The 230686-nt window shown below is 70.3% G+C and carries 186 protein-coding genes, 4 tRNA genes and 2 pseudogenes (1 of these 192 only partly in view); 70 read left to right on the forward strand and 122 right to left on the reverse strand.

What is annotated here, in order from left to right; translation table 11 throughout:
• Window positions 1-60: 60 nt before the first annotated feature.
• The 3 genes from ABZS61_RS01900 to ABZS61_RS01910 all read right to left on the reverse strand — a co-directional run bounded on the left by ABZS61_RS01900 (window position 61) and on the right by ABZS61_RS01910 (window position 3720).
• Window positions 61-1320, reverse strand: a complete 1260-nt coding sequence (locus ABZS61_RS01900) for an FAD-dependent oxidoreductase (RefSeq protein ID WP_356414607.1) — start codon at window positions 1318-1320, stop codon at window positions 61-63.
• Window positions 1321-1425: 105 nt separating this feature from the next.
• A complete protein-coding gene (locus ABZS61_RS01905; protein WP_356414610.1) occupies window positions 1426-2766 on the reverse strand; it encodes a deoxyguanosinetriphosphate triphosphohydrolase in 1341 nt (446 codons plus the stop codon).
• Between the two features lie 36 nt (window positions 2767-2802).
• On the reverse strand, window positions 2803-3720 hold the full coding sequence (locus ABZS61_RS01910; RefSeq protein ID WP_356414613.1) for a sirohydrochlorin chelatase: 918 nt from the start codon (window positions 3718-3720) through the stop codon (window positions 2803-2805).
• 188 nt (window positions 3721-3908) lie between these two features.
• Between ABZS61_RS01910 and ABZS61_RS01915 the strand changes: the two genes are divergently transcribed.
• Both ABZS61_RS01915 and ABZS61_RS01920 read left to right on the forward strand, forming a co-directional pair.
• On the forward strand, window positions 3909-4649 hold the full coding sequence (locus tag ABZS61_RS01915) for an ElyC/SanA/YdcF family protein (protein WP_356414616.1): 741 nt from the start codon (window positions 3909-3911) through the stop codon (window positions 4647-4649).
• Window positions 4650-4716: 67 nt separating this feature from the next.
• Window positions 4717-6795 carry a molybdopterin oxidoreductase family protein gene (locus tag ABZS61_RS01920; RefSeq protein ID WP_356414619.1) on the forward strand — a complete coding sequence of 693 codons (2079 nt, stop codon included), beginning with the start codon at window positions 4717-4719 and terminating at the stop codon, window positions 6793-6795.
• On the opposite strand, the gene ABZS61_RS01925 is transcribed toward ABZS61_RS01920, so the two are convergent.
• From ABZS61_RS01925 to ABZS61_RS01935, 3 genes are read right to left on the reverse strand one after another with little or no spacing between them, the layout of a single operon-like run.
• On the reverse strand, window positions 6758-7207 hold the full coding sequence (locus tag ABZS61_RS01925; protein ID WP_356414622.1) for a gamma-glutamylcyclotransferase family protein: 450 nt from the start codon (window positions 7205-7207) through the stop codon (window positions 6758-6760). The two genes, ABZS61_RS01920 and ABZS61_RS01925, sit on opposite strands and share 38 nt — an antisense overlap.
• Window positions 7204-7542 carry a divalent-cation tolerance protein CutA gene (gene cutA, locus ABZS61_RS01930; protein ID WP_356414625.1) on the reverse strand — a complete coding sequence of 113 codons (339 nt, stop codon included), beginning with the start codon at window positions 7540-7542 and terminating at the stop codon, window positions 7204-7206. Before cutA ends, ABZS61_RS01925 begins: the two co-directional genes overlap by 4 nt.
• A gap of 59 nt (window positions 7543-7601) precedes the next feature.
• Window positions 7602-8192, reverse strand: a complete 591-nt coding sequence (locus ABZS61_RS01935; protein ID WP_356414628.1) for an NAD(P)H-dependent oxidoreductase — start codon at window positions 8190-8192, stop codon at window positions 7602-7604.
• A gap of 68 nt (window positions 8193-8260) precedes the next feature.
• On the opposite strand from ABZS61_RS01935, the gene ABZS61_RS01940 reads away from it, so the two are divergent.
• The 4 genes from ABZS61_RS01940 to ABZS61_RS01955 all read left to right on the forward strand — a co-directional run bounded on the left by ABZS61_RS01940 (window position 8261) and on the right by ABZS61_RS01955 (window position 11182).
• Entirely contained in the window at window positions 8261-9055 is a 795-nt protein-coding gene (locus tag ABZS61_RS01940) for an aminotransferase class IV family protein (protein WP_356414631.1), read from the forward strand.
• 54 nt (window positions 9056-9109) lie between these two features.
• A complete protein-coding gene (locus tag ABZS61_RS01945; RefSeq protein ID WP_356414634.1) occupies window positions 9110-9571 on the forward strand; it encodes a DUF5990 family protein in 462 nt (153 codons plus the stop codon).
• Window positions 9572-9907: 336 nt separating this feature from the next.
• Window positions 9908-10525, forward strand: coding sequence for a hypothetical protein (locus tag ABZS61_RS01950; protein WP_356414637.1), 618 nt, complete (start codon window positions 9908-9910; stop codon window positions 10523-10525).
• A gap of 24 nt (window positions 10526-10549) precedes the next feature.
• Window positions 10550-11182 (forward strand): class F sortase, encoded by a 633-nt coding sequence (locus tag ABZS61_RS01955; protein WP_356414640.1) that lies wholly within the window; start codon window positions 10550-10552, stop codon window positions 11180-11182.
• Window positions 11183-11249: 67 nt separating this feature from the next.
• On the opposite strand, the gene ABZS61_RS01960 is transcribed toward ABZS61_RS01955, so the two are convergent.
• Window positions 11250-12041: a TSUP family transporter gene (locus tag ABZS61_RS01960; RefSeq protein WP_356414642.1), complete on the reverse strand. Its 792-nt coding sequence runs from the start codon at window positions 12039-12041 to the stop codon at window positions 11250-11252.
• A gap of 147 nt (window positions 12042-12188) precedes the next feature.
• On the opposite strand from ABZS61_RS01960, the gene ABZS61_RS01965 reads away from it, so the two are divergent.
• From ABZS61_RS01965 to ABZS61_RS01980, 4 genes are all read left to right on the forward strand, one after another.
• Window positions 12189-13436, forward strand: coding sequence for an FAD-dependent oxidoreductase (locus tag ABZS61_RS01965; protein WP_356414645.1), 1248 nt, complete (start codon window positions 12189-12191; stop codon window positions 13434-13436).
• The gene (gene nirB, locus ABZS61_RS01970; protein ID WP_356414648.1) at window positions 13436-16021 is read left to right on the forward strand and encodes a nitrite reductase large subunit NirB; all 2586 of its coding nucleotides are present in this window, start codon (window positions 13436-13438) and stop codon (window positions 16019-16021) included. The genes ABZS61_RS01965 and nirB overlap by 1 nt, the downstream gene beginning before the upstream one ends.
• Window positions 16021-16380 (forward strand): nitrite reductase small subunit NirD, encoded by a 360-nt coding sequence (nirD, locus tag ABZS61_RS01975; protein ID WP_356414651.1) that lies wholly within the window; start codon window positions 16021-16023, stop codon window positions 16378-16380. The genes nirB and nirD overlap by 1 nt, the downstream gene beginning before the upstream one ends.
• A 116-nt stretch (window positions 16381-16496) precedes the next feature.
• Entirely contained in the window at window positions 16497-17663 is a 1167-nt protein-coding gene (locus ABZS61_RS01980) for an alkaline phosphatase PhoX (RefSeq protein ID WP_356414654.1), read from the forward strand.
• A gap of 57 nt (window positions 17664-17720) precedes the next feature.
• Here the strand turns inward: ABZS61_RS01980 and ABZS61_RS01985 are convergent, their stop codons facing one another.
• The 5 genes from ABZS61_RS01985 to ABZS61_RS02005 all read right to left on the reverse strand — a co-directional run bounded on the left by ABZS61_RS01985 (window position 17721) and on the right by ABZS61_RS02005 (window position 25134).
• Window positions 17721-18143 (reverse strand): VOC family protein, encoded by a 423-nt coding sequence (locus ABZS61_RS01985; RefSeq protein WP_356414657.1) that lies wholly within the window; start codon window positions 18141-18143, stop codon window positions 17721-17723.
• Window positions 18144-18310: 167 nt separating this feature from the next.
• On the reverse strand, window positions 18311-19327 hold the full coding sequence (locus ABZS61_RS01990) for a helix-turn-helix domain-containing protein (protein WP_356414660.1): 1017 nt from the start codon (window positions 19325-19327) through the stop codon (window positions 18311-18313).
• A 488-nt stretch (window positions 19328-19815) separates the two neighbouring features.
• Entirely contained in the window at window positions 19816-22527 is a 2712-nt protein-coding gene (gene ppdK, locus ABZS61_RS01995) for a pyruvate, phosphate dikinase (RefSeq protein WP_356414663.1), read from the reverse strand.
• 548 nt (window positions 22528-23075) lie between these two features.
• Window positions 23076-24224, reverse strand: coding sequence for a tRNA dihydrouridine synthase DusB (gene dusB, locus ABZS61_RS02000; protein WP_356414666.1), 1149 nt, complete (start codon window positions 24222-24224; stop codon window positions 23076-23078).
• Between the two features lie 46 nt (window positions 24225-24270).
• The gene (locus ABZS61_RS02005) at window positions 24271-25134 is read right to left on the reverse strand and encodes a helix-turn-helix transcriptional regulator (RefSeq protein WP_356414669.1); all 864 of its coding nucleotides are present in this window, start codon (window positions 25132-25134) and stop codon (window positions 24271-24273) included.
• Between the two features lie 152 nt (window positions 25135-25286).
• Here ABZS61_RS02005 and ABZS61_RS02010 point away from each other — a divergent pair, with 152 nt between their 5' ends.
• Window positions 25287-26708: an MFS transporter gene (locus ABZS61_RS02010; RefSeq protein ID WP_356415140.1), complete on the forward strand. Its 1422-nt coding sequence runs from the start codon at window positions 25287-25289 to the stop codon at window positions 26706-26708.
• 57 nt (window positions 26709-26765) lie between these two features.
• Here the strand turns inward: ABZS61_RS02010 and ABZS61_RS02015 are convergent, their stop codons facing one another.
• The 3 genes from ABZS61_RS02015 to ABZS61_RS02025 all read right to left on the reverse strand — a co-directional run bounded on the left by ABZS61_RS02015 (window position 26766) and on the right by ABZS61_RS02025 (window position 28868).
• Window positions 26766-26987, reverse strand: a complete 222-nt coding sequence (locus ABZS61_RS02015; protein ID WP_356414672.1) for a DUF6243 family protein — start codon at window positions 26985-26987, stop codon at window positions 26766-26768.
• Between the two features lie 202 nt (window positions 26988-27189).
• Window positions 27190-27393 (reverse strand): hypothetical protein, encoded by a 204-nt coding sequence (locus ABZS61_RS02020; RefSeq protein WP_329211258.1) that lies wholly within the window; start codon window positions 27391-27393, stop codon window positions 27190-27192.
• 92 nt (window positions 27394-27485) lie between these two features.
• A complete protein-coding gene (locus ABZS61_RS02025; protein WP_356414676.1) occupies window positions 27486-28868 on the reverse strand; it encodes a glycine--tRNA ligase in 1383 nt (460 codons plus the stop codon).
• Between the two features lie 218 nt (window positions 28869-29086).
• On the opposite strand from ABZS61_RS02025, the gene ABZS61_RS02030 reads away from it, so the two are divergent.
• From ABZS61_RS02030 to ABZS61_RS02045, 4 genes are all read left to right on the forward strand, one after another.
• Window positions 29087-30058, forward strand: a complete 972-nt coding sequence (locus ABZS61_RS02030) for a metal ABC transporter substrate-binding protein (protein WP_356414679.1) — start codon at window positions 29087-29089, stop codon at window positions 30056-30058.
• 38 nt (window positions 30059-30096) lie between these two features.
• On the forward strand, window positions 30097-30873 hold the full coding sequence (locus tag ABZS61_RS02035) for a metal ABC transporter ATP-binding protein (protein WP_356414682.1): 777 nt from the start codon (window positions 30097-30099) through the stop codon (window positions 30871-30873).
• A gap of 2 nt (window positions 30874-30875) precedes the next feature.
• Window positions 30876-31769, forward strand: a complete 894-nt coding sequence (locus ABZS61_RS02040; RefSeq protein WP_356414685.1) for a metal ABC transporter permease — start codon at window positions 30876-30878, stop codon at window positions 31767-31769.
• Between the two features lie 73 nt (window positions 31770-31842).
• Entirely contained in the window at window positions 31843-32277 is a 435-nt protein-coding gene (locus ABZS61_RS02045; protein WP_356414688.1) for a transcriptional repressor, read from the forward strand.
• Between the two features lie 38 nt (window positions 32278-32315).
• Here the strand turns inward: ABZS61_RS02045 and ABZS61_RS02050 are convergent, their stop codons facing one another.
• From ABZS61_RS02050 to leuA, 8 genes are all read right to left on the reverse strand, one after another.
• Entirely contained in the window at window positions 32316-32849 is a 534-nt protein-coding gene (locus tag ABZS61_RS02050) for a hypothetical protein (protein ID WP_356414691.1), read from the reverse strand.
• A 41-nt stretch (window positions 32850-32890) separates the two neighbouring features.
• On the reverse strand, window positions 32891-33721 hold the full coding sequence (locus ABZS61_RS02055; protein ID WP_329211247.1) for an isoprenyl transferase: 831 nt from the start codon (window positions 33719-33721) through the stop codon (window positions 32891-32893).
• A 21-nt stretch (window positions 33722-33742) separates the two neighbouring features.
• Complete coding sequence (gene recO, locus ABZS61_RS02060) at window positions 33743-34489, reverse strand: DNA repair protein RecO (protein WP_356414695.1); 747 nt, start codon at window positions 34487-34489, stop codon at window positions 33743-33745.
• A gap of 43 nt (window positions 34490-34532) precedes the next feature.
• Window positions 34533-35207 (reverse strand): response regulator transcription factor, encoded by a 675-nt coding sequence (locus ABZS61_RS02065; protein WP_356414699.1) that lies wholly within the window; start codon window positions 35205-35207, stop codon window positions 34533-34535.
• Window positions 35204-36562, reverse strand: a complete 1359-nt coding sequence (locus tag ABZS61_RS02070; protein WP_356414702.1) for a histidine kinase — start codon at window positions 36560-36562, stop codon at window positions 35204-35206. The genes ABZS61_RS02065 and ABZS61_RS02070 overlap by 4 nt, the downstream gene beginning before the upstream one ends.
• A 32-nt stretch (window positions 36563-36594) precedes the next feature.
• Window positions 36595-38703 (reverse strand): MMPL family transporter, encoded by a 2109-nt coding sequence (locus tag ABZS61_RS02075; protein ID WP_356414706.1) that lies wholly within the window; start codon window positions 38701-38703, stop codon window positions 36595-36597.
• A gap of 174 nt (window positions 38704-38877) precedes the next feature.
• Complete coding sequence (locus tag ABZS61_RS02080; RefSeq protein WP_356414709.1) at window positions 38878-39582, reverse strand: TerB family tellurite resistance protein; 705 nt, start codon at window positions 39580-39582, stop codon at window positions 38878-38880.
• A 201-nt stretch (window positions 39583-39783) separates the two neighbouring features.
• Window positions 39784-41601: a 2-isopropylmalate synthase gene (gene leuA, locus ABZS61_RS02085; RefSeq protein WP_356414711.1), complete on the reverse strand. Its 1818-nt coding sequence runs from the start codon at window positions 41599-41601 to the stop codon at window positions 39784-39786.
• Between the two features lie 292 nt (window positions 41602-41893).
• On the opposite strand from leuA, the gene ABZS61_RS02090 reads away from it, so the two are divergent.
• The gene (locus tag ABZS61_RS02090; RefSeq protein ID WP_356414714.1) at window positions 41894-42970 is read left to right on the forward strand and encodes a M4 family metallopeptidase; all 1077 of its coding nucleotides are present in this window, start codon (window positions 41894-41896) and stop codon (window positions 42968-42970) included.
• 64 nt (window positions 42971-43034) lie between these two features.
• The gene (locus tag ABZS61_RS02095; RefSeq protein WP_356414717.1) at window positions 43035-43301 is read left to right on the forward strand and encodes a protealysin inhibitor emfourin; all 267 of its coding nucleotides are present in this window, start codon (window positions 43035-43037) and stop codon (window positions 43299-43301) included.
• Window positions 43302-43383: 82 nt separating this feature from the next.
• Here ABZS61_RS02095 and era read toward each other — a convergent pair whose 3' ends face one another.
• From era to ABZS61_RS02110, 3 genes are read right to left on the reverse strand one after another with little or no spacing between them, the layout of a single operon-like run.
• The gene (gene era, locus ABZS61_RS02100; RefSeq protein ID WP_356414719.1) at window positions 43384-44358 is read right to left on the reverse strand and encodes a GTPase Era; all 975 of its coding nucleotides are present in this window, start codon (window positions 44356-44358) and stop codon (window positions 43384-43386) included.
• 51 nt (window positions 44359-44409) lie between these two features.
• On the reverse strand, window positions 44410-44763 hold the full coding sequence (locus ABZS61_RS02105; RefSeq protein ID WP_329211230.1) for a cytidine deaminase: 354 nt from the start codon (window positions 44761-44763) through the stop codon (window positions 44410-44412).
• A 49-nt stretch (window positions 44764-44812) separates the two neighbouring features.
• Window positions 44813-45721 carry a helix-turn-helix transcriptional regulator gene (locus tag ABZS61_RS02110; protein WP_356414722.1) on the reverse strand — a complete coding sequence of 303 codons (909 nt, stop codon included), beginning with the start codon at window positions 45719-45721 and terminating at the stop codon, window positions 44813-44815.
• 107 nt (window positions 45722-45828) lie between these two features.
• On the opposite strand from ABZS61_RS02110, the gene ABZS61_RS02115 reads away from it, so the two are divergent.
• Window positions 45829-47244, forward strand: a complete 1416-nt coding sequence (locus tag ABZS61_RS02115) for an MFS transporter (RefSeq protein ID WP_356414725.1) — start codon at window positions 45829-45831, stop codon at window positions 47242-47244.
• 8 nt (window positions 47245-47252) lie between these two features.
• Here the strand turns inward: ABZS61_RS02115 and ABZS61_RS02120 are convergent, their stop codons facing one another.
• From ABZS61_RS02120 to ABZS61_RS02140, 5 genes are all read right to left on the reverse strand, one after another.
• Window positions 47253-47606: an MmcQ/YjbR family DNA-binding protein gene (locus ABZS61_RS02120; RefSeq protein WP_356414728.1), complete on the reverse strand. Its 354-nt coding sequence runs from the start codon at window positions 47604-47606 to the stop codon at window positions 47253-47255.
• Window positions 47603-48886: a hemolysin family protein gene (locus tag ABZS61_RS02125; RefSeq protein WP_356414731.1), complete on the reverse strand. Its 1284-nt coding sequence runs from the start codon at window positions 48884-48886 to the stop codon at window positions 47603-47605. The genes ABZS61_RS02120 and ABZS61_RS02125 overlap by 4 nt, the downstream gene beginning before the upstream one ends.
• Window positions 48883-49380, reverse strand: a complete 498-nt coding sequence (gene ybeY, locus ABZS61_RS02130) for an rRNA maturation RNase YbeY (protein ID WP_329211222.1) — start codon at window positions 49378-49380, stop codon at window positions 48883-48885. Before ybeY ends, ABZS61_RS02125 begins: the two co-directional genes overlap by 4 nt.
• Before the next feature lie 12 nt (window positions 49381-49392).
• Window positions 49393-50415: a PhoH family protein gene (locus ABZS61_RS02135; protein WP_356414735.1), complete on the reverse strand. Its 1023-nt coding sequence runs from the start codon at window positions 50413-50415 to the stop codon at window positions 49393-49395.
• 127 nt (window positions 50416-50542) lie between these two features.
• On the reverse strand, window positions 50543-51643 hold the full coding sequence (locus ABZS61_RS02140) for a PfkB family carbohydrate kinase (RefSeq protein ID WP_356414738.1): 1101 nt from the start codon (window positions 51641-51643) through the stop codon (window positions 50543-50545).
• Window positions 51644-51999: 356 nt separating this feature from the next.
• On the opposite strand from ABZS61_RS02140, the gene ABZS61_RS02145 reads away from it, so the two are divergent.
• A complete protein-coding gene (locus ABZS61_RS02145) occupies window positions 52000-53358 on the forward strand; it encodes an MFS transporter (protein WP_356414741.1) in 1359 nt (452 codons plus the stop codon).
• On the opposite strand, the gene ABZS61_RS02150 is transcribed toward ABZS61_RS02145, so the two are convergent.
• From ABZS61_RS02150 to hrcA, 7 genes are all read right to left on the reverse strand, one after another.
• Window positions 53322-54314: an adenosine deaminase gene (locus tag ABZS61_RS02150; RefSeq protein WP_356414744.1), complete on the reverse strand. Its 993-nt coding sequence runs from the start codon at window positions 54312-54314 to the stop codon at window positions 53322-53324. The two genes, ABZS61_RS02145 and ABZS61_RS02150, sit on opposite strands and share 37 nt — an antisense overlap.
• A 10-nt stretch (window positions 54315-54324) precedes the next feature.
• Complete coding sequence (locus ABZS61_RS02155) at window positions 54325-55233, reverse strand: ribonuclease Z (RefSeq protein ID WP_356414747.1); 909 nt, start codon at window positions 55231-55233, stop codon at window positions 54325-54327.
• A 48-nt stretch (window positions 55234-55281) separates the two neighbouring features.
• Window positions 55282-55641, reverse strand: coding sequence for a histidine triad nucleotide-binding protein (locus ABZS61_RS02160; RefSeq protein WP_356414750.1), 360 nt, complete (start codon window positions 55639-55641; stop codon window positions 55282-55284).
• Window positions 55642-55722: 81 nt separating this feature from the next.
• Window positions 55723-56469 carry a 16S rRNA (uracil(1498)-N(3))-methyltransferase gene (locus ABZS61_RS02165; protein WP_356414752.1) on the reverse strand — a complete coding sequence of 249 codons (747 nt, stop codon included), beginning with the start codon at window positions 56467-56469 and terminating at the stop codon, window positions 55723-55725.
• Window positions 56466-57539: a nitronate monooxygenase gene (locus tag ABZS61_RS02170; protein ID WP_356414755.1), complete on the reverse strand. Its 1074-nt coding sequence runs from the start codon at window positions 57537-57539 to the stop codon at window positions 56466-56468. The genes ABZS61_RS02165 and ABZS61_RS02170 overlap by 4 nt, the downstream gene beginning before the upstream one ends.
• Before the next feature lie 133 nt (window positions 57540-57672).
• Window positions 57673-58809: a molecular chaperone DnaJ gene (gene dnaJ / locus ABZS61_RS02175; protein ID WP_329211207.1), complete on the reverse strand. Its 1137-nt coding sequence runs from the start codon at window positions 58807-58809 to the stop codon at window positions 57673-57675.
• Window positions 58810-59826 carry a heat-inducible transcriptional repressor HrcA gene (gene hrcA, locus ABZS61_RS02180; protein WP_351173319.1) on the reverse strand — a complete coding sequence of 339 codons (1017 nt, stop codon included), beginning with the start codon at window positions 59824-59826 and terminating at the stop codon, window positions 58810-58812.
• A 165-nt stretch (window positions 59827-59991) separates the two neighbouring features.
• Here hrcA and ABZS61_RS02185 point away from each other — a divergent pair, with 165 nt between their 5' ends.
• From ABZS61_RS02185 to ABZS61_RS02195, 3 genes are all read left to right on the forward strand, one after another.
• A complete protein-coding gene (locus ABZS61_RS02185; RefSeq protein WP_356414760.1) occupies window positions 59992-60714 on the forward strand; it encodes an MBL fold metallo-hydrolase in 723 nt (240 codons plus the stop codon).
• Window positions 60715-60739: 25 nt separating this feature from the next.
• Complete coding sequence (locus ABZS61_RS02190; protein ID WP_356414762.1) at window positions 60740-61558, forward strand: DUF3097 domain-containing protein; 819 nt, start codon at window positions 60740-60742, stop codon at window positions 61556-61558.
• Between the two features lie 147 nt (window positions 61559-61705).
• The gene (locus ABZS61_RS02195) at window positions 61706-64618 is read left to right on the forward strand and encodes a hypothetical protein (protein WP_356414765.1); all 2913 of its coding nucleotides are present in this window, start codon (window positions 61706-61708) and stop codon (window positions 64616-64618) included.
• A 15-nt stretch (window positions 64619-64633) separates the two neighbouring features.
• On the opposite strand, the gene hemW is transcribed toward ABZS61_RS02195, so the two are convergent.
• The 4 genes from hemW to lepA all read right to left on the reverse strand — a co-directional run bounded on the left by hemW (window position 64634) and on the right by lepA (window position 72129).
• The gene (gene hemW / locus ABZS61_RS02200) at window positions 64634-65875 is read right to left on the reverse strand and encodes a radical SAM family heme chaperone HemW (protein WP_356414768.1); all 1242 of its coding nucleotides are present in this window, start codon (window positions 65873-65875) and stop codon (window positions 64634-64636) included.
• A 33-nt stretch (window positions 65876-65908) separates the two neighbouring features.
• Complete coding sequence (locus ABZS61_RS02205; protein ID WP_356414771.1) at window positions 65909-67882, reverse strand: ATP-binding SpoIIE family protein phosphatase; 1974 nt, start codon at window positions 67880-67882, stop codon at window positions 65909-65911.
• A gap of 203 nt (window positions 67883-68085) precedes the next feature.
• Complete coding sequence (locus tag ABZS61_RS02210) at window positions 68086-69975, reverse strand: AMP-binding protein (RefSeq protein ID WP_356414774.1); 1890 nt, start codon at window positions 69973-69975, stop codon at window positions 68086-68088.
• Between the two features lie 279 nt (window positions 69976-70254).
• Window positions 70255-72129 (reverse strand): translation elongation factor 4, encoded by a 1875-nt coding sequence (gene lepA, locus ABZS61_RS02215; protein WP_356414777.1) that lies wholly within the window; start codon window positions 72127-72129, stop codon window positions 70255-70257.
• A 215-nt stretch (window positions 72130-72344) separates the two neighbouring features.
• Between lepA and rpsT the strand changes: the two genes are divergently transcribed.
• Complete coding sequence (rpsT, locus tag ABZS61_RS02220) at window positions 72345-72611, forward strand: 30S ribosomal protein S20 (RefSeq protein ID WP_014156344.1); 267 nt, start codon at window positions 72345-72347, stop codon at window positions 72609-72611.
• A 280-nt stretch (window positions 72612-72891) separates the two neighbouring features.
• On the opposite strand, the gene holA is transcribed toward rpsT, so the two are convergent.
• Entirely contained in the window at window positions 72892-73878 is a 987-nt protein-coding gene (gene holA / locus ABZS61_RS02225) for a DNA polymerase III subunit delta (RefSeq protein ID WP_356414780.1), read from the reverse strand.
• A 73-nt stretch (window positions 73879-73951) separates the two neighbouring features.
• On the opposite strand from holA, the gene ABZS61_RS02230 reads away from it, so the two are divergent.
• Window positions 73952-74197, forward strand: a complete 246-nt coding sequence (locus tag ABZS61_RS02230) for a hypothetical protein (RefSeq protein WP_356414783.1) — start codon at window positions 73952-73954, stop codon at window positions 74195-74197.
• 82 nt (window positions 74198-74279) lie between these two features.
• Here the strand turns inward: ABZS61_RS02230 and ABZS61_RS02235 are convergent, their stop codons facing one another.
• Window positions 74280-75170: a YceI family protein gene (locus ABZS61_RS02235; RefSeq protein ID WP_356414786.1), complete on the reverse strand. Its 891-nt coding sequence runs from the start codon at window positions 75168-75170 to the stop codon at window positions 74280-74282.
• 197 nt (window positions 75171-75367) lie between these two features.
• Entirely contained in the window at window positions 75368-76201 is an 834-nt protein-coding gene (locus ABZS61_RS02240; RefSeq protein ID WP_356414789.1) for an arylamine N-acetyltransferase, read from the reverse strand.
• Window positions 76202-76301: 100 nt separating this feature from the next.
• Between ABZS61_RS02240 and ABZS61_RS02245 the strand changes: the two genes are divergently transcribed.
• The gene (locus tag ABZS61_RS02245; protein ID WP_356414792.1) at window positions 76302-76757 is read left to right on the forward strand and encodes a pyridoxamine 5'-phosphate oxidase family protein; all 456 of its coding nucleotides are present in this window, start codon (window positions 76302-76304) and stop codon (window positions 76755-76757) included.
• A 32-nt stretch (window positions 76758-76789) separates the two neighbouring features.
• Here the strand turns inward: ABZS61_RS02245 and ABZS61_RS02250 are convergent, their stop codons facing one another.
• The 5 genes from ABZS61_RS02250 to leuS form a co-directional block, all read right to left on the reverse strand.
• On the reverse strand, window positions 76790-79339 hold the full coding sequence (locus ABZS61_RS02250) for a ComEC/Rec2 family competence protein (RefSeq protein ID WP_356414795.1): 2550 nt from the start codon (window positions 79337-79339) through the stop codon (window positions 76790-76792).
• Window positions 79336-80223 (reverse strand): ComEA family DNA-binding protein, encoded by an 888-nt coding sequence (locus ABZS61_RS02255; RefSeq protein WP_356414798.1) that lies wholly within the window; start codon window positions 80221-80223, stop codon window positions 79336-79338. Before ABZS61_RS02255 ends, ABZS61_RS02250 begins: the two co-directional genes overlap by 4 nt.
• 902 nt (window positions 80224-81125) lie before the next feature.
• Entirely contained in the window at window positions 81126-81971 is an 846-nt protein-coding gene (locus tag ABZS61_RS02260; RefSeq protein ID WP_356414800.1) for a DegV family protein, read from the reverse strand.
• A 112-nt stretch (window positions 81972-82083) separates the two neighbouring features.
• Complete coding sequence (locus ABZS61_RS02265) at window positions 82084-82776, reverse strand: hypothetical protein (protein ID WP_356414803.1); 693 nt, start codon at window positions 82774-82776, stop codon at window positions 82084-82086.
• 196 nt (window positions 82777-82972) lie between these two features.
• The gene (gene leuS, locus ABZS61_RS02270; protein WP_356414806.1) at window positions 82973-85840 is read right to left on the reverse strand and encodes a leucine--tRNA ligase; all 2868 of its coding nucleotides are present in this window, start codon (window positions 85838-85840) and stop codon (window positions 82973-82975) included.
• A gap of 466 nt (window positions 85841-86306) precedes the next feature.
• Between leuS and ABZS61_RS02275 the strand changes: the two genes are divergently transcribed.
• Together ABZS61_RS02275 and ABZS61_RS02280 are read left to right on the forward strand one after the other, a co-directional pair.
• The gene (locus ABZS61_RS02275) at window positions 86307-87779 is read left to right on the forward strand and encodes a hypothetical protein (RefSeq protein ID WP_356414809.1); all 1473 of its coding nucleotides are present in this window, start codon (window positions 86307-86309) and stop codon (window positions 87777-87779) included.
• Complete coding sequence (locus ABZS61_RS02280) at window positions 87776-89350, forward strand: NADH-ubiquinone oxidoreductase-F iron-sulfur binding region domain-containing protein (RefSeq protein ID WP_356414812.1); 1575 nt, start codon at window positions 87776-87778, stop codon at window positions 89348-89350. The genes ABZS61_RS02275 and ABZS61_RS02280 overlap by 4 nt, the downstream gene beginning before the upstream one ends.
• A gap of 76 nt (window positions 89351-89426) precedes the next feature.
• Here the strand turns inward: ABZS61_RS02280 and ABZS61_RS02285 are convergent.
• The 9 genes from ABZS61_RS02285 to ABZS61_RS02325 all read right to left on the reverse strand — a co-directional run bounded on the left by ABZS61_RS02285 (window position 89427) and on the right by ABZS61_RS02325 (window position 94550).
• Window positions 89427-89499 (reverse strand) — tRNA-Ala (locus tag ABZS61_RS02285).
• Between the two features lie 141 nt (window positions 89500-89640).
• Entirely contained in the window at window positions 89641-89874 is a 234-nt protein-coding gene (locus tag ABZS61_RS02290) for a hypothetical protein (protein ID WP_329211167.1), read from the reverse strand.
• Window positions 89875-90364: 490 nt separating this feature from the next.
• Window positions 90365-90437: transfer RNA gene (locus tag ABZS61_RS02295), tRNA-Ala, on the reverse strand.
• Between the two features lie 139 nt (window positions 90438-90576).
• A complete protein-coding gene (locus ABZS61_RS02300; RefSeq protein ID WP_356415143.1) occupies window positions 90577-91230 on the reverse strand; it encodes a histidine phosphatase family protein in 654 nt (217 codons plus the stop codon).
• Window positions 91227-91658 carry a ribosome silencing factor gene (gene rsfS, locus ABZS61_RS02305; RefSeq protein ID WP_056785448.1) on the reverse strand — a complete coding sequence of 144 codons (432 nt, stop codon included), beginning with the start codon at window positions 91656-91658 and terminating at the stop codon, window positions 91227-91229. The genes ABZS61_RS02300 and rsfS overlap by 4 nt, the downstream gene beginning before the upstream one ends.
• Window positions 91659-91739: 81 nt before the next feature.
• The gene (locus tag ABZS61_RS02310) at window positions 91740-93473 is read right to left on the reverse strand and encodes an LCP family protein (protein WP_356414817.1); all 1734 of its coding nucleotides are present in this window, start codon (window positions 93471-93473) and stop codon (window positions 91740-91742) included.
• A 19-nt stretch (window positions 93474-93492) separates the two neighbouring features.
• Window positions 93493-94110, reverse strand: coding sequence for a nicotinate-nucleotide adenylyltransferase (gene nadD, locus ABZS61_RS02315; protein ID WP_329211163.1), 618 nt, complete (start codon window positions 94108-94110; stop codon window positions 93493-93495).
• A gap of 38 nt (window positions 94111-94148) precedes the next feature.
• A complete protein-coding gene (locus ABZS61_RS02320; protein ID WP_189541543.1) occupies window positions 94149-94313 on the reverse strand; it encodes a hypothetical protein in 165 nt (54 codons plus the stop codon).
• A gap of 84 nt (window positions 94314-94397) precedes the next feature.
• Window positions 94398-94550, reverse strand: coding sequence for a hypothetical protein (locus tag ABZS61_RS02325; protein ID WP_356414822.1), 153 nt, complete (start codon window positions 94548-94550; stop codon window positions 94398-94400).
• 110 nt (window positions 94551-94660) lie between these two features.
• Here ABZS61_RS02325 and ABZS61_RS02330 point away from each other — a divergent pair, with 110 nt between their 5' ends.
• A complete protein-coding gene (locus ABZS61_RS02330; RefSeq protein ID WP_356414825.1) occupies window positions 94661-95809 on the forward strand; it encodes a M48 family metallopeptidase in 1149 nt (382 codons plus the stop codon).
• On the opposite strand, the gene ABZS61_RS02335 is transcribed toward ABZS61_RS02330, so the two are convergent.
• From ABZS61_RS02335 to proB, 5 genes are all read right to left on the reverse strand, one after another.
• Window positions 95739-96860 (reverse strand): hypothetical protein, encoded by a 1122-nt coding sequence (locus ABZS61_RS02335; protein WP_356414828.1) that lies wholly within the window; start codon window positions 96858-96860, stop codon window positions 95739-95741. The genes ABZS61_RS02330 and ABZS61_RS02335 overlap by 71 nt on opposite strands.
• A 577-nt stretch (window positions 96861-97437) precedes the next feature.
• Window positions 97438-98037: a hypothetical protein gene (locus ABZS61_RS02340; RefSeq protein WP_356414831.1), complete on the reverse strand. Its 600-nt coding sequence runs from the start codon at window positions 98035-98037 to the stop codon at window positions 97438-97440.
• Between the two features lie 77 nt (window positions 98038-98114).
• Window positions 98115-99398, reverse strand: coding sequence for a glutamate-5-semialdehyde dehydrogenase (locus ABZS61_RS02345; RefSeq protein WP_356414834.1), 1284 nt, complete (start codon window positions 99396-99398; stop codon window positions 98115-98117).
• 97 nt (window positions 99399-99495) lie between these two features.
• Complete coding sequence (locus tag ABZS61_RS02350; protein ID WP_356414837.1) at window positions 99496-99981, reverse strand: hypothetical protein; 486 nt, start codon at window positions 99979-99981, stop codon at window positions 99496-99498.
• A 129-nt stretch (window positions 99982-100110) separates the two neighbouring features.
• Entirely contained in the window at window positions 100111-101229 is a 1119-nt protein-coding gene (gene proB, locus ABZS61_RS02355; RefSeq protein ID WP_356414840.1) for a glutamate 5-kinase, read from the reverse strand.
• 249 nt (window positions 101230-101478) lie between these two features.
• On the opposite strand from proB, the gene ABZS61_RS02360 reads away from it, so the two are divergent.
• Window positions 101479-102906, forward strand: a complete 1428-nt coding sequence (locus ABZS61_RS02360) for a polysaccharide pyruvyl transferase family protein (protein ID WP_356414843.1) — start codon at window positions 101479-101481, stop codon at window positions 102904-102906.
• 56 nt (window positions 102907-102962) lie between these two features.
• Here the strand turns inward: ABZS61_RS02360 and ABZS61_RS02365 are convergent, their stop codons facing one another.
• From ABZS61_RS02365 to rplU, 6 genes are all read right to left on the reverse strand, one after another.
• Window positions 102963-104192 (reverse strand): glycosyltransferase family 2 protein, encoded by a 1230-nt coding sequence (locus tag ABZS61_RS02365; protein ID WP_356414846.1) that lies wholly within the window; start codon window positions 104190-104192, stop codon window positions 102963-102965.
• Window positions 104193-104409: 217 nt separating this feature from the next.
• Window positions 104410-106599 (reverse strand): hypothetical protein, encoded by a 2190-nt coding sequence (locus tag ABZS61_RS02370; protein ID WP_356414849.1) that lies wholly within the window; start codon window positions 106597-106599, stop codon window positions 104410-104412.
• A gap of 136 nt (window positions 106600-106735) precedes the next feature.
• Window positions 106736-108235, reverse strand: coding sequence for a bifunctional cytidylyltransferase/SDR family oxidoreductase (locus tag ABZS61_RS02375; RefSeq protein ID WP_356414852.1), 1500 nt, complete (start codon window positions 108233-108235; stop codon window positions 106736-106738).
• Window positions 108236-108512: 277 nt separating this feature from the next.
• Window positions 108513-109949 (reverse strand): GTPase ObgE, encoded by a 1437-nt coding sequence (gene obgE / locus ABZS61_RS02380; protein WP_356414855.1) that lies wholly within the window; start codon window positions 109947-109949, stop codon window positions 108513-108515.
• Window positions 109950-110091: 142 nt separating this feature from the next.
• Window positions 110092-110349 carry a 50S ribosomal protein L27 gene (rpmA, locus tag ABZS61_RS02385; RefSeq protein ID WP_056785490.1) on the reverse strand — a complete coding sequence of 86 codons (258 nt, stop codon included), beginning with the start codon at window positions 110347-110349 and terminating at the stop codon, window positions 110092-110094.
• Between the two features lie 14 nt (window positions 110350-110363).
• Window positions 110364-110684: a 50S ribosomal protein L21 gene (rplU, locus tag ABZS61_RS02390; protein WP_018551604.1), complete on the reverse strand. Its 321-nt coding sequence runs from the start codon at window positions 110682-110684 to the stop codon at window positions 110364-110366.
• Between the two features lie 274 nt (window positions 110685-110958).
• Between rplU and ABZS61_RS02395 the strand changes: the two are divergent.
• The 4 genes and pseudogenes from ABZS61_RS02395 to ABZS61_RS02410 all read left to right on the forward strand — a co-directional run.
• Window positions 110959-111578, forward strand: a pseudogene (locus ABZS61_RS02395) (transposase); the annotation flags it as partial.
• Between the two features lie 280 nt (window positions 111579-111858).
• Window positions 111859-112245 (forward strand): peptidase inhibitor family I36 protein, encoded by a 387-nt coding sequence (locus tag ABZS61_RS02400; protein ID WP_356414859.1) that lies wholly within the window; start codon window positions 111859-111861, stop codon window positions 112243-112245.
• 132 nt (window positions 112246-112377) lie between these two features.
• Window positions 112378-113424 (forward strand): hypothetical protein, encoded by a 1047-nt coding sequence (locus ABZS61_RS02405; RefSeq protein WP_356414862.1) that lies wholly within the window; start codon window positions 112378-112380, stop codon window positions 113422-113424.
• Between the two features lie 192 nt (window positions 113425-113616).
• Window positions 113617-114219 carry an acyltransferase gene (locus ABZS61_RS02410; RefSeq protein ID WP_356414864.1) on the forward strand — a complete coding sequence of 201 codons (603 nt, stop codon included), beginning with the start codon at window positions 113617-113619 and terminating at the stop codon, window positions 114217-114219.
• A gap of 201 nt (window positions 114220-114420) precedes the next feature.
• On the opposite strand, the gene ABZS61_RS02415 is transcribed toward ABZS61_RS02410, so the two are convergent.
• Window positions 114421-115989 carry a glycosyltransferase family 4 protein gene (locus ABZS61_RS02415; RefSeq protein ID WP_356414867.1) on the reverse strand — a complete coding sequence of 523 codons (1569 nt, stop codon included), beginning with the start codon at window positions 115987-115989 and terminating at the stop codon, window positions 114421-114423.
• 306 nt (window positions 115990-116295) lie between these two features.
• On the opposite strand from ABZS61_RS02415, the gene wecB reads away from it, so the two are divergent.
• From wecB to ABZS61_RS02435, 4 genes are all read left to right on the forward strand, one after another.
• Window positions 116296-117378, forward strand: a complete 1083-nt coding sequence (wecB, locus tag ABZS61_RS02420; RefSeq protein WP_356414869.1) for a UDP-N-acetylglucosamine 2-epimerase (non-hydrolyzing) — start codon at window positions 116296-116298, stop codon at window positions 117376-117378.
• A gap of 202 nt (window positions 117379-117580) precedes the next feature.
• Window positions 117581-118855, forward strand: a complete 1275-nt coding sequence (locus ABZS61_RS02425) for a glycosyltransferase (RefSeq protein WP_356415146.1) — start codon at window positions 117581-117583, stop codon at window positions 118853-118855.
• On the forward strand, window positions 118852-121038 hold the full coding sequence (locus ABZS61_RS02430; RefSeq protein ID WP_356414872.1) for a hypothetical protein: 2187 nt from the start codon (window positions 118852-118854) through the stop codon (window positions 121036-121038). Before ABZS61_RS02425 ends, ABZS61_RS02430 begins: the two co-directional genes overlap by 4 nt.
• A 4-nt stretch (window positions 121039-121042) precedes the next feature.
• Entirely contained in the window at window positions 121043-122173 is a 1131-nt protein-coding gene (locus ABZS61_RS02435) for an acyltransferase (RefSeq protein WP_356414875.1), read from the forward strand.
• 98 nt (window positions 122174-122271) lie between these two features.
• Here ABZS61_RS02435 and ABZS61_RS02440 read toward each other — a convergent pair whose 3' ends face one another.
• The 18 genes and pseudogenes from ABZS61_RS02440 to ABZS61_RS02525 all read right to left on the reverse strand — a co-directional run bounded on the left by ABZS61_RS02440 (window position 122272) and on the right by ABZS61_RS02525 (window position 149405).
• Complete coding sequence (locus ABZS61_RS02440; RefSeq protein WP_356414878.1) at window positions 122272-123555, reverse strand: nucleotide sugar dehydrogenase; 1284 nt, start codon at window positions 123553-123555, stop codon at window positions 122272-122274.
• Entirely contained in the window at window positions 123552-125180 is a 1629-nt protein-coding gene (locus ABZS61_RS02445; protein WP_356414881.1) for a glycosyltransferase, read from the reverse strand. Before ABZS61_RS02445 ends, ABZS61_RS02440 begins: the two co-directional genes overlap by 4 nt.
• A complete protein-coding gene (locus ABZS61_RS02450; RefSeq protein ID WP_356414884.1) occupies window positions 125177-126205 on the reverse strand; it encodes a Gfo/Idh/MocA family oxidoreductase in 1029 nt (342 codons plus the stop codon). The genes ABZS61_RS02445 and ABZS61_RS02450 overlap by 4 nt, the downstream gene beginning before the upstream one ends.
• On the reverse strand, window positions 126202-127320 hold the full coding sequence (locus ABZS61_RS02455; protein WP_356414887.1) for a DegT/DnrJ/EryC1/StrS family aminotransferase: 1119 nt from the start codon (window positions 127318-127320) through the stop codon (window positions 126202-126204). Before ABZS61_RS02455 ends, ABZS61_RS02450 begins: the two co-directional genes overlap by 4 nt.
• A gap of 349 nt (window positions 127321-127669) precedes the next feature.
• Complete coding sequence (locus ABZS61_RS02460) at window positions 127670-131839, reverse strand: Rne/Rng family ribonuclease (protein ID WP_356414890.1); 4170 nt, start codon at window positions 131837-131839, stop codon at window positions 127670-127672.
• A gap of 230 nt (window positions 131840-132069) precedes the next feature.
• A complete protein-coding gene (locus ABZS61_RS02465; RefSeq protein ID WP_356414893.1) occupies window positions 132070-132846 on the reverse strand; it encodes a TIGR03936 family radical SAM-associated protein in 777 nt (258 codons plus the stop codon).
• Window positions 132847-132969: 123 nt separating this feature from the next.
• Window positions 132970-134122 (reverse strand): annotated as a pseudogene (locus ABZS61_RS02470) (hypothetical protein).
• An 85-nt stretch (window positions 134123-134207) separates the two neighbouring features.
• The gene (locus ABZS61_RS02475) at window positions 134208-136133 is read right to left on the reverse strand and encodes a TIGR03960 family B12-binding radical SAM protein (protein ID WP_356414896.1); all 1926 of its coding nucleotides are present in this window, start codon (window positions 136131-136133) and stop codon (window positions 134208-134210) included.
• Window positions 136134-136184: 51 nt separating this feature from the next.
• The gene (locus ABZS61_RS02480; protein WP_356414899.1) at window positions 136185-137714 is read right to left on the reverse strand and encodes a CYTH and CHAD domain-containing protein; all 1530 of its coding nucleotides are present in this window, start codon (window positions 137712-137714) and stop codon (window positions 136185-136187) included.
• Between the two features lie 50 nt (window positions 137715-137764).
• Window positions 137765-138955: a rod shape-determining protein RodA gene (rodA, locus tag ABZS61_RS02485; RefSeq protein ID WP_356414902.1), complete on the reverse strand. Its 1191-nt coding sequence runs from the start codon at window positions 138953-138955 to the stop codon at window positions 137765-137767.
• Window positions 138955-141126: a penicillin-binding protein 2 gene (gene mrdA / locus ABZS61_RS02490; protein ID WP_356414904.1), complete on the reverse strand. Its 2172-nt coding sequence runs from the start codon at window positions 141124-141126 to the stop codon at window positions 138955-138957. The genes rodA and mrdA overlap by 1 nt, the downstream gene beginning before the upstream one ends.
• On the reverse strand, window positions 141123-141785 hold the full coding sequence (gene mreD / locus ABZS61_RS02495) for a rod shape-determining protein MreD (protein WP_329211107.1): 663 nt from the start codon (window positions 141783-141785) through the stop codon (window positions 141123-141125). Before mreD ends, mrdA begins: the two co-directional genes overlap by 4 nt.
• An 11-nt stretch (window positions 141786-141796) precedes the next feature.
• The gene (mreC, locus tag ABZS61_RS02500; protein WP_356414907.1) at window positions 141797-142855 is read right to left on the reverse strand and encodes a rod shape-determining protein MreC; all 1059 of its coding nucleotides are present in this window, start codon (window positions 142853-142855) and stop codon (window positions 141797-141799) included.
• Window positions 142856-142953: 98 nt separating this feature from the next.
• On the reverse strand, window positions 142954-143973 hold the full coding sequence (locus tag ABZS61_RS02505) for a rod shape-determining protein (RefSeq protein WP_356414910.1): 1020 nt from the start codon (window positions 143971-143973) through the stop codon (window positions 142954-142956).
• A gap of 293 nt (window positions 143974-144266) precedes the next feature.
• The gene (gene ndk / locus ABZS61_RS02510) at window positions 144267-144680 is read right to left on the reverse strand and encodes a nucleoside-diphosphate kinase (protein ID WP_329211101.1); all 414 of its coding nucleotides are present in this window, start codon (window positions 144678-144680) and stop codon (window positions 144267-144269) included.
• 89 nt (window positions 144681-144769) lie between these two features.
• Window positions 144770-145132 (reverse strand): DUF4233 domain-containing protein, encoded by a 363-nt coding sequence (locus ABZS61_RS02515; protein ID WP_356414914.1) that lies wholly within the window; start codon window positions 145130-145132, stop codon window positions 144770-144772.
• 3 nt (window positions 145133-145135) lie between these two features.
• Complete coding sequence (locus ABZS61_RS02520) at window positions 145136-146659, reverse strand: folylpolyglutamate synthase/dihydrofolate synthase family protein (protein ID WP_356414916.1); 1524 nt, start codon at window positions 146657-146659, stop codon at window positions 145136-145138.
• Window positions 146660-146783: 124 nt separating this feature from the next.
• Window positions 146784-149405, reverse strand: coding sequence for a valine--tRNA ligase (locus ABZS61_RS02525; RefSeq protein ID WP_356414919.1), 2622 nt, complete (start codon window positions 149403-149405; stop codon window positions 146784-146786).
• A 137-nt stretch (window positions 149406-149542) separates the two neighbouring features.
• Between ABZS61_RS02525 and ABZS61_RS02530 the strand changes: the two genes are divergently transcribed.
• Window positions 149543-150532: a hypothetical protein gene (locus ABZS61_RS02530; protein ID WP_356414922.1), complete on the forward strand. Its 990-nt coding sequence runs from the start codon at window positions 149543-149545 to the stop codon at window positions 150530-150532.
• Window positions 150533-151508: 976 nt separating this feature from the next.
• Here the strand turns inward: ABZS61_RS02530 and ABZS61_RS02535 are convergent.
• From ABZS61_RS02535 to ABZS61_RS02565, 7 genes are all read right to left on the reverse strand, one after another.
• Complete coding sequence (locus tag ABZS61_RS02535; RefSeq protein WP_356414925.1) at window positions 151509-151814, reverse strand: helix-turn-helix transcriptional regulator; 306 nt, start codon at window positions 151812-151814, stop codon at window positions 151509-151511.
• 15 nt (window positions 151815-151829) lie between these two features.
• Window positions 151830-152135 carry a type II toxin-antitoxin system RelE/ParE family toxin gene (locus tag ABZS61_RS02540; RefSeq protein ID WP_356414928.1) on the reverse strand — a complete coding sequence of 102 codons (306 nt, stop codon included), beginning with the start codon at window positions 152133-152135 and terminating at the stop codon, window positions 151830-151832.
• 81 nt (window positions 152136-152216) lie between these two features.
• Window positions 152217-153518, reverse strand: coding sequence for an ATP-dependent Clp protease ATP-binding subunit ClpX (gene clpX, locus ABZS61_RS02545; RefSeq protein WP_056785577.1), 1302 nt, complete (start codon window positions 153516-153518; stop codon window positions 152217-152219).
• Window positions 153519-153674: 156 nt separating this feature from the next.
• On the reverse strand, window positions 153675-154358 hold the full coding sequence (locus ABZS61_RS02550) for an ATP-dependent Clp protease proteolytic subunit (protein ID WP_356415149.1): 684 nt from the start codon (window positions 154356-154358) through the stop codon (window positions 153675-153677).
• Between the two features lie 74 nt (window positions 154359-154432).
• Window positions 154433-155038 carry an ATP-dependent Clp protease proteolytic subunit gene (locus tag ABZS61_RS02555; RefSeq protein ID WP_164494208.1) on the reverse strand — a complete coding sequence of 202 codons (606 nt, stop codon included), beginning with the start codon at window positions 155036-155038 and terminating at the stop codon, window positions 154433-154435.
• Between the two features lie 279 nt (window positions 155039-155317).
• Window positions 155318-156709: a trigger factor gene (gene tig, locus ABZS61_RS02560; RefSeq protein ID WP_356414932.1), complete on the reverse strand. Its 1392-nt coding sequence runs from the start codon at window positions 156707-156709 to the stop codon at window positions 155318-155320.
• Between the two features lie 163 nt (window positions 156710-156872).
• Window positions 156873-156949: transfer RNA gene (locus ABZS61_RS02565), tRNA-Pro, on the reverse strand.
• A gap of 158 nt (window positions 156950-157107) precedes the next feature.
• Here ABZS61_RS02565 and ABZS61_RS02570 point away from each other — a divergent pair.
• Window positions 157108-157181 (forward strand) — tRNA-Gly (locus tag ABZS61_RS02570).
• 55 nt (window positions 157182-157236) lie between these two features.
• Here ABZS61_RS02570 and ABZS61_RS02575 read toward each other — a convergent pair.
• A complete protein-coding gene (locus tag ABZS61_RS02575) occupies window positions 157237-157431 on the reverse strand; it encodes a hypothetical protein (protein WP_356414935.1) in 195 nt (64 codons plus the stop codon).
• A 480-nt stretch (window positions 157432-157911) separates the two neighbouring features.
• Between ABZS61_RS02575 and ABZS61_RS02580 the strand changes: the two genes are divergently transcribed.
• A complete protein-coding gene (locus ABZS61_RS02580) occupies window positions 157912-159090 on the forward strand; it encodes an acyltransferase family protein (RefSeq protein WP_356414938.1) in 1179 nt (392 codons plus the stop codon).
• An 81-nt stretch (window positions 159091-159171) separates the two neighbouring features.
• Here ABZS61_RS02580 and ABZS61_RS02585 read toward each other — a convergent pair whose 3' ends face one another.
• The gene (locus ABZS61_RS02585) at window positions 159172-159672 is read right to left on the reverse strand and encodes an HD domain-containing protein (protein ID WP_356414941.1); all 501 of its coding nucleotides are present in this window, start codon (window positions 159670-159672) and stop codon (window positions 159172-159174) included.
• 149 nt (window positions 159673-159821) lie between these two features.
• On the opposite strand from ABZS61_RS02585, the gene ABZS61_RS02590 reads away from it, so the two are divergent.
• Entirely contained in the window at window positions 159822-161000 is a 1179-nt protein-coding gene (locus ABZS61_RS02590) for a cation:proton antiporter (protein ID WP_356414944.1), read from the forward strand.
• A gap of 127 nt (window positions 161001-161127) precedes the next feature.
• Here the strand turns inward: ABZS61_RS02590 and ABZS61_RS02595 are convergent, their stop codons facing one another.
• From ABZS61_RS02595 to ABZS61_RS02605, 3 genes are all read right to left on the reverse strand, one after another.
• On the reverse strand, window positions 161128-162273 hold the full coding sequence (locus tag ABZS61_RS02595; protein ID WP_356414946.1) for a PP2C family protein-serine/threonine phosphatase: 1146 nt from the start codon (window positions 162271-162273) through the stop codon (window positions 161128-161130).
• A gap of 122 nt (window positions 162274-162395) precedes the next feature.
• The gene (locus ABZS61_RS02600) at window positions 162396-163292 is read right to left on the reverse strand and encodes a DNA-formamidopyrimidine glycosylase family protein (protein WP_356414948.1); all 897 of its coding nucleotides are present in this window, start codon (window positions 163290-163292) and stop codon (window positions 162396-162398) included.
• 75 nt (window positions 163293-163367) lie between these two features.
• The gene (locus tag ABZS61_RS02605; RefSeq protein WP_356414951.1) at window positions 163368-163856 is read right to left on the reverse strand and encodes a ribose-5-phosphate isomerase; all 489 of its coding nucleotides are present in this window, start codon (window positions 163854-163856) and stop codon (window positions 163368-163370) included.
• Between the two features lie 250 nt (window positions 163857-164106).
• Here ABZS61_RS02605 and ABZS61_RS02610 point away from each other — a divergent pair, with 250 nt between their 5' ends.
• A complete protein-coding gene (locus tag ABZS61_RS02610) occupies window positions 164107-165546 on the forward strand; it encodes an amino acid permease (protein ID WP_356414954.1) in 1440 nt (479 codons plus the stop codon).
• 394 nt (window positions 165547-165940) lie between these two features.
• Here the strand turns inward: ABZS61_RS02610 and ABZS61_RS02615 are convergent, their stop codons facing one another.
• Window positions 165941-166534, reverse strand: a complete 594-nt coding sequence (locus ABZS61_RS02615) for a biotin transporter BioY (RefSeq protein ID WP_356414957.1) — start codon at window positions 166532-166534, stop codon at window positions 165941-165943.
• A 269-nt stretch (window positions 166535-166803) separates the two neighbouring features.
• On the opposite strand from ABZS61_RS02615, the gene ABZS61_RS02620 reads away from it, so the two are divergent.
• From ABZS61_RS02620 to ABZS61_RS02630, 3 genes are all read left to right on the forward strand, one after another.
• A complete protein-coding gene (locus ABZS61_RS02620) occupies window positions 166804-168201 on the forward strand; it encodes an amino acid permease (protein WP_356414959.1) in 1398 nt (465 codons plus the stop codon).
• A 136-nt stretch (window positions 168202-168337) separates the two neighbouring features.
• Window positions 168338-169744, forward strand: coding sequence for an amino acid permease (locus ABZS61_RS02625; RefSeq protein WP_356414962.1), 1407 nt, complete (start codon window positions 168338-168340; stop codon window positions 169742-169744).
• 43 nt (window positions 169745-169787) lie between these two features.
• Window positions 169788-170450 (forward strand): CatB-related O-acetyltransferase, encoded by a 663-nt coding sequence (locus ABZS61_RS02630; protein ID WP_356414965.1) that lies wholly within the window; start codon window positions 169788-169790, stop codon window positions 170448-170450.
• Between the two features lie 79 nt (window positions 170451-170529).
• Here the strand turns inward: ABZS61_RS02630 and ABZS61_RS02635 are convergent, their stop codons facing one another.
• Window positions 170530-170970, reverse strand: coding sequence for a GNAT family N-acetyltransferase (locus tag ABZS61_RS02635; RefSeq protein ID WP_356414967.1), 441 nt, complete (start codon window positions 170968-170970; stop codon window positions 170530-170532).
• A gap of 224 nt (window positions 170971-171194) precedes the next feature.
• Between ABZS61_RS02635 and ABZS61_RS02640 the strand changes: the two genes are divergently transcribed.
• A complete protein-coding gene (locus ABZS61_RS02640) occupies window positions 171195-171836 on the forward strand; it encodes a superoxide dismutase (RefSeq protein ID WP_124282381.1) in 642 nt (213 codons plus the stop codon).
• A gap of 131 nt (window positions 171837-171967) precedes the next feature.
• On the opposite strand, the gene ABZS61_RS02645 is transcribed toward ABZS61_RS02640, so the two are convergent.
• Window positions 171968-172618 (reverse strand): DsbA family protein, encoded by a 651-nt coding sequence (locus ABZS61_RS02645; protein WP_356414970.1) that lies wholly within the window; start codon window positions 172616-172618, stop codon window positions 171968-171970.
• Between the two features lie 133 nt (window positions 172619-172751).
• On the opposite strand from ABZS61_RS02645, the gene pepN (ABZS61_RS02650) reads away from it, so the two are divergent.
• The 3 genes from pepN (ABZS61_RS02650) (at window position 172752) to ABZS61_RS02660 (ending at window position 179995) form a co-directional block, all read left to right on the forward strand.
• Complete coding sequence (gene pepN, locus ABZS61_RS02650) at window positions 172752-175334, forward strand: aminopeptidase N (RefSeq protein WP_356414973.1); 2583 nt, start codon at window positions 172752-172754, stop codon at window positions 175332-175334.
• 173 nt (window positions 175335-175507) lie between these two features.
• On the forward strand, window positions 175508-176515 hold the full coding sequence (locus ABZS61_RS02655; protein WP_356414976.1) for a hypothetical protein: 1008 nt from the start codon (window positions 175508-175510) through the stop codon (window positions 176513-176515).
• A gap of 171 nt (window positions 176516-176686) precedes the next feature.
• Window positions 176687-179995, forward strand: coding sequence for a S8 family serine peptidase (locus ABZS61_RS02660; RefSeq protein WP_356414978.1), 3309 nt, complete (start codon window positions 176687-176689; stop codon window positions 179993-179995).
• Window positions 179996-180057: 62 nt separating this feature from the next.
• On the opposite strand, the gene ABZS61_RS02665 is transcribed toward ABZS61_RS02660, so the two are convergent.
• Window positions 180058-180702: a hypothetical protein gene (locus ABZS61_RS02665; protein ID WP_356414981.1), complete on the reverse strand. Its 645-nt coding sequence runs from the start codon at window positions 180700-180702 to the stop codon at window positions 180058-180060.
• Between the two features lie 2 nt (window positions 180703-180704).
• Window positions 180705-181235, reverse strand: a complete 531-nt coding sequence (locus ABZS61_RS02670) for a sigma-70 family RNA polymerase sigma factor (protein ID WP_356414984.1) — start codon at window positions 181233-181235, stop codon at window positions 180705-180707.
• A 171-nt stretch (window positions 181236-181406) separates the two neighbouring features.
• Between ABZS61_RS02670 and ABZS61_RS02675 the strand changes: the two genes are divergently transcribed.
• Window positions 181407-182435: an aspartate-semialdehyde dehydrogenase gene (locus ABZS61_RS02675; RefSeq protein WP_356414987.1), complete on the forward strand. Its 1029-nt coding sequence runs from the start codon at window positions 181407-181409 to the stop codon at window positions 182433-182435.
• Window positions 182436-182493: 58 nt separating this feature from the next.
• Here ABZS61_RS02675 and ABZS61_RS02680 read toward each other — a convergent pair whose 3' ends face one another.
• The 3 genes from ABZS61_RS02680 to ABZS61_RS02690 are packed head-to-tail and all read right to left on the reverse strand — an operon-like array spanning window position 182494 to window position 183616.
• Window positions 182494-182841, reverse strand: a complete 348-nt coding sequence (locus tag ABZS61_RS02680; RefSeq protein WP_356414991.1) for a type II toxin-antitoxin system PemK/MazF family toxin — start codon at window positions 182839-182841, stop codon at window positions 182494-182496.
• Window positions 182828-183058 (reverse strand): ribbon-helix-helix protein, CopG family, encoded by a 231-nt coding sequence (locus tag ABZS61_RS02685; protein WP_356414994.1) that lies wholly within the window; start codon window positions 183056-183058, stop codon window positions 182828-182830. Before ABZS61_RS02685 ends, ABZS61_RS02680 begins: the two co-directional genes overlap by 14 nt.
• Window positions 183059-183115: 57 nt before the next feature.
• A complete protein-coding gene (locus tag ABZS61_RS02690; protein ID WP_356414997.1) occupies window positions 183116-183616 on the reverse strand; it encodes a DUF1203 domain-containing protein in 501 nt (166 codons plus the stop codon).
• Window positions 183617-183729: 113 nt separating this feature from the next.
• On the opposite strand from ABZS61_RS02690, the gene pepN (ABZS61_RS02695) reads away from it, so the two are divergent.
• Window positions 183730-186306: an aminopeptidase N gene (pepN, locus tag ABZS61_RS02695; RefSeq protein ID WP_356415000.1), complete on the forward strand. Its 2577-nt coding sequence runs from the start codon at window positions 183730-183732 to the stop codon at window positions 186304-186306.
• Between the two features lie 85 nt (window positions 186307-186391).
• On the opposite strand, the gene alc is transcribed toward pepN (ABZS61_RS02695), so the two are convergent.
• The 5 genes from alc to ABZS61_RS02720 all read right to left on the reverse strand — a co-directional run bounded on the left by alc (window position 186392) and on the right by ABZS61_RS02720 (window position 191473).
• Window positions 186392-187540: an allantoicase gene (gene alc, locus ABZS61_RS02700; protein WP_356415002.1), complete on the reverse strand. Its 1149-nt coding sequence runs from the start codon at window positions 187538-187540 to the stop codon at window positions 186392-186394.
• 174 nt (window positions 187541-187714) lie between these two features.
• Window positions 187715-188632 carry a LysR family transcriptional regulator gene (locus tag ABZS61_RS02705; protein ID WP_356415005.1) on the reverse strand — a complete coding sequence of 306 codons (918 nt, stop codon included), beginning with the start codon at window positions 188630-188632 and terminating at the stop codon, window positions 187715-187717.
• Between the two features lie 93 nt (window positions 188633-188725).
• Window positions 188726-188938 carry a hypothetical protein gene (locus tag ABZS61_RS02710; protein WP_356415153.1) on the reverse strand — a complete coding sequence of 71 codons (213 nt, stop codon included), beginning with the start codon at window positions 188936-188938 and terminating at the stop codon, window positions 188726-188728.
• A 75-nt stretch (window positions 188939-189013) separates the two neighbouring features.
• Window positions 189014-191143, reverse strand: coding sequence for a 4-alpha-glucanotransferase (malQ, locus tag ABZS61_RS02715; protein WP_356415008.1), 2130 nt, complete (start codon window positions 191141-191143; stop codon window positions 189014-189016).
• Entirely contained in the window at window positions 191144-191473 is a 330-nt protein-coding gene (locus ABZS61_RS02720; RefSeq protein WP_356415011.1) for a hypothetical protein, read from the reverse strand.
• Window positions 191474-191766: 293 nt separating this feature from the next.
• On the opposite strand from ABZS61_RS02720, the gene ABZS61_RS02725 reads away from it, so the two are divergent.
• Window positions 191767-194763: a beta-N-acetylglucosaminidase domain-containing protein gene (locus tag ABZS61_RS02725; protein WP_356415013.1), complete on the forward strand. Its 2997-nt coding sequence runs from the start codon at window positions 191767-191769 to the stop codon at window positions 194761-194763.
• A 69-nt stretch (window positions 194764-194832) separates the two neighbouring features.
• On the opposite strand, the gene ABZS61_RS02730 is transcribed toward ABZS61_RS02725, so the two are convergent.
• Window positions 194833-195369, reverse strand: coding sequence for an HNH endonuclease (locus ABZS61_RS02730; RefSeq protein WP_329211031.1), 537 nt, complete (start codon window positions 195367-195369; stop codon window positions 194833-194835).
• Window positions 195370-195686: 317 nt separating this feature from the next.
• Between ABZS61_RS02730 and ABZS61_RS02735 the strand changes: the two genes are divergently transcribed.
• The 18 genes from ABZS61_RS02735 (at window position 195687) to ABZS61_RS02820 (ending at window position 222834) form a co-directional block, all read left to right on the forward strand.
• Window positions 195687-196751 (forward strand): mechanosensitive ion channel domain-containing protein, encoded by a 1065-nt coding sequence (locus tag ABZS61_RS02735; protein ID WP_356415018.1) that lies wholly within the window; start codon window positions 195687-195689, stop codon window positions 196749-196751.
• A 185-nt stretch (window positions 196752-196936) separates the two neighbouring features.
• Window positions 196937-198151: an ROK family transcriptional regulator gene (locus ABZS61_RS02740; protein WP_356415020.1), complete on the forward strand. Its 1215-nt coding sequence runs from the start codon at window positions 196937-196939 to the stop codon at window positions 198149-198151.
• An 86-nt stretch (window positions 198152-198237) separates the two neighbouring features.
• The gene (locus ABZS61_RS02745; RefSeq protein WP_356415022.1) at window positions 198238-199572 is read left to right on the forward strand and encodes an ABC transporter substrate-binding protein; all 1335 of its coding nucleotides are present in this window, start codon (window positions 198238-198240) and stop codon (window positions 199570-199572) included.
• A 6-nt stretch (window positions 199573-199578) separates the two neighbouring features.
• On the forward strand, window positions 199579-200520 hold the full coding sequence (locus tag ABZS61_RS02750) for a sugar ABC transporter permease (protein WP_356415024.1): 942 nt from the start codon (window positions 199579-199581) through the stop codon (window positions 200518-200520).
• 3 nt (window positions 200521-200523) lie between these two features.
• On the forward strand, window positions 200524-201423 hold the full coding sequence (locus ABZS61_RS02755; RefSeq protein WP_356415025.1) for a carbohydrate ABC transporter permease: 900 nt from the start codon (window positions 200524-200526) through the stop codon (window positions 201421-201423).
• A gap of 1 nt (window position 201424) precedes the next feature.
• On the forward strand, window positions 201425-202690 hold the full coding sequence (locus ABZS61_RS02760) for a 6-phospho-beta-glucosidase (protein WP_356415027.1): 1266 nt from the start codon (window positions 201425-201427) through the stop codon (window positions 202688-202690).
• The gene (locus ABZS61_RS02765; protein WP_356415030.1) at window positions 202681-203655 is read left to right on the forward strand and encodes a BadF/BadG/BcrA/BcrD ATPase family protein; all 975 of its coding nucleotides are present in this window, start codon (window positions 202681-202683) and stop codon (window positions 203653-203655) included. The genes ABZS61_RS02760 and ABZS61_RS02765 overlap by 10 nt, the downstream gene beginning before the upstream one ends.
• Window positions 203656-203978: 323 nt before the next feature.
• Window positions 203979-205367 carry a hypothetical protein gene (locus tag ABZS61_RS02770; protein ID WP_356415033.1) on the forward strand — a complete coding sequence of 463 codons (1389 nt, stop codon included), beginning with the start codon at window positions 203979-203981 and terminating at the stop codon, window positions 205365-205367.
• A gap of 11 nt (window positions 205368-205378) precedes the next feature.
• On the forward strand, window positions 205379-206419 hold the full coding sequence (locus ABZS61_RS02775) for a glutamate ABC transporter substrate-binding protein (protein WP_356415036.1): 1041 nt from the start codon (window positions 205379-205381) through the stop codon (window positions 206417-206419).
• 42 nt (window positions 206420-206461) lie between these two features.
• Window positions 206462-207805 carry a hypothetical protein gene (locus ABZS61_RS02780; protein WP_356415039.1) on the forward strand — a complete coding sequence of 448 codons (1344 nt, stop codon included), beginning with the start codon at window positions 206462-206464 and terminating at the stop codon, window positions 207803-207805.
• A 164-nt stretch (window positions 207806-207969) separates the two neighbouring features.
• Window positions 207970-210699, forward strand: coding sequence for a tetratricopeptide repeat protein (locus ABZS61_RS02785; protein WP_356415156.1), 2730 nt, complete (start codon window positions 207970-207972; stop codon window positions 210697-210699).
• A gap of 2 nt (window positions 210700-210701) precedes the next feature.
• Complete coding sequence (locus tag ABZS61_RS02790) at window positions 210702-212165, forward strand: protein phosphatase 2C domain-containing protein (protein ID WP_356415042.1); 1464 nt, start codon at window positions 210702-210704, stop codon at window positions 212163-212165.
• A gap of 163 nt (window positions 212166-212328) precedes the next feature.
• Window positions 212329-213690, forward strand: coding sequence for a VWA domain-containing protein (locus ABZS61_RS02795; RefSeq protein ID WP_356415045.1), 1362 nt, complete (start codon window positions 212329-212331; stop codon window positions 213688-213690).
• Between the two features lie 111 nt (window positions 213691-213801).
• Window positions 213802-215142 carry an FHA domain-containing protein gene (locus ABZS61_RS02800; RefSeq protein WP_356415048.1) on the forward strand — a complete coding sequence of 447 codons (1341 nt, stop codon included), beginning with the start codon at window positions 213802-213804 and terminating at the stop codon, window positions 215140-215142.
• Between the two features lie 74 nt (window positions 215143-215216).
• Window positions 215217-215621 carry a globin gene (locus ABZS61_RS02805; protein WP_356415050.1) on the forward strand — a complete coding sequence of 135 codons (405 nt, stop codon included), beginning with the start codon at window positions 215217-215219 and terminating at the stop codon, window positions 215619-215621.
• 160 nt (window positions 215622-215781) lie between these two features.
• Window positions 215782-219096, forward strand: coding sequence for an ABC transporter permease (locus tag ABZS61_RS02810; protein ID WP_356415053.1), 3315 nt, complete (start codon window positions 215782-215784; stop codon window positions 219094-219096).
• 1 nt (window position 219097) lies between these two features.
• On the forward strand, window positions 219098-221869 hold the full coding sequence (locus ABZS61_RS02815) for an FtsX-like permease family protein (RefSeq protein WP_356415056.1): 2772 nt from the start codon (window positions 219098-219100) through the stop codon (window positions 221867-221869).
• A complete protein-coding gene (locus ABZS61_RS02820; protein WP_356415059.1) occupies window positions 221866-222834 on the forward strand; it encodes an ABC transporter ATP-binding protein in 969 nt (322 codons plus the stop codon). The genes ABZS61_RS02815 and ABZS61_RS02820 overlap by 4 nt, the downstream gene beginning before the upstream one ends.
• 84 nt (window positions 222835-222918) lie before the next feature.
• On the opposite strand, the gene ABZS61_RS02825 is transcribed toward ABZS61_RS02820, so the two are convergent.
• The 7 genes from ABZS61_RS02825 to ABZS61_RS02855 form a co-directional block, all read right to left on the reverse strand.
• Window positions 222919-223617 carry a hypothetical protein gene (locus ABZS61_RS02825; protein WP_356415062.1) on the reverse strand — a complete coding sequence of 233 codons (699 nt, stop codon included), beginning with the start codon at window positions 223615-223617 and terminating at the stop codon, window positions 222919-222921.
• Window positions 223614-224036, reverse strand: coding sequence for a thioesterase family protein (locus ABZS61_RS02830; RefSeq protein ID WP_329210993.1), 423 nt, complete (start codon window positions 224034-224036; stop codon window positions 223614-223616). The genes ABZS61_RS02825 and ABZS61_RS02830 overlap by 4 nt, the downstream gene beginning before the upstream one ends.
• Before the next feature lie 2 nt (window positions 224037-224038).
• Window positions 224039-225703, reverse strand: a complete 1665-nt coding sequence (ettA, locus tag ABZS61_RS02835) for an energy-dependent translational throttle protein EttA (RefSeq protein ID WP_329210991.1) — start codon at window positions 225701-225703, stop codon at window positions 224039-224041.
• Between the two features lie 186 nt (window positions 225704-225889).
• Window positions 225890-227359 carry a Cys-Gln thioester bond-forming surface protein gene (locus ABZS61_RS02840; protein WP_356415066.1) on the reverse strand — a complete coding sequence of 490 codons (1470 nt, stop codon included), beginning with the start codon at window positions 227357-227359 and terminating at the stop codon, window positions 225890-225892.
• Window positions 227360-227637: 278 nt separating this feature from the next.
• Window positions 227638-228270 carry a single-stranded DNA-binding protein gene (locus ABZS61_RS02845; RefSeq protein WP_356415069.1) on the reverse strand — a complete coding sequence of 211 codons (633 nt, stop codon included), beginning with the start codon at window positions 228268-228270 and terminating at the stop codon, window positions 227638-227640.
• 92 nt (window positions 228271-228362) lie between these two features.
• Window positions 228363-230432: a GTP-binding protein gene (locus ABZS61_RS02850; RefSeq protein ID WP_356415072.1), complete on the reverse strand. Its 2070-nt coding sequence runs from the start codon at window positions 230430-230432 to the stop codon at window positions 228363-228365.
• Window positions 230429-230686: the final stretch of a dynamin family protein gene (locus ABZS61_RS02855; RefSeq protein WP_356415075.1), read on the reverse strand. It continues 1383 nt past the right edge of the window; only the last 258 of its 1641 coding nucleotides appear in the window; the start codon falls outside the window, past its right edge; the stop codon is at window positions 230429-230431. The genes ABZS61_RS02850 and ABZS61_RS02855 overlap by 4 nt, the downstream gene beginning before the upstream one ends.

A 230686-nucleotide genomic window follows, 5' to 3' on the forward strand; every position in this document is an offset into this window, starting at 1 on the left:
GGGACCGGCCGGCGGCGGGGCCGGGGCGCGCGCCGCCGGCCGTCCGGGGTGTCCGCCGGGTCAGAGCAGGGACGCCAGCGGCACCGACGGGTCGCCCAGGGCGTCCGGGTCGGTCTGCTGCCCGGCCCGGATCAGCTCCTGGATGCTTTCGGTGACATCCCACACATTGACGTTCATCCCGGCGAGGACCCTGCGGTCCTTGAGCCAGAAGGCGATGAACTCCCGCTTGCCCGCGTCCCCGCGGATGACGACCTGGTCGTACGAGCCCGGCGGCGCCCAGCCCGAGTACTCCAGACCGAGGTCGTACTGGTCGGAGAAGAAGTACGGGACCCGGTCGTAGGACACCTCCTGGCCGAGCATGGCGCGGGCGGCGGCCGGGCCGCTGTTCAGCGCGTTCGCCCAGTGCTCCACCCGCAGCCGGGTGCCCAGCAGCGGGTGGTCCACCGCGGCGATGTCCCCGGCGGCGAAGATGTGCGGGTCCGAGGTGCGCAGGGAGGCGTCCACGGCGACACCGCCGCCGTGGGCCCGGTCGGCCATGTCCAGCCCGGCCGCCTCGGCGAGCGCGGTGCGCGGTGCCGCGCCGATCGCGGCGAGCACGTCGTGGGCGGGGTGCTCCTCACCGTCGTCGGTGCGGGCTGCGAGGACCAGTCCGTCCTGCCCGGTGATCTCGGTGAGGTGGGCGCCGAAGTGGAAGCGGACACCGTGCTCGGTGTGCAGATCGGTGAAGATCTGGCCCAGCTCCGGGCCGATGACGTGGTGGAGAGGGGTCGCGGAGGGTTCGACGACGGTGACCTCCGCGCCGTAGCCCCGGGCGGCCGCGGCGACCTCCAGACCGATCCAGCCTCCCCCGGCGATGACCAGGTGGCCGTTGTCCCTGCCGAGGGCGGCGAGCACGTTGCGCAGCCGGTCGGCGTGGGCGAGGCGGCGCAGGTGGTGGACGCCGACGAGGTCGGTGCCCGGGATGTCGAGGCGGCGGGGTTCGGCGCCGGTGGCGAGCAGCAGCTTGTCGTAGTGGACGACGGTGTTGTCACCGAGCTGTACGGATCGGCCGTCCCGGTCGATCGACGTGACCACCTGGCCCAGGTGGAGTTCGATGTCCGCCCGGGCGTACCAGGCCGTCTCGTGGACGAAGGCGCTGTCCCTGTCCTCCTTCCCGGCCAGGTACCCCTTGGACAGGGGAGGCCGTTCGTACGGATGGTCGCGCTCATCGCCGATCAGGATCACCCGGCCGGTGAAGCCCTCCGACCGGAGTGTCTCGGCCGCCTTGGCTCCTGCCAGTCCTCCGCCGACGATGACGAACGTCCGGTTTGCGTCGACCACTTGATGCCTCCTCGGTGCTGTGCTGCGCGGCGCCGCCACCTGCGAGCGTCCCGCACGCAGCGTGATGGCGAAAGAGGGTGTGCCCCGATCGGTCACATCCAGGTGTCATGTGCCCAGTCGTGGACCAGTCTGCCGAACGCCGGTGAGAGTCCCGTGCAAGGAGCGGGCCGAGGCGTCCGTGAGGGCGGCGATCTGGTCGACGAGGACGCGCTTGCGGGCACGGTCGTCGGGCGCCGCCCCGTACAGGGCACGGAACTGCGGTTCGAGGCCTTCCGGGGCACGGGCGGTGAGCGCGGCGGCGAGCTCCGCGATGACGATCCGCTGGTCGGCGCGGATGGCCTCCTGCTCGGCGCGCTGCATGACGTAGCGGTCGGCGACGGCCTTGAGCACCGCGCACTCGTTGCGGACCTCGGGCGGGACGACGAGTTCGGCGCCGTACCTGCCGAGCCGTCCCGGGCCGTACGCCCCGTGGGTGGCGGACTCGGCGGCGAGGCAGAACCGCCCGATGAGCTGGCTCGTCGCGTCCTTCAGCCGGGCCTGGGCGACGGCGGAGCCGTCGTAGCCGTGCGGCCACCATTCCTGGGCGACGAGCCGGTCGAGGGCGTCGGCGAGCTCCTGCGGGTCGGTGTCCGCCGGGACGTAGCGGCCGATGGCGACCTCCCAGATGTCGCGGCGCTCCGGTTCGGCGAAGAGACAGCTGGGGTCGATGTGCCCGGCGTGCAGTCCGTCCTCGAAGTCGTGCACGGAGTACGCGACGTCGTCGGACCAGTCCATGACCTGGGCCTCGAAGCACTTGCGGTCCTGCGGTGCGCCCTTGCGGACCCACTCGAAGACCGGCAGGTCGTCCTCGTACACCCCGAATTTCGGTGAGCCGGGGTCGGTCGGGTGGCCGCCGCGTGGCCAGGGGTACTTGGTGGCGGCGTCCAGGGCGGCGCGGCTCAGGTTGAGTCCGACGCTGACGAGCTCGCCGCTGCGGGGGTCGCGGACGAACCGTTTGGGCTCCAGCCGGGTCAGCAGGCGCAGCGACTGGGCGTTGCCCTCGAAGCCGCCGCAGTCCGACGCGAAGTCGTTGAGTGCCTGTTCGCCGTTGTGGCCGAAGGGCGGGTGGCCCATGTCGTGCGCGAGGCAGGCCGTCTCGACGAGATCGGGGTCGCAGCCGAGCGCGGCGCCGAGCTCGCGGCCGACCTGGGCGCATTCGAGGGAGTGCGTGAGCCGGGTCCGGGGGCTGGCGTCCCAGGCGTGGCCCCGGGTGCCGGGGGTGACCACCTGGGTCTTCCCGGCGAGCCGGCGCAGGGCGGCGGAGTGCAGTACCCGGGCGCGGTCGCGCTGGAAGGCGGTGCGGCCGGGCCGTTTGTCGGGCTCGGTGTCCCAGCGCTCGGTGTCGGCCGTGCCGTAGGGCGTGCCGGCGTACTCCTGTGTGTCCCGGATGTCGTGCGTACCGTCCATGACCTCGACAGTAAACGGCCGGGCCGACAGGACGGCTCAGGCCGAGGCCAGCAGTCGCTCGCCCGCGAGGGATCCTTCGGCCATCACCTGGTCGTACCGGTGCAGCAGCAGCCGTGCCATGGACGGGTGCGCGCCGAGCGGTGCGGAGGCGATCCAGGGTGCCGCGGCGGCTGCCGCCGTGGCGAAGCGGCCGGGTGCGGTGAAGTACGAGGCCACGGCGACCCGGTGCCGGCCGCGGGCGGCGAGGGCGCGCAGGGCGACCGGAACGGTGGGCGTGGCAGCCGACGCGTACGCGGGTACGACGGGCACTCCGCCGAGACGGTCGCTGAGCATGCGTGCGGTGCGGCGGGTGTCGACGGCGGAGTCCGGGTCGCGCGATCCGGCGGCGGCGAGCACGACGGCGGCGCTGCGGCTCGTGCCGTCCTCGTCCTGCCAGCCGGCCTCGACGAGCCGCTCGTGGAGCGTCTCGACCAGCATCGGGTGCGGCCCGAGGGGTGCGGCGATCCGGGTGCGCAGGTGGCCTGCCGCCGATGCGGCCAGCGGCAGGTCGTGCCTGACGTGGTGACCGCGGCCGAGCAGCAGTGGCACGAGTACGGCGTCGCCCGCCGGGATGCCGTCCAGCGTCGCCGGGAGCAGCGGTTCGTTCAGCTCGATGTGCCCCAGGCGTACGTCGAGGCCGGGGCGCAGGTCCCGTACCCGTTGCAGGAGTTCCTGGACGGTGTGCAGGGCCCGTGGGTCCCGGCTGCCGTGCGCGACGGCGACCAGGGTGGGGGCCGATGGCCCGGCGTTGCCGCGGTGGGCGTCGTTCCGGATGCGGTGCATAGGCCTGCGGGTTCCGTTCAGGGAGACGAGGCTGAGCTGGGTTCCGAGCTGTGAGGTGATGCGGGTCAGGAGTTGCGCCGTGCTGTCGAGGGGCAGGGGCTCACGCGGGTGTTCCGGTGCCGTCTCCGTCATGGACCGATGGTGCCGGGCGGACGTTGCCGGGCCGTTTCGCACCGGTGACGGGTGTTTGCCGCTGCCTCACGGGTCGGGCGCGGACGGTGTCAGGACCGGCGTTTCGCAACGGCCGGCCCGTCCGGCGAACCCTTTGCCGCTTCTGTTCGTCCCGTTACATGAGAGACCGGTACCGGACAGGGGGATTCATGCGGCTGAGGGCACCGAGACGGCCGACGGCTCCGGCGTGGCTCGCGGCGGCGCGGCCGCGGCTGCCGCGCTCACGGCGCGGGCAGCGGCGTCTGGTGCAGGGGCTGATGGCCTTCTGCGTGCTTGCCCTGGCGCCCGCGACCTGGCTGTACGCCACGGCGGACCCCCGGGTGCGGACCACGGCCGACGCTCCTTCGCAGCAGGTCGCCGTGGTGTTCGGGGCCGGACTGTGGGAGGGCAGGCCGACGCCGTATCTCGCGCACAGGCTGGACGCCGCGGCCGAGCTGTACCGGAGCGGCAAGGTGAAGGTCGTGCTGGTCACCGGGGACAACAGCCGGGTGGAGTACGACGAGCCGGATGCCATGCGCACGTACCTCGCCGCGCGCGGGGTGCCGGACGGGCAGATCGTCAGCGACTACGCGGGGTTCGACACCTGGGACTCGTGCGTCCGGGCCAAGAAGATTTTCGGGGTCGACCGGGCGGTCCTGGTGAGCCAGGGCTTCCACATCCGCCGGGCGATCGCCCTGTGCCGGACCGCCGGAATCGACGCGTACGGGGTGGGGGTCGACGCCGTACACGATGCGACCTGGTACTACGGCGGGACACGGGAGGTGTTCGCGGCCGGCAAGGCGGCCCTGGACGCCGTGTTCGAACCGGATCCGCACTTCCTGGGGCCGCGCGAGCCCGGAGTGACGGAGGCGCTCGCCGCCGACCTCACGGCCGGGGACGGCCGGGGCTGAGGTACGCGTACCGGTGGCGTAACCGGACGCACCGGTGTCCGTAATACCCGGCTCGCACGCTGGGCGTATGGCCCGCACCGAGACGTCCACCCATTGCCCGTACTGCGCGCTGCAGTGCGGGATGAAACTGCGACCGGGTACCGATGGCGCGGTGCCCGAGGTCGTGGAGCACACCGCTTTCCCCGTCAACCGGGGTGCCCTGTGCGGGAAGGGGCGCACCGCCCCCGCCGTGCTCGCCGCCGGTGTGCGGCTGACCGAGCCCCTCGTGCGCGACGAGGTCAGCGGTGAGCTGGTGCCGGCCGGCTGGGACGAGGCCCTGGACCGGATCGCCGGCGCGCTGCGCGGTACGCGGGCCGGGTACGGGGCGGACGCGGTGGGCGTCTTCGGCGGCGGCGGGCTCACCAACGAGAAGGCGTACGCGCTGGGGAAGTTCGCCCGGGTCGTCCTCGGCACGTCCCAGATCGACTACAACGGGCGCTTCTGCATGTCGTCGGCCGCCGCGGCGCACCAGCGGGCGTTCGGGCTCGACCGCGGGCTGCCGTTCCCCCTGGAGGACATTCCGCGGACCGGGTGCGTGATCCTGGTCGGCTCGAACCTCGCGGAGACGATGCCGCCCGCGCTGCGCTATCTGACGGAGCTGCGGGAGAACGGCGGCCGGCTGATCGTCATCGATCCGCGCCGCACGAGGACCGCCGAGCAGGCCGATCTGCATCTGACGCCCCGGCCGGGCACGGATCTGGCGCTCGCCCTCGGGATGCTGCATCTGGTCGTGGCGGAGGGGCGGGTGGACGAGGAGTTCGTCCGCACCCGTACGAGCGGCTGGGACGATGCCAGGGCGGGTGCGATGGCGCACTGGCCGGAGCTGGTGGAGCGCATCACCGGGGTGCCCGTGCCGCAGCTGCGCGAGGCCGTGGAGATGTTCTGCGGCGCGGAGACCGGGATGGTCCTCACCGCGCGGGGCCCCGAGCAGCAGTCGAAGGGGACGGACACGGTCGGTGCGTGGATCAACTTCTGCCTGGCCACCGGCAGGGCGGGGCGTCCACTGTCCGGGTACGGCTGCCTGACCGGCCAGGGCAACGGCCAGGGCGGCCGGGAACACGGCCAGAAGGCCGATCAGCTGCCGGGCTACCGCAAGCTCACCGATCCGGCCGCGCGCCGCCATGTGGCCGGGGTCTGGGGCGTCGACCCCGACTCGCTGCCGGGGCCGGGACGCAGCGCGTACGAGCTGCTGGACGCGCTGGGGCAGGACGTGAGGTCGTTGCTGGTGATGGCTTCCAATCCGGTCGTCTCGGCCCCGCGCGCCGGGCACATCGAGGAGCGGCTGCGGTCGCTGGACTTCCTCGCGGTCGCGGATGTGGTGCTGTCGGAGACGGCGGCGCTGGCCGATGTGGTGCTGCCGGTGACGCAGTGGGCGGAGGAGAGCGGCACCACGACCAATCTGGAGGGCCGGGTGCTGCTGCGGCAGCGGGCGGTCACGGCGCCGCCGGGGGTGCGCAGCGATCTGGAGGTGCTGAACGCCCTGGCCGGGCTCCTGGGGCACGGGAAGGGCTTCCCGGTCGATCCGGAGGAGGTCTTCGACGAGCTGCGGCGGGCTTCGGCGGGCGGGCCCGCCGACTACGCGGGCATCACCTACGCGAGGATCGCGGCGGAGGACGGGGTGTTCTGGCCCTGCCCGGACGAGGAGCACGCCGGGACGCCGCGGCTGTTCCTCGACCGGTTCGCGACGGACGACGGGCGGGCCCTGTTCGTGCCGGTCACCCACCGGCCGGCCGCGGAGGAGACGGATGCCGAGTACCCGGTCGTGCTGACCACGGGGCGGGTCGTGTCCCAGTACCAGTCGGGGGCGCAGACCCGCCGGGTGGCCGAGCTGAACGCGGCCGCGCCGGGCCCCTTCGTGGAGCTGCATCCGCGGCTCGCCGAGCGGATCGGGGTGGCCGAGGGCGAATCGGTCGCGGTCACCTCACGGCGCGGGCGGGCGGTCGCGCCGGCCCGGATCACGGTGGGTATCCGGCAGGACACCGTGTTCATGCCGTTCCACTGGCCGGGCGAGGGCCGGGCCAACACCCTGACGAACCCGGCCCTGGACCCGGTGTCGCGCATGCCGGAGTTCAAGGTGTGCGCGGTGCGGGTGGAGGCCGCCGGGTGAGCCAGGCCCCCGAGGGGATGGGTGTCCCGCCCGTGCGCAGGGTGCGGGTGACGGCGGTGGCGGCGAAGTAGACCCAGGCACGGACCGGCTCGGCCGGTTCCGGCCCGGGGAGCACCTGCCGGACCACCCGTTCGTACAGGTTGCGCGGGTGGTCCGGGCCCAGGTACTCCTCAAGGTGGTCCAGGAGCCCGAGCAGTTCCCCGTACGCCCCGGGCGCGGCGGTCACGAGTGCGCCGTGGACCGTGCCGTGGCCCTCGATGGCGTACGGATATCCGGGCCCTTCGTAGAGAAGGGCTCCCGGCAGTACCGCCGGCTGTTCCGCGCCGGTACGGCCCCGCAGGATCAGGTCGTGGTTGCGCTCGCCGGGGAGCAGCGTGCCGTACACGAAGAACGGCAGTCCCGCGTCGGTCACAGGGCCGCCGCGGACGCCGTCTCCGCCGTCACCCACGCGAGGTAGCGGGCGCTGCCGCGCACCACGGGCGTCGCGATGATCTCCGGGGTGTCGTAGTCGTGCGCCGCGACGAGGTGCGCCTCCAGTTCGTCGTACCGCTCGGCCTTCGTCTTGAGGAGCACCTGCCACTCCTCGGTGGTCTCGATGGCGTTCTGCCAGCGGTAGACGGAGGTGACGGGGGCGGAGATCTGGGCGCAGGCGGCGAGGCGTGCCTCCACGGCACCCCGGGCCAGGAGGTGGGCCTTCTCCTCGCTGTCCGTCGTGGTCAGTACGGTCAGCCATGCCGGCTCGGTCATCCCCGGGGCTCCTCGGTCTCGACGGCGTACGGGCCCCTCGATTGTCGTCCCCGGACGGGTCAGGCGCCGTACGGATGCCGTTCCCTGGCCTCGCGCAGGGCGCGGCCCCACCAGAACAGCTGGTCGAGCATCGTCTTGGCCGCGGCGTCGGAGGGGGCCGGGTCCTTGGGCCTGCCCCGGTCGTCGAAGAGCGCACCCGCGTTGTGGAAGGAGACGGTGTCGCGTACGGAGACGGCATGCAGTTCGGCGAAGACCTGGCGGAGGTGTTCAACGGCCCTCAGGCCGCCGGAGATTCCGCCGTAGCTGACGAAGGCGACGGGTTTGGCCTGCCATTCGGCGTAGTGCCGGTCGATGAGGTTCTTCAAGGGGGCCGGGTAGGAGTGGTTGTACTCGGGGGTGAGGACGACGAAGGCGTCGGCCCGCGCCAACCGGGGCGCTACGTCCGCGGGTCGGGCACCGGGGCGGTGGGAGGGGGCCTCGGATTCGGCGACGTCGATGAAGTCGGTCTCGATGTCCGGGTGGTCTGCCGCCCGGTCGAGGAACCACTCGGCGACGACGGGTCCGAAGCGGCCCTCGCGGTTGCTGCCGAGGATGACGGCCACCTTCAGCGGGGCGGCGGATGCGGTGGGATGGGGCGTGTCGATGTCCATGCACCGCAGACTCACACCTCAACCATGATTGAGGTCAAGTCCGGCACGCCACGGCTACGGTGGAGCGCATGACAACTCCCGCAGCCGTGCCGTACGTCGAGATCAACGGCCACCGGGCCACCGGGGAAGACCTTCGGATCCCCGCGTTCGCCGGCTACGGCCACTTCACGGCGATGCAGGTCAGGGACGGGAAGGTGCGGGGGCTCGCCCTGCACCTGGACCGGCTGGACTCGGCGAGCCGGGAGCTGTTCGACCAGCCCCTGGCCGGGGAACACGTGCGCGGGCTGATCCGGCACGCGCTCGAAGGCGCCGGGGTACGGGACGCGTCGGTGCGGGTGCACGGCTTCCTCCCGCCGGGCGATACGGCGACGACCCCAATGGTGACGGTGCGGCCGCCCGCACGGATGTCCACCGCGCCGAAGAGCCTGATGTCTGTGCCGTACGCGCGCACCGTGCCCCACATCAAGCGCCCGGGCGAGTTCGGCCAGACCTATTACGGGCTGCAGGCCGGGCGGGCGGGCTTCGACGAGGCGCTGCTGACCGCGCCGGGCGGCGTGGTGACCGAGGGGTCGATGACCAACATCGGTTTCTGGGACGGTGCTTCGGTGGTCTGGCCGGATGCTCCCGTACTGACCGGCATCACCATGGCCCTCCTGGAGAGCGGCCTCGCGCAGGCCGGCCGGCCGCCGGAGCGCCGCCCGGTGACACTGGGGGACCTGGGCGACTACCGGGCGGCCTTCGTCACCAACTCGCAGGGCATCGCGCCGGTCCACCGGATCGACGACACGTCCTTCGCGGTCGACGAGGAACTGATGAAGCAGCTCGCGCAGGTCTACGAGGACACCCCCTGGGACACCGTCTGAACCGTGAGGCGCGATCCGTGCACCGCCGGGGGGCAGGTGCAGGAGCATGGGGACATGCAGATCCACATCGAAGCCTCAGAACTCCCCGGCCGCACCTGCCGCCCGGGCACCGACTTCGCCGGTTTCGACAACATCCACGTAGGCGTGCAGCGCAAGGACAGGCCCGACGAGCTGCTGGGACTGCATCCCGGCGATGCCCCCTCCGCCGCCTGGACACTGGACTGCACCGCCACCCCGACCGCCGACGGCGTCGAGATCACGGGGCCGTACATCCAGAACCGGCTCGGCGGGCGCTTCGTCTACCTGTCCTGGGGAACGGTGGACGAGTCCGGCGTCTTCACCATGTTCCGGCGCGCCAAACTGATGATCGCCGATGTCGACGGGAGCGTCCTGGACGCCGCCGCCCGGACCGGGCACCTCACCGCGCGGCTGCGCCTGACCGACGGCAAGGGGCAGCCGCGGTGCGCCCGCGTACGCCCTCCGGACATCACGTGGTCCGCCACGGACGGCGCATGACACCGCCCCCACCGGTCCCAGGGGGGGTTGGGCCGGTGAGGGCGGTTGCCGTGGGGGCGGCGGGGGGCGCCGTCCCGTGGGGGGTGTGAACCTTGTGCCCGGGTCTCCCAGGACCATACATGTGATGTGCGTCACATGTCATGGTTCACGGCGTCACTCGATCGGCACCCGGCGGGCCCAGCGGCCCCCACCACCGCCACGACCTGCACCGGGCCGGGCGGGCGGGTGCGCCCGACAGGTCCGTACGGGTGAGAACTGACCATGCGTCAACTGGCGGCAGGCGGGCGCCGCCCGTTGTCTCGGAGGAAGACACACCCGCCTTCCCGGAGGATTCCCATGCGCAGCCCTGCCCGCCTCGTGACCGGTACCGCCGCCGCGGCCCTCACCGCCGTCGCGCTCGGCCTCGCCACCGCCCCGTCCGCTTGCGCCGAGAGCGCGGTGGCGAGGCCGGAGTCGCCCGCCTGGCAGGCACCCCGGACGAATCCGGGGACGGATTCCGGGGCCGGAACCGAAGCGGAGACCGATCCGAAGGCGCAGACGGAACCCGGGGCGGACACGGACCCCGGTACGGAGACGGAGCTGACCGAGACCGAGCTCGCGGAGACCGGTCTCACCGAGACCGAGCTGACCGAGGCGGAGCTGACCGAGACCGAGCTGACCGAGACCGAGCTCACGGAGACGGAACTGGGGACGGTGGTACGGCCCGGAACGAGCCCGCGGCCCGAGCCCGTCAAACCGCCGCCAGGGACGAAGCCCGCGCCCGCCAAGCCGCCCGTGTCCCCGCCCGGGACCTGGCCCGAGCGTCCCTCCGGGCACGTCGGGACCGGTGTCGGCGGCAGCGCCGGACCCGACACCGTCCAGCTCGTGGCGGGCGCCGGAGTCCTCGGCGCGGCAGCCGTCGGCGGCGTCTGGCTCCTGCGCCGGCGTCGCACGGACGGCGCGCAGGACGGCTGACGGCGACACCGCGAGGACGACGACGTGGACAGGACGACCTTGAGGTCCAGGGCATGGCTGGTGGGTGTCACCGCGCTGTGCGGCGTCTGGCTCGTCCAGAACGGTGCGGCCACCCGGACCGCCGCACCCCAGCCGTCCACGGCCGAGGCCTTCGCCGCGGGTCCCGAACTCCGGCCGGGATCGGCGGTCGCCGAACCGCTGCGCCCCTCCGAACCGGTCCGGATCCGCATCCCCGGCATCGGCGTGGACGCACCCATGATGCGCCTGGGCCTCGGCCGGGACGGCGGCCTCGACGTACCGCCGGCCGGGAACCGCAACATCGCGGGCTGGTTCAAGGGCGGTGCCCCGCCCGGCGCGAAGGGCACCGCGGTCGTCGCCGGTCATGTCGACAACGCCCAGGGGCCGTCGGTCTTCTACGGGCTCGGGTCGCTGAAGAAGGGGACCGGGGTCGAGATCGACCGCAAGGACGGCCGCACCGCCGTCTTCTCGGTCGACGCGATCGAGGTGTACGACAACGAGGACTTCCCCGACCAGCGGGTCTACGGCGCATCGCCGCACGCGTCCCTGAGGCTGATCACCTGCGGCGGCGGCTTCTCGCCGCAGACCGGCTACCTGGGGAACGTGGTGGTGTACGCCCATCTCACCGAAGTGCGGTGATCAGCCGACCGGATGGTCAGGCCGCACGAGATGAACAGGGCGGCCGGACGAGGAGCCGTCCAGGCGGTCAGGCCGACCACTGGTCGAAGCCGAGCTTGGCGACCAGCGAGAACACCACGACCAGCAGGACCCCGCGGACGAAGTCGCTGCCCTTCCTGAGTGCCATGCGCGCTCCGAACATGCCGCCCGCCAGATTGAATACGGCCATCAGCGCGGCCAGCTGCCACAGCACGGTGCCCTGGTAGGCGAACATCGCCAGCGCGCCGGCGTTGGTGCAGACGTTCACGATCTTGGCGGTGGCGGACGCCGTCACCAGGTCGAGGTGGAGTACGGCGGTAAGGGCCAGCACGAGGAAGGTTCCCGTGCCCGGCCCGAACAGCCCGTCGTAGAAGCCGATACCGCCGCCGACCAGCACGATCGCGGTGACGGTGCGGGCCCGGGTGACTTTGTTGCCCGTGCCGTCGCCGGCCGCGGCCGTACCGAAGGAGGGCCGCAGCATGACGAAGGCCGCCACACCGAGCAGCACCACCATGATCACCGGGCGCAGCACGTCGCTGCTGATCCCCGCGGCGAAGAAGGCGCCGGTCATCGACCCGGCGAGGGCCATGAGCCCGATCCTTACGGCGGTCCCCACCCGCACCGGCGCCTTGCGCACGTAGGTCACCGCGGCCCCCGAGGTGCCGACGATGGCGACCGCCTTGTTGGTGCCGAGGATGTGCGCGGCGGGAACGTTCGGCAGGCCCAGCAACAGAGCGGGCAGGAGGAGGAGCCCTCCGCCGCCGACCACCGCATCGATCCAGCCCGCCGCGGCGGCGGCCAGGCAGAGCAGGACGAGGGTGGTCAGCGTTATCTCGGGCATGTCCGTGACCTTAGGCAAGCGATAGGTGCCCAGTCCAACCAGTTGCCCGGCCCTCACAGAGGGCCTCCCCGCGCGCTGAGCGCAAGGTTCCTCCCGGGAAACAGGAGGGATGCGGTCGGGTAACACCGGCCCCGCAGTCTCTTCGTCATGAGGACACAGAGCGGGAACACGGCGCGTGTGGTGGTGATCGGCGCCGGGATGGCGGGCGCACGGCTCGCCGCCCGGGTCCCCGGTGTCACCGTCATCGGCGAGGAGGAGCACGCACCGTACAACAGGGTGCTGCTCGCCGAGGTGCTTGCCGGACGGTACGAGCCCGACGTCATCGCGCTGCCGCCCGCCGGGGTGCGGCGCGGGGTGCGGGTCGTACGGATCGACCGGTCGGACCGGCTGGTGCACTGCGACGACGGCAGCGTCATCGGGTACGAGCGCCTGGTGCTGGCCACCGGCTCCAACCCGGTGCTGCCGCCGCTGCGGGGCCTCGGCCACACGCTGCCTGACGGGGTGCATCCCTTCCGCACCCTCGACGACTGCCTGGCCCTGCGCGCCGCCGTACGTCCCGGGGTACGCGCCGTCGTCATCGGCGGCGGGCTCCTCGGAGTCTCCGCGGCCCGTGCGCTGGCCGAGTGCGGCGCCCAGGTGGTGCTGGCCCAGCAGGGCGAGCACCTCATGGAGCGGCAGCTGGACGCCGAGTCGGCCGCACTGCTGCGGCGTCACCTGGAGGCCCTCGGCGTCGAGGTGCACACCGAGTGCCGGGTGCGCGGTCTGCGCTGCACCGACGGTGCCACCCCCGCGGTACGCGCCGTGGAGCTCGCCGACGGCTACGAGCTGGAGGCCGAGATCACGGTGCTGGCCTGCGGGGTCCGCCCCAGGACGGGTCTGGCACAGGCTGCCGGGCTCGACGTCCGCAAGGGCGTCGTCGTCGACGACGAACTGCGCACCTCGGACCCATACATCCACGCGGTCGGCGACTGTGCCGAGCACCGCGGCACCGTGTACGGGCTGGCGGGTGCCGCGCTGGAACAGGCGGACGTGTTGGCCGAGGTGCTGGCCGGCGGCTCGGCCCGCTACGAGGGCACCCGGGCCCTGACCCGGCTCACCCTGCGCTCCCCCGCCGCCGTCCCGGTCGCCGCCGGTGTCGCCGGTGCTCCGGGCGGTCTCGACCTGGCGGCCTTCGGTGACTCCCGACCGATGCCCGGCGACGACGTGATCCGGCTGGCCGACGCCACCCGGGGCGCGTACCGCACGGTCGTCGTCCGGGGCGACCGGCTGGCCGGCGGGGTGCTGCTCGGCGATCTCGCCGCGGTCGGCACCCTCGCCCGGACCTGGCAGGACGACGAGCCCCTCCCCGCCGACATGTCCCTGCTCCACCTGCTCACCAACGACGGAGGCTTCTGATGCCGGTGTCCACTCCCCCGAACGCCCCCACCGCAGGCGTGCCGACGATCGTGGTCGTCGGACACGGCATGGTCGGGCAGCGGTTCCTGGAAGCGCTCGCCGACCGCGGCCTGACCGCCACCGCCGGGACCGCCAGGGTCGTCGTGCTCTGCGAGGAGCCCCGCCCCGCCTACGACCGGGTGCAGCTGACCTCCTACTTCTCCGGGAAGACGCCGGAGGACCTCTCGCTCGTCGAGCCGGACTTCATGGCGCGGCACGGCATAGAACTGCACGTCGGCGACCCGGCGGAGAGCGTCGACCGCGAGGCACGCACGGTCACCGCGCGCTCCGGGCAGACCTTCTCGTACGACACACTGGTGCTGGCCACCGGCTCGTACCCCTTCGTGCCGCCGGTTCCCGGCAAGGACACCGAGGGCTGTTTCGTCTACCGCACCATCGAGGACCTCCTCGCGATCGAGGAGTACGCGAAGACCGCGACGACCGGCGCGGTGGTCGGCGGCGGGCTGCTCGGCCTGGAGGCCGCGGGCGCCCTGAAGGGCCTCGGACTCAGCACGCACGTCGTGGAGTTCGCGCCCCGGCTGATGCCGGTCCAGGTCGACGACGGCGGCGGCGCGGCACTGCTGCGCACGATCGAGGACATGGGCCTCTCCGTCCACACGGGCGTCGGCACCCAGGAGGTCACCGCGGGCGAGGACGGCCGGGTCAACGGCATGTCCCTCTCCGACGGCTCCTCGCTCGCCACCGACCTCGTCGTCTTCTCCGCCGGTGTACGCCCCCGGGACCAGCTGGCCCGCGACTGCGGCCTGGCGGTCGGCCCGCGCGGCGGCATCATCGTCGACGAGGAGTGCCGCACCTCGGACAGCTCCGTGTTCGCGATCGGTGAGTGCGCGCTGGCCTCGGACGGCCGGGTGTACGGGCTGGTGGCGCCGGGCTACGAGATGGCCGTGGCGGTCGCCGAGGTGGTCGCGGGCAACGCGGCCTCGTTCACCGGCGCCGACCTGTCGACGAAGCTGAAGCTGCTCGGCGTGGACGTCGCCTCGTTCGGTGACGCGCACGGGGCGGCCGAGGGCTGCCTCGACGTGGTCTATTCGGATTCCCGCTCGGGCGTCTACAAGAAGCTGGTGATCGGCCGGGACGGGACGCTGCTCGGCGGGGTCCTGGTCGGGGACGCCGACCAGTACGGCACGCTGCGGCCGATGACCGGCACGGTCCTGCCGGTCGCGCCGGAGCAACTGGTGCTGCCGGCCGGTGCGGGCGGCCCGGTCACGCTCGGCCCGTCCTCGCTGCCCGACGAGGCCGTGATCTGCTCCTGCCACAACGTGACCAAGGGCGCGATCTGCGAGCACACCACGCTGCCCGAGGTGAAGAAGTGCACCAAGGCGGGAACGGGCTGCGGAAGCTGCGTCAAGGTCATCGGACAGCTGCTGCCGCAGCCCGAGGACCAGGGCCTGTGCGGCTGCTTCGCGTACACCCGCAGCGAGTTGTACGAGATCGTCCGCACCCTGGGTGTCACGTCGTACGCCGGGCTGCTGGACTCGCACGGCCGCGACGAGGCCAAGGGCGGTGACGGCTGCGAGGTCTGCAAGCCGACGGTAGGTTCGATCATCGCCTCGCTGGCGCCGACGGTCGGTGCGAGCGGCTACGTCCTGGACGGCGAGCAGGCGGCCCTCCAGGACACCAACGACCACTTCCTGGCCAACCTCCAGCGCAACGGCTCCTACTCGATCGTGCCGCGCATCCCGGGCGGTGAGATCACCCCGGAGAAGCTGATCGTGATCGGCGAGGTGGCCCGGGACTTCGGCCTCTACACGAAGATCACCGGCGGCCAGCGGATCGACCTGTTCGGCGCCCGCGTCGACCAGCTCCCGCTGATCTGGACCCGCCTCGTGGACGCCGGATTCGAGTCGGGGCACGCGTACGGGAAGTCGCTGCGCACGGTGAAGTCCTGTGTGGGGCAGACCTGGTGCCGCTACGGCGTGCAGGACTCGGTGAAGATGGCGATCGACCTGGAGCTGCGCTACCGGGGGCTGCGTTCGCCGCACAAGCTGAAGTCGGCGGTCTCCGGCTGCGCCCGCGAGTGCGCGGAGGCCCGCGGCAAGGACTTCGGGATCATCGCGACCGCCCAGGGCTGGAACCTGTACGTCGGCGGCAACGGCGGCGCCACACCGCGCCACGCGGACCTGCTGGCCCAGGACCTGTCCGACGCCGAACTGGTCCGTCTCATCGACCGGTTCCTCATGTTCTACATCCGCACGGCGGACCGGCTGGAGCGCACCTCGACCTGGCTGGACCGGATCGAGGGCGGCCTGGACCACGTACGGGACGTCGTCGTCCACGACTCGCTGGGCCTCTGCGACGAGCTGGAGCGGCTGATGGCCGACCACGTCCGCGGCTACCGCGACGAGTGGGCCGAGACCATCAACGACCCGGAGCGGCTGCGCCGCTTCGTGACCTTCGTCAACGCCCCCGACGCACCCGACCCCTCGGTGAAGTTCGTCCCCGAGCGCGACCAGGTCAAGCCCGACCTGGACATCCTCGCGGGCCCCGTGCTCGCCATCCGCACCCTCGAAGGGACTCCCTCCTGATGACGACCCAGACTCTGGAAACGGCGCAGGACACCCGGACGATCCAGCTCGCGGACGGGGACGGCTGGCTCACGGTCTGCGACCGCGACCTGCTGACCCCGGGGCGCGGTGTGGCGGCCCTCCTCCCGGACGGCAGGCAGGTCGCGCTGTTCGTGGACCGATCGGGGCGGGCGTACGCGATCGACAACCGCGACCCGTTCACCGGCGCGTACGTCCTGTCCCGGGGCCTGATCGGCTCCGCGGCCGGTCGGCCGTTCGTGGCATCGCCGCTGCTGAAGCAGCGCTTCGACCTGGAGACGGGTGCGTGCCTGGACGACGACGAGGTCACCGTGCCGGTCTTCGCGGTCCGCGCGGACTGATCCCGTTCCGTTCACCGCCTGTTGACGCTCCGTCAACTGCGTCCCTCTACTGTCCTGACGTTCGCCCCGCCGGGCCGACCGGACCGGCGGGCCCTCACGTCACCCGTGGAGTGATCGTGGAACGTCGGACCTTCTTGCGCACAGCGGTGATCGGCGGCTCGGCGGCGGCCTTCGGCGGCACCCTGTGGCGGGGTGCCGCCTTCGCCGACCCCGCCCAGCCGGCCGCAGGACCCTACGGCGCGCTTCAGGCCGCCAACAGCAACGGCATCCTGCTGCCGAGCGGTTTCACCAGCAGGATCATCGCCCGCTCGGGGCAGACCGTCCCCGGCACCTCGTACGCCTGGCACAGCGCACCCGACGGCGGTGCGACGTTCACCGACGGCAGCGGCTGGATCTACGTCTCCAACGCCGAGGTCTCCTCGGGCAGCGGCGGCGGGGCGAGCGCGGTGCGGTTCAACTCCTCCGGGACCGTCACCGGCGCGTACCGGATCCTGTCCGGCACGAACAACAACTGCGCGGGCGGCCGGACCCCGTGGAACACCTGGCTGTCCTGCGAGGAGGTCACCCGCGGCTTCGTCTACGAGACGGACCCGTGGGGCGTGAACGCAGCCGTGCAGCGCCCCGCACTGGGCCGTTTCAAGCACGAGGCGGCGGCGGCCGACCCCGACCACGGGTACGTCTACCTCACCGAGGACGAGACGGACGGCCGCTTCTACCGCTTCCGCCCCACCACCTGGGGCAACCTGTCCTCCGGCACCCTGCAGGTCCTGGTGGCGGGCTCCGGCACCTCGGGCCCGGTGACCTGGACGACGGTCCCCGACCCGGACGGCTCGCCCACCCTGACCCGCTACCAGGTCTCCGGCGCCAAGGTCTTCAACGGCGGTGAGGGCTGCTTCTACGCGGCGGGCACCTGCTGGTTCACCACCAAGGGCGACAACCGGGTGTGGGCGTACGACGCGAACGCGTCCAGCATCTCGCTCGCCTACGACGACTCGCTCGTCACCGGCGGCAGCGCCCCGCTGACCGGCGTGGACAACGTCACCCGGTCCGCCTCGGGCGACCTGTACGTCGCCGAGGACGGCGGGAACCTGGAGATCTGCCTGATCACCCCGGACGACACCGTCGCGCCGTTCCTGCGGGTCAGCGGCCAGTCCGGCTCGGAGATCACCGGCCCCGCCTTCTCCCCGGACGGCAGGCGGCTCTACTTCTCCTCGCAGCGCGGGACGAGCGGGAGCTCCTCCGGCGGTATCACCTACGAGGTCACGGGGCCGTTCCGCAGCTGAGCAGGACCGCGGCCCCACGTCGCCGTTCCGGCGCCGTGGGGCTGTCCTCCCCGGCCATCAGGCCTGGCCGCCGCCTTCGATCGCCGCCGGGTCCATCCACACGACCTCCCAGATGTGGTGGTCCGGGTCCTGGAAGGAACGGCCGTACATGGAGCCCATGTCCATGGGCTCGTTGGCCGGGGACCCGCCCGCGGCGAGGGCGGCGTCCGCCATCTCGTCGACCTTGGCTCTGCTGTCCGCGCTGAGGGCGATGAGGACCTCCGTCGTCTTCGACGCGTCGGCGATCTCCTTCTTGGTGAAGTCCTTGAAACGGGGCTCGCTGATGAGCATGGCGAAGATCGTGTCGCTGATGACCAGACAGGCGGTCGTCTCGTCGCTGAACTGCGGGTTGAAGCCGAAGCCGAGCTTCCCGAAGAAGTTCTTCGTCGTCTCCAGGTCCTTGACCGGCAGGTTCACGAAGATCATCTGAGGCTGAGGCATGAGGTTCCACTTCTTCCGTCCCGGCACTTCGCGTGCTCCGTAGCGCTGGTTTCGCGCGCTGTCGAGGGGTAGACGGCAGCGCCCGCCGGAACTCATCGATCGCAGCGGAATTCCTCCCGGGCGAGCGTCCGCACCGCTCCGTGTCGGTTCCCGGGCTGCCCGGCCCGTCAGGACATCGCGAGCGGGGCACCGCCCCTGAGCAGTGAGTCGCCCAGCGGGGTGAGGGTGTGCAGGACCGAGCTGCCGTGGCGCAGGGTCAGGACCAGGCCGGCCTCGCGCAGCACGCAGGCGTGCTGGCTCGCCGAGGCCAGGGACACCCCGGTCCTGCGGGCCAGCTCGCTCGTCGTGCAGCCGTTGCCTATGGCCCGCAGGACGGCGGAGCGGGTGTGCCCGACGAGCCGCCCCAGCCAGGGGCCCGGCTCGGCGAAGGCCGGGGCGGCCCGGTGGGTGACCGGGTAGACGAGGACCGGCGGGAGGTTCGGGTCCCGGTAGACGACCGGGGTGCCACGGCAGAAGAACGAGGGCTGCAGGAGCAGGCCCCGCCCGTCCAGGTGCAGCTCGCGGTCCACGGGGTAGTCCGCCTCGAGCACGGGTTCCCGCCAGCGGATCATGGGCGGCAGGGTGGACAGGAGCTCGTCCGTGCCGCCGTCCAGCAGGGCACGGCCCCGGATGGCCCGGTCCGCCTCGACGCTCGCCCGGACGTGCTGCCAGTACGGCTCGACGGCGGCGCGGTGGTAGCTGCGCAGGGCGGCTATGAGGCGTCCCAGCGGTTCCGTACGCCCCTCGGCGAGCGCGTCCAGCAGGGCCGCGGGGGTCCTGCCGCCGCCGGACGACCGCTGCGGGCGGGGGCGGTTTCCGGCCAGTAGGGCCAGTTCGCCGTGGAGGCGTTCCACGGGGGTGTCGCGCATCGCCTCCATTCCCGCGTCCAGACCGAATGGCTCGGCGACTTCCTGCGTCGGCGTCAGGAAGTCCGGGAAATAGCCGCGGGGCGGAACGACCGCGGAGAGCAGACGCGTTTCACCGTTCAACCGGGTCCGGGATTCACTGCGCCATTTCCCGAAGACCGTGGAACCCCTCCTGTCCCTCAACCGGTGAAAACTGAGAATGGTTTCCCACATTGCGTCCGGCCTGGCGGCCATCCGCACTCGGGAAAGGTCCTCTCCGGACACATGGATACGAAGCACCGAACCCCCACTGTTGCAACCGCAATCGCCCCCATCGAAGGGTATGCATATCGTCACAGGACGTCACCACGGGGTTTCGGCCACAGTTGAAACGTCTCGCCCACATCCTCGCCGACCGAAAAGCTGTACGACGTCGGGTACGCATCCGGCGCCACCGAAAGAGCGGGTGAGGGCCGTGGGGGGCTTTGCCTGTTCGGCGGCGGTGTGCGACGGTGCGGCTCCGTACCCGACGGGGGTAAGCCGGGTGCGGTCCATGGGTGGGGATCCATGGACCGCACCCCGGTCCGTTCGGTGGAATTTGCTCACCGAACGAAGAAAAGCAACAACCCTCAATGGTCCGTAATTCAAATGACGAAGCGGCGGCACCCCCGCACAGGGTGCCGCCGCTTCCGGGTTTTCCGGAGCCGCCGTCGGATCGGTGAGGGTACGGATGATCCGCCGGCGGCTCCGGAGTCGTGGTCGCAGGTGTCAGTCGGCCGGTGGTGCGCTCAGCGGCTGTCGCTGCCCTTCGAACCGGCAGCGGCGCGGCCTGCCTCGAGCCTCGCCACCGGGATGCGGAACGGCGAGCAGGAGACGTAGTCCAGGCCCACCTCGTGGAAGAAGTGCACCGACTCCGGGTCACCGCCGTGCTCACCGCAGACACCGAGCTTGAGGTCCGGGCGGGTGGCCAGGCCGGCCTCCACGGCGCTGCGCACGAGCGCGCCGACGCCGTCCTTGTCGATCGTCTCGAACGGCGACACCCCGAAGATGCCCTTCTCCAGGTACGCGGTGAAGAACGAGGCCTCCACGTCGTCGCGGGAGAAGCCCCACACCGTCTGGGTGAGGTCGTTCGTGCCGAAGGAGAAGAACTGCGCGGCCTCGGCGATCTGACCGGCGGTCAGCGCGGCGCGCGGCAGCTCGATCATCGTGCCGATCGTCAGCTTCAGCTCCGTACCGGTGGCCGCCTCGACCTCGGCGATCACCTGGTCGGCCTCCTCGCGGACGATCTCCAGCTCCTGGACCGTGCCGACGAGCGGAATCATGATCTCGGCGCGCGGGTCGCCCTTCGCGTTCTTGCGCTGCGCCGCCGCTTCCGCGATCGCGCGGACCTGCATCGCGAACAGACCCGGGATGACCAGGCCGAGACGGACACCGCGCAGCCCCAGCATCGGGTTCTGCTCGTGCAGCTTGTGCACGGCCTGCAGCAGGCGCAGGTCGTTCTCGTTGGCGTCCTTGCGGGACTCGGCGAGCGCGACCCGTACGGAGAGCTCGGTGATGTCGGGCAGGAACTCGTGCAGCGGCGGGTCGAGCAGCCGGACGGTGACGGGCAGCCCGTCCATCGACTCGAACAGCTCGATGAAGTCGGCCTTCTGGAGCGGCAGGAGCGCGGCGAGGGCGTCCTCGCGCTCTTCGTCGGTGTCCGCGAGGATCAGCTTCTCGACCATCTCGCGGCGCTCGCCGAGGAACATGTGCTCGGTGCGGCACAGGCCGATGCCCTGGGCACCGAAGCGACGGGCGCGCGAGGCGTCCTCGGCGTTGTCGGCGTTCGCCCGCACCCGCAGTCGGCGTACCCGGTCCGCGTACGCCATGATCCGGTGCACGGCGGCGACCAGCTCGTCGGCGTCGTCGGCACCCGCGTGCATCCGGCCCTCGAAGTACTCGACGACCGGGGACGGCACGACGGGGACCTCACCGAGGTAGACCTTGCCGGTGGAGCCGTCGACCGAGACGAGGTCGCCCTCCTCGACGACCGTGTCGCCGACCGTGAGCCTGCGGCGCTTGGTGTCGACCTCGATCTCCTCGGCGCCGCAGACACAGGTCTTGCCCATGCCGCGTGCGACGACGGCGGCGTGCGAGGTCTTGCCGCCGCGCGAGGTGAGGATGCCTTCGGCGGCGATCATGCCGTCGAGGTCGTCGGGGTTGGTCTCCCGGCGGATGAGGATGACCTTCTCGCCGGACCGCGACCACTTGACCGCGGTGTACGAGTCGAAGACGGCCTTCCCGACCGCCGCACCCGGCGACGCGGCGATGCCACGGCCCAGGAGCACGGTGCTGGCCGCGTCGTCGAAGCGCGGGAACATCAGCTGCGCGAGCTGGGCGCCGTTGACGCGCTGGAGCGCCTCGGCCTCGTCGATGAGGCCCTGGTCGACGAGCTGGGTGGCGATCCGGAAGGCGGCACCGGCGGTGCGCTTGCCGACCCGGGTCTGGAGCATCCAGAGCTGACCGCGCTCGATGGTGAACTCGATGTCGCAGAGGTCCTTGTAGTGGGTCTCCAGCGTCTCCATGATCTTCATCAGCTGGTCGTACGACGCCTTGTCGATCGACTCCAGGTCCGCGAGCGGCACCGTGTTGCGGATGCCCGCCACGACGTCCTCGCCCTGCGCGTTCTGCAGGTAGTCGCCGTACACACCCTGGTGGCCGCTGGCCGGGTCACGGGTGAAGGCGACGCCCGTACCCGAGTCGGGGCCCAGGTTGCCGAAGACCATCGAGCAGATGTTGACGGCCGTGCCGAGGTCGCCGGGGATGCGCTCCTGGCGGCGGTAGAGCTTCGCCCGGTCCGTGTTCCACGAGTCGAAGACGGCCTTTATGGCCAGGTCCATCTGCTCACGCGGGTCCTGCGGGAAGTCGCGTCCGGCATCCCGGTTGACGATCTTCTTGAACTGCTTGACCAGCTTCTTCAGGTCCGCCGCGTCCAGGTCCACGTCGACGGTGACGCCCTTGGCCTCCTTGGCCGCCTCCAGCGCCTCCTCGAAGAGGTCGCCCTCGACCCCGAGGACCGTCTTGCCGAACATCTGGATGAGACGGCGGTAGGAGTCCCAGGCGAAGCGCTCGTCGCCGGACTGGGCGGTGAGCCCGACGACCGAGGCGTCGGAGAGGCCGATGTTGAGGACCGTGTCCATCATGCCCGGCATCGAGAACTTGGCGCCGGAGCGGACCGAGACCAGCAGCGGGTCGTCGGCCTGGCCGAGCTTCTTGCCCATCCGCTCCTCGAGCGCCGTGAGGTGCGCACTGACCTCGTCGCGCAGTTCGGCCGGCTCGTCACCACTGTCGAGGTAGACCTTGCACGCCTCGGTGGTGATGGTGAAGCCCGGAGGGACCGGCAGACCGAGATTGGTCATCTCGGCGAGGTTCGCACCCTTGCCGCCCAGAAGGTCCTTGAGCTCTTTGTTGCCCTCGGTGAAGTCGTAGACGAACTTCTGGGGATCTTTGTTTTCCGACACGGGTCTCGACTCCTCGAGGACGCGGTGGCTGCCCTGACGGCGAGGAACATACCCAGATCGAAGGTGTCTGGGTACGTCCACTTGCGCGTCATGAGGCCTCAACCACCCGTCCGCCAGCAGATCGAAAGTGATGCGGGAGGTCAGCCGGACCGAGGGTTTCGTTCATTTCTTGAATCAATAACTACCCAGTGCACTCAATTACGCGTCACTTCGCAACAGAGGGTAATGGTTACGTCGATCGATCAAAGTATTGCCGCCTGGCACCCAGTGCCATCATTTGAGAAGTACAGCAGGTGAAAGAGTGCTCATCTGAGCCACTCACCCCTCAAGGGTGGCGAGAATCACGCCCTCGAGCCCGCTCAGATGTCATCATCCGGACGCCGCAGAGACAGCGAACCGTCACCCAAGGATCACCCATTTATCACGGAACGTGAACACGAGCCTCGGGATGACCGCGCACGTGCTCGCCACACGTCGAATCACACTCAAAAGCCCGCTCAAACGAGCGGGCCAGAAAGCTGGGCACTCGGTGCCCCGTGCCGCAGTGCTCAGCCCCCTGAGGTGTCCAGCTCCGCATCGGCGCTCACGCCCGCGCAGTCATAGGGGTCCTTGAGCCAGCCGTCGGGCAGCGCCACCCGGTTGTTGCCGGACGTACGCCCGCGGGGGCCGTCCGCGCCGTCCGGCCACGGCTGGTCCAGCTCCAGCTCCTGAAGCTGCCCGCCCAGCTCCTCCAGCGAGGAGGTGACCGCCAGCTTCCTGCGCATCTCCGAGCCGACGGCGAAACCCTTCAGGTACCAGGCGACGTGCTTGCGGAAGTCGATCACGCCCCGGGTCTCGTCGCCGATCCACTCCCCCAGCAGCGTCGCGTGGCGCAGCATGACGTCCGCAACCGCGCGCAGGGCCGGCGCCTGCCTGGTCTCCGTACCCTCGAAGGCGCTGACGAGGTCGCCGAAGAGCCAGGGCCGCCCCAGGCAGCCGCGGCCGACGACCACGCCGTCGCAGCCCGTCTCGCGCATCATCCGCAGGGCGTCGTCCGCGCACCAGATGTCCCCGTTGCCGAGGACGGGGATCTCGGGGACGTGCTCCTTGAGGCGCGCGATCGCGTCCCAGTCCGCCGTGCCGCCGTAGTGCTGGGCGGTGGTCCTGCCGTGCAGGGCGACGGCCGTGATGCCCTCCTCGACGGCGATACGGCCCGCGTCGAGGTAGGTCATGTGGTCCTCGTCGATGCCCTTGCGCATCTTGATGGTGACCGGTAGATCGCCCGCGCCGGCCACGGCCTCGCGGAGGATCGCCCGCAGCAGGGGCCGCTTGTACGGGAGCGCGGACCCGCCGCCCTTGCGGGTGACCTTGGGCACGGGGCAGCCGAAGTTGAGGTCGATGTGGTCGGCGAGGTCCTCCTCGACGATCATGCGGACCGCCTTGCCGACGGTGACCGGGTCGACGCCGTACAGCTGGATGGAGCGGGGGGTCTCGCTCGCGTCGAAGTGGATGAGCTGCATGGTCTTCTCGTTGCGCTCGACCAGCGCCCGGGTGGTGATCATCTCGCTGACGAACAGCCCCTTGCCACCGGAGAACTCACGGCACAGGGTGCGGAACGGGGCGTTGGTGATGCCGGCCATGGGGGCGAGCACGACCGGCGGCTGCACGGTGTGCGGGCCGATCCGGAGCAGCGGGGGGGCGGGGGCGAGCGTGGTCATCCATCCATTGTCGCGTACGCGGGACGGGGCTCGGGATGCCGTCGGTTCAGGCTCCCACCGGAGACAGGGCCAGCAGGCGTTCGAGCCCCTGCCGGGACTCCTCGTCGGCGGGCACGTACGTCACGAGGCGGGGGCCCGCCGACGGGCCGAGCCACAGGTCGGTGTGGTCGAGGCGGAGCAGACCCACCCGGGCATTGCGGAACAGCTTGGTCCGCCCTCCGGGGCCCACGACCTCGTGCCGGGCCCAGATCTCGCCGAACTCCGGGGAGGCGGCCTCCAGGCGGCCCAGCAGCGTCTTCCAGGCCGGCTCGGCCAGGTGCTCCGCCATCGCACCGCGGAACTTGGCAGCCATCACCCGGCGCATCTCCGCCAGGTCGACCACGGAGGCGCGCCAGTCCTCGTTCGTGTAGGCGAGGAGCATGCAGTTGCGGTCCTCGGGAGCAACGGCGTCCAGGTCGCACAGCAGCCGCCCGTAGGTGCGGTTGTAGGCGAGGATGTCGTACCTGCTGTTCTGGATGCAGGCCGGGTAGGGCTCCAGCCGCGTGAGCAGCGCTTCGAGGGCCGGGGTGACTCCGGCGCAGCGGGAGCCCGGCGCGGGGTCGACGGCGCCGGCGAGGGCGAAGAGGTGGGAGCGCTCGCTGGGGTCCAGCAGCAGCGCCCGCGCCAGCGCGTCGAGGACCTGCGGGGACACGTGGATGTCACGGGCCTGCTCCAGCCACGTGTACCAGGTGACCCCTACGGCGGAGAGCTGTGCCACCTCCTCGCGGCGCAGGCCGGGGGTGCGCCTGCGGGGCCCGCGGGGCAGGCCCGCCTGCTCGGGGGTGATCCGCTCGCGGCGGCTGCGCAGGAACCCGGCGAGTTCGTGCCGCCTGATGTCGGTCTCGGGAGCCTCGGTCACCATCGTCGTCATACCCCCAGCGTGCCGAATGGCCCGGCGGTCTGCCAGGTGCTGCTTCTACCAGGATAAAGACACTCTGGTACCAGGCTGGGATCAGGTCCATCGTCGTTGACGTGAGTGAATCCCCTGTACTGACCAAGACACCCGCCGCCACCGGCACACCCGTGGGGCGGCACGACCACACCGCGCCCGTACTCGGCCGGCTCGGTCTGTTCACGGTGCTGCTCGGCGCGGCGCTGCCCCTCATCGACTTCTTCATCGTCAACGTCGCCCTGCCCACCATCGACCACGACCTGGCCGCGGGCCCCGCCCTGCTGGAACTGGTCGTCGCCGGGTACGGACTCTCGTACGCCGTGCTGCTCGTCCTCGGCGGGCGGCTGGGCGACATCGCGGGGAGGCGCAGGCTCTTCCTCATCGGGATGGCGGCCTTCGGGCTCACCTCGCTCGCCTGCGGGCTGGCTCCGGACGCCTGGACGCTCGTCGGGGCCAGGGTCGCGCAGGGGGCCGCCGCCGCGCTCATGCTGCCGCAGGTGCTCGCCACCATCCAGGCGGCCACCGCGGGGCACCGCCGGGCGCGGGCCATGAGCCTGTACGGGGCGACGGCCGGCCTGTCGATGGTCGCGGGCCAGATCCTCGGTGGCGTCCTCGTCTCCGCCGCCCCGCTGTCTTCGGTGTTCGGAGAGAGCGCGGGCTGGCGGTCGGTGTTCCTGGTGAACGTGCCGGTGGCCGTGGTGGGGCTGGTGCTGGCCGCCCGCTCCGTGCCGGAGACCCGCTCGGACCGGCCTGCCCCCGTCGACGTACCGGGCACGCTGCTGCTGGCCCTGTCGCTGGTGACGCTGCTGGCCCCGCTGACCGAGGGGCGTGCGGCGGGCTGGCCGCTGTGGACCTGGGTCTCGCTGGGGCTGTTCTCCTTCACCGCGTACGCCTTCTACCGGGTGGAGCGGCGGGCCGACGCGCGCGGGCAGACACCGCTGGTGCCGCCGAGCCTGCTGCGGCTGGAGTCTCTGCGGCGCGGTCTGACACTCGTGGTGCCGTTCTCCATCGGTTTCGGCGGCTTCATGTTCGTCATCGCCGTGGCCCTTCAGCAGGGACTGCGGATGGGCCCGGCAGCGGCGGGACTGTCGCTGGCGCCCATGGCCGCGACCTTCTTCGCGGCGTCGCTGGCCGGGCCCCGGCTGGTACGCCGGTTCGGCAGCCGGGTCGTGACGGCCGGCGGGATCATCCAGGGCGTGGGCGTCGTGGTGCTGGCGCTCGCCGTGTGGCGGGGCTGGCCGGACCTCGGCCTCCTGGGACTGCTGCCGGGAGTCGCGATCGCCGGGCTGGGGCAGGGACTGCAGCTGCCCGTGCTGTTCCGCATCGTGCTGTCCGACGTACCCGCCGGACGTGCCGGGGTGGGCGGCGGGGTGATGACGACGACGCAGCAGGCCGCGCTGGCCCTGGGGGTGGCGACGCTCGGGACACTGTTCCTCGCGCTGGCGCCGGGGGCGGGGATGCGGGACGCGCTCGTGGTGACGCTGCTGGTGCAGCTGGCGGCGGTCGTGCTGACGACCCTGCTGAGCCTGCGGCTGCCCCGCGCCGTCGGGTGAGGAACGAGGTGGGCCCGGATCACCGTGGTGATCCGGGCCCACTGTCGTACCGGTACGTCAGCTCTGTGCGGCCTGGCCGTCCTGCTGCGAGGAGGCGTCCGCCTGGGCGGAGCCGGAGCCCTCGGCGCGCTCACGCATCTTGCGCACCAGCTCCTGCTTCTGTTCGGCCGCGGTCCGGCGGTCGGCGTCGCGCGCGGGGCCCGCGCCCTGCTGCTCGGCGCGGGACAGCTTCTTGCGCTGTCCGCCCACACCGAGGAGGTTGTTGCGGCTCTTGGCCACGGGGTTCTCCCATTCGTGGTGAGAAGTGAGTCTGGAGAGATCAGCGATCTCAGGGATCTCAGGGATCGAATCGGTGGGCGACGGGCTCGCGGGCCCGTCGCGCTCTCACTCGTAGATCTGGAAGAACGAAGACATACCGAAAAAGGTACCCCGGCCCGGAGCGGCTCATCACCCGATTTTCTGCCGCGGGTCGGGAAGCGTCTCAGGCGCTCGGGTCGACCGTCGCCTGGTGGGACTCGGCGAGGTGCTCCTCGGCCTTCAGCCACGGCAGGAACTGCGCGCCCTTGCGCCACCCGCAGGTGTCACAGGTCAGCTGCCTCTGCATCCCCGACTTCCGCACGTGGACGACGTGTTCACGTCCGTGCTGGTCCCATCTGCTGACCTTGCTCGTGGTCATGGACGGCATCCTGGCCTCCTGTGGACGAGTGCGCCCAGTGTGCACGAAGCCCCCGGCTCCCTGCGCGGGAACCGAGGGCTTCGTTATGAAGCTGCGCGTGCTCAGCAGCCCAGCAGGCGGGAGCCGAGGTAGCCCTGGATCTGGTCCAGGGAGACGCGCTCCTGCTTCATGGTGTCGCGCTCGCGCACGGTCACCGCGTTGTCGTCGAGGGTGTCGAAGTCGACGGTGACGCAGAACGGCGTACCGATCTCGTCCTGACGCCGGTAGCGACGGCCGATGGCGCCCGCGTCATCGAACTCGATGTTCCAGTTCTTCCGCAGGTCCGCGGCGAGGCCCTTGGCCTTGGGCGACAGCTGCGGGTTGCGGGACAGCGGCAGGACCGCGACCTTGACCGGCGCCAGACGCGGGTCGAGGCGCATCACGGCGCGCTTCTCCATGACGCCCTTGGCGTTGGGGGCCTCGTCCTCGTTGTAGGCGTCGAGGAGGAAGGCGAGCAGCGAACGGCCGACGCCGGCTGCCGGCTCGATGACGTACGGCGTGTAGCGCTCGCCCTTCTCCTGGTCGAAGTAGGACAGGTCCGTGCCGGAGGCCTTGGAGTGCGCCTTGAGGTCGTAGTCGGTGCGGTTGGCGACGCCCTCGAGCTCGCCCCACTCGCTGCCGCCGAAGCGGAAGCGGTACTCGATGTCAGCGGTGCGCTTGGAGTAGTGGGAGAGCTTCTCCTGCGGGTGCTCGAACCACCGCATGTTCTCCTCGCGCAGACCCAGGCCGGTGTACCAGTTCCAGCGCTGCTCCATCCAGTACTCCTGCCACTGCTCGTCCTCGCCCGGCTTGACGAAGAACTCCATCTCCATCTGCTCGAACTCGCGCGTGCGGAAGATGAAGTTGCCCGGAGTGATCTCGTTCCGGAAGGACTTGCCCATCTGCGCGATGCCGAACGGCGGCTTCTTGCGCGAAGTCTGCTGCACCTGACCGAAGTTGGTGAAGATTCCCTGGGCGGTCTCGGGGCGCAGGTAGGCGACGGACCCGGAGTCCTGGGTCGGACCGAGGTGCGTGGAGAGGAGACCCGAGAACTGTTTGGGCTCGGTGAACGTGCCCTTGTTGCCGCAGTTGGGGCAGTTGAGGTCGGCCAGGCCGTTGACGGGCGGCTTGCCGTGCTTCTCCTCGTACATCTCCTCCAGGTGGTCGGCGCGGTAGCGCTTGTGACAGGAGGTGCACTCGGTGAGCGGGTCGGAGAAGGTGGCGACATGGCCGGAGGCGACCCAGACCTCGGGGGCCAGGATGACCGAGGAGTCGATGCCGACCACGTCCTCGCGCGAAGTGACCATGTAGCGCCACCACTGGCGCTTGAGGTTCTCCTTCAGCTCGACGCCCAGCGGCCCGTAGTCCCAGGCGGCCCTCTGGCCCCCGTAGATCTCACTGCAGGGGTAGACGAAGCCACGGCGCTTGCTCAGGCTGACGATGGTGTCGATCTTGTCGGCGGCCACGGTGCTCTCTTCATTGCGACGGCGAAATGGGACAGGGGCGGCGCAGAGCGCCTCGATGGGGGGCGGTGGTCGGGTGACGAGCGGGTGAGTGCCTCAGATTACCGGCGGGCGCACCCCTTGGATCAAATCGGCAGGGGGTTAACGGGATCCGGGCTGTGATCCGGGCATCTCATCGGCCTTGTTGACAATCGTTTCCAGTTTTGTTGAAAATGACTGTCATGAACGTACGCCGCCTCATACCCACGACCGCCGTCGCCGGAGCAGTCGCCCTCGGCCTCACCGCCCTCTCCGCATGCTCCTCCTCCGACGCGGCCGACAGCGCGGGCGGCGACAAGCTGAACGTGGTGGCGTCCTTCTACCCGATGCAGTTCCTGGCCGAGAGGATCGGCGGAACGCACGTCTCGGTCACACAGCTGACGAAGCCGGGCGTCGAGCCGCACGACCTGGACCTCACCCCGCGCCAGATCGGCGGACTGAGCGAGGCCGACTACATCCTGTTCCTCAAGGGCGTCCAGCCGGCCGTCGACGACGCGGTCGGCCAGGCCGGCGTCGAGAACACCGTGGACGCGGCGAAGCTCACCACGCTCGAGAACCACGGCTCCGAGGTCGACGGTCACGACCACGGGCACGAGGAGGGCGAGGAGCACGCGCACGAGGGCGAGGAGGCGGGCGCCGACCCGCACATCTGGCTGGACCCGGTGAAGTACGCCGAGGTCGCGAAGGGCGTCGGCAAGTCCCTGGAGAAGGCCGACCCCGACCACGCCGCGGACTACGCGAAGAACACGGACACCCTGGTCGACGAGCTGAACACGCTGAACACGGCGTACGAGACCGGGCTGAAGAACACCGCCACCAAGACCTTCATCACCACCCACTCCGCCTTCGGATACCTCGCCGAGCGCTACGGCCTCACCCAGGAGGGCATCGCCGGCATCGACCCCGAGGCCGAGCCCAGCCCGGCCCGGATCAACGAGATCCACGCCGTGGCGTCGAAGAACAAGGCCACCACCGTGTTCTTCGAGACGCTCGCCAGCGACAGGACAGCCAAGACACTGGCGAAGGACCTCGGACTGAAGACCGACGTCCTGGACCCGCTGGAGGGAATCACGGACTCCTCCAAGGGCGCCGACTACCTCGAGGTCATGAAGTCCAACCTGGCCGCGCTGCAGAAGGCCCTCGGCGCGAAGTGACCCCCACCCCGCCCGTACCAGCCGCATCGGAGGCGCTCATGCCCGAGCCCAGCAAGCCCGAACCCGTGATCAGCATGCGCGGAGCCACGGCGACGCTCGGTGCGCGCCCCGTGCTGCGCGGCGTCGACCTCACCGTGCACCGCGGCGAGGTCGCCGCACTGCTCGGCGCCAACGGATCGGGCAAGTCCACGGCCGTGCGCTCCGTCATCGGCCAGGTCCCGCTCACCGGCGGCACCGTCGAACTGTTCGGCACCCCGCTGCGCCGCTTCCGCACATGGGCCCGCGTCGGCTACGTACCGCAGCGCACCACCGCGGCCGGCGGCGTCCCCGCCACGGTCCGCGAGGTCGTCTCCTCCGGGCGCCTCTCGCGTACGAAGCTGAGGCTGCCGGGCAAGGCGGACCGGGCGGCCGTCGACCGTGCCATCGAGCTCGTCGGACTCGCCGACCGGGCCAAGGACTCCGTGAACGCCCTGTCCGGCGGGCAGCACCAGCGGGTCCTGATCGCCCGCGCGCTGGCCTCCGAGCCGGAACTGCTGATCATGGACGAACCGATGGCCGGCGTCGACCTGGCCAGCCAGGAGATCCTCGCCGAGACGCTGCGCGAGCAGGTCGCCGCCGGTACGACGGTGCTGCTCGTCCTGCACGAGCTCGGCGCACTGGAACCGCTGATCGACCGGGCGATCGTGCTGCGCGACGGCTGCGTGACCCACGACGGACCGCCCCCCGAGGCCCTGGGCCAGCACGCCCTGCCCGGCCACGACCACGTACACCCCCACGCGGCCTCCGAGCCCGTCCGGACGGGACTGCTGACCTGATCATGGAATTCCTCACACCTCCCTTCATGCAGCGGGCCCTGATCGCGGCCGTCCTGGTCGGGATCACCGCCCCCGCCATCGGCATCTTCCTGGTCCAGCGCCGCCAGGCCCTGATGGGCGACGGCATCGGGCACATCGCGATGACCGGCGTCGGTCTCGGCTTCCTGCTCTCCACCAACCCCGTCTGGATGGCCACGCTCGTCGCCGTCGCGGGCTCGGTCGTCATGGAGCTGATCCGCTGGTACGGACGCACCCGGGGCGACATCGCCCTGGCCATGCTGTTCTACGGCGGCATGGCGGGCGGGGTGATGCTGATCAACCTCTCCGACACCGGCTCCAACGCCAATCTCACCTCGTTCCTCTTCGGCTCGCTGTCGACGGTGTCCGAGGAGGACGTCACCGCGATCGTCGTGCTGGCCGCCTTCGTGGTGCTGGTGACGGTGGGGCTGCGACGGCAGCTGTTCGCGGTCAGCCAGGACGAGGAGTTCGCCCGGGTCACCGGTCTTCCGGTGCGGGCCCTCAACCTGCTGGTCGCCGTGACGGCGGCGGTGACGGTCACCGTGGCGATGCGGGTCGTCGGTCTGCTGCTGGTCAGCGCGCTGATGGTGGTCCCGGTCGCGGCGGCGCAGCAGATCTCGAAGTCCTTCAAGGTGACGTTCGTCCTGGCCGTCGTCATCGGTACGGCCGTGACCCTGACCGGCACCGTGACCTCGTACTACCAGGACGTACCGCCCGGCGCGACGATCGTGCTGCTGGCCATCGCCGTGTTCATCGCGCTGACCGCACTCGCCGCACCACTGGCCCGAAGGCGCGCCCGTGGACGCGGCGCGGACGAGTCGGAGTGCACCCTTGAGGTACCGAAGGCCCGCACGGCCACGGACGACGTCCATGTCTGACGTGTCGACCGTGCCGCCGGTACGGGCTGGCACAATGGCCCGACATACGTACGGGCGACATGAGGAGGCACCTGTGGCCACGGCGCCGATCAGTGGCACGAACGCGGCCCCGGTACGCGGCCGGTCCACCAAGCAGCGGGCGGCGGTCGCCGCTGCGCTGGACGAGGTGGACGAGTTCCGCAGCGCCCAGGACCTGCACGACGTGCTCAAGCACCGGGGCGATTCGGTCGGGCTGACGACGGTCTACCGCACCCTGCAGTCCCTCGCCGACGCCGGCGAGGTCGACGTCCTGCGCACGACGGAGGGCGAGGCCGTCTACCGGCGCTGCTCGACGGGGGACCACCACCACCACCTGGTGTGCCGGATCTGCGGCAAGGCCGTGGAGGTCGAGGGACCTGCCGTGGAGCAGTGGGCCGAGACGATCGCCTCGCAGCACGGCTACGTGAACGTGGCGCACACGGTGGAGATCTTCGGGACCTGCGCGGAGTGCGCGTCACCCACCGAGTAGGGCGCCCGCCCCGGAGGTCCTCCGGGCCCCCGGAGGACTCAGACTCTCGTCAGATGGCGGTCGAGTATCCCGCGCAGCCGGTCGACCGCTGCCGGGCCGTCGGCCCCGCGTTTGGCGATCAGGGTCATCGCGGTGGCGTTGCGGTCGTCACTGAGCAGGACGAAGAGCTCGTCGGTCTCCAGGTACCGCGGCTGCGCCGCCCAGCCCACGGAACCACTGGAGTGGTCCATGGTCACGGTCAGGCCGTCCTCGTCCACCCGGACGCGGGACTCACCCTGCCGCTTGACGTAACCCCACACCTGACGGGCCATCAGCCACGGGGTCAGGAACATCAACGGGCCCGTGATGACCGGCAGCACGTACATCGGCAGCGGGAAGTCGACCCCGAGCCCCGCCTCCAGTGCCACCAGCACGGCCACCAGCACCAGCAGCAGCACTCCGAGCAGCCGGCTGCGCCTGCCCTCCGCACTGACCCTGCTGCGGGCCCGCAGCGCGCTCGTGCAGTCCCGGGCGGTCAGCCGGAATCTCAGCTCGACCGCCCCCCGCTCCACGACGTCCGGTTCCTGCGTCACGGCCCCTCCCCTGCTCGACGGGCCATGATCGTACAGACCGGTCAGACGGCCGGACCCTGCCCCGTCGCCGCTTCCTCCTCCGCGCCGCCGAAACGGCGGTCGCGCCGGGCGAACTCCAGGCAGGCGCGCCACAGGTCCCGGCGGTCGAAGTCCGGCCACAGGACGTCCTGGAAGACCATCTCGGCGTACGCGCTCTGCCAGATCAGGTAGTTGGACGTGCGCTGCTCGCCGCTGGGACGTACGAAGAGGTCGACGTCCGGCATGTCCGGGTAGTAGATGTACTTCGCGAACGTCTTCTCGTTGACCTTCGACGGGTCGAGCTTCCCCGCCGCGACGTCCTGCGCGATGCGCTGCGCGGCGTCGGCGATCTCGGCCCGGCCACCGTAGTTGACGCAGAAGTACAGCGTCATTTTGTCGTTGTCCTTCGTCTGCTCCTGGGCGACCTGGAGCTCCTGGACGACGGACTTCCACAGCTTCGGCATGCGGCCGACCCAGCGGATCCGGATGCCCAGCTCGTCCATCTCGTCGCGCCGGCGGCGGATGACGTCGCGGTTGAAGTTCATCAGGAACTTCACCTCGTCCGGCGAGCGCTTCCAGTTCTCGGTGGAGAAGGCGTACAGCGAGAGGTTCTTGACACCCATCTCGATGCAGCCCTTGAGGACGTCCATGACGACGCCCTCGCCGACCTTGTGGCCCTCGGTGCGCGGGAGGCCCCGCTCCTTGGCCCAGCGGCCGTTGCCGTCCATCACGACCGCGACGTGCTTGGGGACCAGCTCGCCGGGGATCTTCGGCGGGGTGGCGCCGGAGGGGTGCGGCTCGGGGGTCTTGTACTCGCGCCGGCTACGACCACCGAGAATCCCGCGTACTGCCATGAGCTCTCTCGTCTCCCTGTGTCATTTCTCTACGTACCGCAGCGAGCGCAGCCCGCGCTCCAGATGCCAGTGCAGATAGGCGGACACCAGTCCGCTGCCCTCCCTGACATGACGCGCCTCGGACGCGTCCGCCGTCTCCCAGTCACCGGTGAGCAGTGCGCTCAGCAGCTCAAGGGCCTCCGCTGAGGGTACGACGCTGCCGGGTACCCGGCAGTCGCCGCATATGACGCCGCCCGCCGCGACGGAGAAGAACCGGTTCGGACCGGGCATTCCGCACTTGGCGCAGTCGTCGAAGCTGGGGGCGTAGCCGTTGACGGCGAGGGAACGCAGCAGGAACGCGTCGAGGATGAGGTTCGGCGCGTGCTCGGCGCGCGAGAGGGTGCGCAGCCCGCCCACCAGCAGCAGGTACTGCTGGACCGCGGGCTCGCCCTCGTGGTCGGTGAAGCGCTCGGCGGTCTCCAGCATCGCGGTGCCCGCGGTGTAGCGGCCGTAGTCGGAGACGATGCCGCCGCCGTACGGGGCGATCGTCTCGCCCTGGGTGCACAGCGGAAGACCGCGGCCGACGAGTTCGCTGCCGCGTGCGAAGAACTGCACGTCCACGTGGGAGAAGGGTTCGAGCCGCGCCCCGAACTTGGACTTGGTGCGCCGCACCCCGCGCGCGACGGCGCGCACCCGGCCGTGGCCGCGGGTCAGGATCGTGATGATCCGGTCGGCCTCGCCCAGCTTCTGCGTACGCAGCACGACGCCGTCGTCCCGGAACAAGCTCATGCGCCCATTGTCGCCCACCGGGACGACGGTCCGTCGGCGGTCCTCATTCCTGGTGGCTCGCGGGTACGACGAGGCCGGACTCGTAGGCGATGATCACGAGTTGCGCCCGGTCCCGGGCGCCCAGCCTGCCCATGATCCTGCTCACATGTGTCTTCGCGGTGAGCGGGCTGAGCCCCAGGGTCTCGGCGATCTCCGTGTTGTTCAGCCCGCGTGCGACGAGGCCGAGAACCTGGCGCTCGCGGTCCGAGAGACGGTCCGGGCCTCCGGTCACCGCGGTGTCGGGCGCGCGGGGAGCGCTGAGCACCCGGGCGATGAGCCGCGCGGTCGGGCCCGGGGAGAGCAGGGCCTCGCCGGCGGCCACCGTCCTGATGGCGGCGAGGAGCTCGGCGGGCCGGGTGTCCTTGACCAGGAAGCCGGACGCGCCCGCACGCAGCGCCTCCACGACGTGGTCGTCGGTGTCGTACGTCGTCAGCACGAGGACCTTGACCCCGGCGAGGTCCTCGTCGGCGGCGATGCGGCGGGTGGCCTCGATGCCGTCGAGCTCGGGCATGCGGATGTCCATGACGACGAGGTCGGCCCGCGCCGAGCGGGCCTTCTCGACCGCTTCGAGGCCGGTGCCGGCCTCGGCGACGACGGTCATGCCGGGGTCGGACCCGACGAGCATCGCGAAGGCGGCCCTGACGAGGGTCTGGTCGTCGGCGAGCAGGACCCGGATCATCGCGCGGTCTCCCCTGCGTCCGCGGTGACGGTGGCACGCTCGCCTGCGTCTGCGGTGACGGTGGCACGCTCGCCTGCGTCTGCGGTGACGGTGGCACGCTCGCCGTCGTGCGGTCCGGGCGACGAGCCGTCCCGCGGTCCGGGCAGCGGCAGCACCGCCGCGACTTCGAAGCCGCCCCCGGCAAGGGGTCCCACGGCCAGTGTGCCGCCCGAACTGCGTGCGCGTTCCCGCATCCCCACGATGCCGAATCCGGGCCCGGCGCCGCCCGTACCGGGGCTTTCCCGCCCCGCGCCGTCGTCGGTGACCGTGACCCGCAGGGCCGGACTGCCGGGGTCGGGTTCCACGACGACCCTGATCCGTACCCCCGGCCCCGCGTGCCGTACGGCGTTCGTCAGCGACTCCTGCACGATCCGGTACGTGGCGGCGCCGGTCGCCGGTGCGATCCCCTCCGCCGGATCCCGTACGGAGAGCTCCACCGTCGCTCCTGCCGCCTCGGCAGCCCGTACGAGACCGGGCAGGGCGACCAGGCCGGGCAGCGGCCCGTCGCTCTCGTGGGAGGCCGCGCGCAGGACCTGGAGGGTGGTGCGCAGTTCCGCACGGGCCTCCCGGCAGGTCCCCGCGATGTCGTCGAGGGCCCGCGCGACGGCTTCGCGGTCCAGGCGCTCCGGGTCGACGGTCAGGATGTGCGAGGCCACGGAGGTCTGCACCCCGATGACGGTGATGCTGTGGGCCAGGAGGTCGTGCAGGTCGCGTGCGATCCGCAGCCGCTCCTCGGCGACTCTGCGCCGGGCCTCCTCCTCCCTGGTGCGCTCGGCCCGCTCCGCGCGCTCCACGACGGAGGCGACGTACCGGCGGTAGAACCGCACGTCCACACCGAAGAACAGCACGGCGATGATCCAGCCGGAGATCCGCAGCAGTTCGAGCCCCTGGTGGGCGTCGATGGCCGATACGACCGAGACCATCGCGCCGATCACGACGCCGCCGGTGAGGAGGGTGCGCAGGGGACGGCCGGTCACCGCCACGGTGTAGAGCGCGATGAGGGTCTGCGGCATCGGTGCCGTGTGCGCGTAGTCCATCCCGTGGTAGGCCATGAGGACCGGGATCATCGCGAGCAGGACGACGACGGGGCTGCTGCGGCGCCACACCAGGGGCACGACACCGGCCAGGAGCAGGACCCAACCGACCGCGTCGGGGGCCCTTCCGTCGTCGGTGAAGAGACCGAGCACGACGGACAGCACACCGGCGCCCCCCGCGATGAGGGCGTCGGTGCGCAGCTTGTGCGGCGCGTCCATGGGGTCGCGGTTGACGACGGCCAGGACGCGCTCGCCACGGCGTGTGGTTCGGGTTGCGGACACGCTGCCATCCTCGGTCAGTTGCGTGGTTCCCGTCAGCGGGTCGCCGTGAGTTCCGGTGTGCGGGGGCGGTCCGCGGTCGGCCTGCGGCCGAGTGCGCCCGGCCACCACACCCGGTGTCCCAGAGCCACACTCGCCGCGGTCACCAGGTAGGTGCGTACGAGGAACGTGTCCAGGAGCACACCGACCGCGATGACGAAGCCCATCTCGACCAGGGCCGTCATCGGCATGCTCGTGAGCACGCCGAAGGTTGCCGCGAGCACCAGCCCCGCCGAGGCGATGACCCCGCCGGTCGTGCGCAGGGCGGTGAGCGCGGCTGCGGTCGGTTCGGCTCCGGAGAGACATTCCTCCCGCATCCGGTGCAGGAGGAAGATCCCGTAGTCGACGCCGAGCGCCACCAGGAAGACGAAGGACAGCAGGGGAAGTCCGGGGTCGGTGCCCTGGAGGCCGAGGAGCGGCTCGAAGACGAGTCCCGCGATGCCGAGCGAGGCTCCCCAGACCGCGACGACGGCGGCGATGAGCAGCAGCGGGGCGACGAGGCTCCGGAGCAGCACGACCAGGATGAGCAGGACGGAGAGGATGACGAGCGGCACGACGATCTTCAGGTCGCGGGCGCTGGTCTTCTCCAGGTCCATCTGCTGTGCGCTGGGCCCGCCCACGTGGCTGCCGTCCAGACCGCCGCGCAGGGCCTTGATGGTGGCCTGCTCCCCCGCCGATTCGGGCGGGTCCTGGGCCGTGACGGACAGATCCGTCCAGCCGCCGCCGCTGCGGCCGCGCTCGGCCGACGCGACGCCTTCGGTCGTACGGGCTTCCGCAAGGGTTGCGTCCGCCCGGCCGGTGGGGGTGATGACGGTGATCGGCTGGGTGGAGAACTCGGGATAGGCGGTGGAGAGGGTCTCCATCGCGGTGATCGACTCGGGCCTGCTGGTGAAGGAGTCCTCCTGTTTGAGGTCGCCCGGCATGCTGAACACACCGAGCGCGAGTGCGCCGAGCAGTACTCCTCCGGAGACGAGCACGGCGACCGGCCTGCGTCCGGCGGAGCTGCCCATGGCGGCGAAGACCGACCGGCGCTTCCTGGGGGTGCTGCCGTACGCGGGAACGAGCGGCCAGAAGACGCGGCGGCCCAGGAGCACGAGGAGCGCCGGCAGCAGGGTCATCATGGCGAAGAGGGCGCACAGCACCCCGACGGCCGCGATGGGTCCCATGCCCCGGCTGCTGTTGAGGTCTGCGGCGAGGAGGCACAGCAGGCCGGCCGCGACGGTGCCCGAGGAGGCGACGACAGCGGGCCCGCAGCCGCGCACAGCGGCGGCCATGGCGTCGCGGGGCCGTGCCCAGCGGCCCAGTTCCTCGCGGTAGCGGGCCACGAGCAGCAGGGCGTAGTCGGTTCCCGCGCCGAAGACCAGGATGTTCATGACACCCGAGCTCTGGCCGCTGACGGTGACGCCGAAGCCCTGGTTGAGCCCGTACACCACTGCCATCGACAGGAAGTCGGCGAGCCCGGCGACGACCAGGGGCACCAGCCAGAGGAACGGGCTGCGGTAGATCAGGATCAGCAGGATCGCGACGACGGCGACGGTCGTGTAGAGCAGCGGACCGCCCAGGGACGTGTAGACCTCCTGGGCGTCGGTGAGCAACGCCCCGGGGCCGCCGACCTCGACGCTCAGCCCGCCGCTCCCCTCGGCGACCCCGCGCACCTCGCCGACGAACGCGGCCCTGGCTTCCTCGTCCTGGCCGGGCTCGGTTGAGGAGACCGGGAACATCAGGGTCGAACCGTCCTTGGACCCGATGCCCCGGGGGGTGCCGGAGAGTGTGTGGCTCCGCGCGATCTCGGAGGTCTGTTCACCGGCCGCGGCCCGGTCGGCCGGAGTCAGTCCGCCGTCCCGGTGGTAGACGAGGACGAGGTCGGTCGATTCGCCGCCGGGCAGCGTGTCCTGGATCTTCGCGACCTGGGTGGAGTCCGCACCCGCCGGCAGATAGTCGACGGCGCGGTCACGCTGTACGTCCCCGAGCTTGCCGGCGAACGGCCCCACGACGGCGATCAGCGCGACCCAGAGGGCGACGATCAGCCAGGGCAGCGCCTGTCGCAGCCGTGATCTCGGCTCCGGCTGTGGTCGCGCGCCGCTCATTTCCGTTTCGGCCCCCATGACGTGGGCCCTCCCCTCCTGGACGGTGTCGGTCCAGTCCAGACTCCCGTCCGGGGAAAGCCGATTCGTCGCACGCGGGAGGGACATCGCCTCTACTGCCGGGGGTGACACACGGCCCCCGGTACTCCCTGGGGAGTACCGGGGGCCGTGAGGGCGTACGCGCGGCTCCGGGGCCTACGAAGGCGTGCGCGCGGCTGCCGCGAGCAGTTCGGCGGTGTCGCCGGGGCAGAGCTGGAGCGCGCCGCCCACCGTCGTCAGCACCTCGCGTTCGGCCGGGCTGTACGGGCCGTCGGCGAGCGCGATCCTGGCGCCCTGCAACAGGACCGTCTCGCGTCCGGCCACCGCCAGATGCGGGGCGAGCGGCTTCAGCACCTCGTGCAGTTCGATGGCGAGGGCGGCGCCGCAGGCCTCGGCCGCGGGGCCGGTGCTGTCGCCGTGCCCCGCGTCCGCCGCGAGCACCTCGACGATGGTGAAGAGCTGTTCCTGGGTGCAGTCGTCGAGTCCGGCGTCGCGGACGGTGGCCGCCGCGGCCTCCAGGACCGTACGGGAGGTGGTTCCGCCCGCGGCGAGCACGGCGAGCGTGACGGTGTGCACGGCTTCGCGGAGCATGGCGGAGAACCGGGTGGTGGTGGGGTGTTCGAGGGTGTCGGTCGGGAAGTGGGCCCGGCAGGCGGCGCATTCGATCACGGGGCCGGTGCCGCCGCGCCGCAGCAGCGGCAGGCCGAGCACGGTGAAGCGGTTGCGTCCGGTCAGACGCCGGTAGTTGCGGTCGCCTCCGCAGCCGGGGCAGAAGAACTCGCCGTCGCCCGTGGTGTCCCATGCGGTGCGGATGCCGCAGATACGCAGTCTTATGGCGCGTTGTCCTTTGGCTGACCGCACGTCGCACACCTCCGAAACGCTCCGGCAACATTGCCGCATTGGACGTGATGTTAGCCACATGCGTGATGTGGCGTCAGTATCCCGGATGTCACAACACCCGGAGATGGCCGAACCCCGCCCACCCTCGGCGGGTGGGCGGGGCTCCTGAACCGGATGGATCCGCGACTTCTCGGACGTATCTCCGAAGGGTCGGCGGAGCCGTCAGCGCGTCGCGCGGTTGACCGCGGAGACGACCGCCTTGAGCGAGGCGCGCGTGGTGTTGGCGTCGATACCGATGCCCCACAGCACCTTGCCGTCGATCGCGCACTCGATGTAGGAGGCCGCCTGGGCGCTCGCGCCCTCGCTCATCGTGTGCTCGGTGTAGTCCAGCAGACGCGCGTCGATGCCGATGGCCTGCAGCGCTTCGAAGAACGCGGAGATCGGACCGTTGCCCGTGCCGGTCAGCACGGTGTCCGAACCGTCGACGGTCGCCTGGACGGTGAGCGTGTCCTTGCCGTCCGTGTCGGTCGTCGTCTGGCCGGAGCGGATCTGTACGCGGCCCCACGCGTTGTCCGGGTTGGGCAGGTACTCGTCCTGGAACGTCGACCAGATCTGGTTCGGTGTGACCTCGCCGCCCTCGGCGTCGGTCTTGGCCTGAATGATCCGGGAGAACTCGATCTGCATCCGGCGCGGCAGGTCCAGCTTGTGGTCGTTCTTCAGGACGTAGGCGATTCCGCCCTTCCCGGACTGCGAGTTGACCCGGATGACGGCCTCGTACGAGCGGCCGACGTCCTTCGGGTCGATCGGCAGGTACGGCACGGCCCACTCGAGGTCGTCGACGGTCACTCCCTTGCCCCGGGCGGCCGCTTCGGCCTCCATGGCGTCGAAGCCCTTCTTGATGGCGTCCTGGTGGGAGCCGGAGAAGGCGGTGTAGACCAGGTCGCCCGCGTAGGGGTGGCGCGGGTGGACCTCCATCTGGTTGCAGTACTCGGACGTGCGGCGGATCTCGTCGATCTGCGAGAAGTCGATCTGCGGGTCGACACCCTGGGAGAACAGGTTCATGCCCAGCGTGACCAGGTCGACGTTCCCGGTGCGCTCGCCCTGGCCGAACAGGCAGCCCTCGATGCGGTCGGCGCCCGCCATGATCGCCAGTTCGGCGGCGGCGACGGCGGTGCCGCGGTCGTTGTGCGGGTGGACCGACAGGCAGACGTGCTCGCGGCGGCTCAGGTTCCGGGACATCCACTCGAACCGGTCCGCGTGCGTGGACGGCGTCGAACGCTCCACGGTGGCGGGCAGGTTCAGGATGATCTCGCGGCCCTCCTCCGGCTGCCAGACGTCACAGACGGCTTCGCAGACCTCCAGGGCGAAGTCCAGCTCGGTGTCGGTGAAGATCTCCGGGCTGTACTGGTAGCCGAAGATCGTCTCGTCGCCCAGGATCTTGTCCGCGTACTCCATGACCAGCCGGGTGCCGTCCACGGCGATCTGCTTGACCTGCTCCTTCGAACCGCGGAAGACCACGCGGCGGAAGGTGGGCGCGGTGGCGTTGTACAGGTGGACGGTGGCGCGGCGGGCGCCGACCAGCGACTCGACGGTCCGCTCGATCAGTTCCTCGCGGGCCTGCGTCAGGACGGAGATCGTCACGTCCTCGGGGATCGCGCCCTCTTCGATGATGGAGCGCACGAACGCGAAGTCGGTCTCGCCGGAGGACGGGAAGCCGACCTCGATCTCCTTGTAGCCCATGCGGACGAGCAGGTCGAACATCTCGCGCTTGCGGGCCGGGGACATCGGGTCGATCAGTGCCTGGTTGCCGTCGCGCAGATCGGTGGACAGCCAGCGGGGCGCCCGGGTGATGCGGTTGTCCGGCCACGTACGGTCGGAGATGTCCACCGCCTCGTACCCGCGGTACTTGTGAACGGGCATCCCGGACGGCTTCTGGAGCTGCGTCGCGTTGGTGACCGGAGTGGGCCCGTTGACGGGGGCGGCCGCGTCGTCGGCGTTCACGGACACAGCGGCGTTCGCAGCGGGATTTACGGCAGTCATGGCGTAGGGCTCCTAGGAGGTCCAGCAGGGGCGGCCGACTGTGTCGCTGCAACAGCGAACTCCGCGGGGAGGGAGCCGGCCTACGACTACAGGCCCTCGCCGCGGCAGCTAAGAAGGAGCAGCCCGAAACGCATGATGCGGCAAGACTAACCGAGAGGCGCCTGATGCGTGGGTCCGTATCAGTATGCGGGATCGGATCACCGTGTGGGCAAAACGGTGACTCATCACTCCATTTCGTCAATCACCATCGCAACCAGTGACAGTGCGATCACGGAATGCCACAGTCATTTGCATGCAGCCTCGACCGAACGACGGGTTCCACCCCGTCTTCTGCACCATCGTGCCGCCCCATGTCCTCGACAAGCTCTCCCAGGCCGACGACCCGCGCCTGGCCGACCCTGCCCGCCGCACCCTGGAGGCCGACGGGGCCCGGCGCGACCGCCGCCGGACGACCGCGCTGGCCTACTCACCCGAGGTTCCGAGCACCTCGGCCCCGGTCCCCTCCAAGCCCCACCGGACCCTGTACGACTGCCGCCACGGCACGGACCTGCCGGGTCACAAGGTCCGTGACGAGGGCGACGAAGCCACCCAGGACGCCAGCGTCAACCGTGCGTACGCGGGACTCGGCGCCACCTTCGAGCTCCTGCTCACGGCGTACGGCCGCAGTTCGATCGACGGCAAGGGGCTGCCCCTGATCGGCTCCGTGCACTACGACGAGAAGTACAACAACGCGTTCTTCGACGGCGAGCAGATGGTCTTCGGCGATGGGGACGGCGAGATCTTCCTCGACTTCACGGTCGCCATCGACGTGATCGCCCACGAGCTGGCGCACGGTCTGACCCAGTACACGGCCAACCTGGAGTACCAGGGCCAGTCGGGCGCGCTCAACGAATCGGTGTCGGACGTGTTCGGCTCCCTGGTCAAGCAGTACTCGCTCGGCCAGAGCGCCGAACAGGGTGACTGGCTCATCGGCGCGGGCCTGCTCGCGCCCCGTGTCAGCGGGGTCGCGCTGCGCTCGATGAAGGCTCCGGGCACGGCGTACGACGACGATGTCCTCGGTAAGGACCCGCAGCCCGCGTCGATGGACGACTACATCGAGACGGACGAGGACAACGGCGGGGTGCATCTCAACTCCGGCATCCCGAACCGCGCGTTCTACCTGCTGGCCACCGCGCTCGGCGGCAACGCGTGGGAACGGGCCGGCCAGATCTGGTTCGACGTACTGACCGGGGGCGTTCTCGCCCAGGACGCGGAGTTCGCGGACTTCGCCCGGCTGACGGTCGCCGCGGCACGGAGCCGCTTCGGGGAGGGCGACGAGGCGGAGGCGGTGCTCAAGGCGTGGTCGGAGGTCGGCGTGCCGACCAGATGAGCGGGTAGGAGCCGGCAGGTACGAGCGGGGCCGTCCGGGCGGATCAGACAGGAGCCGGTGCGCAATGCGGATTCAGGTGAGCCGGACCGGCGGGTTCGCCGGCATCGCACGCCGGGGCGAGGTCGACACCTCGGGGCGGCCCGACGCAGCGGAGTGGGAGACCCTCGCCGAGGCCGCACTCGCCGCGGGCCGGGACGGTCCGCCCGCGGGCGTGCCGGACGGCTTCCGCTACCGGATCACGGTCGGCGACCGGACCGTCCACTGCGCGGACCCCCGCCTGACCGAGGAGCAGCGCACGCTGATCGCGCGGATCCTCCAGGAGGGCGCGTAGCCGGGCGGCCAGGAGGGTGCGCAGGCCGGCGCGGCCAGGAGGGCGCCCTTCCGGGCGGCCCGCCCGCCCGCGCCGGTGCCGCTCAGAAACCCAGCTTGCGCAGCTGCTTGGGATCCCGCTGCCAGTCCTTGGCGACCTTCACATGCAGGTCCAGGAAGACCGGCGTGCCCAGCAGTGCCTCGATGTGCTTGCGCGACTTCGTGCCGACGTCCTTCAGCCGCTGCCCCTTGGGGCCGATGATGATGCCCTTCTGGCTGGGGCGCTCGATGTAGACGTTCGCGTGGATGTCGAGCAGCGGCTTGTCCGCGGGGCGGTCCTCGCGGGGCAGCATCTCCTCGACGACGACCGCGATGGAGTGCGGCAGCTCGTCCCGGACGCCTTCGAGCGCGGCCTCCCGGATCAGCTCCGCGACCATGACCATCTCGGGCTCGTCGGTGAGGTCGCCCTCCGGGTAGAGCGGGGGGCTCTCGGGGAGCAGCGGGGCGATCAGGTCGGCCAGCAGGCCGACCTGCTGGTCCTTGACCGCGGAGACCGGGATGATCTCCGCCCACTCGAAGCCGAGCTCCTCCCCGACGCGGGAGACGGCCAGGAGCTGCTCGGCGAGCGCCTTGGAGTCGACCAGGTCGGTCTTGGTGATGATCGCGATCTTCGGGGTCTTCTTGATCCCGGCGAGTTCCTTGATGATGAACTTGTCGCCGGGGCCGAGCTTCTGGTCGGCGGGCAGACAGAAGCCGATGACGTCGACCTCGGCCCAGGTGGTCCGTACGACGTCGTTCAGCCGCTCCCCGAGCAGTGTGCGCGGCTTGTGGAGACCCGGCGTGTCCACCAGGATCAGCTGCGCGTCGGCACGGTGCACGATGCCTCGCACCGTGTGCCGGGTGGTCTGGGGGCGGTTGGACGTGATCGCCACCTTCTGACCGACCAGAGCGTTTGTGAGGGTGGACTTGCCCGCGTTGGGGCGGCCCACGAAGCAGGCGAAGCCGGCCCGGTGGGGGGCGTTGTTCTCAGCCTGCTGCGCAGCAGCTTCTGTGTTCGGTCGAGCGCTCATGGCGCCCATTCTCCCCGATCCCGGCGGCGGCGTTGCACAGCAGGGCGCATCCGTCCCTGTTCAGCCCGCGGCGACGGTGGTCCGCAGCGTGCCGTCCGGCCCGGCGAGCAGCACGGGCGTGTCGGGTCCGCCCAGGTCACGGACGGCGGCCCGGTCCTCGGCCGAGGGGGCCTCGGCCTGGGAGACGACCGCGGCGGCCTCCAGGGAGGTCGCCCCGCCGGCCACTGCCATCGCGACGGCGGTCTGCAGCGCGCTGAGCTTCAGCGAGTCCAGGGCGACGGTGCCCGCGGCGTACGTACGTCCCGTCTCGTCCCGTACCGCGGCGCCCTCCGGCACTCCGTTGCGGGCGCGGACGCTGCGGGCCAGCGTGACGATCTTGCGGTCCTCGGGTCCGAGGTCGGTGCTGTCGGTCATGTGCTGAGCATACGAAGCGGGAGGGGACCCGCCCCGCAACGGGGTCCGGTCATCCGGGCACGGGGTACATCGAGCCTCGCCGTCCCTCGGGCGAGGCCAGCCACTGGAGCTTGGCCTCCGTACCCGAGTCGGGCAGCGGGGTGTGCAGCACGATCACCAGGTCCGGGCGGGCCGGGACCCGCAGCTGGGTGGACTCCACACTGAGTGTGCCGACGAGCGGATGCTGCAGCTCCTTGCGGACCTGGCCGCCGGGGGCGACGTCGCGCTGGTCCCAGAGCGCGGCGAACTCGGTGCTGAGCCTCCTCGCCTCGGCGACGACGGCACGGAACCCCTCGTCCTCGGGGTGGTCCGAGCAGGCGGCCCGGAACTGCGCGACGACCTGGGACGCGATCATCTCCCACTGCGTCGACCTGGCCCGGTACACCGGGTCGGTGAAGAAGGCGATCATGCAGTTCTGCACGATGCCGGGACGCATGCCGAGCACCGCCGACGCCGCGTCGTTGTAGAGCACGGTGTTCCAGTACCGGTCCATGATGTGGGCCGGGAAGGGCATCCAGGCGTCGATGAGCCGGGTGAGGCCCGCGCACATGTCGCGGTCGGCCGGATCGACCTCGGGCGCGGGCGGGTTGAGGCCTGCCAGGACGTAGAGGTGGCGTCGTTCCGCGCTGTTGAGCCGCAGCACCCGGGCCACGGAGTCCAGGACCTGGGGCGACACGGTGATGTCGCGGCCCTGCTCCAGCCACTGGTACCAGGAGACGCCGACGCCCGCGAGGACGGCGACCTCCTCGCGGCGCAGCCCCGGGGTACGTCTGCGGGCCCCGCCGTCCGGAAGTCCGGCCTCGGCCGGGGTGACCCTGGCCCTGCGGCTCATGAGGAACTCCCGCAGTTCGGCGAGGCGGTGCGCCTTGTCGTCGGCGATACCGCGGGCCGTGGTGCTTTTCCGGGCCGGTGAGGCCACGTACTCCCCCTGGTGTCCGTGTCCGTGCGCGCGCCTGCCTGGTGGTGCGGCCAACAGGATAAGTTCCCGCTCCCCACGGATATTCCTGCGGATCCAGGCTGTCGCACATGGCGATCGAAACCCCAACCACCGCACCCGTCGGCACCGCTGACCCCGTGAACCCCGCACCGGCCCGGCTCTCGGGCCGGGCCCGTCTCGTGCTCTTCGTGCTGTGCGCCGCCCAGTTCATGGTGGCGCTCGACTTCTCCGTACTGAATGTGGCGCTGCCCGTCCTCGGCAGGGATCTGGGGCTCAGCACGTCGGGGCTCCAGTGGGCCGTCACGGCGTTCGCCCTGCCGTCCGGGGGCTTCCTGCTGCTCTTCGGCCGGATCGCCGATCTCTACGGCAGGCGCAGGCTGTTCCTCACCGGCCTCACCCTGTTCGGGGCGTCCTCCCTGCTGGCGACGCTGGCTTGGGACCCCGCGTCCTTCCTCGCGGGACGGGCGCTGCAAGGGCTCGGCGCGGCCGTGATCGTGCCGACCGGGATGTCGCTGCTGACGACGACGTTCCCGGAGGGTCCTCTGCGGGACCGGGCCCTGGGCATCAGCGGCACACTGCTCTCGCTGGGCTTCACCGTCGGCATGGTGGCGGGCGGTGTGCTCACCGACACGCTCGGCTGGCGCTCCACGATGGGGCTCCTGGCCCTCGCCTCGGTGATCGTGCTCGTCCTGGCACCGAAGGTGCTCGCCGAGTCGCGTACGCCGGACCGGCCGAAGCTGGACGTGCCGGGTGCCGTGACAGTCACCGGCGGTCTGCTCGCGCTGATCTACTCGCTGTCGACGGCCGCCCAGCGCGGCTTCGGCGATGCGGACGTCCTCGTCACCCTCGTCGTGGGGGTGGCTCTCCTGGCGGCCTTCGGGATCGTCGAGTCCCGTTCGGCGGCCCCCCTGGTCTCCCTTCCCATGCTGCGCCGCCGCACGGTGGCGTTCGGCAACCTGGGTGGTCTGGCGACCTTCTCGATGATGAGCACCGTCGTCTTCGTCCTGACCCTGTACCTCCAGGAGGTGCTGGGGCTCTCCGCCTTCGGGACGGGGCTGGTCTTCGGCGTGCAGGGCATCGCCTCGGTGGCGGCGGGGATGTGCGCGTCGAGGGTCATCGGCCGCTTCGGCGCCCGCCCGACCCTGGTCGTGTCCCTGCTCGGCCAGGGCCTGTTCATCGGGGCGCTGCTCGGTCTCGGCGAGGACTCGGGTGTCCTGCTCGCGACGGTGGCCGTCTCGCTGGCCAGCATGTTCCACCTGGGAGCGATCATCTCGTACGGGGTGACGGTGACGTCCGGTGTCCCGGACGGGGAGCAGGGCCTGGCGACCGGTCTGGTCACCACGACCCAGCAGGTGGGCATCACGGTCGGCATCCCGCTGCTGGGCGTGCTCGCCACGACGCAGGGCACGCTGTTCGACGGCGTGCGGCTGGTGGTGGCTGCCGCCGCGGTGATCCTGGTGGCGGCGGGTGTGGCGGCGGGCGCGGGTCTGCGGCGGGCGGGCTGAGCGCCGCCCTACGGCCGGTCCAGCTTCAGGCGTTCCGCCTTGGGGAGACCGGCCACCACCAGGTCGTAACTGTCCTCGATCAGCTCCCGGACCGTCCGGCCCGGGAGCCCGGAGACCGTGACCGTGTTCCAGTGCCGCTTGTTCATGTGCCAGCCGGGCACGATCGCGGTGTGCTTCTCCCGGAGGCGTACGGCGTCGTCCGGGTCGCACTTGAGGTTGACCGTCAGCGGCCGGGCGTCCAGCGCGCTGAGGGCGAACACCTTCCCGAGGACCTTGAAGACCGAGGTCTCGGGGCCGAAGGGAAACTCCTCGGCACTCGCGTTGAACTCCAGGCAGAACGCCCGCAACTCCTGGGGAGTCATTCCGATTCCGTTCCCTCCGGTTCCACCAGCACGGTGACGATCTTGTTCCGGCGGCCGGCAGGGGACTCCGCGGTGAGCCGGAGCCTGCGGCCGTCGGGGAGGTCGACCAGCGAGGAGGCCCCGGCGATGGGAACCCGTCCGAGCGCCTTCGCCAGCAGACCGCCGACGGTCTCCACGTCCTCGTCGTCGAACGCGTCGAGGCCGAACAGGTCCCCGAGGTCGCCGATGTCGAGCCGGGCGGTCACCCGGAAGCAGCCGTTCTCCAGCTCCTGGACCGGCGGGAGTTCACGGTCGTACTCGTCGGTGATCTCGCCGACGATCTCCTCGAGGATGTCCTCGATGGTGACGATGCCCGCCGTGCCGCCGTACTCGTCGATGACGACCGCGACGTGGCTGCGGTCCTGCTGCATCTCGCGCAGCAGGTCACCGGCGTTCTTCGTGTCGGGTACGAACGCGGCGGGGCGCATCGCCGTGGAGACCAGGTCGGACTCCGCTTCCCGGTTGACGTGCGTCTTGCGGACCAGGTCCTTGAGGTAGACGACGCCGACGATGTCGTCCTCGTTCTCGCCGGTGACCGGGATCCGCGAGAAGCCGGAGCGCAGGGCGAGCGTCAGCGCCTGGCGGACCGTCTTGTAGCGCTCTATGCAGACCAGGTCGGTGCGGGGCACCATCACCTCGCGTACGAGGGTGTCGCCCAGCTCGAAGACCGAGTGCACCATGCGGCGTTCCTCGTCCTCGATGAGCGACTCCTGCTCGGCCAGGTCGACCATGGCGCGCAGTTCGGCCTCACTGGCGAAGGGGCCCTTGCGGAAGCCCTTGCCCGGGGTCAGCGCGTTGCCGATGAGGATCAGCAGCTGCGGGACCGGGCCCATGATCCTGGCCAGCGGCAGCAGGACGTACGCCGCCGCCGTGGCCGTGTTCAGCGGGTGCTGGCGGCCGATGGTGCGCGGCGAGACCCCGATGGCGACGTAACTGACGAGGACCATCACGCCCATGGCGACGGCCAGCGCCTCCCAGGTCTCCGGGAACTCGCTCAGGCAGGCGTACGTGACGAGTACGCCTGCCGACATCTCGCAGGCGACCCGCACGAGCAGCGCCACGTTGAGGTAGCGGGTGGGGTCGGCGGCGACCTGCGACAGCTTGTCGCTGCCGCGCCGGCCGGCCCGGACGGCGCCCGCTGCGCGGAAGCTCGACGTCCGGGCGATCCCGGCCTCGGCGCAGGCCGCCAGCCAGCCGACGACGAGCAGCAGGACGACGCCCGTGACGAGAGGGACGCTCACGAGACGGTGGGGGCGGGCGACGGCCCGGTCAGCCCGCGCTCACCGCGCCAGCCGTCGACGATCGCCGCCTGCAGGCCGAACATCTCGGCCTTCTCGTTCGGCTCCTCGTGGTCGTAACCGAGGAGGTGCAGCACTCCGTGGACGGTGAGGAGCTGCAGTTCCTCGTCCATGGAGTGCCCGGTGTCCGCCTCTTCGCCCTGCTTCTTCGCGACCTCGGGGCAGAGCACGATGTCACCGAGGAGCCCCTGCGGGGGCTCCTCGTCGTCCTTGGCCGGCGGACGGAGCTCGTCCATCGGGAAGGACATGACATCCGTCGGTCCCGGGAGGTCCATCCACTGGATATGGAGCTGCTCCATGGCCGCGGTGTCGACCACGATCACCGAGAGTTCGGACAGCGGGTGGATCCGCATCCGGGCGAGCGCGTAGCGGGCGATGTCGAGGATCGCCTGCTCGTCGACCTCGGTTCCGGACTCGTTGTTGACGTCGATCGACATGGTGCGGTGCGACTACTTCCCGTTGCGGCCGTCTCGGCCCTCTGCGTTGTCGTACTTCTCGTACGCGTCGACGATACGGCCGACCAGCTTGTGCCGGACGACATCCTGGGACGTGAGCCGGGAGAAGTGCACGTCCGGGACACCTTCCAGGATCTCCTGCACCTGGCGCAGACCGCTCTTCGTCCCGGTCGGGAGGTCGACCTGGGTGACGTCACCGGTGACGACGATCTTCGAGTCGAAGCCGAGCCGGGTCAGGAACATCTTCATCTGCTCGGCGCTGGTGTTCTGCGCCTCGTCCAGGATGATGAAAGCATCGTTCAACGTCCGGCCGCGCATGTACGCCAGTGGCGCCACCTCGATCGTGCCCGCCGCCATCAGCCGCGGGATCGAGTCGGGGTCGAGCATGTCGTGCAGCGCGTCGTACAGCGGGCGCAGATACGGGTCGATCTTGTCGAACAGCGTGCCGGGCAGGAAGCCGAGCCGCTCCCCCGCCTCGACGGCCGGCCTGGTCAGGATGATCCGGCTGACCTGCTTGGACTGCAGGGCCTGGACCGCCTTGGCCATCGCGAGATAGGTCTTGCCGGTGCCTGCCGGGCCGATACCGAAAACGATGGTGTGCTTGTCGATGGCGTCGACGTAGCGCTTCTGGTTGAGCGTCTTGGGGCGGATCGTGCGGCCACGGCTGGAGAGGATGTTCTGGGTGAGCACCTCGGCGGGGGTCTCCACGCCGTCCCCGTTGCCGTTCCCGCTCGCCCTGAGCATGGCGATCGAGCGTTCCACAGCGTCCTCCGTCATCGGCAGTCCGGTGCGGAGCACCAGCACCATCTCGTCGAACAGGCGCTGGATCAGGGCGACGTCCGCCGCGCTTCCAGTCGCGCTTATCTCATTGCCCCGGACATGGATGTCGGCAGCCGGGAACGCCGTTTCGATCACGCGCAGCAGCGAGTCACCCGATCCCAGGAGCATCACCATGGGGTGTGCGGCCGGAATCCTGATCTGGGCACGCGCCTGCGGCTGTGTAGGTGACTGAGTCATGGGCCGGCCCTCGGGCCTGCACATACCTCCCGTTGCAGGGCAGTCGCTGCTCGACTGCCTCTGGAGTACCAGCGTACGACTCCGTACTGACAACACCGAGAGGTTTTACCGCGCGATCATCGGGCCTTCACTGCCGGAAGCCGATGGTCGGGACGGCCCGGCGCAGCGGCCACGCCCGGCTGGCGGCGGGCAGCAGCTCCTGGAGGAACGCGTACCGCTCCAGGGCCGCCGGGTCCTGGTCGGCGCAGGCGCGCACCTGCTGCCACCATGCGGCGATCTCCGCCCAGCCGGGTGCGGACAGTGATCCGCCGAACTCCTGCACCGAGAGGGCGGCGGTCAGTCCGGCGAAGGCGAGGCGGTCGGCGAGCGGCCAGCCGGCCAGGGTGCCGGTGACGAACCCGGCGACGAACACATCGCCCGCCCCGGTGGGGTCCAATGCCTCCACCTCGATGGCGGGCACCTCCGCTGCGGTGCCGGTCGCCCGGTCCACCGCGTACGCGCCTTCCGCACCCAGGGTGACCACGGCGAGGGGTACCCGCTCGGTCAGGGCGTGTGCGGCGGCGCGCGGGCAGTCGGTGCGGGTGTAGCGCATGGCCTCCTCGGCGTTGGGCAGGAAGGCCAGGCAGTGCCGCAGGTCGGGGAGGGCGTCCAGGTCCCAGCGGCCGGTCTCGTCCCAGCCGACGTCGGCGAAGACCAGAGCGCCGCTACGGGCCGCCCCGGCCACCCACGGCTCGCTGCGGCCGGGGGTGAGCGAGGCGATGGCCGCGCGGGCGCGGGGCGGGCAGTGCGGGAACGTCCGGCCGGGTACGGGGGTGTCGGGGGCCGGCGCCTCGTGGCCGTGGGAGACCATCGTGCGCTCGCCCTCGTACGCCATGGAGACGGTGACCGGTGAGTGCCAGCCGGGTACCGTGCGCGACATCGCCAGGTCGATGTGTTCACCCTGTTCGAGGGCGTCCCAGCAGTACTCCCCGTAGTGGTCGTCGCCGAACGCGGCGGCCAGCGAGGTGCGCAGTCCGAGTCTGGCGAGCGCGGTGGCCATGTTGGCGACGCCGCCGGGGCTGGAGCCCATCCCCCTGGCCCAGGACTCGGTGCCGCGCACCGGTGCGCTGTCCAGGCCGGTGAAGATGATGTCCAGGAAGACCGTGCCCGTCAGGAAGACGTCGCAGGGCGGGTCCTGCGGGGCGCGCAGCCCGAGCAGCGGGTCGATGCCTGTATTTGCTGTGCTCACCGTGCGCTCCCCGGCCGTGGCAGATCTGGACAGTGCGAGATCCGGCCAGTTTGCCCGATCCGCTCCCCCCGTCCGGGAGTCCGCGCCGTCTCGCATTCACCGACCCTGACCTGCATAAACATGCGCTAGTACCCGGTCATTTAGTGAATAAACTCGAAAGTGACCTACATCACATCGTGACGGCTTTCCGTCCGCTGTGCGTGCTTGATACAAATTGGCCCGCGAGCACCGTTCACGACAGTTGGCGACGAGTCTCGCATCTCCCGCTTTTCCTTGCTTTACCCTCCCCTGCGCACTCCCCGCATTGCCCTCCCCTGCCTTCTTCTGCCTCTTCTGGCATGTCTTCAGGAACGCCCATGTCCTCGCGCCCTCGCGCCGCGTGGCCCCTGGTCGCCGTGTTCACCGCCGGTTACCTCGCCGCCTATCTGCTCCCCACCATCGTCGGCCGCCTCAGCGCCTATCTGGGGCTGAGCTCCGCCCAGGCCGGACTGGTCGGCAGCGCCCTCCTCCTGAGCTCGGCCTCCGCCGGTTTCACCCTCGCGGGTCGCGTCGACAGATACGGGGCACGGAGACCGGCGCGCATCGGGCTCGTGCTGGCCGCGCTGGGCTACGGCTGCGCGGCTCTGACGGGCTCCGTGCCGCTGGTGGTCGCGGGCGTCGTCGTCGGCGGCTTCGGATCCGGCGCGGCGACCGCGGTCGCGGCGTCCGGAATCGCCGCCCAGCACGATCCGCACCGGACCTCGTCCCTGGGGCTGCTCAGTGTCTCGGCGACAGCCGGGGCGCTCTACCTGACGATCCCTCACCTCGGCGGCGGGCACCGGCTCCCCTTCGCCGCGATCGCCCTCGTCGCGCTCCTCGTCTGGCCCGCCACATCCAGGCTGGGCGGCTCCGTCCCCGCGGCCGGCGGCGCTCCGGTCTCCGGCAGGCTGCCGCACCGGCGGTCGGGGCTGGTGCTCGCGGGCGGAATGCTCGTCTGGTCCATGGCGCAGAACGCGCTGTGGGGCGTGAGCAGCCGGATCGGTGTCGTCCAGGTCGGACTCTCGGAGGTGACCGTCGGCGCGGTGTTCGCCGCCGCGCTGGGGGCCGGGCTGCTCGGTGTCATGGGTGCCGGGATGCTGGGTGCCCGGCTCGGCCGCGCCGTGCCGATCGGCCTCGGGACGATGATCATCGCTGTGAGCATCGTGCTCAGCTCGTCGGCGGAGGACCTCGGGTCCTTCGCGACCGGCGAGATCCTTTGGAACACCTTCTACCCGGTGGTCCTGTCGTATCTGATCGGTCTGGCCGCCTCGCTCGATGTGCGCGGCCGCTGGGCGGTCCTCGCCGGCTCGGCGTCGTCCGTCGGTGTGGCCTGCGGGCCCGTCCTCGGCAGTGTGCTGTCCGAGCAGGCCGGCTACGCGGCGATGGGCCTCGTCCTGGGGGCGGCCACGCTGCTGGTCGCGGCCCCCGTCACCGCTGTCGCCCTGCACACCGGCGGGCGCCCGCTGGTGCCGGGTTCGGTCCGGCGCAGGGGCGGTGCCCCGGCCGCGCTCCTCGCCGCGACGACCGGAAGCCTGTCCGGCGCGGTGCCGAAGCTGGGCGCCCCGGAGCAGGCCGTCACGGAGATCAGCGTTCCCGCGCTGCGCCGGAGGCGGCTGGTCAGGAGCGCGTTCCGGACGGCCGGCCCCGCGGGCGGGTCCGGTCAGTCGAACGCGTACGCCTCGACCTCGCAGAGGTAGCGCGCCCTGCGCTCCTCGTCGTGGTCGAGGAAGGCCGCCTCGAAGGAGTTGCGGGCCAGGGTGCGCAGCTGCTCGCGGTCCAGGCCGAGCGCCTCGTGGACGGCGTGGAAGGTGTCTCCGACGTATCCGCCGAAGTAGGCGGGGTCGTCGGAGTTCACCGTGCAGAGCAGCCCGGCGGACATCATGGCCGGCAGCGGGTGCTCCTCCAGGGTGTCGACGGCGCGCAGCCTGACGTTGGACAGCGGGCAGAGCGTGAGCGGAATCCGCTCGGAGACCAGCCGGTCCACCAGCTCCGGGTCCTCCATGCAGCGCAGCCCGTGGTCGATGCGCTCGACGCCCAGGACGTCCAGGGCCTCGCGGATGTACTCCGGCGGGCCCTCCTCCCCGGCGTGGGCGACCTTGCGCAGGCCGAGGGCCGTGGCCGCCGCGTACACCTCGCGGAACTTCGCGGGCGGGTGGCCGGCCTCCGCGGAGTCGAGTCCGACGGCGGTGATGCGGTGGAGGTACGGCTTCGCGGCCTCCAGCGTCTCCAGAGCCGATTCGGCGGTCAGGTCGCGCAGGAAGCACATGATCAGCTGGGTGGAGACGCCGTGCGTCTCCTCGCTGCGCTCCAGCGCCCTGCCGAGCCCTTCGATGACGGTGCCGATCGGGACACCCCGGCCGGTGTGGGCCTGCGGGTCGAAGAAGATCTCCGCGTGGCGGACACCCTGGGCGGCGGCGCGGGCGAGGTAGGCGTCGGCCAGTTCGGCGAAGTCGTCCTCGGTGCGCAGTACCGCCATGAGCGCGTAGTAGAGGTCGAGGAAGCTCTGCAGGTCCTCGAAGAGGTAGGCGGTGCGCAGCTCTTCGGTGTCCGCGAAGGGCAGGTCCACCCCGTTGCGTGCGGCGAGGGCGAAGGCCAGCTCGGGTTCGAGGGTCCCTTCGATGTGGAGGTGGAGTTCGGCTTTGGGGAGGGGCACGGTGCTCTCGTTACTGGTGGCGGGTGGGTACGGGGACCCTGATCAGGTCCTGGGCGATGGTCAGTTCACCTTCGAAGCCGGCTGCCCTGGCCTGGTGCTCGAAGGCCTCGGAGTCGTTGTAGCGCTGCGAGAAGTGCGTCAGCACGAGGTGCCGCACGCCTGCTTCCTTCGCCGCCCGGCCGGCCTGTCCGGCGGTGAGGTGGCCGTGGTCGGCGGCGAGGCGGCTGTCCGCGTCGAGGAAGGTCGACTCGATGACCAGCATGTCGCAGCCTTCCGCGAGGGCGTGCACGCCCTCGCAGAGTCTCGTGTCCATGATGAACGCGAACCGCTGACCGCGCCGCTGCTCGGAGACCTCGTCGAGCGGGATGCCGCGCAGGACGCCGTCGCGCTGGATCCGTCCGACGTCCGGCCCTTCGATGCCGTGCTCGGCGAGCTTCCCGGGCAGCATGCGCCGCCGGTCGGGTTCGGTCAGGCGGTAGCCGTAGGACTCGACCGGGTGGGAGAGCCGGTGGCTGTCCAGCGTGTACGCGTCCGTGGTGGCGAGGACGCCGTCGGCGGCGACCGGTACCTCGGTGAGCTCGACGGACTGGCGGTAGGCGGTCGCGTACCGCAGCCGGTCGAAGAAGTGCTGTCCGCTCGCCGGGAAGTGGGCGGTGACGGGGTGCGGGACCTGGTCCAGGTTGATCCGCTGGATCACCCCGGCCAGGCCCAGCGAGTGGTCGCCGTGGAAGTGCGTGACGCAGATCCGGTTGATGTCGTGCGCGGCGACGCCCGCCCGCAGCATCTGGCGCTGGGTGCCCTCGCCCGGGTCGAAGAGGATGCCCTCGCCGTCCCAGCGCAGCAGGTAGCCGTTGTGGTTGCGGTGACGCGTCGGGACCTGGCTTGCGGTGCCGAGGACCACGAGCTCTCGTACGGACACGGTGTGCGGCTCCTAGCGCCTCTCGTTCGGATCGTGCGACGAAAGACCCTAGCCGGGCGGCCACTGCATCCCGCGTCCGCCCAGGACGTGGGCGTGCGCGTGGAAGACGGTCTGTCCCGCACCGGCACCCGTGTTGAGGACGATGCGGTAACCGGTCTCAGTGATCCTCTCGTCAGCGGCGACCAGCCCGGCCTCGCGCAGCACGTCCGCGGCGATCCCCGGCTCGGCCGCGGCGAGGGCGGCGGCGTCCGGGTAGTGCGCCTTCGGGATGACGAGAACGTGTGTGGGGGCCTGGGGGTTTATGTCGCGGAAGGCGACGGTCGTTTCGCTCTCGCGGATGATGGTCGCCGGGATGTCCCCCGTAACGATCTTGCAGAACAGGCAGTCGGTCTGCGGCTCTCCCGCCATGGCCCGGCCTCCTCGGTCGCTTGGTGATCGTGATCGGTACACCGGCATGCTATCCGTCCGGACCTTCCGGGCGGCCGGACCTCAGCTCCAGCGACCGGTGCGTCCCATCAGCAGGGCGGCAGCGGCCGTCCCGGCGGTCGAGGTGCGCAGCACACTGGGCCCGAGCTGGTACGACGGCGCGCCCGCGGCGGCGAAGGCGGCGAGCTCCTCGGGGGAGACTCCGCCCTCCGGTCCCACGACGAGCACGATCGAGCCGTCGGCGGGGAGTTGCGTGGTGGCGAGCGGCTCGCTTCCGCTCTCCCGGTCCTCGTGCAGGACCCCGGCGAAGTCAGCGGCGGCCAGCAGGGCGGCCACCTGCTTCGTCGTCATCGCCTCGGCGACCTCGGGGAACAGCACCCGCCGGGACTGCTTGCCCGCCTCCCGTGCCGTGTTGCGCCACTTGGCCAGGGATTTGAGGCCGCGCTCGCCCTTCCACTGCGTGATGCAGCGCGAGGCCTGCCACGGCACGATCGCGTCGACGCCCGTCTCCGTCATCGTCTCGACGGCGACCTCACCGCGGTCACCTTTGGGAAGCGCCTGGACGATGGTGATGCGGGGTGCGGGTGGGGGCTCCTCGTGCACCGTGGTGAGGTCCATGACGACGAGCCGGTCCTTGCCCTCGGCCGCACGTACGACGCCCTCCGTCCAGCGGCCGCGCCCGTCGGTCAGGACGACGTCCTCCCCCGGGTGCAGACGCTTCACGGACACGGCGTGCCGCCCCTCGGATCCTTCCAGGACGAACTCCGGCCCGCTGGGCACGTGTTCGACAACAAAGACCGGTGCCGTCACTGTGCACCCCTCCCACTCACTGCCGCCCATGCGGCATCCGTTTCGGTGGCGAGCAGTTCCACGAGTTCTCCGGCGGGCAGCTCGCGTGCCATCCGGTGGCCCTGGCCCGCCCACAGGGCCATGCCCTGGGCGTCGCCGGCCTTGGCGGCGGCCTTGCGCAGCCCACTGGTCAGGTGGTGCACCTGGGGGTAGGCGGCGGGAGCGTACGGGCCGTGCTCCCGGACGAATCGGTTGGCCAGCCCTCGTGCGGGGCGGCCGGAGAACGCCCGGGTGAGAGCCGTGGTGACGAACAGCGGGTTGGTCAGGGCCTGTTTGTGCAGCAGGTGCGCCCCTGACTCGGGGCAGGCCAGGAACGCCGTGCCGAGCTGTGCCGCGTCGGCGCCCGCAGCGAGCACCGCCGCGATCTGGGAGCCGCGCATCAGCCCGCCGGCCGCGACGATCGGCAGCTGTACGGTCTCGCGGACCTGGGCGATCAGGGAGAGCAGCCCGGTGCCGGTGAGGCCGGCCTGCGCGTCGTCGTGGTGCGTGGACTGGTGGCCGCCCGCCTCGACGCCCTGTACGCAGACGGCGTCGGCGCCCGCCCACTGCGCGTTCCGCGCCTCCTGCGGGGAGGTGACCGTCACGACGGTGAACGTGCCGGCGCCGGCGAACGCGTCGAGGGTGTCGCGGGCGGGGCAGCCGAACGTGAAGGAGACGACGGGCACCGGATCGTCCAGCAGTATCGCGACCTTGGCCTCGTAGCCGTCGTCGCCGCTGGAGTCGGGGTCGCCGAGCGGAGTGTCGTACCAGGCGGCCTCACCCGCGAGCTGGTGGCGGTACACCTCGACGGCGCTGGGGTCGGCGAGCGCCTGCTGCGGCATGAAGAGGTTGACGCCGAACGGCTGTCCGGTCAGCCCCCGCAGCTGCTTGATCTCGTTGTACATCCCGTCCGCCGTCTTGTAGCCGGCGGCGAGGAATCCGAGCCCCCCGGCCTCGGCGACGGCACCGACGAGCTGCGGACAGGAGACGCCGCCCGCCATCGGGGCCTGCACGATCGGATACCGGCAGAGATCGGTCAGTGCCAAGGACATGACGGCATCGTGCCACGTCCGGTGCGGCGTGCCGAATCAGCCATTTCCCGCCGGGCGTACGGCCTGCCGCCGAACGCCGCACCGCCCGCCGGAGAGAACCGGCGGGCGGTGCGGGTGACGCTCGGGATCCGGCTCAGCGGCCGTTGAAGGCGTCCTTCAGCCGGGAGAACAGCCCCTGCTGCCCCGGCTGGAACTGGCCGGTGGGCCGCTCCTCGCCACGCAGCTTCGACAGCTCCCGCAGGAGGCGCTCCTGCTCGGGGTCCATCTTCGTCGGGGTCATGACCTCGACATGCACGATCAGGTCGCCGCGCCCGCCACCCCGCAGATGCGTGATGCCGCGCCCATGCAGCGGAACCGACTGTCCGGACTGGGTGCCCGGCCTGATGTCGATCTCCTCCAGGCCGTCCAGCGTCTCCAGCGGCACCTGGGTGCCGAGCGCCGCGGCCGTCATCGGGATGGTGACCGTGCAGTGCAGGTCGTCGCCGCGCCGTTGGAACACGGCGTGGGACAGCTCGTGGATCTCGACGTACAGGTCGCCGGCCGGACCGCCGCCGGGGCCGACCTCTCCCTCGCCCGCGAGCTGGATCCGGGTGCCGTTGTCGACACCTGCCGGGATCTTCACGGTGAGGGTGCGCCGCGAACGGATGCGGCCGTCACCGGCGCACTCGGGGCACGGCGTCGGCACGACCGTGCCGAAGCCCTGGCACTGGGGGCAGGGCCGCGAGGTCATGACCTGGCCGAGGAAGGACCGGGTGACCTGGGAGACCTCACCGCGGCCGCGGCACATGTCACAGGTCTGGGCGGAGGTGCCGGGTGCGGCGCCCTCACCACTGCAGGTCGTACAGACGACCGCCGTGTCGACCTGGATGTCCTTGGTCGTGCCGAAGGCCGCCTCGGAGAGGTCGATCTCCAGTCGGATCATGGCGTCCTGGCCGCGCCGGGTGCGCGAACGGGGTCCGCGCTGCGACGCCGTGCCGAAGAACGCGTCCATGATGTCGGAGAAGTTGCCGAAGCCACCCTGTCCGAATCCGCCCGCGCCACCGCCTCCGGAGGCGGACAGCGGGTCGCCGCCGAGGTCGTAGACCTGCTTCTTCTGCGGGTCCGACAGCACCTCGTAAGCGGCGTTGATCTCCTTGAACCGCTCCTGGGTCTTCGGATCCGGGTTGACATCCGGATGCAGCTCGCGGGCGAGCCTTCGGAATGCCTTCTTGATCTCGTCCTGAGATGCGTCGCGGCGCACGCCGAGTACGGCGTAGTAGTCCGTGGCCACTTACGACTCCGCCAGGATCTGTCCGACGTAACGTGCCACTGCGCGTACCGCTCCCATCGTTCCGGGGTAGTCCATGCGGGTCGGTCCGACCACGCCGAGTTTGGCGACTGCCTCGTCGCCCGAACCGTAGCCGACCGCGACGACGGACGTGGAGTTGAGGCCCTCGTGGGCGTTCTCGTGCCCGATACGTACGGTCATGCCCGAGTCCTTGGCCTCACCGAGCAGCTTCAGCAGCACGACCTGTTCCTCCAATGCCTCCAGCACCGGCCGGATCATCACGGGGAAGTCGTGCCCGAAGCGGGTGAGGTTGGAGGTGCCGCCGATCATCAGCCGCTCCTCCGTCTCTTCGACCAGAGTCTCGAGAAGTACGGAGAGCACCGTCGAGACGGTCCCCCTGTCCTCGTTCTCGAAGGACTCCGGCAGGTCCTGCACCAGTTGCGGAACGTCCGCGAAGCGGCGTCCGACGACCCGGCTGTTGAGCCGGGCCCGCAGATCGGCGAGAGAGGTCTCACCGAACGGAGCAGGACAGTCGATCATACGCTGTTCGACCCGGCCTGTGTCCGTGATCAGTACGAGCATCAGCCGGGCGGGGGCGAGCGACAGCAGTTCGACGTGCCGCACCGTCGAGCGGGTCAGCGAGGGGTACTGCACGACGGCGACCTGCCGGGTCAGCTGCGCGAGCAGCCGCACCGTACGGCCCACGACGTCGTCGAGGTCGACCGCCCCGGCGAGGAAGTTCTGAATGGCCCGGCGCTCCGGCGACGACAGGGGCTTCACGCCCGCGAGCTTGTCGACGAAGAGCCGGTAACCCTTGTCCGTCGGGATACGCCCCGCACTCGTGTGCGGCTGGGCGATGAAGCCCTCGTCCTCCAGCACCGCCATGTCGTTGCGGACCGTTGCCGGGGAGACCCCGAGCTTGTGCCGCTCCGTGAGCGCCTTGGAGCCGACGGGCTCCTCGGTGCCGACATAGTCCTGGACGATGGCGCGCAGCACTTCGAGTCTGCGTTCGCTGAGCATCGCGCACACCTCCAGCTGTGGTTCTCCGGTGTCTGCCTGGCACTCTGTGCATTCGAGTGCCAGCAATCCCCCCGGTCAGTGTACGGGGGCGGGGTGGGCGAAGGGCAAGGGCGACCGGCCACGCCGTCGCAGGACTGTGCAGGTCGTTGCCGATAGCGTCGCCGCATGGACGCCTCTTGGGAAGAGTACGGCTGGGAGCGGTTGAGCAACGTTGCGGGGCGCCGGCGCCTTCCCGTCTGGGACGCGACGGCCGCGCTGGTGGCCGGGACCGAGGGCGCGCTGCTCTACGACACCGGCTCGACGCTCCGGGAGGGTGCCGAACTGCGGACCCGGGCCGAGGGGCTGCTCGGCCGGAGGGTGACGCATATCGCACTGAGCCACCCGCACTTCGACCATGTGCTCGGCACCGCGGTCTTCGCCGGGGCGGAGGTCCACGGGGCGGTCGGCACGAGGGAACTGCTGGGGCGCTGCGCGGAGGAGCTCCGCGCGGACGCGGTGCGTCACGGGATGACCGAACACGACGCCGCCGTGGCGACGGACGTCCTGGTGGCCCCCCGGCACGAGGTGAGCGGCGAGCGGACGCTCGACCTGGGCGGCGGCCTCCAGGTGCTGCTGGCCAACGTGGGACCCGGCCACAGCGGCCACGACCTCGCGGTGCTGGTGCCGGGCTCTCCCGTGGTGGTGCTCTGCGGCGACCTGGTCGAGGAGTCGGGCGAACCGCAGGCCGGCCCGGACGCGGTCCCGGCCCGCTGGCCCGCCGCGCTGGACCGGCTGCTGGCCCTGGGCGGTGAGGAGGCGCTGTACGTGCCGGGGCACGGGGCCGTCGTGGACGCCGCGTTCGTACGGGCGCAGCGCGACCGGCTGGCTGCCCGGTTCGGCGTGTCCTGAGGGGCCGGCGATCTATCGTCGTGCCATGCGCAGCTACCAGCCGGACCTGACACCGCCGTGGAAGCGGTCCGCTCCCGTTCCCGAGGTCCCCGCCGAGCCCGATCTGGTCGTGGAAGAGGTTGCCACCGGTTTCTGCGGTGCGGTGATCCGGTGCGAGAAGACGGCCCAGGGGCCGACCGTCACTCTGGAGGACCGCTTCGGCAAGCACCGGGTGTTCCCGATGGGGCCGCGCGGCTTCCTGCTGGAGGGCCGGGTGGTCACCCTCGTACGCCCGGCGGCTTCGGCGCCGGCCGGGAAGGCCCGTACGGCCTCCGGCTCCGTCGCGGTCCCCGGGGCGCGGGCGCGCGTGGCGCGGGCCGGCCGGATCTATGTGGAGGGCCGGCACGACGCCGAGCTCGTCGAGCGGGTCTGGGGCGACGACCTGCGCATCGAAGGCGTGGTCGTGGAGTACCTGGAGGGCATCGACGACCTCCCCGCGATCGTGCGCGAGTTCGCCCCGGCCCCCGGTGCCCGGCTCGGCGTCCTGGTCGACCATCTGGTGCCGGGCTCCAAGGAGTCCCGTATCGCCGCGGAGGTCACCGGCAGGGACGTGCTGGTCGTGGGGCACCCGTACATCGATGTCTGGGAGGCGGTGAAGCCGTCGTCCGTGGGGATCCCGGGGTGGCCGGCCGTGCCGCGGGGCCAGGACTGGAAAACGGGTGTCTGCCGTTCGCTGGGGTGGCCGGAGAACACGGGCGCGGCCTGGCAGCACATTCTCTCCAAGGTGCACTCCTACAAGGACCTGGAACCACAACTCCTCGGTCGTGTCGAGGAATTGATCGACTTCGTCACCCTTCCTGCCTGATGTCCCGAGGCCGTTGAGGAGGATCCGGTACCGATCCCCATGAATGCCTGCGCCACACACGCACCATCGGTTATTGAGAGGTGAGGGGCCCGACGGGCCGGAGCTGCTGGGCGGGCCCAGCAGGCAAAAGGGGAAGGCCGGGGGCGGATGGCGCGCGAAGTGTGGCGGGACAGTGCGGAGAACGAGGCGGCCTCCGCTGTCTTCCACCTGATGCAGCAGCTGATCGACCAGTACCGGGTCAACCGCCCCGTGATGCCCCTCGTGGTCGCGCAGGCCGAGGACGCCGGTGCGGGACCCGACATCGACCGCAGGGTCGAGCAGATCGTCCGGCAGGTCCACCGGGCGAACCAGCTGCGCCGCGTCCCCGTGAAGCTCCTGGACGGCCACGGCGCCACCCCGTACGAGGCGGCGCTGTCCATGGTGCGCGCGCTGACCGAGCGGCCCTGGGAGACCCGGGGCACCTCGCAGTACAAGCCCTTCGCCTTTCCCCGCTCCCGTCTCCTCGACGCCATCGAGCAGGCCACCGCGACGGTCCTGGAACGGCAGCCCGACCGTGTCTCCGCCCGCGGTGACCGCGACGAACGGATCCTGGAGCAGCTGGGCAGCCTGCGCTGGCGGGCGAGCCGGTCGGGGCGGAACAACTGGTGGGACTCGCTGCGCGCGTCGATCCGGCCGGAGACCTTCCTGGGCGCCGTCTTCATCGCCGTCCTGAGTGTGCTCCTCGGCGAGATCGGCTGGCTGCTGACCGCCCTGGTCGCCGCCGCCGCCCTGCTCGGCCTGGCGGTCGTGCGACTGGTGACGACGGCGGCGCCGCCGCTGCTGTGGCTGCGCCGGGCCAGCCGGTGGCTGGCGACCACCTCCTCGCTGGCCGCGTCCAGCACCGCGTATCCGTCCGACGGCTGGTCGTGGTTCTCACCGAGCCGTTCATGGCGGGTGATCCGGGCCAGGGCGGCCGCTGTCGCCGAGCGGGTGGCCGACGCGGGGGCAGGCGTCGAGCACGCGCGCCAGTTCCACCTGGAACTGCGGGTCCAGGCGCTGCTGGAGGACCTGCTGGACAACTACAGGCCGCACGCCATGGACTGGCGGCGCGGCAAGCGCACCGTCCCGCCCGTGGTGTTCCTGCCGACGGCCACCCATGACAACGGCGGCGTCCTGCTGATCAACGCGATCAGCAACGTCCGCTCCCGGCGCAGCGAGGTGGACCCTCTGCTGCTCCTGGCCTCCCTGCCGGCCGCGCAGATCATGCGGCACACCCCGCCACTGCCCCCCGAGCCCGCCGCGAACAGCGGCGCCGCCAGGTCGGGGGCCCGTGCTCGGTACGAGAGCTGGGTCGACGACCTGAGCGTGGGCCAGGCCCCCGCGGCGGCCGTGCGGCTGGCCTGGGTGCTGCGGCTGCCCCTGTCCACCGGCCAGCTGACCCACGAGCACGCCCACGCCCAGCTCGTCACCGAGCGCGTGCGCCGGACCTGGGCGTGGTGGGTGATGTCGCGGACGACCGTCGCCCTCACCCTGGTCGGCGCGCTGCTGGGTACCTTCCTGTGGAGCGAGCACTGGAAGGAGACGTACTGCTACGGCCCGCTCGTCGGCCGCAGCACGGACGCCGTCAGACTGCCGGGTCCCGAGGGCACCAAGGAATGCGTCGGGGTGGCGACGGCTCCCGAGGTGCTGTTCGCCGAGGGCAACGGCCTGGAGCTGAGCGGTGTCGGCGAGGGCGTCACCTTCGAGCGGATCGAGCGGGCGATACGGGAGCAGAACGCCGGCATAAAGCCCGGCGAACCGCACGTCACCATCGTCTACGCGGGCCCTCTCACCGGCACGGACAGGAACAAGGAGGACACCCGCAAGGGCCTGGAGGAGCTGACCGGCGTCTTTCTCCACCAGCGGTTCGTCAACGAAACGGCGGACCGTTCCGTCAAGCTCCGGGTCCTGACGGCCAACGGCGGCCAGGACATGCTGCGGCAGACGACGGCCGCGCGGAAGATCGTCGAGGTCGCCCGGCGGGACTCCTCCGTCGTCGGCGTGGTCGGCCTGGGCCGCAACACCACCGAGAGCGCGGAAGCCACCGGGCTGCTGCAGCGCGCCGGCCTGCCTGTGGTGAACACCACCAACTCCGACAGTGATCTGGCCCGCGAGTACCCGAACTACTTCGGCCTCGCCGCGACGGACGAGGAGCAGGCGGACGCACTCGGCCTGCTCGCCGGCCAACTGGCGGCCGGGCTGCAGGATCCGCAGGCGGTCGTCCTGTCCCGAAGGGTGGGCAACGAGGACAAGGACCGCTACACGACCGAGCAGCGCAGGGTGGGCAAGGAGATGCTGGAGGCGTCCGGTTTCACGCTCCCGGCGGACAGCGACGACGACGGCACCCAGTACTCCCTCTCCAAGGACGGCGGCTCCGCGAACCTCGACGGCCCCCTGCAGCGCATCTGCGGCGGCGACCGGGTCCCCGACGCCCTCTACTTCGCCGGCCGGGTCGAGGACGTCAACACCCTGATGTCCGGCCTCGGACAGACCAGCGGCTGCTCCGCGAAAGCCATCACGGTCTTCACCGGGGACGATCTGACCAAGGCGCGCTTCGACGACGCGACGAAGCTCGCGGAGAAGGTCACGCTCTACTACGGCTCACCGGCGCCCATGAGCCGGGGCGGCGGCCGGACGTTCTACGAGGACTCCCGCAGGTCCCTGGAATCGCTGCTCCCCGAAGGGAAGCGGCTGGGACCACTGCCGACGGGGCGCCCGCCGTACGAGGACAAGCTGTTCGCCAGCGGCCAGACCGTCATCTCCTACCAGGCGACAGCGGTCCTCTACGCCGCCGCGGCCCGCAGCGACAACCCGCGGAGTGCGGCGGAGACGTGGGCGACGCTCTACTCCGTCGCCCTCCACGACATGCCGACCGGGACCGTCACCTTCCGGGGGACGATTCCCTACGCCGCCCAGAAGGTGCACGGCCTGAACATCATGAAGGTCACACGTCCGGGGCCGGACGCCGAGATCCGCGTCGTGTGCGGCCGGGCAGCCGGTGACCCGGTGGTCCTCACCCGCAAGGACTGCCGGGTGGGGTGACCGGGGGCCGGGAGCTCAGTCCACCAGGTCCCGCACCACGGCGTCCGCCAGCAGGCGCCCCCGCAGCGTGAGGACCGCCCGGCCCTCCCGGTACGGGGCGGGCTCCAGCAGCCCGTCCGTGACGGCCCGGCCGGCCGCGGCGAGCCCGGCCGGCGCCAGCAGGGACAGTGGGCACCCCTCGACGAGCCTCAGCTCGAGCAGGATGCGCTCGACCCGCCGGTCCTCGTCGGCCAGGACCTCTCGCCCGGCACCGGGCGAGCGGCCCTCGGCCAGGGCCTGCGCGTACGCCCCGGGATGCTTGACGTTCCACCAGCGCACCCCGCCCACGTGGCTGTGCGCTCCGGGTCCGGCGCCCCACCAGTCGGCGCCGCGCCAGTACAGCTCGTTGTGCAGGCAGCGGCCTTCGGGCGTCCTGGACCAGTTCGACACCTCGTACCAGGAGAAGCCCGCCGCGGCCATCGCCTCGTCGGCGATCAGGTAGCGGTCGGCATGGGCGTCGTCGTCGGTCATCGGGATCTCGCCGCGCCGGATGCGGCGGGCCAGCTGGGTGCCCTCCTCGACGATCAGCGCATAGGCCGACACATGGTCGGGGCCCGCACCGATCGCCGCGTCGAGGGAGGCCCGCCAGTCGTCGTCGGACTCGCCCGGGGTGCCGTAGATGAGGTCGAGGTTGACGTGCTCGAAGCCGGCCTCGCGGGCCTCGGCGACACAGGCCTCGGGCCTGCCGGGCGTGTGGGTGCGGTCCAGGATCTTCAGGACGTGCTGCCGGGCGCTCTGCATCCCGAAGGAGACGCGGTTGAAGCCGCCTTCCCGGAGGGCCGCCAGATACGCCGGATCGACGGACTCCGGATTGGCCTCGGTGGTGATCTCGGCGTCGTCCGCGAGCCCGAACTCCTCACGGATCGCCCCCAGCATCCGGACGAGGTCCGCAGCGGGCAGCAGGGTGGGCGTACCGCCGCCGACGAAGACCGTACGGACCGGGCGGGGGTCGTCGCCGAGCACCTTGCGGGCCTGGCGCACCTCCTCGATCAGGTGCGCCGCGTAGTTGTCCCGGGAGGCCAGTACCCCACCGGAGCCGCGCAGCTCGGTCGCGGTGTAGGTGTTGAAATCGCAGTACCCGCAGCGGGTGGCGCAGTAGGGCACATGCAGGTAGAAGCCGAGCGGCCGGTCGGCGGCGCCTTCCAGGGCATGACGGGGCAGCGCTCCGTCGTCGGGCACGGGCTCACCATCGGGCAGTACGGAAGGCATACCGTCCATTGTCCACCGCCGCCGGACATCCCCCGTCCACGCTCACTGGGCCTGCAGCACGACCAGCGCCAGATCGTCGTCCGGCGGTCGCTCGGCGAACTCGTGGACGGCCCGTTTGATCCGGTCCGCGATCCCTTCCGCGGTCAGCCCGGCGCAGCCGGCCAGTGCCCGGGCCAGACCGTCCCCGTCGTCGAACATCAGCGGCCCGGAGCGCCGCTCCGTCACACCGTCTGTGACGCACAGCAGGCTGTCGCCCGGCGCCAGGTCGAAGCGCTGGCTCTCGTAAGCGACGTCCTCGACGACCCCGAGCAGCACCTGCGGCTCGGCGGCGGGCCGCACCGTGCCGTCCGGGCGCAGCAGCAGCGGCAGCGGATGACCCGCACTGGCCAGCGTGCAACGCACGCCGCCGCCGGGCAGCGGCACCATCTCCCCGTACAGCAGGGAGAGGAACCGGGGCTGCCCGCCGTCCGGCAGCTGCTGGCCGTCCTCCCGCAGATGCTGGCCGCCCTCCGTCAGGTGCTGCCCGCCCGCCGCAGCGACCATGAGAGCGGCGGCCTCGGCGGTCTCCATCGCGTCGTCGAGGAGGAGGCGGTTGAGCCGGTCCAGCACCTCGCCGACACGGAAGCCCTCCCGGGCCAGCAACCGCAGCCAGGGCCGGGCGAGGCCGGTGACGACGGCGGCCTCGGGACCGCTGCCCTGCACATCGCCGAGGATGAAGCACCAGCGGTCACCGGGGCACGCGAAGATGTCGTAGAAGTCACCACCGACGACGCCGTCGTCACTGGGCTCGTACACCAGTGAGCTGGTGACTCCGGGGATGTCGGCGACCTTGCTGGGCAGCAGTCCGCGCTGCAGGATGCGGCTGATGGTGGCCTGTCGGGTGTAGGCGCGGGCGGCGCCGACGGCGAGGCCGACACGGCGTACGAAGTCCTCGATCAGCGCGGCCACCTCGTCGGGGACGCGGGCGATGCCCTCCCGTCCCAGGAGTACGGCTCCGAGCGTGCGACCGCCGGCGGTTATCCGATAGGCGAGCGCAGCCCCCGAACGGCCCTTGGAGCGCCCGTCGGCGCCCGGATCGGCCCCGTCCTCGTCGGCCCCGGGCCACGGCATGGAGACGGGCCCCGTGCCCACCCGCTCCGGCAGCCGGATCGGGTCCTGCTCCAACACGGTGCGCAGCTGCCCGGTCTCGGCCTCGTCACGGTGCCAGACGCTCGCGAGCCGGGGGACGGCTGAGGGCCCGCCGTTCTCCGGTTCCAGCCAGACCGCGCACCAGTCGGCGAGTCTGGGCACAAGTAACTGGCCGGCGAGTGCCGCCACGATGTCCTCGTCGAGCTGGCCGGCGAGCAGGTCCGATGCCTCGGCGAGGAACGAGAGCGCACCGCGGCCCGCCCAGTCCGCGTCGTCGCGCAGAGCGCGCCGGGCGGTGGGGGCGAGCAGCTCGGCGGTGCGCAGCCCGCTCCGGAGTTCCGGCTCCGCGGTCGCCTCGGGCAACGCGGTCCAGTCGTCGACGGGCAGCCGGGCCCAGACGGTCTTGAGGCCGGTGCGGTACGTGATGCCCCAGCGCTCGGCGAGTGCGGCGACGATCTGCAGCCCGCGGCCGACCTCGGCCGGGTCGTCCGGGTCCGCCGCGGGCACCGGGTCGGGGCGTTCGCTGCGTACGGACCGGGCGGGGTGGTGGTCGGCGACCTCCAGCACCAGGGCTGCGGCCTCGTCCTCGGCCGCCTCCTCCAGCCGGAAGAGCAGCTCGACGGTGGTTCCGGCGTGCACGACGGCGTTGGTGACGAGCTCATCGGCGACGACTACCGCGTCGTCGGCCAGCCGGTCGCTGAAGCCCACCGCCGCGGGCAGCCCGAGCCCGGTCCACTCGGCGAGGGCGGCCCGGACGAACCGGCGCGCGGCGGCCGGGGCGAGGAGATTCCCTGGCAGGCTCGTCCGGGCGACCGGCTGCGCGTCCGCCCGTCCGACGTGGTTGTCGGGACGCTGAAAGGTGTCCCGCTGCAAGGGAATGGGCCCCATGGCGCCGCTCCTGACCTGTTCTCGCACGGCCTGTTCGTCGCCGTGTGCCGCTGACGACACGGACAGAGTGACAGACCGACCCTCCTCAGAAGCACCGAGTTACCGAAGTGGGAGGAGAAGACACAGGAACGACGAGCAGGAACGGGCATCTGGAACAGCGGTGCGGACGGGGCGGTCGGCCCCGTCCGCACCATGGGCCGTGCCTACGCCTCGCGGGAGCCCGCGTACATCTCGTCGATGAGGTGCTTGTACTCACGCTCGACGACCGGCCGCTTCAGCTTGAGGCTGGGGGTCAGCTCGCCGTGCTCGATGTCGAGGTCACGGGGCAGCAGCCGGAACTGCTTGATCGTCTGCCAGCGCTGCAGACCCTCGTTGAGCCGCTTCACATAGCCCTCGACGAGCTCCACGGCCTGCGGGGAGGCCACCACGTCGGCGTACGGCTTGCCGCCCAGCCCGTTCTCCTCCGCCCAGCCGAGGATGGTCGGCTCGTCGAGCGAGATGAGGGCGGTGCAGAAGTTACGGTCCGCGCCGTGCACCAGGATGTTGGACACGAACGGGCACACCGCCTTGAACTGTCCTTCGACCTCGGCCGGGGCGATGTACTTGCCGCCGGACGTCTTGATCAGGTCCTTCTTGCGGTCGGTGATCCGCAGGTAGCCGTCCTCGGACAGCTCGCCGATGTCGCCGGTGTGGAACCAGCCGTCGGACTCCAGCACCTCGGCGGTCTTCTCGGGCAGCTGGTGGTAGCCCTCCATGAGGCCGGGGCCGCGCAGCAGGATCTCGCCGTCGTCCGCGATCCGGACCTCGGTGCCGGGGAGCGGCTTGCCGACGGTGCCGGTGCGGTAGGCCTCGCCGGGGTTGACGAAGGAGGCGGCGCTGGACTCGGTGAGGCCGTAGCCCTCCAGGATGTGGATCCCGGCGCCCGCGAAGAAGAAGCCGATGTCCGGGGCGAGTGCGGCGGAGCCGGAGACACAGGCGCGGAGCCGGCCGCCGAAGGCCTCACGGATCTTCGCGAAGACGAGGGTGTCGGCGACCTTGTGCTTGGCGCCGAGCGCGAACGGCACGGAGGCCTTGCCGGTACGGCGGAAGTTGTCCTGCGACACCTTCGCGTACTCGCGGCCCACACCCGCCGCCCACTGGAAGATCTTGTACTTGGCGCCGCCGCCGGCCCGCGCCTTGGCCGCGACCCCGTTGTAGACCTTCTCGAAGATCCGGGGGACGGCTGCCATGTAGGTCGGCTGGACCACCGGAAGGTTCTCGATGATCTTGTCGACGCGGCCGTCGACGGCCGTGACGTGGCCGACCTCGATCTGGCCGGAGGTGAGGACCTTGCCGAAGACGTGGGCGAGCGGCAGCCACAGGTACTGGACGTCGTCGGCGTTGATCAGGCCGGTCGCCACGGTGGCCTTGGCCATGTACGACCAGTTGTCGTGGGGCAGCCGTACGCCCTTGGGGCGGCCGGTGGTGCCCGAGGTGTAGATCAGGGTCGCGAGCTGGTCGGCGGTGATCGCGGCGACCCGGTCCGTGACCGCGTCCGGGTTCTTGGCCAGGTGCTCGACGCCACGGGCCTCGAGCTCGGCAAGCGTGAGGACCCAGCCCTCGGGGTCGCCCTCCACGGGCTCCGCACCGGCCGGGTCGATGACGACGACATGGGCCAGGTTGGGCAGCCCGGCCCGGTTCTCCCGGGCCTTCGCGAGCTGAGCGGCGTCCTCGGCGATCAGCACACGGCTCTCGGAGTCGGCCAGGATGAAGGCGGACTCCTCGGTGTTCGTGGAGGGGTAGATCGTCGTGGTCGCGGCGCCCGCACACATCACGCCGAGGTCGGCGAGGATCCATTCGACACGGGTGGCGGAGGCGAGCGCGACGCGCTCCTCCGGCCGGACACCCAGTCCGATCAGACCGGCCGCGATGGAGTGGACCCTGGTCGCGGCCTGCGCCCAGGTCAGCGACTTCCAGTCGTCCGGTCCCTGACCGGAGGCCGACGGCACCGGGTAGCGGTACGCCTCACCGTCCGGGGTGGCCGCCACGCGGTCGATGAAGAGAGCCGCCACGGAGGGCGGTCGGTTATCGATCAAGGTCTGTGTGTCGCTCACGACATCCTCCGGGCCTGCGGCATTGCTACGACCGGCTGCTGGGTAATGGTGCTGGGTGCTGGGGGGGGCGGCTGCCTGCTGTTCCTGCTTCTCGTTCCCGCTCGGCCTGCTTGTTTAACTGGCGAGTAACTAACGGGTGGTGATCAGAGTAGAGCGCGCGGGTCCGTGGCGTAAGAGGCAACAGGCCGCCGCTTCATAACGAACGGGCCCCCGTGCCGCAGGCGTCTGCGGCACGGGGGCCCGTAGGTCTACTCCCGGGTAGATACTGGGAGCGGAGGGCTACTTCTTGGCCTTGCCCTCGCCGGCCGACTCGTCGGTCGACAGGACGGAGATGAACGCGTCCTGCGGCACCTCCACGTTGCCGACCATCTTCATCCGCTTCTTGCCTTCCTTCTGCTTCTCCAGCAGCTTCCGCTTACGGGAGATGTCACCGCCGTAGCACTTGGCGAGCACGTCCTTGCGGATGGCGCGGACGGTCTCACGGGCGATGACCCGGGAACCGATGGCCGCCTGGATCGGCACCTCGAAGTTCTGCCGGGGAATGAGCTTCTGCAGCTTGGCGACGAGCCGCACGCCGTACGCGTAGGCCTTGTCCTTGTGCGTGACCGCGGAGAACGCGTCGACCTTGTCGCCGTGCAGCAGGATGTCGACCTTGACGAGCTGGGCGGACTGCTCACCGGTGGGCTCGTAGTCGAGGGACGCGTAGCCCCGGGTCTTCGACTTCAGCTGGTCGAAGAAGTCGAAGACGATCTCGGCGAGCGGGAGGGTGTAGCGGATCTCGACCCGGTCCTCGGAGAGGTAGTCCATGCCGAGGAGGGTGCCGCGGCGCTGCTGGCACAGCTCCATGATCGCGCCGATGAACTCGCTGGGCGCCAGGACCGTGGCCCGGACGACCGGCTCGTGCACCTTGTCGATCTTGCCCTCGGGGAACTCGCTCGGGTTGGTGACGATGTGCTCGGTGCCGTCCTCCATCTCGACGCGGTAGACCACGTTGGGGGCGGTGGCGATGAGCTCCAGACCGAACTCGCGCTCGAGCCGCTCGCGGACCACGTCGAGGTGGAGCAGGCCGAGGAAGCCGACACGGAAGCCGAAGCCGAGTGCCGCGGAGGTCTCCGGCTCGTACACCAGGGCGGCGTCGTTGAGCTGGAGCTTGTCGAGGGCCTCGCGAAGGTCCGGGTAGTCGGAACCGTCGAGCGGGTACAGACCCGAGAACACCATCGGCTTGGGGTCCTTGTAGCCGCCCAGCGCCACGGTCGCCCCGTTGTGCAGGGAGGTGATCGTGTCACCGACCTTGGACTGCCGGACGTCCTTCACCCCGGTGATGATGTAGCCCACTTCGCCCACACCGATGCCGTCGGCCGGGGTCATCTCCGGGGAGGAGACACCGATCTCCAGCAGCTCGTGGGTGGCACCCGTGGACATCATCCGGATGCGCTCGCGCTTGTTGAGCTGACCGTCGATGACACGGACGTAGGTGACGACACCCCGGTAGGGGTCGTAGACCGAGTCGAAGATCATCGCGCGGGCCGCCTCGTCCGCCTGGCCGACGGGCGCGGGGACGTCCCTGACCACTCGGTTGAGCAGGGCGTCCACGCCGACGCCCGTCTTGGCGGACACCTTCAGTACGTCCTCCGGCTGACAGCCGATGAGGTTGGCCAGCTCCTCGGAGAACTTCTCCGGCTGCGCGGCCGGCAGGTCGATCTTGTTGAGCACCGGGACGATGGTGAGGTCGTTCTCCATCGCGAGGTAGAGGTTGGCGAGCGTCTGGGCCTCGATGCCCTGCGCCGCGTCCACCAGGAGAACCGTGCCCTCGCACGCGGCGAGCGAGCGGGAGACCTCGTAGGTGAAGTCCACGTGCCCCGGGGTGTCGATCATGTTGAGGACGTGGGTGGTGCCCGTGTCCCCGCCCGTGGTCGGTGCCCACGGCAGACGAACCGCCTGGGACTTGATCGTGATGCCGCGCTCGCGCTCGATATCCATCCGGTCGAGGTACTGAGCGCGCATCTGCCGCACGTCGACCACGCCCGTCAGCTGGAGCATCCGGTCGGCAAGCGTCGACTTGCCGTGGTCGATGTGCGCGATGATGCAGAAGTTGCGGATCAGTGCCGGGTCGGTACGGCTCGGCTCGGGCACGTTGGTAGGAGTCGCGGGCACGCAGGGTCCTGATTCTTGAGACGCCGAACGCCGTGTCTCGGGTCGTTGTCGGGTCGGACGGATCTGTACGCAGCTTCCATCGTCCCACGCCTGCGGGGCTGAGACCGGTTTGGGCCGGTCCTGGGGTGACTGGTAACGTGGGCAGCTGTGCCTCGTGGCCCTCAGAAGCCGCGTGGCGCACATAGAAGATCCAACGAACCTGAAAAGGCTCTTTCGTGGCGAACATCAAGTCCCAGATCAAGCGGAACAAGACGAACGAGAAGGCGCGCCTGCGCAACAAGGCCGTCAAGTCGTCGCTCAAGACCTCGATCCGCAAGGCCCGTGAGGCTGCCGCTGCCGGTGACGTCGAGAAGGCCACTGTGGCCGTCCGTGACGCGTCCCGCCAGCTCGACAAGGCCGTCTCGAAGGGTGTCATCCACAAGAACGCCGCCGCCAACAAGAAGTCGGCGCTGGCGCTCAAGGTTGCCGCCCTCCAGGGCTGAGCACTGATGTGATCGCCGGAACGGACTCCGCGGGCCCTCTCTCCCGCTCCTGACCGGCACTCCGTGCCGCACACCGAACCTGCGTTCGCCACGCGGGTGCGGCACACCAAGCGTGAACCGAAGGCCTCGGTCACCGTCCTCCCCAGGACGGCGACCGAGGCCTTCGGTGTGTTCGGTGCGGTGTGGTGGGTGCGGTGTGGTGGGTGCGGTGCGGTGTGTGTTCGCGCGGTGTGTGTTCGTGCGGTGGGGAGCGCTTCTGGCGCCGCCCTGGCCGGCGCCTCTAGCGCCCGGAGCGGGCCGCTTGTGCGACAGCTACCACGGCCTTCTCCAGGGCGTACGCAGGGTCGTCCCCGCCGCCCTTGACACCGGCATCGGCCGCCGCGACCGCGATCAGGGCCGCTGCCACCCCGTCCGGCGTCCATCCGCGCATCTGCTGGCGCACCCGGTCGATCTTCCACGGCGGCATACCGAGCTCGCGGGCGAGGTCCGCGGGCCGTCCGCCCCGGGCCGACGACAGCTTGCCGATCGCCCGCACGCCCTGTGCGAGCGCACTGGTGATCAGGACGGGTGCGACCCCGGTGGAGAGCGACCAGCGCAGCGCCTCGAGCGCCTCCGCCGCCCTCCCCTCGACCGCGCGGTCGGCGACGGTGAAGGAGGAGGCCTCCGCCCGGCCCGTGTAGTAGCGGGCGACGATCGCCTCGTCGATGGTGCCCTCGACATCAGCGGTCAGCTGCGAGGCGGCGGCGGCCAGCTCCCGCAGATCGCTGCCGATGGAGTCCACCAGGGCCTGGCACGCCTCGGGGGTCGCTGAGCGCCCCAGGGCCCGGAATTCCGACCGTACGAAGGAGAGCCGCTCGGCCGGCTTGGTCGTCCTGGGACAGGCGACCTCGCGGGCCCCGGCCTTCCGTACCGCGTCCAACAGCCCCTTGCCCTTGGCGCCGCCCGCGTGGAGGAGCACGAGGGTGATCTCTTCGGCGGGCGCGGCGAGGTAGGCCTTGACGTCCTTGACCGTGTCGGCGGACAGATCGTGTGCGTTGCGCACGATCACGACTTTGCGCTCGGCGAAGAGCGACGGGCTGGTCAGCTCCGCGAGCGTGCCGGGCTGCAGCTGGTCGGAGGCGAGGTCGCGGACGTCCGTGTCGGCGTCGGAAGCGCGGGCCGCTGCCACCACGTACTGCACGGCACGGTCCAGGAGCAGGTCCTCCTGGCCCACGGCGAGCGTCACGGGGGCGAGTGGATTGTCGGTGGAACTACTTCTGGTGGCCATCGCGGTCCAGCATCCCACGCCCCTGTGACAGGGCGGCGAGGCTGCCCGCCCGGGCGTACCGGAGAATGTCCGGGTGAGCGATGTGAGACATGTACTGGTGCTGCCCGACCGCGACGCGGCCCAGGACGCGGCCGAAGAACTCGCCGACCGGTTCGGCGTCACCGAGGAGCCTCAGCTCGTACGCGACGCCCTGGCCGGCGAGGACGATGCCGAGGACGCCCAGTGGCTCGTGGTCGTGGAGGATCCGGGCGGGCGGCTGGACTCCGCGGCGCTGGACGCGTTCGCCGCTGAGTACGAGGGGTGGCTGGAGGCGCCGTAGCGGGCGCATCTGCTCCCCGGGCCGGGGCCCGGGGACGGGCCGGGCCGCGGGGGCGGGCCGCGGGGGCGGGCCGCGGGGCGGATCAGCTCTTGGGGACGATCTGGATGTCCATGTCCATGTCGATCTCGATGCTCGAGCCGACTGCCGCGATACCGCGGGCCAGCATCGTCTGCCAGGTGAGCGTGAAGTCCTCGCGGTGCAGTTCGGTGGTGGCCCGGCATGCGGCGCGGGTCTCACCTTCCAGACCGCTGCCCAGGCCGAGGTACTGGGTGTCCAGGGTGACGGTGCGGCTCACACCGTGCAGGGTGAGCGCGCCGCTGACGCCCCAGCGGCTGCCACCGCGGTGGACGAAGCGCTCGCTGTAGAACTCGAGGGTCGGGTAGCGCCCGACATCGAGGAAGTCACCGGAGCGCAGATGGTCGTCTCGCATCTGGAGGTTCGTATCGATCGACGAGGCGTCGATGACGACGTGCATGGCGGAGTCCTCCATGCGGTCGGCAATCCGGACGGCACCGGCGAAGGTGTTGAACCTGCCGTGGATGCGGGCCATGCCGATATGACGTGCCGTGAAACCGAACTGGGAGTGCGTCGGTTCGATGTCCCAGTCGCCCGGGTCGGGAAGCTGCGGAGGCGGGGACACCTGGAGGGTCACGTCGCCGACGCTCGCGTGACCGCTCGCCGCGACCGTGACCGGGCCGTGGAACGGGGTGAAACCCTCGGCCGTGACAGCGAGCCGGTAGTCACCCGCCGGAACGGTGGCAACAACGCTCCCGAACGGGTCCGTCTCCCCGCCGACGGCCCTGCGGCCCGCACTGTCGGTGACGACGAACTCGGCGTTGTGCACCGGTTCGTTGACAAGGTCGAGCACCCGGCAGCTGAGCGGACCGGCGGTGCGCGGGACTGCGAGTCCGGCGACGGCGCCGCTGAGGGCGCTGCCGGACATCGCCTGGTTGCCCAGCCAACGGCCGAACATGCGCGCGTACTCCCAAGGGCGGTTCTCACCTCGGACCCCTGACAGTTGGACGTCGTTGTCGGAGCAGCGGCCCGCCGACGAAAGAACGTTCGATAACTGATGCGATGTTCGAGGTAAACGCAGGAGATCGGAATGAGTTGTGGCGAGGTGTTACCAAAGATCCGAATTGGTCGCTCCGCTTGTTCATGCCGCGTCTGTCACAGGTTCGGGTTCCGGCGCACCTCGGGCAGGACGGTGAGACGCAGCCCGAAGTGGTCTTCGTATGCGGCCAGTACCTCCGCGTCGGTGTCCAGCTCCGTCTCATGCCGCTCACCCTGAACGGTCGTGATCAGGGTGCGGCCGCTGAGTGTCACGCGCCCGGAGCCGGTGCGCCGGGAGCAGACGAGGGAACGCCTGAAGTAGGAGTCCGGCGAGGTCCGGTGGTACCAGCACCCTGCCCGGAAGTCCGCCAGCGCCCGTGGGCGGAGATCGAGACGGAACTGCCTGGAGCCGCCGCGCAGCAGGTCGAGGTCCCCGTGCGGAGCGGGCCTGAACCGGAACACGCCGATGGGGTCCTCCTGTTCGGTTCGCTCGTCCAGCGCCAGCGGCTGCACGGCGTGGTCGCCGAAACCCACGTCGGCCAGCCAAGGGCCCGTGTCGTCGTCGGTCTCCACACGCAACGCCATGTGGTCGTACGGAATGCCGAGCCGCCCGCCGTCGCCGAAGATCCGCGCCTGGAGCAGCGTGACGCGGAAGCCGAGCGCACTCAGAAGCGCGGCGAAGGCGCCGTTCAACTCGTAGCAGAAACCGCCTCTCCGGTCGGTCACGATCTTCTCGATGAGTCTCTCGTTCTCCAGGACGATGTCCTCGCCGTCGTGGATCGCCAGATTCTCGAAAGGCACTGTCATCAGGTGGCGGAGTTGCAGCTCGCGCAGAGCCGCCGCGTCGGAGCGAGCGGGGCGTGCGGCGCCGATGCGCTCCAGATAGGCATCGGCCCATGTGCAGGGGGAGATGCCGACAGTCTCCCTGAGCTCCAGCGATTCCTCGTTCATATCGGAATTCTGTCCCGGTTCGCGGTACTGCGCCATCAGCCACGGGTCCTAGGACCGCCGACGGAGGTCGTGGACACGGATGGTGGCTAGCGTGTGGACCATGACGGAACGAGAGCCGGCACGCGGCCCGGAGCAGCGCAAACAGGACGTACTCGATCACCTGGAGAAGGACGACGACGCCTGGGTTGCCACGGCCTCGGCGGACGGCATGCCCTGCCTGGTGCCGCTGTCGTTCGTGTGGGACGGAGGGATGCTGCTGCTGGCCACCCGGCGCACCAATCCGACAGCGGTCAACGTGACGCCGTCCGGACAGGCAAGGGTCACCTTGGGCCACACCCGTGATGTGGTGCTGATCGAGGGGACGGCCGAGATCGTGGAGGGGGCGGAGCTCCCCGCCGAGTCCGGTGACGCGTTCACCTCGAAACTCCACTGGGACCCGCGAGGCCGACCCGCATGGGTGTACCTGCGCATCACCCCGGACACCGTCAAGGCGTGGCGGGAGGAGAACGAGCTGACCGGGCGCGAGCTGATGAAGGAGGGGAGCTGGCTGATCTGACAGGTGGCCGCCGCACCGCCCGGGCCGGGCGCTCATGAGCGGCCTGCCGCGCGCAGTTCCGCCCCGGCGCCCGTCACCGCGATCGCACCATCGGTGTCCGTACGCAGAACCTTCGCTCCCGCCGCTCCGAGCGCCTCGACCGTTCGGGCCGCCGGATGTCCGTACGGATTGTCCGCTCCGCACGAGATGAGGGCGAGCCTCGGACGAACACTGCGCAGGAGAGCGGGGTCCTGGTACGCGGAGCCGTGGTGCGCCACCTTGAGCACGTCCACCCGGGGCAGCGCCGGGTAGCTGCGCAACACCCCCTGCTGGGCCGGGGGTTCGAGGTCACCGAGGAGCAGGAGGGTAAGCCCGCCGGACCGCACGTAAAGGGTGACGCTGGAGTCGTTCGGCTCCTCGGTGACGAAGGCGGGCGCCGTACCTCGCGCATCTGCTGCCGGCCAGAGCACCCGCCAGTCGAGCGGGCCGATCCGCCGGTGCTCCCCGGGAAGCGCCGGCACCATGGGAATGTGCGCCGCAGCCGCCGTTCTCCTCACGAACGAGGCCTGATCCGCCGGTTCGCCGAGGCTCGTCGTCTGGATCGCTCCGACCTGCCTTCCACGCAGCGCACCCGGCAGGCCGCGCACATGGTCGGCGTGGAAGTGGGTGAGGACGAGGAGCGGTACGCGCGTGATGCCGAGGTCGCGCAGGCACCGGTCGACGAGGCGGGGATCGGGACCGGTGTCGACGACGACCCCCGTGCCCTCGCCCGCGGCGAGCACCATGGCGTCTCCCTGCCCCACGTCGCACATGGCGAACGCCCAGCCCGGAGGCGGCCATCCGGTCATGATCCGGGTGAGCGGCACCGGTCTCAGTACGGCGAGGACCAGAAGGAGGCCTGCGGCCGAACAGACCCAGGGATGGCGGGCGATGCGGCGGGCGGACAGCACGACGAGGACGGTGAGACCGGCCAGGAGTGCCGCCCCCGGCCAGCCTCCCGGCCAGTCGGCCTCCGCTCCCGAGAAGCCCGCTCCGTGGCGGGCCACCGACGCGATCCATCCGACCGGCCACCCGGCGGCCTGGGCCAGCAGTTCGGCCACGGGCATGGCCACCGGGGCGAGAGCGAGCGCAGCGAACCCCAGGACGGTCGCGGGCGCCACCGCGAACTCGGCCAGCAGATTGCAGGGGATCGCCACCAAACTGACCCGTGAGGCGAGGACCACGACCACGGGGGCACACACCGCCTGAGCGGCGCCTGCGGCGGCCAGCGCCTCGGCGAGGCGCGGCGGAACCCGATGCCGTTGCAGGGCACTGCTCCAACGCGGCGCAAGCGTGAGCAGAGCCCCGGTGGCCAGCACGGACAGCAGGAATCCATAACTGCGGGCCAGCCACGGGTCGTACAGCACCAGCAGCAGGACAGCGGCGGCCAGCGCAGGGAGGAGCGATCTGCGACGGCCCGTGCCGATGGCGAGCAGTGTGATCATGCCGCAGGCCGCCGCGCGCAGGACGCTCGGCTCGGGGCGGCAGACGAGGACGAAGGCGAGCGCGATCCCACCGCCGGTCAGGGCGGTCATCCGCAGGGAAATTCCCAGCCGGGGTGCCAGACCGCCGCGTTCGCTGCGCAGTGCCGTGCCCGGTGGGCCGATGAGCAGGAAGAGCAGGATCGACAGGTTGGCCCCCGAGACGGCGAGCAGGTGGGTGAGGTCCGTGGCCTTGAAGGCGTCGTGCAGCTCGGGCGGGACCCGGGAGGTATCGCCGACCACCAGCCCGGGCAGGAGCGCCCGCGCATCGGGTTCGAGCCCGTTCGACGACTCCCTCAGTCCGGCACGCAGCTCTCCCGCCGTGCGGTGGAGGAGTGTCGGCCGGCCGATGATCCGCGGCGCCTCGTCGGCGTCCGTGCCCAGCACCGCGGCAAGGCGCTCCCCTTCGTGGCGCGGTGGTGCGAGCCGTCCGCTCAGACGGAGCTTGGTCGACGGCAGCAGCCGACGCCACTGCGCCGCCGCGTCACCGGGCGCGACCATGACGAGGACGGGGGTACGGAGCCTGGTGACGGCACCCCCGGGAGCCGTCAGCCGATCGACCTCGGCGTCGAGGAGCAGCGACATGGGGGTGCTGTGGTCGCCCCGGACCCCCGGCCGGGTCTGCCGCGGGTCGGACGTGACCGTCACCTCCGCCTCGACCCGGGTGTGGTCCCGCGCCAGGCCGGGGACGGGGCCGCTTCGCACATCCGCCGCGTGGAGCCCGGCCGCTGCGGCCCCGGCCGCAGCACAGAGCAGTGCCGCGGCAGCGGCTGTCGCCCTGGCCCCGGGCCGCCACTCCCATCCGGCTCCCCCCGTGTGCGGGTCACCATCGGCGTACCCACCGGTCCCGGCGCGTCCCGCCCGGGCCGGCAGCCGAGGCGCCACCAGGAGCCCCAGGGCGAGGCAGGTGCAGACGACGGCCCCCGCTGCCGCCCATCGCCCTGGCACCACGAGGGCGAGCGCGGCCGCGGCCCATGCCGCCAGGGCGGGCGGGACGAGCCGGAGATCGACCGGACCTTCCTGGCGCGGATCGGCGGCACCCAATCGGCCACCCGCGACCGTATGGACGTCGGCGCTGGTCATGGCCTGACCAGCGGCCGGAGATCCTCGAATCGGCGATCACCGATCCCGTTGACTTCGCGGAGTTCGTCCACGGACCGGTAGCCCCCGTGCTCGGTGCGGTAGTCGACGATGTGCTGGGCGAGTACCGGTCCGACGCCGGGGAGTGTCTCCAGCTGCTCGACGGTGGCGGTCGTCAGACTGACCGGCGTCGGGGGTCCCACCTGCCCTCCTCTCCCGCCCCCGCCGCCGGCTGTTCCGTCCGCCGATCCGCCCGCGGCGGGCTGGACAGCGGGCACGCCCACCACGACCTGCTCGCCGTCCGTCAGAACCCGAGCCCGGTTGAGCGCGGTGACGTCCGTGCCTTCTCGCACTCCTCCCGCGGCGCGCAGTGCGTCGGCAACACGTGACCCAGCGGGCAGACGCTGGATTCCCGGCCGCCGCACCTTGCCGCTCACGTCGACGACGATCTGTCCGCCCATCGCTGCGGGGAACGGCGGCCCGGCAGACGGCCCTGGCGTAAGGCCGGGGCCGCCTGAGGAGTCGAAGGATCCCGGCGCGGCCGCGTGCGCCGCTGCGGCCTCCTTCACCTGCTCGGGAGCGTGTACGGGCTGAGGGCGCGCCGACCAGAAGTGCACGGCGGCCAGAGCTGCGGCCCCTGCGAGGACAAGAGCGAGCGCTGCGAGCGCTTTTGGTTCCAGACCGCACCGGAGCCGCACCCACAGGGGTAACCGATCCCGCAGAGCGGGCCCGACAGCACGCCACCACCGCGACACCGCTGTCGTGCCTCCGCTCACGGGCGGTGCGCCACGCACCTGTTCCGGCTCCGCCGTCGCCCGGGCGGCGGCAGGGCTTGCCGCCGACGTGGAGGCCGACGACCAGGAGGGAACCGTCCTGGCGCCACGCACACGAGCGGAGGCGGGGCCGGGAACGCGAGCGGGTGCCCGAGTGGATGCGGAAGCCGCCGGAGGCCCCCCGGAATGGCCCGAGTCCCGTGGAAAGACCGTGGCTGGGGCAGGGGGTACGGCAGGAGGGCGGGGTACGACCGGAGTACCGGCTGCGACGGGTGAACGGGCACTCACCGGAGCACCGGTTGCGAACGTCACAGGGTTCGTCGTCGCCCCGGCGGGGGCAGGGGTGACGACCGCAGCAGGGGCAGCACTTCCTCTCGCGTGCCGGCCGCCGGCCCCTCCGTGCGCCCCCATCAGCGCGTCCGCGCGGCGACGTGAAGCCGCGGCGACCTCACCATCGCGTCCCCGCCCGGCCCTGCGCCGGTGACCCCGGCGGGCGCCGGGTCCCGTGCCCGCCCTTCCCCCGGGCCGGACGCCGGGACCACTGCCCGCACGGGGAGCGCCGCTACCAGGACCGTGCCGGGCATGTTCGGCAGAACCCTGAATCGGGCCAGGGTCAGGGGGCGATCCGGGCACATGCCCGTACCCATGCGCTGGCCCACGTGTGGCGTGGCTGGTCGGTCGGAGTGTGGCGTGGCTGGTCGGTCGGATGGTTGCGCGGCTGGCTGCGTGAAGTGATCGGAGGGCCATGTGTCACGACGCTAGACACTTCCTTCAATTCCCGTCCGGAAGCCTCAATTCCGGTGGATAACTTACCGGTTGTGAATATTTCCCTCACCCGCCGGAGTGAGACCGACAGCCGGACACGCAGGGCAGGATCATCCGAACCAGCTGGAGGAATCAACGGGCGGGATCAAAGGACGGGTATCGCCGGGCTGGTTCAAAGGGCTGGACCGACGGGCGGGACCAAGGGGCCTGACCAACGGGGCCTGACCAACGGGGCGGATGAACGGGCAGGATCAACGGGGCGAAACCACTGCCCCCAACAGCCCGGGCCCGGTATGTGCCCCGATCACCGCACCCACCTCGCTGACATGCAGCTCGGCCAGCCCCGGAACCCGCTCGCGCAGCCGTTCCGCCAGCCGCTCCGCCCGCTCCGGGGCGGCCAGGTGGTGCACCGCGATGTCCACCGCACCCGAGCCGGCCCGCTCGGCGACGAGCTCTTCGAGCCGTGCGATCGCCTTGGACGCCGTCCGCACCTTCTCCAGCAGTTCGATGCGTCCGCCGTCCAGTGTGAGCAGCGGTTTCACCGCGAGCGCGGAGCCGAGCAGCGCCTGAGCGGCGCCTATGCGCCCGCCCCGGCGCAGGTAGTCGAGTGTGTCGACGTAGAAGTACGCGGATGTGCCGGCTGCCCGCTTCTCCGCCGCCGCGACCGCCGCGTCCAGGTCACCGCCTGCCCCGACCGTCTCCGCCGCGGCCAGCGCGCAGAATCCGAGCGCCATGGCGACCATGCCGGTGTCCACCACTCGCACCGGCACCGGCGCGTCCTTCGCGGCAAGCAGTGCGGCGTCGTACGTGCCCGAGAACTCGGCCGAAAGGTGGAGGGAGACGATGCCCGTGGCCCCGGCCTCGGCCGCGGCGCGGTAGGTGGCGGCGAAGACTTCCGGGCTGGGCCTGGACGTGGTCACGGAGCGGCGCTTCTGCAGGGCCAGAGCCAGCGACCTGGCCGAGATCTCCGTGCCTTCCTCCAGAGCCTGGTCACCCAGGACAACGGTCAGGGGCACTGCGGTGATGCCGTGCCGTTCCATCGTCTGGCGCGGCAGGTAGGCCGTTGAATCGGTGACGATCGCGACATGGCGGGACATGAGCCGGAGGTTACCTTCCGGGACGGGGGCACGGCAGCTCGGGCCCGGACTGCCGATCATTCCCAGTCGGTCCGGAAAGATTTCTGCCGGTCCCGGTCACGGGCGTTACGGGTCAGTTCGTGGTCTCCGGCCTGGCGGACTTCTGCCACGGGTACCCGGTCTGCAGTCGCGGGTCCGGCGGCGTGAGCGCCTGCGGTGCCTCTTCGTCGGCCGGGCCACTCCAGCTCTGCGCCGGCGCACCGTCCTGCGTCGACGGCTCCTCCGTCGTCCAGTGCCGCAGGGCACCTGCCTCCACGTCGATCTGGGCGTTCAGCGCCGCCAGGTCGTCGTCGGCGAACTGCCGCGCCCGGTCACGCGCCGCCCAGCGCAGCGACTCCGCCGAGTGCGTGATGCGCTCCGTGCGCTCCTTCAGGCTCGGCAGCAGCGTGGCGACCGTCGCCCTGTCGGGTTCGCGCTCCAGCCTCTTCAGTTCGCTGTCGAGCTCTCGTCCGTGCGCGCTGAGCCGCTGGAAGAGTCCCATCGACTCCGAGAGCGAGGAATCCTCCGCCACCCCCGCACCGAGTGCGTCCTGGGTGGCCCGCATCGACGTCCGCAGAGCGAGCCGCAGCTGCGCAAGCTCCCCCTGGACGCCCGGCTGGCCGTAGCTCTTGGCCCGCAGCGCGGTGTCCTCCACGGAGCGGCGCGCCTGCGTGATCGTGCGGTCCACGCCACGCTTGGCGGCGCGGACGGCCTTCACTCCGGCGTACACCCCGAGCGCCATGAACGCGACGAAGAGCAGCGTCAGGATCAGGATCACGGCTTCCATGAACGCCCCTCGGTTTCGATTCGGCTGCCGGTGTGCGGCCGCCCCTTCTACGGTAAACGGAACGGGCAGGCCAGGGGTTCCATCGGAACCCCCAACCTGCCCGTAGGGGAAAGCCCCAAGGCCGGTCCGACAACCGCTCCGCGACCGCGAGGGCGGGCCCGGAACCGTACAGGACCGGCTCAGCGGGCCCCGGCCGTCACGCGGGGACGATGTTGACCAGCTTCGGAGCCCGCACGATCACCTTGCGGATCCCGGCTCCGCCCAGCGCGGCCACGACGCTCTCGTCGGCCAGCGCCAGCGCCTCCAGCTCCTCGTCAGTGATCGACGGGGAGATCTCCAGGCGTGCCCTGACCTTGCCCTTGATCTGCACCACGCAGGTCACGGTCTCGTCCACGACGTAGGCCGGGTCGGCGACCGGGAAGTCCTGGTGCACGACGGACTCGCTGTGGCCCAGACGGCGCCACAGCTCCTCCGCCACGTGCGGAGCCAGCGGTGCGACCAGCAGCACCAGGCGCTCGGCGACGGACCGCGACAGCGGGCCGCCCGACTTCGTCAGGTGGTTGTTCAGCTCGGTGACCTTGGCGATGGCGGTGTTGAAGCGCATCCCGGCCATGTCCTGGCCGACACCGTCGATGGCCTTGTGCAGCGCCCTCAGCGTGTCCTCGTCGGGCTCGGTGGCGACCACGGTGACCTCACCGGTCTCCTCGTCGACCACATTGCGCCACAGCCGCTGCAGCAGCCGGTACTGGCCCACCACGGCTCGCGTGTCCCACGGCCGCGAGACATCCAGCGGGCCCATGGCCATCTCGTACAGGCGCAGTGTGTCCGCCCCGTACTCGCCGCAGATCTCGTCGGGCGTCACGGCGTTCTTCAGGGACTTGCCCATCTTGCCCAGGACACGACTGACCTTCTCGCCCTGGTGGTAGTACGCCCCGTCGCGCTCCTCGACCTCGGTGGCCGGGACGGCGATTCCGCGGCTGTCCCGGTACACGAAGGCCTGGATCATGCCCTGGTTGTACAGCTTGTGGAACGGCTCGGCGGACGAGACGTGTCCCAGGTCGTGCAGCACCTTGGACCAGAAACGCGCGTACAGCAGGTGCAGCACGGCGTGCTCGGCGCCGCCGACGTACAGGTCGACACCACCGGTCGGCTGACCCTCCCGCGGCCCCATCCAGTACTGCTCGATCGCCGGGTCGACCAGCTGCCGGTCGTTGCGCGGATCCAGGTAGCGCAGCTCGTACCAGCAGGAACCCGCCCAGTTCGGCATGGTGTTGGTCTCGCGGCGGTACTTCTTCGGCCCGTCGCCCAGGTCCAGCGTGACGTTGACCCAGTCGGCGTTCCGTGACAGCGGGGTCTCGGGCTGGGTGTCCGCGTCCTCCGGGTCGAAGGTGCGCGGCGAGTAGTCCTCGACCTCGGGCAGCTCCAGCGGCAGCATCGACTCGGGCAGCGGGTGGGCGATGCCCTCCTCGTCGTACACGATCGGGAAGGGCTCGCCCCAGTAGCGCTGCCGGCTGAACAGCCAGTCACGCAGCCGGAAGTTGACGGTGCCTTCTCCGACGCCGTGCTCCTGCAGCCACTCGGTGATCTTCGCCTTGGCGTCGACGACGCCCAGACCGTCCAGCGAGATCTCGTCGTTCGCCGAGTTGACCAGCTTCGCCTCGTACGAGGCGAAGGCGTTCTCCCAGGTCGACGGGTCGGTGCCGCGGTCGTCCGACGGTTCGACGACGCAGCGCATCGGCAGCTCGAAGGCGCGCGCGAAGGCGAAGTCCCGCACGTCGTGCGCGGGTACGGCCATGATCGCGCCTGTGCCGTAGCCCATCAGGACGTAGTCGGCGATGAAAACCGGGACCTTCGCGCCGCTGACGGGGTTGGTCGCGTACGCGCCGGTGAAGACGCCGGTCTTGTCCTTGGCCTCGGCCTGGCGCTCCACATCGGACTTGGCGGCGGCCTGCTTGCGGTACGCCGTCACGGCCTCGGCGGGGCTCGCGTGGCCACCGGTCCACACCGGATGGGTGCCCTCGGGCCAGGCCGCGGGGATGATCCGCTCGACCAGCTCGTGCTCGGGTGCCAGCACCATGTAGGTGGCACCGAACAGGGTGTCCTGACGGGTGGTGAATACGGTGATGTCACCGGCTCCGTCGACCGGGAAGTCGACGCGCGCGCCTTCGGAGCGACCGATCCAGTTGCGCTGCTGCAGCTTGATGGCCTCGGGCCAGTCCAGCCCGTCCAGGTCGTCCAGCAGCCGGTCCGCGTAGGCCGTGATGCGCATGTTCCACTGGCGCAGCTTGGCCTTGAAGACGGGGAAGTTGCCGCGCTCGGAACGGCCGTCGGCCGTCACCTCTTCGTTGGCCAGCACGGTCCCCAGCCCCGGCGCCCAGTTGACGGGTGCCTCGGAGGCGTACGCCAGGCGGAACTGCCCCAGGACATCGGCGCGCTCGGCCGAGCTCAGCGCGCTCCACTCGCGGCCGTCCGGGGCCGGGCGCTCACCGCTCTCGAACTGGGCGACCAGTTCGGCGATCGGGCGTGCCCGGTCGGCCGCGGTGTCGTACCAGGAATTGAAGATCTGCAGGAAGATCCACTGGGTCCACTTGTAGTAGTCCGCGTCGATCGTCGCGAAGGAGCGGCGCTTGTCGTGGCCCAGGCCCAGCCGGCGCAGCTGGACCTTCATGTTCTCCATGTTGGCCTCTGTCGAGGCCCGGGGGTGCGTACCGGTCTGCACGGCGTACTGCTCCGCGGGCAGTCCGAAGGCGTCGAAGCCCAGGGTGTGCAGGACGTTGTGCCCGGTCATCCGCTGGTGGCGGGCGTAGACATCGGTGGCGATGTAGCCCAGCGGGTGGCCGACGTGCAGACCCGAACCCGAGGGGTACGGGAACATGTCCATGATGAACTTCTTCGGCTTGGCGGCCAGTTCCGGATTGTCCGCCAGGTCACCGGTGGGGTTCGGTGCCTCGTACGTCCCCTCGGCGTCCCAGAAGTCCTGCCAGCGTGCCTCGATGTCGGCGGCCATCGCTGCCGTGTAGCGGTGCGGCGCAGCCACCTCGACTGCGGAATTCGTCTCGCTCATGATCCTCAAAGCTCCATCGATCGTCATCTGCCGGCGCCCACGTCTACGGACACACGTCTACGGAAACGAAAAATCCCCTCGCACAGGAGGGGACGCCGCGCCGAGTCCGACCAGGCATTCTCACCGGTCGGGAGTGATCAGCGCGGCTCGCTAAGCAGAAGGCGTACGGCACGCATGGCGTCAGGGTACCGCACAGCCCCGGAGCGCTGCCGGGCACATACCCGTCACAGAGGGCCCGCGGGGGCGCCGCGCACCCGGGCCGACGCACCACGACTTCACCACGATCCCTACGCAGTACCTACACACTCCGGGGGTTACTCCGCGTACTGCCCTCTTTCGGGGCAACAACTCAAACCTCGTACTGGCCGGTATGCAGCGACTTAGCATGCGGCAACGGGACCGCTTTGCCGAACCATTCGGAGTCGCCCCCATGAAGCCTCATCGCAGGATCCGCTCATCCCCCTCAATGAGCAGCAGCCCAGGACTGAGCCGCCCGATGCAGGGCGGACTGACCGTCGCCGCGCTGGTGCTCCTCCCTCTGGTCGCCGTCGCAGGGAGCGACGGCTTGCGCGCCGGACTCGACTTCACGACCGGCGTCCTGACGCTGGTGTCGCTCACTGCTGCGGTCGCCTGGGGCCTGCTGGCCACCGACCGGATTTTCCTCTCGACCCGTCAGCGGCTGGTCGGCCAGGGCATCCACCGGGCCGCCGCTGTCACCTCGCTCGGCTTCCTCCTGCTGCACGGCACCGTGAAGGTCTCGCTCGGGCACGTGGAACTGATAGGTGCCCTCATACCCTTCGGCCTCGGCGTGAGCGGCACGGCCGGACTCATCGGCTTCGGGTCGCTTGCCGGCCTGCTGATGATCGTCGCTGCGGCAACCGGGGCCATGCGCAGCGTCTTCGCCACCCCGGGGAAGATCGCCGGCCGCTGGCGTGCGCTGCACGCGCTCGCCTATCCGGCCTGGTGCTCCGCACTGCTGCACGGCCTGTACGCCGGCCGCCAGGCTGCTACCTGGGTCGTCGTCATGTACAGCCTCTGCCTGCTCGCTGTGGCCGCCGCACTGTGCCTGCGGCTGCTGCCTGCCCCGACCAAACGCCTGATCACTGATCTGGTCACCACCCTGATCAGTCCCGACGGCCCTCCCCAGGACTCCGACCCGGTGAAACGCAATTCCCCGCTCCCCGGCGCGGAACACCTGCCTCCGCAGCCTGGCGAGGGACGGCGGCGACAAGGACTGCCGCCCGAGGCACCCGGGTGGGGTGACGAACGCGAGGTGCGCGGCACCCCGGTCCGCCCCCGTACGCTCGCCGCCCCCTCCCCGCCGCTGTACGAGGCCCCTCAGTACGGGGCCACGCCGGACGAGACCCCTCTGTACGAAGCCCCGCCGCGCAGCTCCGAGCGGCTCGGTCCGGGCCTCGACGCCACAACGGCGGCAGGGGCAACAACGGGACCGGGACCAGGGCCGGGCATCTCCGCCGCCTATCGCGCCGTCTCCCGGCCACCCGAGCCCCCGCAGGAACGTGCGGCGGACGGCCTCTGGCCCGCACCGTCCCCCGCACCCCCCGCGCAGGCGCTCAGGCCTCCCTACGGCCCCGACCCCTCTTACGATCCCGAGCACGCGTACGCGCGCACCCAGGAGTCCACGGCCTACTCCACACCCTCACCCGCCGAGACGGCATACGCATACGTCCCGCCCTCGCCCGCCGAGACGGCCTACGTCCCGCCCTCGCCCGCCGAGACGGCCTACGCCACGCCCTTGTACACCGAGACCGCTTACGCCTACCCCGATGCCACTTCGACCGGTTACGTCCCCCCGGCCGACCCGTCCGGATACGACGGCAGTGGCGCCCGGGGTATCGCCGACACCGAACAGCTGCCAGGGCTCTATCCGCCTCCCGCAGGGGAGCCCTGGCACGCACCCGCAGGAGACCGACCGTGAATGTCCCCCTCCCCGATGTACCCGAGGTCCGTGTAGTCGGCCTTCCCCAGCTGACTACCGGCTTCGACCTGGTCGAGCGGATCGATCTCGCCATGCACCTGAAGGTGCACGGCCCGCTCGAACCCATGAACGGCGAGCGCCTTGCCGAACTGGCCGAGTCCATCTCCCTGCGCGGCCGGGGCGGCGCAGGTTTCCCGTTCGGCAAGAAGCTGCGCGCCGTGGCGAAAGCCTCCATCCGGCGTGGAGTGCGGCCCGTCGTCGTGATCAACGGCAGTGAGGGCGAGCCCGCCTGCCGCAAGGACACCGTCCTGCTCAACCGCGCCCCGCATCTCATCCTCGACGGCGCCCTGCTCGCGGCGGAGGCACTCGGCGCGCGCACCCTGGTCGTCGCCGTCACCCGCAACTCCACGGAGATCTCCATCCGAGCCGCCCTGGCGGAGCGCGGGCTGTCGGACCGGCGGGGGCAGCACCTGCGCGCCCGGGTCGTTCGCACCCCGGAGCGCATGGTCTCGGGCGAGGCCTCCGCGGTCATCCGGGCGGTGAACGGTGGCCCCGCACTGCCGCCGGGCCGCCGGGAGCGCGCGGCGGAGTCCGGAGTGGCCGGCGCCCCGACCCTGCTGTCGAACGCGGAGACGTACGCACAGCTCGCCGTCGCCGCCCGGATCGGCTCCCGCCGCTACGGGCACACCGGCCTGCCCGACGAGCCCGGCACGGTCCTGCTCACCGTCTCCGGGGCCGTGGCGCGCCCCATGGTCATCGAGGTACCCACCGGAGTGCCCCTGCGGTATGTCCTGCAACTGGCCGGTGCGCCGCCGATGCCCCAGGGCGTGCTCACCGGCGGCTATCACGGCAACTGGATCGACGCGAACGCCTCGCACGACGCCGTCGTCTCCCGGGCGTCCCTGGCTGCGGCGGGTGGTGCGCTCGGTGCGGGGGCCATCCTGCCGATCGGCCCGGAGACCTGCCCGATCGGCGAGTCGCTGCGCATCGCGAACTGGCTGGCGGCCGAGACCGCGGGCCAGTGCGGGCCGTGCAAGCTGGGGCTGCCGGCCGCGGCCGGCGGGCTCTCCGACGTACTCAACGGCGGTGGACCTGCCGCCCTCGAGGCACTGCGGGAGGTGACCCAGGCGGTGAAGGGCCGGGGGGCGTGCAAACATCCGGACGGCTCGGCGCGCTTCCTGGCGTCCACCCTGTCCGCGTTCACGGACGACCTGGCGGCACATGTCCTGGGCGGCGGCTGCGGACGCGAGACGCTCGGGGTGCTGCCCCTGCCGGCTCCCGGTTACGAGGACGTGGAGGAGTCGATTCCGAGCGGCGAGAAGCTGGCGGTCGACTGGACGCTCTGCCGGGGCCACGGACTGTGTGCGGACATCGTGCCCGAACTGATCAGACTCGGCCCCGACGGCTACCCGGCGCTCGCGGACACCGCCGTTCCGATGCACCTGCGGGGCCGCGCCCAGCGCGCCGTACGGCGATGCCCGGAGCTCGCCCTCCGCATCGAGCAGGCCCCTGCCGAACGTCCGGCGCTCCCGAGCGCCCAGCGGAAGGCCCTGGGCAGCGGACGCAGTTGATCCGAGCCCCACTCCACCGCTTGCGGTGCACAACGAGAAGCGGTCCATCCGATTCGGATGGACCGCTTCTTCACTGTGGAGCTAAGGAGAATTGAACTCCTGACCTCCTGCATGCCATGCAGGCGCTCTACCAACTGAGCTATAGCCCCTCGCTTATCGCCCGGTTCCCCCGGCGACATCGAGAACATTACACGGTCCCCCCGGCCCTTCACCAAATCGTTTCCAGTCTGTCCCGATATGCCCGACCGGGGAGGCCTTGACCAGCAACGGGTCCGGCCACTCGGACCTCGTCAGGCGGTGGCGAAGGAGTAGAACCGCTTGAGGGTGCAGTGCTCCTCCAGGAGCCGTCCGTAGATGGGCTCCCCCTCCAGCTCCCGGTACGTCTCGATGGGGTCGCCTTTTATGATCAGCGCCCGCGCGCACTCCTCGCACCAGTACTGGAACTCCGAATTGACCGGATCCATGTCCCTGACGATGGGCGTACCGCTGCCGCACCAGTCGCACTTCCGCCTGTGTGCACCCATCGGTCAGCTCCGACTGTGGCCGCAGGCCGTGCACGCGTGGGGTGCCTCTTGCGGGACCTCCGGGCCGGGGGGCGCCTTGGAGGTAAGGGGCAGGTCCGGGACCTGTTCGCGGCTCGCAGGCATCGCGCTCCCTCCCGATCGGTCCATCGCCCCCTCCGGCGGTCCGATTCTGCCATGGCCCCGCAAGGGGGTCAGCCCGCCGACTGCCGGACTGCCTGTATAAGCCGTACGGAACCGGCCACCGTGCACGCGAAAAGGGCTTGAAACGTTCCCGACGGGAGGAGGAGAGATGACGAGGGTGCTCCGGACCTCAGGGCGACAGTCCTGCCACCCCAGAACCTGACCGACTGAACGGCACGACGGCACGACGGCACGACGGCACGACGCCACGACGCCACGACGCCACGACGCCACGACGCCACGACGCCACGACGCCACGACGCCACGACAAAGGATCCCGCCCCCTGCCGGGGACGGGATCCTGTGATTGTGGAGCTAAGGAGAATTGAACTCCTGACCTCCTGCATGCCATGCAGGCGCTCTACCAACTGAGCTATAGCCCCGCTGTTCGCTGTGTTTCCCTGCGTTTCCGCGCTGCGAACAAGAAGAACTTTAGCCTGCGACCAGCCGGAAAGTGAAATCCGGCCCCCGCCGGCCGGAGACACCTTCCGGCGCGGCCCGGAGACACCCTCCGGACACCCGCTAATCGTCGTCGCCGAGCACCGGTTCGGGGAGTGTTCCGGCATTGTGCTCGAGCAGTCGCCAGCCCCTCGCACCTTCGCCGAGCACGGACCAGCAGCAGTTGGAGAGCCCGCCGAGGCCCTCCCAGTGGTACGCCTCCAGACCGAGCAGCCGGCCGATCGTCGTCCGGATCGTGCCTCCGTGGCTCACCACGACGAGCGTGCCACCATCGGGCAGCTTCGCGGCGTGCTCCAGGACGACCGGAGCAGCCCGGTCGGCGACCTCGGTCTCCAGCTCACCACCACCCCGGCGCACGGGTTCCCCGCGCTTCCAGGCGGCGTACTGCTCGCCGTACTGCCCGACGATCTCCTCATGGGTGAGACCCTGCCAGGCGCCCGCATACGTCTCGCGCAGTGCGGAGTCGTGTGCGACTTCGAGGCCGGTGACCGAGGCCAGCTCGGCAGCCGTGGCCGCTGCTCGCTGCAGGTCCGAAGCCACGATGGCGTCAGGCTTCAGCGAGGCGAGCAGCCGGGCGGCCCTATGGGCCTGTCCGACGCCGGCCTCGGTGAGCTCGATGTCCGTGGAACCCTGGAATCGACGCTCCAGATTCCACGCCGTCTGGCCGTGCCGCCATAGGACGATCCTGCGGCCTCTGCCGCCCTTGCTGCCGTTCAGCTCTGCTCACCTTCCGTGACACCGTGGAGCTGTGCGTGCTCCTCGGCCTTGCCCCGGGTCTTGAGGGCGTCCTCGGGGAGGGCGATCTCGGGGCAGTCCTTCCACAGGCGCTCGAGCGCGTAGAAGACACGCTCCTCGCTGTGCTGGACGTGGATCACGATGTCGACGTAGTCGAGGAGGATCCAGCGGGCGTCGCGGTCGCCCTCGCGGCGTACCGGCTTGGCGCCTAGCTCCTTCTGCAGCCGCTCCTCGATCTCGTCGACGATCGACTTGACCTGGCGGTCGTTGGGAGCCGAGGCCAGCAGGAAGGCGTCGGTGATCGACAGCACGTCGCTGACGTCGTAGGCGATGATGTCGTGCGCGAGCCGGTCGGCTGCCGCCTGGGCGGCAGCGTTGATGAGCTCGATGGAGCGGTCCGTGGCGGTCACATGCAGGCTTTCGTCGGCGGTCAGATCAACCTCTAGGGTCTCACGGACCGCCGACAGCCCTTACGACGTTTACGCCGGGTGCTACTTGATCTTGTAGTTCTGGCCGAGCACGACGGACACATCGGCATTCGACGCGGGCTTGCCCTGCTTCACCGAGCTCGTCGGCAGACCCAGGGTCTTGGCGACCTCGACCGCCTTCGCCTTGTCCTCGGCAGCCCTGTAGAGGACCTGGGACGACGCCTCGGCGCCTGCCTTCCCGCCGTCCACGAACGCGTATCCGCCGTTGACCAGCTGGACTCTGGCGAATTCCGTGCCGTCCGCGTTGCCCGTGGCGTTCTTGACTCCGACCCGTACCGCCGCGCCCTGGTCCGGGGCCTTCACGGTGCCGCCCAGGATGTCCTTGACGACGCTCTCCGTCGCCTCGTCCGTGAGGGTGCCGTCGTCCTGGACCGGGAGCAGCGCCGTCTTGTAGTCGCCCACCTTGGCGTGCCCGGCGAGTTTCGCCAGCGAGGCGCCCAGGTCCTGCTCGGGCAGCGACGGGTCGAGGATCTGCGCGAGGGTCTCCACGGTGACCGTGGCGGCCTTGGGGTCCTCGGACGTCTTGCGCAGAACACTGCGCATGACCTGTCCGAACCGCAGCAGCTGCTTCGCCTCCGGCTCACCGGGACCCCGGTAGGTGGCGTACGCGACGGCCATCTGGCCGCTCAGCGTCTGCGCCTCGCCCTTCCTCACGAGCGGCGACGCGCCCTTCTGGACATCGGGTACATCGACGTCTGTGTCGACCTCGATGCTACCCACGAGCTCGACGAGGTTCTCCAGGTACGGGGTGTCGAGCCGCCAGGTGCCACTGATCTTGGTGCCGAGCAGGGTGTCGATCGCCTCGCGCGTGCCGGTGGACCCGTCGTCGTCGACGGACTTGCCGAGGGTGGTCGTGGAGCCGTCGTCCGTGGCCACGGAGAGCGAGTTGGGAAGCAGGACGGTGGTGCCCTGCTCGGTGGTGACGTTGTCGACGAGCAGCGCCGTGGAGGTGCCGCCCTTCTTGGTGTTGTGCAGATGGACGACGATGACGTCCCGCTGCTGCGGACCTGTCGCCGTGTTGTTCTGCTTGTCCTGGTCCGAGAGGCCGGGAATCTTGCCCGCGTACCAGAGGTAGCCGGCGCCGCCGACCACCACGAGGGCCAGGACGACTATCAGCGCGACGATCCGCTTGCGCCCGCGGCGTCGCGCTTCCTCGCGCCGTTCGCTGCGGCTCTCGGTGAATTTCAGCCAGTCGATGACGTCTTCGGAGTCCTCGTCGGGCTCCTCGATGAACGAGAACTGCTCGGTGCGGTAGTCGCGGTCGGCGCGGCGCTGCTCGGGTACGACGGGTTCGGGCGCCGGCTCGGGCGCACGCCGCGGCTCGGGCTCCGGTGGTGCGGCCATCGGGCTCTGGGGCTGCGGGGTGTTCCACTGCTGGGTGGAGTCGTCGACGGCGGGCTGCTGGCCGGTGTCGTAGCCGTAGTTCCCGTAGCCGCCGTCGTAGTCGTAACCCTGCTGCTGAGGCTGCTGGGGCTGCTGAGGAGCGGCATACGGGTCGTACTGCTGCGTACCCGCGTACGGGTCGTAGCCGTATCCCTGGCCGGCCCCGTACGCCTGCTGCGTCTGGGCCTGCTGCGTCTGCCCGTCCTGTCGGGGGGCCTGCTGGGGCTGCTGCGCATACGGGTCGTACGGCTGCTGCCCTTGCTGCTGGTAGACCGGCTGCCCGTACTCGTCGTAGCCGATGATCTGCGGCTGCTGTTGGTAGTACGGGTCGTACGGGTTCTGTCGGTCGTTCACCGGTGCCCCTCTCCGTGGCTCATTCGCCGCGGTACAGCTGGCGCTTGTCGATGTAGCGGACCACACCGTCCGGCACCAGGTACCAGACAGGATCCCCCTGCTGGACCCTCGCTCGGCAGTCTGTGGACGAGATCGCCAGCGCGGGTACCTCCACGAGCGAGACCCCGCCCTCGGGCAGTCCGTCGTCCGTGAGCACATGACCCGGCCGGGTCACACCGATGAAGTGGGAGAGCGAGAAGAGCTCTTCCGCGTCACGCCAGGTGAGGATCTGGGACAGCGCGTCGGCGCCGGTGATGAAGAAGAGGTCCGCGTCGCCGTGGACCGCACGCAGGTCCCGAAGCGTATCGATCGTGTACGTCGGTCCGCCACGGTCGATGTCGCTGCGGCTGACCGAGAACTGCGGGTTGGACGCCGTGGCGATGACCGTCATCAGGTAGCGGTCCTCTGCCGGGGACACGTTCTTGTGGCTCTTCTGCCACGGCTGCCCCGTCGGGACGAAGATCACCTCGTCGAGGTGGAAATGGGCGGCCACTTCACTGGCCGCCACCAGGTGTCCGTGGTGGATCGGGTCAAACGTCCCGCCCATCACGCCGAGTCGGCGCTTGCCGCGGCCGGTAGGCACTTCCTGCTCTCCCATGCGTGCAGACCCTACTGGCACAGCTGTTCGCCTCTGCCTCAGCGGTCTCGGTTGAAGCGGGTCGTGATCCACAGAAGCAGCATGAGCGCGACGAACGCACCGCCGCCGGTGAGGTACGGGCTGAGGCTTTCGTGGTTGCCACCCTGCTCGCCACCTTCGGAGGCGAGGGTGACCAGCTGGTGCGCGGTGCTCGTGAGGCTCATCTTCGGCAGGACCTATCGATCGGGAGTCGGAAGGAAGACGTCGCGGACATCGTATGCGGGCGCCGCGGGCACGCTCACGCCGACTCAGTCGTTGTTGTCGTCGTTGCGGTATCCGCGCAGCAGGAACCAGGCGAGCAGGGCAGCTCCGACGAGCGAGACGAGCAGCACGATGCGGAGCGTATCGCCGGGCCCCTGGTCCTCGGATGCGGCAGCGAGCACTGCGACGGTGTACGGCATTTCGGGCGCTCCTCAAAGTTATCCACAGCCCCCCGCACACCGTAGCGCCAGCACCTACGCTGGGTTTTGTCAGGGGGACGAGCGACGTCTCGTACGAACAGGGGGCATCCATGACCGACAACAGTCACGAGAGCGTGCCGAGCAGGCAGCGCAGGCGATTCCCGGGTATCTCCTCCCGGGCGTACGAACACCCGGCGGACCGCTCGGCCCTGGTGGCCCTGCGCAAGCTGAGCGGTTTCGACACCGTTTTCAAGGCGCTCAGCGGACTGCTCCCTGAGCGCAGCCTGCGGCTGCTCTTCCTCTCGGACTCCGTCCGGGTGAGCGACGCGCAGTTCACCCACCTCAACGACATGCTGCGGGACGCCTGTTACATCCTGGACCTGGAGAAGGTCCCGCCCATGTACGTCAATCAGGACCCGCAGCCGAATGCCATGTGCATCGGTCTCGACGAGCCGATCATCGTCGTGACGACGGGCCTGGTGGAGCTGCTCGACGAGGAGGAGATGCGGGCGGTCGTGGGCCACGAGGTGGGCCACGCGCTCTCCGGTCACGCGGTGTACCGGACGATACTTCTCTTCCTGACCGGCCTTGCTCTCAAGGTGGCCTGGATCCCGCTCGGCAACGTCGCGATCATGGCGATCGTGACGGCGCTGCGCGAGTGGTTCCGCAAGTCGGAGCTGTCCGCGGACCGGGCCGGACTTCTGGTCGGGCAGGACCAGCAGGCGTCGATGCGCGGTCTGATGAAGATCGCGGGCGGCAACCACCTCCACGAGATGAATGTCGATGCCTTCCTCGCCCAGGCCGACGAGTACGAGAAGGGCGGCGATCTGCGCGATTCCGTGCTCAAGATCCTCAACGTGCTGCCCCGCTCGCACCCCTTCACCACCGTGCGGGCGGCCGAGCTGAAGAAGTGGTCGGAGACCCGCGAGTACCAGCGGATCATGGACGGCCATTACCCCAAGCGCGAAGAGGACAAGGACACCTCGGTGACGGATTCCTTCCGGGAGTCCGCCTCGCACTACGCGGACACGGTGCGCACCAGCAAGGACCCGCTGATGAAGCTCGTCGGTGACATCGCAGGCGGTGCGGGTGACCTGGGGGGCAAGCTCCGGGACAAGTTCACCGGGGCAAGCGGCGGGAGCAACGGCGGTGGGGCCGCAGGAAAGGGCGGAGCCTCGTCCTCGGACTCTACGGAGCGCTCCGATGGGACCTGGAGGCGTCCGGACCCGGAAGAGGGCTCGGAGCCGGCGGGGGGCTGACCGCCAGGGTGCCGCACAGCGCCGCCGTGGGCAGGCCCGTGGCATACGGGTCCGTACCGGCCGGGCCCCGGGTGTCTGCCCGCTGGCCGGCGAACAACGGACGCAGTGCGCCCGCCGCATCGGCGGAGCACGCCTGCGGGCCGGCCTGGACGTAGGCGCTCCGCACCTCCAGTCGGTGCAGCCTGAGGTCTTCCCGGTCCACGAAGAAGTGCATCTCGCGCCGCACGGTGAACAGCGACGCGCCATCCGGGCGGTGGGGACCGGATACGGCCGGGCGCAGGGCGTACGTGAAGGTGTGGTCGGACATGACCTCCAAGGTGTCCGACCCCGCCTCCGCGTAGGAGAGCGTGCCCTGTACCCGTATCTCCGGGTCCGCGAGCTCCACCTCGGCCGGGTCGAAGCGCACGAGCCAGCCCGTCGCCATGTGCTGGCCGTCGCCGTCGGGTGCGCTCACACTTCGGTCGAACTGGGGCGTCTGGTCCGGGTCGATCAGCCGCCCGACCGGCCGCACCATGCCACCGGTCAGCACATCGGGGTCGAGCGAGGACTCCACCAGGTAGTCCTTGACCGTGATCAGGGCTGTCGTCACCTGGCTGTCCGAGAAGTTCTTCGTCCGCCGGACCGCCGGCAGGTTGATGCCCGCCGCGCCGGACCGGTGTCCCGCTGCCGGGCCCGTGGCGAAGAGCGCGTCAGGGGTCCCGCCGCGCACGGCGCCCCGGGGAGCGAGGGGAATCAGAGTCGTCCGCAGAGGCTCGGCATGCCTGCCCGCGGGCGTCGGATAGGGGTTGCGGAAGCCGACGTAGACCGCGGCGGCGAAAGCAAGCGCGATGAGCGCGACCAGGGCGACAGCGGCCCTGGAGTGCCGGCGGCCGGCGCGGCCGGGCAGGGAACGCACGGCGCGGGCGTGTTCGCCCATCCGTTCCTGGGCGGAGAACTCCTGGAGGCGGGCAGCACGGACAAACGATTCGTCGAAGACGAGGGAGCGGTACTCGTCCTCACCGCTCGAGGAGTTCTCGGGCGGACCTTCCGGCGGTTCTCCGCGGCCTGTCATGACTTCTCCCGATCTCCACGCCACCGGCGAGGGCGGGCGCTGGGGCCCACCTCAGCCGAAGGGCACCGGGCCGGCCTGTCCGTCACGGGTTCGATGCAGGGATGAGTGAGGGGCCCTCCCCCCGGGGACGGGGGCGGGGAGAGGGATCACGGGGTCATACCTTCAGATTGGGTCGATCGACATCAAGGTAAACGCCGTGCAGGTGGGAGCGCAGTCGGGGAGGCACGCGGTTACGCCACAGGGTTATGCCTTTGCCGGCCCCACCGGATTGCCCCACCCGCGTGACGCCGACCGCTGCTCACCGGAGACCGCACCGTCGGAGGCCGATGCGCCCATGGCCGCGCGGTCTGCGCCACGGTCGTCCGCCTCCTGTCTCCTGCCTGTTCGCCGACCCGCCCCGTCGGCCTGTCACGCCTGTCCGCCACCGCTCGGCGCCACATCCGCTCGGCGCCACATCCGCTCATGACGCGCATCCGCGACGGCTACCCCCGCCCGTGCGTCACGGCGTGCGTAGGGGCCCTCATCACCGCGTGCGTGACTGCCACGGCCAACATCCCGGCGTGCGTAACCGCCTGCGTCACGGTGTGCGTGGGATCGCGGAGACCGCCGGGCGGGAGTAGTCGGCCGAGGCGGAGGGGGCGACGCCGGGCTTGTCGACCCCGCTCGTCACCGGCGGTGGGACCTGGTCCTGCCGGTTGCCCGCAGCACCGCGGTAGACGGCACTGAAGGCCAGCGCGACCATGCCGATCCCCATCAGCACGGCCAGCAGCCACGCGACCGGTCGGTGCCAGCGCGCGCTGCCCCGATAGGGGCGCAGAGCCCCGCCGTGGCGCCCGTAGGGGCCGCTGTCGTCCTCGTAGTCACCGTCGGGGCCGTCGAGGTCACATGGATCCCCGAAAGCCCGCTCACGGCCGTACAGGCCGTCCGGCCCGTAGCCGTCGTCGTGGAGGTCGTCGTCCATGGTGCCGCCGCCCGAACGCGCCCTGGCCGCCTCGGCCTCGGCGCGGGCCTCCGCGGCAGCGAGCAGGCGCTCGACGGCAGTGGGTTCGTGGATCTCGGCGGACCGGACGAAGTCCTCGTCGAACACCACGGAGGCGAAGTCCTCGTCCGCGCCCCCGCGGTCGTCGTCGGGCTCCCAGCCGTCCGGGAACGGCCTGCCCCCCACGTCGTCCGGCACAGCTTCAGCGTAGCCCCGGCGGGGCGTTTTGGGCAGAGAGCCCACACATTCGCCCACCCCGCCCGGTGCGTACCGGGTTACCGGATGTGGCCGTCGCCGGTGACGATGTACTTCGTCGAGGTCAGTTCCGGCAGCCCCATCGGCCCACGGGCGTGCAGCTTCTGTGTGGAGATGCCGATCTCCGCGCCGAAACCGAACTGCCCGCCGTCCGTGAAGCGCGTGGAGGCGTTCACGGCGACGGTCGTGGAATCCACCAACTGGGTGAACCGGCGGGCCGCAGCCTGTGACGTGGTCACGATGGCCTCGGTGTGGCCGGAGGACCAGAGCCGGATGTGGGACACGGCCGCCTCCAGCGACTCCACGACGGCCGCCGCGATGTCGTACGAGAGGTACTCGGTCTCCCAGTCCTCCGGCGTCGCCGCGACGACGGTGGCCTTGGACCCCTCCGCGTACTCCAGCACCCGCTCGTCACCGTGCACGGTGACCCCGGCGTCGGCCAGCGCCTCCAGGGCCCGCGGCAGGAAGTCCGCGGCGATGTCCTTGTGGACCAGGAGCGTCTCCGCTGAGTTGCAGACGCTCGGGCGCTGCGCCTTGGAGTTGATCAGGATGTCGACGGCCATGTCGAGGTCCGTCTGCGCGTCCACGTACACATGGCAGTTGCCGGTACCGGTCTCGATGACGGGGACGGTGGACTCCTCCACGACCGTTCGGATCAGCGAGGCGCCGCCTCGCGGGATCAGCACGTCGACGAGGCCGCGGGCTCGCATCAGCTCGCGTACGGAGTCGCGGTTCTCCCCCGGAACCAGCTGCACCGCGTCGGCCGGGAGACCCGACCCGCCCACCGCGTCCCGCAGTACCCGCACGAGGGCGGTGTTGGAGGCGTACGCGGAGGACGATCCGCGCAGCAGCACGGCGTTCCCGGACTTCAGGCAGAGGGCCGCGGCGTCGACCGTCACATTGGGCCGGGCCTCGTAGATGATGCCGACCACTCCGAGCGGTACCCGCACCTGGCGGAGGTCGATGCCGTTGGGGAGGGTGGATCCGCGTACCACTTCGCCGACCGGGTCGGGCAGGGCCGCCACATCGCGCACATCGGCGGCGATCGCGCGGATCCGCTCGGGGGTGAGGGTGAGCCGGTCGACGATCGACTCGCTCGTACCGGCCTCGCGTGCGCGCTCGACGTCCTCGGCGTTGGCCGCGACGATCTCGCCGGTACGCACCTCGAGCGCGTCCGCGATCGCCAGCAGCGCGTCGTCCTTCGCCGAGCGCGGCAGCGGGGCGATGTCGGCGGCGGCGGCGCGTGCGCGGTAGGCGGCCCGGGCAACCGGGGACATGTTGTCGTACGGCGAGAGCGTGGTCATGCCCGCAGGGTAGTGCGCACACTGCGGGCATCCGTCACGTATCCCGTGATGCGAGACAAGCACGCCGGTACCTGTGCACCCTGCAACGTACGCCCGGTCAGTACGGGTGCACCCCGACCGGGGCCGCCGGTGGCGGGCCGTAGCCCTCGGCGATGCGCTGGTGGTACGTCTCCCGGTCGATGACCTCCAGGCCGACGATCTCCCATGGCGGAAGCTTGGCGCTCGACCGGTGTTCACCCCACAGGCGCAGCGCGACCGCCGCCGCGTCGTGCAGGTCGCGCGCCTCTTCCCAGTAGCGGATTTCCGCATGGTCGTTGGCGTACCGGCTGGTCAGCAGAAACGGGTGGTCGTGCGCCAGCTGCTCCAGGCCGCGTCTGACCTCCTTCAGCGGGGTCTCGCTGCCGGAGACGCTGAGGGTGATGTGCCACAGCTTGGACTGGGTCAGCTCCTCCTCCGTCACCACCGGTTCCTGCTCGAGGGTCTGGTCGCTGCGCGGACCGCCGAAATCGGCCCCCGCTCCGACGCTGGTCAGGGCGCGACTGCCCGTTCCGCGGGGCAGCGCCCCCGGGCGCGCTCGTCTCACCGGCGGCCTCCTGTGAATGTGTAGCTGTGCTGACCCCTTGTATCCCCGTGACAAAGTTGACCAGTCCGGGGCCGGGTGTGGGGCGGTTTTGGTGAAGGTCTCTGCCCGAAGGCTGGACTTTCAGCCGTTTCAGGGGGTGAGGCGGGGCGCAAGGACGACGAGATCGTCCCTGTGTACGACCTCGCGCTCGTACGAGGGGCCGAGTTCCCGTGCCAGGTCGCGGGTGGAGCGGCCGAGCAGCTGGGGGATCTCCTTGGCGTCGAAGTTGACGAGCCCTCGGGCGACGGCCCGGCCGGAGGCGTCCCGCAGCTCCACGGGATCCCCTGCGGAGAACTCGCCCTCGACGGCGGAGATGCCGGCCGGCAGCAGGGAGGTGCGGCGCTCGACGACGGCCTCGACGGCTCCGTCGTCCAGGGTGAGCGCGCCCAGCGGGGTCGACGCGTGGGCCAGCCAGAGCAGCCGGTCGGCCGAGCGGCGTCCGGTGCGGTGGAAGTACGTACCGGTGTCACGGCCCGCGAGGGCGTCCGCGACCCGGCTCGCTGAGGTGAGGACGACGGGGACTCCGGCGGCGGTGGCGATCTGCGCGGCCTCGACCTTGGTGACCATGCCCCCGGTGCCGACGCCGGCCTTGCCCGCGCTGCCGATCGTGATGCCCTCCAGATCCGCGGGGCCGCTCACCTCGGCGATGCGGGAGGTGCCGGGGGTACTGGGGTCGCCGTCGTAGAGGCCGTCCACGTCGGAGAGGAGGACGAGGAGGTCGGCGTGGACGAGATGGGCGACGAGCGCGGCGAGCCTGTCGTTGTCGCCGAACCGGATCTCGTCGGTGGCCACGGTGTCGTTCTCGTTGACGACGGGGAACGCGCCCATCTCCAGGAGCTGGTCGAGGGTGCTGTACGCGTTGCGGTAGTGAGCGCGCCGGCTCGTGTCGTCGGCGGTGAGGAGCACCTGGCCGACGCGTACGCCGTAGCGGGCGAAGGACGCCGTGTAGCGGGCGACGAGCAGGCCCTGCCCGACGCTGGCCGCTGCCTGCTGGCGGGCCAGGTCCTTGGGTCTGCGGACGAGTCCGAGGGGGGCGAGTCCGGCGGCGATGGCTCCGCTGGAGACCAGGACGATCTCGCGCTCCCCGCCGCTCCTGACCTTGGCGAGTACGTCGACGAGGGCATCGACCCGGTCGGCGTCGAGGCCGCCGGACGCCGTGGTGAGCGAGGAGGATCCGACCTTGACCACGATCCGGCGGGCGTCGGTCACGCCCGGCCTCCGCCCCGCGCCGTCCCCGGAGGGTGTGCGGAGTGCGCCTTCGGTATCCCTTGCCCCTGACACGTACGCCCGTCCCCATCACGTCGTCCTGCTCGGTGACCACAATCTACGCGAGGAGGCCGGAGTGGCGCGGTGGCGTCTCAGCGCCGACGGACCGCCCGGTGCCGCCCTGTGAGGTGCCAACCGAAAAGAGCCATTTACGTAATCTCCACCGGTCATTCATCGGGCTACGCTTAACGCGTGACAGATGAACCTACCCGCAAGAGACGCATTCTTCTCAGATCGGGCAAAAGCCCCTTCGATGTGGCCTCGCTCGAACAATCCCTCCACAGAGATGTCTTCGCTACCAACGCGGGCAACTTGATCTTCAGCGACGCGGCGCACAAGATTCTGACGACTCCGCGGGCAGAGGTGTTCTCCAACGGAATCCGTACGGACCCGTCGGCGGCGGAGCGCATAAACGAGGAGTACGACGCATTCGTCGTGCCTCTCGCCAACGCCTTCCGCCCGACCTTCGAGCGGCCGCTGAAGCGGATGACGCAGCTGATCAAGAAGCTGCGCATTCCCGTCGTCGTCCTGGGTGTCGGAGCGCAGGCCTCCCTCACCTACGACGCGTCCCGGCTGAAGCCGATGGAGCCGACGGTCAGGGAATTCGTCACAGAGGTACTCAACCGCAGCGCGTCCATCGGTGTGCGTGGCGAGTTCACCGAGCAGTACCTCAAGGACATGGGATTCCGGGACGTCGAAGTCATCGGCTGCCCCTCCATGTTCCTGAACGGCGACACGTTCCAGGTCGAGAGGAAGACCGAGGCGCTGACCGCCGATTCTCTGATCTCGGTGAACGGATCGCACAGCGCCGTACGAGCGCACGGTCTGGACTCCATCATCCGGCAGGCGCACGAGCGCTATCCGCATCTGCGGTTCATCGGGCAGAACCTCCTCGAGGCCCAACTGCTGCACTGGCGGGAGACGTCGAACCCGATCGGCGCCCAGGCCTCCATGCCGACCCACCCGTCCCACCCCATGTACCGCGAGGGCAAGGTCCGGCTCTACGTCGACCCGGTCACCTGGATCGACGAACTGCGTGCGTACGACTTCTCGTTCGGCTCCCGCATCCACGGGAACATCGCGGCGCTGCTTGCCGGTGTACCGAGCACCGTGCTCTGCAGCGACTCCCGCACCCTCGAGCTGTGCAGGTACTTCGGCATCCCGCACCGCAAGATCACCGAGACCCCCAAGGACATCGACCCCGCCGAGCTGTACGCGGCGGCCGATTTCGGTGAACTCGTGAACGGCCACAAGGAACGCTTCCTCCGCTTCACCGGATTCATGGAGAGGAACGGCCTGGAGAACACGTTCACCCACGGCGACGGCGGCGCGGCATTCGACGCGCAGCTGGGCAAGCTCTCCTTCCCGCCCGCCGTGCGCCCGTGGATCGACAGTGATCCGGAGTCGCTGAGCGGCCGGTTCAGCTGGATGCAGAGCCGCATGGAGGAACTCACCGCGCAGAACACCATGTTGAGGAGCCAGCTCGACAGGAGGAGCGGCCCGGTCAGCATCAAGGTGCAGGCGGGTGACGGTGCGGCAGCCGCCTGGCCGTCGGCCTACCGGCGCGCCCGCCGCGTGGTGGGCCGTCCCGTCAGGAAGCTGCTGCGCCCCGAGCAGTAGCGGAAGGAAAGTCCACTGTCGCAGCGGGGCACGCGGGGCCTCACTCCTGCGCGGGCTCAGACCTTGTGTGCCCGCTGCGGCATGTGCAGGGTGGTCCTGGCCACCCTGCGGGCCTTGCGTGCCAGGCGCCGCACGAAGACGGCAGTGGACCGGGTGACCGGCGGCGCCTCGGTCCGCCCGTCGGCGAACCGTTCGGTCACGGTCACCTCGTAGGCCGAGTCGGGCAGCCCCGCGCCCTCCCCGAAGTGCGGATAGGCCAGGTACAGCCGGCCCCTGATCCCCTTCCGGACGGCCTCCGGCTCGCGCTTGTCCTTGATGAACTGCAGGATGTCCAGGAGCAGATCGAGCCGGCCCTTCGACACGCAGATCATGCGCAACCGCTCCTGGACCCTGAGACGTCCGGCCAGCCCCGCCGACCAGAAGGCCTCCAGCAGCGGGGCGCCCAGCTCCATCTTCTTGGCCCGCACGGCCTCGGACTGCTTGAGGAGTACGGGGCCGAACTGCGGGAGCAGTGTGACGACGAACGGCCTGACCATCAGGGCGTCCCGCCGGGGCCCGGGCGGGAAGTGTGCGGCTATGAGCCCCATCAGCGCGCGGGCCGAATCGAAGCGCAGCAGGTAACTGCCGCTCTTCGTCACGTGTTTGCCGTCCTCCCTGCCGACCAGGTAGTAGCAGACGTGGTCGGCGACGATGGAGACGCCGTTGCCCCGCAGGTACGCCTCCATGGTGAAGAGCGCGTCCTCACCGGTCTTCAGTCCCTCGTCGAAGGCCATGTCGAACCGTACGAGGAGTTCCCGCCGGAACAGCTTCTGGGCACTCAGGGTGAACTTGATGTTGGAGGAGTGGACGTCGGTCCGTTCGACCGTCTCCTTCCACATCGACTTCGCGGCACCGCGGTTGACTCCGACGACCTTGCCCAGCACCACATCCGTGCCGGCCCGGTCGCCCATCGCGACCATCCGCTCCAGGGCCTCCTCGCCGAAGTAGTCGTCCGCGTCGAGGAAGAAGACGTACCGGCCACGGGCGAGACCGAGGCCGACATTGCGCGGGCCGCTGGGCCCGCCCGAGTTCTCCTGGCGGATGACACGCATGTCGATCGCGGTCCTGGCGGCGAATTCCTCCAGGTACTCCCCCGTCCCGTCGGTGGAGCCGTCGTCAACGGCGACGATCTCCATGCGCCCGGCGGGAAGTGTCTGCGCCTCGACGGATTCCAGGCAGCGCATCAGATAGGGCATCGCCTCATAGGCCCCGATTATGACGCTGACATCTGGCGTGCTGCTGCTCATCGCTCCCCGGTCTGTACATATACGCATCAATCAGGAGAAACGATAGAGCGGCGGTCGATCACCTGCTCTGTGCACGGGCACGCCGAACGGCCCGTACGTTCCCCTCCCGGAGGAGGAGACGGACGGGCCGTCGAGGGGGTTGCGTCACCATCCGGACGACTTGCGAACATCTGGATGACGGCTGGATTACATCTGTTGGCCGATACCGATCAGGCCATCAGCGAGACAGCGTGGGACCTGCGCCGATGCTCGCGTCGGCCTCCGAAGCGGCCATCGCGTCGGGATCCGCCGCTGCCACCGCCTCCGCGGTGACCGCAGCCGCACCGTCGCCGGCACCACTGGAGGAGGCCTCGGGGTCGGGCAGGGGGGCGGGCTGTTCCCCGATGCGCTGGGCGACGCCCGCGTTGCGCGCCTCGGCCTTGGCCGAGAGCGTCCGCACGGCCGCGTTGAACCGCTCCAGGGACGTCGGCTCGTCCGGGCCCAGCAGATAGCTCTTCAGCTCGCGGCGGGCATCGGTCAGCGGGTCCGCCTTCGAGTCGGCGACCGCGTGCAGCAGATCGCCGATCTCCTCGGCGCTGTTGGAGAGGACGACAGCGGCCCGTACGGCGGTGTTCTGGCGCTTGAACTCCTCCGCGCCGAGCTCCGCCGAGTCCGTGACGGCGTACGGCTTGCCGCTCGCGATGAAGTCGGACACCACACTGGAGATGTCCGAAACCATGGCATCGGCCTGGTTGAAGCAGTCGTACAGCTTGGGCTGCGAGCCGGTGACCGTCCGGTGCTCCCACCAGCCGAAGGAACGCCAGTACGCGTCGTTCCACTCGGCCCGCAAGGTGGCCATCTCGGCCTGGCGTGCCGGATCGGCGAGCGAGACCCTCGATTCCTCCGACTCGTCCCCACCGGCCCGGCCGGGCTGGGCCAGCACGTCCAGCCGTGCCTCGATGCGTGTCAGCTCGGCCTGCGCCGCACGCTGATCCGCGGCGGCCTTGCCGGCTTCCCCCGCCCAGTGGGGGTCGGCCGCGCGCACCTGGGCGGCCTTGGCCACCCGGGCGACGATCCGCGCGTGCACGGCCTTGGCCTTGGCACTGCGGATGCCGGTGAAGGGGTGCGGCTTGTAGATGACCCGGACGGGCTCGTCCGCGTCGAGCAGCCTGCGGACGATGTTCTCGCCGGCCAGCAGCAGGGAGGTGTTGCCGGGGTTGTCGTCCCAGCCTTCCCAGGTCGGGGCGTACAGCACCGTCGGGATGGGGTTCTTCGCGGTGCCGCTCCAGCTCGTGATGGGCGCCAGCTGCGGACGGCCGACCTCGACGATGTCCTCGTCGCGGATGCCGACGTCGGCCAGCGCGTACCGGTCGCGGCCCGCGCGGCCGGCCGTCCAGACCTCGTCGTACACCTTGGAGTACGGGTTGACGCTGGCCAGCTTGTCGCTGTCGCCGTGCCCGATGAAGACATGCTTCATCGTCGGGACGCGGAGCATGTGGATGTTCTTGCCGACATTGGCCGGGTACAGGCAGACCCGCACGGTGGAGAGGTTCAGATTCATCAGGTGGGTGCCCGCGGGGATGCAGACCACCGGTACGGAGGTCTCGCCGAGCATGGCGACCAGGGGGCGCTCGCGCATGACGATCAGCGGCCGGCCCTCTATGCCGGCCATGGTGTCCAGCCACATGTTGACCTGGTAGGCCGACTCGTTGGAACCGGAGAAGTACAGGACGACGGTCGGCTGGTACTCGTTCAGCCAGGTGTCCAGGGCCTTGAGCACGGCGGGTGTCGTCGGCACCCGGCGGGACCGGCGCAGGTACGGGACGAGCAGGGCGTTGTAGACGACGGCCAGCAGAACCGTCACTCCTGCTCCGACGAACCCGATGATCTCCTGCCCCGTTCCGGCGGCGATCAGGATGCCGGCCACCGCGGGGACGTCCATGTGCAGCATCTTCTCGGCGGAGCGGTGCAGCAGCGCGCGCGGCGGGGCGTCGGCGATGCGGACGGCGTGCAGGTCCACGTTGCGGGTGACGATCGGCATCGTGCGCCGGAGCCGGATGAGCGTCGTCAGGGCGCCGTGCGGTGCCTGGAGACCGTAGAAGACGAGGAAGCAGGCGACCGCCGCGTAGAAGAGAGGTTCCTCCGCGAGATCCAGCCGGGCCAGCAGCAGGATGATCATCAGCTGGCGGAGCAGGAAGCGGATCGACAGCCCCGCCCGCACCTTGCCGAGCCGGTTGACCAGATAACTCCCGCGCTGGTGCAGGTACCAGTCCGTGACGTACGTGACAGCCGTGGCCGCCGCGAAGAACCAGATATCGGGAAGTAGCGCGGCGACCATGACGCACGGGTATCCCAGCGTCATCAGTACGGCTGCCGCCAGTTCTGACCGGCTGCCCACACGGGCCAGGCGAATGGCTGTCGAAATCACGAAGAACCTGCTCCAGGGGGTGCCGGTTGATTCACGTATTGAGGGAAATGTGAAGATGCGGCTTCACGCACTCGGGCCTCTGCAGTCGCATTTCAGCGACAACAGAGGCCCGTTAAAGTACATTTGTCAAGAATTATTACACATCTTCCTGACGGTCCAGCACCGAGGCGAGCGCCTGCTCGAATCCGGAGGATTCGGCGACGTCACGCGTCGGGTCCTGCTGGCGCACGTCGATGACGTGACCCGTCATCGCCGAGAGCAGGACGTCCAGCGAGGTGCGTGCCACTGCCTCGGAGGAGAGCAGCGAGCCGTCCGGCTCCTGACCGAACGCCTTGGTCCGCATCGGGGTCGCGGTGCGCTCCGGGTTCACACAGTTGACCCGGATCCCGTCGCCGGCCCACTCGTCCGCGAGCGCCTGGGTGAGGTTCACCATGGCTGCCTTGGTGGAGGAGTAGAGGCTGTACTCGGCGCGGCCGCGGGTGTAGCTGCTGGAGGTGTAGAGCAGCAACTGGCCCCGGGTCTCCGCCAGGTACTTGTACGAGGCGCGGGCGATCTGGACGGGAGCCAGGTAGTTGACGTTCAGTGCTTCCTGGATCGTCGTGTTGTCGGTCTCGGCCAGCTTGCCGATACGCAGCACGCCCGCGGTGTTGATGACGTAGTCGACGCGACCGGTCTCCGCGTACGCCTTGGAGAGCGCGTCGTCCACGTGCTCCGGGTTCTCGACGTGGGTACCGGTGGTCGAACGGCCCAGCGCGTACACGGTGGCGCCGTACTGCTCGGCCAGGGTGGCGATGTCCGCGCCGATCCCGTACGAACCGCCGAAGACGACCAGGGTCTTGCCCGAGAGCAGCTCCCGGTAGGCGGCCTCGTCGGCCTGGCGCGGGGCTGCGGTGGAGGCCAGCTGGAAGAGCTTGTCGGTGATGAAGACGTCGACCGGCTGGGTCACCTTCATGTTGTACTCGTCGCCCGCGACCACGTAGATCGGCACGTCGGGGAGGTACCGCAGGACCACCGAACAGTCGTCGGTGGCCTGGAAGTTCGGGTCACCCGCCGCGATCGCGTACGCCTTGCGGATCGTGGAGAGCTTGAAGGCCTGCGGGGTCTGGCCGCGGCGCAGCCGGGACCGGTCCGGGACCTCGGTGATGAATTCCCCGTCCTCGCCGTGCGTGCGGGTCACGATGATCGTGTCCGCGGACGGGATGGCGACGTCGACGGCCTGGTAGCGGTCGAGGGCGTCGACGCAGTCCTTGATGACGCGCTGTGACAGAAGCGGACGGACAGCGTCATGGAAGAGGACGTTGCGGTCCTCGCCCTCCGCGAGCCCTTCGCCGAGTGCCGCGATGGCACGCTCGGTGGTCTCGTTGCGGGTGTTCCCGCCTTCGATGATCTTGACGACCTTGGTCAGCCCGGCCTTGGCGACGATCTTCTCGACATCGGGCACGAAGCCCGGCGCCATCAGCACGATGACATCGTCGATGTCCTCGGCGTTCTCGAAGATGGACAGCGTGTGCTCGATGACTGCCTTACCGGCGATCTTCAGCAGCTGCTTGGGGATCGCCAGTCCCACGCGCTGACCGGTACCACCGGCGAGCACGACCGCTGTGGTCCGGGGCTTGGCTTCATGCGGCAAAGACACAGACGACCTACCTTGCGATGACAGGGGGGAACAGTGTGATGGTCGCACTCTCCGTGACCGTCTCGCAAGGCGGACGCCCACCGCTGCACGCCTCCGCGAAACCCGCAGTTCACTGCCTGGCCAGGGAGGTTGGGCCCTGCCGGCCCCGTACGCGGAGTGACGGACTCCACAGACGTGTTACGCAATCCGCACAACGTCGGCCACGGAACCGCCGCCACCTGGCAGTTCCCTGTGAGAACGGGCGCCCCTCCGCGCGGAGGGGCGCCCGGCGGGGTGCCTAGAAGGGCTTGAAGTCGTCGTACTCGCGCTGTGCCTCGTCGCGCTCGGTCTCCCGCTCACGGCGACGCTGCTCGGCGGGCCGCGGTGCCTCGAGCCGGTGGTCCTCGCCACGGCGGCCCAGCATCTCGGCGCCCGCTGTCAGGCTCGGCTCCCAGTCGAAGACGACCGCGTTCTCCTCTGCCCCGATGGCCACGCCGTCACCGGCCTGGGCGCCCGCCTTGCGCAGCGCGTCCTCGACACCGAGGCGGTTGAGGCGGTCCGCGAGGTAGCCGACGGCCTCGTCGTTGTTGAAGTCGGTCTGGCTGATCCAGCGTTCGGGCTTCTCGCCGCGCACGCGGTAGATGCCCTCGTCGTCCCTCGTGACCGTGAAGCCCGCGTCGTCGACGGCCTTGGGACGGATGACGACCCGGGTCGACTCCTCCTTCGGCTTGGTGGCGCGCGCCTCGGCGATGATCCCGGCGAGGGCGTAACTGAGCTCGTTGAGACCCTTGTGCGCGATGGCCGACACCTCGAAGACGCGGTAGCCGCGCGCTTCCAGGTCCGGGCGGATCATGTCGGCGAGGTCCTGGCCGTCCGGGATGTCGACCTTGTTGAGGGCGACGATGCGCGGGCGGTTCTCGAGGCCGCCGTACAGCCGCAGCTCCTCCTCGATCATGTCGAGGTCGGAGACGGGGTCACGGTCCGACTCGAGCGTCGCGGTGTCCAGGACGTGCACGAGCACGGAGCAGCGCTCGACGTGCCGCAGGAACTCCAGGCCGAGGCCCTTGCCTTGGCTGGCGCCCGGGATGAGCCCGGGGACGTCCGCGATGGTGTAGACGGTCGAGCCCGCGGTGACGACGCCCAGGTTGGGTACGAGGGTCGTGAACGGGTAGTCCGCGATCTTCGGCTTGGCCGCGGAGAGCACCGAGATCAGCGAGGACTTGCCGGCGCTCGGGTAGCCGACGAGAGCGACGTCGGCGACGGTCTTGAGCTCCAGGACGATGTCCCTGCTCGTTCCCGGCTCGCCGAGCAGCGCGAAGCCGGGCGCCTTGCGGCGCGCCGATGCCAGCGCCGCGTTGCCGAGGCCGCCGCGGCCGCCCTGGCCCGCCACGAAGGTGGTGCCCTGGCCGACCAGGTCCGCCAGGACGTTGCCGTCGCCGTCGAGGACGACGGTGCCGTCCGGGACGGGCAGCACCAGGTCCTGGCCGTCCTTGCCGGAGCGGTTGTCGCCCGCACCGGGCTGGCCGTTCGTGGCCTTGCGGTGGGGGCTGTGGTGGTAGTCCAGCAGCGTGGTGACGGCCTGCTCGACGACGAGGATCACGTCGCCCCCGCGTCCGCCGTTGCCCCCGTCGGGGCCGCCCAGCGGCTTGAACTTCTCACGGTGGACGGAGGCGCAGCCGTGGCCCCCGTTACCTGCGGCGGCATGCAGCTCGACGCGGTCCACGAAGGTGGTCATGGTTGGTGCCTCCAGGTAATGCGGATAAATACAGGAATGTCTTTAGACGTAACGCGCCGAGGGCGGACCCGCTTCCCCGATTACCGGGAAAGCTGAGATCCGCCCTCGGAAGGTGCTGTGTCGTTCAGCCGAAACCTGAAAATCAGGCAGCGACGGGAACGATGTTCACGACCTTGCGGCCACGGTGCGTACCGAACTCCACCGCACCGGCGGTCAGCGCGAACAGCGTGTCGTCGCCGCCACGGCCGACGCCCGTGCCCGGGTGGAAGTGGGTACCGCGCTGGCGGACCAGGATCTCACCGGCGTTCACGGCCTGACCGCCGAAGCGCTTCACGCCGAGCCGCTGGGAATTTGAGTCGCGCCCGTTCCGAGTGGACGATGCGCCCTTCTTATGTGCCATGTCTCCTCAGTCCCTTACTTCGCAGCCGCGGGGATACCGGTGACCTTGATCGCCGTGTACTGCTGGCGGTGACCCTGGCGACGGCGGTAGCCGGTCTTGTTCTTGTAGCGAAGGATGTCGATCTTCGCGCCCTTGTGGTGGTCCACGATCTCGGCCTGGACCTTGATGCCGTCCAGGACCCAGGGGTCGCTGGTCACGGCGTCGCCGTCGACAACGAGCAGGGTCGAGAGCTCGACCGTGTCGCCAACCTTGGCGGTGGGAATCTTGTCAACCTCAACGATGTCGCCGACAGCAACCTTGTGCTGGCGACCACCGCTGCGCACGATGGCGTACACGCGGATCTCTCTCTCACTCGGAACGGATCCCCCTGAAGCCAGCCGTTCGCGCAGGCCGGGGCCCACGACAGTCCGGAAGGATGAGCGGCCTCTCACGGGGACGAATCCACCGCGAGGGATGTGCTCAGGGGTAGGCGCACGGAAACACGCCGAAGGTCAAGGCTACGGGGCGGGGCGCGGGGGGTCAAACCGGGTCGCCTGCAGGCTGCAGCCTCGCCCCGTCGCCTTTCTCGCGGTCCCGCAAGGGGCCTCCGACCTCCGGGCCCGCATGACGGTTGCCTACCTGCCCGGACTCGTAATGCGGCGGGTCGCCCACCCGTGTCCCCGGCGAGGCGAAGACCGACGCGAAGGACGCCGCGGTGATCGCGGGGCAGCCCGCACATGCCCTACACCCTGCGCACCCCTGGAGCTGACCGGCGAGATCACCGCCGAGCCAACCGTCGCGGTCGGCTCCGACCAGGACCTCGCCACCGAGGCCACCCGCACCTCCAACCGCATACGCGGCCTACCCGCCCAGTTCCACCCCAGCATCGAACGCGCCCTGGGCCCCTGCCTGGACCACCCAGCCGTGATCTGGCTCTTGAGGCGCTACGGTTCCCGGCCGGTAAGGCGATGCCTTCGCCGCCCTCGGCGACCGTCGTCGTATGGCACGCACGGGCACCCTCGACGCCGTGGCCCTTTCCCTAGCCCGTCCCTGACAGATCGACACCCTGCTGGACGCCCGTCCGCTTTCCCCGATTCCTGACCTTGATGCCAGGGCGTCGGCGTCAGGCCCGCCGCAGTCCTGCCGACCACCCGCGGCGACGGCACCAGCTTCCCCGCCGCCGCCCACCTCGCCTTCCACGCCGGAATCGCCGCACCACCGAGGGGTCCATCCACGGCGAACACGCACCACTCGTGGCCGAATTGCTCGCGCAGCATGACCGGTAATGACGTTTGAAATTCCAGGTACACCACGGAACCGAAGAAGGCGGATTCCTTCCGGCCACATGTACCTCCACTTTTCGTCACACCGGCACATGCCACTGGCGATCCGAGCGCCTTGGAGGGAGAGTCATCGCGGCAGATGACCCGGCGAACACAGTTGCGCAATCCCGGTGCACGGACAGCAATTTTGGCATATATATGCGAAATCCAATCGGGATCAACAGACCGCAACCAGAGAGGGAATTCCATGGAGTGGAAGAAGAAGTCGGCAGCCGTCCTTTCGGCTCTCGCCATCACCGGCGGCGCAATGATGATGACCGCGACACCCGCTTCGGCAGCCGGAGACTGCCCGGCGGCCAGATTGTGCATCTACGACACCACCAATTTCGGTGGTGACAGGATCACCAGCGCCAGCACCAACGCCTGTTTCACGCCCTGGAACACCGTGCTATTCGGTTCCATCCAGTCCTACGTCAGCAATTCATCCGTCACAGCCAAGGTCTGGCAGAAGAACAGCGGCAGCGGTTATACCGCGGTTCGCACGATGCCGGCCGGCGGCTTCAGTAGCGACATCGGCACCCCCGTCGGAGGAGGCCAGTACGACAAGGTCTGCCTGGGTAACGCAACCCCCTGAATCGTACGGGCCACCCATGAGAGCCGGGGTCCGTGACGGACCAACCCCGGCAAGCGCCCCCGAGTGCCATGCCACAAGGCACTCGGGGCCACCTCCATGCACGGATCCGAGACAGAGGACGCAGGTCAGTTCATGCGCGTGTTCGGAACAACTCGGCCATTCCTCGCCGCTGCCCTCGTCATCGCACTGGCAATGCTGGCACCGACCGCAGCCCGTGCCGATAACGGCGGAGTCACACGTGCCCAATTGTCCGACGCCATACGGATTCCAGGTGGCACCACAGTCGAGTTACTCAGGCGGTCTCTCACATTGACCGCCGGGGAAAAACGACACATCAGGACCCGATTGGAAACAACGAGCTCCACTGTTGGAATAGTCGGGCTGACCAATCGCATCAAGTGCATCAACTCGACCGGCGCCCCCGCGTCCGTGGTGGCCGCATCGGCCAGAAATCACGAAGGATACGACACCGACACGTATGCGACACCGGGCCATTTACCGATCTATGCGGATCTTCTTTTCACATCACCGACCGCCGGAGTGTACACGTGCATTCTTTACGGTTCCGCTTACTCGACCCTGCCGGGCAGCTATTACCTGACCGCCGTCGCCGCCAGCACGTGGCTGGAGGTCAGCGACTCCGATCAGAAGGGCGCCCAGTGGTGGCAGAACCCGGCCTGCGAGAGCGCTGACACTTCCGGCTCATGCACATATGTCGGCGAAGGTGCAGTCGATCCCGATGCCTGGGTCTTTTATGACGACGGGACTCCAGTCCACAAGTGGAAGGCGGATTCGACTGCCACATCCGTGACGGCCCAGGCCAACGTCGAATTGACTACCTGCTACAAGGGAACTGCCTCCTGCGCGGACGGGATGGACCAGTACGCACGCGGCACGAACGCGGTCGTTGACACTCGCTTCGACTTCGTCCAGCTCGACACGACCGGCCATGCCTGCCGCACGTACAGCACGGCCTCGCGGAAGACGATCACCGATGACGGGCATCACTACGTCGCATACTTCGCACTGCCACGCATGGGTATCGAAGCGGCGTGCGGCACCCGGACGTTCATCATGCGCGTCTACGTCAAGCACGTCTCGGGTCAGACCGTGAAGGTCGACGGTGTTCAGAACGGGGCGACCTCACTGACAAATGGCATCGCATTCAACCACCCATAGCACCCGGAAGGCAGCCAGCACGGGGAACGAACAGCACCGACGCCTCGGTCCGGCCAGTGTGTACTCTCCCTGACGACATGGGAGTCCTGCTAGCGATCACACCGTTGTACGCATGCCCAGCAGAGCCTGCCGCGCGGGGACCGTAAGCTCTGAGCTCTCCCATACATCCGCACCCCGGAAGGCGTGTCCCCCGTGAACTACCGAGTCCAGCCCACCGCCCAGGTCGACGACAGCGCCGAGATCGGGGACGGCAGCAGCGTATGGGAGCTCGCTCAGATCCGTGAGGGAGCCAAGCTCGGCGAGGGCTGCGTGGTCGGCCGCGGCGCCTACGTGGGTACCGGTGTGCAGATCGGCAACAACGTCAAGCTGCAGAATTACGCCCTGGTGTACGAGCCCGCCGAGCTCGGCGATGGTGTCTTCGTCGGCCCCGCAGTGGTCCTCACCAACGACCACAACCCGCGCTCCGTCGACCCCGAGGGCAAGCAGAAGCGTGGCGGCGACTGGGAGGCGGTCGGTGTGAAGGTCTCCGAGGGTGCCTCTCTGGGCGCACGATCCGTCTGTGTCGCACCGGTTCGGATCGGACGCTGGGCAATGGTCGCGGCGGGCGCCGTCGTCACGAAGGACGTCCCGGACTTCGGCCTGGTGGTGGGCGTACCGGCCCGCCGGATCGGCTGGGTGGGCCGGGTAGGGGTGAAGCTCGTCGAGCGTTCGGGCGAGCCGGGTGTCTGGGAGTGCCCGCAGACGGGCGCGCTGTACGACGAGAAGGCCGGCATCCTCGACGAGCGCATTGTCTGAGCCGTCGCCCCGGACCACAACCGGCCGGGCCCGCAGCCGTGTGCCGGTCTGTCGGCGCCGCCCTCCGGGCGTGGTCGGCTGGGCTTGTCCGGCCGTGTGCCCGGTCGAGCAGGCGCACACACGAGAGCCGGCCCCTCGGGAAGTCGAAGTGTGTCGACTTCCCGAGGGGCCGGCGCCCGTTCCGCCCTCGGAGGAAGCGGGTCAGCTCTCCCGGCGCGGCCGGTCGGGCAGCAGCTCGCTGTAGATGCGGTCCAGCACCTCGCCCTGCGCCTCCCAGGTCCAGCTCTCCAGCAGACCCGGCTTCTCGTACGCCTTCCGGTACCGGCCCGGATCCGCGAGCACTGCCTTCACGGCGCGCACGTAGTCCTCGACGTCCTGGGCCTTGAAGACCTCGCCCTGTCCGGTCTTCTCAACCATGTCCGCCATGGTCCGGATATCACTGACGACAACCGGCAGCTTCGCCTGCGAGTATTCGAAGAACTTGTTGCTCAGTGCGAGTTCGTGGTTGGGCAGGTGGTGCAGAGGACTGACAGCCGCGTCGGCTACGGAGAGGTACTCGGGCACCTGCCAGTGCGGCACGAACGGCAGGACGTGCACGCGGTCGCCGACACCCATCTCCTCGATCAGCTTCTCGATCGTGGCAGTGGCGGTGTAGGCCTTGCCCGGCGGTACGGATACGAGGGCGACATGCACATCCGGCAGGAACGGCATGGCCTCGATCATGGTCTCGACGCCGCGGACCGGGTTGATGCCACCGCAGTAGGCGAGCAGAGGCGTGTCCTCGCCGATACCGCACAGCTCACGCAGGTTGGGTACCGGATCCGCCGCCTCGACCTCGGCGGGGTCCGGCGAGCAGACCGGCGCGTTCAGAACGACATGCGGCAGTTCGGAGAGCTTGTGGTCCTTCTTGAGCAGCTCGGCGAGCGACGGCGAGACGGTGATGGCCGTATCGGCGAACACCGCGTGCTCCTTCTCCCAGGCAACGTGTCCAGGAAGCCACCGGCCGTGGGTGGAGTGCAGACCCGGAACGTACTCGTGAGCGTCCCAGATGAGCTTGACCCGGCGGCCCGCAGCCCGCCCACGTACCGCGGCACGCGCTCCGACCCCGAGCATGCGGAAGTCGTGGGCGTGGATCAGATCGGGTTCGAGCTTGTCGATGTGCTTGGCGAAGGCGAGCTCGTAGTCCCACAGGTAGGGGAGCAACTGGCGCCAAGCGCGCTCACCCCGCAGCTTGCTCCACATACCCGTGGTAGCACGGTCGAGAGGGCTGTCGTAACCCTTGCGCTTCTCCTGCAGGTCAAAGGTCTCTCGCGCCCGCAGTCCCACCCACATCCCGTACACCTTCGCGCTGACGCGGGGCACAAGGAGCCGGCCCTTCGCTCCGCTCACGCTCGCGCCGGGACCCTGCGCACGCGTGGCGGCCTGCCTGAAGCGGAGGTCGGAGCGCCAGGCCTTGACCGCCTGCACGCGGTAGCGCGCCTGCTGAGGAGTCCGGTAGGCAAGGGGCTTGCGCAGGATCGGACGTCGCATGTCCTGGCGCCGCGGAGCCAGTGGCGCCGGCTTGGGGACGAGCCTCACCTCAGCCTCGCCGATCTTCCACGAGTGCTCGTCGCGGTCCGGCGAGATACCGAACAGGACGACGTCCCACCCCGCATCCGCTGCGGACCGTGCGGTCTTCTGCACCCGGGAATCGTTCCTGACGCCGTTGTCGACGAGCATGACGATCCGCCCCCGGCTCCCTTGGGACGGCGTGGTGCTGTCGAGCTCCATTTACATGCCTCTCTTGGTATCTCAAGGGCCCCCGGCCCTTGCCACTACAGCCCTGCCACCGGGCGGGCGCAGCGCACATACAGTATTCACGTCGTGCGATGGGCGCAGCGTTGAACTTTACCGTGTCCCACTAATCGTTCTCGTGTCCGGACCCGGCCGAGACCTGCCGGAGATGTGGGCGAGATCTCAGCAGGGACGACCGACCGGCCGGATCAGCCGGACGTTCTATCATCGCCGAAGTATTTGGCACGCCCCGTACCATCGAGCAGTCGCCGGTGCCCCGGCCCTCCCAAGGAGCAGAACAACGTGAAGGTCCTCAGTGTCGTAGGGGCTCGCCCCCAGTTGGTGAAGCTCGCCGCGATCGCCTCGGCCTTCGCCGAAACGCCCCACCAGCACGTCATCGTGCATACCGGGCAGCACTACGACGCGGATCTGTCGGACGTCTTCTTCGACGGCCTGGGCATCCCCGCGCCGGATGTGCACCTCGGTGTGGGTTCCGGCAGCCACGGTGTGCAGACCGGCGCGGTACTCGCGGCGATGGACAAGGTTCTCGAGGAGGAGCGGCCCGACTGGGTGCTCGTCTACGGAGACACCAACTCCACCGTCGCGGGCGCGCTGTCCGCCGTGAAGATGCACCTTCCCGTCGCACACCTCGAAGCGGGGCTGCGCTCCTTCAACCGCCGGATGCCCGAGGAGCACAACCGGGTCCTCACCGATCACTGTGCTGACCTGCTGCTGGCCCCGACCGAAGAGGCCGTACGCCACCTCGCCAACGAAGGACTGCAGGAGCGGACCCGGCTCGTGGGCGACGTGATGGTCGACATCTGCCTCCGTATCCGTGATGCGGTGACCGCAGGCGCGCACACGCCGCCCGCGTTGCCGGACGGCATCGACCCTGCCGCCCCCTTCCTCCTCGCCACGTTGCACCGCCCGGACAACACCGACGACCCCGAGCGGCTCGCCGAGATCATCGCGTCGCTCGCGTCGCTGCCGGTGCCGGTGGCCCTGCTGGCGCACCCGCGACTGGTAGCCCGCGCCGAGGAGCACGGCATCAAGCTCGACCAGGGTTCCGTGCACGTCAGCCGGCCGCTGCCCTACGCGGGTCTGGTCGCGGCGGTCATGGCGTCCGCGGGCGTGGTCACCGACTCCGGCGGCCTTCAGAAGGAGACGTTCCTCCTCGGCCGGGCGTGCACCACGATCCGCCCCGAGACCGAGTGGGTGGAGACGCTGGAGGACGGCTGGAACGTCCTGGTCCCCAACCCGCAGGAACTGGACCGTCAGGAGTGGGCTGCCATCGCCACCCGTCCTGCTCCCGAGACTCCGCAGGGCACCCCGTACGGAGACGGCCACGCCGCACGCACAGTGGTCCAGGTTCTCGAACAGGCCTGATTCCACCCTTGGTGCACCCGAACCACCCGGCCCAGCGTCTCTGGAGCTTCACTTGCGTCACTCCACCAATCAACTCGAGGCGCGCCGCAAGGCGGCGGTTCGCCCGGACGACCGCCGCGGCCCCGCGTCGGAATCGTCCCGGCCTCATCTGATCTACCTCGCCGTCGGCTTCCCGCCGGCAGCGAAGAGCTGCGCCTATCGCATGCGCGAAACAGCGAACCAGTTCTGTGCTCTGGGCTGGGACGTCACGGTCGTGACCATCCTCGAGGAGTCGTGGGAGCGGGAGTACGGCCTGGACCACACGCTTTCCGAGGCCGTGGATCCGCGTGTGAGGATCGTGGAGCTTGCACTGGCGAGGGAGGATCTGGAGACCGACATCCGGCAGTTCTCCGAGACCCGGGCCCTGCGGCCGACCGCGTGGGCGAAGCAGGAGCGCGAGCGCCATCTGGAGTTCTTCCCCGAACTCGTCTTCGGCGGCTGGCGCGACAGCCTGGAGCAGGGCGTCCTCGACGTCCACCGGGAGCGGCCCGCGGATCTGCTTCTGGTGAGCTGCGCACCGTACGTGAACCTGGCGGCCGCCCGACGGTTGTGGCAGGAGCACAGGGTCCCGTATGCAGTGGACTACCGGGACGGCTGGTCCGTCGACGTCATAGGCGGGGGCGAGGCCTTCACCCGGGACTCCGAAGCAGGCCGGTGGGAGGATGAGGTCCTGCGCGAGGCGACCGCCATCTGGTGTGTCAACGACCCCATTGCGGACTTCTACCGGGAGCGCTACGCGGACCTGGCCGAGCGCGTCGAGGTCGCACGGAACGGGTTCGACCCCGACAGTGTCCCCGACATCGCGACGGGTCGGCCGTCCGGGGACGGCCTGGTCTTCGGGTACCTCGGTTCGGTGAACTTCCGCCCCGAGTTCCTCGAGACGGTGCTGGACGCGTGGCGTGAGGCACGCACCCGGGATCCGCTGGTCGCCCGTTCGCGCTTCGAGATCCGCGGGCACATCGGTGCGGGCGCCAGCCGCGAGGCCAATGCCCACATGGACCTCATCAGGAAGGCCGAGTCCGACGGTGTGACGTTCGGCGGGCCCGTGCCCAAGGCCGAGGTCGCCGAGACGTACGGCGGCTGGGACGCACTCGTCCTGATGCTGGTGGGCGGCCGGTACGTCACCTCGGGCAAGGTGTACGAGTTCATGGCGACCGGTCTGCCGGTCGTCTCCGCCCACGAGGCGGACCACGACGCGTCCACCGTGCTGGACGGCCGCCCGCTGTGGACGGGCGCCGGTGGCATGGATGTGGAGTACCTGGCCAACGCATTCGTCGATGCCGCGCGTATGGCCTCCGAGGCGACCGACGACGAACGCGCCGCCGCCCGGGCACACGCCACCCGGTTCACCCGTTCCGCTCTGCTCACCCCCTCGGTCCGGCGGCTGTCGGAAGCGGTACGAGCGGAATCCGCCACAGCAGAGAGTGTTCAGGCATGATTGACGTACTTCTGGTGTCGGTGGCCGCGACGTCGGCCGAGTCCGTGGCAGCCGCCGCCCGGAACTTCGAGGGACTGGGCGTACGGCTTCGGCTCGCCGCCTTCGCGGGTCCGGCCGACCTGCCTGAGTCGCCCCTGTTCACCGAACGGCACTCCTTCGCCAAGGACGCGTCCGCGCTCGGCCGCAAACTCGCCGCGACCGCGGGGAAGGCCCCTGCGGCCAAGCGTGGCTGGATGCACGCTCAGCGCGATGCCTGGCTTCTCGGCCACGCCCGCAGGGCCAAGGTGATCGTGGCCCTCGACGCGCAGGCCGTCTACACGGTCTGGCAGCTCGCCAGGATCAACAAGAGCGCCCATGCGTGTTATGGAGTGGCGGCCGGCCTGCGCGCCGTAGCCGATCGCAAGGAACGGCCCAGGCACTACGCACGGGCCGACTTCGTGAACGGGCTGCCTTCCCCGAAGGCCGCCGCCCGTGCCGCGGCACGCCGGACACGCAGGCTCCCCAAGGCTGTCGCCCTCAAGGCGATCGGCCCCCGGGTACTCCGGACCGGCCCGGGCGCCCGGGCCTGGCGTATGGCTGTGGCGGCTCCTGGCCTTCCGGAGCACATTCGGTTCCGGCTGGCCAAGCGGGTGGGCGACGGTCTGCGCAAGGCCAACCGTCCCGCCGGCGCCGTTCTGACGTTCACGTCCGCTGCGGAGCAGTCCCGCGGGCTGCGCCACCGTGCGGACCTGCTCGCCGCCGCAGCCCAGGTGGAGCTCAAGCGCGGCAAGGTCCCCGTCCGGCTGAACGACGCCGTCACAGCCGAGGTGGCCTGCGCGGATGCGAACTGGGGCAAGGGGAACGGCAAGGCGGCGGGCGCGTCCCTGGCCAAGGCGATGGAACTGGCGTTCCACCGCGTGCTGCATTTCGACCGGACCGAATCCCCGATGGCCGACGACCCCGGGGCCTACCTCGCCCCGCTCCACTCCGCCACAGCCTTCAAGGCGATGACCGCGGGGAACGGCCGCGCGCGCCCCGCGGCCACCCCGCCGGCCGACCGGCCGCTGCGGCTACTCTTCGTCACGCGCAAGAACGCCAACTTCCTCACCGAGATCCGCGACCGGTACGAGGAGCACACCGATGTCGAGGTCCGCTCGCTCGACATCGCGGACGAGCCGGCTCTGGACGCACTGGTCAAGTCACCCGCACGGATGGCCGCGTTCAGGCTCGGCGCCGAGCCTGCCCTCGAACGCACGGTCGAGGAACACCTTCGTCCACATCTGGACTGGGCCGACACCGTCTTCATCGACTGGTGCACAGGGCCGTCCGTGCTGTTCACAGCCATCGATCCCGGCACCACGCGCATCATTGTTCGGCTGCACAGTTTCGAGACGTTCAGCGCGTGGCCCTTCCTCGCCGACTTCTCGCGCATCGACGACCTCGTGTTCGTCGGCGCGCACCTGCGGGATCTGACGGTCTCCGCGGTTCCGGCCCTGCGCGGCCCGAACGCTCCCGCACTCCACGTCATCCACAACGCCATGGACCTGGGGCGCTACGGCCGCCCCAAGGACGACGACGCCCGCTTCACCGTCGGACTCACCGGGATCTCGGCTGTGGCCAAGGACCCCCGCTGGGCGATCTCCGTGCTCAAGCTGCTCCGAGCCCGCGACGAGCGCTACCGGCTGTTCCTCATCGGTGCGGATGTCGACGGGACTCTCAGTCCTGCCGCCCGTGCGTACGCCTCGGAGTACGAGCGGGAGGTGACCGAGCTCGAATCCTCGGGAGCGGTACGCAGGCTGGGCCAGCTTTCGGACGTACCCGGGGCCCTCGCCGATGTCGGCGTGATCCTCAGCTCCTCCGTCCGTGAGAGTTTCCACTGCGGATTCGTCGAAGGAGCGGCCAGTGGTGCCGTGCCGGTCGCCCGCGACTGGCCGTTCTTCGCCGGAAAGCCGAACGGTGCGCACACTCTCTTCCCCGGGAGCTGGCTGGCGCGCACGCCGCAGGAGGCCGCTGACCGAATCCTCGCCGTGACGGCCTCGGAGGAGGCTTGGAGGGCGGCAGCCACGGATGCCACGGACCATGCGCTGGCTGCCTGGGACTGGCCCGTCGTCGCCCGTGGCTTCGACCTGCTCCTGCTGAACAGCAGCACTACGACGCTGCCCGAGGGAGGGGAGTCGTCTGAGATCCGCGCCTTCCAGCCGTGACCGGTTGCCCTCGCTGACCGGCCTCCGCTTCTGGGCGGCTCTTCTGGTGGTGTTGTACCACCTGTCCCGGCAGGTCGGTACGGTGCCCTGGGTCAGCGAAGCCGCCTGGTACGGGCGCAGCGGCGTGACCTTCTTCTTCGTCCTGTCGGGCTTCGTGCTCGCCTGGACCTACGAGGACAACCGCGTCCCGGCCAAGGTCTTTCTGTGGCGGCGATTCGCCCGGATCTGGCCCATGCTCGTCCTGAGCGTGTTCCTGTCCGTCGCCGCCTGGATGGCCATGGACCACTCCGTGTCGCGGAAGGCCGTCGCCGCGACGCTGTTCGCCGTGCACGCGTGGATCCCCGAACCCGTGTACTACGTCGGCGGAAACCCAGCGGCGTGGTCGCTCAGCGACGAAGCATGGTTCTACCTCACGTTCCCGCTCCTGCTCGCGCTCTTCGCCCGGCGGCGCGGCACTTTCTGGGCGGGGACCGCTGTACTGGTCAGCGTGGGGGCGGTGGTGCTCTGGGTCGCTTCGGCGGCCATGCCCGCGGACATCCGCGGCTGGGCACTGGACTACTTCCCTCTCACCCGGTCCCTGCAGTTCGTGCTGGGCGTGGTCGCCGGCCTTGCCGTGAAACGCGGCTGGTGTCCGCCGATCCGGCTGATCCCCGCTGTCGCGCTCGTCGTCTGCTGGCACCTGGCGTTGGTGCCCTGGCACCATGCCGTCCCCGACGCACAGTGGTACAGCCCTTACGCGGCCTCCCAGCTGCTGTCCGCACCGCTGTTCGCCGCGCTGATCTGTGCGGCTGCCCGGGCCGACCAGGAAGGCCGTCCCACCGGGCTCGGCGGGCGCTGGTCCATCAGGCTCGGGCACTGGTCGTTCGCCTGGTACCTGGTGCACGAGATCGTCATCCGGCTCCTGATCCACATCCAGGGCCGGCCGGACCCGGAATTCGTCGCCACCCTCACCGTCTGGCTCCTGGCCATCGGCCTGAGCCTGGCTCTCGCCGGCCTCTGCTACGAGTACGTGGAGCGGCCCACGGAGCGTCTCCTGCGTCGGCTGGGGCCGTCCGTGGTGCCGGCGGCCGCTCCCGGCCACGGTGGAACGGCGGCCTCGGAACCCTCTGGTTCGGCCCCGACCGGCCGGAGCTGACGCCGGCACACCCCTCCGGCGGATCTCGTCCGGGACAACAGCGACGGACGGCCGGTACCCGAAGGTACCGGCCGTCCGTCGCTGTCTCTCTGTGTCGCTCAGCCGCCGATGACGACGCGGCGGACGCCGGTCCAGTTGGCCGGGTCGGTCGTACGTCGTCCGTCGACCAGGACGCGGACGTCCGGCAGGTCGGCGGCGGCCAGTTCCCGGTACTCGGCGTGGTCGGCCTGGAGGATCGCGGCGGTGACGGCCTGGCCCTCGTGCGGCACGAGGCCGTGGGCGGTCAGCTCGTCGGCCGTGTACATCGGGTCCGAGACGAACGGCACGGCGCCGCGGGCCTTCAGCGCCTCCACCACTCCGAAGACACCGGAGAAGGCGGTCTCCTTGACCCCGCCGCGGTAGGCGGCGCCCAGCACAAGCACACCGACACCGTCCAGGTCACCGTAGGCGGCGGCCAACAGGTCGACGGAGTACTCGGGCATCGCGGCATTGGCCTCACGGGCCGAGCGCACGACGGTGGCCTCCGGGTCGTTCCACAGGTACATCCGCGGGTAGATCGGGATGCAGTGGCCACCGACGGCGATGCCGGGCTGGTGGATGTGGCTGTAGGGCTGGCTGTTGCAGGCCTCGATGACCTTCTTGATATCGATGTCGTTCTTGTCGGCGAACCGGGCGAACTGGTTGGCCAGACCGATGTTGACGTCGCGGTAGGTGGTCTCGGCGAGCTTGGCGAGCTCGGAGGCCTCCGCCGTACCGAGGTCCCACACACCGTTCGGACGGGGCAGGTCCTCGCGGTCGTCGAAGTCGAGCACAGCCTCGTAGAACTCCACACCGCGCTGTGCGGAGGCCTCGTCGATGCCGCCCACGAGCTTCGGGTAGCGGCGGAGGTCGGCGAAGACGCGGCCGGTCAGGACCCGCTCCGGGGAGAAGACGAGGTGGAAGTCCACACCCGGGGTCAAACCGGAGCCCTCGGCGAGCATGGGCGCCCAGCGGGTCCGGGTGGTGCCGACGGGCAGGGTGGTCTCGTAGCTGACGAGGGTGCCCGGCTTGAGGCCGGCGGCGATCGCCTTCGTCGCGGAGTCCATCCAGCCGAAGTCCGGGGTGCCCTCGGCGTCCACGAAGAGCGGTACGACCACTACGACGGCGTCGGACGCGGCCACTGCGGCCGTGGTGTCCGTGGTCGCGGAGAGCAGGCCGGCGCCCACGGTCTCCTTGAGCTTGACGTCCAGGTCGTGCTCGCCGGGGAACGGCTCGGTGGCCGCGTTGACCAGCTCGACGACCTTCTCGTTGACGTCCGCGCCAATGACCTTGTGGCCCTTGGCGGCGAACTGCACGGCGAGCGGAAGGCCGATCTTGCCGAGCGCGACTACACAGATGTTCATCGGGTTATTTTCCTCTTCAGCCTGGACAGCATGTGGCGCAGCCGCCTGAAAACACCGGACTTCGTCTCCCACAGAGGAGCCGTCGTGATCACAAGGCGACCCTTGGGATTCGCGTTCGCCGCTACGCGGTACGGGACGGCCCGGCCCCAGCGTCGGGCAAGCGGCAGTGGCAGCCCGCCCGTCGGCACCGGAATCTCGTACGTCGAGCCTGCCACATCCGCATAGACACGGACGCCCCGCTTGGCGTTGACGGAATCAATCGGAATGAGGGCGGTCAACCGGGTCCTCTGCCCGTCCTGCACCGGTTCCCTGACGAACTCACCCACCACATCAGGCCGTCGGGCAGTCGCGGAGAGCCTCCGGGCTCCCGGCTTGTCCGCACTCTTGGGCATCGCGCCCTGTGCCAGAGCCACCGCCGTCGCGCCCGTGTCACCGATGAGACCGACGCGCACCTTCAGCGCGAGCGCGAGATTCGAACCGTCCTGCTCCCATTCGGCCGACTCGAGTTCGGTGTGCTTCGCCAGCCTGCCTGCCACGCCTTCGCCGAGGACCTCGTAATAGCGGTCGGACAGACCCAGCGCACTGTTACGGAATCCGGGATACGTCGCGAAGGCCCTGCCGTCCTCCAGGAGGAACGGTGGTGCCCCGTGCTCGGCCTCGTCGGTGAGAGCGCGGCAGAGTTCGTCGAGAGCCCCGCTCCGGGCGAGGCCGAAACGCACCCGCCTGGTGACTCCCGTGCCGTCCCGCAGGTCGTCGGTGAAGTAGGCGTCCATGACTGCTGCGATGCCCTCGCACACCTGGCGCTGAGTTCCGGTGTCGAGGGCGGCGAAGTCTTCCAACAGCAGCTTGGAAAGCTCCCATTCGAAGTGCCGCTTGAAAACGGCGTCGCGCTTCGGTCCCGCCTCGATCAAGCCGGCCGTGTGCTCCATGATCTTTGCAGTACAGCGAAGTCGCGCCAGGTGATCAGCCCGGTAAGTGATGTTGCTCGCGTCCCCGCGCTTGACCGCGTAGTAGCACGTGTAGTCCGCGACCACCGAGATCTTCCGGGCACGGAAGCATGCTTCGATGGTGAATGGCTGGTCACTTCCGACCGGCAGGTCCTCGGGGAATCGCAGCTTGTGCTTCTCCACGAGCGCACGCCGGAACAGCTTGGTATTGGCCAGCGTGTACGGAAGTGCCGAATCGTACAGGCTTATGTCCGGGTTACTCTCGGCAAAGAGCTTCTGATGGACATAGCGGCCGTTGGTGCCGACCATCTTGCCCACCACGACATCGGAGTCGTGCTCGTCCGCGCACGCCACCATGCGTTCCAGTGCTTCCGCACCGAGGTAGTCGTCGGAGCCGATGAAATACACGTATCGGCCCGTAGCCATTTCGAGCGCACGATTGCTCGGCGCCGCCGGCCCCCCGGAATTCTCCTGGTGGATCACCTTGAAAGTGTCCGGGAAATTCGCCGCGAAGCGGTCCAGTTCCGTGCCGCTCTCGTCGGTCGACCCGTCGTCCACGGCAATGACTTCGAGCCGGTCGATACCTATGCTCTGTCCCACGAGCGAGTTCAGGCACTCGGTGAGATACGGCATGGTGTTGTAAACGGCTACGACGACGGTGACTGCGGGTTCGGTCAACTGGCCACACCCTCGGGCAATGTCTCTCTGTCGCCCAGCCGCACAGCGCGGCCGGTCGAGGCGGACTCCAGTACGGCCGCCGCCACCTCAACGGTACGCAGACCCTGCCGCAGGGTGCAGATATCGGCCTCGGTACCCAGCACAGCGTCCCTGAAGAGCTCATGCTCGACAAGCAACGGCTCGCGCTTCGGGATGGCGTAACGGATCATGTCGCCCTCGGAGACACCGCGGAACGCGCGCAGCGCCTCCCACTCGGTGGTCACCGCGGCGTTCGAGTGGAACGTGAGGTCGGCGGTGAGGGTGTCGGCGATGTAGCAGCCGCGCTCACCGGTGACCGAGGTGAAGCGCTCCTTGAGCGGGCTCAGCCAGTTGACCAGGTGGTTGACCATGGTGCCGTCGGAGAGCTGGCCCACGGCGGAGACCATGTCCTCGTGCGGGCGGCCGGACTTCGACACGGTGTGGGCCGCGATCGACGTGTACGTCTGGCCGGTCACCCAGCCCGTCAGGTCGATGTCGTGCGTGGCGAGGTCCTTGACCACGCCGACGTCCGCGATCCGGTGCGGGAACGGGCCCTGGCGGCGGGTGACGACCTGGAAGACGTCGCCGAGCTCGCCCGCCTCCAGACGGCTGCGCAGCGAGCGCAGGGCCGGGTTGCAGCGCTCGATGTGGCCGACGCCGGCCACCAGGTCACGCGACTCGAAGGCCTCGACGAGGCGGCGGGCGCCCTCGACGGTGTCGGCCAGCGGCTTCTCGATCAGGGCGCAGACACCGGCGTCGGCCAGCTGCAGGCCGACCGTCTCGTGCAGCGCGGTCGGGCAGGCCACGACCGCGTAGTCGACACCGAGGGCGATGAGCTCCTCGACGGTCGACAGGACGGGGGCACCCTGCGCCCAGCCGTTCTTGTCGCCCATCGGGTCGACGACGCCGACCAGGGTCACGCCGTCGAGTCCGGCCAGCACACGGGCGTGGTGGCGTCCCATGGAGCCCAGGCCGATGAGCCCGGCCCTCAGCACGGCGGCGGTCACAGGCTCTCCCCGAGTGCGTTCACGGCGTTGGCGATGCGCTCCAGCTCACCCTCGCTGAGCGACGGGTGGACGGGCAGCGAGACGACCTCGGCGGCCGCACGCTCGGTCTCGGGCAGGTCCCAGGTACGGCCGGCCTTCTGGTCCGGCTCCCAGTAGGGCTTCAGCCGGTGGATCGGGGTCGGGTAGTAGACGGCGTTGCCGATGCCCGCCTCGGTGAGCTTCGCCATCGCGGCGTCGCGGTCGCCCTGCACCCGGATCGTGTACTGGTGGTAGACGTGGCGGGCGCCCTCGGCGACCGGCGGCGTCGTCACGTTCGGCGCGGTGATGTGCGCGTCGAGGTACGCGGCGTTGGAGCGGCGCTGCTCGGTCCAGCCACCGACCTTGGTCAGCTGCACGCGGCCGACGGCTGCGGCCACGTCCGTCATGCGCACGTTGGCGCCGACGATCTCGTTGGCGTACCGCTGCTCCATGCCCTGGTTGCGCAGGAGGCGCAGGGTGCGGGCGAGCTCGGCGTCGGCCGTGGTGACCATGCCGCCCTCGATGGAGTGCATGTTCTTCGTCGGGTAGAAGCTGAACGTTCCGCCTTCGCCGAACGCGCCGACGGGGGTGCCGTTCAGGGCGGCGGCGTGGGCCTGGCACGCGTCTTCGACGACTGCGAGTTTGTGCTTCGCCGCGATGGGCATCAGCTTGTCCATCGCCGCCGGGTGACCGTACAGGTGCACCGGCATGATGGCGGCGGTGCGCGGCGTGATGGCCGCCTCGACCGCGGCGGGGTCCAGGCCGTAGCTGCCGGGCTCGATGTCGGCGAAGACGACATCGGCACCGACGAGGCGGACCGCGTTCGCGGAGGCCGCGAAGGAGAACGAAGGAACGATCACCTCGTCGCCCGGGCCGACGCCGAGGGCAAGCAGCAGAAGATGCAGCGCGGAGGTACCGGAGTTGACGGCGACGCAGTGCCTGCCGTCGACCAGCTCGGAGAAGCCCTCTTCGAAAGCCGCGACCTCCGGCCCCTGTACGACGCGGCCACTGCGCAGCACGCGTACCGCAGCCTCGATCTCTTCTTCACCGATGACCGGGCGGGCAGCAGGAATCGGCTGCTCGTTGATGCTCGTCATGGACGTCCTCCTTGAACAACACCGCAAGAGCTCTTTACAGGCAGAGGTCTGGGGTGCGGGACGTCTTACGAGGCCGCGCATAACCCCACCGGCACAATGCCGACGCCCTGCCGAGGAATCTGGGCCCAGTCTGTCCTGAACCGGGTCGGTCACCGACCGTAGTCCCGCGAAGGGACCTGAACAGGCCGACGACCGCCGTCACATTATCAGGGATTTCTCAGGCGATTTCGGGCCCGTTAACCCGCCAGTGCATCAGTTCTGAAACAAAGCAGGTGTCCCGCCCCGAAGGCTTCGGGGCGGGACACGGATCGATGAACAACCGGTTACGGAATGCTCAGCCGACTGCTGATCAGGACTCGTCGGCCGGCGCGGAAGCGGTCACGGAAGGCGACGACTGCTCGGCGGCGACGGTCTTCTTGGCCGTTGCCTTCTTCGCGGTCGTCTTCTTCGCGGTCGTCTTCTTCGCAACCGTCTTCTTCGCGGCCGTCTTGGTGACCGCCTTCTTGGCCGGGGCCTTCTTGGCGGCCTTGCGGACCGCCTTCTTGGCCGGGGCTTCCCCGTCCGTCCGGGACTCGTCCGCCGCCGGGGCGTCGGACGTGGCCTGGTCGGCCGCGGAACTGCCCGTGACCACGACGACCGCCGCCTCGTCCGCGCCGGCCGGCGAACCTGCCGGAGCGGTGGCCTTGCGGGTCGCCCGGCGGCGGGCACGCGGCGGGGCGGCCGGAGCGGACACCTCGTCAGCTACCGGTGCCTCAGGGGCCGGAGCCTTGGCCGCAGGGGCCTCGACGACCGGGTCCTCGACCGCTACGGGTTCCGCAGCGGGCTCGGCCGGGGTGACCGGCTGCGCGACGTCGGCCGGCTTGGGAGAACCGGCCGGAGCGGTCGCCTTCCGGGTCGCCCTGCGGCGCGTACGCCCCACGGGCGCGGCCTCGGCCTCGGGGGCCGGGGCGGCCGCCGGGGTCTCGGCGACCGGCTCGGCCTGCGGCTCCGCCTCGACGGCCGGGGCCGGCTCGGCCACCGGAGCAGGGGCTGCGGCCTGCGGCGCGCCGACCGGAGCCGACACCTTGCGGGTCGCACGCCGACGGCCGCGACCGCGTGTCGCTGCCGCCTCCGCCTCGGCCGGGCTGCTGTACAGCTCCTCGTCCGCGACGAACTCCGGCTCGGGCAGCGCGATCGGGGCTGCGACCTCGGCCGCCACCTCGTCCTCGCTCTCGACCGCGTGCTCGTCGTGCTCGTGGTCCTGGACGTGCTGGTCGTGGTCGTGGTCGTGCTCCTGGCCGGCGCCACCGCGTCCGCGCTTCTTCGAGCGCTTGCTGCCGCCACCACCGCCGACGGACGTCGGCTGCTCCATGTGGACGATCACGCCGCGGCCGTTGCAGTGGACACAGGTCTCGGAGAAGGACTCCAGCAGACCCTGGCCCACGCGCTTGCGCGTCATCTGGACCAGGCCCAGCGACGTGACCTCGGCGACCTGGTGCTTCGTACGGTCCCGGCCCAGGCACTCCAGCAGTCGCCGCAGCACCAGGTCCCGGTTGGACTCCAGCACCATGTCGATGAAGTCGACGACGACGATGCCACCGAGGTCGCGCAGCCGCAGCTGGCGCACGATCTCCTCGGCCGCCTCCAGGTTGTTCTTGGTGACGGTCTCCTCGAGGTTTCCGCCCTGCCCGGTGAACTTGCCGGTGTTGACGTCGACGACGACCATCGCTTCGGTCTTGTCGATCACGAGCGAGCCACCGCTCGGCAGGTAGACCTTCCGGTCCAGTGCCTTCATCAGCTGCTCGTCGATCCGGTACGTCGCGAAGACGTCGACCTCGGAAGTCCAGCGCGACAGACGGTCCGTGAGGTCCGGTGCCACGTGCGAGACGTAGCCGTGGATGGTCTCCCAGGCGTCCTCACCGCTGACGATGACCTTCGAGAAGTCCTCGTTGAAGATGTCGCGGACGACCCGGACGGTCATGTCCGGCTCGCCGTACAGAAGCGTCGGGGCATTGGTGCTCCCGCTGCTCTTGGACTTCTTCTGGATCTCTTCCCACTGGCCCTGCAGCCGCTCGACGTCGCGGCGCAGCTCGTCCTCGCTCGCGCCCTCGGCGGCGGTGCGCACGATGACGCCCGCGTCCTCGGGAACGATCTTCTTGAGGATGGTCTTCAGCCGGGCCCGCTCGGTGTCGGGCAGCTTGCGGCTGATGCCGGTCATCGAGCCCTCGGGCACGTAGACCAGGTAGCGGCCGGGCAGCGAGACCTGGCTGGTCAGGCGGGCGCCCTTGTGGCCGATCGGGTCCTTCGTGACCTGCACGAGGACCGACTGGCCGGACTTCAGCGCGGTCTCGATACGGCGCGGCCCGTGGGCCATGCCGAGCGCCTCGAAGTTGACCTCACCGGCGTACAGCACCGCGTTGCGGCCCTTGCCGATGTCGACGAACGCGGCCTCCATGGACGGCAGGACGTTCTGCACCTTGCCCAGGTAGACGTTGCCGACGTAGCTGGTGGCCTGCTCCTTGTTGACGTAGTGCTCGACGAGCACGTTGTCCTCGAGGACGCCGATCTGGGTGCGCTCGCCGCTCTGGCGGACGACCATGACGCGCTCGACGGCCTCGCGGCGCGCCAGGAACTCCGCCTCGGTGATGATCGGGACGCGGCGGCGGCCCTGCTCGCGGCCCTCGCGGCGACGCTGCTTCTTGGCCTCCATACGGGTGGAGCCCTTGATGGACTGGACCTCGTCGAAGCCGGTGCCGGGCTCGCGCTCGGCTTCCTTCTTGCGCGGCTCGCGGACCTTGACGACCGTACGCTCCGGGTCGTCCTGGCCCGAGGGACCGTCCTCGCCCGAGGCGTCCCCGCTGCGGCGGCGACGACGGCGACGGCGACGGCTGCTGCTGGATCCGGACGCCGAGGACTCGTTGTCCTCGTCGTTGTCCTCGTCCTGCTCCTGCTCGTCCTCTGAGGCCTCGTCGTGCTGCTCGGCGTCATCGGCGTCGTTGGTCTCACCGCGACGGCGACGGCGGCCGCCACGACGGCGGCGGCGCGAGGGGCGGTCGCCGTACTCGTCCGAGTCGTCCTCGTGCTCGGCTTCCGCTTCGGGCTCCGCCTCGTGCTCGTCCTCGACGGGCTCCTCCACCGGGAGGGTGACGGGCGTTGCGGCCGGCTCGGTCTCGACTGCCTCACCGCGACGGCGGCGGCGACGGCGCGAGCCGCCCTGCGGCGCGGCCTCCGCGGCTTGCGCGGGGGCGGCGGTCTCCGCCTCGGGCTCGGCTTCGGCGGCCTGTGCGGGCGCGGCCTTGCGCGGCGCGCGCTCGGGGGCCTTCGGCTCCTCGAGCTCCTCGCTCTCCTCGTACTGCGATCCGGAACCGGCGGCAGCCGCAGCGGCTGCCGCGGTCTCCGGGGTCTGGAACATCGGCTCGGCGAAGACCGGCGCCTGGAAGACGGCAACGGCGGGGCGCGTCGCGCGGCGGCTCTTGCGTGCCGGCTCCTCGACCTTGCCGGTGAACTCCGGCCTGCCTGCGGCGGCGGTCGCCCGGCGGCGCTGGCGGCCTCGCGGCGCGGCTTCCTCGACCTCGTCGGTCTCGGCGGCGAGCTCCTTGGCGACAGCCGCGGGAAGGCTCTCACCGGTCTCGGCGGCGGCCTCTTCGGCAGCCTCCTCGGCCGGCTGCGGGGCACCTGCCGGTGCGGTCGCCTTGCGCACCGCGCGACGACGGCCACGCGGGGCCTCCGTCACAGGCGCCTCGGCGACCGGCTCGGCGGCAGCCGCGACCGGCTCGGCCACGGTCTCGGCCGGAACCTCGGCGGCCTGCGTGCCCTGCGGCGTGCCGGCCGGAGCCGACGCACGGCGCCGGGTACGGCCGCGCGGCGCGGCGACGGGCTCGGGGGTCTCACTGGCTTCGGCTGCAACGGGCTCGGCCGGCTCGGCCACGACGACCTCCTCGGCGGCGGCCTCCGCGTTCTGCGGGGCACCTGCCGGAGCGGTGGCCTTACGGGTGGCGCGACGACGGCCACGCGGGGCCTCGACGACAGGCGCCTCGGCAACCGGCTCGGCGGTCTCCGCGACCGGCTCGGCCACGATCTCCGCGGCGGCCTCGGCGTCCTGAGGCGCACCTGCGGGGGCGGTCGCCTTGCGGACCGCGCGACGGCGCGCACGCACCGGCGGCGCCGGCTCCACGGTCTCAGGTGCTTCCTCGGCCTCGGCCGGGGTCTCCACGGGCGCCTCGGCGGCGGGTTCCACGACCTCGGGGGTCTGCGGCGCACCCGCGGGAGCGGTGGCCTTGCGGACCGCGCGACGGCGGGCACGTACCGGCGGCGCCGCTTCGGCGGTCTCGGCCGTTCCGGCGCCGGTCGTCCCGGGCGCCGTGGCCTCCTCGGCCGGTATGGCCGGCGTGGCGTCGTCGGCGACGGCCGCACCCGGTGCGCCCGACGGCGGGCCGGCGGGGCGGGAGGCTGCGCGGCGCCTGCGGCGCGGCGGCAGCTTGTCCCCGGGGGTGTTGTCTTCTGTGTTCCCGGCGGTACCGGGTTCGATCGGCTCAAGCATGCGGGCGGTTCTCCCGTCACGCTCCCGGGCGCCGCGCCTGATTCCGGTCCGGCACGGTTCGCATGATGTACGCGATACCGCCGTCCGGGGCGCGGGCGCCGCACGGGAGCTGATGTCTGGCTCGCCGGTTCCGTACGCGTGTACGCACGGCCTGGCGAAAGTCTTATGGGGCGGTGCGCGGCCCGACCCAGGTGGCTCCCGAGTCCAAGGGCTGCGCTACGACGACCGCCTTACGCGGAACCTGCACCTTCAGGCGCCGTCGCGACGGCGGGCCGGTCGGCCGGAACGGCCGTGGCTGCCTCGCGGTCAGGCGCGAGCGGGTCGGTCACCGTGCCGGACTCCTCATCGAAGAGCCCCTGCGCCAGCCTGGTCACCGCTGCGGGGACCGGCGGCGCCAGGTCGGCCACAACTCGGAGACCGGACAGGACGTCGTCGGGTCGCACGGCAGGTGTCACGTGCCGCACTACCAGGCGCAGTATCGCACAGGGCCTGTCCCCGGACCTATCAGGCTGTGGATCAAGAGCCTGCAGTTCGGCGACGGCCGCACGGGCGTCGAAGGTCCGCATCCCGTTCTTCGCACGCCGCTGGACCTCGACGGTCTCGGCGTCCAGGAACGCGACAACAGCCTTCCGTGCGTCCTCGACATCGACTCCGTCCAGGCGCATCTCCCACACGGAGGCGGTCAGCCGGTCGGCGAGGCCCGAGGTGTGGGCCTCCACCGCGTCGATGATGTCGAGGCCGTCCGGCATCGACGCGTCGAGCAGTTCGCGGAGCGTTCCGGGGTCCCGCGCCTCGGTGAGGGCGATCTCCAGGAACTCGGCCTCGCTGCCCGTACCCGTGGGGGCGGCGTTGGCGTACGAGACCTTCGGGTGCGGGGTGAAGCCCGCCGAGTAGGCCATGGGCACCTCGGAGCGGCGCAGTGCCCGCTCGAAGGCACGCTGAAAGTCTCGGTGACTGGTGAACCGGAGGCGGCCCCGCTTGGTGTAGCGCAATCTGATGCGCTGCACCGCCGGTGCGGGCGGCGGGCCTTCGGGCTGTCGCTTGCCCAGTGGTTCTTCTCCTCGGTGCGGGGCGGACGCGGTGGCGCACCGCCCACGAAGTACAGGGTGCCCCCGGGGTGCCGCTCCGGCTCACCCCCGCTCGACGGTTTTGTCGGCGAGCAGGGAGATCTCGGGCGCGGGCGCCTCGCTGGGGACAATCGTTGTCCTACCCAGGGTACGCGCAGCGGACCCCTTGAGTTCCCGCACCTCTGTGACCTGCGGCGGGCCCACCAGAGCGCGCCATGCGTCGCGGCGGGCCGCGCGCACGCTCTCGCGGGCCGCGCTCAGTGCACTGCGGACGGCGCGCCCCGCCTCCAGGGCGCCCTGTTTGACGGGGGCCCACACCGCGTCGCGCACGAAGTGCCCGACCGGAGTGCACATCGTGCGATAGGCCCAGGTCACCGGCGCGCCCACCAGATGCCACGCCAGCCACGCCAGGGCGCGGCCGACGGCCCGGGAGATGTATCCGGCGATCCGCCAGGCGACCCCGGCCGCGGCGGCGATCTCCCGGCCGACGGGGGCGAGGACATGCCGGTACACCCAAGCGAGGGGCAGGACGAGGAGCGTCATGACCAGCCAGACGGCAGCAGCCCCGAGTCCCCGCCCGGTGGCGGCGATCCCGCGCCCCAGCTGGGTGAGCACCCACGCGATGCCGTGCCCGACCGGGGTGAGCACATACCGGTACGTCCAGGCGACGGGCATCACGATCAGGTGCGTGACGAGCCAGTCGGCGGCGATTCCGAGCGGCTTCAGGACGTAGCGCCACAGGCCGACCACGGGCCACACCAGGACCACGGTGAGCAGCCCGGCGACGGCGGCACCGACCGCCCGGCCGGCCGGGACGAGCAGCGTGCCGTACACCCACCGGAGCCCGTGTCCGGCCGGGGTGAGGACGGCCCGGAGCCACACCAGCGGGGCGACGATCCCGTAGCGGACGACGGGGACGACGACGTGGCGCCACAGCCCGATCCAGGGCCACACGAGGACGGCGACGGCCAGCCACGCGACGGCCCGCCCGACCGGCGCGAGCACGGTCTCGTACAGCCACTCCAGGGCGCGTCCCAGCGGACGCAGAAGCATACGGTCCAGGGCACGCAGCCCCGCGACGAGAACGTCCCAGATCATCCGTACGGGCAGGACGAGGACCAGCACGACGGATCCGTACCGGGATCCTGATGAGGGTGGTCAGACAGCCCTCCCCGCCTTCGTACCGCTCGGGTGTCCGCTGCGTGTCGTGGTCCATGCCGTACATGACGCGAAGGCCCGGCCAGGGGTTTCCCCGGCCGGGCCTTCTTCACCGGGCTGTCACCCGGACGGTTGCTTCGGTGCTACTTCACCACGGTGAGCGGCAGGAGCTTCTTGCCCGTCGGACCGATCTGGATGTCCAGGTCGAGCTGCGGGCACACCCCGCAGTCGAAGCAGGGGGTCCAGCGGCAGTCCTCGACCTCGGTCTCGTCGAGCGAGTCCTGCCAGTCCTCCCAGAGCCAGTCCTTGTCGAGACCGGAGTCCAGGTGGTCCCAGGGCAGGACCTCCTCGTACGTCCGCTCGCGGGTGGTGTACCAGTCGACGTCCACGCCGAACGCGGGCAGCGTCTCCTCGGCGCTCCGCATCCAGAGGTCGTAGCTGAAGTGCTCGCGCCAGCCGTCGAAACGGCCGCCGGACTCGTACACCGCGCGGATGACCGAGCCGACCCGGCGGTCGCCCCGGGAGAGCAGGCCCTCGATGATGCCGGGCCTGCCGTCGTGGTAGCGGAAGCCGATGGAGCGGCCGTACTTCTTGTCGTCGCGGATCTTGTCGCGGAGCTTCTTCAGCCGGGCGTCGGTCTCCTCGACGCCGAGCTGCGGGGCCCACTGGAACGGGGTGTGCGGCTTGGGTACGAAACCGCCGATGGAGACGGTGCAGCGGATGTCGTTCTGGCCGGAGACCTCGCGGCCCTTGGCGATCACGTTGACCGCCATGTCGCCGATCTGGAGGACGTCCTCGTCGGTCTCGGTGGGCAGGCCGCACATGAAGTACAGCTTCACCTGGCGCCAGCCGTTGCCGTACGCGGTGGCCACCGTGCGGATCAGGTCCTCCTCCGAGACCATCTTGTTGATGACCTTGCGCATGCGCTCGGAGCCGCCCTCGGGGGCGAAGGTGAGACCGGACCTGCGGCCGTTGCGGGTCAGCTCGTTGGCCAGGTCGACGTTGAACGCGTCGACGCGGGTGGAGGGCAGCGAGAGGCCGATCTTGTCCTCGGTGTACCGGTCGGCCAGGCCCTTGGCGATCTCACCGATCTCGGTGTGGTCCGCGGAGGAGAGCGACAGGAGGCCGACCTCCTCGAAACCGGTGGCCTTGAGGCCCTTCTCGACCATTTCGCCGATGCCGGTGATGCTTCGCTCCCGCACGGGGCGCGTGATCATGCCGGCCTGGCAGAAACGGCAGCCGCGGGTGCAGCCGCGGAAGATCTCGACGGACATCCGCTCGTGGACGGTCTCGGCGAGGGGCACGAGGGGCTGCTTCGGGTACGGCCACTCGTCGAGGTCCATGACCGTGTGCTTGGACACCCGCCACGGCACGCCGGACTTCTTGGGCACGACGCGGCCGATGCGGCCGTCGGGGAGGTACTCGACGTCGTAGAAGCCCGGGACGTAGACCCCGCCCGTCTTCGCCAGCCGGAAGAGCACCTCTTCGCGGCCACCGGGCCGGCCCTCCGCCTTCCAGGCGCGGATGATCTCGGTGATCTCCAGGACGGCCTGCTCACCGTCGCCGATGACCGCACAGTCGATGAAGTCCGCGATCGGCTCGGGGTTGAACGCGGCGTGGCCGCCCGCCAGCACGATCGGGTGATCGACGGTTCGGTCCTTGGACTCCAGCGGGATGCCCGCGAGATCCAGGGCCGTGAGCATGTTGGTGTAGCCGAGCTCGGTGGAGAAGCTCAGCCCGAACACGTCGAACGCGCCGACGGGGCGGTGGCTGTCCACGGTGAACTGGGGCACCTTGTGCTCGCGCATCAGCTCCTCGAGGTCCGGCCAGACGCTGTACGTGCGCTCGGCGAGGACGCCTTCGCGCTCGTTGAGCACCTCGTAAAGGATCATGACTCCCTGGTTGGGGAGTCCGACCTCGTAGGCGTCCGGGTACATGAGTGCCCAGCGGACGTCGCATTCGTCCCACGGCTTGACGGTGGAGTTCAGCTCACCGCCGACGTACTGGATGGGCTTCTGCACATGTGGGAGCAGAGCTTCGAGCTGCGGGAAGACCGACTCGGCAGACATCTGGGGACCTTCGTGAGCTGACAGGGGTGACCATCAAGCGTAACCCGGTGCTCAGCTCCTCAATGCCGATCGCAGTCCCGGATCCGATGCCCGGGCCCATACCTCGGGCAGTTCGCGCTCCCGGTCGGCCGCCGCGGCCTCCTCCTGGCCGTACAGCAGGCCCCAGGTGAACGCGGACTCCCCCGCCCCGTGTGCCTGGACCGCCAGAGCGCGCAACGCGTCCCGGGCGACCACGCTGTCCTGGTGTTCCCCGAGGACCTTCTGCACCGCCTTGATCCGTTTGGCGAACTTCTTGGCGGGCTTGCCCAGCGCCGGCCGCGCGGCCTCTCCCGCGTACCGGACACGCTTCGCGGCCTTGCGGGCCTCGTGCATGGCGAGGTCCCGGTCGTGGCCGGGGCACTGTTCCAGTGCGTGGCCGACGCGGGTGGCGAGGCGTTCGTAGTCCTTGAGCACAGCGCGGGGCAGGGCGTCCCCCGGGTCCCGCCCGGCGTCGGACCTGAGGGGCGGGTCGGCCAGGAGGGCGTCGAGGGAGTCCAGGAGCGCCAGGTAGCGGTCCGTGTCGAGCGCGGAGAGGACCCGGCGCCGTGCCCCGGCGCTCCCGGACACGGAGGAGAGCCTCAGCCGAGCGCTCACAGGGCCGAGGACCAGGGTGTCCGGCAGACCGGCGACGCCGGAGCGGAGCCGCTTGTCGAGGACTTCCTGGTCCCGGCCGACCCCGAGCTCGCCGGCGAGCCACTTCAGCTCGACGCGGAGCGGGTCGGTGACGGCACGGTCGAGGATCCTGCGGTATGTCCTGAAAGTGCTGCGGAGCCGACGGGTGGCGACCCGCAGGCGGTGCACGGAGTCGGGCAGGTCCCGGCGCACGGCGGGGTCGAGCTCGATGATGGCAGCGACCTGGCGGCGTACGTAGGCGAGTACGTGGTCTCCCGCGTCGTGCGGGGACGGCCTCTTCTTCGTCGCCGGCCGCGACGTCTCCGGCTCCGTCTCCGCCAGCGCCCTGGCCAGCTTGGAAGGTGCTGCCGAGGGCCGTACGCCTGCCTTGCGCAGTCGGCGCTCGATGGCGTCGAGGACGGCCGGGTCACCTTCGTCGGCCAGTTCGACCTCCAGCTCGGTCCAGGCCGAGGTGGTGCCGTGGCCCTTTTCGGTGAGGCGCTCGACAAGAACCTCGTCGATGCTCAGCTCGGCGAGCAGGGCGCCGTTCTCGCCGAGGAGATGGTGGATGTCACGTGTGGAGAAGATGCGGATGACGGGGGCCACCGGCGTGTTCCGCACCCGGGAACGGAGAAGTCCTGCGAGGTCGGGCGGCAGCGCGTCGGCGAGCGGGGCCCGGATCTCGTCGCGGATGCCGGACGAGACGGGGATCTTCAGGTGCCATCCGGCGTCGTCACCGCCGGTACGACGGCGCAGCGTGAGGGAGTCGGCGGCCAGCCGGAAGTCCTCGGTGTCGTAGTAGACGGCGTCGAGTTCCGCCAGGCCGCGGTGGACGACGGCCGAAACGCCGGCCGCACGGGTCAGATCCGGCAACCGGGTTTCGGGAGTCGCTTCGTACTTCCGCTCGACCTCACGCTTCGAGTCCGCCATAGGACGAATCTATCCGCGATCGGCACGGTCATGCAGGGCCTGCGCATCGCTCAGGCAGTTATCGGCCGCTGCACCCTGATCGACTGGAGCAGTCCGATCGCCACCCATACGGCGAACATCGATGATCCTCCGTAGGACACGAACGGCAGCGGAAGCCCCGCCACCGGCATGATCCCTAGGGTCATGCCGATGTTCTCGAAGGACTGGAAGGCGAACCAGGCGATGATGCCGGCGGCCACGATCGTCCCGTACAGCTCGGTCGTCTCGCGGGCGATACGGCAGGCGCGCCAGAGGACGACGCCGAGCAGGACGATGATCAGTCCGGCACCCAGGAAGCCGAGCTCCTCCCCCGCGACGGTGAAGACGAAGTCGGTCTGCTGCTCGGGGACGAACTGGCCGGTCGTCTGGGAACCGTTGAAGAGACCGGTGCCGGTGAGTCCGCCGGAGCCGATGGCGATGCGGGCCTGGTTGGTGTTGTAGCCGACGCCGGCCGGGTCGAGCGCCGGGTTGGCGAAGGCCGCGAAGCGGGCGATCTGGTAGTCGTCGAGCACTCCGAGCTGCCAGACGGCCAGGGCGCCCGCCGTGCCCGCCCCGAGGAGTCCGAAGATCCAGCGGTTGGACGCGCCGGAAGCGAGGAGGACTCCGAGGACGATGACGGCCATGACCATGACGGAGCCGAGGTCGGGCATCAGCATGACGACCGCCATCGGGACGACCGCCAGGCCGAGCGCCTTGGCGACGGTCCGGTGGTCGGGGTGCTGCTGGTCGCCCGCGTCGACGCGGGCGGCGAGCAGCATCGCCATACCGAGGATGATCGTGATCTTGGTGAACTCGGAGGGCTGGAGGGAGAAGCCGCCGGGAAGGAGGATCCAGGCGTGCGCGCCGTTGACGGTGGCGCCGAGCGGGGTGAGGACCGCGAGGACGAGCAGGACCGACAGCCCGTAGAGGACCGGCACCGCACCCCTCAGGGTGCGGTGCCCGAGCCAGATGGTGCCGACCATCAGCGCGAATCCGATGCCGGTGTTGAGTGCGTGCCGGAACAGGAAGTAGTACGGGTCGCCGTGGGTGAGCGAGTCACGTCCGCGGGTCGCCGACCAGACGAGGAGCGAGCCGATGAAGGACAGTGCCAGGGCCGACCCGAGCAGGGGCCAGTCCAGCCGACGCACGACGGAGTCGCGTGCGGTGAGCTTGGCCCAGGAGGAACGCTCGGGGGCGTAGCGGGAAACGGAGAAACCGGCCATCAGTCCCGCCTCCAGGGCACTCCGGCGAGTGCGAGTGCCTGGGCGCCCTCTTCGGCAGGGGGCTCGGGGGTGTAGGGCTTGATCTTCGGGTTCTCGATCGAACCGTCCGGCTGGATCTTCGGCAGGGTCTTCTGGGGCTTGGGCAGCAGTGCCTTCTTGAGGTCCTGCTTCCCGGCGGCGTCGAGTCCGTAGAGCGCGTTGTAGATGTTGCGCACGGCGGGGCCCGAGGCGCCGGAGCCCGTACCACCCTGGGAGATCGTCATGACGATCGAGTATTCCTTGGTGTACGTGGCGAACCAGGAGGTCGTCTGCTTGCCGTAGACCTCGGCCGTGCCCGTCTTGGCGTGCATCGGGATCTTGTCCTGGGGCCAACCGCCGAATCGCCAGGCGGCGCTGCCCCGGGTCGCGACTCCCGCGAGGGCTTCGTCTATTTTGTCGCGCGTGCCGCCCTTGAAGGGCAGTTTGCCGTGCGCCTGGGGCTTGATCTCCTGGACCGTCCTGCCGTCGCCGCTGACGACGGCCTTGCCGACGGTCGGGTCGTAGAGCGTGCCGCCGTTGGAGATCGCGGCGTAGATGGTCGCCATCTGGATCGGGGTGACGAGGGTGTCGCCCTGGCCGATCGAGTAGTTGACGGAGTCACCGGCGCGCATCTTGTAGCCCTCGAGGCAGCCTTCGTACGCGATCTTCTCGACGTACGTGCCGTCCTTCTTGCCCTGCTTGCACCAGGAGGTCTTGTTGGCGTCGTAGAAGTTCTGCTTCCACTGACGGTCGGGGACTCGGCCGGAGACCTCGTTGGGGAGGTCGATGCCGGTCTCCTTGCCGAGGCCGAACTGGTGCGCGGTCTTGTAGAACCAGTCGTTGGTGTTCTTCTTCGGCTTGTTGCCGCCGTCCTTCTGCCATTCCCTGTGCGCGAGGCCGTAGTAGACGGTGTCGCAGGAGACCTCCAGGGCGCGGCCGAGACTGATGCTGCCGTAGCCCTGGGACTCGAAGTTCTTGAAGACCTGGCCGCCGATGGAGTACGAGCTCGGGCACGGGTAGTTGCCGTCGAATTCGTATCCGGCGTTGACCGCGGCGGTCGAGGAGATGACCTTGAAGATCGACCCGGGGGCCGCGGTTCCCTGGATGGCACGGTTCAGCAGCGGGAAGTTGGATTTCTTGCCGGTGAGCTTCGCGTAGTCCTTGGCGGAGATCCCGCCGATCCAGGCGTTGGGGTCGTAGGTCGGCAGGGAGGCCATCGAGACGATGCGGCCCGTCTTCGCCTCCATGACGACGACGGCTCCGGAGTCCGCCTTGTAGAGCTCGTTGGTGTTGCGGTCCATCTCCTTGCGGGCCGTCTCCATCGCCTTGTTGAGCTCGTACTCGGCGACGGCCTGGACCCGGGCGTCGATGGAGGTGACGACGCTGGCGCCGGGCTCGGCCTCGTCGTTCTGCGCCTGGCCGATGACGCGGCCGAGGTTGTCGACCTCGTAGCGGGTGACGCCGGCCTTGCCGCGCAGCTCCTTGTCGTACGTGCGCTCCAGGCCGGAGCGGCCGACCTGGTCGGAGCGGAGGTAGGGCGAGTCGCTGTCCTGGGCCTTGGTCACCTCATCGTCGGTGACGGGCGAGAGGTAGCCGAGCACCTGGGCGGTGTTGGCCTTGCCGGGTGCGGCGTAACGGCGTACGGCGGTGGGTTCGGCGGTGATGCCGGGGAAGTCCTCGGCACGCTCACGGATGGTGAGGGCCTGCTGGGTGGTGGCCTCGTCGGTGACCGGGATCGGCTGGTAGGGCGAGCCGTTCCAGCAGGGCTGCGGGGTCTTGGCGTCGCAGAGCCGGACCTTGTCCCGGACGTCCTTGGGCTTCATGTCCAGGACGCCGGCGAGCCGGGTGAGGACGCCGACGCCGTCGTCCTTCATCTTCATCAGCTCGGTGCGGCTGGCGGAGACGACGAGGCGGGTCTCGTTGTCGGCGAGGGGTACGCCGCGGGCGTCGAGGATGGCGCCGCGGACTGCGGGCTGGACGACCTGCTGGACGTGGTTGTTCTTGGCTTCGTCGGTGTACTCCTGGCCGTTGCGGATCTGGAGGTACCAGAGCCGGCCGCCGAGCGTCAGGAGCAGGGAGAAGACGAGGACCTGGATGACGACGAGACGGATCTGGACCCGCTGGGTCCGGCCCGTCTCCGGGATGTTGCTCACAGTCGCTTGACCCCCTTGATCCTTCCTGCGCGTGCGGCGCGGTTACGGGCGGCCTTGACGCGCAGTCCGCCCCGCTGGCTGCCGATCCGCAGCCCGGTCCCCGAGGCCAGCCAGCCTGCGGCGACATCGCCGCCGCCGGAACTGTCGGCGATCGGATCGTTCTCGGTGCGTCTGGCGAGCGCCATGATCAGCGGAACGGTGAACGGCGCGAGGAGCAGGTCGTACACGGCGGCGGTGAACAGCAGGCTGCCCAGGCCCACGTGGCGGGCCGCCGTGTCGTCGACGAGGGCGCCGACACCGGCGTACAGCAGGGTCGACCCGATCGCCGCGGCGACGACGACGGCCATCGGGGCGAAGGCCGACTTGAGCTGGCCGTTCTCGGGGCGGACGAGACCGGCGAGGTATCCGATGACGCAGAGCACCAGGGCGTAGCGACCCGCGGCGTGGTCGGCGGGCGGCGCCAGGTCGGCGAGGAGTCCCGCGCCGAAGCCGATGAGCGCGCCGCTGACGTGCCCGTACACGAAGGCGAGTCCGAGCACGACGAGCAGCAGCAGGTCGGGGGTGGCACCGGGGAGCTGGAGGCGTGCGAGTACGGAGACCTGGACGACGAGGGCGACCACGACCAGGGTGACGGAGAGCAGAGTCCGGTTGAAGCGCATGGGGATCAGCTCTATTCCTGCTCGTCGGCCGCGTTGTCGGCGTTCGGGTCGGCGTTGCCCGACGCGTTCGCGTCGGGGCTCCCTGAGGCGTCGACGTCGGGCTTCTTGTTGATGTTCCCGACGACCTTGCCGCTGCCGTCGACCAGGTCACCGTTCGGCTGGACCGTGACGGTGACGGTCGGGGTGGGCTTCGGCTTCTCCGGCTTCTTGGGCTGCTTCGGCAGCACCATGTCGCGGGGGTCCTCACGCGGCGCCTGGACGACGACGCCGACGATGTCGAGCTTGGTGAAGCCGACGTACGGGCGGACGTAGACGGTCCTGGTCAGGTCGCCGCCCGACGGGTCGACACGGACGACTTCGCCGACCGGGACGCCGGGGACGAAGGGCTTGTCCTTGCTCGATCCGAAGGTGACCAGCCGGTCGCCCTTCTTCACCTTCGCCTTGCCGTTGAGGAACTGGACCGACAGCGGCCGGGAGCCCTGTCCGTTGGCGAAGCCGAGCTCGTCGGTCTTCTCCATCCGGGTGCCGACGGTGAAGTCGGGGTCGTTGGCCAGCAGGACGGTCGCGGTGTTCGGACCGACGGTGGTGACGCGGCCGACGAGCCCCTCACCGTTCAGTACGGTCATGTCGCGCCTGAGACCGTCGTTGGATCCCGCGTCGATGGTGATCGTCCAGGAGAAGCCCTGGGCCGCTCCTATGGCGATGACCTCGGCGCCCTTGATGCCGTACTGGCCTGCCCCGGCGGCCTTGAGCATGCTGTCGAGCTGGCGGATCTTGCTGCTGTTGCGGTCGTCGCTGCCCAGTTTCGCCTTGAGCGCGGCGTTCTCCTGCTCCAGGGCCGCGATCCGGTCGTGCCTTTCGCCGGAGTCCCGTACGGCGCCTATGGCGTTGCCCACCGGGTCCACCGCCGCTGCGACGCCGTTCTCGACCGGTCCGAAGACCGTGGCGGCGGCCTGCCGGGCGCCGTCGACCGGCGACTCCTCGCCACCGCGGATGTCCACCGTGATCAAAGCGAACGCGATGGCGATCAGCAGCACCAGGAGCAGCCGGCTCTCTCGTGTGTCCCTCACGTGCGGCGGCCGTGCCTTCCTCGTCGGAATGTTGGTGCCTGTATATCAACGTTCCGCCGTACGGGAGCGGCAGCACCCGTACGGCGGAACATCGGGTTCTACCGTCGGGGCTGGGCGTCCAGGACCTGCTGGAGCGCCTCGAACTCCTCGACGCACTTGCCGGATCCGAGTGCCACCGAGTCCAGCGGGTCCTCGGCGATGTGGATCGGCATGCCCGTCTCGTGGCGCAGTCGCTCGTCGAGGCCGCGCAGGAGCGCGCCGCCACCGGTGAGGACGATGCCGCGGTCCATGACATCGCCGGAGAGCTCCGGCGGACACTTGTCGAGCGTCGTCTTCACGGCGTCGACGATCGCGTTGACCGGCTCCTCGATGGCCTTGCGGACCTCCGAGGCGGAGATGACCACGGTCTTGGGCAGCCCGGAGACCAGGTCGCGCCCGCGGATCTCCGTGTGCTCCTCCTTCTCGAGGTCGAACGCCGAGCCGATCGTGATCTTGATCTGTTCGGCGGTGCGCTCACCGAGGAGGAGCGAGTACTCCTTCTTGATGTGCTGGATGATCGCGTTGTCCAGCTCGTCACCGGCGACCCGGATCGACTGGGCAGTGACGATTCCGCCGAGCGAGATCACCGCGACCTCGGTGGTGCCGCCACCGATGTCGACGACCATGTTGCCGGTGGCCTCGTGGACCGGCAGGCCGGAGCCGATGGCCGCGGCCATGGGCTCTTCGATGATGTGCACCTGGCGGGCGCCGGCCTGCGTCGACGCCTCGATGACGGCGCGTCGCTCGACCCCTGTGATGCCGGAGGGCACGCAGACGACGACCCGCGGGCGGGCCAGGTAGCGGCGCTTGTGGATCTTGAGGATGAAGTAGCGGAGCATGCGCTCCGTGATCTCGAAGTCGGCGATCACGCCGTCCTTCAGGGGCCGTACGGCAACGATGTTGCCCGGCGTACGGCCGATCATCTTCTTGGCCTCGGAGCCGACCGCCAGGATTCCGCCGGTGTTGGTGTTGATGGCCACGACGGACGGCTCGTTCAGGACGATGCCGCGCCCCCTGACGTACACCAGCGTGTTGGCAGTCCCGAGGTCGATAGCCATGTCACGGCCGATGAACGACATTGAGTTCCCCTTGTTCCCCATGAGGATGCGTCGGGCCTTCCCAAGAAGCGAAGAATGGCTTGTTTTAGGTAGGCGAGGGTTGGCGCTGCGGGCGTGGAAGCTTCCATCGTAGTGCCGTGAGCACGGACACAGCGCGAGGGTCCTTCGCCAATGTGAGCGGAACGGCTGCCCGTCCCACCCATGGTGACGTTACGTCGGAGGGATGCGTTCCCGCGATCCGGGGCCCTATGCCGAAGGGCGACCGAATTACTTCGGTCGCCCCAGGTCATGAGCGCTGATTGGCCGAGCCGACGTCAGGAAAGTCCGGGAAAGAAAAGCTTCAGTTCTCGCTCTGCGGACTCCTCGGAGTCCGAGGCGTGGATGAGGTTCTCCCGGGTGACCGTCCCGAAGTCGCCACGGATCGAGCCGGGCGCGGCGGCGATCGGGTCGGTGGGTCCGGCCAGGGCGCGAACACCCTCGATGATCCGCTCGCCTTCGGCCACCAGAGCGACGACGGGGCCGGAAGCCATGAACTCCACGAGCGGCTCGTAGAACGGGCGGCCCTTGTGCTCGCCGTAGTGCTGCTCCAGGGTCTCCTGGTCGAGCGTGCGCAGCTCCAGCGCGGTGATCGTCCAGCCGGCCTTGCGTTCGATGCGGCCGACGATCTCGCCGATCAGCCCACGCCGTACGGCATCCGGCTTGAGAAGGACGAGGGTGCGCTGAGTCATGTGCGGCTCCTTGCAGACTGCGGGTGCGGTGAGGCGAGATTACAGGGGCACGGGAACGGGCCGACGGCCGGGTTTACGCTGCGTCATCTTCAGGCCGGAGCCTCTGTGCCCTCCTGGGCCTCGGCCTGCGCCGCCCACCGCGCCTTCGCCTCGTCGATCTTGCGGCCGTAGTGCACCGAGGCCCACCACAGCACCGCGAAGACCAGGCCGAGGATGAACATCATCGGGACGACGAAGCCGCTCAGCACCAGGACGATCTGCAGCGCCCAGCCGAGCTGTATCCCGCCGGGCCGGGTGATCACGCCGCAGAGCAGCACGGACAGCAGCATGCCGATGCCGCAGACCGTCCAGACCGTGGCCATGGACATGTCGTCGGACTTCATCGCAACGAGTCCGGCGAAGCCGATCACGAAGAACTCACCGATCAACGTCGATGCACAGAGCGTACGCACAGGTCAGCGCCTTCCCAGAAGCAGCCGGGCCTCGCCGACCGTGATCACGGAACCGGTCACCAGGACTCCGGCACCCGCGTACTCCGCGTCCTCCTCGGCGAGGGTGATGGCGGCCTCCAGCGCGTCGTCGAGACGGGGCTCGACCTGCACGCGCTCGTTGCCGAAGACCTCGACGGCGACCGCGGCCAGCTCGTCCGCGTCCATCGCGCGCGGGCTGGAGTTCTGGGTGACGACGACCTCGGCGAAGACCGGTTCGAATCCTTCGAGGAGCCCCCGGACGTCCTTGCCCTCACTGGCGCCGACGACCCCGATCAGCCGCGAGAAGCTGAAGGCCTCGGAGATCCCCTCGGAGGCGGCACGGGCGCCCGCCGGGTTGTGGGCCGCGTCCAGGACGACCGTCGGACTGGACCGTACGACTTCGAGCCGGCCCGGCGAGAGCACCGCGAGGAAGGCCTTGCGGACCGCTTCGATGTCCAGGCTGCGGGCCTGCTCGGCGCCGATACCGAAGAACGCCTCGACGGCGGCGAGCGCCACCGCGGCGTTGTGCGCCATATGGGCGCCGTACAGCGGGAGGAAGACGTCCGCGTACTCCCCGCCGAGACCCCGGAGCGTCAGCAGCTGGCCGCCGACCGCGACCTCGCGGGAGACGACGCCGAACTCCATGCCCTCGCGGGCCACCGTGGCGTCCACCTCGACGGCCTTCTTCAGCATGACCTGCGCGGCGTCGACCGGCTGCTGGGCCAGGATCACCGTCGCACCCTGCTTGATCACTCCAGCCTTCTCGCCGGCGATCTCCGCCGGGGTCGTGCCGAGGCGGTCGGTGTGGTCCAGGGAGATGGGGGTGACGACGGCGACCGAGGCGTCGATGACGTTGGTCGCGTCCCAGGTGCCGCCCATGCCGACCTCGACGACCGCGACGTCGACCGGCGCGTCGGCGAAGGCCGCGTAGGCCATGCCCGTCAGCACCTCGAAGAACGACAGCCGGTACTCCTGCTGGGCGTCGACCATCTCGACGTACGGCTTGATGTCCTCGTACGTCTCGATGAAGCGCTCGGCCTCGATCGGGGCGCCGTCCAGGCTGATCCGCTCGGTGATCGACTGGACGTGCGGGGAGGTGTAACGGCCGGTGCGCAGCTCGAAGGCGTTGAGCAGGGCCTCGATCATGCGGGCCGTGCTGGTCTTGCCGTTCGTCCCCGTGATGTGGATCGAGGGGTAGGCGCGCTGCGGCTCACCGAGCACGTCCATCAGGGCCGCGATGCGGGTCACCGACGGCTCGAGCTTGGTCTCGCCCCAGCGTCCGGCGAGCTCCTGCTCGACGGCGCGCAGCGCCCTGTCGATCTCGGGGTCGGTGGGGCGGGCGGGGACCACATCGCCCTGGGGCGGTCCCGACTGGGTGCGCAGCGTGCGGCTCCCGGCCTCGATCACCGCCAGGTCGGGGTCGCGCTGGGTCGCTTCGTCGACGATCTCCTCAAAGGTGTCGTCGGAGTCTGACGCGTCGTGCCGGTCTGAAGGGCGGGGCTCACTCACAGGGCCAGTCTACGGATGTGCACCGACAACGCGCGCAGCGCCCGCTGCCCCGCTCCCCCCGGGGTACGACGAAGCCCCCGCTCCCCCGGTCGGTCGGGGGTGCGGGGGCTTCGTCCTCAGATCATCAGCTCTGCGGCAGATTCGCCAGCTGGGCGGTGATCCGCTCGATGTCGGCCTCGGCCTTCGCGAGCCGGCCACGGATCTTGTCGACCACGTTGTCGGGTGCCTTGCCCAGGAACGCCTCGTTGTTGAGCTTCCCGTTGGCCTGCGCCTTCTCCTTCTCGGCTGCGCCGAGGTCCTTCGTCAGGCGCTTGCGCTCGGCCTCGACGTCGATCGTGCCGGAGAGGTCCAGGGCAACCGTGGCTCCCGCGACCGGGAGCGTCGCCGTGGCGTGGAAGTCGTCGCCGGCGGGCTGGAGACGCGTGAGCTGACGCATGGCCGCCTCGTGCGGGGCCAGCGCCGTGCCCTCCAGGGCGAGCTCGGCCGGGACCTTCTGACCTGGCTGGAGGCCCTGATCGTTGCGGAACCGGCGAACCTCGGTGACGACCTGCTGGACGAGTTCGATCTCCTTCTCCGCCGCCTCGTCGCGGAAACCGGAATCTCCCGGCCAGTCGGCGATGACGATCGACTCGCGCCCGGTGAGCGCGGTCCACAACGACTCGGTGACGAAGGGGACGATCGGGTGCAGCAGCCTCAGCATCACGTCGAGGACCTCGCCGAGGACCCTGCTCGAGACCTCGGCCTGACGGCCGCCCGCGAAGAAGGTCGTCTTGGAGAGCTCGACGTACCAGTCGAAGACCTCGTCCCAGGCGAAGTGCCGCAGCGACTCACTGATCTTGGCGAACTGGAAGTCGTCGTAGTACGCGTCGACGTCCGCGACCGTCTTGTTCAGCCGCGACAGGATCCAGCGGTCGGTCACCGACATCTCGTCGGCGGACGGCAGATCGCCCTCGATGGTCGCGCCGTTCATCAGCGCGAAACGGGTGGCGTTCCAGATCTTGTTGGCGAACTTCGCGGAACCCTGGACCCAGTCCTCGCCGATCGGGACGTCGGTGCCCGGGTTGGCTCCGCGCGCGAGGGTGAAGCGCAGCGCGTCCGAGCCGTACTTGTCCATCCAGTCCAGCGGGTTGACCACGTTGCCGAAGGACTTCGACATCTTCTTGCCGTGCTCGTCGCGGACCATGCCGTGCAGGACGATCGTGCCGAACGGCGGGACACCGTCATTGACGTACAGGCCGAACATCATCATCCGTGCGACCCAGAAGAACAGGATGTCGTAGCCGGTGACGAGGACGGAGTTGGGGTAGAACTTCGCGAGGCTGTCGGTCTGTTCGGGCCAGCCGAGTGTGGAGAACGGCCACAGTCCCGAGGAGAACCAGGTGTCCAGGACGTCACTGTCCTGGCTCCAGCCCTCGCCGGTCGGCGCCTCGTCATCCGGACCGACACACACCATCTCGCCGTCGGGCCCGTGCCAGACAGGGATGCGGTGCCCCCACCAGAGCTGACGCGAGATGCACCAGTCATGGAGGTTGTCGACCCAGTCGAAGTACCGCTTCTCCATCTCCTGAGGGTGAATCTTGACCTTGCCGTCGCGGACGGCGTCACCGGCCGCCTTGGCGAGGGGAGCGACCGCGACCCACCACTGCATGGACAGACGCGGTTCGACGGTGGTCTTGCAGCGCGAGCAGTGGCCGACGGAGTGGACGTACGGCCGCTTCTCGGCGACGATCCGGCCCTCGGCACGCAGCGCGGCGACGATGGTCGAGCGGGCCTCCAGCCGGTCCAGTCCCTCGAAGGGGCCAGGGACGGTGATGACGGCGCGCTCGTCCAGGACGGTGAGGAACGGCAGGCCGTGGCGTGTGCCGATCTCGAAGTCGTTCGGGTCGTGCGCCGGGGTCACCTTGACGGCTCCGGTTCCGAACGCGGGGTCGACGTGGTGGTCGGCGACGACCGGGATCGTCCGGTCGGTCAGCGGCAGCTTGATCTGCTTGCCGACGAGGTGCCTGTAGCGCTCGTCGTCGGGGTGGACGGCGACGGCGGTGTCACCGAGCATCGTCTCGGCGCGGGTGGTGGCGACGACGATGGTCTCGTCGCCCTCGCCGTACTTCATGGAGACGAGCTCGCCGTCGTCCTCCTGGTACTCCACCTCGATGTCGGAGATGGCCGTGAGACACCGCGGGCACCAGTTGACGATGCGTTCCTTGCGGTAGATCAGCTCGTCGTCGTACATCTGCTTGAAGACGGTCTGGACGGCCTTGGACAGGCCCTCGTCCATCGTGAAGCGCTCACGGGACCAGGCGACACCCTCGCCGAGACGCCGCATCTGTCCGGAGATCTGGCCGCCGGACTCGTTCTTCCACTGCCAGACACGCTCGACGAAGGCCTCGCGCCCCAGGTCGTGGCGGGACTTGCCCTCCTTGCCGAGCTCACGCTCGACGACGTTCTGGGTGGCGATGCCGGCGTGGTCCATGCCCGGCTGGTACAGCGCCTCGAAGCCCTGCATCCGCTTACGGCGGACCAGTGCGTCGATCAGCGTGTGCTCGAAGGCGTGGCCCAGGTGGAGGGATCCGGTGACGTTCGGCGGCGGGATGACGATGCTGTAGGGCGGCTTGTCGCTGTTCTCATCAACTTCGAAATACCCGCGCTCTACCCAGCGCTCGTACAGCTTCCCCTCCACCTCGGCCGGCGCGTACTGGGTCGGCAGTTCGGGGTTGCTGACTGGCTGCTGCGATGCGTTCTCGGTCACGCCCCACAGTTTAGGGCCGTCACAGTCGCGCAATGAAACGGGATAGTTCAGTAACGGTGTGCTGCCCGGTGCCCCATGTCACGGCCCCATCCGCCAGGATGTTCGGAACGCATAAGCATTCTGGAGGGGACAGCCCAATGAGCTACAACCAGCCGGGCCCTTACGGCGGTCAGCCGCCGCAGGGCCAGCCCGGACCCTACGGCCAGCAGCCGGGCCCGTACGGCGGCCAGCCGCCGCAGGGCGCGCCGCAGGGCCAGCCCGGTTACGGCTACCCGCAGCAGGCCCCCCAGGGTGTCCCGCCGCAGCAGCCCCCGCAGGGCTACGGCTACCCGCAGCAGGGCCAGCAGCCGGGCCCTTACGGCCAGCAGCCGCCCACGCCCCCGTACGGCGGCCAGCAGGCGTACCCCGGCATGCCGCCGCAGCCGGACGCCCCGAAGAAGAAGACCGGCCTGATCATCGGCGCGGCCGTTGTGGCGCTGGCGGTTGTCGCGGGCGGGGTGTACTTCCTCACGTCGGGTGGGGGCAACGGCGACGTGGCCGACTCCACCAAGGGGTACAAGATCACACCGGCCGCCTCGGTAGGCGACTACAAGAAGAGCGACAAGAGCTCGTCCTCGGACACGATGACGAGCAAGGAGAAGGCCGAGGCCGAGGCCCTGGGCTTCAAGGACGCCCACAAGGTTGAGGCGCAGTACCAGAGCGGCGACCTCGAGAAGAATCCCCTCACGACCAAGATGCTCATGCTCTATGGCAATTGGGGCGAGGTGTCCGACCCGGCGAAGGCCCTCGACGGAATGTTCGCGCAGGCCAAGGTCGGGATGGCCGAGGACGAGGACGAGGGCAAGGCCACCCTGGTCGGCAGCCCCAAGAGCGTCACGCCGGAAGGCTTCGAGGGCGCGCTGATGAAGTGCCAAGAGATGAAGGTGGTCAACGACAAGGCCGACGGCACCGCGGCAGGAGGCCCCAAGGAGATGGTGATGCCTGTCTGCATCTGGGCCGACTACAGCACTGTCGCGGCGGTCATCGGCGTCGACATCGGCGCGGCCATGACCAACAAGTCCATGACACTCGACGAGACGGCTGCCCTCGCGGCCAAGCTCTACAACACCTCGCGCACCAAGGTCTGACCTGACCCACATAGCCAGAGGGGTGTCCATCCGTAGACCGGTGGGCACCCCTTGGGTTATGTGGCAGAAACGGTGCCGCCACCACTGTGGCGAAATTCTCGCAACGATTCCGCAATTCCTGTCGATCGCACAGGATTCATCGCCCGCATGGTCCCGACAGCACAAAAAGTAGCTGGCACCGGGATAGGTCGAATCCGCCGCAAGTTGTTCGCAGACCTCTCACTTCTCGCTCCCGCCCCTGAAGGTGAGCAGTCAGTACGGGACGTCCACCCAGGCGCCACGACCTACCGGCGCGACAACATGGCACAGGAGCGCCGGACGGCATCCCACCGAGGACGCCGAACCTTCGAGACGTCAGTACGAATAGCAGGCGGCATACGCATGCGCGTTCTTAACTCCCAGGTCAATCAACTTGACTTGACACACAGCCCTCCGAGCTTCAGCCACAACATTGGTCAGACTGGTGCTCGCATGTGCGTAAGCACAAGCCGACTTCGATTTAGCCCCAACAACGTATCCGTTGTTATGCAGGGATATTTCACATCGCTGCGGGCTTGCGTTCGCCACTCCCGCACTGACCACCGGGAGAGAAACGCCCGCCACAATCACGCTGGCAGCCACAACTGCTCGCCGAACACCAAGAAGGCTCAACCTATTTACCCCAGTTCTCATTAACGGAAATCTAAGCGCCAAGAGTAATCAGAAATGCACACACCAGTCCAGTAACGGGGGTTTAACGGCTCAATCCAATCTTCATCTCAACACTTTGACCTAAACATGACCCTGATCCGCCTCCTACTGCGAGGTTGCACAGCCAGCATCACAGCGGCCACAAGCCTCAACGCCGAAGGGGCGCCCGGCCAGTGGCCGGGCGCCCCTTCGCGTGCGTATCGCTGCCGCTACGCGGACTTCTCGTGGCGGCCGCCGTCCCCGTTCTTGCCGATCGTGCACGGGGCCGACCTAGGGGGCCGTGGCCTCAGAGCCTCACGGACACGTTCCCGACCGTGGCCAGTATCGTCAGCTCGCCCCCGATGGCATGCAGGTAGGCCGAGATGGTCGACGTGTCCAGGCGCACGCCGCCACGCTCGATCTGGCTGATGCGCCCCTGCGTCACACCCATGGCCTTCGCCACCTGCACCTGGGTCATCCCCTGCGCCTTCCGGAGGGAGGCGAGCTCGTGACCTCGCTCCGCGTCGACCATCTCGCTCTTGATCGCATCGATGCGGGCGCGCTTCTCCGGGGTGATGTCAGCCGTGAGGTCGGCCATGCTGCCGAGACTCATCCGTCGTCCTCCTCCTCAGAGCTTCAAGGTAAGCCATGTACTTGGCGTCGGCTTCTTTGATCGCCTTCGGGTACCAGGCCGCCCGCTCGCTTTGTTTCCCGCAACGAGGAACACCGCTCGTCTCACCGGATCAAAGACGAAGAGCATCCGGATGCTGACCGTGCTGCCGTTCCGTGAACGGAGCTCGCGCATATTGCGGTACCGACTGTCCTCGATCGCCCCCACCGTCGGACGGCCTAACGCCGGACCGGCCTCCTGGGTGGCGCTGACGTGATCGTGACTGGATCCTCCTTGGCCAGCGTCTGAATCCGTCCAGGACATCTACAAAGTCCGTGAAGCAAGAAAGGGGCGCCCGGCCAGTGGCCGGGCGCCCCTTCGGCGTACGTATCGCTGACGCCGCCGCTACGCGGACTTCTCGTGGCGGCCGCCGTCGTCGTTCTTGCCGATCGTGCGCGGCTCGCGCGGGACCAGCGTCGGGTTGACGTTGTTGCGGACGACGTCCGGGGTGATGACCACGCGGGCCACGTCCTTGCGGGACGGGACCTCGTACATCACGGACTGGAGGACTTCCTCCATGATCGCGCGGAGACCACGCGCACCCGTCTGGCGCAGGATCGCCTGGTCGGCGATGGCTTCCAGCGCCTCGCGCTCGAAGTCCAGCTCCACACCGTCGAGTTCGAACAGCCGTTGGTACTGCTTCACCAGGGCGTTGCGCGGCTCGACCAGGATCTGGAGCAGCGCCTCGCGGTCCAGGTTGTGGACCGAGGTCAGCACGGGAAGGCGGCCGATGAACTCGGGGATCATCCCGAACTTCACCAGGTCCTCCGGCATGACCTCCTGGAACTGGTCGCTCGCCTGGATCTCCAGCTTCGATCGGATCGTCGCGCCGAAGCCGATGCCCTTGGCGCCGGCGCGCGACTCGATGATCTTCTCCAGACCGGAGAAGGCACCGCCCACGATGAACAGCACGTTCGTCGTATCGATCTGGATGAACTCCTGGTGCGGGTGCTTCCGGCCGCCCTGCGGCGGTACGGAGGCCGTGGTGCCCTCCAGGATCTTCAGCAGGGCCTGCTGGACGCCCTCGCCGGAGACATCGCGGGTGATCGACGGGTTCTCGCTCTTGCGGGCGACCTTGTCGATCTCGTCGATGTAGATGATCCCGGTCTCGGCCTTCTTGACGTCGTAGTCCGCAGCCTGGATCAGCTTCAGCAGGATGTTCTCGACGTCCTCGCCGACATAGCCGGCCTCCGTCAGCGCCGTCGCGTCGGCGATGGCGAACGGCACGTTGAGCATGCGGGCCAGCGTCTGCGCGAGGAGCGTCTTGCCGGAGCCCGTGGGGCCCAGCAGCAGGATGTTGGACTTGGCGAGCTCGATCGCGTCGTCACGATTCGCGCCGCCGCCGTTCTCACCGGCCTGGACCCGCTTGTAGTGGTTGTACACCGCGACCGAGAGGGCCTTCTTCGCGGGCTCCTGCCCGACGACGTACCCCTCGAGGAACTCGTAGATCTCGCGCGGCTTGGGGAGCTCCTCCCACCGCACCTCGGAGGTCTCCGCGAGCTCCTCCTCGATGATCTCGTTGCAGAGATCGATGCACTCGTCGCAGATGTACACACCGGGTCCTGCGATGAGCTTCTTCACCTGCTTCTGGCTCTTGCCACAGAACGAGCACTTGAGCAGGTCGCCGCCATCACCGATGCGTGCCACGAGGTGCTTCCCCTTCGCCTGGGAGCAGCCTGGTTCAGCGGCTCCTGGTGCCTCTATCCGACGGTACCTTGCCTGGCCCCCCGTTCGGGCCCCCCTTGGCACGGTTCACACGGCCGTGGCCGTGCTGATGGAATGTGCCAAGGGGAAAGACCGACGTCAGACGGCCGCGCCGGCTGTGGTCTTGCGGGTGGAGACAATCTGGTCCACCAGACCGTACGCGAGTGCGTCGTCGGCGGTAAGGATCTTGTCGCGCTCGATGTCCTCGCTGATCTTCTCCAGCGGGGTGGTGGAGTGCTTGGCCAGCATCTCCTCGAGCTGGGTGCGCATCCGCAGGATCTCGTTGGCCGCGATTTCCAGGTCGGAGAGCTGCTCACGGCCGGTCTGCGAGGACGGCTGGTGGATCAGCACACGGGCGTGCGGGAGCGCCATGCGCTTGCCCGGGGTGCCCGCGGCGAGCAGGACGGCGGCGGCGGAGGCCGCCTGGCCCATGCAGACCGTCTGGATGTCCGGCTTCACGAACTGCATCGTGTCGTAGATCGCGGTGAGCGCGGTGAACGAGCCGCCGGGGCTGTTGATGTAGATCGAGATGTCGCGGTCCGGGTCCATCGACTCCAGGCACAGCAGCTGCGCCATGACGTCGTTGGCCGAGGCGTCGTCGATCTGCACGCCGAGGAAGATCACGCGCTCCTCGAAGAGCTTCGCGTACGGGTCGTACTCACGCACACCCTGCGAGGTGCGCTCCACGAAGCGCGGGACGACGTAGCGGTTGTCCACCTGCGGGCCGGTGTAGAGGCCGCTCGCGGAGACGCCGGAGAAGTTGTTCATGTGGGTGTTCACCATCCTGGTGGCGTTCATGTGGGCTGGGAGTCTCGGCGTACGAGAGGGTGCGGCGTGGTGCCTGTCCGGGGGCCGGATCAGGCGCCGGTGCCGCCGCCGCCCGGGATGCCCGACGCGACCGTGATGATCTCGTCGATGAGGCCGTAGTCCTTGGCCTCCTCCGCCGTGTACCAGCGGTCGCGGTCGCCGTCGCGGATGATCGTTTCCACGGTCTGGCCGGAGTGGTGGGCGGTGATCTCCGCCATCCGCGTCTTCGTGCGGAGCAGGTACTGGGCCTGGATCTTGATGTCCGAGGCGGTACCGCCGATGCCGGCCGAACCCTGGTGCATGAGGATGTCGGTGTTCGGGAGCGCGAAGCGCTTGCCCGCCGTACCACCGGTGAGCAGGAACTGGCCCATCGAGGCCGCCATGCCCATACCGATGGTGACCACGTCGTTCGGGATGTACTGCATGGTGTCGTAGACCGCCATGCCTGCCGTCACCGAGCCGCCGGGGCTGTTGATGTAGAGGTAGATGTCCTTGTCCGGGTCCGCGGCAAGGAGCAGGAGCTGTGCGGTGATCTTGTTGGCGATGTCATCGTCGACCTGCTGACCGAGGAAGATGATGCGTTCGCCGAGCAGTCGGCTGTAGACCTGGTCACCGAGGCCTCCACCGAGGGACGGCTCTCCGGCGGCGTAGGGCATCAGATTCGTCACGTATCCACCTGCTCGTCTCTGACGGCTCCGGCCGTCTCAGCGTCTTCGTACCGGGTGGGCCGGGACTGAACCCGACCCTTCCTCTTCATGGACCCTAACGCGCAGGTGGGACAACGCCATCCCGCTTCCCCAACTGTTCGCTGGGAGCGCAAGGTCGGCAGTCCGCACAAGGGTTCTGGGGGTGTGGACGGATACGCCGACGGGCCCCGGACGTGGTGCGTCCGGAGCCCGTCGTGTACGGATCAGAAAAGCCGATCAGTTCGAGGATCAGGCCTCGGTCTTCTCGTCGCCGGCGGCCGCGTCAGCGGTGCCCTCGGCGGCCTCGACCGTCTCGACGGCCTCTTCCTCGTCGTCCTCGAGCTCGACGACCTCACCGTTGGTGTCGACGACCTTGGCGGCCTCGACGACCACCGCGAGCGCCTTGCCGCGGGCGACCTCGCCGACGAGCATCGGCACCTGGCCGCCTTCGACGACGGCCTGGGCGAACTGGTCGGGGCTCATGCCGGAGGAAGCAGCGCGCCGCATGAGGTGCTCGGTGAGCTCCTCCTGGTTGACGTTCAGCTTCTCCTTGTTGACGAGCTCGTCCAGGATGAACTGGGTCTTGATGCCCTTGATGGCCTGCTCGGAGGTCTCGGCCTCGAACTCCTCGAGCGTCTTGCCCTGGATCTCCAGGTACTTCTCGAGGTCGAGACCCATCTGGCCGAGCTGGTGGTGCTCGAGGTTGTGCTTGCGGGTCTGGACCTCGTCCGCGAGAAGCTTCTCGGGGATCGGGACCTCGGCCAGCTTCAGCAGCTCGTCGAGGACGCGCTCCTGGGCCTGGGTGGCCTGGTCGTACTGCTTGGTGTTCTCGAGGCGCTTGCGGCTGTCCTCGCGAAGCTCGGCGAGCGTGTCGAACTCGCTCGCCATCTGCGCGAAGTCGTCATCCAGCTCGGGCAGTTCGCGGGAGGCGACGGTGGTGACCTTGACGGTGACCTCCGCTTCCTTGCCCTCGGCGGAGCCGCCCTTCAGCTCGGAGGTGAAGGTGGCCTCGCCACCGGCCTCCAGGCCGGTCACGGCCTCGTCGATGCCCTCGAGGAGCTCGCCGGAACCGATGGTGTACGAGACACCGGCGGCCACGCCGTCCTCCAGGACCTCGCCCTCGACCTTGGCCTCAAGGTCGATCGTGACGACGTCGCCCTCGGCGGCGGCGCGCTCGACCGGGTTGGTCGAGGCGAAGCGCTCGCGGAGCTGCTCCACGGCCTTGTCGACGTCCTCGTCGGTGACCTCGAGTGCGTCCACGGTGACCTCGATGCCGGAGTAGTCCGGAATCTCGATCTCGGGACGGACATCCACCTCGGCGGTGAAGGCCAGCAGCTCGCCGTCCTTCAGTTCGGTGATGTCAACCTCGGGCTGGCCCAGAACGTTGAGCTCACCCTCGTTGACAGCCTCGGTGTAGAACTTCGGAAGGGCGTCGTTGACGGCCTCCTCCAGCACAGCACCACGGCCGAACCGCTGGTCGATGACGCGGTTGGGGATCTTGCCCTTACGGAAGCCCTTCACCGTGACCTGCTGGTTGATCTTCTTGTACGCCGCGTCGAGGCTGTCCTTGAGCTCCTCGAAGGGCACCTCAATGCTGAGCCGAACCCGGGTCGGGTTCAGGGTCTCCACGGCGCTCTTCACGGTTCGGTCTCCTTGGTGGCTGACTTCTTGGGGTTCTGCTGGGCCGCCGAGAGGCGGCTTCGCGGATCGAGCCCGGTACATCAGACACACGGGCACGCAATTTGCATAGTAACGGCAAGCGGGATGACTCCCACAACGCGATCTTGCCTGGAGATCTTGCTGGTGGTCGGGGTGGCCGGATTCGAACCGACGACCTTCCGCTCCCAAAGCGGACGCGCTACCAAGCTGCGCCACACCCCGTCGGTGCGACACGTAGGGTACATGCCGACAGGCAGTGCGCAGCACGCTTTTCGAAGGCGGTCACGGACGGTCACACCGATACAGGTGTGCGCACACCTTCCCCGACCCGCTACGATGCTTTTCGTGCCGCGGTCCACAGGACCTGCGGTGCACCGCTTGCGGGCGTAGCTCAATGGTAGAGCCCTAGTCTTCCAAACTAGCTACGCGGGTTCGATTCCCGTCGCCCGCTCCACGCCAGGGCCCGGTCCGACGGTTACTCGTCGGACCGGGCCCTTTGCGTGCGCGGATCAGAAGCTGATCTGGTTGATCGTCTCGGCTATCGAGTTCATGAATCTGTTGATCGACGGCGCCATGCCCGTCGACGCGAGAAAGAAGCCGAAGAGGACGGCCACGATCGCCGGCCCGCCCTTGATGGACCCGCCGCGGATCAGCACCACCAGGATGATCCCCAGCATCAGCACCACAGACAGTGAAATGGCCACGACTGATCACACCCTTGGTCGGTCCGCCTTGCCGGCCCGGTGGCGTGCAGCCCAGCACACCTCCGTTGACTCCATCGTGCCACCAACTCCCCTGTGGATGCTGCCAGGTGACGGACGGCACTGTCCGGATCGCGCCATCCTCACGCCCGCCCGCACGCCGGGGCGGATCGGCGTACGGGGCGCCCGGGGAAGGCGCCCCGGGGCGCAGACGGAAATCTGTGCGCCGACTGTGCGCGAGGCAGTTCGAATATCGGCCACTGTGATCGTTTCCATACCCCCACACTTCATTCACAGTATTTTGCCGTGCGTTCGTGCGACGAAATTCACTCTCCCCAACTACGCGACGATATGCCCTATTTAAGAGGGATTAACCGCCTCATAGCGGTCGGTTGTCGGTGGTTTCATTTTCGAATCAGCGGGAAGACGCGAAATCTCTTGTGAGTTTCACGCACGGCAATCAACGGGTCTAAGGTGCTTTAGATGTTCCAAGCTCCGAGCGAATTCAAGAGGGCCCCGATCCCCCCGGAGACCCGGGAGTCGGAGCCCAGACACGAGCGCGCGGCGTCGACGGCCGTCAGGACTCCCCCTGCGTCCGCCCCGGTCCGCTCCGCAGCCCCGGCGGCCTCCGGGCGCCCCGCTCCGGCCAAGCACCGCGATGCCTACTTCGACAATGTGAAGTACCTCGCGATCGTGCTCGTCGCGGTGGCCCACGCCTGGGAACCGGTGATGGACGGCAGCCGCGCCGCACGCGCCCTGTACATGGTCGTGTACACGTTCCACATGCCGGCCTTCATCCTCATCTCCGGCTACTTCTCACGGTCGTTCGACATGAGTCCCGCCAAGGTGAAGCGTCTGGTCACCGGGGTGGCCGTGCCCTATGTCCTGTTCGAGACGGCGTATTCGCTGTTCAAGCGGTACGCGGGCGGCGGTTCGGAGGACGTCCCGGTCACCCTGCTCGACCCCCTGTTCCTCACCTGGTTCCTGATCGCCCTGTTCATCTGGCGGGTCACCACCCCGCTCTGGCAGTCACTGCGCCACCCGCTGCCGGTCGCCCTCACGATCGCCGTGCTCGCGTCGGTGACTCCGGGCATCGGTGACGACCTCGATCTGCAGCGTGTCCTGCAGCTCCTGCCGTTCTTCGTGCTGGGTCTCCTGCTGAAGCCCGAGCACTTCCAGCTGGTCCGGCGGCGTGAGGTGCGGCTGCTCGCTCTGCCGCTGTTCGCCGGGGCCCTGCTGTTCGCCTACTGGGCGTCGCCGCGCATGCAGCTCGGCTGGTTCTACCGGAGCAGTGCCGCACAGGAACTGGGCGCACCGTGGTGGTCGGGGGCCGTGATGTCCCTGGCGATGTTCGGATGTGCGCTCGTTCTCACGATCGGATTCCTGGCCTGGGTGCCGCGCCGTCACATGTGGTTCACCGTGCTGGGAGCGGGGACGATCTGCGGCTATCTGCTGCACGGCTTCCTCGTGAAGGGCGCCGGATACTTCGGCCTGTTCGACCGGTACGAGTGGCTCACCGGCCCTGCCGGCCTGATGGTCGTCTCCGTGGTCGCGGCTGCCGCCGTCACCCTGATGTGCACTCCCCCGGTCCGGCGCGTTCTGCGGTTCGCCACCGAGCCGGATCTGGACTGGGCGTTCCGCCGGAAGGCCGCCAAGCGCTGAGCCCGTCCGGCCCGCGACCGTCCGGACGGGTTCCGGCCGTCGCGCGGTCCGGCCCCGGACCGGCGACGGGCCGGTCCGGGATCAGCCTCCCGCGGGGTTGGCCGGATCCGGACGGTCGGTGGGCAATTCGCCTCCGGGGAGCCCCAACAGCCCACGCACCTGCGCATATTTCGCTGTCAGCCGGGTACGCGTCGCCGGATCCAGGACGGCGAGGCGGTCCGGATCGGCGTTGTGCGCGAGGTCGGACTCCTTGATCAGCAGCGCGCCGGGCGTGGCGAGAATCCGCCCGGCGTACGCGGAGAGGTCCTCGCCGTCCCGCTTGGTGACGGCGAGGACCATTTCCTTGACCTGCCGCGGGAGCGGGGCCTCGTCCAACCACTGCCGGGACAGCGCGTCGTCCTCGACGGCGTCGTGCAGCCAGGCGGCGGCGATCTGCTCGTCGCTGCCGCCCCGGATCCGTACACCCTCGGCCACTGCGGCGAGGTGCTCGGCGTAGGGGCGCCCCGCCTTGTCGGTCTGGGTGCGATGGGCCTCGCGAGCGGTGAACTCGACCTCGGCCAGGGTCAGATACGGCGTCGCCATGCGCCCGACTGTACGCCTCGGGTCCGGAGTTCGACGGGTTCATAGTTGCAGTGTCAATCATTCGGTAAACTAATTACTGACGATTCCTTGACGCTCTCTTGACCTACTGAAGGATCAGGCTCATCGGACACGCAGACACGCTCATCGCCATGGGCGGCGCCTTCCTGGCCGCCGCGGTCCTCGCCCGCGTCGGCGGCCGGATCGGACTGCCGACCATTCCCCTGTTCATCCTGGCCGGGATCCTGCTCGGCCCGCACACACCCGGTGTCGTCCTCGTCGACGACCCCCACGATCTGGAGATGCTCTCCGCGCTGGGCCTGGTACTGCTGCTCTTCTACCTGGGCCTGGAGTTCCACCTGGACGACCTCAAGGCGGGCGGGCGCAAGATGGCGCTCGCCGGTGGCACGTACCTCGTACTGAACGTCGGCGCCGGGCTCGGTTTCGGCTTCGCGCTGGGCTGGGGCACGTCCGAGGCGCTCGTCCTCGCCGGTGTGCTCGGGATCTCGTCCTCGGCGATCGTCACCAAGGTCCTGGTGGACCTCGGGCGCATCGGCAACGCCGAGACCAAACCGATCCTGGGCATCATCGTCGTCGAGGACGTCTTCCTCGCCCTCTACCTGGCCGCGCTCCAGCCCATCCTCTCCGGCGCGGACAGCCTCTCCGCAGCGGCCCTCGACGGGGGCAAGGCGTTCGGCTTCCTGCTGCTCCTCGCACTGGCCGCACGCTTCGGAACCAAGGTCGTCTCCCGGCTCTTCGACACCAAGGACGACGAACTCCTCGTCATCTCCTTCCTCGGCGCCGCCGTCTTCGTCGCGGGCGTCTCGGAGTGGTTCGGGGTGGCCGACGCGATCGGCGCGTTCATGGTCGGCCTGATGCTCGGCAGCACCACGTCGGGCCCGCGCATCCTCAAGCTCGTCCATCCGCTGCGTGATGCTTTCGGCGCCATCTTCTTCTTCGCGTTCGGCCTCTCGATCGACCCGGGCGACCTGCCGAGCGTCGTGTGGCCGGTACTCGCCGCGGTCGCGGTGACCATGGCGATGAACGTGCTCGCGGGACTGGCAGCCGCCAGGATCTACGCCTTCGGACCCCGGGCCACCGCGAACATCTCGACCACACTGCTGGCCCGCGGCGAGTTCGCCCTGATTCTCGCGACCATGGCGGCGGGCGCGGGACTGGACGAACGGCTCTCCCCGTTCATCGCCGGCTATGTGCTCCTGCTCGCGGTCCTGGCGCCGCTGGCGGCCGGCCGCTCGCACTGGCTGGCCCGCTTCCTGCCCGGAGGGCCGTCGAAGGACCGGGGTACCGAGAAGACCGCGGTGCCGGTCTGACCATCGGGTACGGGTACGGGGAGCCGCGTTTCCGTGCCCGCGCCCGTACCCGCCCGGAAGATCCACGTTCGGGTGAAAGCGGGTAGCCGCATTGACGGTTGCACCTTTTCGGACGCTTCCGTACGGTTCAGGCGCGACGGGACAGAAGCAGCAGCGCACGGTCGTCGTTGACGTCCTTCGCGCATGCCTCGATGAGGTGCCAGGCCGCGCCGTCGAAGCCCGTGGCGACATAGCGGTCGGCCTCGCCGGTCAGCCGGTCGATGCCCTCGGCCATGTCCCGGTCGGACGCCTCCACCAGTCCGTCGGTGAAGAGCATCAGCACGTCGCCGGGCGCCAACGAGCCCTTCACCGCGTCGAACTGGGCTCCGTCGTACACGCCCAGCAGCGGCCCCTCCGCGGCCTTCTCCTCCCACTGGCCGCTGCCCGCGTGCAGCTGCAGTGCCGGCGGGTGACCGGCGGACAGAATTTCGTAGTCGCCCGACTCCAGATCCAGGACCAGATGGATCGACGTGGCGAAACCCTCGTCCCAGTCCTGGCGCAGGAGGTAGCCGTTGGCCGCCGGCAGGAAGCCGTGCGGGGGCAGTGAGCCGAGAAGGCCGCCGAAGGCGCCGGACAGCAGCAGGGCCCGGGAGCCCGCATCCATGCCCTTGCCGGACACGTCCGTGAGGACCACTTCGAGGGTGCGCCCGCCGTTGGTACGGGCCGCGACGACGAAGTCGCCGGAGAAGGACTGGCCGCCGGCCGGACGGAGCGCCATCTCGCGGTGCCAGCCCTTCGGCAGCAGGGGCAGGGCGCTCTGCACCCGGATCCTCTCGCGGAGGTCGAAGAGCATCGTGCCGCCGCGCCTCCACGGCACCCCGACTCTCGCCCGGAACTGGGCGAGGACCAGCCCGAAGAAGCCGCAGGCGGCGACGACCAGGACGGTGCCCGGAGTGACTCCGGCCGGTTCCTTCATGTACGGGCCCAGGCTGAGCGACTCCACGATGAGGGCGGCGGCCGCGGCCGCGTACAGACCCAGCAGGCTGGCCGGCCGGAGCAGCAGACCGCCGGCGACGATGGGCAGCGCCAGCGCGGCCGGTGAGAACCACACGGGGTTCAGCAGAGTGGCGCAGGTGATCGCCGGAATGACGAGCAGGAGGCCGACGAGCGCGATCCAGTCGGAGCCGTCACCGCGGAAGTAGTCGACACCGGACTTGCGCAGCGCGATGCGCGCCCGATGGGCCGATCTTCGCCACCGGGCCACGTACGCGTCTACTCCTCTGCGACGGGCCATTGCCGGGACCCTATCCACCCGACAGCCTCCGGTGCAGGGGGACCCCTGTGACAATGCGTTTGAAATCGGGCCGACCCGGTCCGGAGCGCGTACCCCGGGGATGCTCCGGAGTCGCTTTGTCCTCAATCGCGGGGCGGGCCGCATGTGTTCGCGGCCGGACCGGACGCGCCCTTCTGGCAGGACGGGCACCAGAAGAGGTTGCGGGCCGCGAGGTCCGCGGTGCGGATCCCGGTGCCGCAGATGTGGCAGGCCTGCCGGGCCCGCCGGTAGACGTAGACCTCGCCGCCGTGGTCGTCGACGCGCGGTGGGCGGCCCATCGCCTCGGGCAGGTGCTCGGGGCGGACCGTGTCGATCCGGTTGTTCCGTACGCCCTCGCGCATCAGCTCGCCGAGGTCGGACCAGATCGCGTCCCACTCCCTGCGCGTGAGGTCCTTGCCGAGGCGGTACGGGTCGATGCCGTGCCGGAACAGGACCTCGGCGCGGTAGACGTTGCCGACGCCCGCGACGACCTTCTGGTCCATCAGCAGGGCGGCGACGGTGACGCGGCTCCGGGAGATCCGCTGCCAGGCCCGTTCGCCGTCCTCGCCGGTGCGTAGCGGGTCCGGGCCGAGCCGGTCGTGTATCGCCCGCTTCTCGGGTTCGGTGATCAGCGCGCACGTGGTGGGGCCGCGCAGGTCGGCGTAGTGGGCGTCGTTGACCAGGCGGAGCCGGACCGTGTCGGTGGGCGGCGGCGCCGGCGTCGTACCGAAGCCGAGTTTGCCGAAGAGGCCGAGGTGGATATGGACCCAGCCGGGCCCGTCGAAGCTCCGCCGGTCGGAGATCCGCCCGTCGGAGCCGTGACCGTCGAAGCCCAGGAAGAGGTGCTTCCCGTGTGCGTCCACGCCGGTGAGGGTCCGGCCGTCCAGCAGGGCCGCACTGTCGGAGAACTTGCCCTGCGGGCTGCTCACCCGCACCGGGCCGCCCTCGAACCGCTCACGGTGGTCCGCGGCGAGGCGGTGGATCGTATGCCCCTCGGGCACGGCGGATCTCCTCGGTGACACGACTGTGCCGCCGGGTACGGGACCCGGCGGCACAGTGGAGCGGGTGCGGGCTGTTCAGCCCTGCTGCGGGTGGTGGGCCGGGATCGGGGGGAGCTCGCCGGTCTCCTCGTACGCCGACAGCATCTCGATGCGGCGGGTGTGACGCTCCTCGTCGGAGTACGGGGTGCCGAGGAAGATCTCGACGAACTTGGTGGACTCCTCCGTCGTGTGCATCCGGCCGCCGATGGCCACCACGTTGGCGTCGTTGTGCTCACGGCCGAGCGCGGCGGTCTGCTCGCTCCAGGCGAGTGCGGCGCGGACGCCCTTGACCTTGTTGGCGGCGATCTGCTCGCCGTTGCCGGAGCCGCCGATGACGATGCCGAGGCTGCCCTTGTCCGCTGCGGTCCGCTCGGCGGCACGCAGGCAGAACGGCGGGTAGTCGTCCTGGGCGTCATAGATGTGGGGACCACAGTCGACGGCCTCGTGGCCCTGGGCCGTGAGCCACTCGACGAGGTGGTTCTTGAGTTCGTAGCCGGCATGGTCGGAGCCGAGGTACACGCGCATGGTGCGAAGTGTGGCACGGACCGGGCGGGGTAGCCGTCAGCGGGGTCGGGACCCACCGGGCGGTCCGGGGGCCCGCGTCCGGCCTCGGGACCTGTGTGCCACGCCACTCGGGCAACGATCCGGTCAACGATCCGGAAGAGGGGGTTCCCCTTCCGGTGTCAATCGGGCTTGAATGCGTGGCCTTGCCTTCGCACCACCCCCGCTGAGGCAGGACCGACACACGCGATCAGAAAACGTAAGGATTCGATCCATGACGTCGCAGACGACTCTGGCCGAGCCGGGCAAACAGCCCGAGGGGCCGGACAAGCCGGACTCCACGGACGGGCTTCAGGCCGGTCTCAAGAACCGTCATCTCTCGATGATCGCCATCGGTGGCGTGATCGGCGCGGGCCTCTTCGTAGGCTCCGGCGCCGGTATCGCCGCCGCTGGACCGGCCATTCTCCTGTCGTACGCGCTCGTCGGCCTGATGGTCGTCTTCGTCATGCGGATGCTCGGCGAGATGGCCGTCGCCCGGCCCAGCTCCGGCTCCTTCTCCGCCTACGCGGACCGGGCCCTGGGCCGCTGGGCAGGCTTCTCGATCGGCTGGCTGTACTGGTTCTTCTGGGTCGTGGTGCTCGCCGTCGAGGCCACGGCGGGTGCCAAGATCCTGGAGAGCTGGATCCCCGGCGTTCCGCAGTGGGCCTGGGCCCTGATCGTCATGGTGGTACTCACCGCGACCAACCTGGTCTCCGTCGGCTCGTACGGTGAGTTCGAGTTCTGGTTCGCCGGGATCAAGGTCGTGGCGATCGGCGCCTTCGTCGTCGTCGGCATGCTCGCCGTCTTCGGCCTGCTGCCGGGCTCGGACAACCCAGGGTCGGGTCTCGCCCACCTCACGGACACCGGCGGGTTCTTCCCCGAAGGACCGGGCGCCATCCTCACGGGTGTGCTGATGGTCGTCTTCTCCTTCATGGGCAGCGAGATCGTGACCCTGGCCGCCGGTGAGTCCGAGGACCCGCAGCGCGCCGTCTCCAAGGCGACCAACAGCGTGATCTGGCGTATCGCCATCTTCTACCTGGGCTCGATCTTCATCGTCCTGACGCTGCTGCCCTGGAACGACCCGTCGATCGTCAAGGACGGCTCGTACGTCGCCGCACTGAACGCCATCGGCATTCCGCACGCGGGTCAGGTCATGGACGTCATCGTGCTGACGGCCGTGCTGTCCTGCCTCAACTCCGGCCTCTACACGGCCTCTCGGATGGGCTTCTCGCTCGGCCAGCGGGGCGACGCCCCGAAGTCCTTCGCCCGCGTGAACAAGCGGGGCGTGCCGCAGGTGGCGATCCTGTCGTCCGTCGTGTTCGGCTTCGTGGCCGTCTTCTTCAACTACCAGTGGCCCGACACGGTGTTCCAGTTCCTGCTGAACTCCTCCGGTGCCATCGCCCTGTTCGTCTGGCTGGTGATCTGCTTCACCCAGCTGCGGATGCGCGGCATCATCCTGCGCGAGTCGCCGGAGAAGCTCGTCGTACGGATGTGGCTCTTCCCGTATCTGACCTGGGCGACGATCGCGATGATCTCGTTCGTCCTGGTCTACATGCTGACCGACGACGCCGGGCGCGAGCAGGTACTGCTCTCGCTGCTGGTCGCGGCGCTGGTCGTGGCCGTCTCGCTGGTACGGGAGGCGCGCGGCCGCAAGGCGGCTGCCCCGGTCGAGTAGCCGGCGCGGACACCTGACGGCCGGTTTCAGGCCCACCCGGGAGGCCCTCCCTTCGCGACGCGTCCAGCGAGCGAACGGGGGGCCTCCCTCTTTGCCGCCCACACGGCCGCCCCTCGGCTTCCCGACCGGCTTCGCTCCGCCCCGGCCTTCCGCAGGACGGGGCCGCCTGCTGCGGCTGCTCCCGCCGCGCGGCGGTACGGACGTGGCGGCCTGCCGGTGCCGCATGCGGAGGTCACCGCTGAACCGGGCCGTACCGAGGGGCCGTAGGCCGGACTTCCCCTTCGTCGGCGGGTGCCGTACCGGGGGCTCACACCGCCCCCGGGCACACGAGAGGCCCGCCGGTCGTGCTGCTGTGGCAGTACGACCGGCGGGCCTCTCCGGTGGGCCTACGGCATCAGCCGCGGCGCCCGATGAGCTTCCAGGACGCGGGCAGCGCGCCCATGGCCAGCGCCGCCTTGAGGGCGTCACCGATCAGGAACGGCGTGAGGCCCGCCGCGACGGCGGCGCTCATCGACATCCCGGTGGAGAGGGCCAGGTACGGCACACCGACCGCATAGATGATCACGGAGCCGGCCACCATCGTGCCCGCCGTGCGCAGCACCGAGCGGTCACCGCCGCGGCGGGCGAGACCGCCGACGACCGTGGCCGCGAGCAGCATGCCCAGCACGTAGCCGAACGAGGCGCCGCCGGCTCCGGACGTGCCCTCGGCGAACCACGGCATGCCGGCCATCCCGATGAGCGCGTACAGCGCGAGGGAGAGGAAGCCGCGACGGGCGCCCAGGGCGGTGCCGATGAGCAGCGCGGCGAAGGTCTGGCCGGTGACGGGAACCGGGGAGCCGGGAACGGGGACGGCTATCTGGGCCGCGATACCGGTGAGTGCGGCGCCGCCGAGGACCAGCGCGGTGTCCACGGCATAACGGTGCCGGGCTGCGGGCAGCAGGTCGGCGAGGACCGCTCCGGAACGGATGGGGGCGGCAGCAGTGCTCATCGGGGGACTCCGCAGGTGAGGGCAACAGGACAGGTGGGGACAGACTGAGGGTGACGTTAGCCGACGGAATATCGCTCGATCACCAGCAGCCGCCCACAAAGCGGTGGTTGACGAGTTAGTCGGGTTCGGACAAAGAGCGTCACGCAATCACTCACTGACGTGATGCTTGTCACTGAGGCCGGGACCTGTGCGACACCCTGGGCGGGAAGAACCGGTGGTCCGTGAGACTGTAGCTTCCCCATAAATGATCCGAGAGTGACCCGCACCTCATGCACGACGCCCCTCCCTCCGCGCCCTCCCCCCTGCAGCCGGAGCCCCTGTCCCACGGCCTGAAGCAGCGCCACCTGACCATGCTCGGGCTGGGCGGAGTGATCGGCGCCGGGCTGTTCGTCGGCTCGCGCGCCGGGATCGCCGTCGCGGGCCCCGCGATCGTCGTCTCGTACCTGATCGCGGGCGCGCTCGCGATGCTGGTGATGCGGATGCTCGGCGAGATGTCCGCGGCGATGCCCGCGTCCGGTTCCTTCTCCGTCCATGCGGAACGTGCGCTGGGCCGCTGGGCGGGCTTCAGCGCGGGCTGGCTGTACTGGTTCCTGCTGGTGGTCGTGCTCGCCGTGGAGGCGACGGCGGCCGCGCAGATCGCTCACGGGTGGGTACCCGCGGTGGATCAGTGGCTCTGGGTGCTGGTGTTCATGGTGGTGTTCACCGTGGCCAATCTGACGGCCGTGAAGAACTTCGGCGAGTTCGAGTTCTGGCTCGCCGCGCTCAAGGTGACGGCCATCGTGGCCTTCCTCGTGCTCGGGCTGCTGGCCGTCTTCGGAGTCCTCCCGGACACCGATCCGGTCGGGATGACCAACCTCACCGGACAGGGCGGTTTCCTGCCGAACGGCTGGGAAGGCGTTGTCTCCGGCGTACTGACCGTGGTCTTCGCCTTCGGCGGGCTGGAGGTCGTAACGATCGCGGCCGCCGAGACCGACGATCCGGCGCGCGCGGTGGGCCGTGCGGTGCGCAGCGCGATGGTGCGCGTCCTCTTCTTCTACGTCGGTTCGATGCTGATCATCGTGACGGTACTTCCCTGGACCGCCCAGCAGGCGGGGCTCAGCCCGTACGTGAAGGTTCTGGACGCGATCGGGGTGCCGTCGGCCGGGCAGATCATGAACGTCGTGGTCTTCGTGGCGCTGCTCTCGGCGCTCAACGCCAACCTGTACGGGGCCTCTCGGATGGTCTTCTCGCTGGCCGAGCGCGGCGAGGCCCCGCGTGGGCTGCTCACGGTCTCCGGAGGCGGCGGTGGCGGGGTGCCGAGGCGGGCCGTACTGGCTTCGGTCGCCTTCGGCTTCGTCTCCGTACTGCTCAATCTGCAGTGGCCCGACACGGTCTTCCTCTACCTGCTCAACTCGGTCGGTGCGGTCCTGCTGTTCGTCTGGGCCCTGATCGCCGCCTCACAACTGCGCCTGCGCCGGCGCATCGAACGTGACGCGCCCCAGGCCCTGACCCTGAGAATGTGGTGCTTCCCCTATCTGACCTGGCTGACCCTGGCCGGTCTGCTGGGTGTCCTGCTGCTGATGCTCACCGATGACGCGGCGCGCTCCCAGGTCCTGTGGTCGGCGGGGGCCACCGGGCTGGTGCTGCTCGTGGCAGGGGCGCGGGAGTTCCGGGCACGCAGGGCGTGATGGCGGGTCACCTCGTACACGCGTGTGCACCATGTGTGAGCCCGGTGACCGTATAGCGGACAACGGTTCCTTGTGGGCGGGCCACGTGCCCAGACTGTGGGCCGTCCCCTGTCCCACCAGCGAACAGAGCCTGCCGATGTCCCGGACTTCCGCGCCGCCCCCCACGGACACCACGCCCACCGCCGACTCCGCACTCACCCACGGGCTCAAGCAGCGCCATCTGTCGATGATCGCCCTCGGCGGTGTCATCGGCGCCGGCCTCTTCGTCGGCTCCGGCGCCGGAATCGCCGCCGCCGGTCCGTCGATCGTCATCGCCTACGGCATCTCCGGCCTGCTGGTCATGTTCGTGATGCGGATGCTGGGCGAGATGTCGGCCGCCAATCCGGCGTCGGGGTCGTTCTCCGTGCACGCCGACCGGGCGATCGGACCGTGGGCGGGCTTCACCGCCGGATGGTCGTTCTGGGTGCTGCTCTGTGTCGCCGTCGGCCTGGAGGGCATCGGAGCCGCGAAGATTGTCACGGGCTGGTTGCCCGGCACACCCGAGTGGGCCTGGGTCGCCCTGTTCATGCTGGTCTTCCTCGGCACGAACCTCGCCGCCGTGAAGAACTTCGGCGAGTTCGAATTCTGGTTCGCGGCACTCAAGGTCGTCGCGATCACGCTCTTCCTGGTGCTCGGCGTACTCGCGCTCCTCGGATGGCTGCCCGGCACGGACTCCCCCGGCGGATCGAACCTCACCGGAGAGGGCGGGCTCCTGCCGCACGGTTCCGACGGGTTCATCATCGGACTGCTCGCGTCCGTCTTCGCGTACGGCGGTCTGGAGACCGTCACCATCGCCGCGGCCGAGTCGGAGAACCCGGTGCAGGGCGTCGCCAAGGCCGTGCGCACGGCGATGTGGCGGATCGCGGTCTTCTACGTCGGCTCGATGGCGGTCATCGTCGCCCTCGTCCCGTGGGACGACCCGGCGGTCGCCGAGGTCGGCCCGTTCTGCGCGGCCCTCGACCACCTCGGCATCAGCGGCGCCGCGGAGATCATGAACGTGGTCATCCTGGTCGCCCTGCTCTCCGCGATGAACGCCAACATCTACGGCGCCTCGCGCATGGCCTGCTCGCTCGTCGCACGCGGCCAGGGACCGAAGCGCATCGGCACGATCTCGTCCGGTGTCCCGCGCAACGCCGTCCTCGTCTCCTCCGTGTTCGGCTTCCTGTGCGTGCTGCTCAGCTACTGGCGTCCCGATGACGTCTTCCCGTGGCTGCTCAACATGATCGGCGCGGTGATCCTGGTCGTCTGGATCTTCATCGCCGTCTCCCAGCTGATCCTGCGCAGCCGGATGGAGCGCGACGCACCCGAGAAGCTCGTCGTGCGCATGTGGCTCTTCCCGGTCCTGACGATCGTGGCGCTGCTCGCCATGGCCGGCATCTTCTTCCTGATGCTACGTCAGCCCGACACGCGTGACCAGCTGCTGGCGACCGGCGCGCTGACCGCGGTGCTGATCGTGACCGGTCTCGTCCGTCAGAAGCGTGCGGCGCGCGAACCGCGCGCCTGAAACTCCCGTGCACACCGCACGGGTCCTCTGGGAGAGTGCCCGCATGAGCCACGTCCCCGCCGATCCGACCGTGCTCCACCCGATGCCCGGCCAGCCCCGGGTGGTGCAGCTGAAGCCCCTGGTCACCTCGGCCCTCATCGAGGTCGGCGAGTACTCGTACTACGACGATCCCGATGACGCGACCGCGTTCGAGACCCGCAACGTGCTGTACCACTACGGTCCGGAGAAGCTCGTCATCGGCAGGTTCTGTGCGCTGGGGACCGGGGTGCGCTTCATCATGAACGGCGCCAACCACCGCATGGACGGCCCGTCGACGTTCCCGTTCCCCACCCTGGGCGGCTCCTGGGCCGACCATTTCGACCTGCTGACCGGTCTGCCGGTCCGGGGCGACACGGTGGTCGGCCACGACGTCTGGTTCGGCTACCGGGCGACGGTGATGCCGGGCGTACGGATCGGGAACGGCGCGATCATCGCCGCGGACGCCGTGGTCACGGCCGATGTCCCGGACTACGGGATCGTCGGCGGCAACCCGGCGAAGCTGATCCGTACCCGGTACGACGACGCGGACATCGCCCGGCTGCTCGCCGTCGCCTGGTGGGACTGGCCCGCCGAGCACATCACCGAGCATGTCCGCACGATCATGTCGGGCAGCATCGACGACCTGGAGGCGGCCGCACCCGAGGGCTCCCCTCAGCCGGGCCGCTGAGCCGAAGGAACCAGCCCCAGCACCCGGGCTTGGGGGACCTACCGGGCGCGTCCCCGTGAAGGCGTGACGCCCAGGGGAATCATCCGAGTTCGAAGCGGAGCAACGGCAGTTCGCGCCCCGGGATCGAGCCCGACGGGGTTGCGCCGATGCGGACTGCCCCCATGGCCACGTAGAACGGCTCGGCGTTCGGGTCCGCGTCGATGGTGAGCGCTGCGAAGCCGAGCCGCCGTGCCTGCGTCATGGTGCGTTCGAACAGCGTCCTGCCCACGCCCCGGCCGATCGTGTCCGGCTCCACGAACATCATGCCGAGGGCACCTTCGGGAGGGTCTCCGTCCAGGGTGGTGAACCCCAGGATGCGCCCGTCCTCCTCCGCGACCTGGGTCCGCCGGGGGCCCACATCGGCCGGGCGGACGGTGAGTTCGCCGCGGCAGGCGGCCGGGAACTCCTCGTCGTAGTCCCAGTGCCCCTTCGACCGCAGGGCCGGCCCGGTCAGTGCCGCGGCCTCCTCGGGGCGCCCCATTCGTGCCTTCGTACGCACCGACTCCCTTTCCGGGCCGTCGGCGTGCGACGCCCGCCGCCGACCCTGCCCACGCCCTGGCATCCGCCGGTCGGTGTCCACACGGCGGGGCTACGGTCCGGGGTCCTAGGACCAGGGGCTGATCACTTCCGGGCCCTCCTCCTGCTAGCCTGCAATTGCGAACGACTTGCAATAACAACAGGACAGCAGTTGGAGGGTTCGAACCTATGGCCACGTATACGCTTCCGGAACTCCCGTACGACTACGCGGCGCTCGAACCGGTCATCAACCCGCAGATCGTCGAGCTCCACCACGACAAGCACCACGCCGCGTACGTCAAGGGCGCCAACGACACCCTGGAGCAGCTGGAAGAGGCCCGCGACAAGGAGGCCTGGGGTGCGATCAACGGCCTCCAGAAGAACCTCGCGTTCCATCTCTCCGGCCACATCCTGCACTCGATCTACTGGCACAACATGACCGGCGACGGCGGCGGCGAGCCCCTCGCGGCGGACGGTGTGGGCGACCTCGCCGACGCGATCACCGAGTCCTTCGGCTCGTACGCCGGCTTCAAGTCCCAGCTGACGAAGGCCGCGGCCACCACGCAGGGATCCGGCTGGGGCGTCCTCGCCTACGAGCCGGTCAGCGGCCGGCTGATCGTCGAGCAGGTCTACGACCACCAGGGCAACGTCGGCCAGGGCTCGGTCCCGATCCTGGTCTTCGACGCCTGGGAGCACGCCTTCTACCTCCAGTACAAGAACCAGAAGGTCGACTTCATCGAGGCGATGTGGCGCGTCGTCAACTGGCAGGACGTGGCGAAGCGGTACGCGGCCGCCAAGGAGCGCGCGGACGTGCTCCTGCTCGCTCCCTGACGGTGTGCAGACGTCCTGCCTCGTGATCGTCTTCTCAACCTTCACCCGGCAGGCGGATCAAAGAAGAACCCCCGCGAGGACATGACTCGCGGGGGTTCTTCCATGGGGCCGTGCGGGCTCGCACGGATACGTCAGTCGAAGGACGGGCCCTGCGTACGGGTCCGCTTGATCTCGTAGAAGCCGGGGACCGACGCCACCAACAGCGTGCCGTCCCACAGCTTCGCCGCGTCCTCGCCCTTCGGGGCGGGGGTCACGACAGGGCCGAAGAAGGCGATCTGCTCGCCGTCGGCACCCGGCACGGCGATGACCGGCGTGCCGACGTCCTGGCCGACCTTGTCGATGCCCTCCTTGTGGGAGGCGCGCAGCTCCTTGTCGTACGTGTCCGAGTCCGCGTACTCGGCGAGCTCCACCGGCAGGCCGACATCCTCGAGGGCACCCACGACGGCCTCGCGGGTCGGGCCCTCGCCCTTGTTGTGGAAGCGGGTACCGAGCGCCGTGTAAAGGGGGCCGACGACGTCGTCGCCGTGCTTCTGCTGGGCGGCGACGACGACCCGGACCGGGCCCCATGCCTTGTTCGCCAGCATGTCCCTGTATTCCTCGGGCAGCTCGTCCAGCCTGTCCTCGTTGAGGACGGCCAGGCTCATCACGTGCCAGCGGATCTCGACGTCGCGGACCTTCTCCACTTCCAGCATCCAGCGTGAGGTCATCCAGGCCCAGGGGCAGAGCGGGTCGAACCAGAAGTCCGCCGGGATCTTGCCGTCCGACGTGCTGTTCTCGGGCATGTTTCTCCTCATGAGGTCGTCTCGCACCTGAGTTCCAGAACACCGCGGGGCGCTCCGGCCATTCCCGGACACCGGGGTGTTCGGCCGCATGCGAGGATCAAAGCTGTTCGAATGAGACACAAAGGAGTGTTCCGTGCCCGGTGAGAACCTGTCCCGCGACGAGGCCCGTGAGAGGGCCGAGCTGCTGACCGTCGACGGTTACGAGGTCGCCCTCGACCTGCGTTCCGCCGTCGGCGAGCCCGACGGGAGCGCCGGTCCGCGCACGTTCCGCTCCCTGACCACGATCCGCTTCCGCGCCGCACGCGCGGGGGCCTCGACCTTCGCCGACCTGGTGGCCCCGACCGTGAGCACGGTGACGCTGAACGGGAAGGCCCTGGACCCGGCGGCCGTCTTCGACGGCGCCCGGATCGCACTGGACGGCCTCGCCGGGGGCGAGAACGTCCTGGTGGTCGACGCGCAGTGCGCGTACAGCCGGACCGGCGAGGGCATGCACCGCTTCGTCGACCCGGAGGACGGCGAGGTCTACCTCTACACGCACTACGAGCCGGCCGACGCCCGGCGCGTCTACGCAAACTTCGAGCAGCCCGACCTGAAGGCCCCCTACCGCTTCGAGGTCACGGCGCCCGAGGGGTGGACGGTCCGGTCGAACGGCGCGGAGGAGTTCCACGAGGGCGAGGAGTGGCGGTTCGCGGAGACGAAGCCCATCTCGACGTACATCACGACGGTGGTGGCGGGTCCGTACCACTGCGAGAGCGACCTCTACACCCGTACGTTCGACGACGGTTCGAAGCTGGAGATCCCGCTGGGCGCGATGTGCCGCAAAGGGCTCGCGCGGCACTTCGACGCGGACGACATCTTCCTGATCACCAAGCAGGGCCTGGACTTCTTCCACGACCACTTCGACTACCCGTACCCGTTCGGGAAGTACGACCAGGCCTTCGTGCCCGAGTACAACATCGGCGCCATGGAGAACCCGGGCTGTGTCACCTTCCGCGAGGAGTACATCTACCGCGGCAAGGTGACTTCGGCCTCCTACCAGCGCCGCGCCAACACCATCCTCCACGAGATGGCGCACATGTGGTTCGGCGATCTGGTCACCATGCAGTGGTGGGACGACCTGTGGCTGAAGGAGTCCTTCGCCGACTTCATGGGGTCGTTCTCGATGGTGGAGGCCACCCGCTTCACCGACGGCTGGATCACCTTCGCCAACAGCCGCAAGGCCTGGGCGTACCGCGCCGACCAGCTGCCGTCCACGCACCCGATCACGGCCGACATCCGTGACCTGGAGGACGCCAAGCTGAACTTCGACGGCATCACGTACGCCAAGGGCGCATCGGTGCTGAAGCAGCTGGTGGCGTACGTGGGACGGGACGCGTTCCTGGAGGGCGCGCGCCGCTACTTCAAGCAGCACGCGTACGGCAACACCCAGCTGGGGGACCTGCTCTCGGTGCTGGCCGAGACGTCCGGGCGCGACATGACGGCCTGGTCCCGCTCCTGGCTGCAGACGGCGGGCGTCAACGTTCTGACGCCGGCGGTGACATACGACGCGGCGGACCGGATCACGGAGCTGGTGGTGCTCCAGGGGGCTGCCCCCTCCCACCCGGAGCTGCGCCCGCACCGGGTCGCGGTGGGCCTGTACCGGCTCTCCCCGGAGGGTTCGCTGGTGCGGTACGCCCGCGCCGAGGCGGACGTCGCCGGTGAGAGCACCGTGATCGCGGAGCTGGCCGGGGCCGAGAAGCCGGACCTGATCCTGGTCAACGACGACGACCTCACGTACTGCAAGGTCCGCTTCGACGAGGGATCCCTCGCCACCCTGCGGGACCATCTGGGCGACATCACCGACCCGCTGGCCCGCGCGCTGTGCTGGTCCGCGCTGTGGAACCTGACCCGGGACGCGCTGCTGCCGGCCCGCGACTTCGTGTCCCTGGTCCTGGCGTTCGCCGGCCGGGAGTCGGACATCGGCGTGCTCCAGATGCTGCACGCCTGGGTCCAGTCCGCGCTCGTTCACTACGCCGCGCCGGCATGGCGCGAGGAGGGCGGCCGGGCACTGGCCGAGGGTGCGCTTCGGGAGCTGCGTCTCGCCGGGCCGGGCGGTCAGCACCAGCTGGCCTGGGCGCGGTTCTTCGCGGCGGTCGCCACCTCGGAGGCGGACTTCCAGCTGCTGACGGGCCTGCTGGACGACACGGCCGTGATCGAGGGCCTGGATGTCGACCAGGAGCTGCGCTGGGCGTTCCTGTCGCCGCTGGCCTCGCACGGGGTGGCCGGCGAGCCGGCCATCGACGCCGAACTGGCCCGCGACGACACGGCGTCCGGCAAGCGCCACCACGTACGGTGCCTGGCCTCGCGCCCCTCGGCCGCGGTCAAGGACCAGGCGTGGGCGGCGGTCGTGGAGTCGGACAAGCTGTCCAACGCGCTCGCCGGCGCGACGATCGCGGGCTTCGTGCAGTCCTCGCAGCGCGAGCTGCTGGCGCCGTACACGGCCTCGTACTTCGAGGCGATCGAGCGGGTGTGGGCCGAGCGGTCCATCCAGATCGGCATGGACGTCGTCAAGGGGCTGTTCCCGGGGCTGCAGGACGACCCCGCGACGCTGGCGGCGACGGACGCGTGGCTGACCTCCCGCCCGGACGCGGCCCCGGCGCTGCGGCGGCTGGTCCTGGAGGCCCGGGACGACCTGGCGCGGGCGCTGCGCGGCCAGGAGTGCGACGCCGCAGCCTGATGTGGTGACACGGCCGCCCCGCACACCTGTGCGGGGCGGCCGCCGCACAATCCCCGGCGCGACCGCTCTTTTCGGCAGTCGAACTGCCGTACTTTAGGACGGCGTTGTCCTGAAATGCCGACGGCTTCGTAACAGGGGTCATCGCCCCTGAGAGGTACGGGAACCTCCGGGGCATGACCCAGAACACCCCGCTGCCACCCCGCCCCCTTCACGATGTGCGTCAACGCGTGCAGTCCGCCGCGCAGTTGCGCGCTCAGGGGGTGTCCGCCGCACAGACCGCCGCGCAGTGCCTGCCGGGCGGCCCGTGGCAGCAGTTGCTGCCCGGCGTGTACCTCCTGCACCCGGGCCCGCCCACGAGCCAGGAGCGCCTGCACGGTGCCCTGTTGTACGCCGGCCGGCCACCGGTCTCCGCGCGGCGGACCGTGCCGGCCCAGTCCGGTCCGGGGTACGGCGAGGCGATGGTCACCGGGCTGGCGGCGCTGGCCCTGCACGGCTTCGCGTCCGCGCCGCCGATGATCGCTCTCCACCGGATCGACGTGCTGGTTCCGCGCACGAGGCGGCTGCGCTCCACCCGCTTCGTCGGTGTGAAGCGGGCGGCCTCGCTGCCCGCGCCCGACCGGCGGCTCGGAGTGCCCGTGGCCCCGGTCGAGCGAGCCCTCGCGGATGCGGTGGCCGGGCTCACGGACGCCCCCACGGTGCGCCGGATGCTGACGGAGGCGGTGCGGGGCGGTCACTGCGAACCGGCAACGGTCGTGCGGGAGTTGAGTGCGGCCAAGCTGCTGGGCAGGCCCCATGTGGTGGAGGCCGTCGACGCGCTGCTCATGGAGGGCAGGGCGGTGGCGGAGGACCGGCTGTACGAGATGGTGCGCAGCTACGGTCTGCCGGAGCCGCTGTGGAACGTGGATCTGTACCTGCAGGGCGGCACGTTCCTGGGCGGAGTGGACGCGTACTGGCCGGAGCAGGCCGTCGCGCTCGAACTCGGCACCCGCAGCCCTCGCCAGGAGCACGTCACGTACACCGCGGAACGGGAGCACCTGGAGCGGCTCGGGGTGACGGTCGTGCGTGTCACGGCGAAGAAGCTGCGCGAGAGGATGGCGCAGCAGGCGGTGGTGGTGCGTACGGCCCTGATGGCGGCGGACGACCGCGAACCGGCCGCGTACGTGGTGGTCCTGCCGCGGTGAGCGGAAAAATTCACCCTTTTCGTCCCACATGACGCATCGGAACCGGTGGCGAATGTACGCCATGTCCACTACTCGCCGCCGCCAAGTCTCCACAAAACCGCGCCTCTTAAGAAAGGCTGAGCGGTCATCCGGTACCGAATTCCGGATCCTCTCTTTCTTTCACCTTCAGGGATGCTGATGACCAAGGAATCCCCCAGCTCCATACCCGGGGCGAGACGCGCCGCGCGCATCGCGGCCGCTGCCGGTCTGGTGGCCGCGCTGGCCGCCTCCGGCGCCGCCCCGGTCTTCGCCGCCGACGACCCGGCGACCACGCCGGTGAAGCCTGCCGCCACGAGCGGCAAGGGCGACAAGCTCGGTGAGGCCGACGCCGATGTGCTGGCGAAGGCCGAGGCCAAGGGCGAGAAGAACATCACGATGATGGTCGCCACCGCCCCCGGTGCGACCGAGCAGGTCACCGAGCAGCTGGACGCCGTCAAGGGGTCCGTGCTGGGACAGACGTACGACAAGCTCGGCTATGTCCGGGCGACCGTGCCGACCGCGACGGCCGAGGCCACCATCAAGGCCGCCCAGAAGCTGTCGTCCGTGTACGGCATCGATCTCAAGCAGGAGATCAAGCTCGACGACCCGACGCCCTCGGGCGACCGGGCCGCCGGTGCGAAGCAGCCGAAGGCCACGGGCAGTTACCCGGCGCCCGGCAAGAACACGCCGGCGAAGAACCCGTACAACCCGTCCTTCGAGACGGGCGCGGTCGACTTCGTCCAGCAGCACCCGAAGGCCGACGGCCGCGGTATCACCATCGGTGTCCTGGACTCCGGTGTCGACATCGCGCACCCGGCGCTGCAGAAGACCACCACCGGCGAGCGCAAGATCGTCGACTGGGTGACGGCAACCGACCCCGTGAGCGACGGCGACCGCACCTGGCTGCGGATGACCGCGGCCGTGGCGGGTCCGACGTTCACCATCGGCGGCCGCACCTACTCGGCGCCGGAGGGGTCCTACAAGATCCAGCTCTTCTCCGAGTCCGCCACCACGGGTGGCGACATGGCCGGGGACCTGAACCGGGACGGCGACACCACCGACGTCTGGGCCGTGCTCTACGACCCGACCGCCGGCACCGTGCGCGTCGACCTGAACAACGACGCGGACTTCGGCAACGACACCGCGCTCAAGCCGTACAAGGACAAGCACCAGGTCGGCTACTTCGGCACGGACAACCCGGCGACGCAGATCGTCGAGCGCATCCCGTTCGTCGTCGAGACCCGCAAGAACGTCGTCTTCGACGCGGCCGGCACCAAGGCCGACTACGTCAACATCGGCGTCATCGAGAGCGAGCACGGCACGCACGTCGCGGGCATCACCGCGGCCAACGGCCTGTTCGGCGGCAAGATGAACGGCGCGGCGCCCGGCGCCAAGGTCGTCTCCTCGCGTGCCTGCACCTGGTCCGGCGGCTGCACCAACATCGCGCTGACCGAGGGCATGATCGACCTCGTCGTGAACCGCGGTGTCGACGTCGTCAACATGTCGATCGGCGGCCTGCCGCCGCTCAACGACGGCAACAACGCGCGCGCCGAGCTCTACAAGCGGCTCATCGACATCTACGGCGTCCAGCTGGTCATCTCGGCCGGCAACGAAGGCCCGGGTGTCAACACGATCGGTGACCCCGGCCTCGCCGACCACGTCATCTCCGTCGGCGCGTCCATCTCCAAGGAGACCTGGGCCGCGAACTACGGCTCGAACGTCACCAAGAAGTACGACATGCTGCCCTTCTCCTCGCGCGGTCCGCGTGAGGACGGCGGCTTCGCGCCGATCCTGACGGCTCCGGGTGCGTCCATCAACACCACCCAGACCTGGTTCCCCGGCGGTCCGGTCAAGGAGGCGGGTTACACGCTGCCCGCCGGCTACTCCATGCTGCAGGGCACCTCGATGTCCTCGCCGCAGGCCGCCGGCGCCACGGCGCTGCTCCTGTCCGCCGCGAAGCAGAAGAACATCGAGCTGCCCCCGGCCGATCTGCGCACCGCGCTGACCAGCACCGCCACCCACATCGACGGCGTGCCCGCGCACGCCCAGGGTGCCGGTCTGATCAACATCGTCGGTGCCTGGAAGCAGATCGAGAAGCAGGGCACCCCGGCGCACGAGTACTCGGTGAAGGCCCCGGTCGACACCGCGATCGACTTCGCGCTGAAGACCCCGGGCTTCGGTACCGGCCTGTACGACCGTGAGGGCGGCCTCCAGGCCGGCCAGAAGAAGTCGTACGACGTCACCGTCACCCGCACCACGGGTCCGGACCGCAACGTCGCGCACAAGCTGTCGTGGAAGAACAACGACGGCACCTTCAAGCTGACCGGTTCGAGCACCGTCTCGCTGCCGCTCGGCACGCCGGTGACCGTCAAGGTCGAGGCGAAGCCCCGCACCGCGGGTGTGCACAGCGCGATCCTGCAGGTGGACGACGCCAAGACCGTCGGCGTGGACCAGCAGATCCTGTCCACCGTCATCGTTTCCAAGGACCTGGTGAAGCCGGGTTACGCGTTCTCGACGACCGGCTCGGTGCAGCGCAACGGCACCACGTCGTACTTCGTGAACGTGCCGGAGGGCGCGGAGACGCTCGAGGTCGCGATGAGCGCCCTGCGCTCGGGCAGCCAGACGCGGTTCATCTCCCTCCACCCTTACGGGGTGGCGGTGGAGGACAGCTCCACGATCTTCTGCTACCCGAACTACGAGAACCCGGCCAACACCTGCCGTCCGGACACGCGGTCCTACAAGGCCCCGCAGCCCGGCGTCTGGGAGATCGAGGTCGAGTCCCGCCGTACGTCGCCGCTGCTGGACAACCCGTACAAGCTGGATGTCTCGCTGCTCGGCGCGTCCTTCGACCCGGCGGTGAAGACCATCGCCGAGGCGAAGATCGGCACCCCGGCGGCGGTGGAGTGGACGGTCACCAACAACGCCGGTGACCTTCAGGGCTCGCTCAAGGGCGGCTCGCTGGGTTCGGCCAAGGTCGAGCGTCCGTCGATCTCCACGGGTGAGACGTACGAGACCACGGTCACCATCGGTGAGGGCGTCGAGAAGCTCGACTTCGCCATCGGTGGCACCTCGGACGCCAACGCCGACATCGACCTGTACGTCTACAACGGCGCCACGGAGGTCGGTGCGTCCACGACGGCCGGTTCCGAGGAGTCGGTCAGCCTGGTGAAGCCGGCCGCCGGTACGTACACCGTCGTCATCGATGGCTACTCGGTCCCGGCCGGGACCACCGAGTACGACTATCGCGACGTGTACTACGCACCGTCGCTGGGCGCGATCAACGTCGACGAGTCGAAGGCCGTGACCCTGGCCAACGGCGCGTCCGCGCAGGTCGGCGCCGAGGTCGTGGTCGCCGGAGCGGCTCCCGAGGGCCGTCAGTTCTTCGGCGAGGTGCAGCTGGTGAACTCCCGCGGCACCGCGGCGGGCACCGGCAGCGTCGTGATCGAGAAGGTCACGCCGTAACGGCCTGACGTACCTGAGCAGCGGGGCGGGCGCTCTTCCGGGAGCTCCCGCCCCGCTGTGCGTCATCCGGGGTCCGTGCACTCCAGGGTGCGCGAGGCGGGCAGCGCGGCCGACATCCACTGCCAGGCGGCGGCCCGGTCCTCACCGATGAAGGACTCGACCCCCTCGCCGGGGAAGCGCGAGACGATCACGACCATGGGCCTGCCCGGCCGGAAGTAGTCCTCCTCCTCGCCCGGGACGAAGAACGCGGTCTCCCGCGGTCCCCGGTCCGGTTTGAGGTACCGGTCGACCGTCAGCACGACCCGTACGAGGCCGCCGACCCGTTCCGTCCGGCTGACCGTGCCGTCCGCGACGACCCGCGCGCAGGCCATCAGGCCCTCCTCGGTCAGTTTGACGTCACCGTGCTCCCCGGACGGCTGGGCGACCGACCAGAGGATTCCGGTCCCGGCCAGGCATGCGGCGATCACCACGGAAGCGGCGAGCGCGAGTGGCCCCTTCCGCGCCCACCGGGGACGCGAAGGCGTGAGGGTGCCCGGTGCGCCGTCCGAGGTGGCCAGACGGTCCCCTATGAGGTGCAGCTGCTCGCGGAGCTCCGTCATGTCACGCCTCGCGGCGTCGTACCGCGCAGCGGCCGGCGCGTCGCCCGGGTCGGGCGCGGACTGCCCCAGCAGTACGGCCATCAGCTCGTCGGACCCGTCCGTGTCCATCGTCACACCACCTCGTCCGCGTGAACCCGCGCGAGCCGCTCGCGCATCGCTCGGGCCGCCGCGTGCAGGCGGCTCTTGACCGTTCCCTCCGGGATGCCCAGCTGCGTCGCGATCTGCCCTACCGAGAGGTCCGCGTAGAACCGCAGGACCAGGGCCTGGCGCTGCGGTGCCGGCAGTTCGTCCAGCCCCTCGGCCACCGTGAGAGCCAGCAGGCGGTCCTCCTGACCACCCTCCGTGCCGGAGCCGGGCGGGCTCAGCGCGGCGAGCCGGGCGCCGACCCGGGCCTGCCGGTTCCTGCTCCGGTGCCAGTCGGCGGCCAGGTTCGAGGCGACCACGGCCGCCCAGGCGCCGATCTCCCGGGGGGCTTCCCGGCCGCTCGCCGAGCGCTCCAGGAGGCGCAGCCGTATCTGCTGCACACCGTCCTGCAGGTCGGAGTACGGAACTCCGCCCAGTGAAAGAACCGCCCTGACGCGGTTCACCTGTGCCGGGCCCAGGGGATCGTCCCCCGCGCCGGCCGCCTTCCTTCCCAGCAAGGAGCACCTCCCCCTGATTGTGTTTCCCCTCCGACGCGGGAGCGCGGCAGAACGTTCGCCTGCCGAGGACGTCGCCGTCCGAGGGCCGGACAATGGATTGGACAAGGTGGGCGGGGACATACGCATCATGGAGTGGCAACCGTGCCCGTTCGTACGTTTGAAGGAGTCCCTGTGAAGGTCGGAATCGTCGGCGCCACCGGTCAGGTCGGCACAGTCATGCGCAGGATCCTGGCCGAGCGGAAGTTCCCCGTCGCCGAACTGCGGCTCTTCGCCTCCGCCCGCTCCGCGGGCTCCACGATCACGTACGAGGGCACGGACATCACCGTCGAGGACGCCTCAACGGCCGATTACACGGGTCTGGACATCGTGCTGTTCTCCGCGGGGGGCTCGACGTCGAAGGCCCTGGCCGAGAAGGTCGCCGCCCAGGGTGCCGTCGTGATCGACAACTCCTCGGCCTGGCGCAAGGACCCCGAGGTCCCGCTGGTGGTCTCCGAGGTCAACGCGCACGCGATCGGCAACCGCCCCAAGGGCATCATCGCCAACCCGAACTGCACGACGATGGCGGCCATGCCCGTGCTGCGCCCCCTGCACGACGAGGCGGGCCTGGAGACGCTGACCGTCGCCACCTACCAGGCGGTGTCGGGTTCCGGTGTCGCCGGTGTGGCGGAGCTGCATGGCCAGGTGTCCAAGGTCGTCGCGGACGCGGACAAGCTCACGCACGACGGCGGCGCGGTCGACTTCCCCGAGCCGGGTGTCTACAGGCGTCCGATCGCCTTCAACGTTCTGCCGCTGGCCGGTTCGATCGTCGACGACGGTTCGTTCGAGACGGACGAGGAGCAGAAGCTCCGCAACGAGTCCCGCAAGATCCTGGAGATCCCGGAGCTCAAGGTGTCCGGCACCTGTGTCCGCGTCCCTGTCTTCTCCGGGCACTCCCTGCAGATCAATGCCCGCTTCGCCCGTCCGATCAGCGTCGAGCGCGCCTACGAGCTGCTCAAGGACGCCGAGGGTGTCGAGCTCTCCGAGATCCCGACCCCGCTCCAGGCGGCCGGCCAGGACGCCTCGTACGTGGGCCGCATCCGGGTCGACGAGACCGTCGAGCACGGCCTCGCGCTCTTCGTCTCCAACGACAACCTGCGCAAGGGCGCGGCGCTGAACGCGGTGCAGATCGCGGAGCTTGTGGCGGCCGAGCTCAAGGGCTGACCCTCTCCCTGTGAAAAGGGCGGCCCCCGGTGTCCGGGGGCCGCCCTTTTCACGTGCCTCAGAGGGCGAGGTGCCGCCGCAGGGCCGCGTCGATGTCCGTCATGCGCCGGCGGGGGACCGTACCCACTTGCCGTACGAACCTCTCCTCAGCCATCGCGCGTATCTGCTCGCACTGCACCTTGGAGTCCTTCGTCAGACCGGTCTCGCCGGCCTGCAACAGCACCTGGAAGGGATAGATACGGGCAACGTTCGAGGTCAGTGGCACGACGGTGACCACTCCTCGCCCCGTTCGCGCCACCACGGCGTTCGCTCCGTCATTGGAGATGATCACCGAGGGGCGGGCCTTGTCGGCGTCGCTGCCACGCACGCGCTCGTAGTCGACCAAATAGATGTCACCGCGTTTCATCGGCGATCCCGTCCCCCGAGAACCGGTCCCAGAACGCGGCGTCCTCGCCTGCGTCCCACTCGGCGAAGGCGGCCTCGTAATCGGCCTCCAGGTTGGCGGAACGAAGCAACTCGATGGCGGCGTGTATCACCGCCGACCGGGAATCCGCTTCGGTCTTCGCGGCGTACTCGTCGACGAAGGCGACATCCTCCTGCGGCAAGCTCACACTGATCTTCATGCTCCTAATGCTACCAACGGTAGGAGCGGAATGGCTACCCGAATGAGGGTTCGGGTGCTACCCGCGTCGCACCTCGAAGTGGAAGCACCCGTACTCCACGGCCCGCACGTGCACCAGCGCCACCTCGGGGTCGGCGAAGGCTTCCGCGAGGGCATCGTCGTAGCCACGCTCCTCGTCGGCCGGGATCTCCAGCAGGCGGCCGCCGACGATGTGGCCGTCCGCGTCGTAGCGGCGGACGGTGCGCAGCGCGCCCGCCCGCGAGAACGGGTAGCCGTCCGGCGCCGCCGCCGGCCCCTCGCACGCCTCGGCGTGGATGAAGACGGGACCCTGCTCGTCGTACGCCCCCGGCCTGGCCCAGGTCTCCGCCGCCCAGCGCCTCAGCGGCGCGTACGAGACGAGGGCGATCCGCTCCCCCGGCCCGGCGGCGCGCAGGCAGCAGCGCAGCGGTTCGCCGCCCTCCGTCGCCGTGTACGGGACGCAGGGCCTGTCCGCGTCGTCCGCCTTGCGGAGGTCGTCGAGGGCGGTGGGGGCGATCGGTCGTGCCTCATAGGTGGTCATGCTCCGAGGGTGGCCCGAACGTCTCCACCGGTCCGGCGGAAAACGGACATCGCGCTGCGCGTCCCCCACGTGGAAGGATGGCCAAAAACATCGCATATCAAGGAGATGACCGCGTGCCTGGCACGAATCTGACCCGCGAAGAGGCACAGGAGCGGGCGCGCCTGCTGACCGTGGACGCATACGAGGTCGACCTCGACCTCTCCGGAGCGCAGGAGGGCGGCTCCTACCGGTCCGTCACCACCGTGCGCTTCGAATCCGCCGAGGCCGGTGCGGAGACCTTCATCGACCTGGTCGCCCCGGCCGTGCACGATGTCGTGCTGAACGGCAAGGCGCTGGACGTCGCCGCCGTCTTCCGCGACTCCCGGATCGCGCTGAAGCACCTGCAGGCGGGTACCAACGAGCTGAAGGTCGTCGCCGACTGCTCGTACACGAACACCGGTGAGGGACTGCACCGGTTCGTCGACCCGGTCGACGAGCAGGCCTACCTCTACACCCAGTTCGAGGTGCCGGACGCCCGCCGGGTGTTCGCCAGCTTCGAGCAGCCCGACCTGAAGGCGACCTTCACCTTCACCGTGAAGGCGCCGTCCGGCTGGACCGTGATCTCCAACTCGCCGACGCCGGAGCCCAAGGACGACATCTGGTCCTTCGAGCCGACGCCGCGCATCTCCACGTACATCACGGCCCTGATCGCCGGCCCGTACCACGCGGTGCACAGCAGCTACGAGAAGGACGGCCAGTCGGTGCCGCTCGGCATCTACTGCCGTCCGTCGCTCGCCGAGTACCTCGACGCGGACGACATCTTCGCGGTCACGCGGCAGGGCTTCGACTGGTTCCAGGAGAAGTTCGACTACGCGTACCCCTTCGCCAAGTACGACCAGCTCTTCGTCCCGGAGTTCAACGCCGGCGCGATGGAGAACGCGGGCGCCGTCACCATCCGCGACCAGTACGTGTTCCGTTCGAAGGTCACGGACGCGGCGTACGAGACGCGCGCCGAGACCATCCTCCACGAGCTGGCCCACATGTGGTTCGGCGACCTGGTCACCATGGAGTGGTGGAACGACCTCTGGCTGAACGAGTCGTTCGCCACGTACACCTCCATCGCGTGCCAGGCGGACGCCGAGGGGTCGAAGTGGCCGCACTCCTGGACCACGTTCGCCAACTCCATGAAGACGTGGGCGTACCGGCAGGACCAGCTGCCCTCGACGCACCCGATCATGGCGGACATCCGGGACCTCGACGACGTCCTGGTGAACTTCGACGGGATCACGTACGCGAAGGGCGCCTCGGTCCTGAAGCAGCTCGTGGCGTACGTCGGCAAGGACGCGTTCTTCAAGGGTGTCCAGGCGTACTTCAAGGCGCACGCGTTCGGGAACACGCGCCTGTCCGACCTGCTGGGCGCGCTGGAGGAGACCTCCGGCCGTGACCTGAAGACCTGGTCGAAGGCGTGGCTGGAGACGGCCGGTATCAACATCCTGCGCCCGGAGATCGAGACGGACGCGAACGGCCACGTCTCCTCGTTCACCGTTCTCCAGGAGGCCCCGGCCCTCCCCGCCGGCGCGAAGGGAGAGCCGACGCTGCGTCCGCACCGGATCGCGATCGGCTGCTACGACCTCGACGCGGCCGGGAAGCTGGTCCGTACGAACCGGATCGAGCTGGACGTGGACGGCGAGCGCACGACCGTGCCGTTCCCGGCGGACACGGCACGCCCGGCGGTCGTCCTGCTCAACGACGACGACCTGTCGTACGCGAAGGTCCGCCTCGACGAGGAGTCGCTGGCCGTCGTCACCGAGCACCTCGGCGATTTCGCCGAGTCCCTCCCCCGCGCCCTGAGCTGGGCCTCCGCCTGGGACATGACGCGGGACGGCGAGCTGGCGACGCGCGACTACCTGGCACTGGTCCTCTCCGGGATCAGCAAGGAGACGGACATCGGGGTCGTCCAGTCGCTGCACCGCCAGGTGAAGCTGGCCCTCGACCTCTACGCGGCGCCGGAGTGGCGCGAGGCGGGTCTGACCCAGTGGACCGAGGCGACGCTCGCGCACCTGCGCGCGGCGGAGCCGGGCAGCGACCACCAGCTGGCCTGGGCCCGTGCCTTCGCGGCCACGGCCCGCAACCCCCAGCAGCTCGACCTGCTGCAGTCCCTGCTGGACGGCACGGTGGAGATCGAGGGTCTGGCCGTCGACACGGAGCTGCGCTGGGCGTTCGTGCATCGGCTCGCCGCGACGGGCCTCCTGGACGAGGAGGAGATCGCGGCCGAGTACGAGCGCGACAGGACGGCCGCGGGCGAGCGCCACGCGGCGTCCGCACGTGCGGCGCAGCCGTCCGCGGAGGCGAAGGCCGAGGCGTGGGCCTCGGTCGTCGAGTCCGACAAGCTGCCGAACGCCCTCCAGGAGGCGGTCATCGGTGGTTTCGTCCAGACCGACCAGCGTGAGCTCCTCGCCCCGTACACGGAGAAGTTCTTCGCCGCGGTGAAGGACGTCTGGGACTCGCGCAGCCACGAGATGGCCCAGCAGATCGCGGTGGGCCTGTACCCGGCCCTCCAGGTCTCCGGGGCCACGCTGGACGCCACGGACGCGTGGCTGGCCTCGGCCGAGCCGAGCGCGGCGCTGCGCCGGCTGATGTCGGAGTCCAGGGCGGGCGTCGAGCGCGCGCTCAGGGCTCAGTCGGCCGACTCGGCGGCAGCGACCGCTTAGGAAGTGGAAACCGCCCGGCGGGCAGGCGCTGTTGCGCAGCCGTCCGCCGGGCGGGGTCGGGGGGAGTCAGCCGGGGGCGCAGCCGTCAGCCGGCCGAATCCTCGTAGCGGCGGGCCAGTTCGGCCGCTCCCGCTTCCGTCGGCGTGCCGTGCAGGCGCATCCGCGCCACGCCGCCGTCGGGGAAGGCGTCGAGGCGGACGTGGGTGACCACGGCCTCGGTGTCCAGGACGAAGCGGTGCAGGGTGTCGGGCTGGAGCCGGGTGCGGGGAATGATCTCGAACCACTCGCCCGTGTCGCCGTCGCGGCCGTGGAGGCTGATCCAGCCGGCCGAGTTGCCCTTGAGGTAGGCCGTGTCGATCTCGACGGCGCGCACGGCACCCTGGGCGGGGAGGCGGAAGCGTACCCAGTCGTTCGTGTCGCGGACGCGGCGGCGGCGGTTCTCCCAGCCGTCGTCCATCTTGCGGGAGGTGCCGGGCAGGATGATCTGCGCCGGTGAGGAGTAGAAGCGGTCCGAGGCGTCCTCGTACGTACCGCCGTTGAGGATCGAGAGCAGGTCGACCGTGCCCAGCGCGGCGAGCCAGGCCGGGTCGGGAACGACCTCGCCGTGGACGCGGAGGCGGGCGATACCGCCGTCGGGGTGCTGGCAGAGGCGGACGTGGGTGTAACGCCGGTCTCCGGTGATCTCGAAGGCGTTGGCCGCGTGGCCGCGCACGGGTGTCTGCGGGACGATCTCCTCCCACTTCACGTCGTCGGCGAGGAGCTGCTCGGGACTCGGGGCGCCTTCGACGGCCGTCGCCTGGACCGATACGCGCTGCGGGTAGTTGCCGCGGAAGTGGGCCGTGTCGACGACGATGCCGCGGATGATCCCGGGGGCGCCCAGGCGGACGATCGCCCAGTCGTGCTCCTCGAGGGCGGGGAAGGGGTGGTCCGCGTCCGCACCACGGCGGCGGCGGGTCTCCCAGCCGTCCATGATCTTGCCCTTGTGGCCGAAGCGCTCGGGGTCGAAGACGGCGGGTTCACGGATCAGGAGGTTCTCGCGCTCGGCGAAGAACTCGTCGTCGGCGGCGATCACGCCCGCGCCGAGGCGGCGGTCCGCGAGGTCGACGAGGTCGGTGAACGCGAGGCCGGTGGCGGTGCGGTAGTCGGCGTACGGGTCGCCGCCGCCGTAGGGGGCCGCGTCATTGGCATGGGGGTCGGTGTCCTGGGATGTGCTCTCGTTCGCGTCGAAGGTCATGCGACGACTGTCGTACGGAGAGACCAATCAGGTCCATCGAAAGTTTTCGTACAGTTCGTTCAGTTCTGCTTACCGGTTCTGCTTCACCGGTGCTGCAGTCCTGCTTACCGGTCCTGCTTCACCGGTCCTGCAGTCCTGCTGATCAGCCCTGCTTCACCCGCCCGGCAGTCCTGCTCATCGGTTCTGCTCACCAGCGACCTGCTCCAGCGCTGCCAGCACCCGCGCCACCGCCGGTCCACGCTCGGCCCCTTGCCGCACCGCCGCCACCACGTGGCGGCGCGGCCGGTCGGCGTCCAGGACCCGCATGGCCACACCCTCGCGCGGCCGGTCTGCGGCCGATGCCATGCGGGGAATCAGCGCGACGCCCATGCCCGCCTCCACCATGGCGAGGATGGCGGTCCAGCCGGAGGCGCTGTGGGCCTGCTCGGGGACGAAGCCGGCCGCTTCGCAGGCGGCTGTGGTGATCTGCGACCAAGGGCCGGAACCGCCGAAGATCCAGGGCTCGGCGGCGAGGTCGGCCAGGCGCAGACCTGGGGTCCGGGCGAAGGGGTGGTCCGCGGGCAGTGCCACGTCCAGCGGGTCCGCCAGGAGCCGTACGAGGGTGAAGCGGGGGTCGCGGGCCGTGGGGGCGTGCGCCGCCAGGGAGAGCGCGAGGTCCACCTCGCCCGCCGAGAGCAGCTCGTACGCCTGCGCCGCCTCCGCCTCCCGTACGCGCACCTGGGGCGAGGGCCGGCGGTCCGCAGCCAGGAGCCGGACGGCCGGTACCACGAGGGCGGGGACAGCCGTCGAGAAGGCGCCGACCCGCACCTGGCCCGCCTCACCGCGCAGATAGCCCGTCAGCTCGGCGTCGGCCCGCTCCAGCTGGGCGAAGACCGCCTCGGCATGGCGCAGCACGAGGTGTGCGGCGTCGGTGAGCCGGACGCGGCGGCCCTGCGCCTCCAGAAGGGGGACACCGAGCTGCTTGGCGAGGTTCGTGAGCTGCTGCGAGACGGCCGACGGGGTCATCAGGAGGGCCTCGGCCGTCGCGGTCACCGTGCCCCGGTCGCGCAGGGTGCGCAGGATGCGGAGCTTCTTGACGTCCCACTCGGTCATGGCCGAAACCTACCGGGATCCGGACATGCCAGTGCGCCGCTCGGTACCTCGTACCGGCGGCGCACCCGTGAAGAGGGGTGTGGCGAGAGGGTGCTAGGCCTGCTTCTTGGACTTGTCGAGGACCATGACGAGGCCCACGATCGCCAGGAACAGGACGATGGGCGCCGCGACGTAGAGACCGAGGGTCTCCATCACGTTCAGCCCCTGACCCGGGTCGTCACCGTCGTCGCGGGTGAGAGCGAGCGCGGGGGACGACATGAGCAGCATCATCAGCGTCGTACCGGCCGCGACGGCGCCGGCGCGCATAGCGTTCTTCTTGTCCACGGTGCAAACGTAGCGAACGCCTGGGAGCGGCGCGCGCCCGGGGGTGCCGTACAGGCCCTACGGCCGGTCCGCGCCAGGTCTCAGAACCTCCATCAGCCTGTGCAGCCGGGGCGATGCGGCGATCTCCTCCAGGGTGACCGGGTGGCCCTGGGCATCGGCGATGGGCAGACGCCAGTTGGGGTACTGGTCCCAGGTGCCGGGCAGATTCTGCGGGCGGCGGTCGCCGACGGTGTCCGGGAGCCAGACCCCGGCCATCCGGGCCGGGGTGAGCAGCAGGAAGCGGTGGACGGCGCGCACGGCTGCCTCCTCGTCGCCGTCGCCCTCGGGCAGCAGCCGGAGCCGGGCCAGATAGGCCAGCCACTCGGCGGTGTCCGTGGCGTCCTCGGCCAGCTCCTGCTCCAGGGGGCGGGTGAGCAGCCCCAGCCGGTGGCGCAGCGACACGTGCTCACCCGTCAGCCGGGCGGCGGTGGAGGGCAGGTCGTGGGTGGTGGCGGTGGCTACGCAGTCCCGGCGCCAGCGCTCCGGGGGCAGGGGGCGCCTGGTGCCCTCCCAGTCGCGCTCGAACCAGAGCACGGACGTGCCGAGCACCCCGCGCCGGGCCAGCGCCTCCCGTACGCCGGGCTCGACGGTGCCCAGGTCCTCCCCTATGACGACGGCACCCGCGCGGTGCGCCTCCAGGACGAGAACGGCGAGCATCGCCTCCGCGTCATGGCTGACATAGGTGCCCTCGGTGGGCGGGCTGCCCTCGGGAACCCACCAGAGCCGGAACAGCCCCATGACGTGGTCGATGCGCAGGGCGCCCGCGTGGGCGAGGAGACCGCGCAGGAGGCCGCGGTAGGGGGCGTAGCCGGACGCGGCGAGCGCGTCCGGGCGCCAGGGCGGCAGCCCCCAGTCCTGGCCGTGCGCGTTGAAGGCGTCCGGGGGCGCTCCGACGGACATGCCGTGCGCGAAGGCGTCCTGCTGTGCCCACGCGTCGGCCCCGTCGGGGTGGACGCCGACCGCGAGGTCGTGGACGATCCCGACGGCCATCCCGGAGTCCCGCGCGGCACTCTGGGCCGCGGCGAGCTGGGTGTCCGTCATCCAGGCGAGCCGGCAGTGGAAGTCGACCCGGTCCAGGAGATCGGTGCGGGCGCGGGCGCTCTGCGGGGAGCGCGGATCGCGGAGTCCCTCGGGCCAGCCGCGCCAGTTCGATCCGTGCACCTCGGCCAGGGCGCACCACAGGGCGTGGTCCTCCAGGGCCTGCCCCTGCGCGGCCAGGAAGTCGCAGTAGGCGGCGCGGCGGCCGGGGGGCAGCGGGACCTGGACGATGAGCTCCAGGGCCTGCTTCTTGAGCTCCCAGACAGCGTCGCGGTCAATCAGGGCCCCCTTGTTCAGGACCGCTTCGCAGAGTGACGCGGCGTCCTGGCGCAAATCGTCCAGCGTTGCCCTGTCCGATACGTGCCCGTACTCCGGTACCGACTCGATGTGCAGATGTACGGGGTCGGGGAAGCGCCGCGAGGAGGGGCGGTAGGGGGACGGGTCGGTGGGCCTGCCGGGCACGGCGGCGTGCAGCGGGTTGACCTGGACGAAGCCGGCCTGCAGGGTCCGTCCGGACCATGCGGCGAGGTCGGCCAGGTCCGCCAGGTCGCCCATGCCCCAGGACCGGGCGGAGAGCAGCGAGTAGAGCTGGACGAGGAAACCGTGCGTGCGGGCGGGCGGCTGGGGTACGCGGTCGGGTGCGACGACGAGCGTGGCCGTGGCATAGCGGTGGTCCGGGGCACGGACGGTCAGCCGATGGACGCCCAGGGGCGGTTCGCTCCACCAGGAGGGGGTGCGCGGCGCGTTCCCGGCCGTCCGGGATGGCGCTGCGGCTGCCGGAACCTGCATCCGCAGCGGTGGCGGAGCCTCGGTGCTTCCCGGTTCGTTCTCGGGCTCGATCGTCAGGGTCGCGCCGGGCGGCAGCGCGGCCAGGGCGGGCGGCAGCGGCTCCCCGGCCCAGGTCACCACCGTCGGCGGGAGCAGTCGGGAGGCCGCTGCCGATTCGGCGGCGACGAGCGATCTCCCCACCCCCGCGGGGGTGGCGGCGTCGACGCCCAGCGCGGCGAGCACGGCCTTGACCGTGTCGTCGGGGACGGACACCGTGACATCCGCGGACGGGGAGAAGGAGGTGGCGACGCCGTGCAGTGCGGCGAGCCGGGACAAGCCCATTCAGACTCCTGGGGACTCCATGCCCCCTGCGGTGCCGGGTGCTGTCGGCTCGCTGGTCAGAGGGGCGACGGCGGCGAGCGGTGGCTCGCTCGTGAGCGGGGTGGCATCGGCGAGCGGAGGCTCGCTGGTCAGCGGGGCGGCGTCGGCGAACCCTTGCTCGCCGATGAGGTGGGAGACGTCGGCGAGCGGCAGCTCGCTGATCATGAGGGGCGCGACATCGGTCAGGGGCGGTTCACTCGTCAGCGGATCACCGGTCAGCGGATCAGGACCCGTGGGGCTCGGTACCTGTTTGGAGAGGGCGGAGAGCAGAAGCTGCGCGGAAGCGGGCACGGTGGCCTCCTGGCCGTGGACAACAGGACACAGCAGGCCTACCCAGCGGGCGCGGGAGCAGGCGTGGACGTGACGTAGGCGTTATGACAACGAGCCCAACGTGCCGTGGGTCACATACCGTTCCCGCGCACGTCGGGTATGCGCGGTTTTCGGCCACCCGAAACCTCCCGGGCTGCGCACCAGACACCTCATGCGGCACATCCGGCATATCCGTCACAACGGCCACGCGCATTGACACCCTCGCGCCCGGGTGGTGGGCTCGGGGCCCACGGGCGGGACGAAGGGAGAACGGCGTGCAGTTCGGGCGCAGAAGGCGTGCGACGGCCGTCGCCGTCGCCGTGATCGGCGGTCTGCTCGGCTCGGTCGCACCGGCAGCTGTCGCGGCACCCGTCGTCCCCGGCACACCCGCCGCGACCACGTCCGACCGCGCCGACGGAACGCAGTTGCCCTCCGTCTGGCCACGGCCCCAGGCGATCAAGTCCTCCGGCCGGGCCGTGCCCCTCGGCACAGAAGTCACCCTCCTCGCCGACCCGGACGCCGACCGCTATGCCGTGGCCGAGCTCAGGAAGGTCCTGGGCGCCGAAGGAGTGCGGACGGTGCACGACGCCCTGCCGGGCCGCGGCCCGGTGATCCGGCTGGGCGGTACGGGGGCCGGTGCGGCGCTGCGGGACCTTCGCGCTCCGGAGCGCGCCGACCTTCCGTCCGGCGGCTACCGGATCGCCGTGGGCGAGGTGCGGGGCCGTTCCACCGTCGCCCTGGACGGCGTCGGCGAGGACGGTCTCTTCCACGGCGTCCAGACCCTGCGCCAGCTCATCAGCAACGGCACCGTAGCCCCGGCCGTGGTCCGTGACTGGCCGGGCACCGCCGTGCGCGGCATGGCCGAGGGGTTCTACGGACAGCCGTGGACCCGCGAGGAGAGGCTCGCCCAGATCGGCTTCATGGGGCGTACGAAGCAGAACCGCTATCTCTACGCGGCCGGCGACGACCCCTACCGGCAGGCCCGCTGGCGCGACCCGTACCCCGCCGAGCGCCGGGCGGACTTCCGGGCGCTGGCCGAGAAGGCGCGGGCCGAGCATGTGACGCTCGGCTGGGCCGTCTCCCCCGGGCAGGCGATGTGCATGGCGTCCGACGCGGACGTCAAGGCGCTGACGCGGAAGGTCGACGCGATGTGGGCGCTGGGCGTCCGGGTCTTCCAGCTGCAGTTCCAGGACGTGAGCTACAGCGAGTGGCACTGCGACCAGGACGCGGAGACGTTCGGCAGCGGCCCGCGGGCGGCTGCCGTGGCCCAGGCGCGGATCGCGAGCGCCGTGGCCCGGCATCTGGCGGAGCGTCACCCGGGCGCGGAGCCGCTGTCGGTGATGCCGACCGAGTTCTACCAGGACGGTGCCACCGACTACCGCACCGCGCTCGCCGCCGAACTGGACGACCGGGTGCAGGTGGCCTGGACGGGGGTCGGCGTCGTGCCGAAGACCATCACCGGGCGTGAGCTGGCCGGTGCGCGGGCGGCCTTCCGCCATCCGCTGGTCACCATGGACAACTACCCCGTCAACGACTACGCACAGGACCGGATCTTCCTCGGCCCCTACACCGGCCGGGACCCGGCCGTGGCCATCGGCTCCGCGGCACTGCTGGCCAACGCGATGGAGCAGTCGTCGGCCTCCCGCATTCCGCTCTTCACGGCAGCCGACTTCGCCTGGAATCCGAAGGGATACCGCCCGCAGGAGTCCTGGCAGGCGGCGATGGACGACCTGGCGGGCGCCGACGCCGGCACCCGGGCGGCGCTGCGTGCGCTGGCCGGCAACAGCGCCACGTCGGTACTCGGGGGCGACGAGTCCGCCTATCTCCAACCCCTGTTCGCCGCCTTCTGGGCATCCCGCGCGACGGCTGACGCGACGGCCCGTGACGACGCGGCGCGTGAGCTGCGGGCGGCGTTCTCCGTGATGCGCCTGGCCCCGCAGCAGCTGAGGACCCCGGCGGAGGGGCGGCTGGACGACGAGGTGCGCCCGTGGACCGAGCAGCTGGCCCGGTACGGCCGTGCGGGTGAGCTCGCCGTGGATCTCCTGCGGGCGCAGGCGCGCGGCGACGGGGCGGCCGCCTGGGAGGCCCAGCTGGCGCTGGAGCCGTTGCGCGAGGAGATCGACGCGAGCGGCGCGACGGTCGGCAATGGCGTACTCGGCCCGTTCCTGGACCGGGTCCGCAAGGAGGCCGACGGCTGGAACGGCACCGACCGCGACACGGGCACGGTGAGCCGGGACACGAACAGCTATACGGTCCACCTGGACCGTGCCCGCCCGGTCCAGGCCGTCACCACGCTGGCCGATCCGGACAGCGGGGGCGCGGACGCGCTCCTGGAGGCCCATGTGCCCGGCGAGGGCTGGCGCGGCCTCGGCCCGCTGTCGACGGCGGGCTGGACGCACACACCGGCGAAGGGCCTGCGGGCGGACGCGCTCCGGGTCACCGTCCCGGCGGCACGCCCCGTCCTCACCGGGCCCCTGGCCCCGGGTTACCCGGGCGCGCCCTCGGTCGTGACGGGTGCGGGCCCCGGCTCCGCCGCCGTGCGCGCGCTCGTGCCGTGGTTCGGTGACGAGCCGGCGGCCCGCCTCGATCTCGTACGCGGCGAGACGGACGCCGTGATCGGCGGCAGTACGCAGCGAGTCGAGGCACGGCTGGCCGGCGGGCGCCCGACCGAGGTGAAGGGGTCCCTGACCGCGAAGGCACCCAAGGGCATCAAGGTGACGGTGCCGAAGCAGACGACGGTGCCGCGCGGGTCCCGTACGGATGTCCCGGTGGACATCACCGTCCCCGCGGACACCCCGGCCGGCGAGTACGAGGTGCCGCTGAGCTTCGGCGGCGAGGAGAGCACGCTGACCGTGCGGGCCTACCCGCGCACCGCGGGCCCCGATCTGGCGCGTACGGCCACGGCTTCCTCGTCCGGCGACGAGACTCCGGACTTCCCGGCCTCGGCGGCCTCGGACGGCGATCCCGCAACGCGCTGGTCCTCGCCCGTGGAGGACGGCGCCTGGTGGCAGACCGAGCTGCCCCGGCCCGTCAGGCTGGGCCAGGTGGTGCTGCACTGGCAGGACGCGTACGCCTCCCGCTATCGCATCCAGGTCTCCGCGGACGGCCGCACCTGGCGTACGGCGGCGACCGTGCGGGAGGGCGGCGGCGGGCGCGAATCGGTCCGGATGGACGCGAAGGACACCCGCTTCATCAGGGTGCAGGGCGACGGCCGGGCCACGCAGTACGGCTACTCGCTCCGGTCGGTGGAGGCCTACGCCGTGGCCGAGTAGCGCCGCGGATCCCGAGGCGTGCCTCCGGACCCCCCGCTGCCTGCCCCGGGACGACGAAGGCCCGGGTTCTCAGGCGGAAACGCCATCGATCCGGGCCATCACGTCGTCCGCGCCGAACGGTTGCAAGTAGGGCAGCCAGCGCGGGTCGCGGTGCCCGGTCCCGATGATCCGCCAGGCCAGGCCGCTGGGCGGGGCGGGCGCGTGGCGCAGCCGCCAGCCGAGCTCGGGCAGATGGCGGTCGGCCTTGACGTGGTTGCAGCGGCGGCAGGCCGCCACCACGTTGTCCCAGGCGTGCTGTCCGCCACGGCTGCGCGGAATGACGTGGTCGACACTGGTCGCGGCGGCACCGCAGTACATGCAGCGTCCGCCGTCCCTGGCGAAGAGCGCCCGGCGGGTCAGAGGAACGGGGCCCCGGTAGGGGACCCGCACGAACCGTTTGAGGCGGACGACGCTGGGCGCCGGCACGGCACGGGTGGCACTGTGCATGAAGGCGCCGGACTCCTCGAGGCAGATGGCCTTGTTCTCGAGGACGAGGACGAGCGCGCGGCGGAGCGGTACGACGCCGAGGGGCTCGTACGACGCGTTGAGAACCAGGACATGCGGCACGGTGGATGCCTCCTTGTACGCCGGCGGCGCGTGGCTCGCGCCGGGACGATCCGATCTCAGTCTCTCCTCATGCCTGGTCGAAGCGCCACCACGTCCGGGTAACGGGCCGGAGGGATTTTTCTCACCACCGGCCGGACGCACCGCCGGAAGTCAGCGGAACAGGCGCTTCACCACGGCAGCCGATCGCTCTGTGCGATCGGCCACACCCTCTGTATCCCCGGGTGAGACGTGTCTCTCCCCTCGCAGCGGCAACGAACCACTCCCCTGGCTTCGTTACTGTGGTTGGTCTGCTGTCGCCCCACCTGGAGGTCCCCGCCGTGTCCCTGTCCGCCCTCCTGGCCGCAGCCCCGTCCCCAGCACCCGGCGGCTCGCTGGACGAAGCCGCCGAGCGGGCCGGGAACGCTGCCGGCTGGGTCGAGGAGAACTGGTCCACCTGGGTCAACACCGGCCTGCGCATCGTGCTCATCGCGGCGATCGCTCTCGTCCTGCGGTACGTGATCCGGCGTGCCCTGACCAATCTCATCGACCGGATGAACCGCAGCGCCCAGGCGGTGGAGGGCACGGCTCTCGGCGGTCTGCTGGTCAACGCGGAACGGCGCCGTCAGCGCTCGGAAGCGATCGGTTCCGTGCTCCGTTCGGTCACGTCGTTCCTGATCCTCGGCACGGCCGCCCTGATGATCCTGGGCGCGTTCCAGATCAATCTGGCGCCGTTGCTGGCCTCCGCGGGTGTCGCCGGCGTGGCGCTGGGCTTCGGCGCCCGCAACCTGGTCACCGACTTCCTGTCCGGCGTCTTCATGATCCTCGAGGACCAGTACGGGGTCGGCGACCAGATCGACGCGGGTGTCGCCTCCGGCGAGGTCATCGAGGTGGGTCTGCGCGTCACCAAGCTGCGCGGCGACAACGGCGAGATCTGGTACGTCCGCAACGGCGAGGTCAAGCGGATCGGCAACCTCAGCCAGGGCTGGTCCACGGCCGGTGTCGACGTCACGGTGCGCCCGACGGAGGACCTGGACCGGGTCCGCACGGCGATCACCGAGGCGGCCGAGGTCATGGCCAAGGAGGACCCCTGGTCGGAGCGCCTGTGGGGCCCCGTGGAGATCCTGGGTCTGGACGCCGTCCTGCTCGACTCGATGACCGTACGGGTCACTGCGAAGACGATGCCGGGCAAGGCGCTGGGTGTCGAGCGCGAGCTGCGCTGGCGGATCAAGCAGGCGCTCGACTCGGCCGGCATCCGCATGGTCGGCGCCGTTCCGCTCCAGGCGGAGGGCGAGTCGGCCCCGGACCCGACGGCAGGCATGGCCGCCCCGTCGGCATACGCGTCGGCGACTTCGCCGCAGTCGCTGGCGGCCACGCCGATAGCTCCGCCGAACCTGACGAAGTAGCACCGGCGAATACGGGCGAAGGGGCGCCGCGCGGACTCCGCGCGGCGCCCCTTCGTCGTCCGCCCGGCTTCAGGTAACGCTTTGATTGCCGCAGGGGTGGACACCATTGACGTGCCGGTGACGTGCGCCATACCTTCCTCCCATCGAATAGGAAACTTTCCTAACAGAGGGCAGGTGCGTCCGTCATGGCGGGAACCACTCCGGGCACGCCGGGTACACCGCGCGTCCTTCGCGCCATGAACGACCGTGCCGCCCTGGACCTGCTGCTGGAGCACGGCCCCCTCTCCCGTACGAGGATCGGGAAGCTGACGGGCCTGTCCAAGCCCACCGCGTCCCAGCTCCTCGCCCGGCTGGAGGCGGCCGGGCTCGTCGTGGCCACCGGTACGAGCGAGGGGCGGCCGGGCCCCAGCGCCCAGCTGTACGCGGTGAACGCGCGGGCCGCGCACGTGGCGGGGCTCGACGTGACCGCCCAGCGGATCGTCGCGGCGGTCGCCGATGTGACCGGCCGGACAGTCGGCGAGTACGAGCTGCGGACCCCCGGACGGCGCGCCGACAGCGTGGTGCGGCAGGTCACGGACGCCCTGGACGGCGCGGTCAAGGAGGCCGGGCTCGCCCGCGCCGATGTGCACCGGGTCGTCATCGGCACCCCGGGCGCCTTCGATCCCAGCACGGGACGGCTGCGTTACGCCTCGCACCTGCCCGGCTGGCACTCCCCCACGCTGCTGGACGAGCTGGCCGCCGCCCTGCCGATGCCGGTGGAGTACGAGAACGACGTGAACCTCGTCGCGGTGGCCGAGCAGCGGCTCGGAGCGGCCCGGGGCCACGAGGACTTCGTCCTGCTGTGGAACGAGGAGGGCCTCGGTGCCGCCCTCGTCATCAACGGCCGGCTGCACCGCGGCTTCACCGGCGGCGCGGGCGAGGTCGGGTTCCTGCCGGTGCCCGGCACCCCTCTCGTACGCCAGGTCGTGAAGGCCAACGCCGGCGGCTTCCAGGAGCTGGCCGGCGCCCAGGCGGTCCCCCGGCTCGCCACCTCGCTCGGCATCGACACCCCGCACCAGCCGTACGCGGAGGTCGCGGCCGGGCTGCTGGCCCGGGCCGCCGCCGCGTACGAACAGGACCCCGCGCTGACGGAGCTGCTGCGCCAGTACGCCCAGCGGCTCGCCACCGGTCTCGCGTCCGTCACCGCCGTGCTCGACCCCGGCCTCATCGTGCTCTCCGGCGAGCTCGTCGCCTCGGGCGGTGAGCTGCTGCGCTCCCTGATCCAGTCCGAGCTCGCCGAGCTCGCGGCGTCCCGGCCCCGTCTCGTACTCGGCGGTGTCAGCCGGCACCCGGTCCTGCGGGGTGCCCTGGAACGGGCCCTCGCGGACACCCGCGACGACGTGTTCGACACCTCCCGCTGACCCTGCCCACTCCCCGTCTCCTCCTCTTCCCACTGCCCCTGCACCACTCCTGCCGTCTCCTCTTCCCCTGCCCTGGGAGCTTTGCCATGCGCAGAAGCCGACTGACCACCACCGCCGCTGTCGCCGTCGCCGCGATCTCGGTCCTCGCCACCGCTTGTACGGGCCAGGCCGAGTCCGGTGCGAACGACGATCCGAACGCGAAGACCACGATCAATTTCTGGCACGGCTGGAGCGCGCCCTCCGAGGTGAAGGCCGTCCAGGACAACGTCGACCGGTTCGAGAAGACCCACCCGAACATCAAGGTCGACGTCGTCGGCAACATCAACGACGACAAGCTCAACCAGTCTCTGCGCACGGGAAGTTCGAACGGCCCCGACGTGGTGTCGTCCTTCACGACCTCCAACGTCGGCAAGTTCTGCTCGTCCGGCGCCTTCGCCGACCTGACGCCCTTCATAGAGAAGTCGAAGCTGGATCTGGAGAAGACCTTCCCCGAGGTCCTGCTCGACTACACCCAGTTCGAGGGCAAGCGCTGCGCCCTGCCGCTGCTCGCGGACGCCTACGGCCTCTACTACAACAAGGACGCCTTCGAGAAGGCCGGTGTCGCCGCGCCGCCGAAGACGATGTCCGAGCTGGCCGCGGTGGCGAAGAAGCTGACGGTCGCCAAGGGCGACAGCTTCGAACAGCTCGGCTTCATGCCGACCTACCACGGGTACGAGACGGTCGCCGATCACTACCTGTCCTCCTGGGACCACACGTACTTCGACGCCGACGGCAAGTCCAACATCGCCAAGGACCCGGCCTTCGCCAAGATGTTCACGTACCAGAAGAAGCTGGTCGAGGACCTCGGCGGTTACGCGAAGCTGGAGAAGTTCCGCGGCACCTTCGGTGACGAATGGGGCGCCAAGCACCCGTTCCACACCGGTCAGGTCGCGATGCAGCTGGACGGCGAGTGGCGGCTGGGGATGGCCACCGACGCCAAGGTGCCGTTCGAGATCGGTGTGGCGCCGATGCCGGTGGCCGACGACGAGGCCGACAGCTACGGCAAGGGCTTCCTGTCCGGCACGATCATGGGGATCGCCCCGGCCAGCAAGAAGCAGAACGCGGCGTGGGAGCTCGTGAAGTTCATGACGAGCGACACCCGGGCCGTGGTCGACTTCGCGAACGGCATCCGCAACGTGCCCTCCACGTTCGCGGCTCTGAAGTCCCCCGACCTGAAGTTCGACCCGCGGTTCAAGACCTTCCTGGACATCGCCCAGCACCCGAAGTCCAACACCCCCGACGGTGCGGTCAACGGGTCGGCGTACCAGCAGACCCTCCAGGACTTCGGCTTCCAGTACGAGAAGGGTGCGGTGAAGGACCTGAAGGCCGGTCTGGAGAAGACCGCCGCACAGATCGACACCGACATCGCCAAGGCGAAGTAGATCCCGATGACCACGCACACACTCCGCTCCAAGCACCGCCGGTCGGCGCTGCGGACGGCAGCATTCATGTCTCCGTGGCTGATCGGGTTCACCGTCTTCTTCGCGTACCCGATGGTCTCGACCGTGTACTTCTCGTTCATGAAGTACGACGGCTTCGGGGCGCCGGCCTTCAACGGCCTGGCGAACTGGACGTACGTCTTCAACGACTACCCGATGTTCTGGCCGTCCCTGCGCAACACGCTCTGGCTGGTGCTCGTCATGGTCACCTGCCGAGTGGTGTTCGGCCTCGGCATCGGCATGCTGATCACGAAGATCAAGACAGGGACGGGGCTCTTCCGCACCTTCTTCTACCTGCCCTACCTGGCACCGCCGGTCGCCGCGACGCTGGCCTTCGTCTTCCTGCTCAACCCGGGGACGGGGCCCGTCAATTCGATCCTCGGCGATCTGGGGCTGCCCACGCCGGGCTGGTTCAACGACGCCTCCTTCTCGAAGCCGGCGCTCACCATGCTCGCGGTGTGGGGTATCGGCGACCTGATGGTGATCTTCATGGCCGCACTGCTCGACGTACCGAAGGAGCAGTACGAGGCGGCCGAGCTGGACGGCGCGTCCGGATGGCAGAGGTTCCGCTTCGTCACGCTGCCGAACATCTCGCCGATCGTGCTGTTCGCCGTGGTCACCGGGGTGATCCAGGCGATGCAGTACTACACCCAGCCGCTGGTGGCGGGGAAGGTCGCCTCGGGAGTGATCGGCGGCTCCGGGCAGCAGTTCGAACCGGGCTACCCGGACAAGTCGACCCTGACGCTCCCCCAGCTCGTCTACAACCTCGGCTTCCAGCGCTTCGACTACGGCTCCGCCTGTGTCGTCGCCCTCGTCCTGTTCGCCCTGGCCATGGCCTTCACCGCGCTGCTGATGCGGGGCCGCAACAACCTGATCCAGGCCGGTGACTGAACCATGACCCAACTCCTCGACACGCCCCGCCCGGTGCCGGCCACCGGCACCTCCACGCCCGCCCTGCGCACCGCCCGCCGCAAGGCACTCCTGCACTGGATCGCCGTCCACTCACTGGGCGTCGCGGCCGCGCTGTTCTTCGTGCTCCCGTTCGTCTTCGTCGTCCTGACGTCGCTGATGAGCGACCAGCAGGCACTGACCCGCGACCTCACCCCCGACACCTGGCAGTGGGGCAACTACCAGCGGGTCCTCGACACTCCCGGCTTCCTCACCTGGTGGCGCAACACCCTGCTGTACGCAGGGCTGGGCACCGTCCTGACCGTCGTGTCATCGGTGCCCGTCGCGTACGCGCTGGCCAAGTTCCGCTTCCGGGGCCGCAAGCTCTCGCTGATGCTGGTCATCTCGATGATGATGCTGCCGCCGCAGGTCGTCATCATCCCGATGTACCTGTTCTGGGCGAAGGAACTGGACCTGTCCGGGACGCTCTGGCCGCTGATCATTCCGATGGCCTTCGGCGACGCGTTCTCCATCTTCCTGCTGCGGCAGTTCCTCCTCACCATCCCGGACGAGTACCTGGACGCGGCGAAGGTGGACGGGTGCGGCGAATTCCGTACCCTGATCAGGGTCGTCCTGCCGATGGCGAAGCCCGGCATCGCGGCGATCGCCCTGTTCCAGTTCTTCGCCGCCTGGAACGACTACTTCGGACCACAGATCTACGCCTCGGAGAACCCGGCCGCCTGGACGCTCAGTTACGGCCTGGAATCCTTCAAGGGCGCACACCACACCGACTGGAACCTGACCATGGCCGCGACCGTTCTGGTCATGGCCCCCGTGATCGCCGTCTTCTTCTTCGCCCAGAAGGCATTCGTCGAGGGCGTCACACTGACCGGAGTAAAAGGCTGACATGAAGCTCGCAGTAGTGGGTGGCGGGTCCACCTACACACCTGAACTGATCGACGGATTCGCACGGTTGCGGGACACCCTGCCGGTCGAGGAGCTGGTGCTCATCGACCCGGCGGCCGACCGGCTGGAGCTCGTCGGCGGCCTCGCCCGGCGGATCTTCGCCAAGCAGGCGCACGCAGGGAGGATCACCACCACATCCGACCTGGACGCCGGGGTGGACGGCGCCGACGCTGTCCTGCTCCAACTGCGCGTCGGCGGACAGGCCGCCCGCAACCAGGACGAGACGTGGCCGCTGGAGTGCGGCTGCGTCGGCCAGGAGACCACCGGGGCCGGCGGCCTCGCCAAGGCCCTCCGTACGGTGCCGGTCGTGCTCGACATCGCCGAGCGGGTCCGGCGCACGAATCCCGACGCCTGGATCATCGACTTCACCAACCCCGTCGGCATCGTGACCAGGGCGCTTCTGCAGGCCGGGCACAAGGCCGTCGGCCTGTGCAACGTGGCGATCGGCTTCCAGCGGAAGTTCGCGCGGCTGCTCGACGTCTCCCCGGCCGAGGTGCACCTGGACCATGTCGGGCTCAACCACCTGTCGTGGGAGCTCGGGGTGCGGCTCGGCGGTCCGGACGGCGAGAACGTCCTGCCGAAGCTGCTCGCCGAGCACGGCGACACCATCGCCGACGATCTGCGCATGCCCCGGCAGATCATCGACCGCCTCGGCGTCGTCCCCTCGTACTACCTGCGGTACTTCTACGCGCACGACGACGTCGTACGGGAGCTCGGCACGAAGCCCTCGCGGGCGGCCGAGGTCGCCGCGATGGAGAAGGAACTCCTCGCCATGTACGGCGATCCGGCGCTGGACGAGAAGCCGGCGCTGCTCGGCAAGCGCGGCGGCGCCTTCTACTCCGAGGCGGCCGTGGACCTGGCCGCCTCCCTGCTCGGCGGGGGCGGCTCCGCGGTGCAGGTGGTCAACACGTACAACAACGGGACGCTCCCGTTCCTGCCGGACGACGCCGTGATCGAGGTGCAGGCCCGGGTGGACGGCACGGGTGCCACGCCGCTCGCGGTCCCGGCGCTCGACCCGCTCTACGCGGGACTGATCGCGAATGTGACGGCGTACGAGGACCTCGCCCTGGAAGCGGCGCTCCGGGGCGGCCGGGACCGCGTCTTCAAGGCCCTGCTCTCGCACCCGCTCATCGGCCAGTACGAGTACGCCGAGGCGCTCACCGACCGGCTGATCGCGCACAACCGGGAGCACCTCGCGTGGGCGTGAACGCTTCGGTCGTCGCCATCGATGCGGGGAACAGCAAGACCGATGTGGCACTGATCGGCGAGGACGGCACGGTCCTGTCCACGGCCCGCGGCGGCGGATTCCAGCCGCCGACGGTCGGCGTGGAGGCCGCGGTGGACGTGCTGGCCTCGGTGCTCGGCCGGGCGCTCGCGGCGGCCGGCGAGCCCGTCGGAAGCATCGGGCACGTGTCGGCGTGTTTGGCCAACGCCGATCTCCCGGTGGAGGAGGAGGAACTCACCCAGGCTCTGATGGAACGTGGGTGGGGCCGCACGGTGGAGGTGCGCAACGACACCTTCGCGATCCTGCGGGCCGGGGTCGACGAGCCGCGCGGTGTGGCCGTGGTCTGCGGCGCCGGGATCAACTGCGTGGGCATGGTGCCGGACGGGCGTACCGCGCGCTTCCCCGCCATCGGCCGGATATCCGGTGACTGGGGCGGCGGTTCGGGGCTCGCCGAGGAGGCCATGTGGTTCGCGGCGCGGGCCGAGGACGGCCGTGGTGGGCCGACGGAGCTGGTCCGTACGCTGCCGGGGCACTTCGGGCTCGGCTCGGTGTACGAGCTGATCGAGGCGCTGCACCGGGGGCTGATCCCGTACGAGCGGAGGCACGAGCTGACTCCGGTGCTGTTCGCGACGAGTACGGCCGGGGATGCGGTGGCGAGCGCCCTGGTGGACCGGCTGGCCGACGAGGTCGTCGCCCTGGCGTCCGTCGCGCTCGGCAGGCTGGAACTGCTGGACGAGGAGGTGCCGGTGGTGCTGGGCGGCAGTGTCCTCGCCGCGCGGCACACGCGGCTGGACGAGCGGATCGCCGGGCTCCTCGCCGAACGCGCCCCGAAGGCGGTGCTCCGGGTGGTCTCGCAGCCCCCTGTGCTGGGGGCGGGTCTGCTGGGTCTGGACCGCACGGGGGCCGCGCCGGAGGTGCACAGCAGGCTGCGTAGGCACTACAACTGACGCACCGGTCACACCTGATGGGGCGTCCCGCGGCTCCGACGCCGCGAGACGCCCCATCAGCACGGGAACCGATCAGATGTCCCGAACGTGTTCATGATGGGGAGATCGATCCGCTTCGGGGGATGCATCGGGAATTGTGCAGGGACTTGTCTTGATCGGGCGCGTTCGTCCTGATCGAATGCACCTGATCGACTTCGGGGATCGATGCGGGATCCAGGCATTCCTGGTGGATGCCGCTCCCTGCGGCCATACTTCTGGCCGGGTACCAGTCCTCCGATCGGCCGGAGGGCGGGGCCACCGTCAGTGACCGAGGGGGAGGTCAAGTGACATACCCGCCGAACGGGGACTCGCAGCGGGAGCGTGCGCCGGATCGCGAGGCGGCGGTGACGACCGTACCCGCGCAGCGTCGTGGTGCCGGGGCGGTGGCCGCCGAGCGGCTTCGCGCCGCGGCGATGACCGAACCGGGCAGGCTGCAGATCATCGGTGCCGTCCTGGCGCTGCTGGTCGTGGCGTTCGGGGCGGTCACGGCCCTGGAGATCTCCGGGCGGGCCTCGGCCGCCGACGACGTGGTGACCCGCAGTCAGCCGCTCAGCGCGGACGCGGCGAGCATCTACCGCTCGCTCGCCGACGCGGACACGATGGCGGCGAGCGGCTTCCTGGCAGGTGCGCAGGAACCCAAGGCCGTCCACGAGCAGTACGAGAAGGACATCAGGGAAGCCGCCAGGCTCCTGGTGAAGGCCGCGGCGAGCACCGACGCCTCGTCATCGTCGTGGAACGAGATCACCACGCTCAACAAGCTGCTTCCCGAGTACACGGGTCTCATCGAGCGTGCCCGCGCCAACAACCGGCAGGGGTTGCCGCTCGGCGGCGCCTATCTCCGGTACGCGAACCAGAAGATGACGAACGAACTCCTCCCGGCAGCCGAGCGGTTGTACGCGGCGGAGACCGGCCGGCTCGGCACCGACTCGACCGACGCCCGGCAGTGGCCGTTCTTCTCCCTGGGTGCCGGGATCGTGGCCCTGACCGCCCTGGTGTGGATGCAGCGGCGCAACTACCGCAGGACGAACCGCGTCCTCAACCGCGGGCTGCTCGCTGCGACCGCCGCGGCCACGGTGGTGCTGCTGTGGCTGGCCGTGGGACACACGGTGGCGCGCGCCGAACTGCGTGAGGCGATGGCCCACGGGCAGGAGTCGCTCGATGTCCTCAACAACGCGCGGATCACCTCGCTGAAGGCGCGCGCCAATGAGAACCTCACCCTGGTCGCCCGTGGCGCGGTACTGACCGCCGACGGGCAGAAGGACAAGTACGAAACCGACTACAGCACGGGCATGAAGTCCCTCGGATCGCAGCTCAAGAGCGCCGAGAAGCTCGCCGACGACTCCCGGGGGAGCGATCCGGTGGCGAAGGCCATCAGCAGTGTGACCGAGTGGCAGGGCCGCCACAGGAAGGCCCGCACGACGGACGACCAGGGCGACTACAACAGCGCCTTGAAGCAGATCATCGGGTCGAAGGACTCCACGGGCGAGTGCTTCGAACTGGTGGACCGGGCGCTGCAGCAGGCGCTCGCCCATGAACAGGGCGAGTTCACCGCGGCGGCGAAGGACGGGCGCGGGGCGCTGGGCGGGATGCCGACAGGGGCAGCCGTCCTCGCCGTACTGGGTGCGGTAGCGGCGATCGCCGGGGTCAACCGCAGGCTCTCGGAGTACCGGTGAGAGGGGCAGCGATGACCAGGGCCGAGGTCTGGGCCGCCCGCGGCAGGCTGCGCGGCTGGGGAGGTGTGACAGGCATGGCGGTGGCCTGCGCCCTCACCGCCTCGCTCACCCTGCTGCCGCTGACGCACGGCGGGGGCTCCTCGGACGGGAAGAGCACGGGACAGGGAGCCACGTCGGCGGTGGCCGCCAAGGCCGACTCGTGCACGGACCCGGAGGCGAGCCTGGCACCGTCGAGCGCGGACGGCCCGGCCATCAGGAAGATCCGGGAGCGCGGGAAGCTGATCGCCGGTGTCGACCAGAACAGCTTCCAGTGGGGCTACCGCAACCCGGAGACGGAGACCGGCACCCTCGAAGGCTTCGACATCGACCTGGTGCGGGCCATCGCGGAGGACATCCTCGGCGACCCGGACGCGGTGATCTTCCGCGCGATCCCCACGAACCAGCGCATCGCCGCCCTGGAGAACGACAGGGTGGACGTCGTCGTGCGGACGATGACGATCAACTGCAAGCGCCTCAAGCAGGTCTCGTTCTCCACCGCCTACTTCCAGGCCGGCCAGCAGGTCCTGGCCCCCAAGGAGTCGACGATCACGGGGTACGACACGTCACTCGCCGGCAAGCGGGTCTGCACCGCCGAGGGCTCCACGGCGTACGAAGCGCTGGAGAACGAGTCCTACGGGGCGACCTTCAAGGACGAGAACGACGGCACCGCGAAGGACCTGGACCAGCTGACCGTCCCCAACCAGCTGGACTGCCTGGTACGGCTGCAGCTCGGCGAGGTGGACGCGGTGGTCACGGACAACGCGCTGGCGGCCGGCCAGGCCGCTCAGGACCCGGCGGTGGAGCTCAAGGGCGACAAGCCGTTCACCACCGAGTACTACGGCGTCGCGGCGAAGCTCGGCGCCGACGATCTCGTGGCCCGGGTCAACAAGGTGCTGGTCGACTATCGCCAGGGCGGTGCCGACAGCCCCTGGATGCGGTCCTACCGCACGTGGCTGGCCACGGGACTTCCCGGGATCACGGCGCCGCCGGCGCCCAAGTACCGGACCAACTGAACCTGCCGGGCCGTGCCCGGCGCAAGAGCGGAGAGGTGATCGATGGGCGTCGCGGGATCCTTCCCCAGCTTCGCGGGGAGGCCCCCCGGCCCGGTCATGGACCGGGACGAGGCGGACCGTGCGCTGGCCCGGCTCGGTGCGGAGCACGAGGCGATCGAGACCTCGCTCCTCGCCCTGCAGGACCACGCCGGCCGCCGGCTCCTGGAGGGCGCCGATCTGACCGGTGTCACCAAGGACCGCTGGGCCTCCGCCGACCGGTCGATCACCCTGCTGTGGGGGTACTTCGACGCCTATGCGGGGGCGCTCACCGCGGCCCGCGAGATCCGGGCCAGGCGCCGCTACCCGGGCAAGGACGACCTGGTGGCCCTCACCGAGCTGCTGCGCGGCGACGGTGTGACCGTGGCGAACACGGCGTCGGCCGGACCCGATCCCGGGCTCACCGGCCCGGCCAGGCTCTCCGAGCGGTTCACGCTGGAGGAACTCGTCGCCCGGATGAACGACCTGTACGCGCGCTCGCTGGACATGGTCGTCGCCTCGGACTCCGTATGGTCGGCACTGCCCGCCCGGATAGACCTGCTCGCCGCGGAGCTGCGCCGCACCCGCTCGCTGGCGCACTCCGTCGGTGTGCGGCCCGGCGAGCATCCGGCGGGTGACGACCTGGAGTCGATCACCCAGGAGCTGACCACCCTGCGGGTACAGGTGATCTCCGATCCGCTGGCGTTCTGGCTGCCGGGCCCCGGCAGCGCGGCGCCCGGCGGCGGGCGCCCCGACACCACGCGTTACGACCGTGCGGCCCGCGCCCTGGAGGACGTACGGCGGGAGATCGAGGCGGTGCTCGCCGTCCGGCAGGACGCCGAGCAGCGACTGGTCCAGCTGCGCGACGTGCTGTCGCGCGCCGACCGTACGCTCGCCGAGGCGCGTTCGGCGCGCGGCGAGGTGCTGGCGAAGATCGCCGCCTCGGAGGTACCCGCGGTCAGCGGCCCGTCGACGGCGTTGCAGGAGCGGCTGGCCGCGGCGTCGGAGTACCGCAGGCACGCCCAGTGGAACCGCCTCTCGCCGCTGCTCGACTCGCTGGAGCGGGAGGCCGAGGACGAACTGCTGCGCGCGCGGGAGTCCTTGACGTCCGTCACGGCGCCGCTCGCGGTCCGTGCGGAACTGCGGGGCAGGCTCGACGCGTACAAGGCGAAGGTGGCCCGGCACGGCATGGCGGAGGACCCGGTGCTGATCGAGCGGTACGACGCGGCGCGCCGGGTGCTGTGGAGCGCGCCGTGCGATCTGCGCGTCGCCGAACAGACGGTGCTGCGCTATCAGCAGGCGGCAGCGGATCTGCTGACGCCGCACCGCCGGGACGGACAGGGCCGGGGCGAACAGGGGGAGACATCGTGAGTACGCAGTGCCGACGCCCCGCGTGCGAGGGCAGCTACGAGGACATGGGCGGCGGTGAGCTGTACTGCGACACCTGCGGCCTCGCGCCGGTCGAGTCGCCTCCGGCGCAGGCCCCCGGGAGTCCGCGGTGCCAGCGCCCCGCGTGCGAGGGCAGCTACGAGGACATGGGCGGCGGTGAGCTGTACTGCGACACCTGCGGCCTCGCGCCGGTCGTGTCCTCGACGGGCATGCTGAGCTCGCCGCCCACGGGTATCGCGGCAGGTGGCAAGGGAAGCAGCAGCAGCTCGCAGCGGTCGAGTTCGCGCGCGTCCTCGCGGTCCTCGTCGCGCTCGTCGACCTCGCGGCGTTCGGTCTCCGGGCGGCTCTCCCGTTCGTTGTCGGGTGCCTCGGCGTCCCGTTCGGTGTCGGTGCGCTCCTCGGGCACCTCGACGGGCGTCTCGGGCCGGGGCAGGCTGGGTGCCGGTCTGGTGCTCGTACCGGATGTGCCGCGGCCCGATCCGCGGACCGCGGTCATGGAGAACCCCGAGGTCCCCGAGCGGAAGCGGTTCTGCTCCCGATCCGACTGCGGCGCGCCGGTGGGCCGGGCCCGCGGCGAACGGCCGGGCCGCACCGAGGGGTTCTGCACCAAGTGCGGTCACCCCTACTCCTTCGTGCCGAAGCTGCAGAGCGGCGACATCGTCCACGGGCAGTACGAGGTCGCGGGCTGTCTCGCGCACGGCGGGCTCGGCTGGGTCTACCTTGCCGTGGACCGTGCCGTCTCCGACCGCTGGGTGGTCCTCAAGGGCCTGCTGGACACCGGTGACCAGGACGCGATGGCCGCGGCCATCTCCGAGCGGCGCTTCCTCGCGGAGATCGAGCACTCCAACATCGTCCGCATCTACAACTTCGTGGAGCACCTGGACCAGCGGACCGGTTCACTCGACGGCTACATCGTGATGGAGTACGTCGGCGGCAAGGCGCTCAAGGAGATCGCCAACGACCGCCGTACACCGGCCGGGAAGCGGGATCCGCTGCCGGTCGAGCAGGCGTGCGCCTACGGCATCGAGGCGCTGGAGGCACTCGGTCATCTGCACAGCCGCAACCTCCTGTACTGCGACTTCAAGGTCGACAACGCGATCCAGACCGAGGACCAGCTCAAGCTGATCGACATGGGCGCGGTGCGGAGGATGGACGACGACGAGTCGGCCATCTACGGCACGGTCGGCTACCAGGCGCCGGAGGTGGCCGAGGTCGGCCCGTCCGTCGCCTCCGACCTGTACACGGTCGCGCGGACGCTGGCGGTGCTCACCTTCGACTTCCAGGGGTACACGAACGTTTTCGTGGACTCGCTGCCCGACCCGGACAACATCGAGGTGTTCCGGCGGTACGAGTCGTTCTACCGGCTGCTCGTGCGGGCCACGGACCCGGATCCGGCGCGGCGGTTCGCCTCGGCCACGGAGATGGCCGAGCAGCTGACGGGCGTGCTCCGGGAGGTGGTGGCCCTTCAGACGGGGCGCCCGCGTCCGTCGCTCTCGACACTCTTCGGTACGGAACTGCGGGTCACGGACACCGCGTTGTTCGCGGAGCTGACGGACGAGGTGTCGCGGCTCGGCGTCCGGGCGGCTCCGGCCGGCGGCGGTCGCTTCGGGCGCCGCCGGAACGGCCCGGCCGTGCCCCCCGCACAGGGGGCGATCGCGACCGCTGTGGCCGGCGCGCTGCCGGTCGGTACCCGGCCCGCCGGCGCCGTGGGGGCACCGGCCGCCAACCCGTACAGCTCTCCGGGCGCCGGTGCGCTGTACGCGCCCGACACCCATGTCCGGACCGGCGGGGGCGGCACGTCGGGCGGCGGGGGGAGCGCACTCGCGTACGCCCCGGCACAGGCGGCCGTTCCCGCACCACGCGCGGCGGTCCCGGATCCTCCCGCCGTGCTCCCCGGGGCGTACACCGGCCGGTCCGGGCCCCGGCTCGCGGTCTTCGACGCGCGGGCGACCTCGCTCGCCCTGCCGGTTCCCCGGGTCGACGCGAACGATCCCAACGCCGGCTTCCTCGCTGGGCTGATGGCGTCGGCACCCGCCGAACTGATCTCCGCTCTGCAGACCGTGCCCGCCGCCTCGCTGGAGACCCGGCTGCGCGAGCTGCGCGCCCGCCTGGAGATGAGCGAACTCGACGCCGGCGCCGGGGCACTGGCGGCGCTGGAGGCCGTGCACCCGGACGACTGGCGGGTGGTCTGGTACCGCGGCGTCACCTCGCTGGTGACCGGCGACAACGAGATCGCGGCGCTGTCCTTCGACGCGGTCTACGACGCGTTCCCCGGTGAGCCCGCGCCGAAGCTGGCTCTGGGGATCTGTGCGGAGGTGCTGGGCCAGCTGGACAACGCCGCGGAGTACTACCGCCTGGTGTGGGCGACCGACCCGAGCTTCGTCAGCGCCGCGTTCGGCCTCGCCCGGGTACAGATCGCCGCCGGCGACCGGTCCGGGGCGGTGCGGACCCTGGAGTCCGTACCGGAGTCGTCGATCCACTACACGGCCGCGCGGGTGGCCGCGGTGCGGGCCCGGCTGCGCGAGCGGCTCCCGCAGGACCCGCTGATCGATGATCTCCTCGCCGCGGCGGACCAGGTGACGGCGCTCAAGGGCTACGGGCTGGACGCGGTCCGCCGCGAGCAGTTGTCGACCGAGGTGCTGGGGACGGCACTTGACTGGGTACTCTCCGGTAGTCCCATGGCTCAGTCACCGGCCACGGCCTCCCCCGCGACTGCGGGACCGAGGACGCTGCTGGACAGTGAGCTGGACGAGCGAGGCCTCAGGTTCGGTCTCGAACGCTCGTACCGGATGCTCGCCCGGCTCGCGCAGCGGGGCGACGAGAGGATCGAACTGGTGGAGCGGGCCAACCGTTTCCGCCCCCGGACCTGGGTGTGAAGATGTCACAGATCCACCAGCAGGCCTCCTTGCCGGGGTGCCCCAGCTGTGAGGAACCGCTGGAGTCGGGCGACCTGTTCTGCGGAGCGTGCGGGTACGACCTCTCGGCCGTGCCCGCGCCGCCGGACGACCGCCCGACGGTCGCCATCACCGTCCCCGCGCAGAGCGCGGGCGCCGGTCCGGTGGAATGGCCGCCGGCTTCCGAGGTAGACAGCTCGGACCTGCCCGCGCCCACGCACCGTCCTGCCGACCTTCCGGGCCTGGACTCGGGCGGGAAGCCCCTGCCCACCACGGCCCCTTCGGCCGTCCGCTTCGACGAACCGGACGCCCCTGCCGCGGAGCACCCGGAAGCGAACCGTCCCGATGCGGCCCGCCCGGACGCGAACCACCCTGCCGCGGACCACCCTGCCGCGGACCGCCTGGACGCGAACCGCCCCGACGCAGCCTCGGGCGACTTCGAGCTGGCTGCACCCGGGGCAGCGGCACCCGACCCCCGTACCGCGGAGCATTCCGGTGCCGGTGTCCCGCCCGGTGCCAAGGTCTGTGTGGCGTGCCGCTCCGGTCACGTGGACACCGACGGCTACTGCGAGAACTGCGGGCACGCCCAGCCCCGCGAGCGCGACCACATGGAGCAGGAGCTCGGTTCCGTGGCGGCTGTCAGCGACCGCGGCCTGCGCCACCACCGCAACGAGGACGCGTTCGCGGTGTCCTCCACCGCGCTGCCGGACGGATCACCGGCCGTCGTGGCGATCGTGTGCGACGGGGTCTCGTCGGCGAGCCGGCCGGACGAGGCCTCGGCCGCGGCCGCGAGCGCCGCCAACGAGGCGCTGCTGGAGTCGCTGCCACGGGGCACGCATCCGCAGCAGGCGATGCACGAGGCGATCCTTGCCGCGTCCGAGGCGGTCAACTCCCTTGCGCATGAGCCAAGTCGGGCGATGGAGCACGATCCGCACCGCCATCAGAACGCTCCGGCCTGCACGCTGGTCGGCGCGATCATGGCGGGCGGCCTGCTGGTCGTCGGGTGGGTCGGTGACAGCCGCGTCTACTGGGTCCCCGAGGACCGCGCGAATCCGCCCGCCCGGCTGACGGAGGACGACTCCTGGGCCGCACAGATGGTGGCGACGGGCCTGATGAACGAGGCGGAGGCGTACGCCGACGAGCGCGCGCACGCCATCACGGGCTGGCTCGGCGCCGACGCGTACGAGCTGGAGCCGCACACCGCGTCCTTCAAACCGGACCGGCCCGGTCTGGTGGTGGTGTGTACCGACGGACTGTGGAACTACGCCGAGTCGGCGGTGGAGATGGCCGCGGCCGTGCCGCCCGACGCGTACGAACGGCCGCTGCACGGCGCCCAGGTGCTGGTCGGTCATGCGCTCGACGGCGGGGGCCACGACAACGTAACAGTGGCCCTGCTCCCGTTCGCCGTGCCGACGCAAGGGGCAGGATCGGCCTACAGCACCGCCTGAGCCGCGTTCGGTCCGCCGGTCCGCCGGTCCCGTTGTCCTCCGTACCGCCAGCCGTCTTCCGCCCTCTCCTCACCCTGCCAGTTCCTCCTGCACCTCTTGTCCTGAACTCTGTCCGCATATCTGTCTTCATCTGACATACGTGGAGCCTCAAGGAGCCGATCAGATGGCCAACTTCTCCAAGTCGAACGTGCCGCAGTTCTCCGTCGAGGTGTACCAGAACGAATATCTGCCCGAGGGCGGGCGTGAGGTCAACGCGATCGTCACCGTGACCTCGACGGGCGGTGGCACGACCGGCCGTGTACCGCTGACCGGTGCGTCCGCGGCGTCCGTGCACACCCCGGGGCAGGCGCCGGACGCCGCGGTGGTGCTCATGGTCGACTGCTCCGGCTCGATGGAGTACCCGCCGACCAAGATGCGCAACGCCCGCGACGCGACGGCGGCGGCCATCGACACCCTGCGTGACGGCACGCAGTTCGCGGTGGTCGCCGGAACCCATGTGGCCAAGGATGTGTACCCGGGCGACGGGCGGCTCGCTATGGCCGACGCGCAGACGAAGGCCCAGGCGAAGGACGCCCTGCGGCGGCTGAGCTCGGGCGGCGGTACGGCGATCGGTACGTGGCTGCGGCTGGCCGACCGGCTGCTGGGCGCGGCCGATGTGGATATCAGGCACGGCATCCTGCTCACCGACGGCCGTAACGAGCACGAGTCGCCGGAGGACCTGCGGGCGGCTCTGGACGCGTGCGCGGGGCGCTTCACCTGTGATGCCCGCGGGGTGGGCACCGACTGGGAAGTGAAAGAGGTCACAGCCATCGCTTCCGCGCTGCTCGGCACGGCGGACATCGTCGCCGATCCGGCGGGGCTCGCCGCGGACTTCACGCAGATGATGGAGAACGCGATGGGCAAGGCGGTCGCGGACGTGGCGCTGCGGCTCTGGACGCCCGTCGGGGTCGAGATCGTGTTCGTCAAGCAGGTGGCGCCCACGGTCGCCGAACTGACCGACCGCCGCACGGTGGCGGGACCCCGCGCCGGGGACTATCCGACGGGCTCCTGGGGCGACGAGTCCCGGGATTATCACGTGTGTGTACGGGTTCCCGAGGCCGGAATCGGCCAGGAGATGCTGGCGGCCCGGGTCTCGCTGATCCTTCCCGCCCCCTCGGCCGGCGAGGCCCCGCAGACCCTGTCCCAGGGACTCGTACGGGCGGTCTGGACGGACGACATGGCCGCGTCCACGTCCATCAACCCGCAGGTCGCCCACTACACAGGTCAGGCAGAACTGGCGCAAGTCATCCAACAGGGCCTGGACGCACGCAAATCGGGAGACTTCGACGGCGCGACGGCGAAACTCGGCCGTGCGGTGCAGCTCGCGTCGGCCTCCGGAAACGCGGATACTGCGAAACTGCTTTCGAAGGTGGTCGACGTTGTCGATGCAGCGACCGGTACTGTGCGACTGAAAGCGAGGGTGGCGGAAGCGGACGAGATGACACTCGAAACACGCTCCACCAAGACCGTTCGCGTCAAGAAATAACAGGACGTACGACAGCGACACAGCCGTGCGGAAGGCCACCCGGCCGGCCGGACGGCGCACCTACGAGCATGACGGCCTCCGGGCCGGACGAGGAGAGGGGGAAGCGCCGACATGCCGACCTGCCCGAACGGACACCAGTCGGGTTCCGAGGACTGGTGCGAGGTCTGCGGACATCGCATGGCCGGGGCGGGCGCGCCCGCGGGCGCAGTCCCCCCGCCGCCTCCCCCGCCGCCCGCGCCCGGTTACGGGTACCCGCAGGGTCCCGGGGAGCCGACCGCCCAGGCCGAGCTCTGCCCGCAGTGCCGCACCCCGCGTGAAGCGATGGCGCCGTTCTGTGAGGAGTGCCGCTGGAACTTCCTCACGAACACGGCGACGTCCTACACCCCCCTCGCTCCGCAGGGTGGCGCCGGGGGCCCGGTGCCCGGGCTGAATCTGCCGCCCGGCTTCCAGGCCCAGCAGGGCCCGCCGCAGCCTCCGCATCAGCACGACCCGTTCGAGTACCAGAGCTCGCGGCCCTCGCAGATGAACCGGCCGGCCGAGCCGCTCGCACCGGAGCAGGCAGGCAGGCAGGGCCCGCCGCCTCCCCCCTCGTTCCAGCAGGGACCGCCGCCCCCGCCGTCCTTCCAGCAGCAGTCGTCGTCCCCCTTCGAGCGACAGGGGCAGCAGGGTCAGCCCGGACAGCCTTCGCCGTTCGAACCGCAGGGACAGCCTGGGCAGCACTCCCCGTTCGAGCCGCAGGGACAGCCGGGGCCCCAGGGACAGCAGGGTCACCCCTCGCCGTTCGAGCCGCAGCGCCAGGGGCCGCCGTCGCCCCCGTCGTTCCAGCAGCAGTCCGCGCCGCCGCACCCGCAGGCTCCGCAGACCGGTGGGGACGACTGGATGTTGCCGCCGCCCTCGCAGCAGCAACCCCCGCAGGGCTTCCAGCAGGGACCGCAGACACCTCAGGCCCCGCAGCAGCAGCATTTCCCCGGTCAGGGACCTGGCCAGGGACCCGGTCAGGCTCAGGGACAGGGACAGGGCCCTGTCCCCGGTCAGAGCCGGCAGCCGGTCAGCTGGTCGGCCGTGATCGCCCCGGACCGCGAGTACTTCCTGGCGATGATGCAGCGCAGCGGCCCCGAGGCGACCGGGCTCAACCTGCCCGCGTACTCCCCGGAGCAGCACCTTCCGCTCACCGGCAGCCAGATCACGATCGGCCGCCGCCGGCACAGCACCGGCGAGTCCCCCGACATCGATCTCGCCGTGCCGCCGGAGGACCCGGGCGTCTCGCACCAGCACGCCGTGCTGGTGCAGCAGCCGGACGGCAGCTGGGCCGTCGTCGACCAGAACTCCACCAACGGCACCACGCTGAACGGCGCCGAGGATCCGATCCAGCCCTATGTGCCCGTCCCGCTCCAGGACGGCGACCAGGTGCACGTCGGGGCCTGGACGACGATCACGGTGCGCCGCGACTGATCCGGTTCCCACCGGCCGGGTACCGGGGTCCTAGGACTCCGGTACTCGGCCGGTGCGTCTGCGACCATGGACGGGTGACAGAGATTCCGCGCGACACGCTTCAGGAGCAGACCTTCTACGAGCAGGTCGGCGGCGAGGAGACCTTCCGGCGCCTGGTCCACCGCTTCTACCAGGGGGTCGCGGACGACCCGCTGCTGAGGCCGATGTACCCGGAGGAGGATCTGGGCCCGGCCGAGGAGCGGTTCACCCTGTTCCTCATGCAGTACTGGGGCGGCCCGCGCACCTACAGCGACGAGCGGGGCCATCCCCGGCTGCGGATGCGGCACGTTCCGTTCCGGGTGGACCGGGCGGCGCACGACGCCTGGCTCGGCCATATGCGGGTGGCGCTCGACGAACTCGCCCTGTCGCCCGCGCACGAGCGGCAGTTGTGGGACTACCTCACGTACGCAGCCGCCTCGATGATCAACACCGAGGGCTGAACCGCCCCCTCCGCGCTCGTGCGGAATCCGGTGCTCCGCCGCCGGATAACGGTCACGATCCCATCAATAGCGACCGCAAGCGGTTTCCAGGAGCCCGTGCGCTCTGAAAGCATCCTGGGAACGTCGGGGGGCGTGCGACTGCTGAGGTTCGGGGGATCAAGTGACGGGGTTCGTCTTTCTGCGTGTGCGTGCGCACCGGCTGCTGCTCGCGTCCGCCCTCCTGGCCGTGCTGCTCACCACCTGTGTGCTGGCCGCGCTGACCGCCTTCTCCGGTTCCATCGGGGACGCCGCCCTGCGGCATACGCTGACCCACCGCTCCGCCGAGTCCGCCTCGCTCTTCGTGTCCGCCGAGGTGGACCGCGAGCAGCGTGAGGAGGCCGACGAGACGGTCCGCAAGGCGGCCCTCGCGACGTTCGACGGACTGCCGGTGACCGTGAGGAAGCTGGAGACCTCGGGCCCGTACGCGCTGCCCCGCGGCCTCCAGGATCCGACCGGGCGGCGCGGCGAACCCGACCTCACGCACCTCGCTTCGCTCGACCGCAGCCGCGTCCGCCTGGCCGAGGGGCGCATGCCCGTCGCCGGAGCGGGGAACGCTGCCGGGCCGGTGCAGGTGGCGCTCCCCCGCGCCGCCGCCGAGGCCCTGAAGCTGAAGCCCGGCGCGCGACTCACCCTCGCCGACCGGCTGGGCGGGTCGCCGCTCCAGGTCGACATCACCGGTCTGTACGAGGTGTCCGACCAGGCAGACCCGTACTGGCAGTTGGACGCGCTCGGCGGTCGCGGAGTCCGCAAGGTCGTCTTCACCACGTACGGTCCGCTGCTCGCCGACCCCGCGGTGCTCGCCTCCGGCCGGCTCAGTCCCGGCGGGGTGTCCTGGCTGGCCGGCGCCGACTTCCGTACGGTGACCACCGGCCGGACCGGGGACCTGCACCGCACCTCGACGGACGGCCCGAAGGCGCTGTCGGCCGCCCCTGTGTTCGACGGCGGGGTCACGGTGCGGACCTCGCTGCCCACCGTCATCGAGCAGGTCGACCGGGCGCTGCTGGTGTCCCGCTCGACGATCATGATCGTGGCCGTCCAGCTGGTCCTGCTCGCGGGTTACGCCCTGCTGCTCGTGGCCAGGCTGCTGAGCAGCGAGCGGGCCGGCGAGACCGAACTGCTGCGGGCCCGGGGCGGATCGCGGGGCCGGATCGCCTCGCTGGCCGCGACCGAGGCACTGCTGCTCGCCGTGCCGGCCGCTCTCGTCGCCCCGCTGCTCGCCGGACCGCTGACCCGGCTGCTCGCGGACCGGAGCGGACTCACCCGGATCGGCCTGCGGCTCGGGGACGGTGTGAACAGCTCGGTGTGGCTGGTGGCCGCCGCCGTCGCCCTGGCATGCGCGCTGGCCGTGGTGGCACCGGCGCTGGCCGCGAGCGCGGGCGGCCGACGGGGCTCCCGCACCGCGGCGCTGCCCACTCCGGTGCGCGCGGGCGCCGACCTCGGGCTGCTGCTGGTCGCAGGCGTGGCGTACTGGCAGCTGGACCGGCAGACCGGGTTGTCCGGCAGCGGTGCGCTCAGTGGTGACCGGGAGGGCGATCTCGGCATCGATCCGCTGCTGGTCGCCGCGCCCGCGCTCGCCCTCCTCGCGGGCACCGTACTCACTCTGCGGCTGCTGCCCCCTGCGGCGAGGCTCGCGGAGCGCCGTGCGGCGGGCGGTCGGGGACTGTCCGCGGCGCTGGCCGGCTGGCAGTTCAGCCGTCGTCCCCTGCGCGGTGCGGGGCCGGTGCTGCTGCTGGTCCTGGCCGTGGCGACGGGCATGCTGGCCATCGGCCAGGCCGCCTCGTGGGACCGTTCGCAGAGTGACCAGGCCGATTTCAGGTCCGGCGCGTCGGTACGGATCGTGGCAGGGCTCGGCAACGACCCGGCGAAGGCGGCGCCGTACACGGATCTGCCCGGCGTGCGCGAGGCGGCTCCGGCGTTCCGTGCGACGACCGAGCTGTCCGGCGGACGGACGGCCGAGGTGCTGGCGCTGGACACCGCGCATGCGGACGAGCGGATGCTGATGCGTGAGGACCTCGCGGGCTCGGCACCGCAGAAGCTGTTCGCCGCGATCACCCCGCCGAAGGCCGCGCGTACCGGGGTGACCCTGCCGAAGGGCAGTACACGTGCGGTGTTCGATCTGCGGATCCTCGACACCGCGGCGCCCGGGACGGGGAAGCCGGCCGGTTCGGCTCCGCTGGTCAGCGTTCTGCTGGAGGACCGCTACGGCATCGGCTACCGAATCGGTGCCGGGATCGTTCCCGTCGACGGGCGCGAGCACACCGTCTCCGTCCCCGTGTCCCCGTCGGGCGAACTGGCCGTGACAGGGTTCGAGGTGGACGGCGACGTGCCCGCGGACCGCTCCGAGAAGCGGCTGGTCTCGGTGACGGGGCTCCGGGCGCAGACCGGCGGGGGGAGCGAGCAGCCGGTTCCGGCCGCTGACGGGGTCCGGTGGCGGGCCGCCTCGACCGTGACCGAAGCGGGTGAGGAAAGGCCGGGCGAGAAGCCGCGGGCGGTGAGCGACTCGGGTGCCTCGCCCTCCTTCACGTACGGCACCGGGGCCGTCCTGGCACCTGAGCCGTTCTTCGGCGGGGGACCGGTCGGCACACTCCGGATCACCGCGATCCGTGGACCGGCTCCGGCGCTGAAGGCGGTGGCGACCGACGCGTACCTCACGCACTCGGGGGCGAAGCTGGGCCAGGACGTCGACCTCACGCTGGCGGGCCAGACGGTCCGGGTGACCCTGGCGAAGGCCGTGCGGCAGCTGCCCACCACGGGTGCTCCCGTCGCCGTGAGCGGTGGGGAGTCGTCGACGAAGCCCGGTGGAAGCCTGCTCCTGGACCTCAGGGCCGTGTCCGAGGTGCTCGCCCAGCGGTCCGGAGCCGCCCTGGCGCCCACGGAGTGGTGGCTGAGCACGGCACCCGGCGACGGGCCGGACGTGGCGGCCGAGCTGCGCAGGCTGCCGGGTACGGACCCGGCTCAGGTCCTGGTGCGCGACGAGACGGCCCGGGAGCTCGCGGACGACCCGCTGGGCGCGGGTCCGCAGTCCGCGCTGCTCGCGGTCGCCGCAGTCGCCGCCGCGCTGGCCGCGGTCGGCTACGCGGTCGGCCTCGTGGGCTCGCAGCGTGAACGGTCCGCCGAGTTCGCCGTGTTGCGGGCCCTGGGCACGCCCCGCCGCAGGCTGGCCCGGATGGTCGCCGCGGAGCAGGGGATCCTGATCGCCGTCGCGGTACTGATCGGGCTCGCTCTGGGGGCTGTACTGACCAGGGCCGTGGTGCCGCTCGTGGTGCTGACGGGACAGGCGGCACGGCCGGTGCCGGATGTCCTGGTGCTGCTGCCTGCCGGCCAGGTCGCCGTGCTGCTGGCCGCCGTCGCGGCGTTCCCGCTGCTGATCGTGGCTGCCATCACGCTGCGGCGGGCCGACCCCGCCGTTTCGCTGCGCCACCAGGGGGACAACTGACATGACCGCCGCAAAGATTCCGGCCGCCTGCGCCCCATGGGTCCGTACGCGGCTGCGTACCGCCCCGGGGATCAGCGCCGCCCTCGCGGTCCTGGTGTTCCTGACGGCGTTCCTCGCCGCCGCGTTCCCGCGTTCCGTGGACGCCTACGAGACGAAGGCGCTGCGCCACGACGTCGGCACCGCGTCGCCCGGGCTGAGCGTGCTCGAAGTGACCACGCCCCCGCCCTCGCTCGCGGACCCGCGCCCGGCGCGTGAGGAGGCCCTGCGCGAGGAGACCCTGGCCGCGATCGACCGCGCGCTGGTGAAGGGGCTTCCCGCACCCGTACGGGCCGATCTGCCGCACTCGTCCTACGGGGTGCACACGTCGAAGCCGATCGTCGCGCAGGAGGCCTGGCTGCCCCGCCCGGACGCGATGCCCGCCAAGCTGTTCCACGCGGCCCCGTCGGCGCTCCGCGAGCACAGCAGGCTGGCCGAGGGCGACTGGCCCGTCGCACGCGGCGAGGTGACGGCCGCCACCCGTGAGGTGGAGGCGGCCGTCACCGAGGAGACCGCCGCGGAACTGAAGATGAAGGTGGGCTCCACCATCGCGGTGCCCACCCAGGGCGGGAAGTCGCTGACCGTACGCATCACGGGTCTCGTGACCCCGCTGCAGCCGAAGAGCGGCTACTGGGCGGTCGACCCCCTCTACCGTGCCCCGTCCCTGGTCGCGGACCCGGGATCCCGGACGCCGGTCTTCTACTGGCAGGGAACGCTGCTCCTGGCTCCCGACACCGGACCGGCGCTGCTGGAGACGGCGGGCGAGCCGGAGCTGTACTGGCGCGTCGCCCCGGACCCCTCCGGGCTCACCACGGCCGACGTCCCCCGCCTCCGGGACGCCGTCGCCTCGCTGGAGAACGGCCCCGAGCTGCTGAAACTGCGCGCGCTGGCAGGGCCCAACACGACGCTCACCACGGACCTGGACGCCCTCCTCGACGCCTATACGTCGATGCGTGCGGCGATCAGCCCCGTCGTCACGGTCGCGGCCGTGGGGATCGGAGCGGTGGCCGCCGTGGTCCTGCTGATGACGGGCGGGCTGATCGGCGCCCGCCGCCACGGCGAACTCGCCCTGCTGCGCTCCCGGGGCGGCTCCCTGCGGGGCATCGGCGGCCGGCTGCTGGCCGAGACCGCGGTGGCCGTCCTGCCCGCGGCGGCTCTCGGACTTCTGCTGGCCGTCCTCGTCATCGGCGAAGCCCGCTGGTGGCCCTCCGTCGTCGGTGCCGCCTCGGTCGCGGTCCTGGTCTGCGTGGCGCTGCCGCTCCGCACGACGCTGAACCACCGCAGGCCGTTGCTGCACGGCGCCCGCGAGGACGTCGTGAACGCCAGACCGTCCCGGCGGCGTACGGTCGCCGAACTGACCCTGCTCGTCCTGGCGGTCGGGGCGGTCGCGGCCCTGCGCCGACGGGGTACGACAACGGGCTCGGACGCCGATCTGCTGGTCAGCTCGGCCCCCGTCCTGGTCGGGCTGATCGCGGCCCTCGTTCTCGTACGGCTCTACCCGCTGCCGCTGCGGCTGGCGGCCCGCCCTGTCGCGCGGCTGCGCGGAGCGGTCGGCTTCCTGTCGCTGGCCCGGGCGGGCCGGACCGGCGCGAGCGGCACACTGCCGCTGCTGGCCCTGCTGATCGCTCTGACCACGGCGGCCTTCGGCGGTTCGGTGCTGGCCGGGGTCGGCGACGCGCGTGAGGCCGCGGCACTGCGGGCGGTCGGTGCCGACGCCCGGATCAGCGGCGAGAACGTCGGGCTGACGGCGGTGCCGGACAGCCTGGTCCGCTCGGTGCGGGCCATGGACGGCGTCGAGGACGTGGCGGCCGTACGCATCGAGTACAGCGTTCCGCTGGCCGCCGACCTGGACGTCAGGGGGGACACCGAGCGGGCGACCCTACTGGGCGTGGAGCCCGGATCGTACGCCCGGCTGGCCCGGGAAACGGGCCAGCCCGCGTTGCCCGTCGGCCTGCTGAAGGCCGGCCGGGGACAGGACGAGGTGCTGCCGGCGATCGCCTCCCCCGAGGTGGCGAAGCTGCTCGGCGACGAACCGCACACGATCCGGTCGGAGGGCGGAGACATCACGGTGAAGGTCGCCGCCGTCCGCTCGCGCACGTCCGCGGTGACCGATTCCGGCTTCCTGATCGTCGACTCCGCAGGGCTCCCGACGCGGCAGCCCACGACACTGATGGTCACGGGCGCCGCACCGGACGGCAAGGAGCTGCGGGCCGCCGCGCAGGGCGCGGGCCAGTTCACCGTCCGGCTGCGCTCGGAGGAGCGCAGGGCGTTCGTCGACACCCCGATGCAGTCGGGCGCCGAGCGGATCTACGGGGCGGCTGTCGCGGCGGGTGCCGGATACGCATTGCTCGCCGTACTCCTCTCCCTGCTGCAGACAGCGCCGGAGCGCAGGACGCTCCTGGCCCGGCTGCGCACGATGGGGCTGACCACCCGGCAGGGCCGGCGACTGCTCGCGTTCGAGGCCATGCCACAGGCCCTGCTGGCCGCGTTCGGCGGGCTCCTCGTCGGCTGGACGACCATCGCCCTGCTGGCACCCGGTGTCGACCTGGCCGCGCTGGCGCTTGCGGGCGGGGCATCCGTATCACCGAACACCGCTTCACTGCGGGCCGACCTCTGGTCGCTCGCCCTTCCGGCGCTGGGGGTGGTCGTCCTCGCCGCAGGCGTGGCCGGCGTCCAGGCCTGGTGGGCGAGCCGGCGTGGATCGATCAAGGAACTCAGGGCAGGAGACACCCGATGACGTCGTCGACAGAGACCACCTTGGCGGAGCTCGAACAGCGGGCCTCCGCACGCCGCGACCGGCCGTCGTACGGGCATGACGCGCTGATCGCCTGTGACCGGCTGGTGCGCATCTTCTCCACGGACGGGGTGGAGGTGCAGGCCCTGCAGGGGCTCGATCTGCTCGTCACCGAGGGCGAGTTGATGGCGCTGGTGGGCGCCTCGGGCAGCGGGAAGTCCACCCTGATGAACATCCTGGCGGGCCTCGATGTGCCCACGGCCGGGTCGGCGAAGGTGGCGGGCTGCGATCTGCTGGCGATGGGGTCGAAGGAGCGGCTGCGCTACCGCCGCGATGTGGTCGGCTTCGTCTGGCAGCAGACCGCGCGCAACCTGCTGTCGTATCTGACCGCCATCCAGAACGTCACTCTTCCGATGCAGCTGCGCGGCGGCGGCCGGACCCGTGAACGGGCGGCGCGTGCCGAGTCGTTGCTGCAGATGCTCGATGTCGCGGACTGCCGCGACCGCCGTCCGGCGCAGATGTCCGGGGGCCAGCAGCAGCGGGTCGCGATCGCGGTGGCCCTGGCCAACAACCCTTCGGTGCTGCTGGCCGACGAGCCGACCGGTGAGCTGGACTCGGCCACCGGTGAGCAGGTGTTCGCCGCGTTCCGCCGTGCCAACGAGGAGCTCGGCACCACGATCGTGATCGTCACCCATGACCTCGCGGTGGCGGGCGAGGTACGCCGCACGGTCGCGATCCGTGACGGCCGTACGTCCTCCGAGGTGCTGCGGCGCACGGAGGTCGACGCGGCGACGGGCCAGGAGTCGCAGGTGGCGCGGGAGTACGCGATGCTCGACCGGGCGGGCCGGCTGCAGCTGCCCGCCGACTACACCGAGGCGCTGGGTATGGAGCACCGGGTGATGCTGGAGCTGGAGCAGGACCACATCGGGGTGTGGCCGGACGGACCGAAGGACACCCCGGCCGGGTAGTACGCGGGCTACACCGGCCCGGTCGTACGCGAGTTGCACCGGCCCGGTAGTGCGCGGGCTGCACCGGCCCGGTCGTACGTGGGCTCAGGCCGTCTGGACCGTCACCGCGAGGTTGCCGAGTCCGCCGCCCGCACCCCTGAGCGCGACCGAGCCGAACGGGGTGCGCAGCCGCAGCCACGATCCGGCACCGAGCAGCGCCACGGGGAAGTCCGGGGCAGGCTTCAGGAAGCCCAGGGACTGGGCGGCGTGGACGGCGCGCAGCGGCAGTTCGGTGTCGCCGACCGTGCGGGACCAGATGTCGCGGCCTATCAGATCGCGTTCCGCCCGGGTACGGCGGTCCTCGGGCAGCGCCTCGTCGCGCGCCCGGAACTCCGCGACGGCCTCGGTGAGGGCGGTGCGCAGGGCCAACGGCCCCGGCAGACCGGGCCGTTCCTCCCAGCCGCGGCGCGGCGGCAGAACTCCGGTCCACGGCGGACCGGTCACGGGCGCGGGCAGGGCGCCAGATCCGGCGCCCCCCTCGGCGCTCTCCCCGGTGTCCAGGGATTCGAGGAGTTCACCGGCCGAGACGGTGGTGTCGAAGTCGTGCGTGCCGGACAGCCGGGCCGTACGGATCGCGAGGACCTCGAACGACGGCGGCCGCCCGAACACCGCCAGCGCGCCGCCGCCCGCCTGGAGGCGGACAGCGGCGGCCCGGTCGTAGTGGAGCAGCCGGCCGAGGAAGGCGGCGAGATCCGCCGCCTCCCGCGCGTCGGCGAACTGCAGCGACCGTACGGGCACCGTCATGCGGCGGCAGGCTCCTGATCGAGGTATTCCTGCAGGAAGAGCTTCTCCTCGGCGGTGATCCGCCGGGGCCGCTCCTCCACCAGGTTGTAGGGCACGACTATCGTCGACGCCCGCACGTAGACCTGTTCGGGGTCCTTGATCTCGTAGGCGATCGTCAACGACGCGGCACCGATCTTCGTCACCCACGACTCGACGGTCACCGGCGCGTGCCGGTGGACCAGCGGCCGCACGTAGTCGATCTCGTGCCGTGCCACGACGGACCCGCCGGCGAAGGACGGCGAACCGTCCCCCGGCGCCAGCCGGAACATGAAGTCGATGCGCGCCTCCTCCAGGTAGCGGAGGAAGACCACGTTGTTCACGTGGCCGAAGGCATCCATGTCCGACCAGCGCAGCGGGCAGCTGTAGATATGACGAGCCACGATCAGCCTCGCGTGAGCTTCTTGTACGTGGCGCGGTGCGGACGGGCCGCATCCGCACCCAGGCGCTCGATCTTGTTCTTCTCGTACGACTCGAAGTTGCCCTCGAACCAGTACCACTTGGAGTCGCCCTCGTACGCCAGGATGTGCGTGGCGACGCGGTCCAGGAACCAACGGTCGTGGGAGATGACCACGGCCGCACCGGGGAACTCCAGCAGCGCGTTCTCGAGCGAGGACAGGGTCTCGACGTCGAGGTCGTTGGTGGGCTCGTCGAGGAGCAGCAGGTTGCCGCCCTCCTTCAGCGTCAGCGCCAGGTTGAGGCGGTTGCGCTCACCACCGGACAGGACACCGGCCGGCTTCTGCTGGTCCGGGCCCTTGAAGCCGAACGCGGAGACGTACGCCCGCGAGGGCATCTCGACCTGGCCGACGTTGATGTAGTCCAGCTCGTCCGACACGACGGCCCAGAGGGTCTTCTTCGGGTCGATGTTGGCGCGGGACTGGTCGACGTAGGAGATCTTGACCGTGTCGCCGACCTTGATGGCGCCGGAGTCCGGCGTCTCCAGGCCCTGGATCATCTTGAACAGCGTGGTCTTGCCCGCACCGTTCGGGCCGATGATGCCGACGATGCCGTTGCGGGGCAGCGTGAAGGACAGGTCGTCGATGAGGACCTTGTCGCCGAAGGCCTTCGAGAGGTTCTCGACCTCGACGACGATGGAACCGAGACGCGGGCCCGGCGGGATCTGGATCTCCTCGAAGTCCAGCTTCCGCATCTTGTCCGCCTCGGCCGCCATCTCCTCGTAACGGGCGAGACGTGCCTTGGACTTGGTCTGACGGCCCTTGGCGTTGGAGCGGACCCACTCGAGCTCTTCCTTGAGCCGCTTCTGGCGCTTCTCGTCCTTGCGGCCCTCGACCTTGAGGCGGGTGGCCTTGCGCTCCAGGTACGTGGAGTAGTTGCCCTCGTAGGGGATCGCGCGGCCGCGGTCGAGTTCGAGGATCCACTCGGCGACGTTGTTCAGGAAGTACCGGTCGTGGGTGACGGCCACGACGGCGCCCGGGTACTTCGACAGGTGCTGCTCCAGCCAGTTCACCGACTCGGCGTCGAGGTGGTTGGTGGGCTCGTCGAGGAGGAGCAGGTCCGGAGCCTCGATCAGCAGCTTGCAGAGCGCCACACGGCGCTTCTCGCCGCCGGAGAGGTTGTTGACGGGCCAGTCGCCGGGCGGGCAGCCCAGGGCGTCCATGGCCTGCTCCAGCTGGGCGTCCAGGTCCCACGCGTTGGCGTGGTCCAGGTCCTCCTGGAGCTTGCCCATCTCGTCCATGAGCGCGTCGGAGTAATCGGTCGCCATGAGCTCGGCGACCTCGTTGAAGCGCTTGAGCTTGCCCATGATCTCGGCGGCGCCGTCCTGGACGTTCTCCAGGACGGTCTTCGACTCGTCGAGCTTCGGCTCCTGCATGAGGATGCCGACGCTGAATCCGGGCGTGATGTACGCCTCGCCGTTGGACGGCTGCTCGAGGCCCGCCATGATCTTCAGCACCGTGGACTTACCGGCGCCGTTGGGCCCCACGACACCGATCTTCGCGCCGGGCAGGAAGTTCAGGGTGACGTCATCGAGAATCACCTTGTCGCCGTGCGCCTTGCGCGTCTTGCGCATGGTGTAGATGAACTCAGCCAAGAGAAACCGTCCGGCAGCAATAGAGGTGTGGGCAGATACACCCATCTTGCCTGACGTCCGCACCCGGACGGAAACCAGTCCGGTCCCCGGTACCCCCTGTCGTGGCGCCCGGAACGCACCGGGCCCGGCACGCGCGTGCGTACCGGGCCCGTCACCGGCGCGTCGTCACGATGCGCCGTCGATCACTTACTCGGCGTTCCGGCCGTCGTTGCCTTCGCCGACCGGCTTCTTCTTGCGGAGCAGGAAGACCGCGCCGCCGCCGAGGACGACGAGGCCGATGGCGATGCCCGCGATGAGCGGCGTCGCGCTGGACCCGCCCGTCTCGGCGAGGTCGCCCTCGATGCCGGTGGAGCTGGTGCCGGTCGAGGCGGGCGCGGGCTGCCTGGCGCTCTGCGTGCCCACGCCGTCACCGGTCGCGGTGCTGCCCGCGGTGGCGCAGTCCAGGACGCCCTTGAAGTTCTTCCGGAAGCCGCCGGGCCCGGTGATGGTGAAGTCGTACGCCTGGTCCTCGGCAACCGGGATCGTCACCGTCCTGGTGGCTCCCGCTTCGATGGTGTGCTCGAATCCGACGAGCTCGAAGGTGAACGGGGCGTCCCCCTTGTTGGCCGCGGTGATGTCCACGCCGCCCTTGGCGCAGTTCTTCTTCGCCGTGAGAGCGGGCACGGCGCCCGTCTCGGCCCAGGTCGCGGTCGCCGTAGCGGAGACGGTGGACTCGCTGGAGCCGGCCAGGATCTGCGTCTGGCTCCTGGTCACCCCGGCGAACGCCCGGCCGACGGGCACGGAGGTGGTCGCCTGGACGGTCAGCGAGGCGGAGCCGTCTGCGGTGTCCTCGGGGATGTCGAAGTACAGCCCGGTGCCGTCGGCCGCCTCCGTGATGGGCTTGCCGTCCTTGTCGGTGACGGTGATCCCGCTGGCCGCGGCGTCGGCGGGCGGCGCGACGGAGACCTGGCCGGCGTCCGTGCGGACGGTGACCGGGCCGAGCCGTCCACCCGCCCGGCCGGAGACAGCGGCCGGGTCCAGGGCGAGGGACGCCTTGGGCTCCGCCATGTTGACGGCCTCGCCCTCCAGCCAGTCGGCGAGCTTCTCGGCCTGCTTGTCGGCGGCCTCGACCTCGGCGTCGTCCGAGTAGCGCCAGATGGCGACCTGGGTGCCCGCGGCAGCGGTCCGCTCGGTGAGCGGCCCGGTGCCTGCCTTGTCGGCGAGGGCGGCGAGATCGTCGACCTGGGGGTAGGAGTGCTGCAGGATCCAGCGGATCTTCCCGGCGTTCTTGTTCGCACCGAGCGAGGTCTGGTTCCAGGGGGTCTCGAGGTACTTCGCCTGGTCCTGGGTGGGGTTGTGGATGTCGATGCAGTAGGTCTTGAGCCGGCCGCCGCCTTCGACGGTCATCTCGAACAGTCCTGCGGGAAGCTCATGGGTCGTGCGTTCCTGGCCGCCTTCGCCGCCGGTGTGGAGCAGCGCGCGGTCGAAGGTCTTCAGACCGTCCAGGACGGCGGTCGCGCCCCCCTGGTGCTGGCCCGTCTCCTCCGCTGCCGCCGCCGTCGCACCGGCGAGGGTGCCGGCCGCGACGAGACCGGACGCCAGAACCGCGGCGGCCCAGCGGGCGGGACCGCGTCCTCGGCGTTCTCTCCTGCTCCGGCCCGGCACCCGGTCGCGCATCCGACCCCGGCTTCGGCCCCGTGCGGAGTGCTCCGTCGCCGCAGTGGACGGCGAAGCAGACGCTGCGGACGCAGAAAACACAGAAAACACAGAATTCCCCTCCGTGCGAGGCCTTCACGCATGGTGCGTGTGTGGGGATTGCCTCGCCAGCAGACTCAAGTGCCGCATGAGTACTGAGGAATCCTAAGGAGCGGGCGAGGGCCAGTCCCCCGTCATACCGTTGGATAACCATTCCGACTCGTAATCGTTATCGCCTTCTCCGGCGCGTCCTGCCTATTTCAGGACACTGACACCATCTCCTTGGCGCGTTTCTGACGGTGCACCGATTGTTCCGGGATCCCGACCGCCACACTTCTGACGGCCGCGCTCCTGCCTGCCTCGCTGCCGGCTCCCCCGCTGCTGCCCGCCGCGCTGCCCGCTGCCTCGCTGCTGACCGCCGCGCTCCTGCCTGCCCGGCTGCCGGCAGCCCCACTGCTGTCTGCCCGGCTGTCCTGGGCCTCACCGTCGGCCGGGCTCCCCGTCCGCGTCCGACGGGCCGTCAATGAGGGTTCGCCCTTCACCACGCGCCGGAACGCGGCCGTCCCCCGGGTCAGGTCGTGTCCCACCGCCACGGCCTCGATGTCCACCGACGTCTTCCAGGTCCCGTCCCGCTCCTCCTCACGCACCTTCAGACGGCCGTGCACGACCAGGGGTTCTCCGACGGAAACGGAACCCGCCAGATTCGATGCCAGCGTCCGCCACGCCCACACCGTGTAGAAGCTGGTGTGCCCGTCCGCCCAGAGCTGCTTCTCGCGGTCCCATCGACGCGGAGTCGCCGCCATCCGGAATCGCGCCATTCCCCCTGTGGCCGTCTCCCGGAACTCCACTCCGGTCGCGGCATTTCCCACCAGCGTCACCAAGGTCTCGTTCATTTCGTCCCCCGTATCCGTCGTGCACCGGTCCGGTGGGATCCGGTGTGATCCCATGCTGGACGGAAATCGGGGATCCTGCCGGAGCCTGTGGACTACCGGCCGGTTGTGGAAAACTCCGTCACCGCCACGTACCGCTCGCGCACCTCCCGGTAGCGCGCCAGTTCCGCCGCAACGGGATCCAGGACCCTGGCCCGGCCGCATCCGGACGCCGCCTCGCGCAGGCGCCTTTCGGCCTCCTGCCCGTACCGTCGCGCGGGGCCCCGTGCGGCAGCCGCGCAGGACCACTCCACGAGCGGTCCGCCGACGACCCCGGCCAGCATGAGCAGCGCGGGGGCGACCAGGCCGGGTTCGAGTACGCCGACGATCTGACCGAGCAGCCACAGTCCGCCGAAGATCTGAAGGAGCGTCATCGATGCCTGCGCGAGCACCGCGGCGGGCCACCACGCGGGCCGTGGAGGCCTGACGGGCCGGCCGCCGAGCGCGCCCGCGGCAGGAGCGACGCCCCTGGCCGAAGCCCCGGAACCGCGAGCGTCGGAGCCAAGAGGTCCTGAACCGAGGGGCCCTGAGCCCGGGGCCCTCGCCCCGGCCGGCCCGCCCGGCACCCCTTGTGCTCCCCGCGTTCCCGCACCCCTCGCGCCCGAGGAAGCCGCACCGGGATCCGCAGCGCCTTTGTGCCCGCCGCCCGCACGCCCCCGGCCGGCCGCTCCCGCCCCGGCCTGAGCATTGCGTGCGAGCTCGTCCAGCGCCTCCGGCAGCCCTTTCGCCCCGCCCACCGCCGCCTCGCGCACGGCCTGGGCCCAGGGCGCGGGCAGCCCTACGACGGCGTCGTCCGCCAGCGTGCGTACGGCCTGCTCCACGCGCTGCCGGGCGGTGAGTTCCTCCTCCGGCGGCGCGAGCGCCTGCGCCATCAGGTCCAGGCCGCCGAGCTGCCGGGTGGATTCGTACCAGCGCCACAGCCGCAGCCATGGCGTCCCGCAGGCCCGCCCCGCGTTCCTGCGCCACTCGCGCTCCGCCGCCTGTCCCGCGGCGGCCGCGCCGACGGCTTCCGCGAGCCGGTCGGCGAATTCCTCACGCGTCCGTTCACCGAGCCCGGGGCGCCCTTCGGCGACGTACACGGGCCTGAGCCGGGCTGCTGCCGCGGCCACGTCCGCGGAGAGCCGCGCCGCGGCCGCCGTACGGCTCTGGACGAATTGGCCGAGCAGCTCGCGCAGGTCCGCCACCCCGTCACCGGTCAGCGCGGACAGGGACATGACGGTGGCGCCCGGCTCACCGTGCTCGCCCACCGCCATGCCGTCCTCGTCGAGCAGTCTGCGCAGGTCGTCCAGGACCAGGTCGGCGGCCTCTCCGGGGAGCCGGTCGATCTGGTTGAGAACGACGAAGGTGATCTCCGCATGTCCGGCGAGCGGTCGCAGATAGCGTTCGTGGAGGGCCGCGTCGGCGTACTTCTCCGGGTCGACGACCCAGATCACCGCGTCGACCAGCGCGAGGACCCGGTCCACCTGGTCCCGATGGCCGGTCGCGGCCGAGTCGTGGTCGGGCAGGTCCACCAGCACGAGCCCTTGCAACGCCTCGTCGGTGTCCGTGCATCCCTGCACAGGCCTGCGCCGCAGCCGGCCTGGAACGGCCAGCCGGTCCAGCAGCCCGGCGGCTCCGTCGGTCCAGCTGCAGGCGATCGGCGCGGACGTGGTCGGCCTGCGCAGCCCGGTCTCGGAGATCTGTGAGCACGCGAGGGCGTTGAAGAGGGTCGACTTCCCGCTGCCGGTCGCCCCGGCGATGGCGACGACCGTGTGCCGTGAGGAGAGCCGCTGCCGGGCCGATGCCTCGTCCAGGACCCGCCCCGCCTCGGCGAGGGTGTCCCCGTCGAGCCTGGCGCGGGAGAGGCCGACCAGCTCGCGCAGCGCATCGAGACGCGGGCGCAGAGGGCTGCCCGGCAGTCCGTACGCCTCGACCTGGGGCCGTACGTCGTCGTCCGGCGGACGCTCCCTCTCGGCACCCTCTTTCAGGGCGTCAGCGGCCCGTCGCGCGATCAGCCCGTCGTCCCAGCGCCGGCCTGCTGCCCCCTCCGTTCCTTCGGCGCCCTCGGCCCCACCGGCCACCCCTTCGGCCCCTCCGTGCTCGGGACCCTGCCCCCGGTCCCGGCCCTGGTCAGTGACAGCGGTCATCGCTTCCACCTCTCCTTCTGCAGTACGGACAGCGCGGCGATCAGTTCGGCCTGCGGTTCCGGAGCCACCTCGAGGGCATCGAGGGGGGCGAGCCGCCGGTCGCGTTCGCCGTGCAGGACCTGGTCCAGATAACTGGTGAGCAGCGCCCCTCCCTTGTCGCGCAGCCTCAGTGCGCCTTGGGCACCGATCCGTTCGGCGAGCTGCTCCCCGGCACCCCGGGCACGGCGCCCGCCGAGCAGGGCGGCCGCCAGCAG

Origin of the sequence: Streptomyces sp. NPDC005566, from assembly GCF_040605575.1 — a bacterium.
Lineage (GTDB): Bacteria > Actinomycetota > Actinomycetes > Streptomycetales > Streptomycetaceae > Streptomyces.

Coding starts and splice junctions, on each gene's coding strand:
- ABZS61_RS02630 (WP_356414965.1), top strand. CDS start 169,788: ATGAGCCACGTCCCCGCCGATCCGACCGTGCTCCACCCGATGCCCGGC.
- ABZS61_RS02480 (WP_356414899.1), bottom strand. CDS start 137,714: ATGGCGGACTCGAAGCGTGAGGTCGAGCGGAAGTACGAAGCGACTCCC.
- ABZS61_RS02425 (WP_356415146.1), top strand. CDS start 117,581: ATGCGCGAAACAGCGAACCAGTTCTGTGCTCTGGGCTGGGACGTCACG.
- ABZS61_RS02580 (WP_356414938.1), top strand. CDS start 157,912: ATGTTCCAAGCTCCGAGCGAATTCAAGAGGGCCCCGATCCCCCCGGAG.
- ABZS61_RS02680 (WP_356414991.1), bottom strand. CDS start 182,841: ATGAAACGCGGTGACATCTATTTGGTCGACTACGAGCGCGTGCGTGGC.
- nadD (WP_329211163.1), bottom strand. CDS start 94,110: ATGGGAGAGCAGGAAGTGCCTACCGGCCGCGGCAAGCGCCGACTCGGC.
- ABZS61_RS02710 (WP_356415153.1), bottom strand. CDS start 188,938: ATGCGCGCCGGCGCCGTCGCGGCCGGTACGACGCTGATGATGCTGCTC.
- ABZS61_RS02460 (WP_356414890.1), bottom strand. CDS start 131,839: ATGCTTGAGCCGATCGAACCCGGTACCGCCGGGAACACAGAAGACAAC.
- ABZS61_RS02505 (WP_356414910.1), bottom strand. CDS start 143,973: ATGTCGTTCATCGGCCGTGACATGGCTATCGACCTCGGGACTGCCAAC.
- ABZS61_RS02785 (WP_356415156.1), top strand. CDS start 207,970: ATGGGCGGCGGTGAGCTGTACTGCGACACCTGCGGCCTCGCGCCGGTC.
- alc (WP_356415002.1), bottom strand. CDS start 187,540: ATGACCTTCGACGCGAACGAGAGCACATCCCAGGACACCGACCCCCAT.
- ABZS61_RS02530 (WP_356414922.1), top strand. CDS start 149,543: ATGAGCTACAACCAGCCGGGCCCTTACGGCGGTCAGCCGCCGCAGGGC.
- ABZS61_RS02275 (WP_356414809.1), top strand. CDS start 86,307: ATGAGCAGCAGCCCAGGACTGAGCCGCCCGATGCAGGGCGGACTGACC.
- rpmA (WP_056785490.1), bottom strand. CDS start 110,349: ATGGCACATAAGAAGGGCGCATCGTCCACTCGGAACGGGCGCGACTCA.
- malQ (WP_356415008.1), bottom strand. CDS start 191,143: ATGGGCTTGTCCCGGCTCGCCGCACTGCACGGCGTCGCCACCTCCTTC.
- ABZS61_RS02660 (WP_356414978.1), top strand. CDS start 176,687: ATGCTGATGACCAAGGAATCCCCCAGCTCCATACCCGGGGCGAGACGC.
- ABZS61_RS01960 (WP_356414642.1), bottom strand. CDS start 12,041: ATGCCCGAGATAACGCTGACCACCCTCGTCCTGCTCTGCCTGGCCGCC.
- ABZS61_RS02550 (WP_356415149.1), bottom strand. CDS start 154,358: ATGGTGAACACCCACATGAACAACTTCTCCGGCGTCTCCGCGAGCGGC.
- ABZS61_RS02205 (WP_356414771.1), bottom strand. CDS start 67,882: ATGGGGCCCATTCCCTTGCAGCGGGACACCTTTCAGCGTCCCGACAAC.
- ABZS61_RS02245 (WP_356414792.1), top strand. CDS start 76,302: ATGACGGAACGAGAGCCGGCACGCGGCCCGGAGCAGCGCAAACAGGAC.
- nirB (WP_356414648.1), top strand. CDS start 13,436: ATGCCGGTGTCCACTCCCCCGAACGCCCCCACCGCAGGCGTGCCGACG.
- ABZS61_RS01920 (WP_356414619.1), top strand. CDS start 4,717: ATGGCCCGCACCGAGACGTCCACCCATTGCCCGTACTGCGCGCTGCAG.
- ABZS61_RS02800 (WP_356415048.1), top strand. CDS start 213,802: ATGCCGACCTGCCCGAACGGACACCAGTCGGGTTCCGAGGACTGGTGC.
- ABZS61_RS02035 (WP_356414682.1), top strand. CDS start 30,097: ATGCCCGAGCCCAGCAAGCCCGAACCCGTGATCAGCATGCGCGGAGCC.
- ABZS61_RS02440 (WP_356414878.1), bottom strand. CDS start 123,555: ATGAACATCTGTGTAGTCGCGCTCGGCAAGATCGGCCTTCCGCTCGCC.
- ABZS61_RS02745 (WP_356415022.1), top strand. CDS start 198,238: ATGCGCAGAAGCCGACTGACCACCACCGCCGCTGTCGCCGTCGCCGCG.
- obgE (WP_356414855.1), bottom strand. CDS start 109,949: ATGACCACCTTCGTGGACCGCGTCGAGCTGCATGCCGCCGCAGGTAAC.
- ABZS61_RS02615 (WP_356414957.1), bottom strand. CDS start 166,534: ATGAGCACTGCTGCCGCCCCCATCCGTTCCGGAGCGGTCCTCGCCGAC.
- mreD (WP_329211107.1), bottom strand. CDS start 141,785: ATGCGCTTCAACCGGACTCTGCTCTCCGTCACCCTGGTCGTGGTCGCC.
- ABZS61_RS02405 (WP_356414862.1), top strand. CDS start 112,378: ATGCGCGTGTTCGGAACAACTCGGCCATTCCTCGCCGCTGCCCTCGTC.
- ABZS61_RS02400 (WP_356414859.1), top strand. CDS start 111,859: ATGGAGTGGAAGAAGAAGTCGGCAGCCGTCCTTTCGGCTCTCGCCATC.
- ABZS61_RS02105 (WP_329211230.1), bottom strand. CDS start 44,763: ATGACCGACAGCACCGACCTCGGACCCGAGGACCGCAAGATCGTCACG.
- ABZS61_RS02335 (WP_356414828.1), bottom strand. CDS start 96,860: ATGACAGGCCGCGGAGAACCGCCGGAAGGTCCGCCCGAGAACTCCTCG.
- ABZS61_RS02195 (WP_356414765.1), top strand. CDS start 61,706: ATGGCGCGCGAAGTGTGGCGGGACAGTGCGGAGAACGAGGCGGCCTCC.
- ABZS61_RS02760 (WP_356415027.1), top strand. CDS start 201,425: ATGAAGCTCGCAGTAGTGGGTGGCGGGTCCACCTACACACCTGAACTG.
- ABZS61_RS02415 (WP_356414867.1), bottom strand. CDS start 115,989: ATGGAGCTCGACAGCACCACGCCGTCCCAAGGGAGCCGGGGGCGGATC.
- ABZS61_RS02755 (WP_356415025.1), top strand. CDS start 200,524: ATGACCCAACTCCTCGACACGCCCCGCCCGGTGCCGGCCACCGGCACC.
- recO (WP_356414695.1), bottom strand. CDS start 34,489: ATGAGCTTGTTCCGGGACGACGGCGTCGTGCTGCGTACGCAGAAGCTG.
- ABZS61_RS02790 (WP_356415042.1), top strand. CDS start 210,702: ATGTCACAGATCCACCAGCAGGCCTCCTTGCCGGGGTGCCCCAGCTGT.
- era (WP_356414719.1), bottom strand. CDS start 44,358: ATGGGCGCCATGAGCGCTCGACCGAACACAGAAGCTGCTGCGCAGCAG.
- ABZS61_RS02250 (WP_356414795.1), bottom strand. CDS start 79,339: ATGACCAGCGCCGACGTCCATACGGTCGCGGGTGGCCGATTGGGTGCC.
- ABZS61_RS02345 (WP_356414834.1), bottom strand. CDS start 99,398: ATGACCACGCTCTCGCCGTACGACAACATGTCCCCGGTTGCCCGGGCC.
- ABZS61_RS02430 (WP_356414872.1), top strand. CDS start 118,852: ATGATTGACGTACTTCTGGTGTCGGTGGCCGCGACGTCGGCCGAGTCC.
- hemW (WP_356414768.1), bottom strand. CDS start 65,875: ATGGACGGTATGCCTTCCGTACTGCCCGATGGTGAGCCCGTGCCCGAC.
- ABZS61_RS02690 (WP_356414997.1), bottom strand. CDS start 183,616: ATGACCACCTATGAGGCACGACCGATCGCCCCCACCGCCCTCGACGAC.
- ABZS61_RS02540 (WP_356414928.1), bottom strand. CDS start 152,135: ATGTCCTGGACGGATTCAGACGCTGGCCAAGGAGGATCCAGTCACGAT.
- ABZS61_RS02775 (WP_356415036.1), top strand. CDS start 205,379: ATGACCAGGGCCGAGGTCTGGGCCGCCCGCGGCAGGCTGCGCGGCTGG.
- ABZS61_RS02115 (WP_356414725.1), top strand. CDS start 45,829: ATGGCGATCGAAACCCCAACCACCGCACCCGTCGGCACCGCTGACCCC.
- ABZS61_RS01945 (WP_356414634.1), top strand. CDS start 9,110: ATGCAGATCCACATCGAAGCCTCAGAACTCCCCGGCCGCACCTGCCGC.
- ndk (WP_329211101.1), bottom strand. CDS start 144,680: ATGACTCAGCGCACCCTCGTCCTTCTCAAGCCGGATGCCGTACGGCGT.
- ABZS61_RS02365 (WP_356414846.1), bottom strand. CDS start 104,192: ATGAGCAGCAGCACGCCAGATGTCAGCGTCATAATCGGGGCCTATGAG.
- ABZS61_RS02265 (WP_356414803.1), bottom strand. CDS start 82,776: ATGGAAGCCGTGATCCTGATCCTGACGCTGCTCTTCGTCGCGTTCATG.
- ABZS61_RS01950 (WP_356414637.1), top strand. CDS start 9,908: ATGCGCAGCCCTGCCCGCCTCGTGACCGGTACCGCCGCCGCGGCCCTC.
- ABZS61_RS02620 (WP_356414959.1), top strand. CDS start 166,804: ATGCACGACGCCCCTCCCTCCGCGCCCTCCCCCCTGCAGCCGGAGCCC.
- ABZS61_RS02185 (WP_356414760.1), top strand. CDS start 59,992: ATGGACGCCTCTTGGGAAGAGTACGGCTGGGAGCGGTTGAGCAACGTT.
- ybeY (WP_329211222.1), bottom strand. CDS start 49,380: ATGTCGATCGACGTCAACAACGAGTCCGGAACCGAGGTCGACGAGCAG.
- ABZS61_RS02795 (WP_356415045.1), top strand. CDS start 212,329: ATGGCCAACTTCTCCAAGTCGAACGTGCCGCAGTTCTCCGTCGAGGTG.
- ABZS61_RS02290 (WP_329211167.1), bottom strand. CDS start 89,874: ATGGGTGCACACAGGCGGAAGTGCGACTGGTGCGGCAGCGGTACGCCC.
- ABZS61_RS02665 (WP_356414981.1), bottom strand. CDS start 180,702: ATGGACACGGACGGGTCCGACGAGCTGATGGCCGTACTGCTGGGGCAG.
- ABZS61_RS01965 (WP_356414645.1), top strand. CDS start 12,189: ATGAGGACACAGAGCGGGAACACGGCGCGTGTGGTGGTGATCGGCGCC.
- ABZS61_RS02605 (WP_356414951.1), bottom strand. CDS start 163,856: ATGCGCGTGTACCTCGGCTCCGACCATGCCGGCTACGAACTCAAGAAC.
- ABZS61_RS02845 (WP_356415069.1), bottom strand. CDS start 228,270: ATGAACGAGACCTTGGTGACGCTGGTGGGAAATGCCGCGACCGGAGTG.
- ABZS61_RS02815 (WP_356415056.1), top strand. CDS start 219,098: ATGACCGCCGCAAAGATTCCGGCCGCCTGCGCCCCATGGGTCCGTACG.
- ABZS61_RS02590 (WP_356414944.1), top strand. CDS start 159,822: ATGGGCGGCGCCTTCCTGGCCGCCGCGGTCCTCGCCCGCGTCGGCGGC.
- leuA (WP_356414711.1), bottom strand. CDS start 41,601: ATGACTGCCGTAAATCCCGCTGCGAACGCCGCTGTGTCCGTGAACGCC.
- ABZS61_RS02475 (WP_356414896.1), bottom strand. CDS start 136,133: ATGTCTGCCGAGTCGGTCTTCCCGCAGCTCGAAGCTCTGCTCCCACAT.
- ABZS61_RS02240 (WP_356414789.1), bottom strand. CDS start 76,201: ATGAACGAGGAATCGCTGGAGCTCAGGGAGACTGTCGGCATCTCCCCC.
- ABZS61_RS02095 (WP_356414717.1), top strand. CDS start 43,035: ATGCGGATTCAGGTGAGCCGGACCGGCGGGTTCGCCGGCATCGCACGC.
- ABZS61_RS02685 (WP_356414994.1), bottom strand. CDS start 183,058: ATGAAGATCAGTGTGAGCTTGCCGCAGGAGGATGTCGCCTTCGTCGAC.
- ABZS61_RS02135 (WP_356414735.1), bottom strand. CDS start 50,415: ATGACTCAGTCACCTACACAGCCGCAGGCGCGTGCCCAGATCAGGATT.
- holA (WP_356414780.1), bottom strand. CDS start 73,878: ATGGCCACCAGAAGTAGTTCCACCGACAATCCACTCGCCCCCGTGACG.
- ABZS61_RS02655 (WP_356414976.1), top strand. CDS start 175,508: ATGACCCAGAACACCCCGCTGCCACCCCGCCCCCTTCACGATGTGCGT.
- nirD (WP_356414651.1), top strand. CDS start 16,021: ATGACGACCCAGACTCTGGAAACGGCGCAGGACACCCGGACGATCCAG.
- ABZS61_RS02145 (WP_356414741.1), top strand. CDS start 52,000: ATGTCCTCGCGCCCTCGCGCCGCGTGGCCCCTGGTCGCCGTGTTCACC.
- cutA (WP_356414625.1), bottom strand. CDS start 7,542: ATGACCGAGCCGGCATGGCTGACCGTACTGACCACGACGGACAGCGAG.
- ABZS61_RS02170 (WP_356414755.1), bottom strand. CDS start 57,539: ATGTCCTTGGCACTGACCGATCTCTGCCGGTATCCGATCGTGCAGGCC.
- ABZS61_RS02190 (WP_356414762.1), top strand. CDS start 60,740: ATGCGCAGCTACCAGCCGGACCTGACACCGCCGTGGAAGCGGTCCGCT.
- ABZS61_RS02850 (WP_356415072.1), bottom strand. CDS start 230,432: ATGACCGCTGTCACTGACCAGGGCCGGGACCGGGGGCAGGGTCCCGAG.
- hrcA (WP_351173319.1), bottom strand. CDS start 59,826: ATGCTCAGCGAACGCAGACTCGAAGTGCTGCGCGCCATCGTCCAGGAC.
- ABZS61_RS02595 (WP_356414946.1), bottom strand. CDS start 162,273: ATGGCCCGTCGCAGAGGAGTAGACGCGTACGTGGCCCGGTGGCGAAGA.
- ABZS61_RS02640 (WP_124282381.1), top strand. CDS start 171,195: ATGGCCACGTATACGCTTCCGGAACTCCCGTACGACTACGCGGCGCTC.
- ABZS61_RS02750 (WP_356415024.1), top strand. CDS start 199,579: ATGACCACGCACACACTCCGCTCCAAGCACCGCCGGTCGGCGCTGCGG.
- ABZS61_RS02610 (WP_356414954.1), top strand. CDS start 164,107: ATGACGTCGCAGACGACTCTGGCCGAGCCGGGCAAACAGCCCGAGGGG.
- leuS (WP_356414806.1), bottom strand. CDS start 85,840: ATGAGCGAGACGAATTCCGCAGTCGAGGTGGCTGCGCCGCACCGCTAC.
- ABZS61_RS02030 (WP_356414679.1), top strand. CDS start 29,087: ATGAACGTACGCCGCCTCATACCCACGACCGCCGTCGCCGGAGCAGTC.
- ABZS61_RS01935 (WP_356414628.1), bottom strand. CDS start 8,192: ATGGACATCGACACGCCCCATCCCACCGCATCCGCCGCCCCGCTGAAG.
- ABZS61_RS02705 (WP_356415005.1), bottom strand. CDS start 188,632: ATGACCGAGTGGGACGTCAAGAAGCTCCGCATCCTGCGCACCCTGCGC.
- ABZS61_RS02740 (WP_356415020.1), top strand. CDS start 196,937: ATGGCGGGAACCACTCCGGGCACGCCGGGTACACCGCGCGTCCTTCGC.
- ABZS61_RS02780 (WP_356415039.1), top strand. CDS start 206,462: ATGGGCGTCGCGGGATCCTTCCCCAGCTTCGCGGGGAGGCCCCCCGGC.
- ABZS61_RS02120 (WP_356414728.1), bottom strand. CDS start 47,606: ATGACTCCCCAGGAGTTGCGGGCGTTCTGCCTGGAGTTCAACGCGAGT.
- ABZS61_RS02160 (WP_356414750.1), bottom strand. CDS start 55,641: ATGGCGGGAGAGCCGCAGACCGACTGCCTGTTCTGCAAGATCGTTACG.
- ABZS61_RS01940 (WP_356414631.1), top strand. CDS start 8,261: ATGACAACTCCCGCAGCCGTGCCGTACGTCGAGATCAACGGCCACCGG.
- ABZS61_RS02825 (WP_356415062.1), bottom strand. CDS start 223,617: ATGACGGTGCCCGTACGGTCGCTGCAGTTCGCCGACGCGCGGGAGGCG.
- ABZS61_RS02040 (WP_356414685.1), top strand. CDS start 30,876: ATGGAATTCCTCACACCTCCCTTCATGCAGCGGGCCCTGATCGCGGCC.
- ABZS61_RS01910 (WP_356414613.1), bottom strand. CDS start 3,720: ATGACGGAGACGGCACCGGAACACCCGCGTGAGCCCCTGCCCCTCGAC.
- ABZS61_RS02330 (WP_356414825.1), top strand. CDS start 94,661: ATGACCGACAACAGTCACGAGAGCGTGCCGAGCAGGCAGCGCAGGCGA.
- ABZS61_RS02260 (WP_356414800.1), bottom strand. CDS start 81,971: ATGTCCCGCCATGTCGCGATCGTCACCGATTCAACGGCCTACCTGCCG.
- ABZS61_RS02235 (WP_356414786.1), bottom strand. CDS start 75,170: ATGTTCGGCCGTTGGCTGGGCAACCAGGCGATGTCCGGCAGCGCCCTC.
- ABZS61_RS02075 (WP_356414706.1), bottom strand. CDS start 38,703: ATGGGGGCCGAAACGGAAATGAGCGGCGCGCGACCACAGCCGGAGCCG.
- ABZS61_RS02090 (WP_356414714.1), top strand. CDS start 41,894: ATGCAGCCTCGACCGAACGACGGGTTCCACCCCGTCTTCTGCACCATC.
- ABZS61_RS02020 (WP_329211258.1), bottom strand. CDS start 27,393: ATGCCGTCCATGACCACGAGCAAGGTCAGCAGATGGGACCAGCACGGA.
- ABZS61_RS02645 (WP_356414970.1), bottom strand. CDS start 172,618: ATGCCCGAGAACAGCACGTCGGACGGCAAGATCCCGGCGGACTTCTGG.
- ABZS61_RS02555 (WP_164494208.1), bottom strand. CDS start 155,038: ATGCCCTACGCCGCCGGAGAGCCGTCCCTCGGTGGAGGCCTCGGTGAC.
- ABZS61_RS01905 (WP_356414610.1), bottom strand. CDS start 2,766: ATGGACGGTACGCACGACATCCGGGACACACAGGAGTACGCCGGCACG.
- ABZS61_RS02065 (WP_356414699.1), bottom strand. CDS start 35,207: ATGATCCGGGTCCTGCTCGCCGACGACCAGACCCTCGTCAGGGCCGCC.
- ABZS61_RS02055 (WP_329211247.1), bottom strand. CDS start 33,721: ATGGCAGTACGCGGGATTCTCGGTGGTCGTAGCCGGCGCGAGTACAAG.
- ABZS61_RS02625 (WP_356414962.1), top strand. CDS start 168,338: ATGTCCCGGACTTCCGCGCCGCCCCCCACGGACACCACGCCCACCGCC.
- dusB (WP_356414666.1), bottom strand. CDS start 24,224: ATGACCACGCTCGCCCCCGCCCCCCCGCTGCTCCGGATCGGCCCGCAC.
- ABZS61_RS01985 (WP_356414657.1), bottom strand. CDS start 18,143: ATGCCTCAGCCTCAGATGATCTTCGTGAACCTGCCGGTCAAGGACCTG.
- ABZS61_RS02455 (WP_356414887.1), bottom strand. CDS start 127,320: ATGACGAGCATCAACGAGCAGCCGATTCCTGCTGCCCGCCCGGTCATC.
- ABZS61_RS02320 (WP_189541543.1), bottom strand. CDS start 94,313: ATGAGCCTCACGAGCACCGCGCACCAGCTGGTCACCCTCGCCTCCGAA.
- ABZS61_RS02840 (WP_356415066.1), bottom strand. CDS start 227,359: ATGCGCGACCGGGTGCCGGGCCGGAGCAGGAGAGAACGCCGAGGACGC.
- ABZS61_RS02820 (WP_356415059.1), top strand. CDS start 221,866: ATGACGTCGTCGACAGAGACCACCTTGGCGGAGCTCGAACAGCGGGCC.
- ABZS61_RS02005 (WP_356414669.1), bottom strand. CDS start 25,134: ATGACGACGATGGTGACCGAGGCTCCCGAGACCGACATCAGGCGGCAC.
- ABZS61_RS02585 (WP_356414941.1), bottom strand. CDS start 159,672: ATGGCGACGCCGTATCTGACCCTGGCCGAGGTCGAGTTCACCGCTCGC.
- ABZS61_RS01915 (WP_356414616.1), top strand. CDS start 3,909: ATGCGGCTGAGGGCACCGAGACGGCCGACGGCTCCGGCGTGGCTCGCG.
- ABZS61_RS02325 (WP_356414822.1), bottom strand. CDS start 94,550: ATGCCGTACACCGTCGCAGTGCTCGCTGCCGCATCCGAGGACCAGGGG.
- rodA (WP_356414902.1), bottom strand. CDS start 138,955: ATGGCCGGTTTCTCCGTTTCCCGCTACGCCCCCGAGCGTTCCTCCTGG.
- ABZS61_RS02635 (WP_356414967.1), bottom strand. CDS start 170,970: ATGGGGCGCCCCGAGGAGGCCGCGGCACTGACCGGGCCGGCCCTGCGG.
- ABZS61_RS02535 (WP_356414925.1), bottom strand. CDS start 151,814: ATGAGTCTCGGCAGCATGGCCGACCTCACGGCTGACATCACCCCGGAG.